Genomic DNA, 222,548 nt, shown 5'->3' on the forward strand with positions numbered 1-222,548 from the left:
GCCAGGTCGCCCGGCGAGCCGTAGCGCTGCTCGGGCCGCTTGGCCATGCCACGCTCGATCACCGCGTCGAACGCCGACAGCGCCGGATCGACCGCACTCGGCCGGGGCGGCGGTGCCATCTGATGCGAACCGATCGCGCCGGCGAGACTGTTCACCGGGAACGGCACCCGTCCCACCAGCGACTCGTAGAGCACACAGGTGAGCGCGTAGGTGTCGACGGCCGGTGTCATCGGCACGTCCTCGAACCGTTCCGGCGCCATGTACGCCATCGAACCGACGGCGCTGCCCGCGCTGGTGAGCTGCGGATCGGACGCGCCGTGCGCGATACCGAAGTCGACAAGATAGGCGAACAGGTTGGCCGTGAGCAGGATGTTGGCCGGCTTCACGTCGCGATGCACCAGGCCGAGCTCGTGGGCGGCATCGAGCGCGGCCGCGATCTGCTCGACCACCTGCACCGCCTCGCCGGGCGTCAGTTTGCCGTGCTGCTGCAGCCGCTCCTTGAGATCGGAACCGCGCACCAGGCGCATATCGATGTAGAGCACACCGTCGACCTCGCCCCAGTCGTGCACCGGGATGACGTGCGGCTCCTGCACACTGGCCATCGCGTGGGATTCGCGGCGGAAACGCTGCACATAGGTGGGGTCGGCCGCCAGCTCACGATTGAGCACCTTGAGCGCGACGACGCGATCCTTGGTGGTGTCGAAAGCCTCGTAGACCTCGCCCATACCGCCGACTCCGAGAAGCCGACGCAACTCATAGCGCCCGAACATCGCGCCTGCCATCGCCCCGCCGGCCATTCCAGCAGGTTACCGGGCGCCTACAGCACTTGTCATGTACGCCGGTGGGGGCTAGTCCCGGCTCGACGTGAGGGTGTGATCTGCGCACCGTAAAGTCGAGGGCAGAACTACGCAAGAAGTCGCGGCTCACCTGTGTGGACCGCGCAAGGAGCACACGTGTCACTCGATCAGCCACTGGCCCCGCTACCCCAGGAGGGCACGGGTTTCGCCACGGCGTGGCCTGTCCGGGCCGGCGACGTGGACCCGTACCACCGGCTGCGCTTCGACGGGGTCGCCCGCTACCTGCAGGATATCGCCTACGAGGAACTGCATCAGACCGCGCTGCACCGCACCGATCCCACCTGGATCGTGCGCCGCACCGTCATCGACGTGATCCGCCCGATCGTCTTCCCTGATCACGTACACCTCACGCGGTGGTGCGCGAGCATGTCGACCAGGTGGACGAACATGCGCGTGCGCATCACCAGCGAGGGCGGCGGCCTGATCGAGACCGAGGGGTTCTGGATCAACCTCAGCGAGTCGAGCAACCTGCCCGCCCGCATCAGCGACGAAGGCCTGGCCTACCTGGCCCGCACCACCGACGAACACCGGCTGCGGTGGCGGCCCTACCTCACCGATCCGGCGCCGCGCGAATCCGACACCGATGTGCCGTTCCCGGTGCGCGCCACCGACATCGACCAATACAACCACGTGAACAACGCCTGCTACTGGCAGGCTGTGGAACAGTTCCTCGTCGACTATCCGAAACTGCTCGCGGTGCCGCATCGCGCGGTGATCGAGTACGTGGCGCCGGTGCTGGCGCGTGAACACATCACGGTGCGCGGGCGGTACGAGCCGGGCGATGTGAGTGGGCGGCCGGTGTTGCGGTTGTGGTTCGTGGTCGGCGGGATCACGACAACCGTCGTCAAGGTCATGCCCCTGCCCTAGCTCGGGCGGGCGGCGGCCGAGAACCGGCGGCGGTTGGGCCTGGTTCTCGGCCGCGGGTCCGACTAACCCTTCGCGGCCTTGAGGAGGTCTGCGCGGGTGGTGAACTTGACGCGGGGTCGGCCCGCGGCTTTACCCGCGGCCTTTTCCGCCTGGTCGATGGTCTTCCAGGCGGCGCGGTCGACGAGGTCGGGCTGACGCTCGGTGAGCAGGGCGCGCAGGGCGGCCCGGTCGCCGGTCGGGTTGGTGAGTCTGCCCGCGATGAAGTCGTCGATCAGGGCTTCGACGGTTTCCTCGGCATCGATCCGGTTGGAGCCGATCACGCCGCGCGGACCGCGCTTGATCCAGCCCGCCACGTACACACCGGGCAGGGGCTGGGTATCGGCGAGCACCCGACCGTGCTCGCTCGGCACCACACCGCGCCGCTCGTCGAACGGCAGGCCGGGCACGGGGACGCCGCGGTAACCGATCGAGCGGAGCACCAGGCCGGTGTCGAGGCGCTCGGTGCGGTCGGTGGGGGTGGCGACGAGGTCGGCGGTGAGTTCGTTGTGCGCGAACTCGATACCGGTGACGTGGTCGTCACCGAGCACCTCGGTGGGGGTCGCCAGGTAGCGGAAGACGATGCGCTTGTTCGCCGGATCGCGTCGGCCGGTCGAATACTCCTGGGCCAGCTGGTATTTCAGCCGCAGTGACGGTTCGATGTTCGGGTCGCCGAGGATCGCCCGGCTGTGCGCGTCGAGATCGAGGTCGGCGGGATCGACGACCACGTCGACACCCTTCAGATGGGTGAGCGCCAGGAACTCCGGCGAGCTGTAGGCGGCCTGCAGCGGACCGCGGCGGCCGAGAATCACGACCTCGCGGATGTTGCTGCGGCGCAGCGCGTCCAGAGCGTGGTCGGCGATATCGGTCTTGGCCAGCTCGTCCGGGTCGACGGTGAGCACGCGCGCCACGTCGAGCGCCACATTGCCGTTGCCGACGATCACCGCGCGCTCACCCGACAGGTCGAACTCGCGCTCGGCGAAATCGGGATGGCCGTTGTACCAGGCGACGAACTCGGTGGCCGAATGGCTGCCGGGCAGGTCCTCACCCGGGACACCGAGCTTGCGGTCGCTCGACGCGCCGACGGCGTAGATCACGGCGTGGTGGTGTTCGAGCAGCTCACGGTGGTCGATGTGTTCGCCGATCTCGACATTGAGGTAGTACTGCAGAGTGTCGCGGCGGAAGGCCGATTCGAACATCGTCGCGACGTTCTTGGTGCCCGCGTGATCGGGCGCCACGCCCGCGCGAACCAGACCCCACGGCGTCGGGAGCCGGTCGAACATCTCCACCTCGACATCGCTGCGCCGCAACAGCTCGTCGGCGGCGTAGCAGGCCGCCGGGCCCGCACCGACGATCGCGACGCGCAGGGTGCCGAGACTCTTCGGTGGGCGCACGGGGGTGGCGAGTGGGTCGAAATTCGTCTCCAGCGGGTGACGCCGGAAGTACTCGGCATTGATCTCGCGGTACCTGCCGAGCGAGGCGAGGAGATCGTCCTCGGAGAAGATGGCGTCCACCGGGCACGCATCGACACAGGCGCCGCAGTCGATACAGGTGTCTGGGTCGATGTAGAGCATTTCCGCCGTGGCGAACTCCGGCTGATCCGGGGTCGGGCGGATGCAGTCGACCGGGCACTCGGTGACGCAGCTGGCGTCGTTGCAACAACGCTGCGTGATGACGTAGGCCATGGGTGCAGATCCTCGAAATGTGTGGTCGGACGTCACCTCGGGTATGAGTGACGCAGCTTTCAGTGTGCCTCGAGTGTGACTGCGACCTCACCGGTGTGCACGATTACCGTGTAGTACATGGCGGTGACCCTGATCCTGATGCGGCACGGAAAATCGGCGTACCCGGACGGGGTGGAGGACCACGAACGGCCACTGGCACCACGCGGCGAACGCGAAGCCGCACTGGCGGGCGACTGGTTGCGCGCCACCCAGCCGGCGATCGACGCGGTGCGCTGCTCCACCGCCCAGCGCACCCGGCTCACCCTGGCCGCCACCGGGATCGACGCTCCCGTCGAGTACCGCGACGACATCTACGAGGCGAACCCGCACACCCTGATCGAGCTGATCCAGCTCACCGACGATGCTGTCTCGACTCTCCTCCTTGTCGGTCATGTTCCCGGAATTCCTTGGACCGCTTGGGATCTCGCGTACAACCGCGATTCCGACGCGGCCACCGAACTGAGCCGCAAGTTCCCCACCTCGGCGCTGGCGGTGCTCGAGTTCGACCGGCCGTGGGCGCGGGTGGACCAGGGAACCGGCGAACTGACGCACTTCCACGTGCCGCGCTGACCTACTTCAGCAGCTTGCCCCCGACCACGATTCCGACGCCGAGCAGCGCGAGCAACACGAAGGCGACCACGCCGTTCGTCAGCCACCAAACCACGCCGAGGACCAGTACCACCGGCGCCACCGCGATGGCGGTGATCACCGGGCTCTCCTTCACCGTTTCCCAAGCCGAGCGGGCCCGGATACGGTCGATCTCCTTAGCCATGTGATCCACACTACGTTTCTGTCGGTGGGCGGTGGGATGCTTGACCGCATGGATTGGAAAATCGAGCTCGTTGCCATCCCGGTCACCGATATCGATCGGGCCAAGGACTTCTACACCAGCATCGGTTTCAACGCCGATCACGACCACACGCCGAGCCCCGACATCCGCTTCGTCCAGCTCACCCCGCCGGGTTCGGGCTGCTCGATCTGCATCGGCCGCGGCATCACCCAGGCTGCTCCCGGCAGCGTCGAGGGCATGCAGATGGTGGTGCCGAGCGCCGAGCAGGCCTACGAACAACTCGTCGCGGCGGGCGTCGAGGCGACCCCGGTGCAGGATCTGGGCTGGGGCCTGTTCACGTTCTTCGCCGATCCCGACGGAAACCGCTGGGCGGTACAGGAACTGCCGAAGTACAACTGAGATCGGCTCGTCCCGCGAATAGGCTTGCTTGGAGTGCACTCCAGGTGGCTAGCGTCGGTGGAGTTCCACGGAAAGGGACGAGCACGATGGATCCGGAAGCGGTTCGGCACACCGACAGCGCGAACGAGCGGGAGCGCCCGAAATACTCGATCGGCGAGGTCGCCGAGCGGTCGGGCCTCAGTCGCGACACGCTGCGCTGGTACGAGCGGATCGGGCTGATGAACTACATCGGTCGCGACCACACCGGCAACCGCCGCTTCAGCGATCGCGACCTGGAGTGGCTGGAGCTGATCGCGCGGCTGCGCACGACCGGCATGCCGGTGGCCGACATGATCCGGTATGCCGAACTGGTGCGGGCCGGTGAGCAGACCTTCCCGCAACGGCTGGAGATGTTCCGGCAGACCAGGGCCGACGTGCTCGACAAGATCGCGGAACTACAGAAGACCGTGGCCGTGCTGGACTACAAGATCGCCGTGTACGAGGGCCGATCCGAGTTGGTCCCGCCCGTCACGCTCACCGCGCACACGAGCGAAGGAACCGATACATGAGCACCACTCTGCCGACCACCACCCTCGGCGCCGACGGTCGACGGGTCGGCATCCAGGGTCTGGGCTGCATGGGCATCAGCGAGTTCTACGGCGACTCCGATCTGGCGGAGTCCCGGGCCACCCTCGAGCACGCCCTCGAACTCGGCGTGACCCTGTTCGACACCGCCGATATCTACGGCTCCGGCCACAACGAGGAATTTCTGTCCGGTTTCGTCCGCGAGCACCGCGACGAGCTGGTGATCGCCACCAAATTCGGCATCGTGCGCAAGGCCGACGATCCGGCGTTCCGCGGCTTCGACAACTCACCCGAGTACATCCGCGCCGCCGTGGACGCGAGCCTGCGCAGGCTCGGTGTCGACACCATCGACCTGTATTACATGCACCGCCGCGACCCGGCCGTGCCGATCGAGGACACCGTCGCCACGATGGCCGAGCTGGTCACCGCGGGCAAGGTGCGCGCGCTCGGCCTCTCGGAGGTGACCGGCGACGAACTGCGCGCCGCGCACGCGGTGCACCCGATCGCGGCCGTGCAGTCGGAGTGGTCGCTGTTCTCCCGCGATGTGGAGCGCACCGCCGTGCCCGCCGCGGCCGAACTCGGTGTGACGTTCGTGCCGTACTCGCCGCTGGGTCGCGGGTTCCTCACCGGCGCGTTCCGCAATGCGGACAGCCTCGGCGGCAACGACTTCCGGCAGCGGATGCCCCGCTTCACCGGCGCCAACGCCGAACGCAACGCCGAACTCCTCGCACCGCTGGCGGCGATCGCGCAAGCGCACGGCATCACCCAGGCCCAGGTCGCCCTCGCGTGGGTGCACGCGCGCGCCGAGGCACACGGCCTTGCGGTGGTGCCGATCCCGGGCACCCGCAAGCGCAGCAGGCTCGCGGAGAACGTCGCGGCTGCCGGGGTGCGGCTCGGCGACGACGAACTCGCGACGCTGGAACCGATCGCCGGACAGGTGGCGGGCCCACGGTACGCGGACATGTCGTTCACCTCGGCGGGACGGGAATAGCATCGGCTCGGGCGCGGCCGGGAATACTCACGCCGCGCCCGGGTTGGTCGGTATACCAAGTCACGAGCGCACCTGTTGGCGGTGCGGAAGGAGCGCAAGATGTCGGAGACCACCGCGTCGCAGGCCCGTGTCGTCCGCAACCAGGACAAGAACCGCTACGACATCTTCTACGGCGACGAACTCGCCGGCTTCGCCGAGTACATCGAGCGCGGCAACGACACCGACTTCGTGCACACCGAGATCGACGACGCCTTCGGCGGCAAGGGCCTCGGCAGCAAGCTGGCCCGCTACGCCGTGGAGGACGTGATCGCGCGCGGTCGAACCATCACTCCGCACTGCCCGTTCATCCGCGGCTGGCTCGACAAGCACCCCGAGTTCGACGCGCACGTGGTCGGCAAGGGCATCCCCGGATGAGCGACCTCGAGGCCGACCCCACCGAGGTGCTGTGCGAACCGTCGCCGAGTCCCGGTCCGATCACCGAGCTGTACCCGGCCAGGGAGGTCCCCCTCGGCGGCGTGCGCGGCGTGTACGTGGAACGCACCCTGCCGCAACGGGATCTGCCGACCGTCGGCGCGTGGTGTTTCCTCGACCGGTTCGGCTCGCCCACCGTCACCCACACCGGCGCCTCGCCCGACATCCTGCCCCACCCGCACATCGGCCTGCAGACGGTGACCTGGCCGTTCGACGGGCAGATCCGGCACCGCGATTCGGTGGGTTCGGATGTGCGGATCGAACCGGGTCAGCTGAACCTGATGACCTCCGGTCGCGGCATCGCGCATTCGGAGTTCGGCGTACCGGGCGCGAACGCGGGCAACGGCCTGCAACTGTGGATCGCCCTGCCCGACAGCGCGACCGGCGTCGAACCGCACTTCGAACAGCATCGCGAGCTGCCCGTATACGAGGAACCGGGGCTGCGGGCGACGGTGCTGATCGGTTCGCTGGGCGGCGTCATCTCACCGGCGAAGGCCTATACGCCGATCGTCGGTGCGGACATCGTCCTCGATCCCGGCGCCGACGTGCGACTACCGCTGGAACGCGCCTTCGAGCACGCGGTGCTCGTCGTCGAGGGCACGGTCGTCGTCGACGGCATCGAGCTCGGTCCAGGACCGCTGCTGTACCTGGGCACCGATCGGGCCGAGGTGCGTTTGACGAGCACCGACCGCGCGCATTTCGCCCTGATCGGCGGTGAGCCGTTCACCGAGGAACTGGTGATGTGGTGGAACTTCGTCGGGCGAAGTCACGAGGAGATCGTCGCGGCGCGCGAGGCGTGGGAAGCCCACGACACCAGCCGGTTCGGGCAGGTGGTCGACCATCCGGAGCAGGAGCGGATTCCCGCTCCGCCGCTGCCACCGCTGCGGTTGAAGCCGCGTAAACGCGCGACCGGCTGCTCGCACAGCTGAGCAGCCGGGCCTGCGTCGTGAGTCCGCGCGGTCAGCGGTTTCCGGCGAGCAGGGCGTCGAGGGCGCGGTAGCTGTCGTTGAGGCCGGTCTCCATGCCGGAGGCGAGCATGCCCGCGCATTCCTCGGCGGTGTGGAAGATGCTGTCGGTGACCACGCGGGTGCGGCCGTTGCCGAGGTCGACGAAGGTGGTCGTGTCGATCGAGATGTGGGCGGGCATACCGTCCCATTCGAAGGACTGCACGATCCGCTCCTTCGGGGTGATCTCGCGGAAGCGGCCTTCGAAACCGTAGGACTCGTCGCCCTCGTGCTCCACGAAACGCCAGTGCCCACCCTTGCGGAACTCCCAGCGCTCGATGTCGACCTCGTGGCCGCGCGCCCACCAGCGCGACAGCTGCTCGACGCGGCTGTAGGCGTCCCACACCCGATCCAGCGGTGCGTCGAAATCGCGTTCGATGTGCACTTCGCGGTCCGAGGTGGAGGTGATGACCGCGTCCTTGGTTGTGGTGCTCATAGCTCTGGCTCCGTTCGTCGCAGGAATTCATCGAGACGGTCCATCCGGGCTTCCAGCATCTGCCGATAACCCTGCATCCAGGCCACCTCCCGATCGAACACGTGCTCGCCGATGCGGCAGTACCGCACCCGCCCACGCTTCTCGGTGACCACCATGCCCGCATCCTCGAGCAACCCGATGTGCTTCTTGATGCCGGTCAACGTCATCTCGAACCGCTCGGCCAACTCGCTGACGGTGGCGGGCCCACGACCGAGATGCTCGAGGATGCCCCGCCGGGTGGGGTCCGCGAGCGCCCCGAACGAGGCGTCTAGGAAGTCATACTGAACCATCTAGTTCAGTATTGCGCGCGTGCCTCGACGCGTCAAGGGGCGGTCGGAAGTTTGCCGAATTCGCTGTACCGGCAGCGGGATTTACTACTACGCTTCGTCGTAGACATTTCGACGGAGGGGAAAACGATGGACAAGACAACGTGCTGCATCGTCGGCGGCGGACCGGCCGGGATGATGGCGGGTCTGCTGCTCGCGCGGGCGGGCGTCGAGGTCACCGTGCTGGAAAAACACCCCGACTTCCTGCGCGACTTCCGCGGCGACACCGTCCACCCGTCGACGATTCGGCTGCTCGACCAGCTCGGGCTCGGCACCGAATTCGCCCGGCTCCCCCAATCCGCGCTGACCACCCTCCGCGTCTACGCGGGCGACCGCATGGTGGTCGCCGCCGACTTCGCCAGGATCCCCGGCCGGTACCGGCACATCGCGATGGTGCCGCAGTGGGATTTCCTCGACCTGCTGGCCGGGGCTGCCGCCGAGGAACCCGGGTTCACCCTGCGGATGCGCTCGACCGTCACCGGGCTCGTCCAGGAGTCCGGCACGGTCGTCGGCGTGCACTACCTCGACGCGACCGGCGACACGCACACACTGCGCGCCGACCTCGTCATCTCCTGCGACGGACGCGATTCCGTGGCACGAGAGTCGGCGGGCCTGCTTCAGCGAAGCGAGGACGTACCGATGGACATGTGGTTCTTCCGCATCCCCAAAGCCGTCGACGACAGCGCGAGTGGAGCCGTACAGACCCGTTTCACCAGCGGAAACTCGGCAGTGGCGATCGATCGCGGCGACTATTACCAAACCGGATACATCATCGAGAAGGGTTGCGACGCAATGCTGCGCGCCGAGCACGACGTGCAGTGGCTGCGGGATCGGGTCGGCGAGCTGTTCGACTGGCCGGGCGAGGCGCTGGCACACATCCGGTCCTGGGACGACGTCAAGTTGCTCGAGGTGACCGTCGGAATGCTCGAACGCTGGTACGTGCCCGGCCTGCTGTGCATCGGCGACGCCGCGCACACCATGTCACCGGTCGGCGGTGTGGGCGTGAACCTCGCCATCCAGGACGCCGTCGCCGCCGCCCGCCTCCTCGCGCGGCCCCTGCTCGACGGCACCGTCACCACCGCCGACCTCGACAAGGTGCAGCGCAGGCGGATGTTGCCCGCGAGCTTCACCCAGCGCTCGCAGCGCGGCGAACACGAGCTGCTCATCGCTCCCGCCCTGCGCGGCGACCTGGACGCAGCACCGTTGCCGCTGCGCGTGGTCGACGCGGTGCCCGCGCTCGCCGGACTCACCGCGTACTTGGGCGGTATCGGACTTCGGCCGGAGCACGCACCCGACTTCGCCCGGCGTCCACCGGTCGGTGCGGACCCGCTGAATCCGGCGCACTGAACTGTGGATTCGTACGCCGATCACGACTGTTGGTTGTGGTCTTGCCCGATGCCCGAGTCGTGACGGGGGAGAACTTTCCGAAAAGCTGATCAGCGGCTAAGTTTGCCGCGATGACCGGGCGTGCGTGGCCCGGTGCGGGCAGCAGGAGGATGGCGCGATGAGGTTCGGCAAGATGTTCGGCGCGGCGGTGCTGGCAGTGGGAGTCGGTGTCGCGGGGGTCGGGATCGGACACGCCGAGCCGGCGCCCGCTCCGGAACCGCTCGGCCTGCGTGGGGTCGACAAAGGCGTGAACTACGAGGTCAGCGCGACCGACGATCGGCGCGCGGTGGTCACCAGCATCGACACCGGCCGCTTCGAGCTCGTCCACGACGCGAAAGTCGTTGCCATCACCGATGATTCGGGCGCGGTAGTGGCAGCGCTGCCGATGGTCGTGCGGGTCGGCGAGCACGCGGTGCCGCTCACTCCGAGCATCGACGCCGAAGGTTCCCGGCTCACCCTCACCCCGGTCGGCGAATCCGAGACCCCGGTCCGCGACATCAGCGCGCAGGAGCGGTTCTTCGCCGAAACCCAACGGCTGCAGCCGCAGATCATCCAGGGCGCGGCGATCGGTGCTGCCATCGGATTCGTTCTCGGCTTCCCCCTCGGGCTGTTCGTCCTCGACTTCATCACGGTGCCCGTCGCGACCGTCGCCGGTGCCGCCATCGGTGCGCTCGCGGGGTACGCCATGGCCGGTGGTCAGCCGGCGATCGATACCGCGATCGCGTACGTCACCGGGGCACCCTGAGCCTCGCCCCGGGATCGCGCGTCATGTCGAGATAAGACGCGCTCGCCTCTTTCGGGCGTCGACCGTAACCGACCGCATCAACGCTGACGTGCGCGATATGCGGCGACTGCGTTGCGGTTGCCGCAGGTGGTGCTGCAATAGCGCTTCGAGCGGTTACGGGACAGGTCGAGGACCAGGCCTGCACAGTCGTCGTCGGCACAGATCGAGAGGCGGCTCAGGTCGTCGGCGCGGATGACATCGATCATCGCCATGGCGGTTTCCACCGCGATACGCACCGGGAGCGCGGCCTCGGCGGGGACGGCGTGCACGTGGTAGTCGACGCTGCCGTGGCGGACCAGCTGCGGCACGGCGCGGTGCTCGCGCAGGATCTCGTTCACCAACGTGACGGCGGTGTCGCGGTCGCTGGTCAGCAACCGGCGTAGCGGGCCGCGCAGGGCGCGCACCTCGGAGAGTTCCGCCGCGTCGCTCCGGTGCGCGCCCGTGTAGTCGTGCCGGACGAAGAACTCGTCGAGCTGGACGATCTCGGTGAGCGTGTCCGGCTCGACGGCGGAATTCACCAGCTCCACAGCCGACAGCAGCGCCGCCTCGGTGTCATGAGCAAAAACCATGTTGACAGATTACGCCATGGTTCCTACCGTCATTAGTCATGGAGACTTTGACCCATGACGCGGCGGCCCGGCGGCTGCGCACCGGCTTGCTCTTCGCCCTCGCCTCGGCCACCTCGTTCGGGCTCTCCGGGCCGCTCGCGCGTGGGTTGATGAACGCGGGCTGGAGTGCGGCCGCGGTGGTCGCCGTGCGAGTACTGCTCGCAGGCGTCGTGTTGTTGCCGCTGGCCTGGCCGCATCTGCGCGATAACCGGACGCTGTTGCGCGACAATGCGAAACTCATCGTCGCCTACGGTTTGGTCGCCGTAGCGGGCACGCAGCTCGCCTACTTCAACGCGGTCGCGCGCATGGAGGTCGGCACCGCGTTGCTCATCGAATTCGCGGCGCCGATCGCGGTGGTCGGCTGGTTGTGGGTGCGGCACCGGCAGCGCCCCGGCGCGGCGACCGTCGCCGGTGCGATTCTCGGCATCACCGGCCTGATGCTGGTGCTCGACGTGGTCTCCGGCGTCTCCACCGACCCCGGCGGCATCATCTGGGCCCTCGGCTCGATGGTCGGCGCGGCAACCTATTTCGTGCTCTCCGACCAGGGCAGCGACCTGCCCGGCACAGTCCTCGCCGCAGGCGGTCTCCTCATCGGCGGCGTGGTCCTGTTCGCGGCCGGAACCATCGGCATCGTCCCCCTGCGCGCCACCACGAACCCCGTGGTCTTCGACGATTTCACCACCCCTTGGTGGCTGCCCATCCTCCTCATCGGCATCGTCACCGCCGCCATCTCCTACGTCACCGGCATCGCCGCCACCCGCCGCCTCGGCTCCCGCCTGGCCTCCTTCGTAGCCCTCACCGAAGTCCTGGCCGCCCTGGTCTTCGCCTGGCTCCTCCTCGGCGAAGCCCCCGGCCTGATCCAACTCTTCGGCGGCGCCTTGATCCTCCTGGGCGTCATCGCCGTCCGCCTCGGCGAACCCGCCGTCACCACCGTCGGCGACCCCGAATCCCCCACTGCCGAACCCCAACTCGACCGGACATGAGTCCTGTCCTCGGTCGTCCGAGGACACGCGGCGCGCGCGTCCTCGCTGCTCGGCAGCGGAAGCAAGCAGGCCGCGCGCAGGTTGCTCGAAGTCCCTCACTCACCAGCGATAGTCGAGGAACTTACCGTCCAGGGTGATGACGACACGGTCGCCGTCGGGGTGGGAGCGGCGAGCGATGTCGATGGTGAAGTTGATGGCGCTCATGATGCCGTCGCCGAACTTCTCGTGGATGAGTGCCTTGAGCGCCGGACCGTAGACCGAGACCGCCTCGACCAGGCGGTAGATCGTGGGGTCGGACAGTTGCGCCGGGTCGGCACCGCGCGACGGTTGCAGGCGCAGGCTTTCGGCGACGGTGTCGTCGAGGTCGAGCAGCGCGCAGACGGCGGCCGCCTGCTCCTCGGTCATCGGGTGCTGGCCGAGCAGGGCCGCGGTCGTCCAGACCAGTGGTGCGCCGATCGACTCCGCGATGCTCGCCCACGTGATGCCCTTGCGGAGACGGGCGGCGACGATCAGATCGGCGGCGGCGGACTTGGGCAGGATCGGTTGCATGCGGGCTCCTCGATTCGGGGTCGCCGCCAGCCTGCCATCGGGAGACGCCTGCCCACCATAGTGGAATACCACTATTTACGTGGGGGCAACCTGCCGTGATCGGCAGGCAACCTCCACGGCGAAAACTCCTGCGCCAGAGGCACTATGAAGGGGTTTCGATGTCCTATCTCAAACCGGCGGACTTCGTCGAGAAGATGATCGACGCGGGCGAAGCCAAAGCGTTCATGTCCACCCGCGACACGGTGATCCGCGCCTACATGGCCGGTGCGATCCTCGCCCTCGCCGCCGCCTTCGCGGTGACCATCACCGTGAACACCGGCGAGCCGCTGCTCGGCGCCGTCCTGTTCCCGGTCGGGTTCTGCATGCTCTACCTGCTCGGATTCGACCTGCTCACCGGGGTTTTCACGCTGGTACCGCTGGCGCTGATCGACAAGCGGCGCGGGGTCACCGTGCGCTCGATGTTGCGGAACTGGGGGCTCGTCTTCGTCGGCAACTTCGCCGGCGCGTTCACGGTGGCCGTGATGATGGCGATCATCCTGACCATGGGATTCTCCGTCGACCCGAGCGTGGTCGGCGAAAAGCTCGGTGACATCGGCGAATCCAGGACTGTGGGCTATGCCGACCACGGCGCCGCGGGCATGCTCACGCTGTTCATTCGCGCTGTGCTGTGCAACTGGATGGTTTCCACCGGCGTGGTCGCCGCGATGATGTCGACCTCGGTGTCGGGCAAGGTGATCGCGATGTGGATGCCCATCATGCTGTTCTTCTACATGGGCTTCGAACACTCCATCGTCAACATGTTCCTCTTCCCCTCCGGCCTGCTCCTCGGCGGCGACTTCTCGATCGGCGACTACCTGATCTGGAACGAAATCCCCACGGTGGTAGGCAACCTGGTCGGCGGCCTCACCTTCGTCGGCCTCACCCTCTACGCCACCCACGCCCGCACCGCCCCACCCCGCCGGCCCGAACCCACTGTGGTGGACTGATTCTCCGCGGCGCTGTGCCTACCGATCGCGATCGTCGAAAGGCAAGCGCGCCAACGGGAACCGAGGCGAACCTACCGTACGTATCAGCATGCCAGCTCACCCAGCGCGAGATTCCGCCGAGCGTGGCGAGGTCATGCTGGGTGGCTGCGTTGTAGGCGAATACTCCGCGCGTTGGGGCTGTCGCCCGTGGTCGGAAACGAAAACGGCCCCCGCTCCGGAGAGCGGGGGCCGAGATCTCTATTGACTGCCTAAGGCTTAGCGGTAGTCGCTGAAGCCGTAGTCGTCCAGCGGCACCGCGGCACCGGTGGAGGAGCCGAAGCTGTCCGGCGAGTAGTAGGTGTCGTCGTAGGACGGCACCGCGTACGCGGCGGCACGGGCTTCTTCGGTCGGCTGCACCTGGATGTTGCGGTAACGGTTGATACCGGTACCGGCCGGGATGAGCTTACCGATGATCACGTTCTCCTTCAGGCCGATCAGCTTGTCGGAGCGGCAGTTGATGGCCGCGTCCGTCAGCACTCGGGTGGTCTCCTGGAAGGAGGCCGCCGACAGCCACGAATCGGTGGCCAGCGACGCCTTGGTGATACCCATCAGCACCGGACGGCCGGAGGCGGGCTCGCCACCCTCGGCGACCACGCGACGGTTCGAGGCCTCGAACTCGGCACGCTCGGTGAGCGAACCGGGCAGGAACTCCGTGGCACCCGAATCGATGATCGTCACGCGACGCAGCATCTGGCGCACGATGACCTCGATGTGCTTGTCGTGGATCGACACACCCTGCGAGCGGTAGACCTCCTGGACCTCGTGGACCAGGTGGACCTGCACCTGACGGGGACCCATCACGCGCAGCACCTCGTGCGGATCGGCAGCGCCCTCGAGCAGCTGCTGACCCACCTCCACGTGGTCACCATCGGCGAGCAGGCGCTCGGAGCCGTCGTCGTGCTTGAACACACGCAGACGCTGACGCTTCGAGAGCTTGTCGTAGACGACTTCCTCCGACCCGTCATCCGGGATGATCGTGATCTTGTAGAAGCGGTCGTCGTCCTCGAGCCGCACGCGACCCGAGACCTCGGCGATGGGCGCCTTGCCCTTGGGCACACGAGCCTCGAAGAGCTCCTGCACGCGAGGCAGACCGCCGGTGATGTCGTCACCCGCGACACCACCCTGGTGGAAGGTACGCATGGTCAGCTGGGTACCGGGCTCACCGATGGACTGGGCGGCGACGATACCGACGGCCTCGCCGATGTCGACCAGCTTGCCGGTGGCCATCGAACGGCCGTAGCAGGTGGCGCAGACGCCGGTGCCGGTGGTGCAGGTCAGCACGGAGCGGACCTTCACCTCGGTGATACCGGCCTCGAGCAGCGCCTCCAGCGCGGGGTCGCCGAGGTCGGCGCCCTTCGCCACGATGACGTTGCCGCCTGCGTCGACCGCGTCCTGCGCCAGGGTGCGGGCGAAGGTCGAGGTCTCCACGTGCGCGTCACGGATGATCGTGCCGTCGGCCTGCTTCTCCGCGATCGGCACCACGATGCCGCGCTCGGTGCCACAGTCGTGCTCGCGCACGATGACATCCTGCGAGACGTCGACCAGACGACGGGTCAGGTAACCCGAGTCGGCGGTACGAAGCGCGGTGTCGGCCAGACCCTTACGAGCACCGTGGGTGTTGATGAAGTACTCGAGCACGGTCAGGCCCTCACGGAACGAGGACTTGATCGGGCGCGGGATGAACTCACCCTTCGGGTTCGTCACCAGGCCCTTCATACCCGCGAGGGTACGAGTCTGGGTGAAGTTACCCGTGGCACCCGAGTCGACGATCGTGATGATCGGGTTGTCGGCCGGGTAGTGGGTGCGCAGCGCCGCACCGACCTCTTCGGTCGCTTCCTGCCAGATCTTGACCAGGGCGTTGTTGCGCTCCTGGTGATCGAGAGCACCACGCTGGTACTTCTTCTCGATCTGGTCGGCCATGCCCTCGTAGCGCTCCATGATGTCGGCCTTCTCCGGCGGAACGAGCACGTCCGACATGGAGACGGTGACACCCGAACGCGTGGCCCAGTAGAAGCCCGCGTCCTTGAGCTTGTCGACGGTCTGGGCGACGACGATCATCGGGTAGCGCTCGGCCAGATCGTTGATGATCGTGGCCTGACGCTTCTTCGGCATCGGCTCGTTGATGAACGCGTAGTCCGCCGGGAGCAGCTCGTTGAAGATCACGCGACCGAGCGTGGTCTCGGCGAGCCAGGCATCGCCACGGTGCCAGCCCTCGGGGAACAGCTCCGCCTCGATCTCCTTCGGCGGGCGCTGCTCGGTGAGCCGCACCTTGATCAGCGAACGCACGGTGAGCTCACCGCGGTCGACGGCCATCTGCGCCTCGGCGGGCGAGGAGTACACGCCGAACTCCGGGGTGTCCTTGCCGCCGGCCTGGTAGGTACCGACACCGTTCTCGTCGAGCCGAGTCAGGTAGAACAGGCCGGTCACCATGTCCAGACGCGGCATCGCCAGCGGGCGACCCGACGCCGGGGACAGGATGTTGTTCGACGACAGCATCAGGATGCGCGCCTCGGCCTGCGCCTCCGCCGACAGCGGCAGGTGCACGGCCATCTGGTCACCGTCGAAGTCGGCGTTGAACGCCTCACACACCAGCGGGTGCAGCTGGATGGCCTTGCCTTCCACCAGCTGCGGCTCGAAGGCCTGGATACCGAGGCGGTGCAGGGTGGGCGCACGGTTCAGCATCACCGGGTGCTCGGCGATGACCTCTTCGAGGACATCCCACACCTGAGGACGCTGACGCTCGACCATCCGCTTGGCGGACTTGATGTTCTGCGCGTGGTTGAGATCGACCAGGCGCTTCATGACGAACGGCTTGAACAGCTCGAGCGCCATCAGCTTCGGCAGACCACACTGGTGCAGCTTCAGCTGCGGACCGACCACGATGACCGAACGGCCCGAGTAGTCGACACGCTTACCGAGCAGGTTCTGACGGAAACGACCCTGCTTGCCCTTGAGCAGATCGCTCAGCGACTTCAGCGGGCGGTTACCCGGACCGGTGACCGGGCGACCACGACGACCGTTGTCGAACAGCGCGTCGACGGACTCCTGCAGCATCCGCTTCTCGTTGTTGACGATGATCTCGGGCGCACCCAGATCGATCAGTCGCTTGAGGCGGTTGTTGCGGTTGATCACGCGGCGGTACAGGTCGTTCAGGTCGGAGGTGGCGAAACGGCCACCGTCGAGCTGAACCATCGGGCGCAGCTCCGGCGGGATCACCGGAACGGCGTCGAGCACCATGCCCATGGGCGAGTTGCCGTTGGCCTGGAAGGCCGCGACGACCTTGAGGCGCTTGAGCGCGCGCAGCTTCTTCTGGCCCTTACCGCTGCGGATGGTCTCGCGCAGCGACTCGGCCTCGGCGTCGATGTCGAAGTTCTCCATCAGCTTCTGGATGGACTCCGCACCCATGGCGCCGGTGAAGTACTCGCCGTAGCGGTCGACGAGCTCGCGGTAGAGCACCTCGTCGACGATGAGCTGCTTGACGGCCAGCTTGGTGAAGGTGGTCCAGATCTCGTCGAGACGATCCAGCTCACGCTGGGCGCGGTCGCGCAGCTGACGCATCTCGCGCTCGCCGCCGTCCTTGACCTTGCGGCGGACGTCGGACTTGGCGCCCTCGGCCTCCAGCTCGGCCAGGTCGGCTTCCAGCTTCTGCGCGCGGGCCTCGAGGTCGGCGTCGCGCTGATCGGCGACGGCCTTCTTCTCGACCTCCATCTCGGCCTCGAGGGTGCTGAGCTCGTTGTGGCGCAGCTCCTCGTCGACACCGACGATGACGTAGGCGGCGAAGTAGATGATCTTCTCGAGATCCTTCGGCGCCAGATCCAGCAGGTAGCCCAAGCGCGACGGGACGCCCTTGAAGTACCAGATGTGGGTGACCGGTGCGGCCAGCTCGATGTGGCCCATGCGCTCACGACGCACCTTGGCGCGAGTCACCTCGACGCCACAGCGCTCACAGATGATGCCCTTGAAGCGGACGCGCTTGTACTTGCCGCAGTAGCACTCCCAGTCCCGGGTGGGGCCGAAGATCTTCTCGCAGAAGAGCCCGTCCTTCTCCGGCTTGAGCGTGCGGTAGTTGATGGTCTCCGGCTTCTTGACCTCGCCGTAGGACCAGTTGCGAATGTCTTCGGCAGAGGCCAGGCCGATCCGGAGTTCATCGAAGAAGTTGACGTCTAGCACGTAACTTCCTTTCCCCTGTTCGGGTCGAATTCGAGCAAAAGTTCACTAGTTGTCGAGCGCGGTGCGCGATGCGGGCGCCTTTTCCGGAGACACCCGCACCGCGCTTACCACCTAGTTCGCCAAATCGTCGACAGTGGCCGCTTCGTTCCTGGACAGGTTGATGCCCAGGTTCGCCGCGGCGCGCTCCAGATCCTCGTCGTCACCGTCACGCATCTCGATCGCGGCGCCGTCCGAGGACAGGACCTCCACGTTGAGGCACAGCGACTGGAGTTCCTTGAGGAGCACCTTGAACGACTCCGGAATGCCCGGCTCCGGAATGTTCTCGCCCTTGACGATGGCCTCGTAGACCTTCACGCGGCCGACCACGTCGTCGGACTTGATGGTCAGGAGCTCCTGCAGCGTGTACGCCGCACCGTAGGCCTGCATGGCCCAGCACTCCATCTCACCGAAACGCTGACCACCGAACTGCGCCTTACCACCCAGCGGCTGCTGCGTGATCATCGAGTACGGACCGGTCGAACGCGCGTGGATCTTGTCGTCGACCAGGTGGTGCAGCTTCAGGATGTACATGTAACCGACCGCGACCGGGTACGGGAACGGCTCGCCGGAACGACCGTCGAACAGGGTCGCCTTGCCGTCGGCGTCGACCATCCGCTCGCCGTCACGGTTGGGCAGCGTCGAGCCGAGCAGACCGGTGAGCTCGTTGTCCTTCGCGCCGTCGAAGACGGGCGTCGCGATGTTCGAGTCGGCCGGTGCGGCCAGCATCTCCTCGGGCAGCGTCGCCGCCCACTCGGGGCGCGTGCCGTCCGTGGCCACGTCGATGTTCCAGCCGGCCTTACCGATCCACCCGAGATGGGTTTCCAGGATCTGGCCGATGTTCATACGACGCGGCACACCGTGGGTGTTCAGGATGATGTCGACCGGGGTGCCGTCGGGCATGAACGGCATGTCCTCCACCGGGAGGATCTTGCCGATGACGCCCTTGTTGCCGTGGCGGCCGGCGAGCTTGTCGCCGTCCTGGATCTTGCGCTTCTGCGCCACGTAGACACGGACCAGCTCGTTCACGCCGGGAGGCAGATCGTCGTCGTCCTCGCGCGAGAACACGCGGATGCCGATGACCTTGCCGGACTCACCGTGGGGCACCTTCAGCGAGGTGTCGCGCACTTCGCGCGCCTTCTCGCCGAAGATGGCACGCAGCAGGCGCTCTTCCGGGGTGAGCTCGGTCTCGCCCTTGGGCGTGACCTTGCCGACCAGGATGTCGCCGTCGCGGACCTCGGCACCGATGCGGATGATGCCGCGCTCGTCCAGGTCGGCCAGCACCTCGTCGGAGACGTTCGGGATGTCCCGGGTGATCTCCTCGGCGCCCAGCTTGGTGTCGCGGGCGTCGATCTCGTGCTCTTCGATGTGGATCGAGGTGAGAACGTCCTCTTCCACGAGGCGCTGCGACAGGATGATCGCGTCCTCGTAGTTGTGGCCTTCCCACGGCATGATCGCGACGAGCAGGTTCTTGCCCAGCGCCATCTCACCGTTCTCGGTGCAGGGACCGTCGGCCAGAACCTGGCCGGCCTCGACCCGCTGACCCTCGTCCACGATCGGACGCTGGTTGGAGCAGGTGCCCTGGTTGGAGCGGTTGAACTTGCGCATCCGGTAGGACTTGCGGCTGCCGTCGTCGGCCATCACGGTGACGTAGTCGGCCGAGACCTCCTCGACCACACCCGACTTCTCGTTCACCACGACATCGCCCGCGTCGACCGCGGCGCGCAGCTCCATGCCGGTGCCCACGATGGGGGCCTCGGAACGGATCAGCGGCACGGCCTGACGCTGCATGTTCGCACCCATGAGGGCACGGTTGGCGTCGTCGTGCTCGAGGAACGGGATCATGGCCGTCGCGACCGACACCATCTGGCGCGGCGAGATGTCCATGTAGTCGACCTGCGACGGCGAGACGAACTCGACCTCTTCACCGGCGCGCCGCACGAGGACCTTCTCCTCGATGAAGCGACCCTCGGCGTCGACCGGCGAGTTGGCCTGCGCACGGACGTAACGGTCTTCCTCGTCGGCCGTGAGGTACTTGACCTCGTCGGTGACCTTGCCGTCGACGACCTTGCGGTACGGCGTCTCGATGAAGCCGAACGGGTTGACTCGCGCGTACACCGACAGCGAACCGATCAGGCCGATGTTCGGGCCTTCCGGGGTCTCGATCGGGCACATGCGGCCGTAGTGCGACGGGTGGACGTCACGAACTTCCAGACCGGCGCGCTCACGGGACAGACCACCCGGGCCCAGCGCCGACAGGCGGCGCTTGTGGGTGAGACCCGACAGCGGGTTGTTCTGGTCCATGAACTGCGACAGCTGCGAGGTTCCGAAGAACTCCTTGATCGCCGCGACCACGGGACGGATGTTGATCAGGGTCTGCGGCGTGATCGCCTCGACGTCCTGAGTCGTCATCCGCTCGCGGACCACGCGCTCCATGCGGGACAGGCCCACGCGGATCTGGTTCTGGATCAGCTCGCCGACGGTGCGCAGACGACGGTTACCGAAGTGGTCGATGTCGTCGATCTCGACGGGGACCTCTTCGCCACCGGGGGCGGTCATCGAGCGGTCACCGGCGTGCAGACGCACCAGGTACTCGATGGTGTCGACGATGTCTTCCTTGGTGAGCACCGAGGAAGTGACCGGCTTGTCGAGGTTGATGCCGAGCTTCTTGTTGATCTTGTAGCGACCGACGCGCGCCAGGTCGTAGCGCTTCTCCTTGAAGAACAGGTTCTCCAGCAGAGTCTGCGCGGACTCCTTGGTCGGCGGCTCGCCCGGACGCAGCTTGCGGTAGATGTCGAGCAGCGCCTCGTCCTGGCCGGGCGTGCTGTCCTTCTCGAGGGTCGACATCATGATCTCGGAGAAGCCGAAACGCTCGACGATCTCCTCGGTGGTCATGCCGAGTGCCTTGAGCAGCACGGTGACCGGCTGACGGCGCTTGCGGTCGATGCGGACACCGACGGTGTCGCGCTTGTCGACGTCGAATTCCAGCCAGGCGCCGCGCGACGGGATCACGCGCACGCTGTGCAGGTCCTTCTCGGTGGCCTTGTCGATGCTGTGATCGAAGTACACGCCGGGGGAACGCACGAGCTGGGAGACGACGACACGCTCGGTGCCGTTGATGATGAAGGTGCCCTTGTCGGTCATCATGGGGAAATCACCCATGAAGACGGTCTGGCTCTTGATCTCGCCGGTGTTGTTGTTGATGAACTCCGCGGTGACGAACAGCGGCGCCGCGTAGGTCATGTCCTTCTCTTTGCACTCATCGATGGAGGCCTTGACCTCTTCGAAGCGCGGGTCGGAGAACGACAGGGACATCGAACCGGAGAAATCCTCGATCGGCGAGAGCTCTTCGAGCACCTCTTCGAGGCCGCCTGCGAGACCGACGTCGCCGCGTGCGGCCGCCTTCTCACGCCAGTCGGGGGAACCGACCAACCAGGCGAACGAGTCCGTTTGTAGGTCGAGAAGTCCGGGCACCTCCAAGGGCTCTCGGATCTTCGCGAACGAAACCCTCAACGGGGCTCCGGGGATACCAGCCTTGGTCTGGGTGGAGACTGCCAAGATGCGTCCTTCCAGCACCTCACGCGCGTCGCGTGGTGGTCCGCGACCGTCGCTTGTCTGCTACGAGTTCCGCTGGTTACAACCCGAACGAAACCTGAACAGGCAGCAGCGGAAGTAACACCGGAAGGTGGAACTTACGAGTGCGAATCAAGGTGTGGACAGGAGGCAGCCAGCGCAACGTCCAAACTTACACCCCTATGCAAGGGGGTGTCAACATACCATCCGAGTCATCACTCGGACGGCAAACGCGCCGAAGTCCCGGGACGCTGGCCGCGTCGGAAACTCGGGCGCCGAAGCCCCTGTAACAGCAGACGCTGTTGTGAATAGGGTGACGGTTCGCGACCGGCTCGTCAAGTGGCGCGGCGGCTCCGTGTCCGAGATCGAGATCGCCTGGCGCGCTGGGCATCCCCGCCCGAACCGCGGTTATTTTACCCGCGACACGCCGTGTGCGCCATCTCGCGAAACGCCAGGTCAGGGCGCTTTCCGGCACCGGAACGCGAAAGGCCCCGGGCGAACCCGGGGCCTTTCGAGACGAAACTTGTCAGCCGTTGGTCTGGCCGTGCGGCATTGCTTTGAACGATTCGGTGGGGTGATCGTTGCCCCCGTAGGCGGCCATCACCTGGGTGTCGTCGGACTCGGCCAGCGACTCGCGGATGGCGGCCTGGGCCGCGGCGGGCAGGGTGTGCATGATCTCGCGCACACGGGCCTGACGACGGTAGACCGCCTGCCGTGCGGGCATGCCCGGCTCTGCCTTCATCTGCGGGATGATGCCCTCGATCTCCTCGGCGCCACCGTGGTGGTGACCGGCGTCGACGAGCGCCTGCTCGCGCGCCATCTGCGCCTCGTCCTTCTCCTCGGACATACCGATCGGACCGATCATGCGGCCGTTGAGGAACTGCTTGACCACCGGCTCCTCGCTGGTGAGCAGCACCTCACGTGGGCCGAACATCACCAGCTGACGACGGAACAGCATGCCGATGTTGTCGGGCACGGTGCGGGCCAGGTTGATGTTGTGCGTCACGATGAGGATCGTCGCGTCGATCTGGGCGTTGATGTTGAGCAGCAGCTGCGCCAGGTACGAGGTACGCACCGGGTCGAGGCCGGAGTCGGGTTCGTCGACGAGGATGATCTGCGGGTCGAGCACCAGCGCGCGGGCCAGGCCGGCGCGCTTGCGCATACCGCCGGAGATCTCGCCGGGCAGTTTGTTCTCCGCGCCGAGCAGACCGGTGAGCTCGAGCTTCTCCATCACGATGCGACGGATCTCGGTTTCCGACTTCTTGGTGTGCTCGCGCAGCGGGAAGGCGATGTTGTCGAACAGATTCATCGAGCCGAACAGCGCGCCGTCCTGGAAAAGCACGCCGAACAGTTTGCGGATCTCGTAGAGCTCCTTGTTGGAGCAGGTGGTGATATCGGTGCCATCGATGAAGATCGACCCGCGCTCGGGCCGCAGCAGACCGATGAGCGATTTCAGGAACACCGACTTACCCGTACCCGAGGGGCCGAGCAGCGCGCTCACCTCGCCCGAAGGGAGCGTGATCGACACGTCCTGCCAAATTCGCTGTGAACCGAAGGACTTGGTTACACCCTCGGTCCTGACCTCGACGCCCACGCCTACCTCCATTGATCCTGCGAGCACCCCACCCGCTCACCGCGCGCTCACATCTCGGCGGTGCGTCACGACACTGTGGGTCCGGTCACTGTAACCCATGAGTGAGACGGGGCACACCTCTACATGACTGAAGAGTAACCCCGACCATGCGCTACAGCGCGTATCACTTTCCCATGTCCGTATATATAACAAACGGGCGGCCCCCTGAGGGACCGCCCGTTCGTCTACGCGAAGCGCTGAATTACTTGACCGAGACCTTGGCGCCGGCCTCTTCCAGCTTCGCCTTGGCAGCCTCGGCGGCGTCCTTGGCGACCTTCTCCAGGATCGGCTTCGGGGCACCCTCGACCAGGTCCTTGGCTTCCTTCAGGCCCAGGCCCGAGACGATCTCACGGACCACCTTGATGACCTGGATCTTCTTGTCGCCCGCACCCTCGAGGATGACGTCGAACTCGTCCTGCTCCTCAGCGGCCTCGGCCGGAGCAGCGGCGCCACCGGCGGCGGCGACGGCGACGGGAGCAGCAGCGGTGACCTCGAACTTCTCCTCGAACGCCTTCACGAAGCCCGAGAGCTCCAGCAGGGTCATCTCCGAGAAAACGTCGAGCAGCTCTTCGGTGGACAGCTTGGCCATGATTGTTCCTTTCGGTGGTGAATGTCTTTGTGCGCGGGCGTAATACCCGAGCGGGGGGTATTACTCGGCAGCGCCTTCGGCCTGCTTCTTCTCCTGCAGCGCGGCGGCCAGACGGGCCACCTGACCGGCAGGAGCCGAGAACAGCCCGGCAGCCTTGGACATGTTGCCCTTCATCGCGCCGGCCAGCTTGGCCAGCAGGACCTCACGGCTCTCGAGGTCGGCGATCTTCTCGACCTCGGACACGGACAGCGCAGCGCCGTCCATGTAGCCGCCCTTGATGACGAGCGCCTTGTTCTCCTTGGCGAAGGTCTTGATGGCCTTCGCGGCGTCGACCGGCTCACCCTGGATGAAGGTGATGGCGGTCGGTCCGACGAACAAGTCGTCCAGGCCCTCGATGCCCGCTTCCGCGGCCGCACGCTTGACCAGGGTGTTCTTGGCGACGGAGTACGTGGCACCGGCGCCGAGCGCGCGACGCAGCTCGGTGAGCTTGCCGACCGACAGGCCACGGTATTCCGTGACGACAGTGGCCGTGGAGTTCTTGAACTGCTCCGCGATCTCCGCGACAGCGGTGACCTTTTCAGGCTTCGCCATACTTCGCCTCCTCTCTGATGTCGGTTCGTGAACGCGCACTACCGAATCAGGGGCCGGCGACAAAACTAACACCCCGGACGCAAGGCGTACCGGGGCGCGAAAGAATAGAATTCTTCTGCCTCAGCTCTCCCTGCGTGGGCCGCCGGCAATGTCGCCGGACCTTCGATCGAATACCGCGCGAGCGGCATCGACGACCAACGGTCTTCGGTAGAACGAATGGGTAGTCGTCGAACAGGTCGACGACCGGATTCCACTGTACCTGCACCCACCCCCATCTGCCAAAACGGGTCGGTGGGTGCCCGGAACGCCCGAATATGTTGTGAGCCAGGCCACTTTGGTTCCTACATTGTGGTAGCAATCGCACGCGAAAGGTGTTACGCAGGGTGACAGTAACCTGGTTCACTCCTGGCCTATGACAACCTCCGTAGTCGCTCCACCAGTGTTGCTGGACCGGCGTTCCCGGCGATTCCTCGCACTCGCCGTGATCTGTCTGGCCGAACTGCTGGTCGTCCTCGACAACACCATCGTCAACGTCGCTCTCCCCTCTATCGGCGTCCAGCTCGCCACCGGTGTCTCCGGCCTGCAGTGGGTCGTCGATGCCTACACCCTCACCTTCGCCGGACTACTGCTCGCCGCGGGCAACCTCGGTGACCGGTACGGCCGCAGGCGGATCATGACGATCGGCCTGGTCGGCATCGCCGTCATGTCGGTCGGCGGCGCGCTCGCGGAGTCGATGACCCAGGTCATCGCGGCCCGCGCGGCGATGGGCGTCTTCGCCGCCGCTGTCTTCCCCGCCACCCTCGCCCTGATCATCAACATCTTCACCGACCGGCGCGAACGCGCGCTCGCCATCGCCGCCTGGACCGCGATGGCGGGCTTCGCCATCGCCATCGGCCCGATCTCGGGCGGGTGGCTGCTCGAGCACTTCAGCTGGCACTCGGTGTTCTGGATCAATGTGCCGGTGGCGCTGGCCGCGTTGGTCGGGACGCTGATCTGGGTGCCGGAATCGCGAGCCGACCAGGTCGGCAAGCTGGATCTACCCGGGATCGGACTCTCGATCGCCGGCATCACGCTGGTGGTGTGGGCGATCATCGAGGCACCGCACAACGGCTGGCTCTCGCTCACCACCCTCTGCACCGCCGCCTTGGGCGCTCTTCTGCTCGCCGCCTTCGTGATCTGGGAATTGCGCACGCCCGCACCGATTCTCGACATGCGACTGTTCCGCAATCGACGATTCTCGTTGCCCGCCTTGGCCATTGCCATCGGTTACTTCTCGATGTTCGGGTTCCTGTTCCTGATCACGCAGTACTTCCAGGGCGTCCGCGAATACACGCCACTCGAATTCGGCATCGCCTCGCTGCCGTTCGCGTTCTCGGTGGCGATCGGCGCCCCCGTCGCGACCCTGCTCGCGCAACGGGTCGGCACCACGGCGGTCCTGGTGATCGGCCTGCTGCTCACCGGCCTCGGCCTCTACCTGGGCGGACAGGTCACCGTGGACAGCAGCTATCTGATCGGAGTGCTGCCGTCGATGGTGTCGATGGCACTCGGCCTCGGCATTGTGCAGGGTCCGGCCACCGAATCGATCATGTCGGCGCTACCCCTGGAGGAGGCGGGCGCCGGTTCGGCCGTCAACGACACCACCCGCGAGATCGGCGGCACCCTCGGCGTCGCGGTGCTCGGCTCGATCGTCGCCTCGTACTACACCAGCCGGATCGGCGCCAGGATCGACGCCATCCCGGTCGGCATCATGAACGACAACGAGAAGAGCCTGGTCAAAGCCAGCCCACTCAGCGTCCTGGAGCTGCGCAAACGCGAATTGACCCCGTTCCTGGAAACCCAGCGCGAGAATCTCATCGTCGCTATGAAGACGGCAACCCTGCAGGGCGCACACGCCGCCTCCCTAGTCGCGACCGGCGCAGTTCTCGTCTGCGCGGTGATCGTGGCGATCTTCCTGCCCTGGAAACCACACAGCGGCGAGTCCGTCCTGCTCGCCTGGCGCGACACCGACGACACCGAGCGCTGAAACGCCGCGAGGGTGGGAACGCAAATGCGTTCCCACCCTCGCGGTTGATCAGGAGCTACCTGTCAGAAGCTCACGCGTCCTCGTCGAGGAGGTTGCGGGTGCGGTTCGGGTCCACCGGGATGCCCGGGCCGGTGTTGGTCGAAACCGTGATCTTCTTGACGTAGCGACCCTTGGCGGTCGACGGCTTCACACGCAGGATCTCGTCCAGCGCGGCACCGTAGTTCTCCACCAGCTTCGAGTCGTCGAACGACGCCTTGCCGATGACGAAGTGCAGGTTGGCCTGCTTGTCGACGCGGAAGTTGATCTTGCCGCCCTTGATGTCGTTGACAGCCTTGGTCACATCGTTGGTGACGGTGCCCGTCTTCGGGTTCGGCATCAGACCACGCGGGCCGAGGACACGCGCGATGCGGCCGACCTTGGCCATCTGGTCCGGGGTGGCGATCGCGGCGTCGAAGTCGAGCCAGCCGCCCTGGATCCGCTCGATCAGGTCCTCGGCGCCCACGGCGTCGGCACCGGCGGCTTCGGCCTCGGCGGCCTTCTCGCCTGCGGCGAACACGATGACGCGGGCGGTCTTACCGGTGCCGTGCGGCAGGTTGACGGTGCCACGGACCATCTGGTCGGCCTTGCGGGGATCCACACCGAGACGGACGGCGACCTCGACGGTCGCGTCGGTCTTGGTGGTCGCGGTCTCCTTCGCCAGGCGCGCGGCGGCCAGCGGGGAGTACAGCTTGTCGCGATCGACCTTCTCAGCAGCGGCGAGATACGCCTTGCTTCGCTTTGCCATGTTTGTCTGTCCTTAATCTGGTTCAGAAGTGGTTGTCGGGCCTGGCCGGCCCTCCCACTCGGTTGTGGAAGATCAGCCTCAGCGTTGAATCGAAGGCTTCGCTGCGCCTACGTGGTTACGCTGCGCTGCCGCCTCCGGCGCTGACGCTCAGCCTTCGACGGTGATGCCCATCGAGCGCGCGGTGCCGGCGATGATCTTCGCGGCCTGCTCGATGTCGTTGGCGTTCAGGTCTTCCTGCTTGGTCTTGGCGATCTCCCGGACCTGGTCCATGGTGACCTTGGCGACCTTGGTCTTGTGCGGCTCGGCCGAGCCCTTCTGCACACCGGCGGCCTTGAGCAGCAGCTTGGCGGCGGGCGGGGTCTTCAGCTTGAAGTCGAACGACCGGTCCTCGTACACCGAGATCTCGACCGGGATGACGTTGCCACGCTGCGACTCGGTCGCGGCGTTGTACGCCTTGCAGAACTCCATGATGTTGACGCCGTGCTGACCGAGCGCGGGGCCGACCGGAGGGGCCGGGTTCGCGGCGCCGGCCTGGATCTGCAGCTTGATGATCCCGGCGAGCTTCTTCTTCTTGGGGGGCATCTTTCTTCCTTGGGTTTCGGTTCCTTACGGTTGCCGTAAGCCTGTTGCGGGATCGCTCCCACGCCGGGTCCAAGCCCGGCATTCGCGCACGACCGTCACACCGGGCGGAAAACGCCTGGAGGGGGTCTACACACGAACTGTCACACTCTACCGAACCGCGTCGCGGGCGCCGCAGCCGGGAGGGTCGGGAAACGACAACGGCACCGCCGAGGCGGTGCCGTTGCGAAGCTGGTTCGAGCTAGATCTTGGAAACCTGGGTGAAGTTCAGCTCCACCGGGGTCTCGCGACCGAAGATCGACACGAGCACCTTGAGCTTCTGCTGCTCGGCGTTGACCTCGCTGATGCTGGCGGGCAGCGTCGCGAACGGGCCGTCCATCACGGTGACCGACTCGCCGACCTCGAAGTCGACCTCGATGGTCGGCTTGCCCGCGGCGGCGGCACCGGTGTCGGCACCACCCGAAGCAGCGGCGGCGGCCGCCTTCTTCTGGGCCTGCGCACCGGCCGGGACCAGGAACTTCACGACCTCGTTGATGGTCAGCGGGGTGGGCTTGGCGCCCGGGCCGCCGCCGGTCATACCGACGAAGCCGGTGACGCCGGGGGTGTTGCGCACCGCGCCCCACGACTCGTTGTTCAGTTCCATCCGGACCAGGATGTAGCCGGGCAGCACCTTGCGGTTGACGTTCTTCTTCTGCCCGTTCTTGATCTCGGTGACCTCTTCGGTCGGTACCTCGACCTGGAAGATGTAGTCCTCGAGTCCGAGGTTCTGCACGCGGGTCTCGAGGTTGGTCTTGACCTTGTTCTCGTAACCGGCGTAGGAGTGCACGACGTACCAGTCGCCGGGGACGCGGCGCAGCTTGGCCTTCATCGACTCGACGGGGTCGGCTTCGGGGTCTTCCTCGGTGGGAACCGTGGTGTCCTCGACGACGGCGTCGGCGGCCTCGTCAGCGAGCTCGGTGGTGGCCTCGACCTCGTCGGCGGCGTTGTCCGCCGCGACAGTGTCGTCAACCGGGAACTCGTCGTTGGTGTCGTTCTCCGGGGTGCTCACTGAGGCACTCGCTTCCTGTGTCGTCACGTACATCCTCTGGGCCGGGTCGGGTGCGCGGAGGCACACTCCGCCGTTCCGGCCCGCGATCGGCTACCGGCGTGGGTGTCGGCGATCAGCCGAACAGCCAGTCGACACCCTTGACGAACGCTACGTCGATCCCGGCGATGAACGCGACCATGAAGACCACGAACACCAGAACGACGGTCGTATAGGTGACCATCTGCTTCCGGTTGGGCCAGATCACCTTGCGCAGTTCCGCGATGACCTCTCGCAGGAACTTGAGCAGCCGCTTGAACGGGTTGCCCGTCTTGGCCTTACCGGCAGTCTTGTCCGCCCTGCGCGAGTTCGACGGCCGGTCGAGCATGGCCACCGAACCGGTGGTCGCCGGAGAGTCCGACGTGCGCGCACGACGAGCAGTCCGCTTGCCGCTCGGCCGAGTGGCAGCGGCGGTATCGTCGCCGTCTTCGGCGCGAGTATCCCGCTCGTCCGTCACGTCGATCCTCTCTCGTCGCTGGCATTCAGGGCAGGGGCGACAGGACTTGAACCTGCAACCTGCGGTTTTGGAGACCGCTGCTCTGCCAATTGAGCTACGCCCCTTCGGTTGGACCGGCCTGGGCCGATACGTCCAACCACAATCGATATTCGATTATCGACTCTTGCGAGCCGTCTATCCCAGGGTCGGCATCACACACAACACGCGCGCCGCTTCCGTGGGAGCAGGCTCCCGGGAAGTCAGCGCGCAGCAGCCGGTGACCCCAGAGTCCCGAGTGTACGTTACCGCGTGGGCAATGTGCCAATCGGGACGCTCGACCAGGTCAGGCCAGCTGAACTGTTGCCGTGGCGCGGCCGAAGATCTTCTTGCCCGCCGATTTCGCCGTGATGGCGACGACGGCCGTTCGGGTCTCCGGGTCGACCGACTTCACCTTACCCGTGAAATCCACCTCGGCCGGGGCATCGGCACGCACGTAGACGGGGCTGGTGAAACGCACGTTGTATTCCTTCACCGCACCCGGGTCGCCGAGCCAGGAGGTGACGAATCCGCCGCCGAGGCCCATGGTGAGCATGCCGTGGGCCACCACGTTGTCGAGGCCGACGAGTTTGACGATCTCGTCACTCCAGTGAATTGGGTTGGCATCACCGGAGACGCCGGCGTAGTTCACCAGGTCGCCGCGGGTGAGCCGGACCGTCCGGGCGGGCAGTTCGTCGCCGACCGCGATGCTTTCGAAGGCGAGCGCGTGGGTACTGGACTGCGGTTCCGGGTTCTTGGTCACCGGGTCCGGGGTGATCGCGGTGAAGGCGTCGCTCGGCGCGTGGTGGGCCGGTTCGTCGTCGCCGAGACCGTGCATGAGCACATTGCGGACGGCCGCCGACATATTCGGATCGATATCGCCGCCGCTGCGTCCGATGAGAGTGGTGTAGGTGGTGAGCACCAATTCGTCGTCGGCGTCGGTGACGATGTTCTTGGTCACGATGATGTCGCCGCCGAATGCCTGCCGGAACGAATGCAGATAAACGTCACAGGTGAGCCGATCGCCGACGCGGATCGGCCGGTGGAATTCCAGGATCTGATCGGTCTGCATGATCTGGCTGAGGTCGTATCCGGTGACGATCTCCTCGAACAACCGGCGCTGGGCCAGGATGCCGACCAGGGAGATGAAGGTGAGCGGGGCGAGCAGACCGGAGTGGCCGTATTCGCGCGCGATGTCCTCGTCCCAGTGCACCGGGTGGTAGTCCTGCACGGCGCGGGCGTATTCACGCACCTTTTCGCGACCGACCTCGTAATAGTCGTCGACCCGGTAGTGGTGGCCGACCATCGAGGCCGCGTGGGCGGCGGGATCGAATGGTTCGGCGGCTGCGGCCGAGACCGCTTCGTCAGTTCCGGTGTTCACTGTCACAGCGTGGCACATTACCGACTTGTGCGCGCGCACCCCTGGCGACCGGTCTGGAAAACGCACGAAGGCCGGACTTTCGTCCGGCCTTCGGCAGATGTTTTTGTTTCGAATCAGCGCGATTCGCGGTGCGCCCGGTGGGTGCCGCAGTTCGGGCAGAACTTCTTCAGCTCGAGGCGGTCCGGGTCGTTGCGCCGGTTCTTCTTGGTGATGTAGTTGCGGTGCTTGCACTCTTCGCAGGCCAAGGTGATCTTTGGCCGGACATCGGTGGACTTCGCGGCCACGATATGCCTTCTTTCCGGTCTGGGCTGAGTCGTTATTGGTAGCGATGGCCGGACTTGAACCGGCGACACAACGATTATGAGTCGTTTGCTCTACCGACTGAGCTACACCGCCACGGCGGACCTATTACGGTGGGGCCGGCGGGAAAGTCGGTCACCACCGGCAATCCGGCGAGCCCCCTAACGGAATCGAACCGTTGACCTTTTCCTTACCATGGAAACGCTCTGCCGACTGAGCTAAGGGGGCATGACTACGTGGCACAGAGTCTTGGTCGGCGAACCGATCAGAGCGACCCCGTGCTCCGGCGTCCTGAAAGAGATTACACACTGCAACCGATGAGCACCAAATCGCCAGGTGGGAGCGGCTTTTTGCCGCCAACCAGACCACTGATTGCGCAAGCACATGGGTAACTCACCGGGTACGGGCTGACTCAGCGCCTCGATCAACCTTGCCGCGCCGAGAACCGGGTCACGCGCCTGAGTCTGGCCCAAAGTCCCGGGGAGGCGGAACAGAAAACCCCGCCGATCTTGATGATCGACGGGGTTCGATGTGGCAGATGTAGGATTCGAACCTACGTAGGCTTGCGCCGACAGATTTACAGTCTGCTCCCATTGGCCGCTCGGGCAATCTGCCTTGTGCGCCGTTTCCGGTGCGCTGAGCAGCTTACAACGAACCCACCCCGGGGATGCAAACCGCCTGCACAGACCCCCTGCGGGCGCGCGCTACGGCGCGTTACGGGTACAACTGTCTCGGCGGTGAGGCAGTCTTGCCGCGGAGTTGTACGGACCTTCCGAAGAACAGGAGCGCAGTGTGGCTGATTCGTCATTCGACGTGGTGAGCAAGGTCGACCGGCAGGAGGTCGACAATGCGCTGCATCAGGCGGAGAAGGAGCTGAACTCCCGCTACGACTTCAAGGGCACCGACGCCTCGATCGCCTGGTCCGGCGAGGAGGCCATCGTGCTCACCGCCAATGCCGAGGAGCGGGTGAAGGCGGCGCTCGAGGTGTTCAAGGAGAAGCTGATCCGGCGCGACATCTCGCTCAAGGCGTTCGACGCCGGCGAGCCGCAGGCCTCGGGCAAGGTGTTCAAGATCACCGGCACGCTGGTGCAGGGAATCGACACCGAGAAGGCCAAGAAGATCTCCAAGAAGATCCGCGACGAGGGCCCCAAGGGCGTGAAGGCGCAGATCCAGGGCGACGAGCTGCGGGTGAGCAGCAAGAAGCGCGACGATCTGCAGGCCGTGATCTCGCTGCTCAAGGGCGAGGACTTCGGTATCGCGCTGCAGTTCGTGAACTACCGCTAGTTCCTCAGTGCCGGTGCGTCCCGCCCGCCATCTCCTCGAGCCGCCTGATGCGATCGGCGGTCGGGGGGTGGGTGGAGTACCAGCGGGCGATGCGGTCGCCCGCGCGGAACGGGTTGGCGATCATCAGGTGTGATTCGCTGGTGATCTTCGGGTCCGGCGGCAGGGGGGCCGCCTGGACGCCCCGTTCGATCTTGCGCAGTGCCGAGGCGAGGGCGAGTGGGTCGCCGGTGAGTTCGGCACCGGATCGGTCGGCTTGGTACTCGCGGGAACGTGACACCGCCATCTTGATCAGCCCGGCCGCGATCGGGCCCAGCAGCGAGACAAGCAACACGCCGATGACATTGGGACCCTGCCCGTCGCGGTTGCCGAACGAACTGGCCAGGAACGCGAAGTTGGCCAGACCGGTGATGACCGAGGCCATCGCGCCCGCCACCGACGAGATGAGAATGTCGCGGTTGTAGACGTGCGACAGTTCGTGGCCGAGCACCGCGCGCAACTCGCGTTCGTCGAGTAATTGCAGGATGCCGCTGGTACAGCACACGGCCGCGTGCCGGGGATTGCGCCCGGTGGCGAAGGCGTTGGGCGCGTTGGTCGGGCTGATGTAGAGGCGCGGCATCGGCTGTCGCGCCGCGGTCGCCAGTTCCCGCACGATGCGGTACATGACCGGGGCCTCCAGCTCGCTCACCGGTTGGGCGTGCATGGCCTTCAACGCCAGCTTGTCGCTGTTGAAATAGGCGTAGGCGTTCATCGCCACGGCCAGCACGATCGAGATGACGAGGATGGTCGGGCTGCGGAACATCGCGCCGATGGCGACGATGAGCGCCGACATGGCGACCATCAGCCCGATCGTTCGCAGCATCGGTGCTCATCCGCCTCTCTGTTCCGCCTGCGCACCCCTGCACGCGAACGCAACCCCTGGTCTCGTACGAACATGGGTAACTCGTCGGGTACGAGCTGACCCAAGCGCCACGGAGGTCTTGCCGCCAACGCGACTCACCCCGCACCCAGTCTGGCCAAAATTCCCGGGGAGGCGGTACAGCTCGCTTTTGTTGAACGGGTGCGAGGTGCGAGAAGTTCCGGGTCAGCCGACTCGTTCGATGGTGTAGCGGACGAGGCGGGTGAGGGCGTCGTTCGCGGGGCCCGCCGGCAGGGCGGCCAGTTCGGCGTCGGCCAGGTCTGCGTATTCCTGCAGCTTGTCCTTGGCCATCGCCATGCCGGGCGAGCGGCGCAGCAGTTCCAGGGCCTCGTCGACCTCGGCGTCGGTGTCGAGCGGGTGGTCGAGCAGGGTGCGCAGGCGGTCGCCGTCGGCGCCGGACTCGCGCAGGGCGTAGAGCACGGGCAGGGTGTGCACGCCTTCGCGCAGGTCGGTGCCCGGCGTCTTGCCGGACTGTTCCGACGACGAGGAGATGTCGATGATGTCGTCGGAGATCTGGAAGGCGGTACCGACCGCGTCACCGAGGCGGGCCAGGCGTTCGACGTGCTCGCTGTCGGCGCCGGAGAAGGTGCCACCGAAGCGGCCCGCGGCGGCGATGAGCGAACCGGTCTTCTCCCACACCACCTTCAGGTAGTGCTCGACGGGGTCCTGGGTCTGCTTGGCACCCATGGTTTCCCGCATCTGACCCGTGACCAGCTCGGCGAACGTCTCGGCGATGATGCGCACCGCGTCGGGGCCGAGGGTCGAGGTGAGGCGGGAGGCGTGCGCGAACAGGTAGTCGCCGGCGAGGATGGCGATGTTGTTGCCCCAGCGCGAGTTCACGCTCTCGGCGCCGCGGCGCTGGGTGGCCTCGTCCATCACGTCGTCGTGGTAGAGGGTGGCCAGATGCACCAGTTCGACGACCGTACCCGCGGTGACCAGCGCCGGATCGGTGGGATTCGGGCCGAGCTGGCCGGCGAGCAGCGTGAACAGCGGCCGGAACCGCTTACCGCCCGCCCTGGCCAGATGTAACGCCGCCTCCTGCAGGAATTCCTCGCCGTCGGAGAGTTCGTCGACGAGCAGTTTCTCGACTGCGGCCAACCCATCGCGCACGGTGGCGGCGAGTTCCGGATCGACGAGATCGACCCCGGCAACCACGGTGCTCTCGTCGCTCACAGCCGATGTGCTCATTAGTTTCTCCCAGCGATGCGTCCGACCCCGACGGGTAGCAACCTAGCGTGTTCCTGCGCTACAGCCGATGAACCCCGTCACACGTGAGATTTCCCGGTGTACCCGACACTCTCGCACAACCGCGCGAAGTGCCAGTATTGAGCCATGGGTTCACCGGATGTCGTCCCCGCCGACCACGCGACGCTGCCCGACACCGTAGAGGTGCTCGTGGTGGGGGCCGGACCTGCGGGTTCCGCCTCGGCGGCGTGGGCGGCCCGCGCCGGACGCGATGTGCTGCTGCTCGATTCGGCCGTCTTCCCGCGCGACAAGACCTGCGGTGACGGCCTCACCCCGCGCGCCACCGCCGAATTGGAACATCTCGGGCTCGGCGAATGGTTGCGCGCGCACACGGTGAACCATGGTCTGCGGATGGCCGGATTCGGGCGTGAGGCGCTGCTGCCCTGGCCGGGCGGGTCGTTCCCCACCTACGGAAGTGCCGTTCCGCGAACCGAACTCGACAACACATTGCGGGAGACGGCGATCAAGTCCGGTGCCCGGATGGTCGACGGCGCGAAGGTCACCGAGGTGCTGCGCGACGGCGACCGGGTCACCGGGGTGACCGTGCGCATCGGCGACACCACGCACCCCGTGAACTGCCGGGTGCTCGTCGTCGCCGACGGGGTTCGCTCCCCCGTCGGCAAACAGCTCGGCCGCATCTGGCATCGCCGCTACGCCTACGGCACCGCCGCCCGCGCCTACATCACCTCCGGCCGCAGCGACGACCAGTGGATCTCCTCGCACCTGGAATTGCGCAATGCCGACGACCAGCTCGTCCCCGGCTACGGCTGGATCTTCCCGCTCGGCAACGGTGAGGTGAACATCGGTGTCGGTTCGCTGGCCACCGAGGCACGGCCGTCGCATATCGCGCTGAAACCGCTGCTCGAGCACTACACCCGGCTGCGCCGCGAGGAATGGGAGTTCGAGGGCGAACTGCGCGCGGTGGCCTCGGCGCTGCTGCCGATGGGCGGGGCGGTGTCGAACGTGGCCGGACGCAACTGGGTGCTGGTCGGTGACGCCGCGGGCTGTGTGAATCCGCTCAACGGCGAAGGCATCGACTACGGCCTCGAAGGTGGTCATCTGCTCGCCGACCTGCTCGACGAACCGGACCTGACGCGGGTGTGGCCGCAACTGCTGCGCGAGCGCTACGGGCGCACGTTCTCCGTGGCCCGCAGGCTGGCCGGGCTGGCCACGCACCCGAAGATGGTCCCCCTCGGCGGCCCGCCGGTGATGCGCTCGAAGTATTTGCAGCGCACCGCCGTTCGCGTGATGGGCAACCTGGTGACCGACGAGGACGACGACCTGACCGCCCGCCTATGGCGAACGGCCGGTCGCGCTTCCCTACGCGCCGACGACCTGGCGCCGTTCAGCTGAGCTTCGCGAACCAGCCCTCGATGAACTTGCGTTCGCTGTTGAGGACGCGCTGGTGCAGTTGTTCGGCCAGCGGCTCGATGGCGCCGCCCACCAGGGGCACCTTCACGGTGACGGTGCCGACGACCTCGATCTCGCTGCCCTCGGCGGTGGGACGCAGCTCGTAGGTGCCCGACATCTCGGTGGTGATGCCGCCGGTGCGCCCGGTGAAGCTGCCCTTGGCGACCTCGCCGTCCAGCGGCTGCCAGACATCGGTGCGGGCGAGCACGAGATCGCTCTTGAGAACCTTGCGGACCAGCGCGGGAACCTTGTCCCGGCCGGGTGTTTCGGTCATCTCGATGCGGATCGAATCCGGTCCGTCGGGATGGGAGAGTTCCAGCGTCGCGGTCTCGGCGGCGGCGAACCGCTCCTGCCAGATCGCGTCGTCGACGAGTGCCCGGTGAAGATCTTCGACCGGGACGGCATAAGGCACGGTGAAGCTGAATTTTCGGGACATGGTGGCACACGCTAGTGCAGCCCACCGTTAGGGTGGCGTGGTGTCGGAAACCAGCCAGTCGGATAGGTACTCCGATCGCCTGCGGCGGGTTCGTACCGGAATCCTCGGTACCGCGACGGTGATCAGCGTGCTCATGGTGCTGCTGGTACTCGCGGCGTGGCGCAACGATTACGAGATCGAGCACAACCGTGGGGTCACCTCCGGTGAGGTGCTCTCGGCGGGGCGGCTGCGTTCGGCGGTGATGTATGTGACGCCCGACAGCGTCACCCACAATCCGAAGGTCGGGATCCTCTATCCCACCAATCTCACCGCCGGTCAGCGCATCAACGTGGAGTACAGCACCCGCGACCCCGACCTGGTCCGGGTGGCCGGACGCGACGCGCGGGTGGCGATCGTGCCCGCCGCGTCGGTGATCGTGGTGGTGTGGGCGCTCGCGCTGCCCGCCCTGTGGCTGGTGCGGCGCAGACAGCGGTAACTTTCCCCTGCTGTTCGCCCCGGCTTCACGTCGGTGTGGGCGTGGCGCGCGGTGTGGCGGTCACTCTTGGAGTGTGCGCGTAGCCATCGTCTCGGAGTCTTTCCTGCCGAACATGAACGGCGTCGTCAATTCCGTGCTCCGGGTGCTCGATCACCTGGACCAGCACGGGCACGATGCCATGATCGTGGCGCCCGATACGCTGCGCGGCGCACCGCCCGCCCCGCGCCTGCACGGCCGGTTCCCGGTGCATCGGGTGCCCGCGATGATGGTGCCGAAGGTGAGTTCGCTGCCCGTCGGCCTGCCACAACCCGGGATCACCGCCGCGATCGCCGAGTTCGACCCGGACGTGGTGCATTTGGCTTCGCCATTTCTGCTTGGCGCGGGCGGGCTCGCCGCCGCCACCCGCCTCGACCTGCCCTCGATCGCGGTGTACCAGACCGATGTGGCCGGTTTCGCCAAGAGCTACGGGCTCGGACTGGCGGCGCGGGCGGCTTGGGCGTGGACGCGCCGGATCCACGAGGGAGCCACGCGCACGCTCGCCCCGTCGTCGGCCGCCGCGGCCGACCTGGCCGAACACGGAATTCCCCGGGTGCACCGGTGGGGGCGCGGCGTGGATATCGACCGGTTCAACCCGGCCGCGCGCAGTGCCGAACTGCGGGCGAGCTGGCTGGGCTCGAGCGAGCGGTTGGTGGTCGGGTTCGTCGGCAGGCTCGCGCCGGAGAAGCATGTGGACCGGTTGGCCGCGCTCGCCGACGACCCGTCCATTCAGCTCGTCGTGGTCGGTGACGGGCCGGAGCGGGCGCGGCTGAGCAGGCTGATGCCGCGCGCGGTGTTCACCGGCGAGCTGGGCGGGTCCGAACTGGCCACCCATTACGCCAGCCTCGATGTGATGGTGCATCCGGGCGAGCACGAGACGTTCTGCCAGGGCGTGCAGGAAGCGTTGTCGTCGGGGGTGCCGGTGATCGGGCCCGACGCCGGTGGGCCGCGTGACCTGATCGCGCACTGCCGCAACGGTTATCTCCTGCCGGTGGACCGGTTCGCCGAGTTGCTGCCGAGCGCGGTGTCGGCGCTGCGCGACGCCGACCAGCGTGCCCGGTTCGCGGCCGCGGCACGCAAGTCGGTGTTACACCGCACCTGGCCCGCCATCTGCACCGAACTGATGGGCCACTACGCCGACGTCACCGGGATGCGGCAGCGGTTGCCGCGCTCGGCCTAGCCCCGAGCGGGCGGATAAGCTCGAATCGTGGCGACAACAGAGCAGCGGGAACCGATTCGGGCTTCGCTGGACAAGCAACCCCACGAGGTCGCGTCGATGTTCGACGGTGTGGCGAAACGCTACGACCTCACCAACACGGTCATCTCCGGTGGTCAGGACCGGTACTGGCGGTGGGCGACACGACGCGCGCTCGCCCTTCGCCCCGGCGAGCGGGTGCTCGACCTGGCCGCGGGCACCGGTGTGTCCACCGTGGAACTCGGCAAGTCCGGCGCCTGGTGTGTGGCCGCCGACTTCTCCCAGGGCATGCTCGCCGCGGGCCGGTTCCGGCAGGTGCCGATGGTGGCGGGCGACGCGATGGCGCTGCCGTTCGCCGACGACTCGTTCGATGCGGTGACTATCTCCTTCGGTTTGCGCAATGTGGCCGATATCGACTTGGCGTTGCGTGAGATGCTGCGCGTCACCAAGCCGGGCGGCCGGCTCGTGGTGTGCGAATTCTCGACCCCGGTGTTCGGGCCGTTCCGCACCGTCTACATGGAGTACCTCATGAAGGCGCTGCCCCGGGTGGCGCGCGCGGTGAGCTCCAACCCGGATGCCTACGTGTACCTGGCCGAGTCGATCCGGGCGTGGCCGAATCAGCGCAGGCTGGCCAGGCGCATCGCCGACGCGGGCTGGGACTCGGTGCAGTGGCGTGACCTCACCGGCGGTGTCGTCGCCCTGCATCGCGGCTACAAAATGGGCTGACCTGCGCCGATTTCACCGGGTGAGTCCGGTCACGCAGGGCACCCGTTCGGATCTGCGGCAAACCTCGGAAGATCCCCTGATCAGGGACTATATTTCGGTGGCAACCTCACAGCCGGGATTTCGACCGGTGAGGTCGATTGTCACCTGGACATAACGTTCGTTAAATCGAGCGCAACGCCGGGTGCGGATGATCGGTGCCATGACAGGTCAGCGCTCGGACACGCCTACCCGCGTCACCACGCAGGGCGCCCGAGCATGCCGAGGGGGGCGCGCATGACCGGCGACGACTCTGTGCGCACGCAGTGCTCGTACTGCGGCGTCGGCTGCGGCATCTCCGTCCGGACCACGATCGACCAGTCCGGCGCACCGGTGATCGCCAAGGTGAGTGGCGACAAACTGCATCCCGCGAACGCGGGGCGACTCTGCACCAAGGGCGCGACGCACGCGGAGATGATGGCGGCGCCCGGCCGGATGAGCACCGCCTACCACCGCCCCGAACGTGGACAAGCGCCCGTCCCGCTGTCGGTGGACGACGCGGTGCGCGAAACCGCCGACCGGCTGCGCGCGATCCTCGACGAACACGGTCCCGACGCCATCGCGCTCTACGTGTCCGGGCAGATGTCGCTGGAAGCCCAATACCTGGCGACCAAACTCGCCAAGGGATACCTGCGCACCAAACACATCGAAGCCAACTCGCGGCTGTGCATGGCCAGCGCGGGCACCGGCTACAAGCAGTCCCTCGGTGCCGACGGGCCCCCCGGTTCCTACGACGACTTCGAGCACGCCGACCTGTTCTTCGTCACCGGCGCGAACATGGCCGACTGCCATCCGATCCTGTTCCTTCGCATGGCCGACCGGCTCAAAGCCGGCGCCAAACTGATCGTGGTCGACCCGCGGCGCACCGAAACGGCCGCGCGCGCCGACCTGTTCCTGCAGATCGCGCCGGGCACCGACCTCGCCCTGCTCAACGGCCTGCTGCACCTGCTCGTCGCCGACGGCGCCATCGACACCGACTTCATCGCCGAACACACCGATGGCTGGGAGGCGATGCCCGAGTTCCTCGCCGACTACCCGCCGGAACGGGTCGCCGAACTCACCGGGCTCGCCGAAGCCGACATCAGGACCGCGGCGACCATGATCGCCGAGGCGGGCGAGTGGATGTCGCTGTGGACGATGGGGCTCAACCAGTCCACGCACGGCACCTGGAACACCAATGCCCTGATCAACCTGCACCTGGCCACCGGCGCGATCTGCCGACCCGGCAGCGGGCCGTTCTCGCTGACCGGCCAGCCCAACGCGATGGGCGGGCGCGAGATGGGTTACATGGGGCCGGGGCTGCCCGGTCAGCGCAACCTGCTCTCCCCCGCCGACCGCGCCTTCGTCGAGACCGCGTGGGACCTGCCCGAGGGCACGCTGCGCACCGAAGCGGGGCCGGGAACCATCGACATGTTCGCCGGTCTGGCCGATGGTGAGATCAAGGCGGCGTGGATCATCTGCACCAATCCCGTTGCCACCGTGGCCAACCGGAAGACGGTGATCGCCGGGCTCGAGGCAGCCGAACTCGTGGTGGTGCAGGACGCCTACACCGAGACCGCGACCAACTCCTATGCCGATCTGCTGCTGCCCGCCACGCTGTGGGCGGAAAGCGATGCGGTGATGGTGAATTCGGAACGCAATGTCACCCTGTTGCGCCGATCCGTCGACCCGGTCGGTGAAGCCCGGCCCGACTGGCTGCTCATCGCCCAGGTGGCCACCGCCATGGGTTTCCCCGGTTTCGACTTCACCTCCAGCGCCGAAGTTTTCGACGAGTTGCGCCAGTTCACCAATCCCGCCACCGGTTACGACCTGAGCGGTATGAGTTACGACCGCCTGCGTGAGGGCCCGATGCAGTGGCCGTGCAACGACAGCGACAGCCCACGCAACCCGATCCGCTACCGCAACGACGGCATCCACCAGCCGCTGCACGTAGATGCCGACGGTCACACCCCCGCGCTGGCCTTCGCCACGCCGAGCAGGCGCGCGGTGTTCTTCCCACGCCCCCACCTGCCCGCTGCTGAACTTCCTGATGACGACTACCCCTTCCTGCTCAATACCGGTCGGCTGCAACATCAGTGGCACACCATGACCAAGACCGGCAAGGTCACCAAACTGACCAAACTCAACCCGGAACCGTTCGTCGAGGTGCACCCCGACGACGCCGCCCGCCTCGACCTGAAACCTGGCGATCAGCTCGAAATCGCCTCCCGTCGTGGGCGAGCCGTTCTCCCGGTCCGCATCAGCGACCGGGTCCGTCCCGGCGACTGCTTCGCTCCTTTCCACTGGAACGACGAACAGGGGGAATACCTGACGATCAACGCCGTCACCAACGACGCCGTCGACCCCACCTCCCTGCAACCGGAGTTCAAGGCGTGCGCGGTCGCGCTGCGCCGTGTGGGTCCGGCGCCGGAATCTTCGACGGGAGTTCCGATGCAGCAAGGTTCCCCAGAGGCCGGCCGGTTGCCCCAACAGGCCATGCCGGCCGGGCAACCCGCACCGTCGACCGCGCACACTGGTCAGCCGTCAGCCGACACCCGTCAACCGGTCGGGTTCGCCCCGGCGGTCCCGGGGCCCGGTCACGGTGGTCCGCATCCGTTGGCTGTGATGCTCGGACTCGATGCGGGGATCTCGCCGTTACTCAGCGAGGCCGAGCGCATCTATCTCGGTGGGTATCTCGCTGCGCTGCAATCTCTTCCGGTGTCCGGTCAGCCCGTGCTGCCTGCCACCGCCCCGCTGTCACCGCAGGCCCGCTTGTGGATCGACGGCATGTTGGCCGGCATGTACTCCCGGGGTCCCGGCACTGCCGGTGAATCCGCCGGCAGCCCTGGCACCGCAATGCCGGTCGGTGGGCAGTTGTTCGGTAACCCTCCCTTCGGAGACTTCAGCTCAGGCGGTGCGGTAGCCACCGACGGACCCACCGGCGATGCGGTTCTCGGCCGACCGGGTGCCGTAGGCGTCTCGGCGGGCGGAGCCGAGCCGGGAGCGGGTGGTGCGTTATCCACAACTGTGACGGTGTTGTGGGCTTCGCAAACCGGCAACGCTGAGGAGCTGGCCGCCTCGGTGGCGGCGCGGCTCGCCGATGGCGGGTTCGCGCCCAAGCTGCTCGACATGGACTCCTGCGAGCCCGCCGCGCTGGAAGGTGATGTTCTCGTCGTCACCAGCACCTTCGGTGACGGTGGTCCGCCGGACAACGGTGCCGACTTCCTCGCCCGCCTCGAGGACACCGCCGTCCGCCTCCCCCGAGTCCGCTACGCGGTCTTCGCCCTCGGCGACTCCTCCTACGACGACTTCTGCGGGCACGGCCGCACCCTCGACACTCTTCTCGCCGCGCGCGGCGCCCACCGCCTACTCCCCCGCGTCGACAGCGAACCCGATTTCGACGACGCCGCCGACCAGTGGCTCACCGATGTCCTCGCTGCCCTCACCCCGGCGTCCGGCCCCGGTCCGTCGGCGTCCGGCGTTGGTTCGCCGCCGGGGTTCAGCCCCATGCCCGCCAGTACCTGGCCACCTGGATTCATGGCGACGACCCCGCACACCGCTACACAGGGCGCCACACCACACCCATATCCCGAACAGGCCGCGAGCCGACCGAGCGGTCGAGGCGGCGCCTCCGTCCTCGATCGCCCGCAGACCGCACCTTCGCGGCGAGCACCCGCCGCACCCTTCACCCGTCAGTCCCCCGTCCTCGCCACCCTCATGCGCAACGAAGTGCTCAGCGCACCGGGATCACCGAAAGAGGTGCGCCGCTTCGGTTTCGACCTGCACAACCTCGATGCCACCTATGAGGTGGGCGATTCCCTGGGTGTGCTGCCGACCAACTGTGACGACCTCGTGGCGGAGTGGCTCGCGGCGACCAGCCTCGACGGACGACGCGCGGTGGAGGTCGACGGGCGGGAGCTGCTGCTCGCCGACGCACTGCGCACACATTTCGACATCACCAAGGTGAGCAACGATCTGCTCGGGTTCATCGCCGAGCGAAATCCGCACCCGCAACTGGCCAAACTGCTGCGCCGGGACAACCGCAACGAGTTGGCGAGTTACCTGTGGGACCGGCAAGCCGTGGACGTACTGCGGGACTTCCCGGTGCGGACCGACCTGGTCGACTGGCTCGGTGCACTGAAAAAGCTGCAGCCGCGCCAGTATTCGATTTCGTCCAGCCCGCTCACCACGCCGGACGAGGTGCAGCTGACGGTGGGTGTGCTGCGCTACGGCGACCCGGTGGGTGATTCGGTGCGCCGAGGCGGAGTGTGCTCGACCTTCCTGGCCGATCGCGCCGGTGCCGAGGTGCCGATCTTCCTCCAGCGGGCACCGCATTTCCGTCCACCGCTCGACCCGAACGTGCCGATGATCATGGTCGGCCCCGGTACCGGTATCGCTCCTTTCCGTGGGTTCCTGCACGAACGCCGGGCCGTCGGCGCGACCGGGCGCAACTGGTTGTTCTTCGGCGACCAGCACGCGGCACACAACTTCTACTACCGCACCGAGCTCGAGGACATGTTCCGCTCGGGCTTCCTCACCCGCCTCGACCTGGCCTTTTCTCGCGATCAACGCGAGCGGATCTATGTGCAGCACAGGATGATCGAGCACGGCGCCGAGTTGTGGTCGTGGCTGTGCGAGGGCGCCCACTTCTACGTGTGCGGCGACGCCGCTCGCATGGCCAAGGACGTCGACGACACCCTGCTGCGGATCGCCCGCATCCACGGCAAGCTCGACGAGGCGGGCGCGCTGGCCTTCAAGAAGCAACTGGTCGCCGAGAAGCGCTACGTACGCGACGTGTACTGATCAGGCCGCGCGGACCACGGGCGGGTTGAGCCGGGCGAAGTCCGGTAAGCGGTGGTACGGGTAGTAGGGGTACGGGGGTGTGGTGGCGCTCGCCGCGTCGAGGGCGGCGAGGTGTTCCGGGTCGAGTTGCCAGCCGACGGCGCCGAGGTTCTGCCGCAGCTGTTCCTCGTTGCGGGCGCCGATCAGGACGGTGGCGACGGTGGGACGGGTGAGCAGCCAGTTCAGGGCGATCTGCGGGACGCTGCGGCCGGTCTCGGCCGAAATGGTGTCGAGCACGTCGACGACCTCGTAGAGGTGCTCGTCGTCGACGGGTGGACCGGCTTGCGCCGTGTCGTGCAGTCGACTGCCCGCCGGAAGTGGCTGGCCACGACGGACTTTCCCAGTGAGCCGGCCCCAGCCCAGCGGGCTCCACACCACCGCCCCGACACCCTGATCGGCGCCGAGCGGCATGAGCTCCCACTCGTAGTCGCGTCCCACGAGCGAGTAGTAGACCTGGTGCGCAACGGGTTTCGGAAGGTCGTGCGCCTCCGCGGTGGCCAGGGTTTTCATCAGTTCCCAACCGGCGAAGTTGGAGACACCGACATAGCGGATCTTGCCTGCCTGCACGAGATCGCCCAGCGCCGAGAGAGTTTCGAGCAGCGGCGTGCCGGCGTCGAAGGCGTGCAGCTGGAACAGGTCGAGATAGTCGGTACCGAGGCGGTGCAGCGACGCATCGACCGCGCGGATGAGCCTGGCCCGGCCCGCACCGGCGTCGTCAGCACCGGGACCGGTGGGTAGCGCCGACTTGGTGGACAACAGCACCTTGTCGCGCCTGCCCTTGACCGCGGCGCCGAGCACTTCCTCGGACGCACCGTCGGAATAGACATCGGCCGTGTCGAACAGGGTGACCCCGGCCTCGAGGCTGACGTCGATCAACCGCCTGGCCTGGGCCGCGTCGGTATCGCCCCACGCGCTGAACAGGGGACCACGCCCGCCGAAGGTGCCTGCCCCGAAACCGAGAGCCGGAACGTGCAGACCCGAAGCGCCGAGCCGCCGATACTCCATGAGAACTCCTAAAGGGTCTATAGTTTCGTTAATGCTTCGGACAGTACACCCGATTCGCCGTAAATGAAACAGGAGTTCCGTTATGCAGCACGATATCGCTTGGCCCGGGTCCGTTCGCCCAGGTGGGCGCACCGCACGGGTCCGGGAAGCCGTCCTGCAGGTGACCGGCGATCTGCTCGCCGAACGCGGGTTGGCCGGGCTCGATCTGACCGAAGTCGCCGCGACGGCGGGCGTGGGGAAGACCACCGTCTACCGGCGCTGGCGCACACCCGCGGGCCTGGTCGCGGACCTCCTGACCGATATGGCCGAGCAGTCGCTGCCCCGCACCGACACCGGCGCCCTGCTCGACGACCTGACCGCGAACGCTCACCTGGTCGCCAAGACCCTCACCGACCCACGCCAAGGCAACCTGTTCCGGGCCGTGATCGCCGCCGCAACCGTCGACGCCGACACCGCGAACGCGCTGCACGCCTTCTACGACACCCGCCTCGACGAGTGGGCGCCCTGCGTCCACGACGCGGTCGCTCGCGGCGAAGCACCGGCGGGCACGGATGCCCGCGCTGTGCTGTCAGCGGTCTCCGCACCGCTCTACTACCGCCTCCTGGCCAGTGGCGATCCGATCGATCGGGCGGCAGCCGACCGAGCCGCGCGCGCCGCGACCGTGGCGACGATGGCAGGCACCTTCGTCGACGCGGCCTACGCCGACCAACGGTCGTAGGACGCTCGTTCGACCCGCGAGGTCGGGCAAGACAGGCCCGCAACGCCAGGCCCGCGACTCCCACCCCGCAGTGCCAGGCCCGCGACTCCTACCCAGCAGCACCAGGCCCGCGGCTTCCACCTCGCAGCGCTAGGCCGGAGGCTTCCATCCAGCATCACGACCGGTGAGCCCCAACACCCGGTCGAGTGCGGGCGCGTCCTCGGCGACAGCGACGACCGGCCCGAACAACCCGGGCGTCCCCTCCGGATCGGTCTCCCCCAGAAACTCGAGCAGAATCCCCAGATGACCGGGGTCGACCTCGAGCACCTGACCGGTCGACACCGCCAGATCCCACCCGTGGACGACGAGCTCGTCGAGCGCGACCATCGCCATCGCCGCGGCGGGCATCACCACCCCACCGGCTTCGGTCTCACCGTCCCAGGCCTCGGGCACCCGCCATGCCTCGACGAGCGCGTCGAGCTGCGTGGGAATCCTGGTGCGCCAATCGGCGGACAGCTCGTCGTCGACCACGCCGGGTGGCGTGGACCGACCGACGGACTCCTTGGTCGCGGCCTGGCGGAACGCTTCGGTGAGCTCGACAGCATGGCGGATCAAGTCGCGAGCGTCGAGGCCGACGCACGGGGTGGGGGCGGTGAACTGGTCGTCGGTGATCCCGGCGACGACGGTGGCCAGCGAACGGGCGGCCGGGGCGAAATCGAATTGCGGCTCCATACAGAACGAGACGACCCGACGGTGCCGGAATCATCGGTGCGGGTTGCCGAGAACCGGCGAACGGCGCACTCTGGACAGCGCACGACCCGATCAGCGACACCCGTCCGAGGCAACGACGACGACAGAGGAGTACCGATGATCGACTACGACACCGCCCGCCCGCTGGACGAGGTCCCCGAGGCCGATCGCGTGGAACAGGAGCAGTCGGCCTTCCGCGACGATGTCCCCGACGACCCGGCTTTCGTCGACAGCGCCGACTACACCGAGGAGATGGCGGCCCGGGTCGATCAGGACGCCGACCGGGCCAATCCGGCCGATGTGATCGAGCAGAGCATCGAGGTGCCGCTCGACGACGGTGACGCGTTCGTCGACGAGGAGGACGAACTCTAGCCGGCGATCTTGGCGCGCACGGTGGCGTGTAGCTCGCGCAGGCTCGACCGTTCGGTGGCCACCTCGAGCACCCGCATGCCGTGCGCGTCGACGGCGAGTTCCTCCGCGAGTTCGGCGGGATCGACGCCACGATGCGGAAGGCGGTAGGCGGCGCACAGCGCGGCCAGATCCATGCCGTGCGGTGTGCCGAAGACTCGCTCGAACACGCCCGCGTACTGCGGGTCACCCTGTTCGAGCAGCTCGAAGATGCCGCCGCCGTCGTCGTTGGCGACCACGATGGTGAGGTTGCCCGGGCGCGGTTCGCCGCGGCCGATGAGCAGGCCGGACGCGTCGTGCAGGAACGTCAGGTCACCCATGAGGGCGATCGTGCGGCCGGGGTGGGCCAACGCCGCACCCACCGCACCGGAGACGGTGCCATCGATGCCCGCGACGCCACGGTTGGACAGCACCCGCACACCTCGGCGCGGGCTCGACACCAGTGCGGCGTCGCGCACCGGGTTCGATGCGCCGAGCAGCAGCTGATCACCCTCGCGCAGAGCGTCCATGACCACGGCGGCGACGTGCAGGCCGGTGGCTTTGGGGTGGCTCGCCAGCTCGGCGCGGACCACCGCTTCGGCCTGGTCGTTCAGGTCGGCGCAGCGGGCCAGCCATGCCGGGTCCGGGGTTCCGGTGGTGACCGCGCGCGTGCCGGTGCCGACGACATTGCCGGACACATCGGGCCAGCGTGGACCCGTGGTGAGCGCGTACACGGTGACGTTCGGATCGGCGAGCACCCGCGACACCTGCCGGTGCAGCGTGGGCCGGCCGGTGATGATGGCCTGCTTCGGCGCCAGCAGCGACAGCGCGAGCGGATGCAGGGGCGGGCCGTGCATGGGCGCTGTCGGCTCGGCGACCGTCGGCAGCGCCGCGAGCTCGGGGCGCAGACCGGCACCGTGGCCGGAGATGACGACGGTGTCGGGGGTGAGGTCGATGTCGAGGGGCACGTCGAGAGTCGCGTACTGGGTGGCCGTCCACGGCTTGTCACCCTCGCGGCCGACGGGGATCACGTCGTCGGACAGCTCGGGGACCAGGGGCTCGCGCAGCGGGATGTCGAACTGCACCGGTCCCGCGTTGCCGGAGCGGGTACCGCGCGCGGCGGCGAGCACCCGGCACACGGCCGAGCGCCACACGCTGTTCTGCCTCGGGTAGTTCGCCTCACCGGCCTCGGCCTCGGCCAGCCCGAGGCTGATGGTCGCGCGCACCTGGCTACCGAACAGGCCGAGCTGTTCGACGGTCTGGTTGGCGCCGGTGCCGAGCATCTCGTAGGGCCGGTTCGCGCTGACCACGATCAACGGCACCCGCGCGTAGTTCGCCTCGAGCACGGCGGGGGCCAGGTTGGCGACGGCGGTACCGGAGGTCATCACCACCGGGACGGGCCGCCCCGACGACACCGCCAGGCCGATCGCGAGGAATCCCGCGGTGCGCTCATCGATGCGCATGTGCAGCCGCAGCCGACCGGCCGCGTCGGCGGCCTGCAGGGCGAAGGCGAGCGGGGCGTTGCGCGATCCGGGGCACAGCACCACCTCGCGGACGCCGCCGCGCACGAACTCGTCGACGACCACTCGTGCCTGCGCAGTTGACGGATTCACAATCACCAGCCTGTCAGACGGGACGGGGCGCGTCTGCCTCCGGCCCACGTTGGATACGTCACCGCCGGAGCCCGCCGGCACCGTCATGGTGCCGGAGACCAATTCCCCGACGGTTCCGGGCAATTAGCTACCGATGGCTCGAAAGGTATGGCTATTACTATGTTTATCTGTTCGAGATACATCGGTTCGCAAACATGTCGTCAAGACAAAGAAATCCGGCGACGGGGCCGTGGCCCGGTCGCCGGATTTCGTTTCGGCACAAGGGCCGAGGGTGGGATCAGCTCACTCGGCGGGAGCGGTGAGGTCCTTGATGCCGGTGACGGCGTCGACGATGTTGAGGACGGCGGAGGTGAGGCCGTCGATGGCGCCACTGCCCGACTCGAGCACGCTGGAGCCGGCGGCGGGGCCTTCGAGCAGGCCGGCCGAGCCGGTGGACAGCTCGAGCAGCTCGGCGGAACCGCTGGCGGAGCCGCTGTCCTCAGCGTTCGCCATAGCGGCCGGACCGAAGAACATGACGGCGGCGGTAGCGGCGGCACCGGTGGCGGCGAGGGCCTTACGAGAGATCATGTGACCGGACTTCCTTTCGACCTGCGCAATGCAGTCATTTCATCTGTACCCAGCGGAAGATGCGATTTCCGCAGCAAGCAATTCCTCTTTCCGAACCGCTCGAGAGGCACGGTAATCGATTCCGGTCGGCAGTAGCCAATCGTTCGCGGCATCCTCGCGAGCTCCATAATTCACGGCAACCCGCAATTTTCCCGCCGTTTACCGGCGCGGTTATCTCGCTCACAGTCGCGGCGGCGGAATTTACCCGCGACCGGGCGTGGCCGTGGCGGGCGGTTCCCGCGAATCCCCCGGGGTGACAGTGGTCACAGGACATGCGAAAGGCCGGTGCGGTTCGCGTACGAACCACACCGGCCTTCGGTGTGTGCGCCGAAACTCAGCCCGCGTGCTTCTGCACCAGATCGCCGACGCGCGGCAGCGCCTCGATGACGTGCTTCTTGGCCGAACCGCGCATCGAGGAGTACACCTTCTGCAGCGCGGGACGGGTCGACGCCTCGGCACGGGCGTCGGTGACGGCCAGCAGCGACTCGGCGACCTCGTCGGACTTGGCGCTCAGCAGATCGGCGAAGGTGCCGGTGCCCGAGGCGGTGAATTCGGCCCAGTACGGCTGGAGCTGGTCGAGCAGCTTCGGCGCCAGCGAGGCCAGCGCGTCGGGAACGATGGTGGGGCTGATCTTCTTGACCGCCGCGTAACCACCCTTCACGGCCAGGCCGGACGCACCACCTTTGTCCGAGACCTCGGCGTCGAGAACCTCGACGGCGTCAGCAAGGAAAGCCGGACGCTTGGCGTCGTCGAGCAGGGATTCAGACAGTGCTGCAACCACTTTCAGGTTCCTCCGGATCGGTTCGATGAACGAGCAGGCGCAACTATACGCACCCGCGCGCGCGATGCTCGCGCGACCGCTCGACCTGCGGTGTTACCGCCTCGTAGGCTCGCCCCATGCGGTAGGGCAATAATCGGTGTCGTGACTTTCGATCCGAAGCTGTGGCGGCCCGTCCCCGGGTTCGAAGACCTGACCGACATCACCTATCACCGGCACGTCGAACAGGGCACCGTGCGCGTGGCCTTCGACCGGCCCGAGGTGCGCAACGCCTTCCGCCCGCACACCGTCGACGAGCTGTATCGCGCGCTCGACCACGCGCGCATGTCGTCGGACGTGGGTGCGGTGCTGCTCACCGGCAACGGGCCGAGCCCGAAAGACGGTGGCTGGGCGTTCTGTTCCGGCGGCGACCAGCGCATCCGCGGGCGCAGCGGCTACCAGTACGCAGAGGGCGAGACCGCCGACACCGTCGACAAGGCGCGCGCGGGCCGGTTGCACATCCTCGAGGTGCAGCGGCTGATCCGGTTCATGCCCAAGGTGGTGATCGCCCTGGTGAACGGGTGGGCGGCCGGTGGTGGCCACAGCCTGCACGTGGTGTGCGACCTGACGCTGGCCTCGCGCGAGCACGCCCGCTTCAAGCAGACCGACGCCGATGTCGGTTCGTTCGACGGTGGTTACGGCAGCGCGTATCTGGCGAAGATGGTCGGCCAGAAGTTCGCCCGCGAGATCTTCTTCCTCGGCAGGCCGTACACGGCCGAGGAGATGCATCAGATGGGTGCGGTGAACAAGGTCGTCGACCACGACGAGCTCGAGAACGTGGCGTTGGAGTGGACCGCCGACATCAACGGCAAATCGCCGCAGGCTCAGCGCATGCTGAAGTACGCCTTCAACCTGCTCGATGATGGTCTCGTCGGTCAGCAGCTGTTCGCCGGTGAGGCGACCAGGCTGGCATACATGACCGACGAGGCTGTGGAGGGGCGCGACGCCTTCCTGGAGAAGCGCGCGCCCGACTGGACGCCCTACCCCTGGTACTTCTGAGAACGGACGGGCGATGGAGATTCTCAACAGCCGGATCATCGTGCGGCCCAGCGACTATGCGGCCACCCTCGCGTTCTACCGCGACGGGCTCGGTCTCGCGATCGCCAGGGAGTACCCCGGCGGCACGGTGTTCTTCGCCGGGCAGTCGCTGGTGGAGGTCGCCGCGCACGGGGGCAGCGGTCAGCCGGGCACCTTCGACGGTGCGCTGTGGCTGCAGGTGCGCGACGTGTCCGACGCGGCGGCGGAGCTGGCGCTGAAGGGAATTCCCATCGTCCGTGAACCCGTGCTCGAGCCGTGGGGACTGTGGGAGATGCGGGTGGCCGACCCCGACGGCGTACCGATCGTGCTGGTGGAGGTGCCCGCCGAACATCCCATCCGGCGTGACCAGCGCTGGTCGCCGGAGTGAGCCGGGTCGCCCGATTTGCCGATGCGCGCGCGCCCGAGCACGATAACTGGGAGCAAGCGCCCGACCGCCGACGTCCGGACCGCGCAGCGAGTTCTGTCCATCTACTGAATCGCAGACGCTATGCCTGGCTTTTTCCCGCAGAGCAAACCGACCCGTTGGCCGGGTCCTGTCGCCCGCATGACACGATCGATGTCGTGAGGTCGCACAGCTTGCTGTATCCGGAGGTGGTGGCGTGAGCAGAACCCTTCGGACGCTGCAGATGCCCACCGGTTCCGGTGTCGGCGAAGTACTTCCCCATCTGCGGCAAGCCCTCGACGGCAGCGGACCGGCGTGGCTGCCGATCCCGACGACCGATCGTCGCGAGGCACGCCGACTCTCCGACGCGCTCAAACCGGGCGACCCGATCGACGACGACGTCGCGCTCGTCGTGACGACCTCGGGCACCACCGGCATCCCCAAGGGCGCGTTGCTCGGCGCCGAGGCACTGCGGGCCAGCGGAAACGCCACCCACGCGCGCCTCGGCGGGCCCGGCAGCTGGCTGCTCGCCCTGCCGACCCACCACATCGCGGGTATCCAGGTGCTGTTGCGCAGCATCCTCGCGGGCACCGAGCCGACCGTGCTCGACGTGTCGGGCGGATTCCTGCCGGAGGCGCTGGCCGGGGCGGTCGGCGCGATGCGCGGGCCACGCCGCTACACCGCGCTCGTCCCGACCCAGCTCATCAAGTCGCTGGACTCGCCGATCGCGGCCAAGGCGCTCAGCGAGCTCGACGCCGTGCTGGTCGGCGGCGCGGCCACCCCGCCACCGGTGTACGAGCGGGCCCGCGACGCCGGGATCAATGTGGTCCGCACCTACGGCATGAGCGAGACCTGCGGCGGCTGCGTGTACGACGGCGTACCGCTCGACGGCACCCGCGTACGCATCGAGGACGGCCGGGTGGTGCTCGGCGGCGCGATGATCGCGCGCGGGTATCGCAACCTGCCCGACCACCCCGCCTTCGCCGAGCCCGGCTGGTTCCGCACCGAGGACGCGGGTTCGTTCGAAGACGGCAAGCTCGCGATCAGCGGACGACTCGACGAGGCCATCATGACCGGTGGCCTGCTGGTGATCCCGCAGGTGGTGGAGGCCGTGCTGGCCACTCATCCGGGGATCCGGGAATGCATCGTGCTCGGGTTGCCCGACGAACGACTCGGTCAGCGGGTGGCCGTGGCGATCGTGCCGAACGCGGACGCCGCCCCCACGCTGGAGGAGATCCGGGCACACGTCGTCGCCGAGCTCGACTCGATCGCGGCGCCGAGGGAACTCGTGGTGCTCGAGGAGATTCCGCTGCGTGGGCCCGGGAAGCCCGATCGCGCGGCTGTACGGGCACGCCTGCTGGCCGGATAGTCGTCGCGGCCGACGGGTGGGTCCCGACCTGCCGCCATGACACCGGCCCGCATGCCGCGAATTTGTCGGTGCCGGGTTCTAGGCTCACTCTCATGGGCGACTTCGAGGTGAGCAGGCGCGCGACCATCGCCGCCGAGCCGGCACGCATCCGTGGTTTCATCAACGACTTCCGGCAGTGGCGGCTGTGGTCGCCCTGGGAGGATTCCGACCCGCAGCTCGCCCGCACTTACAGCGGTCCCGAATCGGGTATCGGCGCGCGGTACGCGTGGCGCGGCAACCGCAAGGCCGGTGCCGGTGTGATGGAGATCAAAGCCGATGCCGAGCGCGAGATCGGCGTGCAACTGGAGTTCGAGAAGCCGTTCAAGGCAACCAATACCGTCACCTTCTCCCTCGACCCGGTACCCGGCGGCACCGAGGTGACCTGGCGGATGACCGGCACCCACTCGGGCCTGATGGGTGTGCTCGGCAAGGTGTTCCCGATCGACAACATGATCGGCAAGGACTTCGACAAGGGCCTGGCCAGATTGAAGACGGTCGCCGAATCAGCCGGGTCCTGAACACGCGACTAGGCTTCGATTCATGGCTACAGCTGCGGAATGGATCGAAGGCGCCCGGCCGCGGACGCTGCCCAACGCGATCGCCCCGGTGCTGGCGGGCACCGGTGCCGCCGCCTCGATCGACGGCGCCGTCTGGTGGAAAGCACTACTGGCCCTGCTCGTTTCGCTCGCCCTGATCGTCGGGGTGAACTACGCCAACGACTACTCCGACGGAATCCGCGGCACCGACGACGAGCGGGTGGGGCCGCTGCGGCTGGTCGGGTCGAAACTGGCCTCCCCCAGCGCTGTTCGCACCGCCGCCGTGGTGAGCCTCGCGGTGGGGGCCGTCGCCGGGCTCGTGCTCGCCGCGACGACCGCCTGGTGGCTGGTCCTCCTCGGCGCGCTGTGCCTGGCCGGTGCCTGGTTCTACACCGGTGGCAGCAAGCCCTACGGCTACAGCGGTTTCGGTGAGATCGCGGTGTTCGTGTTCTTCGGGTTGATCGCCGTACTCGGCACCCAGTTCGTGCAGGCGGAGCGGGTCGACTGGGTGGGGCTACTGCTCGCGATCGGGGTCGGCGCGTTCTCCAGTGCCGTGCTGGTCGCCAACAACCTGCGTGACATTCCCACCGACACCGAGTCCGGGAAGGTCACCCTCGCCGTGAAACTCGGTGACGCACGCACCCGCACACTGCACCTGGTGCTGCTGGCCGTACCGTTCGTCATCAGTCTCGCGCTGATCGCCCGCACACCGCTGGCGCTGGCCGGACTGCTCGCGATTCCGCTCGCGGTCCGGGCCAACGCCCCCGTGCGTACGGGCAAGGGCGGGCTGGAACTGATTCCCGCCCTGCGCGATTCCGGGCTGGCGCTGCTGGCCTGGTCGGCGCTGAGCGCGCTGGCCGTCGGTTTCGGCTAGTCGCCGTCGGGCACGATGATGCCGAGTACCCAGTTGACCAGCATGATGATGACACCGCCGAGCACCGCTGCCCAGAAACCGTCGACCCGCAGGCCGTAGTCGGTGAGTTCGGTGATCTTGGCGGTGAGCCACAGCATGGCCGCGTTCACCACCAGCAGGAAAAGGCCGAGCGTGAGGATCACGAACGGCAGGGACAGAAGTTTCACGATCGGCTTGATGACGGCGTTCACGGCGGTGAACACGACCGCGACGATGAGGATGACCAGGGCCTTGCCCCAGTTGCCCCACTCGTCGGACCATTCCGGCGGCACGGAAATAGTGATCTTGTCGATCCACGCCGCCGCTGCCCAGATGGCTATGGCGTTGATGACCAACCGTATGGCTAGCTGCATAGACCCATGCTAGGCCCGAAATCGGACATCGCGGTGTGTCCGACGCGGCAAGTTCAGGCGGCGCGGTCGAGCATTCGGTGGATGTCCTCGCGCAGCGTCGCGATGCCGTCGCTGCCGCCGAGCAGATCGGCCTGCGCCGGATCGACGCTGCGGAGAATGCCGAGCAACAGGTGGGCGGTGCCGATCTCGCGGTCCTTGCGGTGCAGTGCCTCGCGCAGGGCGAGCTCGAGGGACTTCTTGGCGGGCGCCGAGAACGGGATGTGGCCCCAGTTGGCACCCTTCACGCGGCCGAAGATCCCGCGCTTGGGTTCGGGTTCGGCCTGATCCCACGCCTGCGGGCCGAAGTTCTCGATGACACTGGCCCGCACCGCGTCGAGGTCGATGCCGATGGAGCGCAGCGCCTCCGCGTCGTCGGCGCCGAGCGGGGATTCGTTCGCCCGTGCGGCGAGCGTGGAGCGCACGCCCTCGGCGGTGATGCCGTCGGCGTCGAGGACCGCGCGCAGCGGCGGCTCGGCGTTGGTCAGCACGCCCAGCAGGACGTGTTCGGGCCCGATTCGCTGGGCGCCCAGTTCCTTGGCCTCTTCCTGAGCCAGGACAACGGCCACCTTGGCGCCTTTGGTGAATCTCTCGAACATCAGCGGGTGCCACCCTTCCGGTTGTGTTTTTGATGCACCGCTTGCTTGCTCACCTCGAGCGCGTCGGCAATCGCCTGCCACGACCAGCCGTTGGCGCGGGCGTTGGCCACCTGGATGGTTTCGAGCCGGTCAGCCAGCCTGCGCAGGGCGAGTACCGCGCGCAGACCGACCGAGGGATCGGGATTGCCCGCCGCGGCGGCGAGCGTGGTTGCATCGGTCATGCTGTCAATTTTGATTGACGAATCGAATGCTGTCAACAAAAATTGACGACCGATGTCAGCTCAATCGGTAGACGAGCTTGGCGAACTGCCCCAGGCGCCCGACCTCGACGAGTCGCAGCCGGTCGGCCAGAATGCGGCGCGGGAGCACGGGCGCGCCGCCACCGAGAGTCACCGGCGCGACGCCGACGATCACCTCGTCGAGCAGCCCGGCATCGGCGAATTGTCCGGCGAGGTCGCCACCACCCATCACCCAGATGTCGCGACCGCCGGCAGCCTTGGTCATCTGCTCGTGGACCGGGCCGACCTCACCCGCGACGAAGCGCACGTTCGCACCGGGCAGCCGGGGCAGCTCCCGGTGGGTGAACACCCAGGTCGGCAGGTCGCCGTACTCGTCGTGCCAGGTTTGCGGCGGGTTGTTGTCCGCCATCCACTCGTAGGTGGTCGACCCGAGACACATGGCACCGACGCCTTCCAGGAAAACGCCGACATCCCCGGTGGCCGGATCGGCATCGGCTACCGCCATCAGCCAATCCAGCGAATTGTCGGGGTCGGCGATGTAGCCGTCGAGACTGGAAGCCGTGTAATAGGTCGTCGTCATGAACACCGATCCTGACAGTGAAACCTGCCATCCACTGTCAAGGTTCGGTATGGGAAATCAGCCGCTCCAGCGACCCGTCGCGGCGAATTCGGCGAGAACCGCGCTCGGTCCGGTCAGGTCGAGGCGCTGACCCTCGACCCAGGCATCGTCGAAGTAGGTACCGGCGTAGCGGTCACCGCCGTCGCACAGCAGGGTGACGACACTGCCGCTGCGTCCGGCGGCGAGCAGTTCGGCGACCAGGTGGAACGCGCCCCACAGATTGGTCCCCGTCGAGCCGCCCACGCGTCGGCCGAGGGCGGTGCTCGCGTGCCGGGTGGCCGCGATCGAGGCCGCGTCGGGCACCACGATCATGCGGTCCACGACCTGACCGATGAACGACGGCTCCACCCGCGGGCGGCCGATTCCCTCGATGCGCGAAGGCATTCCGGTCTCGTACCCGGCGTCGCCGGTCTCGTAACCGCCGTAGAACGCGGAGTTCTCGGGGTCGACGACGGCCAGGCGCGTGGGGTGCCTGCGGTAGCGGATGTAGCGGCCGATCGTCGCGCTCGTGCCACCGGTTCCGGCGCCGACCACGATCCACTCCGGGATCGGATGCTGTTCCAAAGCCAGCTGCTGGAAGATGGATTCGGCGATGTTGTTGTTGCCGCGCCAGTCCGTCGCCCGTTCGGCATGGGTGAACTGGTCCATGAAGTGCCCGCCCGATTCGGCGGCCAGCCGCTTGGCCTCGGAGTACATCTCCGGCGGCCGCTCGACGAAATGGCAACGGCCACCCTGTGCTTCGATCAGCGCGATCTTCTGCGGCGACGTACTCGCCGGCATCACCGCCACGAAATCGAGCCCGAGCAGCTTGGCGAAATACGCCTCGCTCACCGCCGTCGACCCCGACGACGCCTCGACCACCGTCGTCCCCTCGGTGACCCAGCCGTTGCAGATCGCGTACAGGAACAGCGATCTGGCCAGGCGGTGCTTGAGACTGCCCGTGATGTGGGTGGATTCGTCCTTGAGGTACAGCTGCACCGGCCAGTCGGCGGGCAGCGGGTAGCGCAACAGATGGGTGTCGGCGGAACGCTGGGCGTCGGCGTCGATCAGCCGCACCGCGTTGTCGACCCAGTCACGCGGTGCGCTGCGGTCGAGGTACTTCACGCGTCGTCGTCACCCCGCAGACGAGCCCGCAGCTGCGCCTTGTCCTGGCGGCGGCGCTCGTCGACGACGGCGATGTCCTCGTTCACCTTCATGCGCAGTTTCTTGAACAGGGTCAGCGACAGCGGCATCGCGACGATCAGCGCGAACAGGGCCGCTACGATGATCGGCACCTCGACCCCGATGAGCTTGGCGACGCCGACGATCAACGCGGCGATCACCACGACAAGCCCGAGCCGGGCCAGCGTGTAGAGGGCAAGGTTGCGGGCCAGCCGCTTCCCCGCGGAACCTTGCTGACCAGTTGCTTCACTCACCTTGACAGGGTAACCCCGGCGCGCGCGGCCCCGTTCGCGGCATTTGTCTATTACTTCCCCTTTACCAACTGTAGGTGGTTCGACTACGTGGGGGTCGCAGTGCGACGATGGCGCCATCTGATGAGGGAACTGTCGAGAACGGAGAGGTTAGCTATGACTGCGATCACCGTCGGCGGCCAGGACACTCTGCTGACACCAGGCCAAGTGGCCGCAATGTTCCACGTAGACCCGAAGACCGTTACTCGGTGGGCCCATGCGGGCAGGCTCGGTTCGCTGCGCACGCCGGGCGGACACCGCCGATTCCGCGAGTCCGAGGTTCTGCAGCTGCTCAAATCGCTCACCACCGAGGCAGCCCCCCGCTGACCTCACCGGCAGCGCGAGCCGGTTCGGCTCGCGTTTGCCGGGAATTTCCCTTCCGTTGCCGATGTGCACACGGTGCGGACACGGCTACCCTCGATAGCAGGAGGTGAGCGACGTGACGTACCTGTTGGCACTCATCGCGATCGTGGCCATCGCGGTGCTGTGCTGGAAGGCGTTCGGCCCCGAACGCCCGAACCCGAATCCCGGCCCGGCCGCACGCAGGCCGATCCTCGGTCCGGACGACGACCCGGAATTCCTGTGGCGGCTCCGCAAGCAACCGCGCGACGATTCCGGTCCCGAGGCGTGAGCTGACCCACATACCCCCCATTGCGCACGAAACAGCTGGGTAGATAACGTATTCCGGTGATCGATGTGCAGCAGGCTTCCATCCCGACCACTTGGCGCGCGGCCGACGGCAGCGCCGTGACGTTCACCGAGGCGCGGTCGGCGTGGACACGCGCGGCACACGACGTGCTCGCCGCCACCGCGTCGCGCTTCAACAACTTCATCGTCAATACCGAGCTGGCCGAATTGGTGCAGGAAGAGTCCGGTATCCGCACCCAGGTGAAGTGGCAGCACTGGCTGCCGGTCGTGCTCGACCGGGTCGCCGAATACTGTCACAACAACAACGAGCCGCCGCTGAGCGCGCTGTGTGTGCGCCGCAACCAGACCGTGGGCACCGGCTACCGCTACATCCTCGAACTCGCGGGCCTGCCCATTCCCGACGACCTCGAGATGCACGCGGCCGCCGCCCGCTGGCAGTGCTACCAGCACTACGCCACGGACCTCCCCGCCGACGGCGGCCTGCCGACCCTGCCCCCGAAGGTCGCAGCCATCCGGCAGCGCACCTCCCAGGATCTGGCCACCACCGAGGCCGCGGAAGCCGCCGAAGCCAAGCGCACCGCCGCCTCCCGCCCCAGCGTCACCACCCCGAAGCCGGAACCGGTTCGCAAGCCGGTCTGCCTGAACTGCCACGTGGAACTGCCGGCCAACAAGATCTGCTACTACTGCTGATCGCATTGACCACTGCCCGGATGCTCACCCGAGCACCCGGGCACAGTTGTCTCTGGCGCCGCCACGCTTGACCTGAACCTAAGTTGAGCAAATAGCGTCCGAACCTATGAACATGATTCGACCGCCGGTGGTCGAGGACGACACCGTCGATCACACCGCCGATATCGCCGCCATCCGTCAGATCGTCGCCGACACGCAGACCGCGTTCAACACCAACGATGCCGAGTTGATGACGGCACCGTTCGCCGAGAACGCGGTCGTGGGTAATGCGGTCGGCATGGTGCTGCGGGGGCGCGATGCGCTGTTCGACGCCAATCGACGGGGCTTGGCGGGATTTCTCGCCGACGAGTACGTCCGATACGACGTCACCGGCATCACCTTCTTGCGCCCCGACGTCGCTATCGCGCACAAAGAAGCCCGCGCCACTACCGCCGACGGCACACCGATCGACACCGACCCGGCCATGGTCGCCCTGTACGTGCTGGTTAAAGAGAACGATCGGTGGTGGGTGTCGGCCCGCCAGAACACCCTCGTTCCGGCTTCCTGATCGCGGCGCTACACGCCGCTACAGACCGTCTTCATCACCATCACCGGACCCGGCCCGATCTTCGGCGCAGCGGCGATCGCGGCCGCTTCTGCCTCCTCGGCAGTCCGGGCGACCGGGCGGAGAAGCCCACGTCGCGCCCGGACCCGCCTGCCTGCCCTCCGGACCGAACCGGGACGTGACCGAGTCGCCCTCCCAACTGCCCATCGCGAAGTCCCACAGGTCGGGAAGCTCCCCGAGCTCCCGCAGTACGCCCTCGGTATCCTCGCGCAGCACACCGAGCCCAACCGAACTCAGGACAAACCGGGCTCGGTGCCGGTGGCAGTGCCCGACCACGACCTGACAACGGCTCCTCACCGAGACGCCGGGGACGCTCAGGGGCCTTGCCTGAAAGTCAGACGCAGGTCGGCATCCCCATGAGGATGCTCGTGCCGGTGGACAGGCATCGCAGCAGCAGGCCGGGAAGAGCCGCCGAACCTGAATCCGGATCTGCGGAGGCAGTCATCGGGCCGGCCGATCCGGAATCGGTGGCCACCGGGCTCGGGGTCGCGACGGGCGAAGCCGTCGCAGTACCAGCCAGCCCAACACCCAACGAAATCGCAACAGCAGCAACCACACTCAGACGACGCATTTCTTCAACCTCTCGAACACCGATAGATACCGCCGACGGTAATGCCGATGAGCAAAAGTGAAACGCCCCCACTTCCGTGGGCTCGCGTCACACCTCCGCGCGGTCAAGTGCCTCGGCCTCCATCGCCGCGATGAAATCCGCGACGTTCGAGCCATAGATGCCCAGGGATCTGGGTGTCGTTATTCGGTCACTCGGGCTGAGCGGTAGGTCTGGCCCACAACGCGTCACTCGCGGTCAGTTCCACAGTGGGGACGCAACCTCTTTCGAGAACCTCGAGGACCTTGTGGGGATCGCAGCCGTATACCCCGGCACCGAAAGCACAGTTGGCTTCGACGATTGCCCAATCACGTCCCTCGATCAGACCGATGTCGATGACGATCGACGGTGCGACGGGTACTTCGGCGGCCAACTGTTCGATAAACGCCTGAACTGCGGTCACTTCCGATGGCGCAGCAGGCCAGCTGCCGTTCTCGGCGCGGGCGGACTAACCGTTGCGAAGTTAAGGCGACATGGTCGGTACCGCACCGTCTTTGACGAAACAGCCGAATTCCGCGCGCCATTCGACGGGCTCCACCGTGAATACCAGCGTGTCGTCGGGGCACGCTTGCGGCGATGGCAGACCGATCCCGTTGCGATAGACCGCGCCCGCGAAGCCTTTGCGGCCCTCTGCGGGTTTGACGAATACCGGGTCGGCATGGCGGCGAGCCTCACCAAGGGTGGAGATCTGAATCTGTCGCTGCAGTAGGGATTTCGGCAGATCACTGCGGGCATCCCGGAATAGACAGGATCCGGGATGGACCGGCGGCGAGATCCCCGGCTATGGGATGTCGGCCGACTCGATTCAGGATGCTGTCGGGCCGGAGCTCAGTGTTGACGAGCCGAGGCTCAGCAATTGCAGGATGTTCTGGATGAAGTCGCACCCGCCCGGTGCTCCGATCGGGTACTCGACGCACGCGGCAATAGGGGCAACGGGCTGAGTGGCAGCTTGGGCGGAGCCGACCGGTGCCAGCATCAGCGCGCCGACCAACGTAGCCACTGCGAAAGATCTTTTCATCGAGAATCCTTTACTGCGCCGAGTTTCGAACTGCCCACTGCCGAGCAGGCTATTGAGGTGCCGGCGCAATCACGAGACCCCGCTTCCGTGGTCTGTGGCTCGAAGCATCTGTATGAGCGGAATTCTCGGATCAGTCGCAGCAAGCGCAGTCGTGATCGCTCGTACTCGCAACAACGGGTGCCGGACAGCAGGTGTCGCCCCGCCACGCGTCGAGACCTTCCTTGACCGCGATCGCGGCGATGACAAGGCCGGCGATCGGGTCGGCCCACGACCACCCGAACAGGCTGTTGAGCAACAGTCCGACCAGCAGCACCGCCGAAAGATAGGTGCACAGCAGGGTCTGCTTGGAATCGGCGACCGCGGAAGCCGATCCGAGCTCGCGACCGGCGCGGCGCTGGGCCCACGACAGCACCGGCATCACCGCCAGGCTCACCGCCGCCAGCGTGATCCCGATCGGGGAAGGCCGGGCTTCGCCGGCGCCGAGCAACCCACGGATCGAATCGACAGTGACATAGAGAGCCAGGGCGAAGAACGAGAACGCGATGATCCGCAGCGCGATCTTCTCGCGCTTCTCCGGGTCCCGGCCTGCGAACTGCCAAGCGACAGCGGCGGCCGAGGACACCTCGATGATCGAGTCCAGACCGAATCCGATCAGCGCGGCCGACGAAGCGCGAGCGCCCTCGGTCAAGGCGATGACCGCTTCGATGACGTTGTAGGTGATGGTGGCCGCGACGAACCAGCGGATCCGGCGCGCCAGCAAGGCCCGGCGCTGCGTCGAAGCCGCGGACACCGAGGAAGACATCAGCAGCACTCTTGCGCAGCCGAGTCCGGGCAGCAGGCCGGATCCACGGCCAGCACCAGCCCGGTCAGGTCGTCCAGGGCCCGCCCGATGCGCGCGTCGGCTAGCTCATAACGCGAGCGCCGCCCCTCCGGCACCGCGACCACGAGCCCACAACCGCGCAGGCAGGCCAGGTGATTGGACAGGATCTGACGCGACACTCCGATACGTTCGGCCAGGTCCGAGGGGTACGCAGGTGCTTCACGCAGGCTCAGCAAGATCTGCGTGCGAGTGGCATCGGAGAGCGCGTGCCCGAAGCGTGCCAGTGCGTCACGACGAATCAGAGTATCCACACGTCGACAATACATCGAAATCTGTATTCAGAAAATGATGAATCCAGGCAATTCAGCCAGCGATGCGCACGACGACCACGGTCTTGTCATCGTGCCGTTCGCCGCGCCCGGTTCGATTCCGAGCAGGGGCCACCGCGCTCGCGATCGACTGCTCGAGGACGACCGCCGACGGCGACGTTGTGTCGATCGACTCCGCGAGGTCCGAGGCGAGAAAGTCGACATACGCCCCGGCCGACGGCATCGCGGGATCGTGGGCCGTGGCGCCGTCGAGAACGATCACCGCATGGTCGGTGACGACCAGCCGGTCCTCGTCGGAACTAGCGGGCAATTGCGCGGATTCGACGATGATCCCCATGCGGCCACAGCGTGCGGCCGCCGACCAGGGACGCTCAGTTCAACCCGGCGTAGCTGTGCAGACCGCTGATCACCATGTTGATGATGAAAAGGTTGAACAGCATTGCCACGAACCCGGCGATGTTGATCCACGCGGCCTTGGTGTCTCGCCAGCCCGATGTGGCGCGGGCATGGAGGTAGGCCGCGTAGAGAACCCAGGCGATGAAGGAGCAGGTTTCCTTCGGGTCCCAGCCCCAGAAGCGGCCCCAGGCAGCTTCTGCCCAAATCGCACCTAGGATGACGCCCGCGCCGAAGAGGGGGAAGCCGATGATGGTGGTTTTGTAGGCGAGTTGGTCGAGGGTGCGGGCGTCGGGGAGGCGGCGGGCGATGGTGCCGAAGATGTTCGAGGACTCTTCGCCTGCCGGTTGGCGCCTGCGGTAGAGGTAGAGGAGGCTGGCGACGCCCGAGACCAGGAAGACGCCGCTGCCGACGCTCACGATAGTGACGTGGATGGGCAGCCAGAACGAGCGAAGGGCGGGGACGACGGGGGCGGCGTCGGCGTAGAGGACGGTGCCCGCGAGGAACATCAGGATCAGCACGGGGACGAGCAGGAACGCCCACATCGCGCGGAAACGCTGGTCGCGCAGGAAGATCAGGCCGATCACCACGGCGGCCGCGGTGGCCATGGTGGTGAACTCGTACATGTTGCCGAGCGGGAAGCGGTGGGTGGCGAAGCCGCGCAGCACGATCGAGGCGATGTGCAGGACCGCACCCACCGAGAGCACGGAGAACGCCATGTCGCCGAAGCGTTCGGCGCGCGACTTCGCCTCGGGCATCGCGATCCGGCCGGGCAGGGACGGATCGACGGGTCCGTGGTCGCGCGCGGCGACCTGCTTGGCACGAGCCGAGGCGTACTGCACGATCAGCAGCACCGTCGCCAGGGTGTAGACGGCGATCGCCGACATGAACGAATAGTCGCTGTAGCGTGCCAGCGTTTCGTCGATCGGCATCAGAACTCCGCCTCGATGTCGCGTGCGCTCCGCATCACTTCTCCGCTCCCAGCAACCGTGCCCGCAGTCGGTCGAATTCGCCGCCCCAGCCCGCTTGATCGCTTCTGGCGAGGCCGCCCATTTCTACTACGGTTCGTCGTTGATCCACGGTACCTGCCCCGGTGTCGGCGGGGTACGCCCGGATCCAGATCCGGCGTCGTTTCACCAGCAGCGAAACCAGCAGACCGGCCATCATGGTCAGCGCGCTCACCAGCACCCACTGCTGGGCGGGGTCGTGCGAGACCTGCAGATTCACGAACTCCTCGGCGCCGTCGAAGGTCACCTTGGTGCCGTTGGGCAGGGTGGTCGACTCGCCGGGACGCAGGTTGACGCGCGCTTCCTTGGTGAGCCGCCCCTGCTTCACCATCTCCGGGTCCAGCGCGAACAGCGACTGCGAACGGCCGGTGTCGAGGCCGGTGTTGCCCCGGTAGATGTCGACGGCGACGGCCGGATCGTCCATCTTCGGGAACGACGACGTGAGCAGACTGCCGTGGAACATCGCGGTCGGCGCGAACAGGCCTTCGATGGCGATCTGGTTCTGGCGGCGTTCCTCCTCGGTGGCGTACATACCGCCGGGCGGGTCGATGCGCAGCACACCGCTGGACAGGAAGGTCTGGGCGTCGTCGGGACGCCACTGGATGGTCTCGGTGCGGGTCTGCCCGTTCGGGAAGGTGACGGTGAACGTCGGCGCGAAACCGTGCCCCTGCAGGTAGACGCGATCACCGGCGACGCGCAACGGGTGATTCACCCGCAGCTCGGTGCTGCGCCACGTGTCGGTGGTCAGGTCCTCGCCCGCCTGGTAGTCGATGTTCGAGGTGAACATCTCGGCCTGGCCGGTGGGCAGGTAATCGGCCTTGAAGTCCTTGACCTTCACGCACAGCGGGGTCATCCCGGTGCCGTCGTTGACATTGCCCGCGCGGAACGAGTCGAACACCGCGGGCGAGGTGGTGCAGAAACCGGGACCACCGTTGGCGATCACGATGACATTGCCCTCGTACCCGAACAGCTTGCCGAGCGCGATCGCGACCAACAGCCCGACCAGCGACAGATGGAACACGAGGTTGCCGAATTCGCGCAGATACCCCTTCTCGGCGGAGATCGTCATCTCGCCGTCGCGGTTGCCCGGTCGGACCTCGGTACGCCAGCCGCGCAGTTGTTCGCGCGCCTGCTCGATCACGGTGTCGGCGTCACGGTCGACGGTCTCGTCGAAATGATGCGGCAGCCGCCCGAGGTTGCGCGGGGCGGCGACGGGCGGGGTGCGCAGCGCTTTGTAGTGGTCCCAGCAGCGCGGCAGGATGCAGCCGACCAGCGAGATGAACAGCAGCACGTAGATGGCGGTGAACCAGAAACTGCCGAACACGTCGAACAGTTCGAACCGGTCCATCCACGGGCCGAGCGTCGGCCGGTCGGCGATGTACTGGTCGACCTTCTGCGCGTTCAGGCTGCGCTGCGGCAGCAGTGCGCCGGGAATGGCGGCCAGGGCGAGCAGGAACAGCAGAACCAGCGCCGTGCGCATGCTGGTCAGGCCACGCCACGTGTTGCGGACCAGCGCCCAGGCGCGACCGGGAAGCGACTGGCGGGGCGGGGCGGAGGCAGCGGGGGGAGTCAGTGTGTCAGTCATCAGATCGGCAGGGTCACCTCGGAGACGAACCCGTCACGCACCCAGCCGACGAACTGATCCCACGCCCCCGTGACCAGCGCGACGCCGACGGCGACGAGCAGAACACCCCCGATTACCTGAATGGTGCGCGAATTACGCCGCAACCAGCCCACCCCGCGCAGCGCGCCCGCCGACCCGAAGGCCAGCACCACGAACGGCAAGCCGAGGCCGAGGCAGTACGCCACGATCAGCACCACACCGCGTGCGGCGGTGGTGCCCTCGGTACCGGCGGACACCGCCATCACCCCCGACAGCGTCGGGCCGAGACACGGCGTCCAGCCGAGCGCGAACACCCCGCCGAGCAGTGGCGCACCGACGATGCTGGTGAACCGGCGCGGTTCCATCCGCGTATCGCGCTGCAACGCGGGCACCAGGCCGATGAAGACCAGACCCATCAGGATCGTCACCACGCCACCGATGCGCTGCAGCAGTTCACGGTTGACGTTGAGCGTCTGGATCACGCCGAAAACAGTGGCCGTGGCCAGCACGAACACCACCGTGAACCCTGCGACGAACAGCCCGGCGGCACCGGCGACCCGCAGCTTCGCGCTACGGCGCCGCTCGGTGAGCGTGGCGACCTGGGCGGTCGAGGCAGGCGGCGCCTCGGCACCGACCAGGCCGGCAAGATACGACAGGTAGCCGGGCACGAGCGGCACGACACACGGTGAAGCGAACGACACCAGGCCCGCGAGCAGACAGGCACCCAGCGCCAACAGCAACGGTCCCGATGCCGCGGTCTGCTGGAACGAGTCCCCGACTGCGGCGAGAACCATCACTCGGAGGTGTCCTCGTCACGCTGCTCGTCGCGGGGCAACGACAGGGTGCGCTCGGTCTCGGCCGGCTCGACCGGACCGAACTCGAACAGGCCCGCACCGGCGACGCTGCGCGGGACGGTGGCGATGCCCGCCCAACGATCATCGACGGTCCACCCCGCTCCCATGCGGCGGGCACCCTGGCGGGGGCGGCACGCGGTCAGATTTCCGGGACGACGACGACTCACTGCTTCTCCTCGAGGGCGAGTTGCTCGACCACGGGCTGCAGGTCTTCGGCCAGTAGCGAGCGAAGGAAGACCGCGGCGACCCGGTGCTGACGATCCAGGATCAACGTGGTCGGGATAACACTGGTTGGGAAATTTCCGCCGAGGGCGAGCAAGGTTCGCATCGACGGGTCGTAGATGGACGGATACGCGATCTTGTTGTCCACTACGAAGTCCTGGGCTTTGTCACGCTGGTGGTCGCGCACATTGATGCCCAGGAATGCGACGCCCTTGTCCTTGGTCGCCGCGTACACCTTCTCGAGTGCGGGCGACTCGGCGCGGCACGGGCCACACCACTGTCCCCACAGATTCACGACCACGACCTGACCGGGGAAATCGTCGACCGAAACGGTCTTTCCCTCGTTCATCAGGTCGGGCCCCGCGAGCGTTCCGATCGTGCCGCGCGTGGCGGGCGGATCGTATCTGATATCAGTCTTACCACCGGGCGAGACGAATTCGAACGTGCCGCCGCCGGTGGCCACCGCATCGGTACCGGTCGAACAGCCCGCCGCGGCCACGACGACCAGCAGGGCGGACAGGACGGCGGTCAGCGCCCGCAGCCGATGGCCACGGGCGTTACCCGATGCGATGTGAGCAGTCATGCGCCGTGGACCGACGGATCCGACGCGCCGGCGGGTTCGGAATAGACGATGTCGACCAGTGTGTCGCCGTGGTAGACCAGCGAGGTCAGCGAGGCGAGCGAGCACTGGCGGTTGCGCGGATCGTGCCAGAGGCGCTGACCCTGCAGGAAACGGCGCAGCGTCCACACGGGCAACTGATGCGAGACCAGCACCACCTCGTGACCCGCGGCCTCGACGCGCGCCTTGTTCACGGCGGCCAGCATGCGATGCGCGATCTGCAGGTACGGCTCGCCCCACGACGGGGTGAACGGGTCGCGCAGCTTCCACCAGTGCCGCGGCTTGCGCAGCGCGCCGTCACCGACCGACACGCGAAGACCCTCGAAGGTGTTGCCCGCTTCGATGAGGTTCTCGTCGGTTCGCACGAGCAGGTCGTGGGCGGCCGCGATCGGGGCGGCGGTCTCCTGCGCGCGCTGCAACGGCGACGCGATCACCAGGGAGATGTCGTGATCGGACAGCGAACGGGCCACCACGGCGGCCTGCGAACGACCGGTCACCGACAGGCTGAAACCGGGCAGGCGGCCGTAGAGGATGCCGTTGGGGTTGTGCACCTCGCCGTGGCGCAGTACGTGGACGATGGTTTCCACGCTCGACGGATCGTGGTCGAGACCGGGCGGGGCGGCGGCGGGCGCCGGGTTCGGCGCCTCGTCGGCGACGGGGGTGGGGAGTGCGTCGGGCTGGTCGGAGCTCACGCTTGCGATCCTTCGGGGGTGGCGGCCGCGGCCGCGTGGGCGGCGGCGGGCAGAGCGGCGGCGATACGGTCGAACGCGTCCTCGTCGAGCGCCGCGGAGACGAACCATGCCTCGAACGCGCTCGGCGGCGCGTACACACCCGCGTCGAGCAGGGCGTGGAAGAAGGCGGGGTAACGCCAGGTCTGACTCGCCTTGGCGGCGGCATAGTCGGTGACCGGGCGATCGGCGAAGAACACGCTCACCATATTGCCTGCGAACTGCACCTGATGCTCCACCCCGGCTTCGGTGAGCGCTTTCGCGAAGAGTCCGCCGAGCCGATCGGCGTTGCGGTCCAGCGCCGCGTACACCGCGTCGTCGGCCGCGCGCAGCGTCGCCAGGCCCGCCGCGACGGCGACCGGGTTACCCGACAGCGTGCCCGCCTGATAGACCGGGCCGAGGGGGGCGAGGTTGTTCATGATCTCGGCGCGGCCGCCGAACGCGGCGGCGGGCAGGCCACCGCTCATCACCTTGCCGAACGTGTAGAGGTCGCCGGCCACGCCTTCGCGGCCGTACCAACCCGAGGCGCTCACCCGGAAGCCGGTCATGACCTCGTCCATGACGAGCAGAGCGCCGTTGTCGTGTGCCAGCGTGCGCAGGCCCTCGTTGAAGCCGGGCAGCGGGGCGACGGCACCCATGTTGCCCGCGGCGGCTTCGGTGATGACGCAGGCGATCTGACCGGAGTGCGCTTCGAAGGCGGCGGCGACGGCGGCGAGGTCGTTGTAGGGCAGCACGATGGTGTCGGCGGCCTGAGCGCCGGTCACACCCGGCGAGGTCGGCAGGCCGAGCGTCGCCACGCCCGAGCCCGCGTCGGCCAGCAGGGCGTCGACGTGGCCGTGGTAGCAGCCGGAGAACTTGATGATCTTGGAGCGCCCGGTGAAGCCGCGCGCCAGCCGGACCGCGCTCATCGTCGCCTCGGTGCCGGAGTTGACCAGGCGCACCCGCTCCACGGGTTCCACGCGGGCGGCGATGGCCTCGGCCAGTTCGATCTCGGCCTCGGTGGGCGCGCCGAACGACAGTCCGCCGGTGGCGGCCCGCTGCACCGCCTCGACGACGGCGGGGTGGGCGTGTCCGAGGATCATCGGGCCCCACGAACACACCAGGTCGACGTACTCGTTGCCGTCAGCGTCGACGAGGGTGTAGCCGCCGGCCGAGGAGATGAACCGGGGCGTGCCGCCGACCGAATTGAACGCACGGACCGGGGAATTGACACCACCCGGGATCACCGAAGCCGCCCGCTCGAAGAGCTGGGCGGAAATCGGTACCTGCGACGAACTGGCCGTGGTCGCGCGCGGAGAAGAACTCACGAATTCCAGTGTCTCAGCTCGCCTCGGCACGCCGGACGACAGGGTGGAGCACAGTGACCCAGACCGCAGCGACCCACCGACGACACGCCCGACACGCCGCGATGCCGACGGCTACCGCGCCCGGCTACAGCAGGTCGCGGCGCACGTCGGCGTCGAAAGACGTACTAGGTGTACATGCAGGGCACGTCGGCCGAGATGGTGTGCAGCTGACACATGATGCCGTTGTAGATACCGCTCGAACCGGTCTCCGGGGCGAAGCCGCCCGCGGCGGGGTTCGCGACCATCGGGGTGAGCGGCAGACCGGCATCGGCCTGAGCGGGCGCGGCGAGCGCGATCGTGGCGACTGCGGCGCCGACGGCGAATATCCCCGCGGTGAACTTGATCATCGAGTTTCCTCCTGGTGGGCCCGCCTCGACAGACCCGGCATCGGGTGTTCGAATCCCAACGCGCACATCGGAATTCGACTTCCCTCAGACCATCGGACCCGCGGCGCGCAACGCTACACGTCGTTCGCGAGCCGAAAGGATTCGCGCGACCGCGTCGATCAGGAACAACCCGGCGAGGATCACGAGCCCGGTCGACAACGCCAGCATCGGCGGCACGTACCGCACGGCCTCGAAACCGGAATGCTCATCGCTGCCGACGAATTCGGTACTGCGCCGGGCGTTGCCCCAACTGGCGACGGCACCGGCAAGGCAAACGACGGCCAGGCCGAGTTCGACCGACACCGCGACGATCCAGCGTTTCATGCGTGCGATCCTGCCAGGGCCGCGAGCGAGCGCAGGGCCGTGGGTCAGACGACGCTGGGGAGCAGGACAAGGGCGATGGTGGTCAGCCCGAGCAGCACGAGCAGCCCGATCACCAAACAATCGCGCCGCAGACTGTGGGGTTGCTCGATCACCACGCGCATCGTTGCCTCCGCTCCCCTGGCAGCACCATTACTGCCACTGTGTGACAATCCTCACGATACACGGCGGCGAGTCAGCGGCCAATGGGGCCTGTTGTTCATCTCCGGTTCTTCTGGAAGTACCCGACGGAGTCCGGTCGGAAACACAGGTACGCCGCGCCGACGGCGAGCACACCCTGCACGATCGACGTGCCACCACTCACCATCGCGGCCACACCGGTGTCGCCGGAGAAGCTGAACATGGTGGCGACGGCACCGATCCCGAGCCAGACCGCGACCACCGTCAGCACTGTGCGCGCCCAGTTCTTACCGCGCCCCAGCTGATGGGCGATGGCGACGGTGACGCCCGCCAGGAGCACTCCGACGATCGCGGTGAGCACGAAGGCCGCCGTCACCATCAGATCGACGGTCGAGGCGGGGATATTCGGGTCGCTCTTGTGCATCTCGTCGAGGAACTGCTTGCTGAGCTCGTCGCGCTGCCCGGTCATGGCGGCCACGCTCGCGCCCGTGTACACCACACCGAGGGCAGCGACGGCGAACCACAGCTGCTTGGCGGTGCCCACGTCCTCAGGCATCGGACGGGATTCCGGTTTGTTCGGTGGAACGATCACGACAGCCAGTGTGCGGCCTCGGTCGCCCAGTAGGTGAGCACGATGTCCGCGCCCGCCCGCCGGATGCCGACCAGCGATTCCAGCACGGCGGCACGGCGGTCGATCCAGCCGCGCTCGGCGGCGGCGGTGATCATCGCGTACTCGCCCGAGATCTGGTAGGCCGCGACCGGAACGGTCGAACGGTCGGCCACGTCGCGCAGGATGTCGAGGTAGGACATCGCGGGCTTCACCATCACGATGTCGGCGCCCTCGGCGAGGTCGAGATCGAGCTCGCGCAACGACTCACGGCGGTTGGCCGGGTCCTGCTGGTAGGTGCGCCGATCGCCCTCGAGCGACGAACCGACCGCCTCACGGAACGGGCCGTAGAACGCCGAGGCGTACTTGGCGGCATAGGCCAGGATCGCGGTGTCGGTGCGGCCGACGGCGTCGAGGCCGCGCCGGATCGCCCCGACCTGGCCGTCCATCATGCCGCTGGTACCGAGCAGGTCGGCGCCGGCCTCGGCCTGGGCGAGGGCCATCTCCACGTAGCGGTGCAGGGTGGCGTCGTTGTCGACGGCGCCGTCGCTCCCGATCACGCCGCAGTGGCCGTGATCGGTGAATTCGTCGAGGCAGGTGTCGGCCATGACGACGGTCGAGTCACCGACCTCCTCGGCCAGCGCGCGCAAGCCGCGATTGAGGATGCCGTCGGGGTCGCTGGCCTGGCTGCCAGTGGCGTCCTTGTCTTCAGGCAGCGGCACACCGAACAGCATGAGACCGCCCACGCCGGCGGTCACCGCCTCGACGGCGGCCTTGCGCAGCGAGTCGAGCGAGTGCTGGTACACACCGGGCATCGAGCTGATCGCGCGCGGTTCGTCGATCCCGTCGGCCACGAACATCGGCAGCACAAGGTGGCGCGGCTCGAGCGTGGTTTCGGCGACGAGCCGGCGCAATGCGGGTGTCCTGCGCAACCGCCGCGGGCGGTCGAAAGCGGTCATAGCCCGCAGAATACGCCTGCGCTATACAGCCCGCACCGGCGCCTATACCCCGCCGGACAGGCGGCTGCGTTCGCCGAGAATCTGCTCGAAGGTCGCGAACACCGGTAGCGGTCCGGCCGAATTCCACATCTGGTCGGTGAGCAGGATCGCGGTTACAGGACCGTCGTTGGTCCAGCTGGAGCCGAGACCGCCCGCCCAGCCGTAGGCACCTGCGCGAGGGCCGTCGGGACGGTCGGTCAGTTGCACCCCCACGCCGTAACCCCAGCCGGCGCTGCCGTCCGGCTCCGGCCCGCCGCGAGCGATTTGCTCGGCCGTCAGATGGTTGGTGGTGATGGCCGCGACGGACCGTTCGGACAGGATCCGCGTTCCGTCGAGTTCACCGCCGCCGGACAGCATCCGCGCGAAACGATGGAAGTCGGCGAGGGTGGAGACGAGTCCGTCGCCGCCGCCTTCGAACGCCGGTGGGCTGCTCCACTGGCCGTCGACCGGATCGAAGACCACACGCTCGCCGTCGACCTCGACGAAATGCGGGCCGAAGCGGTCGAGCTTGCCGGGCGCGACACTGAATCCGGTGTCGGGCATATCGAGCGGGTCGAGCACTCGTTCGGACAAGAACTGCGACAGCGGTTTGCCCGCCGCCCTGGCGATCAGGATGCCGAGGATCGCCGAGCCGACGTGGTACAGCCAGCGCTCCCCCGGCTGGAACTGCAACGGCAGAGTGCCGAGCCGGGCGAGCCAGACGTCCGGCGGCGGCATCTCCGCCGGGGTGGGCGGACCGGCGCCGAGGCCCAGCTCGGCACAGGCCGCGGTGAACGGCTTCGGCGAGAAGTCGGTGAAATCCATGCCCCACCCGAGCCGGAAGGTGAGCAGGTCGTCGATCGTGATGGGCCGTCGTGCCGGGACCGTGTCGGTGATCTCGGCGGCCGGATGGGTGAGCACTTGCCGATCGGTGAGCTCGGGCAGTAAGCGGTCGACCGGTTCGGCGGGGCCGATGACGCCGTCCTCGATCAGGATCGATGCCGCGACGGCCGTGAGCGGCTTGGTCATCGACGAGATCCGGAAGATCGTGTCGGTCCGCACCGGCGTCGTGCGCGCGGCATCCAGATGACCGATCGCACCGGTGGCCACGGTGTTGGAATCGTCGACGAGCCAGGCCAGGCCGAGCAGTTCGTCGGCCGCCACGTGTGCGCCGAGGCGTTGGTCTATCGGGTCGAGCGTCATCGCATCTCCTCCCGTTCGCGTGACGCCACTAGACCACAGCGGTCCGACAGCTATTGCCGAATCGCCTCCGGCACCGAGCACAATCGCCCGCGGCAAACCTGTGGATAACTTCTAATCACCTAGCAGCACAACAACTTCCGATAGCGAGCGGCGAAACTTGTCGGTGCCTCCCGATACAATCGAAAGCGTGTTCGAGGATCGTGCCGCACACAGCACGATCCGTTCGCGAGGGAGGACGCCGATGAACGCCATTGCCGCACAACGAAAGACCTTTATCACCGAGCCCTACGTCCCGCTGGAGAAGAAGCGGCTGCCCGCAGGCCGTCCGCGCCGCTGGTACATCGCGCACAACCGCAGGCTCAAGGCCATGCGGCTGACCATCGCCCTGCTCGATTCCGGTGTGTACCTGCCGAATCAAGCGACCAACGATACGATCCGGCGCACCGCCGAGAAGATCGACCTGCGCGCGCCGTCGGATGCCACCTGCCGGCTCGTGCGCACGCTGCTGCGCTACAGCCGATGACCCCGATACGCCGAAAGCCCGCCGTGACGGGCGGGCTTTCGGGGTATCCACGACGGCTAGCGGCTGCTGCTGCGGCGGCTCTTCTTACGCGGCGGCGGCAACAGACCCTCGGCGCGCAGGCGCGACGCGTGCTCGGCCAGCGCCTCGACCAGGGGGCCCACCTGCGCGGTCTCGGGCTGCACGTCCACGCGCAGACCGAACTCGATCGCCGTCTCGGCGGTCTTCGGGCCGATACAGGCCACAATGGTCCGCGCGTGCGGCTTACCCGCGATACCGACGAGATTGCGGACCGTGGAGGACGAGGTGAACAGCACCGCGTCGAAACCGCCGGTCTTGATCATCTCGCGGGTCTCTGCGGGCGGTGGCGACGCGCGCACCGTGCGGTAGGCGGTGACGTCGTCGATCTCCCAGCCGCGTTCGCGCAGGCCCTCGGCGAGGGTTTCGGTGGCGATGTCGGCACGGGGCAGCAGCACCCGGTTCACCGGGTCGAACACGTCGTCGTAGGGCGGGAAGTCGGCGAGCAGGCCCTCCGAGGACTGTTCACCGCTCGGCACCAGTTCGGGGTTGATGCCGAAGGAGCGCACCTTCTCGGCGGTCGCCTCGCCCACACAGGCGATCTTCACACCGGAGAACGCCCGCGCGTCGAGACCGAACTCGGCGAACTTCTCCCACACCGCGCGCACCGCGTTGGTGGAGGTGAACACCACCCACTGGTAGCGGCCGTCGACCAGGCCCTTCACCGCGCGTTCCATCTGTGCGGGGCTGCGCGGCGGCTCGACCGCGATGGTCGGCACCTCCATCGGAATGGCACCGTGGGTGACGAGCCGTTCGCTCATCTCACCGGCCTGGTCCTTGGTGCGCGGCACGAGCACGGTCCAGCCGTACAGCGCCCGCGACTCCCACCACGACATCTTCGAGCGCTTCTCGACCTCTTTACCGACCGTGACGACCAGCGGGCCGACCAGCTCGGAAGCGGCGTTGTTCAGCGAGGCGAGCGTGGCCTCGATGGTGCGCTGCTGACGGGTGGTGCCACGCACGGTCACCGCCACCGGGGTCTGCGGCGCGAGCCCGTGCTCTACCAGCGCGCTCGCGGTCTCGGCCAGGTGGCCGGAGGTGGCGTGCAGCACCAGCGGGCCGGGAGCGGCGGCCAGCGCGGCCCAGTCCACTTCCCCGCGCACGTCGGCCTCGGTGTGCCCGGAACCGAGCGCGATACCGGCATAGCTCGGCACGGCCGAACCGTTGGGCAGACCGGGCAGCACCTCGAACACCATGTGCGAGCGGGTGACCGCGTTGACCTCGTTGATCACCGAATCGGTCGTCAGCGGGTCGCCCGTGACGATGCGGACCACGTCGTGGCCGTTGCGGGCCTCGGCGATCAGCGTCTTGGCCACCTCGGCGGGTTCGCCGAGCGCCGGACGCACGTCCACCGGACGTTCACCGTCCTCGCCCGGTTCCACGGCCACGCCGATGAGGGCGAGCACACCCTTGTCCACATCGGGATCGGTGAACGCCAGCGTCGCCCGTTCGAGCACCTCGCGGGCGCGCACGGTCAGCAGGGCCGGGTCGCCGGGGCCGGATCCGACGAAAAGGATCCGCCCGGGTTGCTTCTTGGTGGCTCGGCTGCTCATCGGTTGTTCTCCATCGGGCTGGAATTAGGGAAGTCGGTGGCGGGCGCGGGCTCATCGGCGACGCTCAGCAGGGCGCGGGCACCCAGGTCGAGCAGTTCGCGGGCCAGCGTGCGCCCGAGTTCGGCGGCGTCCTCCGGCGCGCCGACTATCGAAGCCCGCAACACATCGGAACCGTCGATCGCGGCGGCGCAGGCACGCAGCGACAGCTCCTCGAAGATCCGGCCGTCCTCGTCGATCGACTCGACGACCTCGGCGAGCGCGCCGATCGGCGCGGTGCAACCGGCCTCGAGTTCGCCGAGCAGCGCACGTTCGGCTTCCACCGCGTATCGGGTCGGCGCGTCGTCCAGACCGGACAGCACCTCGATCAGCTGCGGGTCGTCGCTGCGGCACTCCACCGCGAGCGCGCCCTGGGAGGGAGCGGGCAGCATCTGCACCGGCTCCAGTGATTCGGTGATGGCCTCGGTGCGCCCGATCCGGCACAGGCCGGCGCGGGCGATGACGATGGCGTCGAGTTCGCCCTCGCTCACCTTGCGCAGCCGGGAGTCGATGTTGCCGCGCAGCGGGAGGATGTCGAGCCCGAGTCCGAGCGCACGCAATTGGGCGGCGCGGCGCGGCGCGGAGGTGCCGACCTTCGCGCCTGCCGGCAGCTCACCGAGTACGAGCCCGTCGCGGGCGACCAGCGCATCGCGCGGGTCCTCGCGGGGCGGGATCGCGGCGATGGTGAAGCGCGGGTCCTGCGCGGTCGGCAGATCCTTGTACGAGTGCACCGCGATATCGATACCGCCGAGAGCGAGCTCGTCGCGCAGTGCGGAGGTGAACACGCCGACGCCGATCTTCTGGACCGGGTCCGACGACAGATCGCCGGGAGTTTTGATCACGACCAGTTCGGCGGGCTGGCCCGCCGCGATCAGGGCGTCGCGCACGGTACCCGCCTGGGTCAGCGCCAACAGGCTGCCGCGCGTGCCGATCCGCCAGGGCGCACGAGTGCTTCCTGCGGTCACGGTGTCCTCTTCCTGCACTGTCGTGGTCATGATGTGCCCTTCTTCGCACGTCCGGGCTTCGTCTGGTTGTGTGTCACGGCGCGGGCGGTCATGCCGACTGCCCGTCGCCGAGGTGTCCCGCGGTGAAGTCGTCGGCCAGCGCGGGCTCGGCCGCGGCGACCTCCATGGGCGCGGCAACCGCTTGCACCGCACCGGGTTTCAGTTCGAACAGCTCGCGCAGCGCCTCGGCGTAGCTGTCACCGCCCGGCGTGGACGCCAGCTGCTTCACCCGCACCGTCGGCGCGTGCAGCAGCTTGTCGACGACACGGCGCACGGTGCGCGCCACTTCGTCGCGAGCCGGATCGGCCAGGTCGGGCAGCCGCGAGTCGAGGCGGAGCAGCTCGGCCTCGACTACCTCGGCGGCACGCTGACGCAGCGCGGCCACCGTTGGGGTGACCTCGGCCATGCGTTGCCCGGCAAGGTATTTGGTGAGTTCGTCGGCGACGATCGCGCGGGCGGCGGCGGTGTCGTCGGCCGCGGCGCCCGCGGCCGGATCGCGCTGCAGCGACTCGATGTCGATCACGACGACACCCGGCAGCCCGGCCACGGCGTGTTCCACGTCGCGGGGCAGGCCGAGGTCGCAGAACACCAGCGGCCGTTCGGCCGCACCGGTGTTCGCCCGGCCCGCGAGGGCCCGGTGGGTATCGGCCAGGGTCACCACGGCCCCGACCGCGCCGGTACAGGTGATGACGACGTCGGCGCCGGCCATGGCGTCGATGAGCCCACCCGTCTCCACCGCGACGGCGTCGACACCGTGCGTGGTGCGCCCGGTCTCCGCGAGCCGCTGCGCGCGGTCGAGCGTGCGGTTCACCACCACGATGCGGCCGATGCCCGCCCGCGAAAGATGCGCCACGGCAAGGCCACCCATGGCACCCGCGCCGAGTACCACGGCGGTGCGCCCGGTGAGATCGCCGATCACGCCGCGCGCCCGGTCGAGCGCGACCGACACCACGGAGGCGCCTGCCCGGTCGATCCCGGTCTCGGCGTGCACCCGCTTGCCGACGCGCAACCCGTGCTGGGCCAGCTCGTGCAGGGTGCGGCCGACGGCCTGCTGGTTGTCGGCACTGGCGTAGGCACTGCGGATCTGGCTGAGCACCTGCTGCTCGCCGACGACCATCGAGTCGAGCCCGCTGGCCACCGCGAACAGGTGCTCGGCGGCGGCCTCGCTGTAGCGCACGTAGGCGTGCCTGGTGAGGTCGGCGAAGGCCATCCCGGAGTGTTCGGTGAGCAGCTCGCCCACCACGTCGAGGCCGCCGTGGAAGGCGTCGACCACCGCGTACACCTCCACCCGGTTGCAGGTGGAGACGATCATCGCCTCGGACACGTGACTCGACTCGAGCAAGCGGTCGACCAGTTTGGGCCGGTCGGCCTCGCTGACAGCCACCTTCTCCAGCACCGAGACCGGGGCACTGCGATGGGAGATCCCGACCAGCAGAATGCTCATGACTGCACCTCGCCCGGTTCGGTCACGCGCGCACGCGCGCCTGCCTGTTGGTTCGCTCGCTGACGCTCGCTCATGGGGTGATCACCGATCCCTGGGTGCTTGGCTGGCGTTGCCGCATGCGGGTTGGCCGAATGCGGCGCGGTGCGACGCGGCGGCCTGCCGCGCGCCGGTTCGACCGGCGCGGGGTGATTGAGGGCGGGATGGTTCTGCGGCGGCACCCGGCGCGCGACCCGGCCCGAGCTCGCGTGGGCGACCTCGGGCAGCGGCGGCGCGTCGTTGCGGGCGGCGTCGAAGGACAGCATCTGCAGTTCCATCGCCAGATCCACCCGGCGGATCTGCACGTGCGCGGGCGCACGCAGCTCGCACGGGGCGAAACTCAGGATCGAGAGCACCCCGGCGTCGACGAGCCGGTCACACACGTCCTGCGCGGCTTCGTCGGGGACCGCGAGCAGCGCGATCGTGGGGGCGAGAGCGGGAATCTGGGCGACGAGCAGCTCGACATCGCGCACGACGAGACCGGCGTACGACTGACCGATCACCGCCGGATCGTTGTCGAAGATTCCGACCACGGTGAAGCCGCGTACCCCGAAACCGCCATAGCCGACCAGGGCGCGGCCGAGGTTGCCCGCACCGATCAGCACCACCCGATGTCCCTGCGACAGACCGAGCACATCCTCGATCCTGGTGCGCAACTTGGCTACGTCATAGCCGACACCCCGCACACCGTTGGGTCCGAGGAAGGAAAGATCCTTGCGCAGCTTCGCCGAATTGACACCCGCCGCGACAGCCAGTTCCTCACTCGATACGATGGCAACACCGGAGTCGGCCATGCCGGCCAGAACTCGGAGATAGGTAGCAAGACGAGTCACCGTGGCCTGCGGGATATCCCGCGCGAGAGCCTTGCCGGAGGCGCCTGTCGGCGTCTCGTGCTGCTCTGTCACGTCGTCGGCTCCTCGTTCCGGGCCTGATCGCGGTCCGGTACCTGTCGTTGCTTCACCGGTTGTGGGCCGCTGCGTCTCGAGGCAGCGACCGGTGCCATGGGGGGCGTACAAACCCGATCACCACCGCTGCTGAAGGCGGCGGTGCGGATTGCGTGCCACCACCGTAACCGCTTGTGCAGGCGTTCACAAAGTCGGTGAATTTGGCCTCATTTTCGCTCGCGACCAGCGAAACGGCTCAGATCGGCCCGCAAACGTGGCTCGTCGACGTCGAAATAGCTGTGTTCACGGCCGTCCAACAGCACAACGGGGAGCCGATCGCCGTATTCGGCACGCAATGCCGGGTCGGTTGCCGCGGCTTCGTCGACGTCGACGGTCTGTACCGGGAGACCGAAATCACCACAGATGGTCTCCAATTGGGCGAGTGCGATGCTGCACATTCCGCAACCGGCGCGCGTCAACAGGGTCACGGTTGGTGTGGGATTCGTCATGGCTCTTATTTAATCCCCGGGCTCGCCGCGGCATGTCGGCGAATCCGGTTACTGTGGACATGTTCGCGCGACTAGCGGAGGGTACTGGTGCCGGAACGTTCGAAGGTGACTAGGGCCGGATTCGTCGCAGGGCGATTCGGCGAGTTCCCTGCGCGGTGGCAGCCCAGCCGCCTCGGCCAGGAGCTGCAGGAACAGTTCGCGCGGCTGCCGCGCAGCCCGTTCGGGCCGAGCGAGGAGGAGCTGCGCGCCAATCTGGCCGGTGAGGCCAGTGCCGATGCCGCCCTCACGCTGCACGACGCCGAACTGGCCGAACAGGGCACCGACGCGGGCCCCGAAGCGCCGCCGCGCGACCTCACCGCCGCCGCGTTCTTCGACGTCGACAACACCCTCGTGCAGGGCGCCTCGATCGTGCATTTCGCGCGTGGCCTGGCGGCCCGCAAGTATTTCAAGACCTCCGATCTGGTCGATGTCGCCTGGAAACAGGTGAAATTCCGGGTCACCGGCAAGGAGAACTCCTCCGATATGGCCTCGGGCCGGGAGAAGGCGCTCAGCTTCATCGCCGGTCGGCCCACCGCCGAGCTGGCGATGCTCGGTGAGGAGATCTACGACGAGATCATCGCCGACAAGATCTGGCCGGGCACCCGTGCGCTCGCGCAGATGCACCTGGACGCGGGTCAGCAGGTGTGGCTCGTGACCGCGACCCCGGTGGAGCTGGCGAATGTGATCGCCAAGCGACTCGGGCTCACCGGTGCGCTCGGCACCGTCGCCGAGAGCGTCGACGGCCAGTTCACCGGTCGCCTGGTCGGCGACATCCTGCACGGCCTCGGCAAGGCCCACGCCGTGCGCACCCTCGCGATTCGTGAGGGCCTCAATCTGAAGCGGTGTACCGCGTACTCCGACAGCCACAACGACGTGCCCATGCTGTCGCTGGTCGGCACGGCCGTGGCCATCAACCCCGATTCCGACCTGCGTGAGGTGGCCAAGAACCGGGGCTGGGAGATTCGCGACTTCCGCACGGGGCGCAAGGCCGCCAAGATCGGCGTACCGACCGCGCTGGCGCTCGGCGCGGCGGGCGGCGCGGTCGCGGCGGCGGTCGCCCGCCACCGCGAGAAATAGCTTGCCCGCCTCTCCGAGAACTCAGGCCAGACTCGGGTGCGGGGCAATCTGCGTCGGCGGCCAGACCAGGGTGGCCGTTTGGTCGGCCCGTCCCCGGTGAGTTACCCATGTACTCACTTGCTACCCGAGGACCCTTGCTACCCGAGGACCGGGTTGCGGCGTTTCGCCAGGAGCTTGTACAGCGTTTGCTGGATGGTCTCGCGCACCTGGTCGGTGACGTCGAACATGGTCATCGGATCGTCGGCTTCCTCCGGTTCGAACGCCGTGGTCGCGATCGGCTCGCCGAACTCGATGTACCACTTCGACGGGACGGGGATCGCGCCGAGCAGGCCGAGGTGCGGGAACAGCGGGGTCACCGGGAAGTACGGCAGGCCGAGGAGACGGGCCAGCGGCTTGATGTCGGCCAGCTTCGGGTAGATCTCCTCCGAGCCGACGATCGACACCGGGATGATCGGCACACCGGTGCGCACCGCCGCCGACACGAATCCACCGCGACCGAAGCGCTGCAGCTTGTACCGGTCGGCGTAGTTCTTGCCGACACCCTTGAAGCCCTCGGGGAACACCCCGGCGATGTGCCCGGAGCGCAGCAGCCGTTCGGCATCGGGGTGGCAGGCGAGGGTGTGCCCGGCCTTGCGGGCGAGCGCACCGAAGACGGGCAGCTCGAACACCAGGTCGGCCGCCAGCAGGCGCAGCGCGCGGTGGGCCGGATGCTTGTCGTGCACGGCCAGCTGCAGCATGAGCCCGTCGAGCGGAACCGTGCCAGCGTGGTTGGCGACCAGCAGCGCGCCGCCGGTGGCGGGAATGTTCTCGATGCCGGACGCCTCGACCCGGAACCAGTAATCCGACAGCGGCCGCAGCGCGGGCAGGATCACTGATTCCAGCAGGTGCTTGTCGTAGCCGAATTCGTCGATCTGGTAGTCACCGGTGAGCCTGCGCCGCGCGAATTCCGCGGTGCTCTCGATCTGCTTGCCGAGAGCGTCACGCAGTGTCTCCGACAGCGACTTCGGCGGCCGGGTCGGCATGCCCGGCCGGTGATCGCTCAAGGCGGTGACGGGGGTGGGTTGGACCGGAACGTCCGGTTTACGCCGGGACGACGGCCGGTGCCGGGTCTCGACATTCACGTCGAGACGAATGACTTTCGCTCCTTCGTTCATGTGTGTGCTCCTGAACCGGCCCCGATGAGGCCGAGCAGTTTGTGTTCCGCGGCGTCGATCCATGCCGGATCGAAGACGGGCCGCAACGCTGCGCCCGCGATGAAGTCGTCGAATGCCTGGACCGTCGTCCAGCGCGGGGTGAAGCCGAGTTCGGTTCGCATGCGGGTGGTGTCGAGACCGCAACCGAAGTAGAAGTAGTCGGGTTGTTCCCCGCTGAAACCGCGCATGACCGGGCCCATCAGGCTCCGGCCGACGGTGCGGAAAACAAAGAGGGGTACCGGGGCGGCGATGCGCCCGGCCCGGCGGATGGCCTGCGACATCGCCAGCGCGCCGTCTCCGGCCACATTGACGGTGCCACCGTGGGCGCGGGAGGCGGCGTGTACGAGTACCGCCACCGCGTCCTCTTCGTGCAGCAACTGCATCCGGGCTTCGCGCCCGAGCACGGTCGGGGTGATCGGCGACCGCAGGTATTGCACGCCGCTGTCGGCCAGCCGGGGACCGACGATAGGGGCGAGCCGCAGAATCGACGCCGACATATCGGGCCTGCGCCGCGCCATCGCGCGCACGAGCGCCTCGATATCGATCATGTCGCGGGCGAACCAGCCGGCCGGTGGCGTACGCGCACTCATTTCCTCGGTGAATTTCGCCGGGTCCTTGGCGCTGCAGCCGTACACGGCCGACGACGAACGCACGACGACGCGACGCACCGATTGCGCCTTCTGGCACACCGCGAGCAGTTGCATCGACCCGAGCACATTCAGGTCTTTCATCACCGCGCGACCGCCGCGCGCCGGCGGGCGGGTGAGCAGGGCCGCGTGGACGACGGTATCGACGTTGTTGTTCTCGACGACCTTGCGGATCAGTGGATTCCTGATGTCGGCGCGGACGAATTCGGTACGGCCCAGGCGACGGCGCACCTCGCGACCGGGGGGCATGGTGTCCACCGCGATGACCCGTTCGACACCGGGATCGGCGGCGAATCGGGACGCGATCCGGCTACCGAAGTAGCGGCTGGCACCGGTGACCAGCACGACTTTCGGTTCGTGGCGTTCCCGCGTATCGGAACCCTGACCTGACCCCACTCAAAGCCCCCTGCTTCTCATGATTTCCGCGTACCAGAGTAGCCGCATTCGCGCCACCCGCCGACACGATCTACCAGCTTTTAACGAGGACGACCCGTTATCGCACAGCGAGATTTACAAACCGGGTCATTTCACAGCGAGAGCCCGTCACCTCGAAAGGTGACGGGCTCTCGCGGGCACGCAGGCTTACTTGCCGAGTTTGCGCCGCTGAACACGTGTGCGGCGAAGCAGCTTGCGGTGCTTCTTCTTCGACATACGCTTGCGGCGCTTCTTGATCACAGAACCCATAGGGTTTCCTCGCGTTCTCTCTACTCGGCATGCACACGCGGTGTCGCGTGCGTCGTCTGGTGCCCGCGCCGCCGGGGCGCACCGGACACCACGAAGCGGTGCCACCGGCAGGCGGACACGAACCGATTGTCCATGCTACCGGGACACCGAAGCAGCGACGAAACCGCAGTACCCTTGGCGGCTGCCGCCGCGGGTTTCAGCTCATCCGGCGTCGAAGTACGACGTCTCCAGGTAGTCGTGCACCGCCTTCGCGTGCACCCGGAACGAGCGTCCGACCCGCACCGCGGGCAGTTCGCCCGAGTGCACGAGCCGGTACACCGTCATCTTCGACACCCGCATGAGATCGGCGACTTCGGCGACGGTGAGAAACTGTGTGCCACCGCCGATCACCGGTTGCGGAGTGGCACCGACTCGTGGAGCGGGTGACCCCGATCCACCGCCGGACGCCGGTGAATTACTGGACATTCTGTTCGCAGACATCATGGCACCATTGACCTCCGGCACGTCCGCGCCGCCGGCTTCCCCACCGGCGGAACAGACACGCACGTGCTTCTACGAGCTTAGCGGTGCCAGTGGGATTACTGCGACGGGTGTGAGAAATCGGTTATCGCGCCGGGCGTCCGCGTGTCATTCGCTGGACGCGCCCTGTTCCACGGATCGACGCTTGGCGGCCTGCAATGCCTCGATGAAGGTCGACCGAATCGCGCCGCGTTCGAGTTCGCGCAAGGCCGCGGCCGTCGTGCCGCCGGGCGAGGTGACCGCCGCGCGCAGATCGACGGCGTTCTGCCCGCTCTCATCGATGAGAGCGGCCGAGCCGATCATGGTCTGCACGACCAGTTCGGTGGCGACTTCGCGGGTGAGGCCGAGGCCGACACCGGCGTCGATCATGGCCTCGACGACGAGGAAGAAATACGCCGGACCCGACCCGGAGACGGCGGTGACGGCGTCCATCTGCGTCTCCGGCACCGTCACGACCTTGCCGACGGCCTCGAGCATCTCACCGACCACCTCGAGCTGTTCGGCATCGGCATAGCGGCCGGGCGACAGCACGGACATGCCCTGACCGACCAGCATCGGGGTGTTGGACATGACCCGCACCACGGCGAAGCCGGCCGGTAGCTTCGACTCCAGGTGACCGGTGGTGATGCCCGCGGCCAGCGAGACGAGTACCTGCTCGCGGCCGGTGTCGAGGTCGGCCTTGGACAGGTCGGCGAGTACCGAGTCGACCACGTTCGGCTTCACCGCGATGACGACGATGTCGGCGCCGACGACGGCGTCGGCGGTCGACCCGGTGACCCGCACCTTGAACCGCTCGGCGAGCTGCGCGGCCCGTGGCGCGAGGGTCTCGACGACGACCAGATCCTTGGGCGCCCGACCGGCTTCCAGCAATCCGGCGACCAGCGCCTCACCGATCCGCCCACCACCGACAACAGCAATTCTCGTCATGCGGCCAAGGTTAGTGGTGGGGCGGCCGGGATTGTTACTTGGCGGGGATCAGCGCCAGTTGGCGGCTCTGGGCGACCACCGCACCGGTGGAGTCGAGGACCAGTTGGTCCTCGTCGAACATGCGCTCGCCCACTTCACGGGAGGTGGCGATGACACGCAGCCAGCCGGGCGCCGGGACGCGACGCAGGTAGGTGGTCATCTGGACCGTCGGCGACCAGCCGAAGTGGCCGAGGTTCATCGGCACCGGCGGGCTCATGTCGGCGGCCATCATCGCGAAGGCGGCGCGGACCAGGGGGTCGGCTTCGTCGCCGTCGAAGGGGCGGATCCACAGTCGCAGCCGGGGATCGCCGGTCTCACCGCGCAGGAATTCGCCCCAGGTGGGATCGAGCAGGACGTGCGCGCCCTGGCTGACGTGCACGATCTTGCCCATCGGCGAGTCCGGGGTGTACCGGAGCGCGGTGTCGGTGGGTTCGGCCGGCATGTCGGTGTCGGGGCCACTCCAGCGGGTGGCGGTGGCGTCGAGGTGGCCGAAGGTGAACGCGGTGCGCACCAGGGTGCGGTCGTTCTGGATCAGTTCGGCGTCGACCAGGCAGATCTGGCGGCCCTTCTTGCGGATGTGCACCGCGTACTCGACCTTGCCCGGATCGGGGGCGCCGAGGAAGTCGGAGCTGGCCGCGATGGGCGCCATGCGGGCGTAGGAGGCGTCGGCCTCGGTGAGCCATCGGGTCGCCGCGGCGGCGCTGGCGGCCACCATGGTGCCGCCGTGCACCTTGGGGCCGATGGTCCAGGTGGGCTCGATGACACCGGCGTAGCGGCCGGTTTCGGCATCGGTAGTGGTGAGCTCGGTCAGGTCGACGACCTGACTGAACGGCGCGTCGGTCGCGAGTTCTCGCGTCATCGTCACTCCTGGTCGCGGTGCACTTTCGTACAGCGTACAAGCATGGTGCCGCTCGGCATATTCCCGAGTTCGCCGCGATGATTACGGCAGGTCGGCGTGGCGGGGTTGCGGGTCGGGCGTTGCGCCCGTGAGGTGACGGCGCGCGAATTCGAGGGTGCGCGCCAGCAGGGCCGAACGGGCGGCCGTGGTCCGCGCGTTCTGGGTATTGATCTCGGCGACGGCGTGGCCGCGAAAGCCCGTGTCCACCAGGTATTCACACAGTTGCGCGCACGGCTGGGTGCCGTCACCGGGGACCAGGTGCTCGTCGTGGGCGGCGCCGCGCCCGTCGGCCAGATGCAGGTGCACCAGGCCCTCGCCCATCCGCCGGGCCAGCTCGAGCGCGTCGGTTCCCGCCGTCGCGGTGTGCGACAGGTCGAGGGTGTAGTGGTCGAAACCGGTATCGGTCGGGTCGTAGGACGGACTGAACGCGCTCACCGCGCGCCCTGGCCCCGCGCGACGTTCCAGCCTGCGCACCGCGCCCTCACGGAACAGGGTGTCGGCCCGCATCGGGAACATGTTCTCCACCGCCACCTTCACCGGGTGGTGCGCCTCGAGTTCACCGACCTGCTCGGCGAAACCCCTGGCGTAGCGGCGCTGCCAGCGAAACGGCGGATGCACGACCACGGTGTCGGCACCGAGCGCCTCGGCCGCGCGCACACTGCGTTCCAGCTTCGCCACGGGGTCCGCGCCCCAGACCCGTTGGGAGATCAGCAGACACGGCGCGTGCACCGCGAGCACCCGGACGCCGTAGCGCTTGGCATAGGACTGCACGGTGTCGATGTTCTGGCTGGCCGGTTCGGCCCACACCATCAATTCGATTCCGTCGTAACCCAATTCGGCGGCATAGCGGAACGCCGCCTGGGTGTTCTCCGGATAAACCGACGCCGTCGACAGCCCGATCTCGATGTTCCCCACGGCCCACTCCCTGTATTCAGCTGGTACTGAGGAGGAAGGCTAGCGGTCCGAGCGTCACGAAGACGCCGACGACGACGGCGATCACCGTGCTGAAGATGTCGTCGGTGCGGCGCAGCACCCGAACCAGCGCGACCAGACCGAGGATCACCACCATCGCGAGGGCGAGCGCCACCCAGGGCAGCGTCTCCCACATCGTCTCGAAACCCTTGAACAGCAACATGCCCGCAACGGCCGCACCGGCGCTCTGCGCGCCGAGCATCATCCACTCGCGGCGATGATCGTCGGCGGGCGCCTTGGCCGTGAACCGGGAGATCCGGCCACCCGCCGCCGACCGGTTGCGTGACGACGCGACCCGGCTCTTGGCACGGGATCTCGCGCGGCCCGCCACCTTGGCCGCGGCGGCCTTGGTCGCGGCCCGCCTGCTCGCCCGGCTCGGTTTCGGCTCGGGCTCGTAGTCGTCGTCCTCGTACTCGTCGTAGTCGCCGTAGTCGGTGTCGGAGTAGTCGTTGTCGGCGTAATCGCGGTCGGTGTAGTCGGATTCGGCGTAGTCGTCGGTCGCCGGTTCGACGCCGCCGAGGCGATACACCTCGGTGCGCGCGTCGGCGGTGGCGTCGATCTCGGCGCGCTGGCGCAGCAGATCGGCGGCCACCGAGTCACCGGCGAGCAGCGGCTGTTCCTGGCTGATCGGCGACCACGCCGCCGTCGGGACACCGGCGCTTTCGGGCGCCGGATCCTGCGCGGGGCGATGCCTGCGGGCCGACCACGACGGCAGACCGCCACCCTTGCCCGCATCACGCCTGCGCTCGAGCGACGGGCGCGGATCGGCGGGGGCCTCGGGTGCGGGGCTGTAGGCCTGCGTCGGCTGGGGGTAACCGTTCGGCGCCGGATACCCGCTGTCCCTGCCGTTGAAAGCCTGCGGCTCGTAGGCGGGCGGTTCATAGGGCGTCGGCTCGACGCTCGGGTGGTTCTCGAATCCGAGATCCGGGAAGGCGTTGAATCCGGGGGTCTGGCCGGGACGACCCATGAACGCGCGGGGCGCGTCGATCCCCGACTCGTGCAGCGAGGCCGCGTACCCGCTCGCGGCGGGCGGTTCGGCGGCTTCCTCCGCGGCCTCGGCGGCACGGCGACGCGCCGCCCGGCCACCGGTGACCGGCGGTGCGGGTGGTGCGGGTGCCGGGTACTCGGGTTCGTCGTCGGCCTTGCGGCGACGGCCACCGCCGACGGCGGGCAACGCACCGGAACCGAACAGCTCGGCGATACCGGGGTCGACGGGTTGCGTCGTCCCGCCGGGCACACCGAGCCTGCCGTTCTGGCGCGTGTCGCGGGCTTCGGCGCGGAAGGGGCCGAACGGATCGGAGCCGGACCGGGACGCGGTGGGCGCGAGGGGGTCCGCGGTCGGATCGAGGCGGGTGATCGGGCCGGAGATCGGTGAGTACGCCGGTTCGGCGGGGCCGGGCGGCGGATACGGCGCGGGCTGTTGGCTCGCGGGCGGATCGTAGCTCGGCGGTTCGTAGCTGGGTGGTTCGTAGCTGGGTGGTTCGGGCGGTGTCTCGGTGGGCGCGGCGTGTGAGCGGCCACCCGTCCGGACCACCGCGTTCTCACCGGTCAGGTCGGTGACCGAGACCCCACGACCGCTGCGGCGCCGCCTGCCGCCACCGGAGGACGGCGGCGACCCGCCCTGCGCACCGTTGCGCGCGAGCAGTTCGGCTACCGAGAGCTGTTTGGAATCCTCACCACTCATGCTGTCTCCCTACCGGTTCCACCGGCGGCATCGCCACCGGGCCACCCCCGTTGGGTTCGGTATCGAGTTTGCGCAGGATCAGCCCTTCGCGCAGCGCCCAAGGGCAGATCTCGATGCTGTCGAGCGATAACGCCCGCATACTCGCCTCCGCGACCAAAGCCCCGGCCACCAATTGCTGGGACCGGTCCGAACTCACACCTTCCAGTTCCGCACGATCCGAGGCGGTCATCCGGGAGATGAACGCGATCAGCTGGCGCAGACCGGAGCTGGTCAGTGTACGGCGCACCCGCGGGCCCGCGGCCGAGGGTGCCGCCCCCGTGAGCCTGGCCAGCGATCGGAACGTCTTCGACGTGCCGACGGCGAGGTCGGGTTTCCCCGCTTCGATCAGGGTTTTGGACGGGACGACGAGTTCGGCCTCCAGCCAGTCACGCAGGACCGCGATCTTGCGCTTGCCCGGCGGATCGTCGCGTAACCACTCCCTGGTCAACCTGCCCGCGCCGAGCTGCAGCGACAGCGCCACATCGGGCTCCTCGTCGCCGCCGTTGGACATCTCGAGCGAGCCGCCGCCGATGTCGAGGTTGAGGATGCGCCCGGCGCTCCACCCGAACCAGCGGCGCACCGCGAGGAACGTCAGCCGCGCCTCGTCCTCGCCGGAAAGCACCCGCAGATCGACCCCCGTGCTAGCCCGCACCCGGGTGAGCACTTCCTCGGAATTGGTGGCCTCACGCAGGGCGGATGTGGCGAACGGCATCAGTTCCACGCACTTGGCCTTGCGGGCAAGATCGGCGAATTCGGCGATGGTCGTGATGAGCCGCGCCTCGCCCGCCTCGGTGATCCGACCGTCGCCGTCCATGTTCTCCGACAGGCGCAAGGCCGCCTTCGAGGAGCTCATGGGCATCGGGTGTCCACCACGATGCGCGTCCACCACCAGCAGGTGAACGGTATTGCTTCCGACATCGAGAACACCTAGCCGCACTCCGAATACGGTACTTGGTGATCCGGGAGTACAGGACAGGCGACTGAACTGTTAGCGTCAGAACTTGTGACCGAAGGCGAAGGCCCCATCGCGCAGACCGGGCTCCGACCTGGGCGGAAGATCGATCCGGCCCCGGAAGTCGAGCTGGATTTCCCGCGCGAGTGGATCGAGTTCACCGACCCAGCAAACGACGAGCACCAGATCGTCGCCGACCTCACCTGGCTGCTGTCGCGCTGGTCCTGCGTGTTCGGCACCCCCGCCTGCCAGGGGATCATCGCCGATCGTCCCGACGACGGGTGCTGTTCGCACGGCGCGTTCCTCGCCGACAAGGACGACCGCAAGCGCCTCGCGAGTGCTGTGAAACAGCTCACACCACAGGACTGGCAGCTGATGGGCGAGGCCACCGAGAAGGGCAAAGTCGTCAAGAAGGGTTACCTCGAGCTCGACGAACTCGAGGACGAACCCGCCCTGCGCACCCGCCGCTTCGACGGTGCCTGCATCTTCCTCAACCGCCCCGGTTTCGCCGCGGGCGCAGGCTGCGCACTGCACATCATGGCCGTGCGCAAGGGCATCGAACCGCTCGAGATGAAGCCGGACGTGTGCTGGCAGCTGCCGATCCGGCGCACCCAGGACTGGGTGGAGCGCCCCGACGGCGAGCAGATCCTGCGCACCGTCGTCACCGAGTACGACCGCCGCGGCTGGGGTCCCGGCGGCCTCGATCTCGACTGGTACTGCACCGGCTCCCCCGACGCCCACGTCGGCGCGAAACCGGTCTGGCAGTCCTACGCCCCCGAACTGCGCGAACTTCTCGGCGCCCCCGCCTATGAGGAACTGGCCAAGCTGTGCCGCCGCCGCGAGGGCCTCGGCCTGATCGCCGTGCACCCCGCCACGGTGGAAGCCGAACGCCTCCACGGCACGCATCCCGCCTGAGCCGGGGGTCCGGTTCACCTGCCCGCAATCGCCGCGTCATCGAGGTCGGGTTGGATCGCTGCTCATGTCCAAGAAAGCGCTCTACCTCGCGACCCTGACGATCGGCGCCACCCTGTCGATGACCGGCCTCGCCCACGCCGAGCCCAACGGTGACCCGACCAAGTACGCCGACTTCACGTCGAGCTTCGTGAGCTACACCGACCCCGCGGCCATCGACGCGGCGAAGAACGGCAAGTACATCATCGCCAGCACCCAGGGCACCTCGACCACCATCGCTTGCCGCGGCAACGGCGCCGACGTGGAGATCTACGACTGCATGCAGGAAGACGCCTACGGCTGGGTTCCCTTGAAGAAGATGGACACCCCGCTCGGCGTCGTGTGGAGCGCCATCTGAGACTGCGGCGCCCGGGGCTCGGCTCAGTTCGCTGAGCTACCGGGCTCCCGGCCATGCGGCACCACCTCGGTGTTTTGTGCACGACAAAGGTATTGGGCTGTGTTTGTTGGAGCGCTGGCGCGCTCGAGCGCGGCCCCTATGGGGCCGTGCGGGGCCGGGAGTGCGGTCATGGCGGACTGAAGGCGGTTCGCCAGGGAATCAAGCCTCGAGCTTGTAGCCCAATCCGCGCACGGTCACCAGATGCTCCGGCTTGGCGGGATCGGCTTCGATCTTCGAGCGCAGCCGCTTCACGTGGACGTCGAGGGTCTTCGTGTCCCCCACGTAGTCCGCACCCCACACCCGGTCGATCAGCTGCCCACGGGTCAGCACGCGGCCCGAGTTGCGCAGCAGGTATTCGAGGAGGTCGAACTCCTTGAGCGGCAGCGTGACCTGCCCGCCGTTGACGTGCACCGTGTGCCGGTCCACATCCATCCGCACCGGCCCGGCCTCGAGCACGCCGTTCTCACTGCCGGAATCGAGCTCGTCGCCCGCCCCACGCCGCAGCACGGCGCGAATGCGGGCGATGAGCTCGCGCGCCGAGTACGGCTTGGTGACGTAGTCGTCGGCGCCGAGCTCGAGCCCGACCACCTTGTCGATCTCGCTGTCACGCGCGGTCACCATGATGACCGGCACGCCGCTGCGGGTCCGCAGCTGTTTGCACACGTCGGTGCCGCTCATGCCGGGGAGCATGAGGTCGAGCAGGACGATATCGGCGCCGGAGCGGTCGAATTCGGCCAGCGCGGATGGCCCGTCACCGGCGATGGTGACGTCGAAGCCTTCCTTGCGCAGCAGGAACGCCAGCGGATCGGCCAGCGACTCCTCGTCTTCGACGATCAACACACTCGTCATCTGCGTGCCTCCACACCGTTCGTTCGTCCAGCGGGATTGCGCTGGGCGATGGTTTCTCTCGTGGCGAGCTCGGGCGTCTGCCCCGCGTCCTCGTCCCCATCGGTTTCCAGATGGGCGGGGATGCGCAGGGTGAACGTCGAGCCGGTGCCCAGTTTGCTCCACAGGGTGATCTCACCGTTGTGATTGGCCGCCACGTGTTTGACGATGGCCAGGCCGAGCCCGGTACCGCCGGTCGAGCGGGAGCGGGCCTTGTCGGAGCGGAAGAACCGCTCGAACACCCGTTCCTGGTCTTCTTTCGCGATGCCGATGCCACGGTCGGTGACGGCCATCGCGACGTGATCGCCGCGCAGCGACCGGCTCACCGACACGTGCGAACCCTGCGGCGAGTACGCGATGGCGTTCTCCACCAGGTTCGACAGCGCGGTGACCAGCAGCGTTTCGTCACCGAGCACTTCCAGCCCGCTCGGCCGGTCGGTGCTGACGGTGATGCCCGCGGCTTCGGCGGCGGTGCGCGAGCGGTCGACGGCCTGCTGCACCACGGTGTCGACGTCGACAACGGCCAGGTCGGGCAGTTTCTCCGCCCCCTGCAACCGCGACAGCGCGATCAGTTCGGTGACCATCTTCCCGAGGCGCCGGGATTCGGCGAGCACGCGGGAACCGAAGTGCCGTACCGCGTCGGGGTCGTCGGCGGATTCGAGCATGGCCTCTGCGAGCAGGCTCATCGCACCGACCGGCGTCTTGAGCTCGTGGCTGACATTGGCGACGAAATCGCGCCTGGTCGCCTCCATGCGCGCCTGTTCGGAGTCGTCGTCGGCGAACAGCACGACGAGACTGGTCTCCTCGCGCGAGAGTTTGCGTGCGATGCCGCGCACCGCGATGCGGCCGCGCCCGGGTAACGGGTTCTTCGCGGTGAGGTCGAACTCGGCGGATTCACCGGTGGCGAGGACCTTCTCGACCGCCGACCAGGCGCGTTCGTCGAGGAGCCGGTTGCGGACCAGGCCGAGTTCCTCGGCGCGCGGGTTCACCAGCACCACGTCGCGGTATTCGTCGACCACGGCGATGCCGCTCTCGGAGGCGAGCACGATGAGGTCGAGCACCTGCGACATGGTGAGCCCGGTGTCCTCCTGGGTCCGTGCCGCCTGCCTGGCATTGACGTAGGGGATCAGCAGGCCCCCGACTGCCAGTCCGACGACAGCCGCGAGGACTGCCAACAGCACGGCCTGCGGAACGCTCACATTATTGATCGTACGAGTGCACACCGACTTCCCGGCGCGGGGTGGGGTGAAGTTTCGCGCAGGTCACGGGCACTTGGGGTGGTGTTCGTCCGCCGTTCACCCAGCGGGCACCCAGTGCGCCGCCGGGCGTGTCAGACGTCGGTTGCGCCGTACAGCGCGGCGCTCACCTCGGCCCCGTGCGCGTCGACCCATGCACCGAGCGCATGAATCGGGACGAGCAGATCGCGACCGGATCCGGTGAGTTCGTATTCCACCCGAGGCGGCGCTTCGGCGTACCGACGCCTGCGTACGAGCATCATCCGCTCCATCCGCCGCAGAGTCTGCGTCAGCATCTTCTGACTGATGCCGCCGATGCCCGCGAGAAGTTCGCTGTGACGTTGCGGACCATCCCTGAGCATGTACACCACCACAGGCAACCACCGGTTGCCGAACAGATCGACGCCGAGCCTGGCCGGGCAGTCGGCCTCGAATTCGCCGTAGGGAGCGAATCGGATCGGCTCAGTCATGTGTCCAGTTTGGCAGCGTCGTGAGGCACCCGGAGGTGCCTGTCGCAATCCCTAGCGTCTGTTGGACAGGTGCCGCTCGGGCACCGACGGATTACGGGAGTTGTCATGCGAATCGGAATCATCGGGGCAGGGTCGATGGCGGCCGCGCTCGGCGGTGGCTGGGCCCGTGTCGGCCACGAGTTGCTCATCGGCGCCCGCTCGGCACGTTCGGCACGCGACCTCGCCGACATCATCGACGCCGGCGCACCAACCGGACACCGGGTCGGTTCGGCCACGATCGCCGAGGCGATCGACTTCGCGGAGGTGGTGTTGCTCGCGGTACCGGTAGCCGCGCTGACCGAACTGCTCGACGAGCACGGCGAGCGGTTGGCCGACCGTGTCGTCATCGATTGCACGAATGCGTTCCAGCCCGACGAGTCGGCGCCCGACGGCGCGACCGCCTTCGTCCTCGGCGAGCCGGCGGTAGCCGAACGGATCGCGTCCCGCGCCACGCGTGCCCGAGTGGTCAAGGCCTTCAATCTGCTCGCCGCCGAGGTGTGGGCGGGCGAGGACCGCGTCTTCGACGGTGTTCGGCTGGCAGTCCCGTTCTGCGGCGACGACGAGACAGCGATGCGAATCGTTGCCGATCTGGCGGAAGACCTTGCGCTGCAACCATTCCCCGCAGGGGGTCTACATCGCGCCAGGTACCTCGAGGCAACGGCGGTCTTCACGGTCGGTCTCTGGTTCACCGGACTGGACGCCCGCGCCGCCTTACCTCCGCTGACTGCCGCTTTCGCCGTCACCGATTGACGAACGGCGATGGACATCGACACCACTCGGTGATGACGATGCCACTTCCTCGCTCAGCAAGCCTCAGCGGATTTCCGTGAGCATGGGTGGGCGCGCCCGTCAGAGCTTGATCACTTCGAGGTCTGGCATCGCGGCGTAGTCGTTGTCCTGAGTGACGAGAGGAATTCGGTTCGCTATCGCTGTGGCGGCGATCCAGCTGTCGTTGATCGGAACCTTGCGCCCGGCGGCCCGTAGTCGAGAGACGAGCAGCGCCCAGGCTTCGGCTACCCCATTATCGATTGCGATCGGTTCGAATCGTTGCGCGAGCTGATAAGTCGAGAGCCGACGCGACGCGGCTTCAGGCCCACTCGCATTCAGCACACCGAGCCGCAATTCACCGAGCGTCACAACCGACACTCCCCACACGAAGTCCTCGAACGAACTCGGCTCGAAACAATGCGACTCGAGTCCGATGAAAACCGACGTATCAGCCAGGGCGCGACGAGCCGGCGCTACCACGGCAGGTCGTCCGTGGTTTCGGTGAGCGACTCCCGCAACTCGGCCGCGAGCCCGGTGGTGTCCGGACCCAGCCGTTTCAGTTCTTCGAGGATCTCCGCAGCCGGAATCCACTGGCGTCGGGTCGGAAACGGGATGATCTTGGCGACCGGCCGGTTGTCCCGGAGAATGTCGAACTCCTCGCCCGTTTCCACGCGACGAAGTATCTCCGCGGTGTGATTACGCAGGTCGCGCGCGGGAATGGAGGTCATGCTACAAGCGTAGCACTTCTGCTACAGCACTAGTCTGCAAAGAATTCTGGCCGGTCTTCTTCCTCTGACCGCAGCCATCGCCGACTGATCTCGCAAATCGGTGTCAGGGTTTGGTCACCTCGATCAGGGTCCGGCTGGAGTGTGCGATGAAGGGTCCTTCACGCCGGATCTGTTCGTGCAGCTCGCGCAGCCGGTCGCGGTAGGCATCGACCGTGAATCCGGGGACCATCCAGATCACTTTGCGCAGGAAGTAGACGATGGCACCGATGTCGTCGAATTCCATGCGCAGATGTTCGGTGCGCTGGTCGACGATCCGCAGTCCGGCAGCGCGGGCGGCGGCGGCTTCGTCGTCGGGATGGCGCGCCCGGCGGGCCTGCGGTTGCGGCCCGAGGAAGTATTCGACCAGTTCGAACACGCTCGCGGGGCCCACGTGCTGAGCCAGGTAGGTGCCGCCGGGGCGCAGCACGCGGGCGATCTCGTCCCACCACACGGTGGCCGGATGCCGGGCCGTGACCAGATCGAAGGCGTTGTCGGCGAACGGAAGTGGCGGCTCGTCCGGTGTGGCGACAACGACGACGCCCCGCGGGTGGAGCAGTGCGGTGGCCGCGGCGACGTTCGGCGGCCACGATTCGGTGGCGACCATGGTAGGTGGAAACCGGTCCACCCCGGCCAGCACTTCCCCACCGCCGGTCTGGATATCCAGCGCCGCGGTCACCGTCGGCAGCCGAGCACCGAGCAACCGCTGATACCCCCACGACGGACGTTCCTCGCTTGCCCGACCGTCGAGCCAGGAGAAGTCCCAACCGGCCACCGATACCGAATCCGCTTCCTCGATCAGCTCCTCGAACGTCCGCATACTCCTCACCCTGCCAGGTCAGGCCGCGAACCCGAGCCCCAACGCCACCGCGACAGGCACCAGATACAACACCGGGAATGCCACCGTTTTGTAAGACCGCGCCCGCAACACCGTCGCCACCGCACCGGTGAAGTAGAGAATCAGCCCCACGGCCGCAGCCACCCCGACCATCGGCACCCACAGCCCCACCAACAACCCGACCGCCCCGGCCGCCTTCGCGACCCCCAGCGGCGTCCACCAGCTCTCCGGCACCCCGTAATCAACCAGCGGATCCACAACGAAAGGCGCCCGCCGCAACAACGAGAACGCCGAGAACCCGACCCAGAGCGCGGCAAAAACAGTGACGATGACGTAGGCGGTTTCCATGGCTCAACTCCTTGCCCTGCCGCGCTTTTCGCGGCGTTCACAGAGTCGACGATGCAGCCACAGACAGTGTGACATCACCACAGCGCAGGCAAGATGCACAGTCGCGGTCGCTCCGTCACAGCGTCTGGTCCGCGCGACGGTCCGGATCCGACAGGCGAGCGCGGCCGACGATATTCGCGCCCTGACTCAACCGGTATGCGCGCCGATCGTGGCAGCAGCCTCGATCGCATCGATCACACGCTGCTTGCCGGCCGGTTCGATGTGCAGGTCCTGGTACCGGCGGTAAGAGAGGTAGCGGCCGTCGCCGGACACGTCGAGCCAGGTGAGGTAGGAGGTGGGACCCGGTCGGCTGGACTGCAATCCGGTTCTGATCTCGATTCGGCCTCCGGCCGCCCGTTTCGCCTCCGTGAGCCGATGCATGCGGGCGGCGACGGAATCCGGTGGGCGCTGCCAGGATTCGAAATGGGTGGCCAGCCGGTCCACATCCTCGACCAGGTGGCCGACCTGTCCAGCGGGCTGGTCGCCGAGGAAGGCGGCGAAGGCGCGGTTGACCAGACCCGCACTTCCGGAGAACACCTCGACGCTGTGATCCTCGTATTGGCGGATCACCACCCCTCGATCCCCGGTCCGCGCACCATAGGCGCGCAGGCGTGGACCGGTTTCGCTGAAGAGCGCCAGTGCCGTCTCGGGCCGCGAGGCGTGCCGGAGAACCGCGCTCAGGTCCAGATCAGCACCGACGGGCCAGTGTTGCACAGCAGCCGCGGCAAGCTTCTCGTACTCACTTTCCGTCGCGGCAGCCGAGTACACGGTGAGCGGGAACGGATAACGATCGTCGCCCGTCTCCCGCAACCACACATGCGCGAATTCGTCGGGGGTGAACATCCAGCTCATGCGTTTCCGGACTCCCGCTCCGGCAGACGGGTCGCCGGGGCGTCGGCCCCGATGGCCTGGGGCACCGCATGCTGCTCGTCACCCAGCAGTTCGGGTTGCACACCCCGCAGGTAGTCGGGCGCCTTGTGCTCGTCCTTGTCGTCCTTGCCGCCACCACGCGCGCCTGGCGCGCCCATCATGCCCGGGCTCATCCCGCGTCCGCTCGATCCCGCCGAGCCCGAAGAACCCGCGGCGCCGGGGTTTTGGCCGGCAACCACCGGGCCGCGACCAGCCAAGGCACCACCCGGTGTCGGTGTGCCGCTACCGGGCGTCGAACCGCCCGGTGACCCACCTCCTGGCGAACCACCACCAGGTGAACTACCGCCCGGCGATCCGGTACCCGGCGAACCAGCGCCAGGAGTCGTCGCGGAGGGCGTGGTCGAGGACGGATCAGTACTCGCCGGATTGGTGGTGCTGTTCTGCCCCTGCGAGTCGTCGGTACCGCTGCTGTCGTCGTCATCCGTACCGGCACTGGATGTTTCGTCGTCCGTGGTCGTACCGGACTGGTTCGGGTCCTCGGTGGTCGCGGTGTCGCCCGCATCACCCGGGCCGGTGCCGCCGCCACCGGCACCACCATTGTTCGATCCGCCCCCACCGGAACCAGGATCACCGGTTCCGTCGCCCGGCTGGCTCGGCGCAACGAAGGCGGGCACGGATTCACCGGCCGGACCATAGGTCGGTTTGTAGGTCGAATTCATCGCCGCGATCGCCTGCAGGCGGCGGTCTTCCTTCTCCCGCGCCACCGCGGCCCCCGTGTCGGGAAGGACGAGTTCTGTTACGTTCGCAGGCATCGATGTGCCCACATCCACAGGCGAGTCGGAGGACGAAACCGGTTCGGGCACAGCAATTTTCACCGCCTCCGCACCGTAGGCGGCAGCCTTCACCCGGTGACCGACCACCGACAGAACCGTGTACACGTCCGTGACCTCAGTGATGAAACGCCGTCCCGCCGCCTCCCCCGCCGCAGCGAACGCGCCATCCAGACTCGAGGTCGCCCGCGCCGTCTGAATCATCAATCCCGTTACCGCGCCCGAGATCTCTGTGAACATCTCGACCCACTTGTCGCCGAATTGCTGCATCACTCCCGGCTGCATCTTCTGCACCGCGTCATAGATGTCCTGGTGCGAAAGACCTTCGAACACTTCGAAGTCCGTGATGTACTTCGGGTCGGTCCCCCCATGACTCATCGACTGCTGCTGCTTCTCAGCGCCCTGTTGCTGCCGCAGCCCGCTCACCGATTGCTCGAGCGGCAACCCTGTCAGCTCCGAAATGTACTGATCTGGCGTACCGCCTCCCCCGTCCGCCATGCTCAGTTCTCCTTACCGATGGATTTCTCCACTACCGAAGCGATTTCCATGATGTTGGTGCAGGGATCGAGGTTCTGTCTTTGACCGAGGCTGAGCCTGTGCTTCCGAACGAATACCACACCAGCCTTTGTCAGCAGGTGCACACTGCAGTCGTTCTCGCTGCCAGGCTCGCCGTCGACCAACCCTGCCTGGCGACCGTTGACGGTCGTCGGCTCCAGCCATTCCCCATTCTTGTGGAGGTTCTCCTCCCAAGTGATATTGCCCGAGTCCACGCCGAGCGACGCCGTATGATCCGCAGTACGAAAATCGCAGGTCAAGAAGGTGTATTCGGCCACCAGATCGTCTCCACGCTTCCGCGACCCCGGCTCGAACCCCATCGACTCGACCTCGGTGTCGCCGATCCATGTACACGGATCGAACACCACCCTTGGCCGCCCGGCCGATCGGGTGTACTGGTTGTCCTGTGACGGCGGCTGCAACTTCGGATCAGCCAAAGTCGGTCTAGCCGCCTGCGTAGGGACGTCGGCCGCAGACGACGCGGGGGCGCCAGGTTCTGTCGATGTTCCGCATGCCGCCACTGCTACCGCCAGCAGGGCACCAGCAATAACGAATCCGGGTTTCATATCCGTCCTAGTTTCCAATTGCGCGCACCGCCGCAGCACCTAGCTCGTCTGCCTCGGCCAAGATGCCGGCGGCCTGTAGGTATCCATCAGCCATGCCCCTCGCCGCCAAAGCCATCTGCTCAAGCACTTGTTTGGCCGCCATCGCCTTACCTGCAAACCCTTGTTGCAGGTCCAGCGACGATTTCAACCCCCCGAAGCCGCTGATCTTCTCCAATCGCAGGGCGGCATCAGACCACCCATCGCACATCACCGCAAACCGCAGGTACGCCTGAGCCACCTCCCGAGCAGCATCCGGCTCCATCCGCAACTGCCCCGACGACGAAGCGTCCCACAACTGCGCCGCAGCATCCCCTCCGATAGCCACTGAGCCCTCCCCCATGTCCGCTAGTCAGCACGCAGTCTAACGCCACTCGAACTTCGGCGCGGAAGGCACCGAAACCGAGCCCGTGAGCTGTGAGTTGACCGACGCCGAGATGCTGCGACGAGGAGTGGAACCCGGTATCGGGTACCAGGATGGAACCGAACAGCACCGACGAGCGTCCAACAGTGTGTGTACAACCGAACCAGCACCCGAGGCGCACCCTTCAACGCTGTCCCGCACGACCTTCGGTGGATCCCGCCGTGACCACCCCGATGGCTTCACTCCCCACTGATAGCCTCCGCGCCGGACAGCAGATCAGGCGCGAGCCGGAACCAGAAAGTCGATCCGCCAGGTCGACGCCCGAAACCACCGAGCCAGACGACCATCACCCTCATGGAGAACCATGCTCGAGGCTGATATCGACCAGATCCGTGCGCTAGCTGTGAAGCTGAGCAATGCGGGTGACGCAATCGATGCGCTCGACGTCAGGCACGGCGCGAGCTTGCTGGACGCGGCACTGCCCGAAGGCACCAACGATGCGACATTCTTGATCCCCGAGGCCGCCGCTCAGGCAGCCCTGGCGGTGGAGGGTGCGTTTCTGCGAGCAGCTGATCGGTACCGCCAGGTGTCGACGTTGTGCACACAGTGCGCCGACAACTTGCAGATGAGCGACGAGGAATTCGGCCGCAAGCTCAACGAGCTGGATGTGCGCAGTGCATAAGCGCTCAGCGGTCGAGAAATGGAACCTCGAAGCCGTCAAGACCTGGGCGACGCAACTGGCGGCGGCCCGCGGTTCCTTGATGGTGTGCGCCGACACCACCATGACTCATATGCGCGACATACAGAGCAGTTGGTCGGGCGCCGCGTACCTGGCGGCGTACGACCGCGTCGCCGAAGACCACGGCCAAGTTCAGAAGTTGGCATTGGAGGTCGATGAGCTGGTCACTGCGGTGAACACGAGCGTGGACAACGTCGCGTCACACCGCACCACGCTCCTGAACAAAGTCGCTGACGCGCAAGCCCTGGGGCTGACGGTCGACGATGTGTGGAAGGTGATGGAGAACTCCAGCGTCGAAGAAGACGTGCGGAATGATCACCAAACCTTGATCAACAACGCGCTCTACCCATTCGAAGACTCCGTCACCAAAGCCGTCCAGGCCATCTCCGGGCAGGCCACCGAGATTCGGTCGGCCGGCGACTTGCTGGGGTCGAGCCTGGATGTCAGCGCGGCCGATACTCAGGCCGGACGCTTCGGCCAGGACGACGGCAACGAGCTCGCCGAAGCAGTCAAGACCGGCGACAAAGCGAAGATCGACGAAATCCTCGCCCAGATGCCCCAACCAGCCCTCACTCAGTTCGAGATCGATCAGTTGGCCGCAGGCAACGAGGTCACAACCCTCCCGCAGAGCACCCAGGACTACTACAAGACGTTCTTCCAAGCGGCAGGCAAAGACGGCATCCTCGGGCTCAACGAGCAACTGCTGGCACGAGAGAACGCCGGTGACACAACCGCTGCGGCGCAACGGAACAACCTCGCGAACACCATGCTGGCGATGACCAACGAGAAGGTGGGGACGAGCAACGGTTCCAAGGGTTCGTATTCGAACCTGCCACCCGACCTGCAAAATCTCATCTCCGGCCGCTCCGAAGACTTCAACAGCGTTTACGACAACGGCTACAATCAGCTGGCGGGTCGATACGAGGACCTCAGCCAGTTCGGCGAACTTCTCGGCCAGTCCGACCCCGGCATGCAACCAGGAAAGCAACTTGGGGTCGAACTCGGCAGGCAGAGCGAGAGCATGGTCGCCTACCTCGAAAATGTCGACAAGAACATGAATGGGCAAATGCCGCCCGGCTTTACCGACAGCGCTAAAGAAGACATGGAACAAGGCGCACAGCACTTCCTCGAGGTCGCTACCCGCAACGACGATGTCAGCTACTCGCTGCTGACCGGCAACGACATGCCCGCATCGCCGGACATCGGATCCGAATACAAGAACGACCGCCCGTTCAACGCCGAAGAGTTCCGCAACACCATGTTCCGGCACGAGTGGCCCGACGACGGCAAAGCTGCAAGCGGCCTTATGGATTGGATCGCGGAAGACACCAGCAAACAGGGCGAAGAGGGCATCCGTGCACGCCAAACACTCGCCGAGCTACCCGACTATTTTGCACCCGAAGGCACACCAAACCACGACCTTTCAGAATCCGACCGCCCGCCACTGAAGATGGAAGGCGACACCTCAGTATTTGAAAAGAGCACCTCAGCGTTCAATACAAATCCACAGCTGTCGGACTCTCTGGCGAACATTATGGCAAACAACATTCCATCGTATATTGACCCAACCGCCGCGGAGACCCTGGTGCGCAACGACCCTAATAGCCTGGCCGCCAATGACGGGGACGCCGTCTTGAGCGGGAAAGACGCAGATCGGCTACTGTTTCTGTCGAGCCAGTCCGAGGGCGGGCGACTGATGCTCGAAGTAGCGCGGCAGGAATACCAGACTGAGATGATCGACAAAGCTTTCAGCAATGGCGGCGATAACCCAGGAGCCTGGCTGGAGGTAAACGGCGCAAACCTGGGAAGTTTGGACGGCCGGTTCACCACTGCGATCAACAATGCACTGACCTACCAAGACGAAAACAACATCAGCGAACACAACAACAAGCAAACCGAGATCTATGATAATCGCGAAAAGGCTGGCGAGATCATAAAATCGATGACTCTCGACAATATTGAAGTGCCGAACCGCGTTCCGGGCGCCCCGGTAGCGAATGAAGTATTCAGCGTCCTGAAAGACGAGGGCTATAGCTCGTTGATGGAGAAGATCAACCCAGCACCCAAGCCCGAAGGCTTTGTGCCACCCAGCGTGACCGACCTCCAGTCCAGCTCTAACCTTGGAATCCGGCAGATCTTCCTCGAGGAGCTCAACGAGCGAGGCCAGCTTCCGGCCAGCGTTACAGTGAACGATGTTACAACTCAACTTCTTGATAGCAACGGACGGGTGATTGAATCGAGTCAGCTCACTGGAGAAAAACCCAATATAGCAGTGAATGAAGTCCTACAGAACAATCATGTCTTGGACTATTCGACCGAATACATGAATGGCTACAAAACTACGATTATTCCGGGCCTTATCGACACACCTACCGGACTCAAGAACTATTTGGCAGGGAAGAATGTGCAGTAAGGCTTTCATAGGCCGGGCCGGGCTCATAGCCGCCGTGTTGGCCGCCTGCATCGGGAGTTCCTCCTGCGGGCGACCACAGACGCAACCTGATCCGAATCAGACTTTCGACCCTTGCCGAATATCGGCGGACATGCGCGAGCGCCATGGTCTAACAGAGCCCAAATACTTTGATATGCAAAACAGAATTTACCTCCCGGAGCCAGTTGGCGATTCATTGGGCTGTTCCTACACCACCGAGCCCGACCAATTCGGATTCGCACTTGTTGTCGGCGTTAGCGATGACTGGCTACCAGGAAATCAGTTGATGGATGGCTACCAGATCTTCAAACCAGCCGCTGTCTCCGGCTACGACAGCACAGTAGGATGTGTCGCAACCAACGCTATCCACGGTAAACCGATCTGCGATGTCCTGGTTCCGTACAAGGATCGAAAGGTCCTCATCGAGGTACGCTATTGGTTCCCCCAGGGAACCTTGGAAGAATCGAGTCGGGTCACGGAGAACAAGGCCATCGAGCTCGCGAACGAGATCATGAACAGCCTTCCTCGCCGATAATGGAATCGGACGCCGGTTCATGACCGGCGAACGGTATTCAAGGTCTCCACAAGCGAGGCTCCCAATCGGTGCAGACCTCGGCGTCCGCTTGGTTGCCAATGCCGCAGGAGGCACGGAATCCCCTGGGCAGGGCGGAAATTCGCCATTTGCTCATGGCGGCGGGAGTGTGTAGCGTCACACCAACAAGAACGGCCGCCCGGCGAGCGCCAACTCACCGAACGGCCTGGGTACGAAACAGTCGAAGCCTGTTCGCACCGTGGGATGGAATCCTACATGCAACCGGCTCGGCGTCTCCTGACGCCGAGCCTTCGTCGTCCAAGGGCGAGGTCTGCCCCTGTGACGGGGCTGTCTGTGTCGTGTCCGGGTCTGTGCCGCTCCTGTCGGTCGTTATCGGAGAGCCCGACCGAGGGACAGACAACCCTGTCAACCAGCCTCCTGCGAGCACCACAGTCGTACGCCTCGCACGTACGCACCTGGACGGCTTCGGGAGTGCACACCTATCGCCCAGGTCCAACCCGCCACACGCCGAACCAGGCGTGGGGCTACCGGTGTTGGCCGAGGACGCGAATCGGGGTTTCGGTGCGGGGAACCGGGAGGGACGGTTACGACACCGGCACCCTTGGGTGCTCCGATCGGGTTCGGAGACGCGCCTACCTACGCACTGCCAGGCATCGATACCGGTCAGGCCACATCGCGGTTGCGTTGCGTGACCTGGACCATCCGACATCATCGCGATCTCCACCGTTCGTCACCGCGGCTCGAGACCAGGCTGAGAATCCGGATGGAACCATGCGCTGTTAGCTTGCGTCCAAGAGGTGTGTGAAGGTTCTGCAGAAGATGGGGGAGGCGGTTCATGGCGCTCGAAGTCAGTCCTGACAGCTTGCGACAGGCCGCCGCAGCCCTCGCTCTCCTCCCCAACGACATCGAGAATGCGAAGAAGCTCGGGGCGGCACCGGTCGCCGCAGCGCTCCGAGGCTCTGCAGTCGGCTCTGCGCTCGGTGGTTCCGACTCCCGGAGCAAGACGGCGAAAGATGTGCTGAAGGCACGATTCAACCACCTGTCGGGCCTGATGGCCCTGTCGGCGAACAAATACGAGGGCACCGACGCGGATGCGGCACGGCGTCTCGCCGCGGTTGCCGACTTGAACTCCGGCAACGCCCACGAGGGGAAGTGACATGGCCCCACCTGCTGACGTCCTCACCTGGGATCTTTCGCACCTGCCTGCCGTGGCGACCAGCGCGGGCGAAATCGCCGACGCCATCGTGGTGGCGGCCGGCACCATGCACAACACGATCCACAACGGCTTGATCTGGAAAGGCGATGCGAAAACGGCCGCCGAAGACAAAGCCGACGAGGAACAGACCCAGATGCGCGCTATCGCGGTCGCCTACGACGACCTGGAGGCCGCATGCAACGGTGCCTACCAGGCCATGAATCAACCGCTGGCCGACATCAAAACCATTTACCAGAACTACGTGACCGGGAAGGTATCGGTCACCGATGACTGGAGCGTCCACGGAGTCGACGACTGGAACTCCGAAGCGGGGATCCAGTTGGCCCGGCTACCTGGGCTTGCGTCAGCCCTGATAACCGCTGATGCCACGTGGGGTCAGAAGATCGCTGACGCGAACAGCGAGCTCGATCGCATGGCGCCCGCGTCGGCATTGACCGCTACTGCTGCAGCGATCACCGCGATCAAGAACGAAGATCCTTCGGCCATACCCGACTCGATCGCCACATCCCCCGCCTCGCACTGGGCACCAGACAAAGCGGCTATGACCGCTGCAGCGATAGCGGGCGCCATGACCGACGGCACCCGAATGGGACTCGAATCCGCAGCCAAAGATGCCGCTGACAAGGGCGTTCTCAAATGGGTCGAGAACTGGGGCAAACTCGATGACGCCGGAAAGTACACGACGGGGCTGAGCAGACTCGGGATCGTCGGAAACGTCATCGGCACTGTCCCCGCGATCGCCAACGACATCAATGGTGGTATGAACCCGACCGAGGCGATCGTGAGCGAAAGCGCGGGTACAGCGGTGGGCATGGCAGCGGGTTCGGCCGCCGGCGTTTGGGCGGGCGGGGCAGCCGGGGCGGCATTAGGTTCCGTTGTGCCGGGAGCAGGTACCGCGGTGGGGTTCGTAGTCGGGGCGGGCGTAGGCGCCGGGATGGCGTACCTGACGTCCAAATCCATCCAGTGGGTCTGGTGAAATGACCAACTGTTCCCCTCCGAAACCGCCGGTCGTGGTCGTCGATCGACAGTGGAACGAACGAGCGTCACGGGGCATGATTGCCTTCACAACGATCATGATGCTCGCATTTCTAGCTGCCGCGTCGGTTTGGCTGGTGATTGCGATCCGAGGCGATGGCAAAAATGTCATGACCATCCTCGGGCACCTCGGGGCGATTGCCCTATTTCTCGGCGCCGCGGGACTGTTCGGCGCCAGGTTGCTGACGATGTTCCCACATGCGGCCGCAACAGTGACCCCCACTACAGGTCGAAATATCGACGCGGAATGGGGATCGGGGATCCACCTACGACAAGAATCCAGTCTGCTGTCACTGGAACTGACCCTTGCCGGTTGCAGCCTCTTCGGCTTCGCAGCCTGGTGGGAGTGGCACGCAGGCGGAACAGACGGCTTGCTTCCGTTCTCCCGCAACAACAGCGGCGGCGCGATCGGCGCACTGGCGTTCTCGATCGTAACCGTTACCGGACTCCTCCTGATGGTTTTCGCGCGGTTCGCACGAATTCGATGGGAGTTGTACCCAGCAGGAATAATCTGCCGGATGCCTATGCGTGAAATTTCGCGGATCAGCTGGTCAGATATTTTGAAAATTCGCGGTGATGTATGCAAACTCTCAGCTCAGTACAATGCGGCGCCGGTTGTTCTGGCGACCTTGGCAGACAGGTCCCGACCACCGAAGCACAAGTTGTTCGACAGAGTCGGTGAACTCGGGATTCCGGCCTGCATTCTTCGATGCGATTCAGATCTTCTGCTGGCGCTGATGAAACATCTCCTGGACGAGCCGGAGTCGCGACAGCTTCTCGCTACCGAGGCCGCAACCGAGTGGTTCACAGTGCGTTATCACCAACTGCCGAACGACTGACGTAATCAGGAGCACAGCATGAACCAGAGCCTTGCCGAATATCTCCACGCACGCGAGATCCGAATTATCCCGGTACACATCGACACCATCGGAGCGCCGGATATCCGTGTCGTTCCACCGGAGGGCTGGCTCGAGATCGGCCAGGATGCGATGCCAGGCGTCTACACGGCGTGGGCGAATCCGTCGGCCGACGGAGGAGGGTGGGCGGACAACGTCCTGGTCATGGTCGGCCGACTCACCGAACGAGTCGATTCTTCGGAGTTGATGGACTGCGCGTTCGTCGACTCCCGGCGGCTGCCGAGTTGGATCGAGCAATCGGCCGAATTCGTGGATTGCGACGGGTATCGGGCGGCCACCATCTCGGGCCTCTATACCGGTGGTGAGCTGCGCGTCCGCACCAGAACGCAATATCTGCTGATCGATGTTCTCGACCACGACTACCTGGTGCAGTACACCGCTACCGTCGCCGCGGATTCGGCCGCCTGGGGCATCATCGACCTTCCGTCACCCTTGTCGGTGGTGTGGCCACCGCGCGGCCGCTGAGGCCTGTGCCTGCAGGAGCGACCCGGTGCCGCACCGTGCGAACGATGCGGCACCGGGTCGATGGAACGACTACTTCCCGCCCTGATTCGCCACTGCGGCCGCGCCGGCGGCGGCGGCTTCGGGGTCCAGGTATTCGGCCGGCTTCACCGGGCGCAGGTTCTCGTCGAGTTCGTAGCGCAGGGGGATGCCGGTGGGGATGTTGAGGCCGGAGATGTCCTCGTCGGAGATGCCGTCGAGGTGCTTCACCAGGGCGCGCAGGGAGTTGCCGTGGGCGGCGACCAGGACGGTCTTGCCGGTCTTCAACTCGGGGGCGATGGTGTTCTCCCAGTACGGGATCATGCGGGCGACAACGTCTTTGAGGCATTCGGTCTTGGGGACCTCGATGCCCGCGTAGCGGGGGTCGCCTTCCTGGCTGTACTCGTTGTCGTCGGCGATGGGCGGGGGCGGGGTGTCGTAGCTGCGCCGCCACAGCATGAACTGGTCCTGGCCGTACTGTTCGCGGACCTGCTCCTTGTTCTTGCCCTGCAGGTCGCCGTAGTGGCGTTCGTTGAGGCGCCAGTCGCGGATGACGGGGATCCAGAGGCGATCGGCCGCGTCGAGCGCGTTGTTGGCGGTGCTGATCGCGCGGCGCAGCAGCGAGGTGTAGACGATGTCGGGCAGCACGTCGTGCTCGGCGAGCAGCTCGCCTGCCCGCTTGCCCTCGGCGATGCCCTTGTCGGTCAGGTGCACATCCACCCAGCCGGTGAACAAGTTGAGGGCATTCCATTCGCTCTCGCCGTGGCGCAGCAGCACGAGGGTGTAGGTCATGAGGTCATTCTGGCATTTCACCCGCGCCCGGCCCACGCCACCTCGTCGATGGCGAGCACGCCCGCACCGACCAGCGTGGCGCCCTCGGGCAGGGTGGAGAGGGAAACGTCGAGAGCGTCGATGAATTCGAGCCCGGCGTGCCGGTCGACAGCGGCGCGCAACGGTCCCCACAGCGGTTCGCCGGAGTCGGCGAAGCCGCCGCCGATCACCACGCGGTCCACGTCGAGCAGGGCCGCGGCCGAACAGACGGCCCGGCCGAGCGCGGTCCCGGCCCGTGCCATCGCGGCGACGGCAACGGGCTCGCCGTCGTGGGCGGCCCGCGCGAGTTCGATCCCCGTCGCCCCGGTCCAGCCCTGCGCACGAGCCCAGCGCACGGTCGACATCCCACCGGCAACCGCTTCAACACAACCGAAACCGCCGCAGGCACAGGGCGTTTCATCACCGGGCACGATGATGTGGCCGATGTGGCCCGCATTGCCCGTTCGCCCCCGTAGCACCCGCCCGTCGGCGAGCACCCCGCCGCCGACCCCCGAAGACACCGTCAACGCCAACCCGTTGTCGAGCCCGCGCAACCCACCGACCCGGTGTTCGGCGAGTACGAGGCACGCGCCGTCGATCGCGAACCGCACGGCCGCACCGGGGAACACCGAGCGCACCCGCTCGACGATGGGGAACCCGTCGCGCCACCGGGGAAAGTTCAGCGGTCGCGTCACCCCGGCGGGCACGTCGACGGGCCCGGCCGACCCGATGCCGACCGCGTGAACCTCGTTGTCCCCCGCCACAGCGCACAGTAACTCCCGACACACCGCCCACGGATCGTCGACGGCCACGGCCGCGCGCCGCACCGAATGCACCGTGTAGTCCGGATCAACTACTCCTACAGCGAATTTCGTCGCTCCGATGTCGAGCGCGAGGACGACCATCGCCCACTCCTGTCTGTTCGGCCCGTACGGGGGTTGATCAGCCACGACCCGGTGGGCGATGTGAACGCTCACAAAAATGTGGCGGTGGACACTTTGACTAGTGGTTGCTCCACACCGCCGGTTTTCGTTGGATACTTCGTCCGGGTCGGGTGATTCCGTTGGGCTGCGTTACTGATGATGAAGGAAAGTTGTGTCGAAATTAGTAGTACTGGTGTTGAGCCTGCTCTCGGTAGGCCTCCTCGCCGCTCCCGCGGCTGCGAACCCGCTGTATCCGACGCCCGACCCTGACCCGTTCTTCACCGCACCGACCGACATCGCCGAGCTGGCTCCCGGCGACGTGGTCCGTACTCGCCGCATCGACACGATGCTCTACCCCGGCACCGAGGGCTGGCAGATCGCGTTCCGCTCGACCAACTCGGCGGGCAACGCGATCATGGGCGTCACCACGGTCTTCATGCCGATCGGGGTGAAGAGCCCGCCGCTGGTCTCCTACCAGGCGCTGATCAACTCCATCGGCACCCGGTGCAACCCGTCGAAGTCGCTGTTCAACGGTGAATTGCAAGACGCACCGGGCGCGATGCTGCCGATCGGTCGCGGCTGGGCGGTTTCGGTGCCCGACTACCTCGGCCCGACCGTCGCCTACGGTGCGGCGCGGATGAGCGGCATGGTGACCCTCGACAGCGTGCGGGCGGTGCAGAAGGTCACCGAACTGGGCCTCGGCGGCTCGCCGGTGGCGCTGGCCGGGTACTCCGGTGGCGGCATGGCCACCGCGTGGGCCGGTGCGCTGCAGCCGGAGTACGCGCCCGAACTGAAGCTGGCCGCGGTGGTCGCCGGTGGTATCCCGAGCGACCTCGAATTGATGGCCGACGCCCTCGGTTTCGCACCGCACCCCGGTTTCGGCCTGGCCTTCGCGGCCGCCATGGGCATCGAGCGCGAGTACCCGGATCGAGTGCCGGTGTCGGATCAGCTCAACGAGACCGGCCTGTGGTTCCGCGAGTTCACCAAGGACGCCTGCCGTCGCTTCCTGCTCTTCCACGGCATCTTCCGCAACGCCGAGCAGATGGCCGCGTCGAAGGAACTGCTGTCGAGCCAGGTGGCGCGTGGTGTGCTGCGCGAGAACAGCATCGTGCACTACGAGGGTGCGCCGACCGCGCCGACCTACATCTGGCAGGGCCGCTACGACACCCTCACCCCGTACGGCCCGGTGGCCGACACCGTGTCGCACTGGTGCGGTGCGGGCGCGCCCGTGAAGCTGGCGACCTACGACATCGCCGAGCACATGACCGCGGCCGTGGCCGGTTTCGTCGACGCGTGGAGCTACGTGGAGTCCCGCTTCCGTGACGAACCGGTGCCGACCACCTGCTGAGAACCCGAACGCGGGTGCCGCACAACGGCACCCGCGTTTCTCATACCTTGTCGGCCTCGTCGATGAGATGTTCGAAGGCGCGCAGGTTCTTCAGCGATTCCCCGCGCGAGACGCGCCACTTCCATTCCTTGCGAATGGATTCCGCGAAGCCAAGCTCGAGCAGCATGTTGAAGTCGGTGTCGACGGCCTCGAGGACCTGACCGAAGATGCGGTCGAGTTCGTCGGCGGTCACCGACTCGGTCGACATGCGACCGACCAGGTAGATGTCGCCCACATTGTCGAGGGTGTAGGCCACACCGTAGAGGCGGCGGTTGCGGCGCAGCAGGTACTTGTAGACGCCTTCGAAGTTCTCGTCGGGCTTGCGGCAGACGAACGATTCGATTCGCACACCGTGCTTGCCGACGGTGAGCATCACGGTGGTCTTGAGCTTGCGCTCGCCGGGCAGCACCACGATGAAGGTGTCGTCACCGTGGCGGGTGTATTCGATCTCCCGGTCGCGCAGCGTCTCGTCGATCACCTGCGATACGGCGCTCACCTGAGTACTCCTGTCCGGCGCCGCCACAGCGCCCGCGATCTGGCTTGGCTTGTCTCACCCGCGCGCAGGGCGATCGGGTTACGTTCCACGCGCATACCCGCGATCGCGGCGGCGTAACTGTCGAGCAGTCCTTCGGCGGTGTGCGCCCAGGAGAACCGGCTCGCGTGCTCGACCGCCGTGGCGGCCATGCGGCCGAGGCGGTCGGGGTCGTCGAGCAGGGCGGCCAGGGCGTCGGCCCAGTCGCCGGTGCGGTGGCTCGGCACGAGCAGACCCGATTCACCGTGCCGCACAGCGGTTCCCAGGCCGCCCACGTCGGCGGCGAGCACGGGGGTGCCGCTGGCCTGCGCCTCGATGGCGACCAGACCGAACGACTCGTTGTAGCTGGGGACGGCGACCACGTCGGCCGCGCGGTACACCTGCACGAGGCGATCGGCGGGTTGCGGCGGCAGGAAGGTGACCTGCTCGGCGATGCCGAGGTCGGCGGCCAGTTCGATCAGGGCGTCGGGGCGGGCCAGGCCGGTGCCGGAGGGTCCGCCGACGATCAATACGCGCAGCGCGCGGCGCGGGTCGCGAGCCAGCAGCTCGGCGGCCGCGCGGACCAGCACATCGGGGGCCTTGAGCGGCTGGATCCGGCCGACGAACGCGACGACCTGTTCGTCGGCGCGCAATCCGAGTTCGGCGCGGGCGGCGAGTTTGTCGCCGGGCCGGTAGCGGCCCAGGTCGGCGCCCGGGGGGACCACATCGATGCGGTCGCGGTCGGCGCCGTAGAGGTCCACCAGCTGACCGGCTTCGTCGGCGGTGTTGGCGACCAGCCGGTCGGCCTCGGCGATCACCTGCTTCTCCCCGATCACCCGCGTCTCGGGTTCGGGGGTGTCGCCCTCGGCGAGCGCGAGGTTCTTCACCGCGGCCAGCGTGTGCGCGGTGTGTACCAGCGGCACCCGCCACCGGTCGCGGGCGAGCCAGCCGACCTGACCGGAGAGCCAGTAGTGCGAGTGCACGAGGTCGTAGTGGCCGGGCAGGTGCCGAGCCTCCTGGCGCAGCACCTCGGCGGTGAAGGGGCACAACTGGGTGGGCAGTTCGTGCTTGTCGAGCCCTTCGAACGGTCCGGCGACGACGTGGCGCACGAGCACACCGGGTGCGGCCTCGGCGACCGGCGGCAGGTCCGAGGAGGTGGCCCGGGTGAAGATCTCCACCTCGGTGCCCCTGGCGGCCAGTTCGAGCGCGGTCTGCAACACATAGACATTCATGCCCCCGGCATCACCGGTGCCGGGTTGGGCCAGCGGGGAGGTATGCACCGACAGCACCGCGATGCGGCGGGGCCGAAGTTCAAGACGTCGCTGACTCACACCTTCCAGTGTGCACGCCGCGACGCCACCGATAACATCCCTACCGGGATCGGTGACGGCCATCACAGGCGTGCGGTGAGTGAGCTCACGCACCGATCGTCATCGAGCGTGCCCGATCCGGGCGGCACGCGCCAGCGCTTTTCGGCCGTCGCGTTCAGCGGTTGAGCGCGGACTCGAACTGCGGCCACGAGGTGTGCAGATCCTCCTCCCAGTAGCCCCACGAGTGGGTGCCGGTGGGCCGCAGGTTGACGGTGGCCGGGATGCCGAGCGACTGGAACCGGTCGCGCAGCTGACGGGTGCACTGGTGGGTGACCGCTTCGAGCGTGGCGCCGAAGGCCAGCTGGTAGGCGAGCTGCAGGGGGTCCGGCTGGACGGCCGGGTTGTCGTACGGGCCGGGAAGGCCGGTGCCGGAGGAGATGTAGACCTCGGTGCCGCGCAGGGATTCGGCGTGCAGGTACGGGTCGTGGGCCGACCAGGCCGGGTCGGTGGGCGGGCCCCACATGTTGGCCGCGTTGCCCATCCGGCTGCCGACGACGGTGCGCACGATCGCCTGCCCGCGCAGGTCGCTGGTGCGCACGCACCCGCTGTAGGAGCCGATCGCCCGGTAGAGGCCGGGTTCGGCGAGGGCGAGCTGGAACACCGAGGTGCCTGCCATCGAGAGCCCGGCGATCGCGTTGGCGCCGGTGCCCCCGAATTCGGCGTCGATCAGGGGCGGCAGTTCCTTGGTGAGGAAGGTCGCCCAGCGCTGCTTGCCCAGCACCGGGTCGTCGCTGCGCCAGTCGGCGAAATAGCTGCCCGCACCGCCGAAGGGGATCACCACGTTCACCTGTTTGTCGCGGAAGAACGACACCACATCGGTGCGGTCGAGCCAGTTGCCGTCGGCGCCGCCACCCACACCGTTGAGCAGGTACAACGTCGGCGCGGGTTCGGACGGGTCGGCGGCGCGCAGCACCCGCACCCGGTTGACGTTGTCCATGGCGGGTGAGTACACGCCGATATCGATGGTCTGATCGGCTTCCACGCGCCGATCGTCGATCCGTGCCTGCTCGATCGGCTCGGAAATCCCCTGGCCCGCCGCCGTTGCGGTGGCGAGCATCGCGGCCAGCGCCGCGAGGACGATCCGAACCCCCAACGCCCGACAAGACATCATCGAACTCCGATCGCCGAATCCTGTTCCTGATTCGTGATTCAACGACATATCCGAACGCTACACACGCTTTCGGGAAATCATTGTGACGATCCCCAGAAGATTTTCCGTGAAACTGTGCGGATAGTTCGCTACAGGAACGATCGCAATCACGGGCTTATCACGCCCGTGCAATGCTACTTGACGACCAGCGCCCTACCTGCGGAAACAGTGGACGAGTGACCCGATACGAAGCGCTCGCGATGGACATCGACTATGCCGGAATCAACCTCATTACAGCCTAAAAATAGACCCTCCGGATTGGTTCCGGGCACAGTCCGACAATGCCCCGTGACGCCGCGCCGCAATTCAGTCCAGCGCGTCGACGAACTCACTCACCTCGGCGACGAACCGGGCCCGATCCTCGATGAACAGCCCGTGCTGGGCGTCTTCCCAGAACGAACCGCGCGCGCCCGGCACGTTGTCGACGATGTAGCGCCCGTTGTCGGCGGGCACCACCGGGTCCGCGGTGCCGTGCAGCACGAGTACCGGGATATCAAGGGCGCGAAGGGTTTCGGTGTTGTCGATGGTGCGGTAGAACAGCGCCTTGCGCACCGAGGGCGCGGTCGCGAGACTGCCGCCGAACAACCGCTGCGCGTCGACACCCTTGTCCTCCCCCGGTCCGGTGTTCGCATTGCCGAACACCGCGAACGCGCGCACCGCACGCCCGGCCGACTCCTCGAAGACACCGGGGATCGCCTTGTCCATCGCGGGCCCGGTCGCCGCACCCGGCACACCGGGACCGATGTGGGCCAGCGAACCGGTGTAGATCGCGGCCGCGACGGCGCCGGTGCCGTAGGTGGCGAGGTAGTCGGTGGCGACGATGCCGCCGTAGGACCAGCCGAGCAGCACCGCACCGGAGTCGATGCCCTCGGCGGCCAGCACCGCGGCCACGTCGGCGGCCCAGGCCTTCGGGTCGTCGTACACGCCGGGGTCGTCGGAGTAGCCGTGCCCGCGCAGGTCGACCGCGATCACCCGGTAGCGCTGCGCGAGGTCGTCGGCGGCGGCGCCCCAGCAGCGCAGGTTGCCCGCCCAGCCGTGCAGCAGCACCAGCGGCCTGCCCGTCTCCGGACCGGTGACCCGGTAGACGATCGTCGTTCCATCGGCGCTGACAGCATCACGAATACCCATGCCGACAGGCTAACGCCGGTATCGCTCACCGTGATCGGAGCCGTGGCGGCGGCGAAACGGCGGCGAATAGGATCGACAGTCATGAGTACTCGCACCGCCGTCGTCACCGGAGCCAGCTCGGGCATCGGGGAAGCCACCGCACGGGAACTGGCCAAGCAGGGGTATCACGTCTACGTGGGGGCCCGCCGGTTCGACCGGGTGCAGCGGCTGGCCGAGGAGATCGGCGGCACCGCACTGGAACTCGACGTCACCGCCGAGGAGTCGGTGCGCGCGTTCACCGACGCGGTGGATCGGGTCGACGTGCTGGTCAACAACGCGGGCGGCGCGAAGGGACTCGCGCCCGTGCTCGAGGCCGACCTCGACGACTGGCGCTGGATGTGGGAGACGAACGTGCTCGGCACCCTGCGCGTCACCAAGGCGCTGCTGCCCAAGCTCATCGCTTCCGGCGACGGCCTGATCGTCACCGTCACCTCGATCGCGGCCATGCACGCCTACGACAACGGCGCGGGTTACACCTCGGCCAAGCACGCCCAAGGGGTGCTGCACCGGACCCTGCGCGGGGAACTGCTCGGTCAGCCGGTGCGGCTCACCGAGATCGCGCCCGGCGCGGTGGAGACCGAGTTCTCCCTCGTCCGCTTCGACGGTGACGCCGAGCGGGCGGCCAAGGTCTACGAGGGCATCGATCCGCTCTACGCCGAGGACATCGCCCAGATCGTCGCCTTCGCCGCGAGCAGGCCGGCGCACGTCAACCTGGACACGATCGTGGTGAAGCCGCGCGATCAGGAAGGGCCCGGCCGCTTCTCGCGTCGTTCCGCGAACTGAAACCGCAGGTCGTGAGCCTGACCACAGATTGTTGCTGACAATTCGCTGAGCGAATGGCCAGTCATTACCATCTCTGCGATGGGCAGAATCAAGTCGGTATTCGACGGTTTCAAGAACTTCCTGATGCGCGGCAACGTCATCGACCTCGCGGTCGCCGTGGTGATGGGTACCGCGTTCACCGCGGTGGTCACCTCGGTCACCAAGGGCTTCGTGAACCCGCTGCTCGCGGTGTTCGGCTCGACCAATGAACTCGGCCTCGGCGTGCAGCTCATCGCCGACAAGCCGGCCACGTTCATCGCGGTCGGCCCGATCATCACCGCGTTCATCGACTTCATGATGGTCGCCGCGGTGCTCTACTTCGTGCTGATGGTCCCGATGAAGTCGCTGAAGAACAAATTCGGCACCACCAAGGAAGCCGAGCCGACCGAGACCGAACTGCTCATCGAGATCCGCGATCTGCTGGCCAAGCAGCAGGGTCTCGACGCCAAGCAGGTCGAGGCCCTGAGCACCGAACAGGCCGTCAAGGAAGAGTCCTAGTCGCCGACCCGGGTTGCCGGGGCCATGTCGTAGGCGGCCTGAACCGCCTCGCTGCGCTCGGTCGCGCCGGGGGTGTGTTGGGAGCGCTCCCAGAGCGCGTCCATCTGCTCACGCTGGTCGCTCTCGATCTCGACGGGCAATACGTTGCGGTATCGGGTGTTCCGACCGGTGAGCACGTCGAGCGTCGTCTCGATCACCGGTTCCGGATCGTACTGGGCATGCGGGAACGCGAGACGGGCATAGTCGAACACCCGTTCGGCGGGATTGTCCCGCCAGGACTTCCAGGTCTCGAACATGGTGTCGTTGAACCCGGTGAGGAACGGTCCGGGGTTGATCGTGGCCACCACGATGCCGAATTCGGCGAGTTCCTGGTGCAGGGCGTCGGCGAAGGCTTCCACCGCGTGCTTGGAACCGGAGTAGGCGCCGGTGAACGGGTCGGTCGTCAACCCCGCCACCGAGGACATGAACACGATCGTGCCGTTGCGGCGCTCGACCATCGCGCGGGCGAAGCCCTGGGTGAGCAGGATCGGCCCGAAGACGTTGACCTCGAACTGGCGACGCAACTGATCGGCGGGCAGGTCCACGACCGCGCCGCCTTCGGCGATGCCCGCGTTGTTGAGCAGGACATCGACGTCCCATCCCCAGGCCTTCTCGCGATCACCGGGGTCGGTGACGTCGAGTTTCTCCACGCGCAACGCGACGCCGCGCTCGGCCGCCGCGGCCCGGACCGCAGCGATCTGGGCATCGATCTCGACGCCCGCGATCACCTCGAACTCCTGGCTGCGCTCGGCCGCGCGCAGCGCGATCTCCTTGCCGAATCCGGTGCCCGCGCCGGTGATGAGAACGGTCTTGGTCATGCCGGGGCTCTACCCGGACAGGCACGGACCGAAACAGCTACAGCGCGATACCGACCGTCACCGGTTCCGGTTCGAGCACGATGCCGAACCGTTCGCGCACACCGTCGCGGACCGTGCGGGCCAGGTCGACGATGTCGGCCGCGCGAGCCGCGCCCCGATTGGTCAGGGCGAGTGTGTGTTTGGTCGACAGCCGCGCGGGCGCGTGCTCGCCGGGGAAGCCCTTGGCGAAACCGGCGCGTTCGATGAGCCAGCCTGCCGAGAACTTGGTGCCCGAGGGGGCCGGGTAGGTCGGGACGCTCACCTCGCCGAGGTGGGCGGTGATCGCGGCCAGCACCTGGTCGAGGCGGTCGTCGCCGACGACGGGGTTGGTGAAGAACGAACCCGCGCTCCAGGTGTCGTGGTCGGCGGGGTCGAGCACCATGCCCTTGCCCGCGCGCAGGCGAAGCACCTCGGCGCGCACCTGGGCGGCGGGCCGGGTCTCGCCTTCGCTCGCGCCGAGCACACGGGCCAGTTCGCCGTAGCGCAACGGTGCGCTGGTTCCGGTGGGGTCGAGCCGGAATTCGACGGCGAGCACCACGGCGGCGTCGCTGTGCTTGAGCACGCTGGTGCGATAACCGAATCCGAGCTCGGCCGGTTCCGCCCAGCGGACCTCGCCGCTCACCCGATCGAGCAGCCGCACCCGGCGCAGCAGCGACTCCACCTCCACGCCGTAGGCGCCGACGTTCTGCACCGGCGTTGCCCCGACCGAACCAGGGATACCCGAGAGGCATTCGAGCCCACCGAACCCGGCCGCCACCGAAGCCGCGACGAGCTCGTCCCAGTTCGCGCCCGCCTCCGCGAGCACCGAGTCGGTCCCGAACTCGACTCCGGTGTTGCGCACCCGAACGACCACACCGTCGAAACCGGCGTCGTCGATGAGCAGGTTCGACCCGCCCGCGACGAGCAGCACCGCCACACCGGCATCGTCCAGCGCTCGCACCGTGGCGACGAGCGAGGACGTGCTGTCGCATTCGGCGACCAGCGCGGGACCGCCGACGCGCAGCGTCGTCAGTTCCGACAGCGGCACCGCCGAGCGCACCACCGCACCGGTCTCGGCCAGCAGGTCACGCAGCTGTTCGGGGGACACCACCCGTGTTGTTCGCACGTCAGAAGACGGTACCGTGTCGCACATGGCTACACCTCTGGCGTTCACGGCCGGTTATACGCATTCCATCGACGCGGTGCGCGCCGCGTACTCCGATGAGCAGTACTGGAAGGCCCGCATCGCCGAGGTCGGCGGCCCGAATGCCCGCCTGGACTCGCTGACGGTCGACGGCGACCAGGTCCGCATCCAGCTGGTGCAGTCCATCCCCGCCGACCAGCTCCCGCCCGCCATCACCGCCGTGCGCCCCGGCGACCTGGTGATCCCCCGCGTCGAGCACTACACCGGCACCTCGGGCACCTTCGAAGCCCACGTCGACGGCGCCCCGGCCACCGTCCGCGGCACGGTGACCCTCACCCCGACCGCCACCGGTTGCGAAGGCTCGGTCACCGGCACCATCGAGGTGAAGATCCCCCTCTTCGGCGGCAAGATCGAAGCCGCCATCGCCGAACGCCTCACCGAACTGCTGAGCAACGAGGCCACCTTCACCGAACAGTGGTTGAGCAAGTAGCAGCCTTCCCGACCCCGGCAGACCCGACCTGACGAGGGTTCGTCGCGAAGCGGCGGTTCGCGGCCGTCCCGGCGGGGCCGCGAACCTCGAGCGCGCCAGCGATCCAACGACGCAGTAACGTGTTCGGGCATGGCACGTCGACTGGACTACTCCGCCCGTTACCCCCTGCACACCACTGAAGAGCTGTACGCAGCCCTGCAGAGCAGGGATTACTGGGAAGCCCGCGTCGAGGAGATGCGCAAGTACTCGCCGCACAACGAAGTCGTCAGCCATGAGGTGACCGACGACGGCATCGATATCGTGCTCGCGCATACCCTGCCGCGCGAGATGCTCCCGGAGATCGCGCAGACCGTCATGCGCAAGGACATGGTCATCACCCGCAAGGAGAGCTGGGGGCCGTTCGACCACGACGAGACCGAGGGCAAGTTCTCCGCCTCCATCCCGGCGGGTCCGGGCAGCCTCAACGGCACCATCCGCCTGTTCCCCACCGAGACCGGCGCGACCATGCGCTTCTCCCCCGTCGCCAAGGTGTTCATCCCCATGGTCGGCCCGCGCCTGGAACAGCTGATGCTGGTGAATCTCGTCGACCTGTTCCGCGCGGAGCAGGAGGAAACCCTGCGCTGGCTGGAGACGGCCGCCAAGAACCCGGTCTGATCCTCGTCCCATGACCGGCACGAGGAGGACGGTGCCGGTCGGCACCATCACGCGCGGCACCACCGGCGTCAACCGGTTGCGCCGCAGCGATCGCTGGCTGGTCAACGACGACCTGGTGAGCACCCGCCTGCGCGAGGCCGTCGACCCGCTGGTGGTCGACCTCGGCTACGGCGCGGCGGGCTGGACGACGATCGAACTGGCCGCGCGCCTGCGCACCGTTCGCCCCGATCTGCGTGTGGTGGGCCTCGAGATCGACCCCGCCCGGGTGCTGCCTCCGCGCGACGGTGTGCGTTTCGCCCGCGGCGGCTTCGAGTTGGCCGGTCTGCGCCCGGTGCTGGTCCGCGCCTTCAATGTGCTGCGCCAGTATCCGGAGGACGCGGTCCCGGCCGCATGGTCGCGGATCCAGTCGAATCTGGCACCCGAGGGCCTGCTCGTGGACGGCACCTGCGACGAACTCGGCCGCCGCAGCGCCTGGGTGCTCCTCGACCGGCACCGCCCCCTCTCGCTCACCCTCGCGTGGGATCCGTTCACCGTCGAGCGCCCGTCCGACATCGCCGAGCGACTGCCGAAGGTGTTGATCCACCGCAATGTTCGCGGCGAGAAGGTGCACGCCCTGCTCACCGCCGCCGATCAGGCCTGGGAGCGCAGTGCCGCGCTCGCACCCTTCGGCCCGCGTATCCGCTGGCGGGGCACGGCCGAGTTGTTGCGCGCCAACGGGTTCCCGGTGCGCGCCTACAACCGGCGGATGCGTGATTGTGTGCTGTCGGTGCCGTGGGATGTCGTCGCACCGAACGGGTGGCATGCGGGCGAGTAGTCTCGCCGGAAGACCTCAGACCGCGAGCAGTGCCCGGCGAATCCGCCCAGCTGCGCGGGGAGCCAATTGCTCCGCACCCCAACGTATCTCGTCGACGTCACACCGGTGGATGGCCACCGCGTCGGTAACCACCTCGTTCAGCGCCGACTGCGCGATCTCGGTTTCGGCCAGGTCGAGCACTGTCCGCGCCGGTGTGGTCACCAGGAACGATCCCGCCGATTCCGTCGCCGCCCCGGTGAGCTTGCGCCGGGTGAGCACCAGCCGTGGCGTCACCGGTGGCCGCCCCGCCGACACCGACAGGTGCAGAAACCGTGGCCGCAACCGTCCGAGCCCGTGCAGTTCGGCCGCGCTCTGATACGACACCACGGCGGCACCGTCGAACCAGGCCGCCCACATCGCGTACTCGTCGAGTGGGCCGGGCCGCCATTGCGTCAGCCGCAGCATCCCGACTCCCGACCTGGTCACCGACCCGTCGGCCAGCGCGGCCCGCACCCGCAGCTCACAACCGGTGCGCAGGACCTGCCTGGTGGTGAAGAATCCCGCGTGTCGTCCGGCGAGGCGCCGCAGCACCCGCCACCGGTGTTCGGTGGTCCCCGCCATCCGGCGCGCTCCCTCGCCAGCCATCCAGCCATGCTACGCCGCACGACGTGGTACAGATCACAAATCGAAAGAAGGCCTTCATGGCCTCCTCAGAGCGGACACAGAAAAATCCGGAAGAATCGACTGTCATGAGCACCAAGACACCCCAACGCCCGAAGGTCCGTCGGCGCACGCTGGTGATCGCGTTGGCCGTGGTCGCCGTGCTCCTCGTCGGCACCATCGTCGCGACCGAAGCGTATGCCCGCCACCAGATCTCGCGCTGCATCAGCAGCCAGTTCGAGCAGGAGATGGGCTCGAGCATCGACGTGAGTTTCGGTCCGAAACCGATGCTCATCACCTATCTCGACGGCAAGGTCGGGTCGATGAGCATCGACAGCGAGGACAACAAGTTCGGCCCGGCCGTGGGCATGGTCGTGCACGCGAGATTCGAGGACATCGAACTCACCGATCGTGGGCGCGGCGGCGCGACCGTCGGCAGCTCCAGCGCAGAGGTGACCTGGAACAACGACGGCATCCGCCAGACCCTCGGCACCATGGTGAGCGGGGTGAGCTCCTCGGCGAGCAGCGACGTGCTCACCCTCGACGTGCTCGGCGGCCTGGCCCAGCTGCAGGTGCAGCCGATGGTCCGCGACGGCAATGTGGAGGTGGAGACCAAGTCCGCGCAGCTGCTCGGCATCGGCCTGCCCACCGACCTGGTGCAGGGCATCGTCGAGACCTTCACCCAGAGCCTGCAGAGCTACCCGCTCGGCCTGCGCGCCCAGAAGGTGGACGTCACCGATGACGGTGTGGTCGTTCACCTTTCGGGCGGGCGCACCGTCCTGGAGAGCTCCGGGCGCAGCGACGCCGAGCTGCGCTGCTGATCAGTCCGGGAAGCCGTCGAGCACGACCGCCGACTTCGACAGCCCGAGCCGGGTGGCGCCCGCCTCGATCATCGCCGCCGCGTCTTCCGCGGTCCTGATCCCGCCACTGGCCTTGACGCCGAGCCTGCCGCCGACGGTGTCGGCCATCAACCGCACCGCGTGCACGCTGGCCCCACCGGCGGGATGAAAACCGGTGGAGGTCTTCACGAAATCGGCACCGGCCTTCTCGGCGGCCCGGCAGGCGCCGACGATCGCCTCGTCGGTGAGCGCGGCCGATTCGATGATGACCTTCAGCACGGCCCGGTCCTCGACCGCCTCGCGCACGGTGATGATGTCGGTGAGCACCGCCGCGAAATCACCGGCCACCGCGGCACCCACGTCGATCACCATGTCCACCTCGGCCGCGCCGCTGTCGACGGCCAGGCGCGCCTCGGCACCCTTGATCAGCGAATGATGTTTGCCCGAAGGGAATCCCGCGACGGTGGCGACCACCAGCCCCGGTGCGCGCACCGGAAGCATCGACGGCGAAACGCAGATCGCGTACACGCCGAGTTTGCGGGCCTCGGCGATCAGGTCGTTCACCTGGTCTTGGGTCGCTTCGGGAGCGAGCAGGGTGTGATCGATCATGGCGGCCACGTCGGCCCGGGTCAGCGACGTCATGGGAGCGAGTCTGGCATATCGGCACAGAACTCCATTGCGCACGCGTACCCCTATCCGGGAGACTTGGACCGTGTTGATTCGTCGCGAGACCCCTGCGGACGCCGCGGCGATCGCCGCGATCCATCGTGCCGCCTTCGCCCCGCACTATTCGGGCGATCCAGCCGTCACCGAACCACCGGAGCCCGCGCTGGTCGACGCCCTACGCGCCGACGAATCCTGGATGCCGACACTGTCGCTGGTCGCGCTGGCCTACGACACCGTGGTCGGGCACATCTGCCTCACCAGAGCGGGCATCGGCCCGTTCCCGGTGCTGGCCCTCGGTCCGCTCGGCGTCGACCCGGATCATCAGAAGACCGGCGTCGGTTCGGCCCTGGTGCACGCGGCCCTCGGCGCCGCCGACGCCCTCGACGAATCGGTGGTCGGCCTCGTCGGCGATCCCGACTACTACTCGCGCTTCGGTTTCGTGCCGGGCGCGCGCCGCGGCATCGTCCCCGACCAGGCCGACTGGGCCGAATACTTCCAGGTCCGGCCGTTGGCGGCCTACGACCCGGCGGTCACCGGCGAATTCCGCTATCCGGCGCCGTTCTACGACCTGTAGGCCTACTCGAACACCACGGTGCGCCGACCGTGCACCAGCACCCGGCCCTCGAGATGCCAGCGCAGGCCCCGGGCGAGCACCACCCGCTCGATATCGCGACCCTGGCGGACCATGTCGGGCACATCGTCGGCGTGATCCACGCGGATCACGTCCTGCTCGATGATCGGGCCCGCGTCCAGCTCGGCGGTCACGTAGTGACAGGTCGCCCCGATCAGCTTCACGCCACGGTCGTAGGCCTGGTGGTAGGGGCGGGCGCCGACGAACGACGGCAGGAAGCTGTGGTGGATGTTGATCGCCCGGCCCGCCCAGTGCTCGCACAGCGAGGCGGGCAACACCTGCATGAACCGGGCGAGGACCACCGCGTGCGGGTCGTGCACGTCGACCAGTTCGCGCACCTGCTCGAACGCCGGTCCGCGCTCGGCGGGGTCTTTCGGGAACGGCACGTGATGGAACTTCACCCCGTGCGCCTCGGTCATCGCGGCCAGGTCGGGGTGGTTACCGATGACGGCCTCGATGGTGGCGGGCAGCTCACCGGCCCCCGCGCGACCGAGCAGGTCGTGCAGGCAGTGCCCGTCCTTGCTCACCAGCAGCACCACCCGGCGGCGGGCACCGGTGTCGTGCAGCTGCCAGTCGGTCTCGGGACCGAACTCCGCGGCCACCCGCGCGAACCGGGTGCGCAGCTCGTCGATGCCGAACGGCACCGTCGAGGCCTTCACCGCCTGCCGGGTGAAGAACCAGCCGATGTCACCGTCGGAGTGATAGCCGGCCTCCACGATCGACCCGCCGAAATCGGCGATGAACGAGGAGATCGCGGCGATGATGCCGGGCCGGTCGGGGCAGCCGAGCGTCAACACGAACCGACGGTCGTCCGAGGTCACAGGGGCAGAACTCATCCCCTCATCCTCGCAGGCCCTCAGGCAGAGGCGCGTGCGGGCTCGCGGACGGCGGCGAGTACCTCGCGCAGCTCACGGTTGAACAGGTCGTAGCGCTCCACATTGCCCAGGTGGCCGGTGGGCAGCACCGCGAACTTCGCCAGCGTGCCCGCCTTGCTCAGCAGTTCGGCGAGCCGTTCGGCGTGAATGGCCGGGGTCATGTCGTCGCGGTCGCCGGCGAGCACGGTGGTCGGCACGGTGAAGTTGGTCGCGGCGTCGCCCAGGTGCAGCGCGGCCAACAGCAGGCCGTAGCGCGAGCGGGTCATCATCGGGCAACCACGTACCACCGACAGGGCGTAGCTCAGTTTCTCCGGCGTGGTGTCCAGGGTCATCACCTGGCGGGCGAAGATCCAGCGCACCGGCGCGATCGGCGGGAACACCACCGGGGTGCCGAGGATGAGCTTGCCGAGCCAGTCGGGCGAGGGCAGGGCCCGGCCGCGCAGCAACCGCAGCGGCTTGTTCAGGCCGGGAACCATGGTCGACACCTCGACGAGCGAGTGCGCGCCGGTGTTGGTGAGCAGCACGGCGGCGGCCTGCTCGGCGACTCGTTCGGGGTAGCGGCCCGCCCAGGCGATGAGCGTCATCCCGCCCATGCTGTGGCCGACGAGCACCGCGCGCTGGCCGGGCAGCAGGGCCGCGTCGAGCACGTCGCACAGGTCGTCGGCGAGCAGGTCGGTGCTGGGGCGCGCGTAGCCGTTGGTGCTCTCACCGTGGCCGCGCTGGTCGTAGGCGATCACGCGGTACTCGCCGGCGAAGGCGTTGATCTGGGCGTTCCAGTACTCGATGGAACAGGTCCAGCCGTGGGCGAACACGATGACGGGTGCGTCGACCGGGCCGTAGGCGTGCACGCGCAGGCGGGCGCCGTCGGCGGTGACCACGGGGATCACCTCGTGCGGGACGCTCGGCGGATCGAAGGCCGCCACGCCGTGGGTCCGGGTCCGCAGATCGGCCCGGTGGGCGGCAAGTCCGGCCTTGATCCTGGTGGTCACGGTATCGACCAGGTCGTTCACGGTCGCGGGCAGCATTGCGCGCATCGACACACTCCTTTGTGTTACTCATAGAAACAGTAACACCGGGAGCGCTCGACCGCGAGGGTCCGGCGACGATTTACCAGCGCGGCCCGCGCTGCACCTCGTCGACTTTCGGCCGCACATCGGCCAGATACACACCGGTCGCGATGATCGCGATGAACGAGGTGAGCATGCCGAACCCGCTGATCCCCAGCAGCAGGAACACCAGCGCACCCGCCAGGATCGCCAGCCAGATCGGCTTGGTCATCTTGTCGACGGCCGTAAACGCGTCCGGCCGCTGACGCACGGCATGGATCAGCGCGAACACCGTCGCACCGAAGGCTGCCAGCCACAGGACCAGCAAAATCATCCCCGTCACTCCATGCACCACATTCACTCCCCCATCATACGAACAGCGGCCCCGCACACCAGGGGTGCGCGGGGCCGCTGTCGGCGGTGAGGGTTACACCTTCTTGGGTGCGGCCTTCTTCGCGGGGGCCTTCTTGGCCGGCGCCTTCTTGGCGGCCGGAGCCTTGGCCGGGGCGGCCTCGTCGGTCACGGCGACGACCTCGGCCTCGACCACAGCGGCGGCCTCGGCGGCAGCGGCCTGCGCCTCTTCCTTGCCACGGCCCAGCAGGTCGGTGACCTTGGCGAGAGCTTCCTCGGCGCGGGCGGAGGCATCCTTGTACAGGGACTCGACGCGACCGATCTGCTCGTCGACGGCCTCGTTGGCGCGCAGCCGCTCGACGGTCTCCTCACCGCGCACGGCGAGGTCGGCGTAGATGTCGAGAGCCTGGCGGTAGTACTGCTCGGCCAGCTTGCGCAGCTCCTCGGGGGTGAACTTCTCGCGCAGCTCGGCGAGGTCCTCGGGCAGCTCCGAGGGCAGGCCGGCGAGGCGCTCACGGATGGTGTCGAACTGGGCCTGCACGTCGGCGGGCACGTTGGCGATGCGCTCGCGGGCCTCTTCGACACGGGCCTTGGCATCGGTGGTGGCGACGCGCTCGCGGACGTCGGCGACAACCTCGTTCACGGCGGTGTAGATGGCGTCACCGGCGCCGACGGTGGCGAACAGCGGCTTGGTCACGGTAGCGGTCTTCTCGGTCATCAGTCTTCGCTCTCCTGGTGTGGCGGAGTGTCAATTGTCGTGAACGAAACGTCGCTGTCCCGTTCGTTCCCCCCTGAGCCGGTTTCTTCCCCGTTTTCCCGGCGAAACGACTCATAGATTTCCAGCAACACCTGTTTCTGCCGTTCGGTCACCGAAGTGTCGGCCAGCAGGGCGTCCCGGACCGGGCTGTGCGGGCGCTGTTCCAAATATCCGGCCCGCACATACAACACCTCCGAAGAAACCCGCAGTGCCTTGGCGATCTGCGCGAGTACTTCGGCGGAGGGGTTACGTAATCCGCGTTCGATCTGGCTCAGGTACGGATTACTCACCCCCGCCAGGGCGGCGAGTTGACGCAGGGACACCTGCGCTGCTTCGCGCTGGGACCTGATGAACCCTCCGATATCTTGAGCCGCATGGACGACTCGGTTCTCGGGCTGGTCTGCCATCACTCACCTTCTGGCGTTGTACGGTCAATACTAGGTCAGGGTGCTAGCTCTTGCAAGCACTACAGTTAGCAGCCGCCGGGCGAACGCCCGGAATCAGTGGAACAGCAGCTGCGAGATCGTGTAGATCGCCAGGCCGGCCAGCGATCCGACGACAGTGCCGTTGATCCTGATGAATTGCAGGTCCCGGCCCACCTGCAATTCGATCTTCCGGCTCGCCTCGTCGGCGTCCCAGCGGGCGACCGTATCCGTCACCAGGGTCGAGATCTCGGCGGCGTAGTTACCCACCAGATAGCGCGCCCCCCGGTCGATCCACCCATCGACCTTGCCACGCATCGCCGGATCGTCACGCAACTGTTCACCCAGCTGTTGCACATTCTCCGCCACTTTGCGTCGCAACGTGGAATCGGGGTCGTTCGCCGACTCGAGAATCAATCGCTTGGCCGCACGCCAGGTGGCCTCCGCCATTCCAGTGATCTGTTCGCGGCCCATGATCTCGGCCTTCACCTTTTCCGCCTTGGCGATCATGGCCTCGTCGTGTTGCAGGTCGTCGGCGAAATCCTGCAGGAATCGGGTGGCGGCCAGACGCAGTTCGTGTTCGGGGTCCGAACGCACCTTCCAGGTGAATTCCACCAATTCCCGGTAGATCCGCTCCGACAACAATGTGTTGACGAATTTCGGCGCCCATTGCGGCGCGTCGCGCAGCACGATCCGGTCGATCGTCTCCTGCGAACCGAGCGCCCACTGGTGCGCCCGCTCGGCGAGCAGATCGATGAGCGGCAGCTGCCGGTTGTCGGCGATCAGCTCCGAGAGCACCCGGCCCAGCGGCGGACCCCACTGCGGTTCGGCGATGCGTTTGACGATGGTGTTGTCGATGATCTGCTCGACGTCCTCGTCGCGCAGCACGCCGACCACGGCGGTCAGGATGGTCGAACTCTCCTGCGCCACCCGCGCCGCGTTGGCCGGTGTGGCCATCCACCGCCCGACCCGCAGCGAGATCTGGGCCGCGTCGAGCCGGGCCGACACCACATCGGGAGCGAGGAAATTGGTGCCGACGAACGCGCCGAGGCTCTCGCCGAGCTGGTCCTTCTTCTTGCGGATGATCGCGGTATGCGGGATGGGCAAGCCGAGCGGGTGCTTGAACAATGCCGTCACCGCGAACCAGTCGGCCAGCGCGCCGACCATGCCCGCCTCCGAGGCCGCGCGCACATAACCGACCCACGCGCCGCCGCCACCGCGCGACTCGAGCCAGCGGCACAGCAGATAGATCACTGTCGCCACCAGCAGGAAGCCGGTGGCGAGAGCCTTCATCTTGAACAGGTCGCGTCGTTTGCCCGCCTCGTCGGTCAGATCCGCGAACCCGGCGGGCTGCGCCGGTGCGGTGCGCGGCGTGAGCACCGCCGTGTTGCCGGGAGCTTTCTCCATGGCCCCCATTCTGCTGTGCGAAATGCCGCCGCGCCGACGCCGGCCTGTGGTAAATCCCCCAACGTGGCCTAAACGAGCGCTGCCCCACATCGACAGGCCTAAGCTGTATCGCGAGAGACGCCACATCGATCGCAAGGGGGCTGTCCTGTCCACCGAAGACCTTGTCGAGATCGGCGAGCAGACCGGTCGGGGTTCCGCCGTGCGCGGCGCGGGTCCCGTCGACGGCCGCAAGAGGCGGTGGCGCCAGCACAAGATCGACCGGCGCGAGGAGCTCGTCGACGGCACCCTCAACGCCATCCGCGTCCGCGGCGCGCAGGCGGGTATGGACGAGATCGCCGCCGAGATCGGCGTGTCCAAGACCGTGCTGTACCGGTACTTCGCCGACAAGAACGACCTGGTGCACGCCACCATGCAGCGCTTCATCGAGACCACGCTGCTGCCGCGCGTGTACGGAGCCATCAGCCTCGATGCCGACGAGTACCAGCTGGTGCGCGCCGCCATGACCGAATACGTGGGGACCGTCGACGACGACCCCGAGGTCTACCGGTTCATCATGCACAACGGCAGTGGCGACAATGCCTCGCTCGCCGAGTTCGAGCGCCTGTTCGCCGAAGTGGTCACCGCCGTACTCATCGACCGGGCCGGGGCCAAGGGCATCCGCACCGACGGTGCGATGCTGTGGTCCTACGTGCTGGTCGGCGGCATCCAGCTGGCCACCCACTGGTGGACCACCACCGACAAGGCGATGCCGCGCCAGGACGTCATCGACTACCTCACGATGATGGCCTGGAGCGCGATCGAGGGCATCGCTCGCGCGGGTGGCTCGCCTGCTGTCTTCACCGAACAGACACACGTTCTACCCCCGCTTCCGGAGTCCTGACCAGCGCTGATACCAAACATCGCCGTCCCGGGCTCGACATCGCCGCGCGGTTGGTTACGCTGAACCGAGCGGGGCGCTGTGGCATGTGTCACCGCGAGGTTGCCGTGCGCCGTCAGGCGTTCGGGCAGCGTGCACGTCGGCACCAACGGAGGTACCTCGATGGCGAAGAACGTGCCGACATCCCGGCTTGCCCGTGGCACGAAGCTGGGGGCGGTGGCGGCGAGTTCGGTCATCCGTTCCAAGAAGACCCGGTTGTCGATGCGCGGCAGGTCCGAGGCCGTGCGCGCGAAGATGGCCGAGGAGTCGATGATCCGCACCACCGAGCAGGTGGTCATGGTGCTCGGCACCATGAAGGGCGTGGCCATGAAGTTGGGCCAGATGATGTCGGTGCTGGATCTGGACCTGGTCCCCGAAGACCACCGCGATCGCTTCCAGCAGCGTCTGGCCGTCCTGCGCAACGCGGCACCGACGGTGTCGTTCGAGAACATGCGCGCGGTGATCGAGCAGGACTACGGCCGCCCGCTCGAGGACGTGTTCGCCGAGTTCGACCCCGAGCCGATCGCCGCCGCCTCGATCGGCCAGGTGTATCGCGCCACCCTCGCCGACGGCAGGCGAGTGGCGGTGAAGGTGCAGTACCCCGGCGTCGACGTGGCGGTCCGCGCCGATCTGAAGAACCTCACCATGTTCCGCCGGGTGCTCGCCTCGGCCATGCCGTGGATCACCCCGGCCGTGCTCGACGAGCTGAAGCTCAACATGGAGGCCGAACTCGACTACCGGGCCGAGGCGGCGACGCAGAGCGAGATCGCGCACCTCTACCGCGACCACCCGTTCATCTTCGTTCCGTCGGCCGTGCCCGAGTTGTCGACCACCCGGGTGCTGGTGAGCGAGTTCGTCGAGGGCACCGGTTTCGACGAGATGCGCACGCTGCCCGACGCCGAGCGCGACCGGATCGGCGAGATCGTCTACCGCTTCTACGTGGGTTCGCTGTTCACGTTCAACGAGTTCTGCGGCGACCCGCATCCGGGCAATGTGCTGCTCGCCCCCGACGGCCGGGTGGCGTTCCTCGATTTCGGCCTGTTCAACCGGATGGACCCGAAACTGGTGCACTTCGAGAAACTGTGCCTGCGCGCGGCCGCCGAGGAACGTTCGGAAGACCTGCGCCAGTTGATGATCGATCGCGGCGTGATCGACTCGCCCGACGAGATCGGCGCCGAGGAGTGTCTCGAATACGTGCTCGCCGCCTCCGAGTGGTGTCTTGTCGACGAGGTCCTCACCATCACCCCGGAGCTGGCCAGCGGCGCGTTCCTGCTCGCCGTCGACCCGAGGGCCAGCGAGTTCACCGGGATGAAGCAGCAGAATCTGCCGCCCGAGCACCTGTTCTCCCGCCGCGCCGACTTCCTCACCTTCGGCATGCTCGGCCAGCTCGACGCGACCAACAACTGGCATTCGATCGCCCGCGAATGGCTCTACGACGAGCCGCCGGTCACCGAACTCGGCATCGCCCATCATGATTGGCTGCGCACCCACCCACCGAAACCGGTGAAGAAGACGCGCCCCCGCAAGGCAACCACCCGATGAAAGGCTCCTCCGTGCCGCAAGACCGCGAGTTCGACCTGATCCTGTTCGGCGCCACGGGCTTCGTCGGCAAACTCACCGCCGAGTACCTGCTCACCGCCGCCCCCGCCACCGCGAAGATCGCGCTGGCGGGCCGTTCGCGCGACAAGCTCGCCGCCGTGCGCGAGGAGCTCGGCCCCGCCGCCGCTTCGTGGGACCTGGTGGTTGCCGATTCGACCGACGCGGCGTCGCTCGCGGGGATGGCCGAACGCACCAAGGTCGTGGTCACCACGGTCGGCCCGTACCTGCGCTACGGTCTGCCGCTGCTCGGCGCGTGCGCCGCGGCGGGCACCCATTACGCCGACCTCACCGGTGAACCGCTGTTCATCCACGACGCGATCGAGCAGTTCGAGCAGACCGCCGTCGACTCGGGCGCCAAGATCGTGAATTCCTGTGGCTACGACTCGATTCCGTCGGACCTGAGCGTGTACGAGATCTACCGCGCCTCCGTCGCCGACAACACCGGCGAGCTGGAGGACACCACTCTCGTCGCCTACCTCAAGGGTGGGATGAGTGGCGGAACCATCGACTCCGGGCGCGCCATGATGGAGGACATCGCCGCCGATTCCGGACGTGCGAAGATCCTGGCGCACCCGTACTCGCTGAGCCCCGATCGCAGTATGGATCCCGATGTCGGCAGGCAGACCGACCAGGCCCTCGCCCGCGCCGACAGCATCGACCCGAGCCTGCACGGCTGGGTCACCACGTTCATCATGGCCTCGCACAACACCAAGGTGGTCCGCCGCAGCAACGGCCTGCTCGGCTGGCCCTACGGCAAGCAGTTCCGCTACCGCGAGGTGATGAACGCGGGCACCTCGGCCACCGCACCGCTGGTCGCGGCGGGTATCGCGGGCGGCATCGTGGCCGGGATGACCTCGGGCGCGGTGCTGTCGCGGGTGTCGCTCGGCCGCAAACTGCTCGACCGGATCCTGCCCAAGCCCGGCACCGGCCCGGACGAAAAGGCCCGCCGCAGCGGCTGGTTCACCATGAAGACCTTCGCCCGCACCAGTTCCGGCGCCAAGTACCAGGCGACGTTCTCCGGCACCGGCGACCCCGGCTACCAGGCCACCGCTGTGCTGCTCGGCCAGAGCGGTCTGTGCCTGGCGTTCGACGAATTGCCCGAGCGCGCGGGCATTCTCACCCCCGCGTCCGCCATGGGCGAGTCGCTCACCGAGCGGCTGCGCGCGGCGGGCATGACCATCGAGGTCGCACGGCAGTGAACCTGGCCCGCAAAGCCATGAACGCGCCCGCGCTCGCGGCGATCTACGAGCACGCCTGGCGTCCCACCCTGTTCTACCTGGCCAGCGGCCGCACCACGGGCGACGACCGTCGCGACGCGGTGCGCTCGCTGCGCCTGAGCGGCCCCGAGAAGGTGCTCGATCTGGCTTGCGGCCCCGGCAATTTCACGCGTTACCTGAGCGAACACCTCAGCGGCGACGGTTTCGTGACCGGTCTCGACTACTCCGCGCCGATGCTGGCGCGCGCCGCCGCCGACAACGCGGGCCCGCGCGTCGGCTACGTGCGCGGCGACGCCCGCACCCTGCCCTTCGCCGACGAAACCTTCGACGCCGTCTGCTGTTTCGGTGCCCTGTACCTGATCCCCGACCCGATCGCCGCCGCCCGCGAGATGATCCGCGTTCTCGCGCCAGGCGGTCGCATCGCCATCACCACCAGTTATCGCGACGACAACCTCTTCGGCAAGGCGAGCACCCTGGCCGCGGGCGTGAGCGGTCTTCGCCTGTTCGACCGCGACACCTTCCCGACCTTGTTCGCCACCTCCGGGCTCACCGAAATCACCCAGCGCGTGCACCGTTTCATGCAATACGTCGAGGCGACCCGCCCCGCCTGAGCCGACACGCGGTAGCCCGGCGGTAGCCTGCCGGGCATGGACACGCTGAATTCGGTGATCGTCGACATCAACAACGTGTTCTGGAACTGGTTGCTGATCCCGCTGGTGATCGTGGCCGGGGTGTACTTCACCGCGCGCACCGGCATCGTGCAGTTGCGGTTCCTGCCGGAGATGTTCCGGGTGGTCGCCGAGAAGGGCACCCCCGCCGCGGACGGCAAGCGGTCGGTGTCGGCTTTCGGCGCGTTCAGCATCTCGGCGGCGGCGCGGGTCGGCACCGGCAATATCGCGGGCGTCGCGACCGCCATCAGCGTCGGCGGGCCGGGGGCGGTGTTCTGGATGTGGGCGATGGCCACCCTCGGTGCCGCCTCGGCATTCGTGGAATCCACGCTCGCCCAGCTCTACAAGCGACCCGAACACGAACCCGGCACATTCCGTGGCGGCCCGGCCTACTACATGCAGCACGGTCTCGGCCGCCGCTGGCAGGGCCTGATCTTCGCGGTGGTCATCACGGTGACCTTCGGTTTCGTCTTCAACGCCGTGCAGGCCAACACCATCGTCGCCACCAGTCGCGCCTCGCTCGCGGCGATCGACGGCGACTGGTTCGCGCCGATGGTCGGGCTCGCGCTGGTCGGGCTGCTCGGCCTGGTGATCTTCGGTGGGGTGCGCCGCATCAGCCGCATCACCGAGGTGCTCGTCCCGGTGATGGCCATGGTGTATCTGCTGCTCGGCATCGCCGTGGTCGCGCTGAATCTCGACGACCTGCCACGGGTGGTCGCCGATATCGTCGGCGGGGCGTTCGGATTGCGGGAGGTGGTCGGCGGCGGTATCGGCATGGCCATCACCCAGGGCATCCGGCGCGGTATGTTCTCCAACGAGGCCGGTCTCGGCTCCTCCCCGAATGCCGCTGCGGCAGCGGATGTCTCGCATCCGGTGAAGCAGGGTCTCGTGCAGTCGCTCGGCGTCTACTTCGACACGCTGCTCGTCTGCTCCATCACCGCGTTCATCATCCTGACCAGTGACCCGGATCTGTCCGAGCGGCACAGCGCCGACCTCACCCAGACCGCGCTGCACACCACCCTCGGCAGCTGGGCCGGGCACGTGCTCACCGCGGTGGTGTTCATGCTCGCGTTCAGCTCGATGATCGGGAACTTCTACTACGGCCGCGCCAATATCGAGTTCATCACCGATCATCCGCGCCTGCTCACCGTGTTCCGGGTGCTGGTGCTGATCGCGGTGTTCGGTGGCGCGCTCGGCTCGGTGGCGCTGATCTGGAACCTGGCCGACGTGTTCATGGGTGTGATGGCCCTGGTCAACCTCACCGCGATCCTGCCGCTCGGCGCGGTGGCGTTCCGGCTGCTCGCCGACTACCGCGCCCAGCGCCGCGCGGGCAAGGACCCGGTGTACGTGCACCGGGCCGAGATCGCCGACCCCGCCGGGGTGGCGTGCTGGCAGACGCGCCGCGACTAGTGGTAGGCATGGCTGATGGCGAAATTGTGGACCGAGCCCGTCACCACCGCCCTGCGCGCCGACGGGCTGCGCGTCGCCGATATCGACACCTCGGCGACGCCCGGTTTCCTCGGCGGCAAGCAGCTGGGCAAGTCGATGCTGCCCGAACGCGGCGCGGTGCTGTCGGTGTTGCAGGAGAAGCTGTTCGCGCACGGACGCACCGGTGGTAACCGCCGGGTGCTGCTGATCCTGCAGGGCATGGACACCGCCGGCAAGGGCGGCATCGTGCGGCACGTGATCGGTTCGGTCGACCCCCAGGGCGTCGACCACGCCTCCTTCGGGGTGCCGACCGAGGAGGAGCGGGCGCACGACTTCCTGTGGCGCATCCGCAAGCGCCTGCCCGCTGCCGGCCAGCTCGGCGTCTTCGACCGCTCCCACTACGAGGACGTGCTGGTGGTCCGGGTGCACGGCCTGGTACCGCAGTCGGAATGGGAGCAGCGCTACGACCTGATCAACGCCTTCGAGAAGGAGGTCGCCGATTCCGGGACGACCATCGTCAAGGTCGCCATGTTCGTCTCCCTCGACGAGCAGAAGCGCAGGCTGCGCGCCCGCCTGGAACGGCCGGACAAGTACTGGAAGTTCAACCCGGCCGACATCACCGAACGCGCCTTCTGGCCCGAATACCAGAAGGCCTACCAGGCCGTTCTCGATCGCACGAATACCGATTACGCTCCGTGGTACGTGCTGCCCGCCGATCAGAAATGGTATTCGCGGCTGGCTGTCACCGAACTACTGATCGACGCGCTCACCGGCCTGAACCTGGACTGGCCCGGCGCGAATTTCGACGTGGCCGAACAGCTGCGCCTGCTCGATCAGTCCTGACCCTGTCTTTGAACAAACTCTCAGGTTCGGCCCGCATGATGTCGTGGAGCAGACGAGCGAAAGGCGTGTGACAACGGTGAGCACGGGCAGCAAGAATCCGCTTGCGGCGGCGGAGGCCGCCGACAAGAAGCGCAAGCTGGCGATCCAGGTCGGTGTCGCCGCGGTATTGGTGGCGCTGGTCGCGACGATCGGGATCGGTATCGCGATGAACCGATCCGATTCCGACACCAGCACCGGCAGCGGTACCACGGGGGCCGAAGGACTGCCGACGTTGCCCGCGACCGTCGGCACCGTCACACCGTCCGGCAGCGTGCTGATCGGCAACCCCGACGCCAAGGTGAAGGTGCGCGTCGTCGCCGACCTGCAGTGCCCGGCCTGCAAGCAGTTCGAGACCGCCAACGGCCTCGCCCTGGCCAAGGCCGCGGCCGAGGGCACCGCGTCGGTCGAGTACCAGATCATCTCCTTCCTCGACAAGGCGTCGACGAACCAGTACTCCTCGCGCGCGGGCAACGCCGCCTACTGCGTGGCCCGCTCGGACGCGAACAAATTCCCGAACTGGCTGCAGCTGATGTTCCACCGTCAGCCCGCCGAGGGCGGCGCGGGCCTGAGCAACGAGCAGCTCGTGGCCATCGCGAACGAGACCGGGTACACCGATCCGGCCGTGGCCACCTGCATCAACGACAAGGCCATGGCCGACCCGCTCGCCAAGACGACCCAGACCCTGCTGACCAGCGGGCTCAAGGGCACACCGTCGGTCTTCGTCGACGGCGAGCTGATCGAGAGCAACGCCGTCTACACCGAAGACGGCCTGGCGTCCGTGATCGCCGACGCGGCCAAGTGATCACCGCGTCGGCACGCTCGGCCTGGCTGCTGCTGATCGCCGGGCTGGCCGGGTGGCTGGCGTCGTGCACGCTCACCGTCGAACGGTTCAAGCTGTTCACCGATCCCACCTACATGGCCTCGTGCAATTTCGACTCGGTGCTGTCGTGCGGGTCGATCATGCAGACCCAGCAGGCCGCCGTGTTCGGCTTCCCGAACCCGATCATCGGCATCGTCGGGTTCTCGGTGGTGGTGACCCTCGGTGTGCTCTCGGTGGTCGGCGTCGGTTTTCCGCGCTGGATCTGGGGTTCGCTCTGGGTCGGCACGGTCCTCGGCGTCGCCGCGATCTGCTGGCTGATCTTCCAGAGCCTGTACCGCATCAACGCGCTGTGCCCGTACTGCATGGTGGTGTGGGTGGCGGTGCCGGTGCTGTTCGCGGTGGCCACCCAGGAGACCTGGGGTGGCTCGCGCGGGCCGATGGGAATCCTGGCCGAGTGGCGCTGGACGCTCGTGGTCGTGTTCTACGCCGTGGTGCTGCTGCTGATGTTCCTGAAGTTCCAGGACTACTGGCTGAGCAAGGTCTAGTTGGGCGTGCCCTCGGCGAGCACCACGTCGACGACGCGGATGCTGCCGTCGGGCGCGGTGACGTCGAGGCGGACCACATCACCGGGTTTGCGCCTGCCGATGGCCGCGCTCAGCGCCCTGGCGGTGGTGATCGACTCGCCGTCGACGGCGGTGACCACGTCACCGTCGGTGATCCCGGCGGCGCGGGCCGGTTGCCCGAAGAAGGCCCAGTCGACCCGCGCGCCCGCCGGTTTCGCGTCGACGATCTGCACGCCGAGGGTGGCGGTCGGCCCGATGTGCACGGTATCGGTCGGCGTGCCCGAGCGGATCTGGGCGACGATCCGCATGGCCGTGTCGATGGGCACCGCGTAACCGTGCGCGGGTTTGGGCTGCCGGTCCTGTGCGCCGCGATCACCGGAGGCCGCGGTGATGACGCCGACCACCGCGCCCGTGCCGTCGGCCAGCGCCCCACCGGACTGCCCGCCCACCACCGGTGCCGCGATCTCCACCATCCCGCGCAACGATTTGCGGCTCAGGTCCGCGGAGTTCATCGCGACGATGCTGGCGTCCAGGTCGGTGATCGGCCCGGCCACCGAGGTCTGCGCACCACCGTCGCCGCCCGCGTCGCCGATGGCGAGCAGATCCTGACGTAATCGCAGCCCGGCCGAGGAACCGATCCGCGCGGTCGGTAAGCCGGCGGCGCCTGCCAGCGCCAGCAGGGCGACGTCGGCGCTCGAGTCGTAACCGAGCACGGTGGCCGGGTAGCGCAGCCCGGTCCCCACGTCGGTGACCGACACGTCCTCGGCACCCTTGATGACGTGGTGGCTGGTGAGGATCTGCCCGTCGCCGGTGAGCACGATGCCCGACCCGGCGGCCGCGGTTCCGAACCGGCTCGCGTCGACCGAGATATTGACCAGCGCGGGCTGCACCTGCGCGGCGACCAGGCCCGGATCCAGCGGCACGGGCGCGGGCGTCGCCGCGACGAATTCCTGCGGCGCGGCCCGCTCGAACCCCAGCTCACCGCGGTATCCGAGGACACCGCCGAGGGCGAGCAGCGCGACGACCAGCGCCATGAGCACCCGTGATCCACGTTGCACGCGCACGTCCTCTCTCGCGGGCCGACCCTTTCCATTGTCACCCGGCTCCGGCCCGGCCCGGTCGACATCCGGCACGCGGCGGTTGGCAAACCTCGTATGCAGCGGTAGGCATATACCCATGAGCACTGCTGCCGCCTATGCCCTGCCGTCCGCCGACGGTTCCTTCGAGAAGGTCGCGATCGAACGCCGTGCGCTCGGACCCGACGATGTCGCGATCGACATCAAATTCGCGGGCATCTGCCACTCCGACATCCACACCGCCCGCAACGAATGGGGTGGTGCGCGGTATCCGTGTGTGCCGGGGCACGAGATCGCGGGCATCGTCAGCGCGGTCGGGTCGTCGGTGCGCAAGTACCAGGTGGGCGACCGCGTCGGGGTGGGCTGTCTGGTGAATTCGTGCGGCAAGTGCGCTCCGTGCCTCGCCGGTGAGGAGCAGTACTGCGCCAAGGGCGCCACCTGGACCTACAACAACCCCGTCCCCGAGGACGTCCAGCCCGGCGGCTACACCATGGGCGGGTACTCCACCCACATCGTCGTCGACGAGAAGTTCGTCGTCGGCATTCCCGAGGGCATCGGACTCGACGTCGCCGCACCGCTGCTGTGCGCGGGTATCACCCTGTACTCGCCGTTACGCCACTGGGGCGCGGGCCCCGGCAAGAAGGTCGCGATCATCGGCATGGGCGGGCTCGGGCACGTCGGGGTGAAGATCGCCGCCGCGCTCGGCGCCGAGGTGACGGTGCTGAGCCAGTCGCTGCGCAAACGCGACGACGGGCTGCGCATGGGAGCGACCAACTACTACGCCACCAGCGACAAGGAGACCTTCCGCAGGCTGCGCGGCGAGTTCGACCTCATCATCAACACCGTCTCGGCCGATCTGCCCATCGACAACTACCTGCGGCTGCTCGCCCTCGACGGCACCCTGGTGATCCTCGGCCTGCCCGAGAAGCCGATGAGCGTCACCGGCCGCAATCTGGCCGGCTTCCGCCGCTCCCTGTCGGGTTCGATGATCGGCGGTCTCGCGCAGACCCAGGAGATGCTGAATTTCTGTGCCGCGCACGGCATCGGCGCCGAGATCGAGCTCATCTCCGCCGACGACATCGATTCCGCCTACGACCGGGTCGTCGCCAGCGATGTGCAGTACCGCTTCGTGATCGACACCGCGTCCATCTAGGCCGGTCCGGCGCCCACCGCCGGGTACCGTGACGTCGTGGCCGACGACGATACGCGCCCGGACACACCGACCGCGGTGGGCGCCCTGCCGATCACCTGGACGGTGCGGACCCCGCCCAGCTGGTTCCCACGCGCCCTGCTCTACACCGCCCTCGCTCTCGTCATCCTGATCGCGGGCTTCTGGGTGCTCGGCAAACTGCAGGGCCTGCTGACCATCCTGCTGGTGTCGCTGTTCCTGGCCTTCGCCATCGAACCGGCGGTGAATTGGCTTGCCCGGCACGGCATTCCGCGCGGCGCGGGCACCGGTGCGGTGTTCCTCGTCATACTGGTGGTGATGGTCGCGTTCTTCGGGACGCTCGGCGCCCTGCTCATCGACCAGGTCACCATGCTCGTGCAGGACGCACCCGGCTACATCCAGGACCTGGTCGACTGGATCAACCGCACCTTCGATCAGAACCTGTCCGGCGCCGACCTCACCAAATACGCCACCGAGTGGAGCTCGACCATCGAGGGCTACCTCGTGGGTCTGGCCGGAAACGTCTGGGGCATCGGCACGGTCGCGATCGGTGCGCTGTTCCAGCTGCTCGGGGTGCTGCTGTTCACGTTCTATTTCGCCGCCGACGGGCCGCGCTTCCGGACCTGGGTGTGTTCGCTGCTCCCGCCGCGTCAGCAGAAACATGTGTTGCGCGCCTGGGATATCGCGGTGGAGAAGACCGGCGGCTACATCTACTCGCGCGCGCTGCTCGCGCTGTGCTCGGCGATCGCGCACTATGTGGCGCTGCGGGTGTTCGATGTGCCGTCGGCGTTCGCGCTGGCGCTGTGGGTGGGTGTGGTCTCGCAGTTCATCCCGACCGTCGGCACCTATCTCGCCGGTGCCCTTCCGGTGCTGGTCGCGCTGGTGCACGACCCGATCACCGCGCTGTGGATTCTGCTGTTCATCGTGGCGTACCAGCAGTTCGAGAACTATGTGCTGCAGCCACGGATCACCGCGACCACCCTCGACATGCATCCGGCGGTGGCGTTCGGGGCGGTGATCGCGGGTGCGGCGCTGCTCGGCCCGACCGGTGCGCTGCTCGCGATCCCGGTCACGGCGACGCTGCAAGGCTTCGCCGGGGCCTACATCCGGCGGTATCGGGTGACCGAGGAAGCCGGGCCACCGCCGAAGCAGAAGCGCCGGTGGTTGTCCAGGTCCCGGACGAAGACATCCGTCGAGCCCGACCGAACCGTCGACGAATAGGCCCGCACCATGGCAATTCTGTTGTCTGTGGTCTCCATGCTGTCCACCCTGTTCGGTGGTTTCGTCGCCATGCGCATCGGCGACCGCAAGCACCTGGTTCTCGGTCTCGCGGCCGGGGTGATGCTCGGCCTGGTCGCCTTCGACCTGATCCCCGAGGCACTCGAGCAGTCACCCGACGAGGCGTTCGGTGTGCCGGTGGCACTGATCGCGGCGGTTGTCGGGTTCATGAGCCTGCACATCATCGAACGCGCGGTCGCCATCCACACCGGCCACGAGGACGAATTCGGTTCGCACCACCACGGTTTCGAATCCGTCGGCCTGCTCGCCGCGATGGGCCTGATCTTCCACAGCACCCTCGACGGTTTCGGCATCGGCATCGGCTACCAGGCGGGCGCCACCGTCGGCCTGTCGGTTGCCATCGCGGTCATCTGCCACGACTTCGCCGACGGCTTCAACACCTTCACCATCCCCACCCTCTACGGCCACGCCCGCAAACGCGCCATCACCCTCCTTGCCCTCGACGCCCTGGCCCCGGTGGTAGGCGCCATCCTCGGCACCCTCATCCACGTCCCCGAACAATGGATCGGCCTCTACCTCGGCTACTTCGCCGGCTTCCTCCTCTACCTCGCCACCGCCGACATCCTCCCCGAAGCCCACGCCGAACACCCCTCCCGCCTCACCCTTTTCCTCACCATCCTCGGTGTCGGCGCGATGTTCGTGGTATCGGCACTGAGCCACTAGCGGTACATGACGAAGGGGCACACCGGATTCGGTGTGCCCCTTCGGTTCAGGCGCTACTTCGCGACGGCTTCTTCCGCGAGGGCGGCCAGGGCCCGGCGGCGGACGCGACGGGCCGCGGCGACCATGTTGCGAAGGGACGGGTCGAGCTGCCAGTAGTGGCGGGTTTTCAGACCACCGTCAGGGTTGGCCCACAACCGTTGTGGGGTAACCGCTTTGGCGGCCTGGGTGAGGAGTTCGTCGAGTTCGTCGATGTCGGGGATGCGGGCCGAGCGACTTTCGTAGACGCCGGGGCCGACGCCGTGGCTGAGGCCGTGGCCGGTGGCGGCGTCCTCGGTGAGGGCCTGCATGACCCATTCGATCGAGCGGGTCGCGACGATCGCGGTGACGTCGGCGTCGAGTTGTTCGATCGCGTCCACCACCTCGGTGCGGCCGGAATAGCCGATGTGGGTGTGGATCTGGGTGTCGGGCCGCACGCCGGAGGTGGCGAGTTTGAAGGCGCCGACCGCCCAGCGCAGGTACTCCTCGCGGCCCTGTGGACGCGCGGGCAGCAGTTCACGGATGGCGGGTTCGTCGACCTGGATGATGGCGATGCCCGCCTTCTCCAGATCCACCACCTCGTCGCGGATCGCCAGCGCCACCTGGTCGGCCGTCTCGTAGAGCGGCTGATCCTGGCGGACGAACGAGCGCGCGAGCATGGTGACCGGACCGGTGACCATGCCCTTCACGGGCTTGTCGGTGAGCGACTGGGCGTAGGTGGTCCAGTCCACCGACATCGGCGCGGGCCGGGCCACGTCGCCGTAGATGATCGGCGGCCGCACGCAGCGCGAGCCGTAGACCTGCACCCAACCGAAGCGGGTGGTCGCCATGCCGTCGAGCTGTTCGGCGAAGAACTGGATCATGTCGTTGCGTTCGTGCTCACCGTGCACGAACACGTCGAGACCGATGTCCTCCTGCAACCGGATCGTCGCCTCGATCTCGGCTTCGACCTGCTTGCGGTAGTCCTGCTCGGACAACCGGCCCGCGGCGACTTCGTGACGCGCCTGCCGCAACCGGCCGCTCTGCGGGAACGACCCGAGCGTGGTGGCCGGGACCAAGGGCAGGTTCAGTCGTTCCTGCTGGGCCGCGGCCCGCTCGGCATAGGGCACCCGTTCGCGCATGTCCGGCGTGATCGCGTACACCCGCTGCCGCACGGCGTGCTTCTGCTTGAAGTGCACCGAGGTGGGCCGCTTGCGCCACTTCTCCGACGGGCCCTCGGTGAGGGCCTTCGCCAGCGAGACGACCTCGCCCACCTTCTGTTTCGCGAAGGCGAGCCGGTCGGCGACATTGCCCTCGATGTCGTATTCGGCGAGCACGTCGTAGGGCACGTGCAGCAGCGTGGTGCCGGTCGACACCACCAGATCGGGGCACACCTCGGCGATGGAGTTCAGGTAGTTCAGCGTCACGTAACGATCGGCGCGCCACACATTGGTGCCGCTGATGACGCCGGCGTAGATCCGCTTGCGGCGGATGCCGGGGATCTCGGCGAGCTCCTCGGGCGTCATCCGGTAGGACGCCAGGTCCAGCCCGATGGCCTCCACATTGCTGGCCGCCAGGATTCGCAGCGCCTCACCGAAGTCGCCGTACTGGCCGGTGACCAGGATGCGCGGGCGCAGTGGCGCCTTCGACAACCGCTGATACGTCTTCTCGAACGCCGCGAGCGCCGCGTCGGACTGCTCCCCCGTGAAGCAGGGTTCGTCGAGCTGCACACAGGTCGACCCGCGCTTGGCGAGCAGCTCGAACAGTTCCTCGTAGAACGGCAGCAGCTTGTCGAGCAGGCTCAGCGTGTCGAACTCCGCTTCGCCGGGCACCTGGCCGGCCTTGGACAGCAGCAGCAACGACACCGGCCCGAGCACCACCGGGCGCAGTTCGATCCCGCGCGCCATCGCCCGGTCCCACTCGTCGAGCAGGGCCTCGGGGTGCAGCGAGAACGTGGAGTCGGCGTCGAGTTCGGGCTGCCGGTAGTGGTAGTTGGTGCCGAAGAAGCGCACCAGCTCCAGCGGCGGCAGATCCGGGTTACCGCGCGCCATCAGGAAGTAGAAGTCCAGCGGGTGCAGGCCCTCCTGATGCGGCTTGAACCGCGACGGCACCGCACCGAACAGCAGCGCGTTGTCGAGGATGTGGTCGTAGAAGGAGAAGGTGTTGCCCGGCACCTGGGTGAGCCCGGTGGCGGCCAGCTCGTCGAACTGACGCTCCTGGATGTCCCGGCCTACCGCGAGCAGTTCCTCCCGCTCGAGCGACCCACGCCAGTACGACTCCAGCGCGCGCTTGAGTTCCCGGTGCGGACCGATCCGCGGATATCCGAGAACGCTCGACCCGAATCCATCGGTGACGTTGACCATGAACGGGACATCCCTTCCATCACCTGCCCGGGACCGACGAGGATCCACCGAGCAACGCTGAGCTCGCGATACTTCTCCGACCCCGGCAAGCGGACCCGGCTCCATGCAGCTTAGGCGCTGACGATCAGCCGATCACTCAGCCCCGCACGACCCGACCTCGAGGAGGGTCCGCCGCGAAGCGGCGGTTCGCGGCCGTCCCGTCGATCAGGCGCCGTTGCGTAGGCGACGAAGGAGCAAGCAACGGTGCCTGATCGACGGGACCCAAGGGGCCGCGAACTCGAGCGCGCCAGCGCTCAGATATCTCAGTACTGGTAGAAACCGGCGCCGGTCTTCTTACCGAGCAAACCTGCTTCCACCATGCGCATGAGCAGCGGCGGCGCGGAGTACAGCGGCTCCTTGAACTCGGCGTACATCGAGTCCGCGATCGACTTCACCGTGTCGAGCCCGACAAGGTCGGTCAGCGCCAGCGGGCCCATCGGGTGGGCACAGCCGAGCACCATGGCCTTGTCGACGTCTTCCTTGGTGGCGAACCCCGACTCGACCATGCGGATGGCCGAGAGCAGGTACGGCACCAGCAGTGCGTTGACGACGAACCCGGAGCGGTCGGCCGACCGGACGACCTGCTTGCCCAGGATGTCGGCGGCGAACGCCTCGGCCCGCCGAGCGACCGGCTCGCTGGTCTTGAGCGTCGTGACCAGCTCCACCAGCGGCAGCACCGGCACCGGGTTGAAGAAGTGCAGACCGACCACGCGCTCGGGATTGGCGGTGGCGACGGCGATCTTCATGATCGGGATGGAGGAGGTGTTGGAGGCGAGCACGGCGTCGGGGTCGGTGACGACCTTGTCCAGCTCGCTGAAGATGGCCGTCTTGACCTCTTCGTTCTCGACAACGGCCTCGACGACCAGCTGACGGTCGGCGAAGTCACTGAGGTCGGAGGTGAAGCGCAGCCGCCAGGCGGCCTGCTCGCGCTCGCGCTCGGTGATCTTGCCGCTGCTGACGCCACGATCGAGCGAGCGCAGGATGCGCGCACGACCGGCGGCGGCCAGTTCACGGGTGGTTTCGTAGACGAGGACGTCGACGTGCGCGCGTGCGCACACTTCCGCGATACCCGCGCCCATCTGTCCGGCGCCGATGATGCCGACGCGCTGAATCTTGTCGCTCACGTCCCACTCCTGTGTCTATTGGCGGCTGGCGCCGCAGGTTTCGGCCCTAAACCCCGGCTCTTCCCTCCCTGCGGGCGCTCCTTCGTCGCACCCTCCGGTCAGTCCAGAGCCGGGGACGGGCCGAAACCGAAACTATGGTTTGGGCCCCACGATATAGGGATGCCCTCCCCTGCCGGGGCTGATCGGCAGGGGAGGGCGTACACCCCTACTGGTGTAGAGGAAATCCGTTGCTAGTCAAAGCAACTCAGTGGAACTGACCCTCTTCGGTCGAGCCCTTGAGGGCCGCGGTCGAGGTGTTGGGGTCAACGGTGGTGGCGATGGTGTCGAAGTAGCCGGCACCGACCTCACGCTGGTGCTTGATGGCGGTGAAGCCACGCTCGGCGGCGGCCTTGAACTCGCGCTCCTGCAGGTCGACGAACGCGGTCATGCCCTCGCGAGCGTAGCCGTGCGCCAGGTCGAACATGCCGTAGTTGAGCGAGTGGAAGCCGGCCAGGGTGATGAACTGGAACTTGAAGCCCATCGCGCCGAGCTCACGCTGGAACTTCGCGATGGTCGCGTCGTCCAGGTGCGCCTTCCAGTTGAACGAAGGCGAGCAGTTGTAGGCCAGCAGCTGGTCCGGGAACTCGCTGCGAACCGACTCGGCGAACTTGCGCGCGACCTCGAGGTCCGGCACGCCGGTCTCCATCCAGATGAGGTCGGCGTAGGGGGCGTAGGCCTTGGCACGCGCGATGCAGGGCTCGATGCCGTTCTTCACACCGAAGAAGCCCTCGGCGGTACGGGTGCCGTCCAGGAACTCACGGTCGCGCTCGTCCACATCGGAGGTGATGAGGGTGGCGGCCTCGGCGTCGGTGCGGGCGATGATCACCGAAGGCACGTCGGCGACGTCGGCGGCCAGACGGGCCGAGGTCAGGGTGCGGATGTGCTGCTGGGTCGGGATCAGCACCTTGCCACCGAGGTGGCCACACTTCTTCTCCGAGGCGAGCTGGTCTTCCCAGTGCACGCCCGCGGCGCCGGCCGCGATCATGGCCTTCTGCAGCTCGTAGGCGTTCAGGGCGCCACCGAAGCCGGCCTCGGCGTCGGCGACGATCGGGGCCAGCCAGTTCTTGACCGAGGTGTCACCCTCGACCTTGGCGATCTCGTCGGCGCGCAGCAGCGCGTTGTTGATGCGACGGACCACCGAGGGGACCGAGTTCGCCGGGTACAGCGACTGGTCGGGGTAGGTGTGGCCGGACAGGTTCGCGTCACCGGCGACCTGCCAACCCGACAGGTAGATGGCCTTCAGGCCGGCGCGAACCTGCTGCACGGCCTGGTTGCCGGTGAGGGCGCCGAGGGAGTTGATGTAGTCCTCGTTGTTCACGAGGTCCCACAGGATCTCCGAACCACGACGCGCGAGGGTGTGCTCCTCGACGACAGTGCCCTGCAGCTTGGAAACCTGCTCGGCGGTGTAGTTGCGGGTAATGCCCTTCCAGCGCGGGTTGGTGTCCCAATCCTGCTGGATTTCCGCAGCGGTCTTCGGGGTGCCGGCAGTCGACATCTCTGACTCCACTTCCTCGGTGTGGTCGGTGCTCCGCGCTGTCCGGCCGTTCAAACAACCGGCGGCTGAACGCTTTCGGTTGCACGGGTCGTACTGCTGAAGCAATTTGCAGGCTTGCTAGGACTAGCTAGGGCCTGAGGGGTGTACTTCCAAACAATGGCATACCCGGAAATAGCCGTCTACCTGTTGGTTGTGTGAATCTCAGCTAGGTTTGCCGCCGCTGTTGCTAACTTTGCGAAATTTGCCCTGTGATTGCAAGCACTGCGGCTACCGATGGGTAGTGCTGACCAGGAGTTTTAGCATAACGCCCGTACTGTTAGCGATCTTCCGCCGGGTGGGTGCCGATGCTCTCGAGCCTTCCAGGCTGTGAGTCGTTTCACACACCACGCCGGGCTTCGATCATGTGCGTGTCGTCACTCCGCAATGCCCGCCCGGCGTGTCACCCCTGTGGCGCACGGGGCAGAATCGGGCTGTCCGACGAAGGGAAGAGGGACCGTGCGCAAGTCGAGGATGCTGACGATCGCGGCGATGGCCGCGCTGACCCTGCTGCCGGCCGTCCCGGCGCACGCCGAACCCACCGGCGGGCAGGTCGTCTCGGTGGAAGCCCTGTCGGCCGCGGCGACGCTGCCGGGTTCGGCCCGCGCCGAACGGTTGATCTACCGCTCGACCACCGCGGGCGACCAGCCGACCACCACCGGTGCCGCCGTGTACTTCCCGCCGGGCGAAGCGCCCGCGGGCGGCTGGCCGGTGATCGCCTGGGCACACGGCACCGTCGGGCTCGGCGACGCCTGCGCATACAGCGTGGCCGGTCCGGCCGCCGTCGAACGCGATTGGGCTTACCTCGGCACCTGGCTGAAGCAGGGCTACGCCGTCGTCGCGGCCGACTACGCCGGTCTCGGTGGTCCGGGCGAGCACCCGTATCTGAACGGCGTGGTGGAAGCGCGCAATGTGGTCGACGCCGTGCGCGCCGCGACCGCGCAATACCCGTCGCTGTCGAACAAGTGGGCCGTTGTCGGCCAGTCGCAGGGCGGCGGCGCCGCGGTGTTCACCGCCCGCTACGCCACCGAGTTCGGCGGTCCCGAACTCGACTACCGCGGTGCCGTCGGCACGGGCGTGCCCGCTTACATCGAGGACGTCATCGGCCTCGTCGGCCCGGGCGTGCCCCCGATCGCCCTGAGCTCGCACCTGACCGCCTACGTCCTGTACATCCTCAGCGGCCTGCGCACCACCTACCCCGACCTCGACATCGACGGCCTGCTCACCGACACCGGCCGCACCTGGCTCGAGCGCGCCCAGACCGCGTGCATCGGCCCCCTCGGCGACGAACTAGCCGCCGCCAAGCCGTCGGTGGGCAGCATGTTCGCCCGCCCGCTGTCGTCCATCCCGAACCTGCGCGGCCTGCTCGGCGAGTACATGGGCCTGCCCGAATCCGGCTACGACCGCCCGCTGCTGCTGGCCCAGGGCCTGCGCGACACCGACGTGGTCACCCCCGCGACCCTGCGCTACTTCGCGGTGCTCGAGGCCAACCGCCAGCCGGTGACCACCCGCACCTACCCCACCGACCACGACGGCACGGTCAACGCCTCACTGGTCGACTCGCTCCCGTTCGTCCGGGACCTGTTCGCCTGATCCGGCCGGATGCGTCGTTCGCCAGTGCTCGGCGATGTCGATGCGGCGCGTGATCCACACGTCCTCGTGGCATTGCACGTGGTCGAGGAAGCGTTCCAGGGCCGCGGTGCGGGCGGGGCGGCCCGCGATGCGGCAGTGCAGGCCGATCGAGAGCATCTTCGGGCTGCCCTCGGTCCCTTCGCGGTACAGCACGTCGAAGGCGTCGCGCAGGTGGGCGTAGAACTCCTCGCCGGTGGCGAAGCCTGCGGGCGAGCAGTAGCGCATGTCGTTGGTGTCGAGGGTGTACGGGACCACGAGGTGCTGCTGCCCGCGCACCGTGGTCCAGTAGGGCAGGTCGTCGGCGTAGGAGTCGGCGTCGTAGACGAAACCGCCGTGCTCGACGACCAATTCGCGGGTGTTGGGTGAGTCGCGGCCGGTGTACCAGCCGCGTGGCGGCTCGCCGGTGAGGTCGGTGAGGATGCGCACGGCTTCGGCCATGTCGGCACGTTCGGTCTCGCGATCCACGAGCTGATACGACTGCCAGCGCAGACCGTGACACGCTATTTCGTGGCCGAGCTCCAGAAAGGCCGCGACCGCTTCGGGATTGCGTTGCATCGCGCGGGCGACCGCGAAAACGGTGAGCGGGATACCGCGCCGTTCGAAGGCGCGCAGTATCCGCCACAGGCCGGCGCGGGAACCGTATTCGTAGAGCGATTCCATGCTCATGTGCCGGTTCGGGAAGGCTTCGGCCGGTGTCATCTCGGACAGGAAGGTTTCCGAATGCGGTGATCCGTCGAGGACGTTGTTCTCCCCGCCCTCTTCGTAATTCAGCACGAATTGCACCGCGATCCGGGCGCCGCCGGGCCACCGCGGGTCCGGCGGAGTGCGGCCGTAGCCGATGAAGTCGCGTGGCCCGGTCATGCGGACAGCTCGCCGTAGAGTCGCAGGCGTGCCAGGCCGCCGTCGGGATAGATGTCGAGGCGAACCTCTTCGACCGACGCACCGGCGGGCGTGAGGGCGAACCGGTGGCGGGTGTCGGGGAGCAGGTCGGTGCGCGGCATGATCTCGACTTCGGTTCCGTCGCTGGTGAAGCCGGTGAGCGAGGCGGCACCGGGGCTGTTGCCGAGGAAGCAGGAGGTGTCGATCTCGGCGAGCCGGATGGCGCCGGGGCCCGCGAGTTTGATACGCACCCAGTCGTTTCCGTCGTCGCGGCGGCGCGCGGTTTCCCAGCCGTCGCCCATGACGCGCGCCTGGCCGGGGTAGAGCAGTTGGTTGGGTGAGCTGTAGAAGCGGTTGGAGCAGTCCAGGACCAGGGCGCCGTTCTCGAGGGCGGCCAAGTCGAGTGGGCCGAGGCCGAGCAGGGCCGGGTCGGGCCTGCCCTCGCCGTGGACCCGCAGCCGGGCGACGCCGCCGTCGGGGTGCATGGTGAGTTTGACGTGGGTCCACCGGTTTTCGTCGTCGACGGTGAACGGAGTCCGGCAGTCGCCCGCGACCTTCACGCGGTCGAGCAGCGGCACCCAGTCGGTGCGTTCGGCGATCTGCTCGGCGGTGGGGTAACCGTCGATCGCCAGCGCCGAGACCGACACCTCGGGCGGGTAGTTGCCCTTGAACCAGGCGGTGTCCACCACGATGCCGCGGATCACGCCCGGCACGCCGAGGCGGACGATGGCCGCGTCGTCACCGGGCTTGCCGCGGTGGCGGCGGGTTTCCCAACCGTCGTAGATCTGCCCTTTGTGCCCGAATGTCGCGGGCCGGTATTCGGCCGGTCCGGGGTTGACGAGGTTTTCCTTCTCGGCGAAGAACTCGTCGTTCGCCCAGATCACCGACCCGCCGAGCGGCCGGACCGCCAGGTCGGGCAGGTGGGTGAAGTCGTCGGTCATCGGGCCTCCCGTGCTTCGGCATTTTCTCGGCTCGACCACCGGCGGGTCATCAGGTCGACGAGTGTCTGCTCGGTGAGTTCCGGTGCCCGGGTGAGCAACTCGTCATCGCTGACCGCACCGCAGCGCAGGGCGCGCACCACCGTGGTCGACAGGGCTTCGGCGGTGGCCGGTTCGTCGACCACCCCTTCCTGGCCGCGACCGAGGTAGGCCTGCAGGCGTGGGACGGCCACATCGGTGGCGGTACGGAAGAAGTTGTGCGTAGCCAGCCAGCGGGTGACCAGGTGGCCGGGATGCATGTCCCAGCCCTGGTAGTAGCCGCGGCGCAGGGCACGTTCCACCAGGCGGTAGTGGTTGGTGAAAGCGAATTCGGGGTCGTTGCCCGGCACGATCTGGGTGGAGCCGTCGCAGATCCACACACCGGTCTGGGCGGCGGCGACCTGCATCACCGTTTTGGCGTGGTCCGCGGCCGGATGGTCGAGCGCCTGGTCGGTGGCGGCGATTCCACAGGCGGCGGTGTAGTCGTAGGTGCCGAAATGCAGTGCACTGCAACGATTGTCGGACAGGGCGAGCATGCGGGCGATGGGGGCTGTGCCGTCGGGCGCGATGATCGCCTGCGGGCTTTCGATCTGCAGTTCGAAGCGCAGGGTGTGGTCGGGAAGTCCGTGGGCGCGTTCGATGCCGGAGCAGATGTCGACAATGGCCGAGACCTGTTCGGCCGCCCTGATTTTCGGAACGGTGAAGAGGAACCCGGGTAAAACGTCGGCGACGCCGTCGAGCACCAATTCCAGTGTTCGTAGCGCTCGCCTGCGTTCGTCCTTGGCCAGTCCCTTGATCCGGATCCCGAACGAACCGGGTGCGCCCGGCTTTTCGGCCATCGATGCCAAGGTCTTTCCCGCTGCTGTCGCGGCGGCGTCTTCCACATCGTCGGCGCGGAAACCGTATCCGTCCTCGAAATCTATCCGCAGGTCCTGCACCGGTCGAGCGGACAGGCCGACCCGGACCGCGGGAAGGGAATCGGTGGTGTCGAGACCGGCGAGGAAGTCGGCGTGGCGATCCAGCAGTTCCAGCGCGGTGGCACCCCATTCCACCGGGGTGTCGGCGGTGGCACGATCGGCGGGGACATACACCGTGTGCACCGGTTGGATCCGCGTCCCCTGGCCGGGATATCGCAGCCGCAGCTCCGCGTCGACGGAATCGAGGACTGCGTCGACGCGTGCCCGGATGTGTTCGGGCAGTCGGGTATTCACTCGGCCGTTCCTTTCCTCGCGAGCCGCCAGATCCGGTCGGCGGTCATCGGTAATCGGTCGGGTCTGACATCGATGGCGTCGCGGATCGCGTTCGCCAGGGCCGGGGCCACCGGGTTGTAGGGTGACTCACTCATCGATTTGGCACCGAGCGGGCCGAGCGCGTCACTGGTTTCGGCGAAATACACCTCCGTGCGTGGCAGGTCCGCGAATTGCGGTACGTGGTAGTGCCGCAGGGTGCGGGTGGTCACCACACCCGCGTCGGTGCGCATGTCCTCGTAGAGCGCAGTCCCGATGGCCTGCGCGACACCACCTTCCACCTGACCGCGCAACTGCACCGGATTCAGCACGGTGCCCGCGTCGGCCACCTGGATCGACTGCAGAATCCGCACCTCACCCGTCACGGGACGCACGGCTACCCGGAACGCGTGCACGTTGAAACTCACCGAACGCGGTGTGCCCGAATGGGTCCCATGGGCTATGAGGTCCCCGTCGGCGAGGAGTTGTGCGGCGGTGACGAGTTCGTCCCCGCAGCGCACACCACCCGCCTCCAGCACGCAATCCCGCTCGGGATGGCCGCTCACCTTGGCCGCGCGCGCCAGCATCATCGCGTGCAGTTCCAGTGCGGCGGCATAGGACGCCTTGCCCGCGACCATGGTGCCGGTCGAACCGAAAGCACCGGTGTCGTGCCCGACGAGGTCGGTGTCGGATTGGCGGATCACGATCCGGTCGGCGGATGTCGCCAGGGCGGTCGCGGCCAACTGGGCGTGGACGGTGGTTGTTCCGTTGCCGAATTCCGCTGTGCCCACATTCATCTCGTAGCGACCGTCGACGAGTAGGCGCGCCGTCGCGTCGGCGTGATGGCCGCGTGGAGGAACAGTCGCGATCATCGCCACGGCCATTCCTTCTCCCACCCGCCAGTCCGGGCCGGGCGCTTTGGCACCGTTGCCGCGATGCAGCGCTCGCTGGGCGGTGTCGAGGCACTGATCCAGGCCGTAACTACCGAACGTGAGGTCGCTTTCGTCGACTTCGGCGCCGGTGAACCGGTCGCCCGGAACAACCACATTGCGCCTGCGGAAATCGAACGGGTCGACGCCGATTCGCCGGGCCAGTTCGTCGATGGCGGATTCCACGCCGAAGATCACCTGACCGAGCCCGTAACCACGGAAGGCGCCGGAGGGAATGTTGTTGGTGTAGACCGCTTGCGCGTCGACCTTTTTGTTCGGACACCGGTAGACGGCCACCGATTCGCCCACGGAATGGAACAGCACACCCGCACTGTGGTTGCCGTAGGCACCCGCGTCGGCGAGCACGTCGACCGACAACGCGGTGAGCAGCCCATTCCTGTCGGCGGCGGCAGTGACCTCCACCCGCATCGGGTGACGGCAAGTGGCAGAGGTGAATTCGTCGGTCCGCGTGAATTCGTATTGCACCGGATGCCCGGTGCGCAGGACGGCGAGCGCGATGAGGTCTTCGACAAGCATCTCCTGTTTGGCGCCGAACCCGCCGCCGACCCGGGCCGCGAATACCCGCACCCCGTCGCGGTCGAGCCCGAACAGGTGGCACAGTTCGTCGCGAACCAGAAACGGGACCTGGGTGCTGGTGCGTAGTACGAGCCTGCCGTCGTCGTCGAGCCAGCCGATTCCGCCGTGCGTTTCCAGGTGCACGTGCTGCACGCGCGGCGAATACCAGACACCACGGACAACATGCGCCGCTTCTTCGGTACCCCGATCGAAATCACCGACACCACCGTGTATTTCCGCGATCACGTTGCGTTGCGGGTCGGCGATACGCGCGGAATCCGGCTTGTCCCCGTGCAGCTTGGGCGCGTCGTCTCCGAGCGCCTCCGTCGGCTCGAACACAGCGGGCAGAACGTCGTACTCCACCCGCAACGCCCGCACCCCCGCCCGCGCCGCATCGAGGGTCTCCCCCACCACCGCCGCGACGCGCTGCCCGACGAAACGCACCGTGCGATCGAGGACGAAGGTGTCGTCGGGATCGTCCTCCCGGAATTCGTGCCGTGCCGTGGAAAATGCCACCCCCGGCGCGTCTGCCGCCGTCAGCACCGCCCGGACGCCGGGCACGGCCGACGCCTCCGCGATGTCTATCGACACCACCCGCGCATGCGCGTGCGGACTGCTCAACACGGCGAGATGCCAAGGCGCCACCCCCGGCCCCCGCTCGTCCCCCACCCCGATATCGAACGTGAAAGCCTCGCCGCCCCGCACCACCCGCTCCCCGGCGGGCGCTGCGACACCCTTTCCGACCTGCCCCGGCCCGAACTTCTCGTCCCGCACCCGCTCTGCGACCGCGCTCACCTCGCGGCGCGCCACCGCAGGCCCCTCCCCCGCGGACGCCGTCGTCACACCTCCGGCACTCCGCCGATGCCCATCGTGCGGGCGCACGGAGGAGGCATCGGCAGGTACTCCAACTCGTGCTTCCACACCGGGAGGCTGTCCAAGGGCGGCATCACCAGGCACTCCGACTCGTGCCTCCATACCGGGGGGCTGTTCAAGGGCGGCATCGCCAGGCACTCCAACTCGTGCTTCCACACCGGGAGGCGGTTCAGGGGTGGCCTCACGAGTTGTGCACAGTGGTGCACACGCGGTGAGGGCGTCGGTGATGGCTCGGTAACCCGTGCAGCGGCACAGGTTTCCTTTCATCAACTCCGCGCGCTCATCCTCGGTGATTTCCGAATCGGTGCGGTCGCGGAGTAATCCGGTGGCGGTGACGACCATTCCGGCGGTGCAGAAGCCGCATTGGAACGCGGCATTGTCGACGAAACCGCGCTGCACAGTATTCGGTTCGGCTTCGCCGGAAAGACCGGCGGCGGTGGTGACGGTTCTGTCGGCAACGCGGTGGGCGGGGATCAGGCAGGAGTGGACCGGGGCGCCGTCGAGCAGGACCGAGCAGGCGCCGCAGTCGCCGGAATCGCAGCCCTTCTTCACCGCGAGAGTGCCCTGCTCCCGCAGGAGGGTTCGCAGGCACTGCCCCGGCCTGGGCGCCGTTTCGACGACGCGGCCGTCGACTTCTAGCCGCACGGTCCACCTCCCTCGTACCGAATCGCCGGCTCGGGGACGCCATCGACGCTCGTCGCCGCGTTCACGACCGACTCTCCGCCAGTTCGGCGACAACCTCGGTCGCCAGCAAACGGGTGACGTGCCTGCGCCAGTCCGGTGCGCCGTGTGGATCGTCGAACCAAGTGTTCGGTGGGATCTCGGCGAGCGCGGAGGTCAGCTCGTCCACGCTCGGCGGTCCGTCGAAATCCAGGACGACAGGTCGGGTCGTCGCCGCCGTGATCGTCAGAGCGCAGGCATCCGCTGTCCGCCTGCCCATCACAACGGAACCGGAACGCCCGAGCGGAGCCAACGCGATCTTGCGAAAACTGGTGCGCGCGTGAAGGTTACGCAGCGGAACGACAAAGGAGCGGATCACCGATCCCGGCGGCAACACATTCATTCCAGGACCGGTGACGAAGTGTCGCAACGCGATTCGCCGTTCACCACCCTCGTGCGGCCACACCACCGCGTCAGCGTCGAGGGCGACCAGCGCACCGAGTACGGCGCCGGCGGGCAGGGAAAGGCATACGTTTCCGCCGACCGTGGCCGTGCGCCAGATCTTGTGCGAGGCGAGCAGAGCCCTGCACGCCTGCGCGAACAATTCCGTCCCCGGCCAATCCGGCCGCAGGGTCTTCGACCCGAGTTCACGACCGGGACGCGCACCGGCAAACTCGGCGAGCGTGCAGGTCGCGGCGATTTCCAGGCCCTCGCTGGTCTCGACGAGCGGCGACCAGCCCAGCGTGGTGATGTCGATCAGCCGGTCGAGGTGATCGTGCGGTTCGGAATAGAGGAAGGTCCCGCCGGCCAGCACCGCGCTCCCCGCACCGACCTGCGCCAAATCGGCGCGCCGGCGAGCGAGCACCACCTCCCGCACGGTATCCAGATCCACATCCACCTCGCTTACCTCACCAGCCACACTAGGGGCGGCGAGTTGCCACGATGTTGCGCGACACCCACTCGAGATTGCGCCGCGGTAAACCCGATATCCACCCTCCAGTGTGCCCCTCCACCCACGTTCCGCACCTGGTCACCCGATCCCCACGCCGTGGTGGCGGCATCGGCCGAGTAGGTCCCGCCACCACAGCGTGGTGATCTCGATCGGGCGTCCCGGGAATCAGGTTCCGGCGAGGAGGGTGGCCTGGGCCTGGGCGACATCGGCGCCGACGGCCGCTTCGTCGACCGTGGTGACCACACCGTCGCGGACCACCTCGCGACCGTTCACGAACAGGGCAGCCAAAGGCGGTGCGGAGCCGAGGATCAGGGCGACGACCGGGTCTTCGATGCCCGCGTGGGCGGGGGTGTCGAGGCGCCAGAGCGCGAGGTCGGCGAGCTTTCCGGGTTCGATCGAGCCGATGTCGTCGGCCCGGCCGAGGACACGGGCACCGCCCATGGTGGCGAGTTCGAGTGCCCCACGCACCGTCATGGCCTGCGGGCCGCCGACGGCTCGGGCGTAGAGGAGGGCGTTGCGTGGCTCCTCGATCAGCGAGCTCGACTCGTTGCTGGTCGCGCCGTCGACGCCGAGCCCGACGGGAATGCCCGCCGCGACCAGGTCGGCGGTGCGGGCGATGCCCGCGCCGAGGCGGCCGTTGGAAGTCGGGCAGTGGGCGATGCCGGTGCCGGTGCGGGCCATCGCCGAGATCGCGTGGTCGTCGAGGTGCACGCCGTGCGCGTACCAGACGTCGTCGCCGAGCCAGCCGAGCCGTTCCATGTACTCGGTGGGCGTGCAGTCGAAGTTCTCGCGGCAGAAGTCCAGCTCGTCGACGGTTTCGGCGAGGTGGGTGTGCAACCGCACCCCCGCCGAGCGCGCCAGGGCGGCCGATTCGCGCATCAGGTCGGCGGTCACCGAGAACGGGGAACAGGGCGCGAGGCCGATGCGCACCATGGCGTCGGGCGCGGGGTCGTGCCACTGCTCGATCGCGGTGGTGCTCGCGGCGAGGATGTCGTCGATGGACTCGACCACGTCGTCGGGCGGCAGTCCACCCTTGCTCTGCCCGAGGTCCATCGACCCGCGCGTGGGATGGAAGCGCAACCCCACCTCGGCGGCGGCCGCGATCTCGGCGGCGAGCAGGTCACCACCGCCGTGCGGGAACAGGTAGTGGTGGTCGGCGGAGGTGGTGCACCCGGTACGGGCCAGCGACACCAGCGCGCCGGTCGCGGCCACCCGCACCGACTTCTCGTCGATCCGCGCCCACACCGGGTACAGGGTTTTCAGCCATTCGAACAGGGTGCTGTCGGCGGCGAGCCCACGGGTGATCCACTGGTAGAGGTGGTGATGGGTGTTCACCAATCCTGGCGTGAGCAAACAACCCCGCCCGTCGATCCGCGCGGTCTGAGCCCCGAACGCCGGTGCCCTGCCTTCCCCGAGCGCTTCGATCCTGTTGCCACGCACCGAGACCCACCCGCGCCGATATTCGGTCCCGGACGCATCGACAGTGACTACCGCACACCCGTCGACAACCAGATCCGGCGCGCTCATGCTGACCAAGCCGTTCCGGCATCGGGTGCGTCCGCGCGCTGCAAGGTCGCGTGGATCGAACCGTAGGGGCGATCGGCGGCCCAGAACACCTCACCTTTGTTCTCGATATCGAAGCGGTCGAGGTCGTAGTCGAAGTGGTGTTTGTTCGGGGCCGAGAGGCGGATCTCGGCGAGTATCGGAAAACGCTCCAGCACAGCGGTTCCCATTGCGTAGAGGGTCTGCTGCAGTGCACGGGAATAGGTGGTGGCGAACAGTTCCAGCAGGGTGGCGCGAATCCCGGCGAACACCTCGTCCCAGTCGATGCCGTCGATTTCGGCGAATCGCCAGTGCACGTCGAGGGAGGTGGCCAGGACGCGATCGTTCGTGGGCGCCAGAGTGGTGTATTCGTCCACGAGGAAGTCGGCGAATTCCGAACCGGTCGACTTGAGCAGCACGAGATCCTTGATCCCGCCGATCAGCCAGGTCCCCGCATCGGCGGCCGTCACGGCGACGGTGCGCACCTCAGGCCCTTGTCGCACCCAGGTGTGATCGTGTTCGGCACCGTTGATCGAAACGCGCTGCCAGCCAAACGATTCGACATCCACGCGAGCACTGCTCACCGGCTCGACGGTCTCGTGGAAATGCCTCGCCAACGCGATCGCGTAATCCTCGACGGTGTCGAGACCGACCTTCTTCGCGAAGGCGAACGCCGTGTTCTTCTGCGTATCGGTCGGCAGCACCTGCCGCTGATCGCCCTCGGTATAGGCCGCCTCGAAGTCACCCCGCAGCGTGGTCGTGACATTCACATCGCGGATCTCGTGGCGCGCGTTCTCCTTGTAGAACCGCACCACCCGGTTCTCGGCCTTGCCGTATCGGTTGTCGGTCAACATGATCGGGCCGGTCAGTGCCACGGCTCAACTCCCTCGGTAGGTCGAATAGGCGAACGGCGAAAGCAGCAGCGGCACATGCAGATGCGCTTGCTCGCCGACGGTGAAAGCGATACAGACCTCCGGGTAGAACGTCTCGACGCCCTGGGCCGCGAAGTAACTGCCGGTATCGAAGTACAACTGGTATTCGCCCGGATTAAGCCCGGCGGCAAGCTCTTTCACTCGCCCGTCGGCATCGGTCAATGCCTCGGTGAGCCGCAACTCACCACGCATCAACCACACGGCGACCCCCTCGGCGGGGACTCCGCGTACGGCATCGAGCACATGCGTGCTCAGCCCGGTCATGACGCCACCAGCTGTGTCAGGCGCAGCCGATTGATCTTCGCCAATTCGTCTCGCATAACCCGCCTTTCGGTCGTCGGATCGTTGTCCAGTCGCGCCCGCAGCACGGCGAGCAGTTCCTCGCCGCTACGGCCCGCCGCGCACACCAGGTAGATGTGCCCGAACTTCTCCTCGTAGGCCCGGTTGCCCTCGGACAACCGGGCCCGCACGTCGTCGCCGGAGACACCGGACTGCTCGTGCGCGGCCGCGCCGGTGGCGCGCTCACCGATGCGGGGATGCCCGGCGAGCGCGGCGTCGATATCGGCCTCGTCGAGCGCGTCGAGGGCCGCGTCGGCGGCATCGAGCAGCGACACGACGCTGACGTAGGGCCGGGCGGCAGCGATGGCCCGCGCCCAGCGCGGTGACGAGCAACAGGCAAGCAATGCCTGCTCAGCGGCATCGTCGGGCAACGAGTTGAAGCCCGCGAGTCCGATCGCTTCCCTAGTCATCGCTCCAGCATCTCCCCGATACCGGCGGCCCGCCACTCGAGCCGACCGCCGACGTACCCGTGTCGTCGCTCGCGCGCTCCCCGGCCGTAATCGACCGGCAACATTGCGCCGTTACCTTCACCTGCATGCCCCGGATCGAAGCGCTCACGCACGACTCGTGCGCGGGCATCGTCCTCGCGGCGGGCGCCGGAACCCGGTACGGCAAACCCAAGGCACTCGCCGAAAACGGCGCCTGGCTCACCGCCGCGATCACCGCCTTGCGCGACGGCGGCTGCGACCCGGTGATCGTGCTGCTCGGCGCCACCGGCCCCGACCCGGCGGCGCTGAACCTGCCACCCGGCACTCGGTGGCACTGGGTCGCCGACTGGGCCACCGGACTGTCGGCGACGGTGCGCGCGGGGTTGGCCGAGGCGGCGCGGGCGGGCACCCGATACGTGGCCTTCCGCCCCGTCGACACTCCCGATATCGGTGCCGAAGTGGTGGCCCGAGTGCTCGCCGCGGCTCGCGAGAATGAGAGCGGTCTGGCTCGTAGTGTGTTCCACGACACTCCGGGCCATCCAGTTGTGATAGAGAACAAGCACTGGGAAGCCATTTACGCTGCCGCCGTTGGGGATGCGGGGGCAGGTTCCTATTTGGGCACCCGACAGGATATGGTGTGCGTCACGTGCGACGACTTGGCGACAGGGGCCGATCGCGATTTCCCGGAAGTCGGCGCACGGTGATCGGAGATTTGAGATATGCGCGATATCGTCGATGACCTTCTGCGAGTGTGGCATTCGGGCGCTACCGGTGGCCTGGCAACGGTAGTCCGCACCATCGGAACCAGCTCACTGCCGATCGGTTCGGCAATGCTCGTCACCCCCAACGGCGGAGTCTTCGGCTCCATCGCGTCGGGCAGGCTGGAAGAAACCGTGTACGAGGCGGCGATGGAAGCCGCGCGCACCGGTATCCGGCAACTACGTCGCTACAGCACACTCACCGGGCTGGAATCGTCCTCCGACGACGGCACCCTCGTCGACATCTTCGTCGAACCGTTCTCCTGCCGCGATTTCCCCGAATTCCCCACCGTCGCCGCCGACATTCAGGCCCATCGCCGGGTCACCGTGTTCACCGTGGTGTGGAACCAGGATCCCGACGTCATCGGCCAGCACCTGATCACCGACCGCAAACACGCCACCGAGCTGGTCGCCCTGCCCGAGTCGGACCTGTTCGTCGCCTCCTACTGCCCGCCGCCGCGCCTGCTCATCTTCGGCGCCAACGCCTACGCCGCCACTCTGTCCGCCCAGGCGCGGATGATCGGCTACCGGGTGAGCATCTGCGATTCGCGCCCCGAGTTCGCCGACCCGGCGTCGTTCCCCGGCGCCGAGGTGGTCGTCGACTGGCCGCACCGCTACCTGAACACGCTGTCCGCCGCGGGCGAAATCGACAGCAGCACAGGCATCGTCGTGCTCGCCAACGAGCCGCGCTTCGAGATTCCCCTGCTCACCGTTGCCCTTCGCCTGCCCGAACTCGGCTACCTCGCGGCCCTCGGCACCCCCGCCGACCAGGCCCGTCGCCTCGACGACCTGCGCGCGGGCGGCTTCGACGAGCCCACCCTGTCCCGGCTGCACGTCCCCGCCGGGCTGGAAACGGGCCCACGCACCCCCGCCGAAACCGCCGTCTTCATCACCGCCGACTTCCTCGCCTCGCGCGCAGGCCTGCGCCTGGCCGCCCACCGAGACTTCGGCAACTCCACCTCGGTGGGCATGGCTATCTAGATTGCGGCCGGCGACCTATTTGAGGGAGGGGTTCTCCGCGTAGATCTCGCGGAGGATCGACAGGTCGAAGAGCTGGTCTGCCTTGATGTCGATCTCGGCAGTGCGCAGGGCGGCGATGTTCTGCTCGATCAGGGCGTCGGACATGGTGAGCAGGCCGTCGGTGCGGGTGGCGGCCGAGACGACCAGGTCGTTCTGGGCGGTGGCCTCCTTGATCTGTTCGTCGAGGGAGAGTTCGAGGTCCTTGCCGTAGACCTCGACCGCCAGGCGGGCCGACTCGGCGGGGTCGGCGACGGCGTCCTTCCAGCCCTTGATCTGGGCGGCGAGGAAGGCTTTGAGCTTGTCGCGTTCGTTGTCGATGGTCGACTGGGCGACGGTCAGGGTCTCGGCCACCAGCGGTAGGCCGAAGTCGGCGAAGAGGAAGTGGTCGTTGGCGAAACCTTTGGCGGCCAAGGTGATCGGCTCGTTGGTCACGTAGCTCACCCAGCCGTCCACCTCGCCGTTGGCCAGCGGGGTCGGGTCGAACTGGGCGGGTACCACGGTCACCTCGCCGGGGGCGATGCCGTTGGCGGCCAGCAGGGCGCTGAAGATGAGCTGGTTGGTGTCCTGCACACCGATCTTGCGGCCCTTCATCTCCGCCGGGGATTTGATCGGCTTGCCCGCGGCGCTGACGATCGCGAAGGGGTTCTTCTGGTACGTGGCGCCGACGATCTTGGCGGGCAAACCCTCCAGCACGGCGGGCGCGGTGGTCTGCGGGGCCGACAGGCCGATCCATACCTTCCCGGTGTCGAGACCGGCCTCGACGGAGGTACTCGCCGCACCACCCGCGATGAGATCTACCGTTCCGAATCCCGCTTCCTTGAAATACCCGCGCGAATCGGCGAAATACTCGCCCGCGAATTCGATGTTCTTGATCCAGGACAACTGCACCGCGACCTTGCCGTATTTCGAGCCGTCGTCGGTGGAACCGGAAGTCGCCGAACCACCCCCGCAGGCGGCGAGCACGCTCGCACCGCCGATAGCGGCGCCGGTGAGCGCGGAAAAGCGAAGGAAACTACGGCGGTCGATACTGTTCATACGCAGACGCTAGATTCGCCGCGTTTCGTTTTCTTTGCCGCCAGGTTCCGCGACTATTCTTTCCGCCTTACCCCAAATCGGGCGAGCACCAGGTTCTCGATCACCCCGACCAGCGCGTACAGCAGCACCGACACCACGGTGACGACCACGATCGATGCCCACAGTCGGTTGTACTGGAACATCGGAATGGCGCGAACCAGGGCGGCACCCAAACCTGTTCCGCTGCCGAGCCATTCACCGAGCAGCGCACCGATCAGGGCGCCGGGCACCGATACTCGCGCGGCGGCGAAGATCGACGGCAGCGCGGCGGGCACCGCGACCATCCGCAGCCCGGTCCACCGCGAGCCGCCGTATACCGTCACCAATTCCATTGCCTGCCTCGGTGCTTCACGCAGGCCGGTCATGATCATGACCAGCGCGGGAAAGAACACGACGATGGCCGTCAGCACCGTCACGCCCGTCGTCCCACGGCCGAACACCAGCACCACGATGGGGCTCAGCGCCACCAACGGCACCGACCGCAGCAGCATCGCCACCGGCATGAAGGTCTGTCGCACAGCTGAATACAGCACGAACAGCGCCGCGACTCCCATCGCACCGACCATGCCGACGGTGAACCCGACGGCGGCATCGGCCAGGGTGATCGCGAGATCGTCGAGGATCGCCTGCCGGGCCGTCGGCGCACCCGGCGAGGTGACCAGGTAGGCCCAGATGTCCGAGGGCGTCTTGCCGACCCGCGGGCCGATCTGCGGGAACGCCCGAAGGAACAACGTCCAGATCACGAGCAGCAGAAGCAGCGAGGTGACCAGCGGGAACAGGAACCGGCCGAGGCCGCGCAGCACCGTCATCGTTTCTCCTCCGCACTCGTCCACGGCGCGACCACCCGGGCCAGCAACGCGATCAGCACATAGCCGAGCCCGGCCAGAGCCGCTGCGGCCAAGGCCATCCCCCAGGTGCGCGGCACGTTGTAGGCGGTCTGCGCCGCGGTGAGCGCCACCCCGATCCCGCTGTCCACACCGCCGAGGTACTCACCGATGATCGCGCCGAGCACCGCCGACGGCGCCGCGATCTTCAACGCGGCGAACGTATTCGGCAGTGCCGCAACGGCTTGCACGCGGTAGAGCTGCTGCCATCGGCCGCCGCCGTAGGCGCGCACCAGGTCCAGGCTCGCCGGGTCGGCCGAGCGCAACCCGCTCACCGCGCCGACCATCGTGGTGAAGAAGCAGTACATCGCGGCCAGGAACACCGTCGGCGTGCGCCCGCCGAACACCACGAGGATGATCGGACCGAGCGCGACCAGCGGCGTGCAGTAACTCAGAATGGCGAGCTGGGTGGCCAGCGGTTCGACGCGCGGCACCAGCATGATCGTCACCGCGATCCCGATCGCGAGGGCGTTGCCCCAGAGGAAGCCGCGCAGCGCACCACCCGCGGTGACCTGGAAGTTCGGCCCGTACAGCGCCCACCCGTCCGACCACATGGTCGAGAGCACCTGCCACGGCGTCGGCACCGTTCCCCCCGCGACGCCCGCGGCGGCGAGCACCCACCAGCACACGATCAACGCCGTCACACCGAGCGCGCCGGCGAACCGCGCACCACCGACCCACAGGCGCCCACCCAGCGCCGAGCGCACGCCGGTAACCGAGGTCGTCATGCCACACCCGCCCGCCCGAACAGCAGCTCCGACAGGTAGTCGTGCAGCTTGTGGAATTCGGGCGTGCGCATCATCTCCGGCGTGCGAGGCCGCGGTAGGTCGATCTCGACCAGTTCGAGCGCCCGGCCCGGTCGCGGGCTCAGCACCGCGACCACATCGGACAGGAACACCGCCTCGCCGATGCCGTGGGTCACCATCAGCGTCGTCGCGGGCTTCTCGGTCCAGATCCGCAGCAGTTCCAGGTTCAGCCGCTGTCGGGTCATGTCGTCCAGCGCGCCGAACGGTTCGTCGAGCAGCAGCACCGACGGTTCGACCACCAGCGCCCGGGCGATGGATACCCGCTGACGCATCCCACCCGACAACTGCGCGGGCTTGGCCTTCTCGAACCCCTCCAGCCCGACCAGCGCGACCAGTTCCGCGATCCGCTCCCGGTCCACGGGCAGCCCCGCCACCTGCAAAGGCAGCGCGATATTCGACACGACACTGCGCCACGGCAGCAGCGCCGAATCCTGGAACGCGATCCCCAGCTCGTGTGAACCGCGCAACTGCGCCGGGGTCTGGCCGTTGATCCGCGCGGTCCCCGCGCTCGGTTCGTCGAGGCCGGCCAGGATCCGCAGCACGGTCGACTTCCCACAGCCCGACGGCCCGAGCAACGACAGGAACGCGCCGTCGGCGGTGTGCAGGTCGACCGAATCCAAAGCGTGCACGGTGTCGCGCCCCACCCGGAACGACTTGGATAATCCGCTGACCTCTATACCCATGGCGTCACCCTAAGAGCGCCCGGTTTCCCCGATATTTCCGATTCACCGGCGGTTATTGCGCGACCGTTAAGTCCACAGATTGGGACTCGTAACAGTTTCACTCTCGGGGAGGACATAAGATACCGGAGGATCTGACAGCCTCGTCGCCACCGGGCGTATACCCGGTGCGCGGGGACCAACTGCGATGACGGCGCCGACACGGCCCGTGGACTGGAACCGACTGTTCGATGAAACTTTCTGCACTACGAAATGTCGCCGCGCTGCGCACGACGGCCGTGGCCCTGACCGCCGCCATGTCGGTGGCGGCGCTCGCCGGTGGCGCCTCGGCCGAGCCGGAGAAGGCCTCCTCGGTGACCTCGGTCGTCAAGGAAGGACGCACCTGGCACCTGAAGGTGTACTCGGCGGCGATGAAGAAAGACATCACCATCGACGTGCAGCGCCCCGTCGACGAGTCGCAGCCCGCGCCCAACTTCTACATGCTCAACGGCCTCGACGCCGGTGAGGGCACCGCGAGCTGGGCCGCGCAGACCAACGCGCTCGGGTTCCTCGCCGACAAGCAGGTCAATGTCATCCAGCCCATCGGTGGTCGCGGCAGCTACTACACCGACTGGAAGCAGGAAGACCCCAAGCTGGGTCTGAACAAGTGGAAGACCTTCTTCACCGAAGAGCTCCCGCCGCTGCTCGACAGCACCCTCAACTCGACCGGCCTGAACGCGCTGGCCGGCCTGTCCACCTCCGGCACCTCGGTGCTGCAGCTGGCCGAGGCCAAGCCGGGCCTGTTCAAGTCGGTGGCCGCCTACAGCGGTTGCGCGCAGATCGCCGACCCGCTGGGCAAGCAGGCCGTCAAGTTCTCGGTGGAGACCTGGGCGGGCGGCAAGACCGCCAACATGTACGGCGCCGACAACGATCCGGCCTGGGTGGAGAACGACCCGGTCATCAACGCCGAGAAGCTGCGCGGCACCAACCTCTACATCTCCAGCGGTAGCGGCATGCCGTCCAACGCCGACGTCGAGTACTACCTCAGCAACGCCCCCGGCCCGATGGGTGCGATCAACCTCGGCCTCGGTGTCGGCATCGAGGCGGCGACCAACGCCTGCAGCCAGAACCTGAAGGCCAAGCTGGATTCGCTGAACATCCCGGCGACTTACCAGTTCACCCCGATGGGCACCCACTACTGGCCCTACTGGGAGCAGGCGCTGCACGATTCGTGGCCGCTGCTCGCCCAGGGTATGGGTATCTGATTCGCGGTAAGTGTCGAAACGGGAGGCGTCCTTCGGGCGCCTCCCGTTCTCGTTTCTCAGGCCGTGCGCGCGGGCAGGCCGGAACGGATGAAGTAGGCGATCTGGTCGCAGATCTCGTCGACCGAGATCGCGTCGCCCGGCACGGTGGCGTGCACCATTTCCTGGGCGAGCGAGGTGACCGCGCCGATCAGCGCGAGCGTGAACAGGTGAAAACTGCGCGAGGGCGCCTCACCGCGTTCGGCGGCGCGTTGTGCCTCGCGGGTGAGCAGCGCCGAAATCGAACGCCGCTGCGCGCGACGCCATTCCTCCACCGCCGGGCTCACCCCGACGATCTCCACATAGAAAACCCGTGCGGCCCGCCGATCCCGGCAGGTCACCGAGAGAAACGCGCGGAAACTCTCCACCACGCGCACCACGAGCGGCTGTTCACGGGTGCGGTCGAGGGCTTCGTCGAGTCGTTGCAGCGCGGCGGAATTGAGCCGGTCGACCAGCGCGATCAGCAGCGCTTCGCGGCTGCCGATGTCTTCGTAGAAACTGCGCGTGGACACATTCGCAGTGGCACACAATCGTTCGATCGAGGTCGACGAATAACCACGGGTTCCGAACAATTCCAGCGCCGCGTCGGTCAAACGGCTCCGGCGTAGGGCAATTCGCTGCTCGCGCGACAATCCACCATAACTTCGACCACTCTCGACTTCTGCCGCACGCCGTACCACCCGTGCATGCTAGCGCGCGAACGGCACGAATCCGGCGGAATCGTCAGCCACCAATTCTATTGGCACACGGTGAATTACTCGGAGTCGTCGATCGGTTCGGCCAGCGGCCAGCCACCGGCCGCCAGGTGCGAGGCCACCCGCGACACGTCCTCGGCGGCGGGCTGCTGTTTCGCGAAATCGGCGACAGCCGCCGCGATCTCGGCATGGCTGATGGATTCGCGGTTCGGATTGGCCGCGATCAACTGTTCGCCGATGGCCACCACCTCGTAATCGGTGAGGTTGCGGTGCAGCACCGCGAACAGCGCGACATAGTCCGATTGCGGAATGCCCTGCGGGTAGCCGGCGCGCAGCCAGCCGAGTACCCGCGACATCAGGCCGGGCCGTACCGGTGGGGTGGATGACGAGTCGGTCATTGGTCCTCGCTCAGGATTGTCCGAACAGGTGGATGCCGAACTGGTGCGCGATGAAAGCCTTTGCCGTGAACAGGATTCCGCAGATCACCAGCACGACGATGAGAACGACGCAGATCAGTGCGCCCGCCAGGGCGAGATGGTTGCGCCGCACCCGGCCGTCGGCGTCGACCGTTTCGCCGTTGGCCCACCAGCGCACCGCGAACGCGAAGACGGCGGGCACGCCCGCGCCGAGGACGAGGGCGGCGATCAGCACATCCCACAGTTCACGCAGATTCAGCCAGAGTGTGTGCATCCCGGTGTCCTCCTATTCCGGCCGCGGGTGGTCGGGTTCGGCCGAAGCCCATTCCTCGTTGACGTTGTGGTGGTCGACCGGGTCGCGGCGCGAGCGCAGGTAGATCGCCAGCGCTCCGAACACCAGTATCGCGAACACCACGAGCACTCCGGCCAGCCCGCCGATCAGATGCGCCACCAGCCAGCAGATCGCACCGACCACGCCTGCCGCGGGCAGAGTGAGCATCCATGCGACAACCATGCGGCCCATCACCCCCCAGCGCACCTCGGCGCCCTTACCGATGCCGGTGCCGAGGATGGCGCCGGTCGCGGTCTGCGTGGTCGACAGCGGCAACCCGAAGTGCGCGGAGGTGAGGATGATCGCCGCCGACGTGGATTCGGCCGCGAGGCCCTGCGGCGACTCGATCTCGACGAGACCCTTGCCGAGGGTCCGGATGATGCGCCACCCGCCGAGGTAGGTGCCGAGCGCGATGGCGAAGGCACAGGAGGCCATCACCCACAGCGGCATGTGGTCATCGGCGTCGATCGAGCCGTAGGCCACCAGCGCGAGGAAGATGACGCCCATCGTCTTCTGCGCGTCGTTGGTGCCGTGTGCGAGCGAGACCAGCGACGCCGACCCGATCTGGCCCCACCGGAAGCCCTCGTCGGTCTTGTCCCGGCTCACCCCACGGGTGATGCGGTACACCAGGTAGGTGCCGATCGCGGCGACCAGCGCGGCGACCACCGGCGCGAGCACCGCGGGCAGCACGATCTTCACCAGCACACCCTCGGTGCCCGACACCCAGATGACGCCGCTCCAGCCGAGCGCGGCGAGCGTGGCGCCGATCAGCCCGCCGAACAGGGCGTGCGAGGAACTCGACGGCAGACCGAGCAACCAGGTGAACAGATTCCACAGGATGCCGCCGACGAGCCCCGCGAACACGATCACCAGCAGATCCTGGCCCTGCACCTCGTCGAGCCGCACGATTCCCTTGGCGACGGTCGCGGCGACGGCCACCGAGAGGAACGCGCCGATCAGATTCAGCGCACCCGAGATCGCCACGGCCGTCTTCGGCTTCAACGCACCGGTGGCGATGGAGGTCGCCATGGCGTTGGCCGTGTCGTGGAAGCCGTTGGTGAAATCGAAGACGAGAGCTGTGACGATGACGATCAACAGGACCACAAGTTCGGCGCTCACCCAGACAGTGTGTCGTATGGCCGTCGCGGATTGCCGCAGTGTTGCCCCGAAAGTCGTGGCGGGTCAGCGTCCGCCCAGCGCACGCACGGTTTCGATGGTGTCCGCCTGGGCGGGTTCCTTGTCCGGGCGGTATCGAAGCACCCGGGCGAAACGCAAGGCGACGCCGCCGGGGTACCGGGTGCTGGTCTGCACGCCGTCGAGCGCGATCTCGACCACCAGATCCGGGCGCAGGTACACCGTCTGGGCGTCGCGGTGGGTGGCGTGCCGGGGGAATTCCTCGGTCTGCCAGCGCAGCAGTTCGTCGGTGAGGCCCTTGAAGGTCTTGCCGACCATCACCGGTTCGCCGGTGTCCGGGTCGAGCGCGGCCAGGTGCAGGTTCGACAGGAATCCCGTGCGGCGGCCGTAACCCCATTCGGCACCGATGACCAGCAGGTCGAGGGTGTGCGCGGGTTTGACCTTCTGCCACGCCTTGCCGCGCCTCCCCGCCGCGTACGGCGCTTCGAGCGACTTGACCATCACGCCCTCGTTGCCGACGGCGAGCGCGTCGTCGTAGCACTCGGCGGCCGCCTCGGCGTCGGGCGCGACCAGTGCCGGGATGGCGTGTGGTCCGGCCACCCGGTCCAGTGCGGTGCGGCGCACGCGCAGGGGCTCGTCGAGCAGGTCTTGGCCGTCCAGGTGCAGGCAGTCGAAGAAGTACGGGTGCAGCAGCAGTTCGCGCGTGTCGCCGATGGTGGCGAAGCGGCTCATCGTCTCCTGGAACGGGCGCGGGCGACCGGCGTCGGTGAGCGCGAGGGTTTCGCCGTCGAGCACCACGCTCGTGCAGTCCAGGCCACGGACCAGTTCGACCAGTTCGGGTACGCCCGCGGTGATGTCGCGCAGGGTGCGGGTGAACACCCACACCTGCTCCCCCGCCCGGTGCACCTGGATGCGGGCGCCGTCGAGTTTGTGTTCGACGCTCACCTGCGGGCCGAGTTCGGCCAGCGCCTCGTCCAGCGAGCCGCCCGGGGAGGCGAGCATCGGCGCGACCGGCCTGCCCACCTCGAGCCGGAACTCCCGCAGCGCATCCTCGCCGCCGGTGATCGCGGCGACCGCGGTGGCGGGCAGGTTCCCGGACAGCATGTGCGCGCGGCGGATCACGTCTACGCCGATGCCGGTGGAGCGGGCCAGGCCCTCCACCACCTGCGCGGTGAGCGCGCCCTGGCGCAGTTCGCCGGTGAGCAGCCGGATCAGGAAGGACTGTTCCTCTTCGGTCGCAGTCGTGAACAGCTCGGTGAGTATTTCGCGGCGGCCGTTGGTGGAACTCACGCCCTTGAGCCGGGTGAAGTAGTCGTCGACCTGTTCGACCGTGAGTCGGTTCTGATCGTTCGCCGCCGCGCCCAGCCCGGTGACCGTTCGCCACCCCACACCGATCCGGCCCTGGGTTAGTTCACCCGACAACCAGGCGACCACGGTACCGATCTGCGCCGGGCCCGCGGCCGAGAGCAACGCGGCGAGGGCGGCGGTCTTCTCCTTGCGCGACCGGGTTGCCCGAACCTGCTCCGAGGTCGCGACGACATCGCTGAACAGCACCGTTCGACCGTAGCGCGCCGGTGTGACACATCGCTCAGCACACGCTGTTAAGAACCGGTTGGCAACCCTGCGAAACCGCCCATAAACTGGACATATGGCCAAAACCTATGTCGGTGCGCGGCTGCGCCAGCTGCGTAGCGAGCGTGGGCTGAGCCAAGTGACGCTGGCCCAGAAACTGGAGATCTCGGCCAGCTACCTCAACCAGATCGAGCACGATGTGCGGCCGCTGACGGTCCCGGTGCTCACCCGCATCAACGAGGTCTTCGGCGTCGACCCGACCTTCTTCTCCGCCCAGGACGACACCCGGCTCATCGCCGAACTCCAGGAAGTCGTGATGGATGCCGAGCTGGGCATCGAGGCCGACACCAAGGAGATCGCCGACATGGTGTCGGCGCACCCGTCGATGGCGCGGGCCCTGGTCGCCATGCACAACCGGTACCGCAACACCAGCGCCCAGCTGGCCGCCGCCACCGAGGACCGTTTCGCCGACGGCTCCGGCAGTGCCGCGATCAGCAAACCGCACGAGGAAGTGCGCGACTACTTCTATCAGCGCCAGAACTACATCCACGAGTTGGACACCGCCGCAGAGGATCTCACCGCCCGCATCCGCTTCCACGGCGGCGAGGTGAGCACCGAGATCGCCCGGCTGCTTCGCTCGCACGGTGTGCGGATCAGCGAGCGCATCGACCTCGGCGAGGGCGTGCTGCACACCTACGACCCGCAGACCAAGCAGCTCGAGATCTCCCCGCACCTGTCCGGCGGGCAGCGCACCTTCAAATTGGCCGCCGAACTTGCCTACCTGGAATGCGGCGGGTTGCTCGAAAAGCTGGTCGAGGAGGGCAATTTCGCCTCCGACGCGTCACGCAAGCTGGCCATGCTCGGCCTCGCCAACTACTTCGCCGCGGCAACCGTGTTGCCCTACACCCACTTTCACGAAGTGGCCGAGGACTTCCGGTACGACATCGAACGGTTGTCGGCGTTCTTCTCGCAGAGTTACGAAACCATCTGCCACCGCCTGTCCACCCTGCAACGCCCGTCGCTGCGCGGTGTGCCGTTCTCCTTCGTCCGGGTGGACCGCGCGGGCAACATGTCGAAACGCCAGTCCGCCACGGGTTTCCACTTCTCCGCCAGCGGCGGCACCTGCCCGCTGTGGAACGTCTACGAGACGTTCGCCTATCCGGGCAAGATCATGACCCAGATCGCCCAGATGCCCGACGGCCGCAAATACCTCTGGGTCGCGCGCACAGTGGAACGCCGCGCCACCCGCTACGGCCAGCCGAGCAAGACCTTCGCCATCGGCCTCGGCTGCGAACTCCGCCACGCCTCCCGCGTCGTCTACGCCGACGGCATCGACCTCGGCGAAGCCACCGCCACCCCCATCGGCGCGGGCTGCCGAGTCTGCGTCCGCTCCAACTGCCCCCAACGTGCCTTCCCCCCACTGGGCAAGTCTCTCGACATCAGCGAACACCGCAGCTCCGTCTCCCCCTACCTCATCAAGTAGCGCTCAGAAGGCTTCTTCCGGGATGGCCATGATGTCGGTGTCGAGGGCGGCCAGGATGGAGCGGGTCGCGGTGAGTTCGGGGAGGACGTTCTTGGCGAAGAAGGAGGCTACGGCTACTTTGCCCTGGTAGAAGGGGCGGTCCTTGGCGGAGGATTCACCGGTGAGGGCGGCGGCGGCGATTTCGGCCTGGGCGAGCAGGCGCCAGCCGATGAGCAGGTCGCCGACGGCCATCAGGAAGCGGACCGAGCCCAGGCCGACCTTGTAGAGCTCGGCCGGGTCCTGTTGGCCGGCCATGGCGTAGCCGGTGAGGGTGGCGGCCATGGCGGCGACGTCGGACTGGGCGGTGCGCAGCAGGGCGCGTTCGGTGGCGAAGCGGCCGGAATCGTTGGCAAGGAACGCGGTGATCTGGGCGTTGAGGTGGCCCATCGCGGCACCCCCGTCGCGAATGATCTTGCGGAAGAAGAAGTCCTGGGCCTGGATGGCGGTGGTGCCCTCGTACAGCGAGTCGATCTTCGCGTCGCGGATGTACTGCTCGATCGGGTAGTCCTGCAGATACCCGGACCCGCCGAAGGTCTGCAGCGATTCGGTGAGCAGCTGATACGCCCGCTCGGAGCCGACACCCTTGACGATCGGCAGCAGCAGGTCGTCGATGCGGTGCGCCATCTCCGGGTCGGCACCCGAAACCAGCTGCGCCACATCCACGTTCTGATGCGCGGCCGTGTAGAGGTACACCGCCCGCAGCCCCTCCGCGTACGCCTTCTGCATGGCCAGCGACCGGCGCACGTCGGGATGGTGGGTGATGGTCACGCGCGGCGCCGTCTTGTCGGTCATCTGCGTGAGATCCGCGCCCTGCACCCGCGTCTTGGCGTATTCGAGCGCGTTCAGATACCCGGTCGACAACGTGCCCGACGACTTCACGCCGACGGTCATGCGCGCGTTCTCGATCACCTTGAACATCTGCGCGATCCCGTTGTGCACCTCACCGACCAGCCACCCCTTGGCGGGCACACCGGCGGCACCGAAGGTGAGTTCGCAGGTGGGCGAGGATTTGATGCCCATCTTGTGCTCGAGCCCGGTGACGTACACACCGTTGCGGTCGCCGATCTCCATGGTGTCGGGGTCGAAGAGGAACTTCGGCACATAGAACAGCGACAGACCCTTGGTACCCGGCCCCGCGCCTTCGGGCCGGGCCAGCACCAGGTGGAAGATGTTCTCGGCCGCCTCGCCCACATCGCCACCGGAGATGAACCGCTTCACCCCTTCGATATGCCACGACCCGTCGGGCTGCGGGATCGCCTTGGTGCGGCCCGCGCCGACGTCGGAGCCCGCGTCCGGTTCGGTGAGCACCATCGTGCCCTGCCAGCCGCGCTCGAAACCCCCACGCGCCCAGCGCTTCTGTTCCTCGGTACCGATCTCGTAGAGCACCGAGCCCATCAGCGGGCCCATATTGAAGAAGCTGGCCGAGGGGTTGGCGCAGATGATGAGCTCGTTGATGGCCCACAGCAGCACATTGGGCGCGGGCGTGCCGTCCATGCCCTCGGGCATGCCGAGCCGGTACCACTGCGCCTCGTGCACGGCGGCCACGGTCTTGCGCAGCGGCTCGGGCACGGTGATGTCGAAGGTGTCGGGGTTGTAGGTGACCGGGTTGCGGTCGGCCTCGGCGAAGGTCTCCGCGATCGGGCCCTCGGCCAGCCTGCGCACCTCGTCGAGAATGTGGCGCACCGTGTCGGAGTCCAGATCGCCGTAGGCGCCGGTGTCGAGGAGTTTGTCGAGCCCGAGTACCTCGAAGAGATTGAATTCGATGTCACGCACGTTGGCCTTGTAGTGCCCCACTGGGCTCCTCCTCGACTGACCACCCCGCGGCCCGAGCGCCGCGAGATTCCGGCTGTTCGACGTCGTACGAATCGCCAGCGTGCCGCACGGGCGCGTGGCTACGCAACCGTAGCCACGCCGTAGCTCCCCGCCGAACAATTCACACGGACGAAACAGACGAAACGGGCACGTGATCGGGAGATATTCCGCTGCAACATGTTCCATCTACTGTTCCGCTCACGAATACAGCCGCTGTATACAACCCGGTGTACAGCCAGGCAGCGGTGTGTTCGTTGTGGCGCGCGTGCGCCGCCGTTACACCTGATGAGGAGAACGCCCCATGTCTGATTCCCGTGTGCTCAGGGCACTGGCCGTCCCCACGGCGGTAGCCCTGGCCGGCCTGTTGCTCACCGGCTGCGGCGCCCGCGACGACGCCTCGACCGGTTCCACCGCGGCGTCCTGCGTCGACACAACCAAAGACACCATCAAGGTCGGTTCGCTGCACTCGCTCTCGGGCACGATGGCGATTTCCGAAGTCACCGTTGCCAATTCGACCAAGCTGGCGGTCGACCAGATCAACGCGGCGGGCGGGGTGCTCGGCAAGAAGATCGAGATCGTCCCCGAGGACGGCGCGTCCGACCCGAAGACCTTCGCCGAGAAGGCCGAGAAGCTCATCAGTTCCGACTGTGTCGCCGCGGTGTTCGGCGGCTGGACCTCGTCGAGCCGCAAGGCCATGAAGCCCAAGTTCGAGAGCCTGAACTCGCTGCTCTACTACCCGGTGCAGTACGAGGGTCTGGAAGATTCCAAGAACATCTTCTACACCGGCGCCACCACCAATCAGCAGATCGTCCCGGCCCTGGACTACCTGAAGCAGAAGGGCATCACCTCCCTCTACCTGGTCGGTTCGGACTACGTCTTCCCACAGACCGCCAACCGCGAGATCAAGGCCTACGCCGCCGCCAACGGCATCGAGATCAAGGGCGAGGACTACACCCCGCTCGGCTCCACCGACTTCTCCACCATCGTCAACAAGGTGCGCACCGCCAAGGCGGGCGCGGTGTTCAACACCCTCAACGGCGACTCCAACGTGGCGTTCTTCCGTGAGTACTCCAACGCGGGCCTCAAGGCCGCCGAGATGCCGGTGGTCTCGGTGTCGATCGCCGAGGAAGAGGTCGTGGGCATCGGCGCGGATCGCCTCGCCGGTCAGCTGACCGCCTGGAACTACTACCAGACCGTCGATTCCCCGGCGAACAAGAAGTTCGTCGCCGACTACAAGGCCGCCTTCGGCGCCGACAAGCCGACCTCCGATCCGATGGAAGCCGCGTACGCCTCGGTGTTCCTGTGGAAGAACACGGTGGAGAAGGCGAAGTCGTTCGCGGTGGCCGACATCCAGGCCGCGGCCGACGGCGTGAGCTTCGAGGCGCCCGAGGGCACCGTCACCATCGACGGCTCCAACCATCACATCACCAAGACCGCCCGCATCGGTGAGATCCGCGCCGACGGCCTGATCTACACGGTGTGGGACTCCGGCAAGGCGATCACGCCCGACCCGTACCTGAAGTCCTACGAGTGGGCCAAGGGCCTCAAGTAACAGCCGACAGGTGTGGGACGCGCCGCGCGCGCGTCCCACACCGCTTTCGCTAGGAGTCCACCACCATGGACGTGCTGATCGGCCAGCTCTTCACAGGGTTGAGCCTGGGATCCATTCTTCTGCTCGCCGCGCTCGGTTTGTCGCTGACCTTCGGCCAGATGGGCGTCATCAATATGGCGCACGGCGAGTTCATCATGGCCGGCTGCTACACCACTTATGTTGTGCAGCAGGTCTTCTCCTCGGCCGGTGTGTCGCTGGCCGTCTCACTGCTCGTCGGCTTCCTGATCGGTGGCCTGCTCGGTGCCGTCCTGGAAATGGGGCTCATCCGCTACATGTACGACCGCCCGCTCGACACCCTGCTCGTCACCTTCGGTGTCGGCCTGGTGTTGCAGCAGGCCGCGCGCGACATCTTCGGCGCGCCGGCCAAGAACGTGCTGGTGCCCGAATGGCTGAGTGGCGGAATCACCATCGCCGGTGCGGTGGTGCCCAAGACGCGCATCTTCATTCTCGTGCTCGCCATCGTCGCGGTGACCGCGCTGGCCGCTGTCCTCAAGACGACCCCGATGGGCCGCCGTATCCGCGCGGTCGTACAGAACCGTGGTCTCGCCGAAACCAGCGGTATATCCAGCAGATTCACCGATATCAGCACGTTCTTCATCGGCTCGGGCCTGGCGGGTGTGGCCGGTGTCGCGCTCACACTCATCGGTTCGACCAGCCCGACCATCGGGCAGAGCTATCTGATCGACGCCTTCCTCGTGGTGGTGATCGGTGGGCTCGGGCAGATCAAGGGCACGGTGATCGCGGCGTTCGCGCTCGGTCTGCTCAATTCCTTCATCGAATACTCCACCACCGCGTCGATCGCGAAGGTGATCGTGTTCGTGCTGATCGTCATCTTCCTGCAGGTCCGCCCGCAGGGTCTGTTCACCGTGCGGACGAGGAGCTTGGCATGAGAGGTCAGCGGCCGGAGGCGGCAGCGCAGCGTAACCACGCAGGCCGCCCGATCATGCCCGAAAGGACGCAGTCATGAACGCACTGACTGAACGCCTACGCGCCTATCCCCGGCTCACTCCGCTGGCCGGGTTCGCGGTCGCGGCGATAATCCTGTTCGCCGTCGCCCCGGCGGTGCTGAGCGACTTCCGGCTGAACCTGCTCGCCAAATTCCTCTGCTTCGCGATCGTGGCGGCGGGCATCGGCTTGGCTTGGGGCCGTGGCGGAATGCTCACCCTCGGCCAGGGTGTGTTCTTCGGTATCGGCGCCTACATCATGGCCATGCACATGCAGCTCGCCGACGCCGCGCGCCTGGGCAACGAGGTGCCGGAGTTCATGGAGATCTCCGGGATCAGTGAACTGCCGGGCTTCTGGCAGCCGTTCGAATCCGCGTCGGTCGCGATCCTGGCCATCCTCGTGCTGCCCGCGCTGGTCGCGGCCGTGCTCGGGTACGGCGTGTTCAAGCGGCGGGTGCGCGGCGCGTACTTCGCCATTCTGAGCCAGGCGCTCGCGGCGGCGCTGGCGATTCTGCTGACCGGTCAGCAAGCCATCGGCGGCTTCACCGGGCTGTCGGACTTCCGGGCGTTCTTCGGGTTCCGCCTCTCGGACCCGGCCAACCGGCAGATGCTGTTCTTCATCGCGGCGGGCACGCTGCTCGTGGTGGTCGCGCTGATCCGTCAGCTCAACCGCAGCCGCTACGGCGAGTTGCTGATCGCGGTGCGTGACGCCGAGGAGCGGGTGCGTTTCCTCGGGTACGACCCCGCGAATATCAAGATCGTCGCGTACGTGGTCGCGGCGTTCCTCGCCGGTATCGCCGGTGCGCTGTTCACGCCGATCGTCGGCATCATCTCGCCCGCCGATATCGGTGTTGTCCCGTCGATCGCGTTCCTGATCGGGGTCGCCATCGGTGGCCGCACCACCCTGCTCGGTCCGGTACTCGGCGCGATCGGTGTCGCCTGGGCGCAGACCTCGCTGTCGGAGTCGTTCCCGTCGGGCTGGACCTATCTGCAGGGCGTGCTGTTCATCGTGGTCGTCGGGTTCATCCCCGCCGGTCTCGCCGGACTGTGGCCGATGGTCAAGGGATGGCGCGCGAGCCGCAAACCGGAAACACCCGCCGTGGTCACCGAGGAGAAGGTGCTGGCCCGATGACATCACACGAACCCAAGCCCGGCGGCAATGCGGGCATGAACAGCGACTACCTCGAAATCCGTGGTCTCTCGGTGAGTTTCGACGGATTCAAGGCGGTCACCGACGTGGACCTGACGGTGCTGCAGGGCGACCTGCGGTTCCTCATCGGACCCAACGGTGCGGGCAAGACGACGCTGATCGACGCCATCACCGGCTTGGTCCCGGCCACCGGGTCGGCGCAGAAGTCGGGTATCGAACTGCTCGGCAAGAAGGTGCACCAGATCGCCCGGCTCGGTGTGGGGCGCACCTTCCAGACGGCGAGTGTGTTCGAGCAGCTCACGGTGCTGCAGAATCTCGACATCGCGGCGGGTGCGGGCCGCTCGGCGCTGTCGCTGCTGCGTGCGCGCAAATCCGTGCTGCCCGCCATCGAAGAGGCCTTGGAGACGACGGGTCTCACCGCGCTGCGCGACAAGCCCGCCGGTGTGCTCGCGCACGGGCAGAAGCAGTGGCTCGAGATCGGCATGCTGCTGGTGCAGAACGCCTCGGTGCTGCTGCTCGACGAACCCGTCGCGGGCATGAGCGCGGAGGAACGCGAGGAGACGGGAAACCTGTTGCGCCGCATCGGTAGTGACCGAGTGGTCCTGGTCGTGGAACACGACATGGACTTCATGCGGTCCTTCGCCACCTCGGTGACGGTGCTCGCGGGCGGCAAGGTGCTCAGCGAGGGCAGCGTGGAACAGGTGCAGGCCGACCCGCGCGTGCAGGAGGTCTACCTCGGCACCGCGGCCATGGCAACCACAGACAAGGAAGCCGCCGATGCTTGAACTAGACGAGGTCCGTTCGGGATACGGGCGCACCGAAGTGGTCCACGGCGTGAGCCTGACCGTTCCCGACGACAGCGTGGTCGCGATCATGGGCCACAACGGGGCGGGCAAGACCACCCTGCTGCGCACCGCCGTCGGACTGCTACCGACCAAGTCGGGCACCATCACCTTCGACGGCGAGAAGATCAGCAAGCTCTCGCCGTCGCAACGGGTGAAACGAGGCATCGCCTATGTTCCGCAGGGTCAGCAGAGTTTTCCCCAGCTGTCCACAGCCGAGAACCTGCAGGTGGTGGCCGACGGTCGCAAGCGCGGCAAGGCGCTGATCGACGAATCGCTGGATCTGTTCCCCGCCCTGCGCGAGTTGCTCACCCGCAAGGCCGGGCTGCTCTCGGGCGGTCAGCGGCAGCAACTCGCCATCGCCCGCGCCCTCATCACCGAACCGAAGCTGCTCATCCTCGACGAACCGACCGAGGGCATCCAGCCCTCGGTCGTCGCCGAGATCGAGCGGACCATCATCGAATTGACGCAGCGCGGCGGGTTGAGCGTGCTGCTGGTGGAGCAACACATCGGTTTCGCGTTGCAGGCCGCCCAGCAGTACTACGTGCTGCACTCGGGGCACGTCGGTTCCACCGGACCGGGCGGGGCGGGCGCGGAATCGGCTGTGCGCGCGGCGATGGCGATCTGAACGCAGGTCGCGTCATGGGCAGGGGTGGGCGGGTTTCGCTGGCCGACCGCGTGTACGAATCGCTGCGTGACGACCTGGCGACCGGTCGGCTCGCACCGGCCGAGCGGTTGCGCGCCGAACGGCTGGCCCGGCGCTACGGCGTCTCGCGCACTCCGGTGCGCGAGGCGCTGGCCCGGTTGCAGGCCGACGGGCTGGTGCAGCGTCATCCGGAGGGGCTGTACCTGTACCGGCCACGGCTGGCGGAACTCGACGAGTTGTTCGAGTTGCGAATGGTGCTGGAGACACGCGGTTTTCAACGTTTGGTGCTTGGTTCGGCGGAGGCCCCGGCCGGACACGACCTGGCCGCCGTTCGCACGGAACTCACGCGCTGGCAGGAATTCAGGGACACGCCGCCCCGCCCGGGGCCCGAGCTGGTCGCCGCCGATGAGCGGTTCCACATCGAACTGCTTCGGGCAGCGGGCAATTCAGCCCTCGCCGAAGCGCTGAGTGCCGTCTACGTCCGGGTGCGCCCGGTGCGCACGATGGATGTGCCGACCGCCGATCGGGTCGCGGCGATCACCGCCGAGCACATCGCTATCGCCGAGCACGTACTGGCCGGACGCCGCGAGCGTGCCATGCACACCCTCGTCACCCACATCTCCGCATCCTGCGTGCATGTGCGGGCTCGGGCCGAGCAGGCTATCGCCTTCACCAAACTCGGTGGGACTGTGCGTGATTGACAGTTGCGTCGCGATGTCGATGCCAGCCGGGCATGTCATGACTCGGCCCGAGCCACGATGGTGCAGCGGTGTCGGATGGGAGTCAACAGTCGGACTGGAACGGCCAGCAGTGGGCGGGACGATGGGTGACAGTGACCGGGGCAGGGGTGGTCGACTCGGTGATGTCGGAGACCGTTCGTGGGGACGGTGAGTCGGTGAGCAGGGCGAGGATCACCATCACCAGCACGATCAGCATGCCGAGCACAGCCAGTCCGAACACAATCAAACCTGCCAGTTTGCCCTCCTTGGCCGGTTCGGTCGGCGGGGCGGGCGGTTCGACACGGCGGGGGCGTGGGGCGCGCGGTGCCGGATCGGGGCGTTTGGCCGGGAAGCCGTCGTCGGTGAGCTCGGTACGGGTGGGGGCGAGGTCGGCCAGGCCGAGGGCGGCGCAGGTGTTGAGCACCCTCTCGACGGTCCATTCGCGCGGGCCGACCGAGAAGTTCTCCAGGTAGACGCGTAGTTCGTGCGCGTCGACGGTATTGGCGACCAGCACGTCGAGGCCCGGACGTAAGGCGGTGCGCGCCGGTCGAACCACCACACCCCGGTACGGCACGAGTACCACCGCGCCGCACACATGCCTGCTCTCCTGCAGCGCGTGGTCCAGCGCCACCCGCACCGCGTGCACACCATGTTCGAGCCGGTCGGTCAGCCCGCTCGACGGTTCGGCCTCCAACTCCAGCGGACTGTCACTGATCGTCCACGCCCCCGTGCGCGACATGGCAAGCAAACCGCTCTGCCGTCGCCGGAATCCCAACACGTCGAGCACCGTGATCCCCCGTGGCGTCACCACCACCGCGTCCAGGCGCCGATCCCCCACCTGTGGGTCGATCAGGGCGAGCCCCGGGCTCGGATAGGCGCTCAGGCATTCGACGAACTCCCGCTCGGCGCCGGTGAGTTCCGCGCCCGGCCTGATCCGAACCAGCATTGCGATGTTCCCCTACCACTGCTGCGACCTCACCGCCGCTGCGCGCTGCGGTACCCAAATCATGACGCGCAACTGTTCCGAAAACCACTGGAAACCAAAGAAAAACCGACTCGCCACCGTGCGCGCGTACCGCCGAGTACGCTGTCGATTCCGACGGAACCGAGCGATAAGACGAGGTGGACGACGATGGCCGCAACGCCCCTACCACGCATTTCCCCCGGCCGGTTGGGTGAACTCGGACCGATCAACTGGGTTGTCTGGCAGGTACTTTCTCGCGCGGCCGGCACGGCGGACGCCCACCTTTTCAGCACCCTCGGTCGCACGCGTGGGCTGTTCCGGGGTTGGCTGCATTTCTCCGGCAAGCTCATGCCCGGTGGGCGATTGCCGCGCGCGGAGGCCGAATTGGTGATTCTGCGGGTGGCGCATCTGCGCGACTGCGGTTACGAGGCCGACCATCATCGCAGGCTCGGGCGCAAGGCAGGACTCACGGCGGTCGAGGTGGACCGGGTGGCGGCGGGTCCCGAGGCGGAGGGGTGGACGCCACGTCAGCGGGCGCTGCTCACCGCGACCGACCGGCTGGTGACCACCCGCGATATCGACGACGCGGCGTGGTCGGAGCTGGCCGCGCACTACGACGAGCGGTTGCTCATCGAGATCGTGTTGCTCGTCAACCAGTACGAGGGCCTGGCGTCGACCATCACCACGCTGCGGATCGAACGCGACACCTTCAAGGTGTGATCCAGCTCATAGAGCGATGCTTGGCCATTCTTCGCAGACTAAAAGCGTACAAAGTACGGAGTAATGTCACCGAGGAGAGCTCATGCAGATCACCGCTTCCGCCGTCTCGCTCAATGTGGACGACCCGCAGGCGTCGGCCCAGTTCCTCGTCGACCACCTCGGTTTCACCGAGAACATGGCGGCCGACGGGTTCGTCAGCGTCGGGCGGCCCGACGCGGGCATGGACGTCATCTACCTGCGCACCGGCTTGAAGTCGTTCAAGCCGGCGCGCATCGCGGGCAGCGCGGGCGAGGGTGTGCTCGTCGTGTTCGTGGTCGACGACATCGACAGCGAATACGAGCGGTTGCGCGGCGCGGGCGTCCCGATCGAGACGCCCATCGAAACCGAGGAATGGGGCGAGCGCTACTTCCAGATGACCGACCCCAACGGGGTGGTCATCCAGCTCGTGCAGTGGGTGTGATCAGCGGCGCGCGACGCGCAACGCGGCCACGATCAGCGGAATCTGCAGCGGCAACCGCGCGATCACCCCGGCCTTGAAAGCGGGCGAGGACTTGGGATTGCCCAGCACGTCGACGGTCATCTGCACATTGGCGGGGAAGACGGCGACGAACAGGCCCGCAGCCAGCCACCCGCCGAACCGCCTGGTCTTCGGCACCACCAGCGCCGTCGCGACCCCGAGCTCGGCGACCCCGGAGCCGTACGTGTAGGCCCGGGGTTCGCCGGGCAACTGCTTGGGAACGATGCCGTCGAACAGCTTCGGCGCGACGAAATGCAGGACACCGACCACGAACAACAAACCGCTCAGGTAGGTGTGCGCGCGTCGACGGGGAGTTTTATGAGCCACGCTCCGCACTGTAGCGGTGCGAACCGGGGTCGTCACCGGGCACTCGGGCCGCCGCGGGACACCGTCACCTTCGAACCGGTCCCCGTCGGCACTCGGATTGCCGGGCGGGGACCGCTCAGGATCAGGTCGAAGCCGACGGAACCTCGGAGACCGGGGCTCAGGCGGGCGCGAAGACCGAGGCTGCCGGGGTGGCCGGGCGGCCGAGGAGCTTGGTGAGGTCGCCGGTGCGCACCTCGAGGAAGCCCTTGGCGATGCCCGCGTCCGAGTCGGCGAGGACCGTGGCGAACTGCTCGTCCACGCCCGCGGCGTGCAGGGTGGCCGCGTATTCGCTGGTCGGCAGGTTCTCGTAGCGCACGGTCGCGCCGGTGGCGGCACCGATCGCGGCTGCCAGGTCGGGGCCGGACAGGGCCTCGTCGCCACCCAGCTCGTAGACGCGGCCCGCGTGCCCGTCGCCGGTGAGGACGCGGGCGGCGGCCTCGGCATAGTCGGCTCGGGCCGCACCCGAGACGCGACCCTCGCCCATCGCGCCGTGCAGCACGCCGGTCTGCGCGGCGTGCTCCGCGGCCTGGCTGTAGTTCTCCCAATACCAGCTGTTGCGCAGCAGCACCGTCGGCACCGACGCACCCGCGAGCACCTCTTCGGTGCCGCGATGTTCGGCGGCAAGGATCATCGGGTTCACCTCGGCCTGCGGAATGCTCGTGTAGGCCAGCAGCTCGACGCCCGCGCGTTCGGCCGCTCGAATCACGGTGGTGTGCTGGGCGACTCGCGCGCCGAACTCGTTGCCCGAGATGAGCAGCAACCGGTCGACACCGACCAGCGCGGCATCGAGTGCTGCCGCGTCGTCATAGGACGCCCGGCGTACTTCGACATCGAGATCGGCCACCTTCGACGGATCACGCACGATCGCCACCGGCCGCTCACCCGCCGCCACCAATGCTTCGACGACGAGCCTGCCCAGCTGTCCACTCGCTCCGGCCACCGCAACAGTCATGACTTCCTCCGAACTGATCGACATGTACTAACTATTAGTAAGCACTATGCATTCAGTAGGCGCTGTCGTCAAGGAGGGTAAGATCGCGGGTATGAGTGAGCAGCACCTCGACGAAGATCAGACGCTGGAAGCCGACGTCTTCGCGCGCGACTGCGCGTCCAGGTCGGTGCTGCAGAACGTCGCGAGCCGGTGGGGCGTGCTCGCCCTGGTGGCGCTGCGGGAAGGCCCGTTCCGGTTCAGCGCGCTACGCAGGCGAGTCGACGGGGTGAGCGAGCGCATGCTGTCGCAGACCCTGCAGGCCCTCGAGCGTGACGGCATGGTGCACCGCGAAGTCCTCGAGGCCATTCCGCCGCGGGTGGAGTACACGCTCACCGAGCTGGGCGCGCAGGTGGCCGACCGGCTGCACGCGCTGATCGAGGTCCTCGAGACCAATATCGGCACGGTGCAGGCGGCACGCTCCAGCTACCGCGGCAACGGCTAGTTCTTCGCCAGCAGTTCGGAGACGGTGACGAACCGGTATCCCTGTGCGCGCAAGCCGGTGACGATGCCCGGCAGGGCGGCCGCCGATTCGGTGCCGTGCATGACGTGCAGCAGCACGATGGAACCGGGCCGGGTCTGTTCGAGGGTCGTGGCGAGCACGGTGTCACGGTCGACGCCGCCCGCCGAATCGGGTTCGACATCCCAGGTCACCGTGGTGCGGTCGTGGTCGGCGAGGTATTTCGGCAGCCCGTAGAGCTTCTTGCCGTAGGGCGGGCGGAAGGTGATCGGTCCCTGATAGCCGGTGCGGCGGATCTCGGTGTCGGTGCGTTCGATCTCGTCACGCACGGTGTCACCCGAAACCAGCACCATGCGGCGATGGGTGTAGGTGTGATTGCCGATTTCGTGCCCCGCCGCCGCGATCGCCTGCCCGAATTCGGGACGCGCGGCGAGATCGTCACCGACGAGATAGAACGTGGCGGGCACCTGCAATTCGGCCAGCGTGCGCAGGATTTCCGGCGTGCGCTCGGTCGGTCCGTCGTCGAAGGTGAGCGCGACGACCTTGTCCTGGGTTTCGACGCGGTGCACGAGTTCGCCGGTGAGCTGGTAGGTGCGCGAATTCATCAGCACATAAAGCCCCGCCACCACCGCGACAGCCACAACGAGCACCGCCGCCCCACCGGTCAACCATTTGCGCATAGTGGTGTATACCGCAGATACCTCGCGCCGACGACCCAAGGCGAGAACATGGGTAACTCACCGGGGACGAGCGGACGCGACCACATCCAAAAGCTTGCCGCGTCCGCAGTCCCCGCGTACCCGAGTCACGGGGATGCGCTTACGGAATGACTTGGGTGATGTCCCCGGGGTTCAGGTAGTCGAAGAAGCGGTGGGCGCCGTCTTCGGTCATGCGGACGCAACCGTGGGACTTCGAGGTGACCGGGCCGACGTGGAATGCCATGTCGCCGTTGAAGAATGTCGCCCACCGCATCGGGGCGTCGTGCATGGTGCTCCAGTGGAATTCCCGCTTGAAGGAAATGCGGGTCACCGCGGGCGGAGTTTCGAAGCCCGCCATTCCGTGCGAGATCGGTGTCGGCCCGAAGACCACCCGCCCGTTGTCGACCAGCCATGCCTCGTTCGTCGACAGCCGCATGCACGCCCTCGCCTCGACCACCGGGCAGGGCGACGCCGTCGGAATCACGGAGGGGACACCCGGAATATCGGGTCCACCAGGGAAAAGAGGTTCCGCCGCTGCGGGAGCCACGGCAACCGATCCAGCCGCCGCGACCAGAGCCGCCACACGTGCCATCCATCCGAGAATGCGCTTGCTCATGGGTTCTCAGTTGCCTCTCAACCGTGCCCGCCACCCGCGAGTCGACCGGGGCGAGGGGACCATCTCATGGAACACGAACAGTTCGAACACGAGCCAGGAACAACCACCAGAAGGTGCTAACGCATCATCGACCACAAAAGAAGATTCACCAAATCAAACTCCGCGATTTGGCCGAAAAGAAATAGAAACCCGGTAGTTCCGGGCACGAGCGAGGGGCGGCCGCTGCGCGAACCGCCCCTCGGTATCCGCTACTCAGAAGTTGATCATATGGCCGGCGAGGCCATGGATCGCTTCCTGCAACGCCTCACTGAGCGTCGGGTGGGTGTGCACGTTGCGGGCCAGCTCGTTGACCGTGAGGTCCCACTTCTGGGCCAGCGTGAGCTCCGGCAGCAACTCGGAGACATCGGGGCCGATGAGGTGGCCCCCGATGAGTTCGCCGTGCGTGTTGTCGGCGATCAGCTTCACGAAGCCGGTCGGGTCGGCCAGGCCGTGGGCCTTGCCGTTGGCGGTGAACGGGAAGGTCGCCACCTTCACGTCGTAGCCCTCGTCGCGCGCCTGCTGCTCGGTGAGGCCGAAGCTGGCGACCTGCGGCTGGCAGAAGGTGGCGCGCGGCATCATCCGGTAATCGCCCAGCGGCATCGTCTCGGCGCCGCCGATGGTCTCGGCCGCGACCACGCCCTGCGCTTCGGCCACGTGGGCCAGCTGCAGCTTGGCGGTGACGTCACCGATGGCGTAGATGTGCCCCACGTTGGTGCGCATGTAGTCGTCGATCGCGATGGCGCCGCGATCGGTGAGCTCGACGCCGGTGGTCTCGAGGCCGTAGCCCTCCACCCGCGGCGCGAAGCCGACGGCCTGCAGCACCTTGTCGACGGTGACGGTCTCGACGTTGCCGGACTTGTTGTCCTTGATCTGGACGGTGACCTTGGAGCCGTCGTCGTCGATCGACTGCACGGCCGCACCGGTGGTGATGGTGATGCCGAGCTTCTTGTACTGCTTGGTGATCTCCTTGGAGACGTCGACGTCCTCGTTGGGCAGGGCCCGGTCGAGGAATTCGACGATCCGCACGTCGACGCCGTAGTTCTTCAGGACGTAGGCGAACTCCATGCCGATGGCGCCCGCGCCGACGATGAGGATCGAGCCCGGCAGGTCGCGGGTGAGGATCTGCTCCTCGTAGGTGACCACGTTCTCCGACAGCTGGGTGCCGGGCAGCAGCTTGGTCGTGGTGCCGGTGGCGATGATGACGTTGTCGAACGAGATCGTCTCGTTGCCGCCCTTGGTGAGGGCGACATCGAGCGAGTTCGGGCCGGTGAAGGTGCCGAGACCGTCGAACTCGTCGATCTTGTTCTTCTTCATCAGGAAGTGCACGCCCTTGACGCGACCGTCGGCCACCTTGCGGCTGCGGTCGAAGGCGGCGCCGAAGTCGAAGCTGACCTCACCGGAGATGCCGAAGGTCTTGGCTTCCTTGTGGAAAATGTGGGCCAGTTCGGCGTTGCGCAGCAGTGCCTTGGACGGGATGCAGCCCACGTTCAGGCACACGCCACCCCAGTATTTCTGCTCGACAATCGCTGTTCGCAGGCCGAGTTGAGCGGCACGGATCGCGGCGACATATCCGCCGGGACCAGCGCCGAGAACGACGACATCGTAGTGGGAAGTCACGTCACCGAGCCTAACTCTGTTTCGGGGAGTTCACCCACCCGTCCCCCACTTCGGTGAGATGCGCTCGCCTGAGCTCGACCGAGACGGACCGAACGGTACTGTCGGCGGGGTGAGCGGCGCGGGATCAGGGGGCCGAGCGGAGATCGGCAGCCGGGTCGACGGCACTGTTTCGGTCCATCTGGTGCGCCTGCTGGTTCAGTCGGCGCGGAAGCTCGGGGTGGCCGAGGAACAGCTGGCGCGCGTACCCGGCACCGACGAGGTGGTGCTGCGTGGCGAGCTGAACCGGCTGCCGATGAGTTCGCTGCTTCGGCTGTGGGAGTTGATCGCGCGGCCCGGCGCCGGTGTCGCGGTAGCCGAGGCCGCACCGCTCGGCACGTTGAACACCTGGGACTACCTGGTGACAACCGGTGCGACACTGGCGGATTCGTTGCGCGCCGCCCAGCCGTACCACCGTCTGGTCACCGCCGCCGCCGAGGGTTTCGACCTGTCCGGTGAGGCCGATCTCACCATCGGCTATCGCACGTCGGCGAGCGACCCGACGGTCGCGTCGACGGTCAACGAGTACGTGCTGGCGTACTACCTGCGCCGCGCCCGCGAGGCGACCGGACGCCCACTGGTTCCGACGAAGGTGACCTTCGGGCATCCGGCGCCACCGGACCACCACCACCTGATCGACGTATTCGGTACGCGCACCATCGAATTCGGTGCCGACGCCGACTCGATCACGTTCCGCGCCGACGATGCCAACGCCCCGCTCCCCCGCGCCGACCCGATGCTCGCCGACCTGATGCGCAGCCACGCCGATCTCGTCCTCGCCTCCGCACGTACCGTCGCCGACCCCCTCGACGCGTTCCGCATCGCCCTCGCCTCCGCCCTCGACGCCGCCGACCCCACCCTCGCCCGCGTCGCGAAGGCCCTGGCCATGAGCGAACGCTCCCTGCAACGCCACCTCGCCGAACAGGGCACCACTTGGCGCGAGGAACTGGACCGCCTGCGCTACGGGCGCGCGAAAACCCTGCTCGCCCAGGGCGTCACCACGTCAACCATCGCCCGCAACTTGGCCTTCGCCGACGACCGCGCCCTCCGCAAGGCCTTCCACCGCTGGACCGGGACCCCGCCCACCCTCGCGCGCTGACGCCCCGGGCCGCAGGGTCTTCCCGATCTCGTCGGCGAGTAGAAAACCGGCCAGACCGTGCGCGTGCTTCTCCCGGCGCACGAGGGAGATGATGTTGAGGCTGAACGCGTCTCGAACCTGGCGGAAAAGCAGCCGCCCGTCGCGGAGTTCTTCGGCGATGTCGAATTCGCTGAGGAAGGCGATGGCGTCTCCGGACATGGCGAGCCGCTTCATCGTTTCGATGGAATTGGTGTGAAAGGCCGGCTGGATATCGAGTCCCGCATTGGTGAAGGCTTCGGCGACGATGCCGTGGATCACCATGGACCGGTCGGCGAAGATCAGCGGAAACGGCGTGCACTGGGCGAGCGGAACGGTGTCCATCGGCGCGAGCGGATGATGCGGTGAGACAACAACTCCCAGCCGGGTGTTCATCTGCCAGCAGACTTCCAGCTGGGCCGAGGCCGGGATATTGAAGCCGAGGCCGAGGTCGGCTTCGCTGTTCTCGATGGCCCCCACGATGTCGAGGGTCGACATGGTGCGGATCGAGATCCGGATCTGCGGATGCCGAGCCCGGAAGCTCGCGGCGGCGGTGGCGACGACGCTGCTGGCCAGGCCCGTCATGGTGGCGATGACCACCTCGCCGCTGCCGAGGGCGCGCAGGTCCCGGATATCGGTGACCGTTTCGCGGTATTGGCGCAGCGTCTGCCGGATATGGGCGACCAGCGCCTCACCGGCCGGGGTGAGGCGCATGCCGCGAGGCAACCGCTCGAACAGCGGCTGTTCCAGCTCCGCCTCGAGCAGCAGGATCTGCCGGTTGATCGCCGAGGGCGCGACGTGCAGCCGGGCGCCTGCCGCACGAATCGACCCGAGCCGAGCCACCTCGTCGATGTAGTGCAGCAATCGTGAATGGAGCATCACGCACCTCCTCGGCGAAGTGTACGAGAAATGAGTACACCTCGTGCGAAAACGAATGCTTGTGGGCAACAGTGCCGGTCGCGTCCAATCAATACAGACACACATATCGAGATGAGGACGCCGATGCCCCAATCGAATTCGACAACCGACTCCTTCGCCGGATCCGCCGCGGTCGCCGATCAGGAAAACCATGTCCGGACGATTTTCGACATCCTGGAGGGCAGGCGGGAAGCCGACCTGCTGCTCCACAATCTGCACATACTCGACGTACACAGCGAAACCGTTTATCCCGGATCCCTACTGGTGCACGGCGAACGCATCATCGCGCTGAATCCCGACGACACCATTCGGTACCGCGAATCCTTCGACGGCGGTGGGCTTTACGCGATACCCGGGCTGATCGATGTGCATCTGCACTTCGAGTCACAGCTCGCACATCCGGCGGCCTTCGGCGAGGCGATCGTCCCGAGCGGAACCACGACGGTTTTCGGGGAGACGCTCGACTTCGCCAGTGCGGCCGGCAAGGAAGCCGTCGACGCGGCACGGGCACTGTTCGCCGACCACGACAAGCTCCCTTACCGGCTCTACGCGTTCGCACCGGGGAAGAAGACCCCACCGGAAGTCACCGAGGCGATGCTGGAGATGGATCCGGTCATCGGCCTGGGTGAACTCGCCCACCTGTCGTATATGACCGGCAATGCCGAGGACTTCCGTAAGTCCGCGCTCGGCCGGGCGAACGCGGGATTCGTGAACTGCCACTGGGGCGTGACGGCGCTGTCGGACACCCTGCTGAATTACATGCCCGCCATCGGCGTCGACAACAACCACGATGTCTGGAACGAAGACGATATCGAGAAGAGCATCCGCTACGGCCTGAACACCCAGATCAAATTCGGGGTCGGCAGTCCGGAGGTGATTCGAACCATGTTGCGCGCCATCGTCAAACGTCGCTGGCCCGCCGAGAATTTCCAGCTCTGCGCCGACAATATCTCGGTGGACCGGGTGTTGCGACAGGGCCATATCGACTGGGTGATCTCGCTGGCCGTCGAAATGGGGATGCCGCCGATTCAGGCGATCAAGATGGGCACGCTGTATGCCGCGCGTTCCTTCCACAAGGATCGCGATCTCGGTTCGCTGAGCCCGGGACGGTTCGCCGACATCGTGCTCACCGACAGCCTTTCGCGCATCAATCCGCGCTATGTCTTCAAGGGCGGCAAGCTGATGGCGAAGGACCGCAGGCTGCTCGATCCGGTCCGCATCGACTATTCGGTGCTGGCCAAGCAGCCGCGCCCCGGTCTCGACGACCTGCGTCCCGAGCAGCTCGACCTCACACCGCTCGAGGTCTCCGACGACGGCACGCGGGCGAAAGTCCTGCTCTTCGATGTCTACGGGCGCGGGCACCTCAAGTTCGCCCAGGGAGTCTGGGTTCCTGTGCGCGGCGGTTCGATCGTGCCCGAGCACGAGGGTGTGCGGCTCAATCGGATCTCCGTCGTGCAGCGCTATGCCGACGGGGAGCGGCACATCGTGAACGGCTTGTTCAAAGGCGTCTCGATCGAGGGCGGCGCGGTCGCCACGTTCTGGCCCGCCCCGAAGGCCTATTTCGTGGTCGTCGGTACCGACAGCACCGAGATGTGCAACAGCCTCCAGCACCTCGACGGTCTCGTCGGCGGCTGCGTCGTCACCGCGGGTGGCGCGGTGAAAGCCGTTCTGCCACTCGACTTCTACGGCGTGATGGCCGATATGGACCTCGCCGAACTCGTCGAAGCCACCCGCGCGATCGACAACGCCCTGGCCGTTCTCGGCAACAAGAACGAAGGTGAACCGGTGGTCAACAAACTGCTGACGCTGTTCATTTCGCTCGACCGCTTCGGCTTCATGAAATAGCCTCGGCTACCGCAGAGCAAGGGATCCACCGTTATGCAACACGACAAAGACGCGGCAGTCATCGACAACGGGAACAAGGTGCGCCGCTGGATCACCTACGTGGCCGGGATATACATCCTCACCCTCGGTCTCAGCCTGGCCATCAGGGCGGCGATCGGCATTTCCCCGCAGAGCAGCCTCACCCGAACCATGACGCTGGTCTTCACACCGTTGAGTCAGGGTAATTACAACCTCGTCCTCGAGGTCATCATGCTCGTGCTGACCTTCCTGGTCCGCCCGAAGGCCTTCAAGGCGAGCTATCTGCTCTCGATGATCCCGGCGCTGGTCCTGGCCCTGCTCCTCGATCTCAATCTGTGGCTCACCGAGTGGATCCATCTCGAGCCGTACACGGCCAACCTGGTCCTGCTGGTCTTCGCCGATGCGATGCTGGCGCTCGGTCTGTTCCTGATGATCCGCGCGAATCTGATCCTGATGCCGATCGATCTGTTCGTGAACACCATCCAGCAGATGACCGGCCGGAAATGGGGCAATATCAAGACGGTCTTCGACTGCACCCTGCTCGCGCTTTCGGCAGGCATCGGGCTCGTGTTCCTCGGCGCACCGCATTTCATTCGCGAAGGGACGATCATCAACGCGATTCTCGTGGGGCAATACGTGAAGGGATATTTCTTCCTGTACGAGAAGTTCGCGGCCCGTAAGCGGCCCGCGCAGTTCGTGCCCGCACCCGTGGCCGACTAGCCCGAACCACCACTGCCCGGTCCTGTCGCGCAGGGGCCGGGCAGTGGTCGTTCAGCGGCGGACCTTGTAGCTCAGATGGGTGGCGCGGCGGCCCGGGACGACGACCGGGTCGTCGAGCAGCAGGTGGCCTTTCGCGAGCTTCCCGAAGTAGGAGACGCCCTCGCCGAACAACACCGGCACGAGGCTCACGCACACCTCGTCGACCAGGCCGAGGTCGAGAGCCTGCTGGATGATTGTCGAGCTGGCGATGGTGACGTTCTTGTCGCCCGCGATCCGCTTGGCCGCGGTGACGGCGGCGGCCACATCGCCGACGAATGTGGTGTTCGGCCAGCGCTGCGCGGCGTCGTCCGGGGCGTGATGGGTGACGACGACAACGGGCGCGCCCATCGGGTGCTTGTCGCCCCAACCGTTGGTCATGTCGAACAGTCGGCGGCCCGCGATGAGAGCGCCCGTGTTGTCGATCCACTCGTGCAGCACCTGTGCGCCTGCCTCGTCGACCTGCAGCGACCGCTCGCTGCTCGCGCTCGGCACGGTCACCTCGCCGCCCTCGTACCACTCGAACAGTTCGCCGATCCCGTCGTCGGGGTCGGCGACGAATCCGTCCAGCGACATCGTCATATGCGTGAATACTTTGCCCATGCTCGCGCCTCCTGGCGAATCGGTTGTCATCGATATAGACGCACCGTGCGCACGGAACTCATCGGTACGAAATCTTTTCGCTCGCCAGTTGTGGCGGCCATGGCACGCGGCCTGTCGGGCCCTGGCGCGTAAGGACCGGGTGGTGGCGTGCGCGGACCTGGGAACGGCGACCGGACCGCCATAACGTGGTCTTCACCGGTCAGAAAACACCGGCTGACCTCGAAAGAAGGCTAGATCATGACCATTCCGACGCATACCCGCGAAATCCACCTCGCCGCCCGCCCGAACGGTGCACCGGTCGCTACCGATTTCGCCCTCGTGGAGCGGGAGCTGCCCGAACTCGCCGAGGGCCAGGTCCTGGTGCGCAACACCTGGATGTCGGTCGACCCGTACATGCGCGGCCGGATGGACGACAAGCCGTCCTATATCGCGCCGTTCGAAATCGGTGCGGCACTGGAAGGTTCGGCGGTCGGTGAGGTGATCGCGTCGAAAGCGGAGATCGCGGTCGGCACCACGGTGACGCACTTCGCCGGATGGCGCGAGCACTCCGTCGTCGATGCGGCATCGGCCACTCCCATCGACCCCGAACTCGCTGCCCCACAGCACTTTCTCGGCGCTCTCGGCACCACCGGCCTCACCGCCTACGCCGCCCTGACCGAGGTGGCGAAGGTGGAGCCGGGCGACACGGTGTTCATCTCGGCGGCCGCGGGCGCGGTCGGCAGTGTGGCGGGCCAGATCGCCAAGGCCCTCGGTGCGAAAAAAGTGATCGGTTCCGCGGGTGGCCCGGTCAAGACGCGAAAAGTGCTCGAGGAGTTCGGTTTCGACGCGGCGATCGACTACCGCGCCGGTGACCTCGCCGGTCAGCTCGCCGAAGCCGCACCGGACGGCATCGATGTGTACCTCGACAGCGTGGGTGGTGAACACCTGAAGGTCGCGATCGAGGCGCTCAACCAGCACGGCCGCATCGCCCTGGTCGGCGCCATCAGCGGCTACAACGGCGCGACCACCCATTCCACCCCCGACCTCTACCTCGCGGCGACCAAGGAACTCACCCTGCGCGGCATGCTCGTGACCAGCTACCTCCCCCTCTTCGCCGAGTACATCCCGAAGGCCGCCGCCTGGCTCGCCGACGGCACCCTCCGCACCGCCGAAACCACCTACGAGGGCCTCGACCAAGCCCCCGCCGCCCTCCTCGGCGTCCTCACCGGCGCCAACACCGGCAAAATGCTCGTCCATCTCGCATGAGGATCAAGATCACCACGCTCTGGTGGCGGCATCGTCCGACTGCCGTCCGCCACCAGAGCGTGGTGATCGACTGTCCAGGTCAGCGCCAGACCTGGGTGGCGACGCGGGTGAAGTTGCCGCTGAAGAGGGCGGTGCGTTCGGTGGGGGTGAAGCCTCGGGCTGCGAGGAGGTCGTCGAGGCTGGGGATGCCGGGGGTTTCGCCGAGGAGGTCTTCGGGTGGGGTCCACTGCAAGGGGCCCCAGGCGGTGTAGTCCGCGGAGAAGGCGGCGGGGTTCTCGTGGATCTCGGCGTTGAACTGGTCGCCGTCGAAGGAGTAGTCGGAGCCGATGCCGATGTGGTCGATGCCGACCAGGTCGACGCCGTAGCGGATGTGGTCGGCCATGGCGGCGAGGCGTTCGGCTCGCGCTTCGGGGGCGTTCTCACCGAGGAAGATGCCGACACCGTTGATGCCGATCACCCCACCCGTCGCGGCACAGGCGCGAGCCTGGTCGTCGGTGATATTGCGCGGATGTGCCCACAGGGCGGCGAAATTGGAGTGGGAGTAGATCATCGGGGCGGCGGTGTGGGTGGCCAGGTCGAGGCCGGTGCGGCGGGAGCAGTGCGAGCCGTCGACGAACATGCCGACCTCGTTGAGCTTGCGCACCAAATCTTTTCCGTACGCGGTGAGTCCGGTGTCGACCGTGTCGAGGCAGCCGCAGCCGGCCGCGTTGGCGTGGTTGTAGGTGGGCAGCAGAGAGCGCACGCCGAGTTCGTAGAAGACCGCGACGTTGTCGAGGTCACCGTCGAGCGGTCCGGAATCCTCCAGGTCGAAGGCCAGTGAAATCACCTCGGGCGCACCGATATCACTCACCCGATCGACCAGACGGAACCGCGGGTCGGCGGCGGCCTGTTCACGGAACAACCGCAGCAGGGCGAGCGAGTCGGCCTTGGTCTCCCCCGAGTACCCGACATTCACCGACAGATATGACCCGAGCGGGTAGCGCGCCAGATCCGCGATTCGCGCCGTCGGCAACAACGGCAGACAGCAATGCTGCTCCCAGAGCATGGACACACCTCCCCATCGTTATCCGTGACCTGCGATCCTACGTTTCGCAACGCTATCGGCACCGGACCGACGCTAACGCGATGTCTGATTCGTCCGATTAATCAGTACTGCGTCCCCTGTCCGAAGGCGGTGCGACATGCGTCGCTTCCTCGTCCTCCTCGCTTGCCTCGCGGCGGCTGTCGGCCTGTCGACACTGCCCGCCGCGGCGACCCCCTCCTACTGCGGACTCGCGTGGGGCTCGCTGGACAAGTCGAGTCCGAACTACTCGTCGGGTGTCGTGCGCGATGTACGCGCGGGCCGACACGATTGCTACGACCGTCTCGTGATCGACCTCGCCGGACCGCAGGCCGGTTACCGGGTGGGATACGTCGGCACCGTCACCCAGGACGGTTCCGGTGCGGGCGTCCCGCTGCGCGGCGGCGCGTTCCTGCAGGTCACCGTGCTGGCACCCGCACACGACGACGCAGGCGCGAGCACCTACCTGCCGGGTAGCCGCAGCGACCTGGTGAACGTGAACGGCTACCAGACCTTCCGTCAGGTCGCCTGGGCCGGCTCGTTCGAGGGGCAGACCACCCTCGGGCTCGGCGTGCGCGCCCGGCTGCCGTTCCGGGTGTTCGCCCTCGAAGGCCCGGCACGCGTGGTGATAGACGTCGCGCACTATTGGTGAGCCGGGTCGGCAACAATGTGGGGATGAGCGGCGTTGAGCAGAATGTGACCGATCCCTACCTCTGGCTCGAAGACGTGACCGCCGAACCGGCGCTGGACTGGGCCCGTGCCCGCAACGAGGTGGTCGCGGACCGATTCGCGAACACCGAACGGTTCGCCGACCTCGAGCAGCGCATCCTCGCGATGCTCGACGACGACACCAAGATCGCCCATCCCGCGCGGCGCGGACCGTGGCTGTACAACTTCTGGCGCGATGCCGAGCACCCGCGCGGGCTGTGGCGGCGGACGAGCTTCGAGTCGTATGCCACCGAGAATCCCGAGTGGGATGTGCTGATCGATGTCGACGCGCTCGCCGAGGCCGATGGGGAGAACTGGGTGTGGGGTGGGGCAGCGGTGCTTCGGCCGTCGCAGGAACGCGCCATCATCCACCTGTCGCGCGGTGGTGCCGATGCCACGGTCGAACGCGAATTCGACATGACCACACGAGAATTCATCGCCCCTGAGGACGGCGGGTTCTTTCTGCCCGAGGCCAAGTCACGGGTCGGCTGGATCGACGCCGACACCGTCTACGTCGGCACCGATTTCGGACCGGGGTCACTCACCGATTCGGGCTACCCCCGCATCGCGAAGCGCTGGCGGCGCGGCACCGAACTATCGGCCGCCGAAACGGTTTTCGAGGGCAAGCCGAGTGATGTGTCGATCGGCGCCGGATACGACAGGCACCCCGGTTACGAACGGCACTACCTGCATCGATCGACCGACTTCTTCAATTCCGAGGTCTCCCTGCTCATCGACGGTGAATGGCGGCTGGTGGAAACACCGACCGACGCCGACGTCGACTGGTACCGCGACTGGCTGCTGGTGCGGTTGAAAACCGAGTGGACCCCCGCCGACACCACCTTCCCGGCGGGCAGCTTGCTGGTCACCGATATCAATGACTTCCTCTCGGGTGGAAGGCAATTCGAGGTACTGTTCGCCCCCGATCCGCACACCTCGCTGGAATCGTGGGGCTGGACCGAGAACCATCTGATCCTCACCACCCTGCGCGATGTGCAGACGGGCCTGCGCGTCCTCACCCCGGGCCCCGACGGGTGGGCGAGCGCGGACCTCCCCGACACCCCCGCCATGTCGAGCACCTCCGTGAGCAATCTCGACCCGCTGGAAGGTGGCGACGAATTCATGCTCACCACTACCGGTTTCACCACCCCGACCACCCTCCTGAACAGCGCGGTCGGCGAACCTCCCGCGCTGCTGAAGCAGGCACCCGCGTACTTCGACGCCGACGGCATCGAAACCGAGCAATTCTTCGCCACCTCCGACGACGGAACCGCGGTCCCCTACTTCGTGATCCGCCACCGCGACCGTCGCGGAACGCCCGGCCCGACGATCATGAACGGCTACGGCGGTTTCGAGGTATCCAGAACACCGGTGTATCTGGGCTCGGCAGGCATGGGCTGGCTCGAGAAGGGCGGCACCTACGTGCTGGCCAATATCCGCGGCGGCGGCGAGTACGGACCCGAATGGCACACGGCCGCGCTGAAAGAGCACCGCCACCGCGCCTTCGAGGACTTCGCCGCGGTGGCCCGCGATCTGGTGACCCGCGGCATCACCACCCCCGACCGACTCGGCGCGATCGGCGGCAGCAACGGCGGACTGCTGATGGGCGTGATGCTCACCCGCTACCCGGAACTGTTCGGCGCCATCGTGTGCCAGGTGCCGCTGCTGGACATGAAGCGCTACCACCTGCTGCTGGCAGGCGCCTCCTGGATCGCGGAGTACGGCGACCCGGACAAGTCCGAGGAGTGGGCGTTCATCAGCGAGTACTCGCCGTATCAGAACACCGACCCCGGCAAGCAGTACCCGCCGATCCTGCTCGCCACCTCCACCCGCGACGACCGGGTCCACCCCGGTCACGCTCGAAAGATGGCCGCACTGCTGGAATCCCAGGACCGCACCGTCTGGTACTACGAGAACATCGAGGGTGGGCACGGCGGCGCGGCCGACAACAAGCAGTCGGCGTACCTGTCGGCGCTGGTGTACGAGTTCTTCACACAGATGCTGATGGAGGGTCGCGGGCGCTAGATAGGTACTATGGTTGTCGTAGGTTCGAGCGGAAGGAGTGCATCGTGGCCGATGCCGATGGTCATCCCGATATCGAGGAGTTCGACCTGTCGACCGTGCTCGCCGCTCTCGCCGACGACAACCGGCGCAACGTCATCGCCCAGCTCTACGCCGAGCCCGAGGGCGCCGAACAGTTCTGCAGCGTGTTCGGGATGCCCTGGGCGCCGTCCACCCGCACCCATCACTTCCGGGTGCTGCGCAAGGCCGGGCTGATCTGGCAGCGCGATGTGGGCAACGGCCGGATGACGAAGCTGCGGCGCGACGACATGGAAACCGCGTTTCCGGGGCTCCTTGCCGCCATCCTGGCAGCGGACCGTCATCCGGCCACCCCGGCTACCAGCTGACCGGCAACGATACCGGCCGGTGCACGAGAACTCCTGTCTCCCATACGATCTCGTGTTCCGGCACGGCCAGCCGGAGGGTGGGGAACTCGGTGACGAGCCGCCGGATCACCTCGACGATCTCCATCCGGGCCAGTGCCGCACCCATGCAGTGATGCATGCCGTACCCGAATTGCAGGTGCCGTTTCCCGTCGCGGCCGAGGTCGAGCACCGACGGGTCCGGGTACACCTCGGGGTCGCGGTTGGCCGAGTGGGCGTCGGCGTACACGATGTCGCCGGGGTGCAGCACGCCCTGTGACAGCGTGATCTCCCTGGTCGCGACCCGGGGGAAGGTGGAGATGCGCCCCAGCGGCAGCAGCCGCAGGAATTCCTCGATCGCCGTGGGGATGGTGTCGGGGTTGCGCACCAGGTGGTCCCACAGTTCGGGCCGGGCCAGGGCCACGTAGGCGATCTTGGTGATGACGGACAGGATGTTCTGATCGCCGCCGACGATCGAGCCGAGCAGAATCGCCGCGTACTCGGCGTCGGTGACCGGCGGTGAGACCGAGTCGCGGGCGTCGAGCAGGTCGAGGATGAGGCCGGGTTCGAGGTCGCGGCGCCGGGCGACCAGGTCTTCGATGTAGTGGTAGAGGGTCCAGAAGTCGGCGAGCAGGGCGGGCACGTCGGTGTCGTGGGCCAGCTGCATCTGCCGCGAGAGGTGCCGGAAGTAGGCGATGTCGGTGGTCGGGATGCCGAGGTAGTCCACGTTCACGCCGATGGTCACCGGGTCGAGCAGCGTCTGCACGAGATCCGCTGTGCCACCCGTGTTCTGGGCTCGCAACTCGGCGACGGTTCCGTCGAGGACACGCTGCACCGCGGGTGCGCGGCGAGCGATCGTCGCGGCGCTGTAGGCCGAGGCGACGAAGCCCTTGAGCCTGCCGTGCCCGGGGTGATCGAGGTTGAGCAGCATCTCCGTCGGCATGATCGTCGGCAGGAAGGTCGGCCCGTCCTCGACATTGGTCTCCGCGCGGGCGAAGCTGAGGTCGGTGAGCACCGCGTGCACGTCGCGGTAGCTGGTCACGTGGACGGCGGTGTGGCCGCTGGGCAGCACGACCTGCGGTAATCCGCCGCGCGAGCGCTCGGCCACCGGCTCGATCATGGTCGGCGGACTGATGTTCGCGATGCCGTCGAGATCGACCCGGACGGCGTCGATGGCGTGTGTCATGAGGTGACTCCTTCCGGGCGCGCCTGTCGGCGGACCACGATGATGGCGAGGGTGAGTGCGACGAGCAGGGCGATGAGCACGGCGACGGTGGTGGTGAACGCGGTGCGGTAGACGTCGGGGTGACCGAACTGGCCTGCGGCGGTGTCGTGCGCGGCGGCTCCGCTGAGCTGCCTGCCGACCACCGCGGACAGCACGATCGCGTAGCCCGCGACGAACACGGCCTCGCTCCCGATGCGGAAGAAGTTCAGGACACCGGCCGCCGTCCCACCGCGTTCGGGGGGAACGACCGACAGCGCGTGCCCGTCGACGAGACCGATGGGCAGCCCGAAACCGAGGCCGAGCAGCACCATCGGTACGACGATCCACAGCACCGAGCGACCTTCGTCCAGCGCGAGCACGCCGATGTTGCCGAGAATCAGCGCCGCGAGGCTGAGGTAGACGACCCGGCCGATGGTGAGCGCCGGGAACCGGGTGACCAGATGACCGATGGCCACCGGCGCGATGAACACGGGAATGGTCATCGCGAGCATCAGCAGCCCGGACGTCCCGGGAGACAGGTCGGTGATGCCGCTCAGCGCCGAGGGCAGGTAGGTGAGCAAGGTGACGAAGCCGATCGACCCGGCCACCGGAACCAGGCACATCGCCAGGAATTCACGGTTGCGCAGGAGTCCGAGGTCCAGGATCGGGCCGTGCTCGGCGGTGCTGGGTTCGGCGGCGGGCAGCAGGCGCGTCCCGAGGCCGGCGGCCGCGAGGATCACCGCGTGCACCACGAACACTCCGCGCCAATCGACCACCGCGATGAGCAGGCCGGAGATGGTGGGTCCGAGCGCGAGACCGAGGCCGTTGACCGTGCCGAAGATCGCGAAAGCCTTTGTGCGGCGGGCGCCTTCGTAAGCACTGGACAGCAGTGCGGTGGATCCGGTGAGGATAGCCGCCGCGCCGACGCCTGCGATCACCCGGGCGAGGTCGAGCACGATCAGCGCGGGTGCGACGACGCTGCCGACACTACCGACGACCACCAGCGCGGCGCCGATGCCGAAGGTGCGGCGGTGCCCGATGCGGTCGCTGACCGCACCCCAGAGCAGGGTGGTGAGGGCGAACGCGATGTTGAACCCGTTGACGACCCATTGCAGCGCAGTGGGATTCGAGCCGAGATCACGGGAGATGAGCGGTAGCGCGATGGCGGTGCCCGCGATCGCCATCGGGGTGACGAACTGCGCGGCCAGGACCACGGGCAGCGTGGCGGGACTGGGTGGAGCTTGGGTTTCGGTTGCGGTCGACATGGATCTCCCTCGGTGGGCTCCGGTACGCGAATTAGGTACTACCCGATCGGTAGGTACGATGATATTAGTAGCTACGACAGTTCTCGTACAACAGGAAGTCGCGGATGCGGCTTACCCACCCCAGGAGCAGCCGATGACCGAACCGCACGCGATCGAGACCGATGTCCTGGTGGTCGGCGGCGGTCCGGTGGGCATGCTCGTCGCCGCGGAGCTGGCCTTGCAGCAGGTAGACGTGGTTGTCGTGGAGTCGCGCACCGAGCTCGACCTGCGCCCGCGCGCCGGGACCGTGCACGCCCGCACGCTGTCGCTGCTGGCCCGGCGCGGGTACATCCCGTCGGTCCCGCCCGATGCCATCGCCCGGAATCCGGTGGGCGTGCATCGCAGCCCCTTCCAGTTCGCGGCGCAACCGGTGCTCACGCTCAGCGCGCCGAGCGTGGAGCCCGCGCCCATTGCCGGGATCCCGCAGGCTCGGTTGGAGGCGGCGTTCGAGGATCGGGCGCGGTCGCTGGGCGCGCGAATCCTGCGGGGGCACAGCGTTATCCGATTGACCGTCGCAGAACATGAGGTCACGGCTCAGGTCGATGCCGGGTTGTCGATCCGAGCGAAGTACGTGGTCGGTGCGGACGGTGCGCGCAGTCTTGTCGCGCGCACCGGGGACTTCCCTGCGCAGGTGTACCCGGCGACGATGAATGCCATTGCCGGCCTCGCGGTTTCGGATGTGCCCGGCCAGATCCCGCCGGGCTGGAATCCGACGCCGACCGGCTGGACCATGCACAACCCGAACCCCGGCGGCCAGGCGCGCATCATCGCGATGGATTTCAGCGGACCCCTCGAGCACCGCCCCGAGCCGACGGAAGCCGAGTACCGGCAACGCCTCGCCTACGTACTCGGTGCCGAGCCCGCGCTGAGCCGGGTCAGCCACCTCACCCGGTTCAGCGATCACGGCCGCTACCGCACCAGCATGTGGGACGGGCGGCTGCTGCTGGCGGGCGACGCCGCCCACAGCCACTACCCGCTCGGCGGCCAAGGACTCAACTCCGGCATGCAGGACGCCTTCGCCCTCGGCTGGCGGCTCGCCCGCGTCCTCACCGGACGCGCGCGACCCACCGTCCTGGCCGACTACTCCCGCGAACGCGTGGCGCACGCCGCCGCGATCGTCGGCAACACCGTGCTGCAATCGCGGATGATGCACCCGGCGAACCCGCAGGTCCGCGATGCCGTGCTGGCGATGCTCGCGGTGCCCGCCGTGCACGACGGAATCGCCGAACTCATCAGCGGCCAGTTCCAGCCCGGCTTCCAGCACGACATGGTTCTCACCGAAAACGACGGGCGGATAAGCACTCTCGCTGAGTTGCTGCACGCGGGGCGGTTCGTCGCGATCCGACCCGACGAACACACCCCCGTCCCCGACGCGCCCGAAGACGCGCTGCTGGTCACCGCGAAGGTGACCCCGGATCAGCCCTGGACCTCGGCGGTGATCCGCCCCGACGGCTACCTCGCGTCCGCCCTGTGAGCGGCCCGCCGGTTCACCATCGATCGGAACGAGGGCCGAGCTGGTGGCGGTCCGGCGGAATTGCGGTTGCATCATCGGAACTCGCGTAAGGCTCTGCGCACCTCGCCGATGGCCTGGTCGGCGTTGCGGTACTGCACCGCTCGCCACCCTGCTTCCCTTGCCGCGGCGCAGTTTTCGGCCAGGTCGTCGACGAGGATGTTGTCTTCCGGCGAGACACCGACGGTCTCCGCGGCGAGAGCGAAGATCTCCGGGTCGGGTTTGCGGAAGCCGAACTTGCACGAATCGATCAGGGCGCTGAGGTGGTCGTCGAGGTCGATCATGGTGCGCCAGTAGGGTTCCCATTCGACGACGTTGTTGCTCAGTACGCCGACGCGGACTCCGTCGCCCGCCAGGTCGATGGCGAAATCGCGGACGGCGCGGTTCACCTCGTGCCCGGCGAACCACTGCTTGCCAAAATCCGGTTCACTGCGCGACAAGTCGAGCTCGGGCGCCTTGGCCCGGAGCGCCGCGTGCAGCTTCGCCACCCAGGTGCGTTCGTCGAGCAGGGCCAGTTCGATCGGGGCCAGGGGCGCCAGGCCGTACTGGGCGCCCACCTCGGCGATCGCGTGCTTGAACAGGTCGACGGGGATGCCCGCCACCTGTTCGTAGCGCTGGAACAGCTCGTCGAGCGGTGGGGAGAGCACGCCGCCGAAATCGAACCAGACGAACGGCGCGCTCACTGGACCATCGTCCTGATGTCGGCGGGACGGAAACGCAGTTCCACGTCACCGGCGGCGATCACATCGGTGCCCTGCGTGAGGCTCACCCGGGCGCGGGCGCCGTCGGTATCACCGGTGACGGTGGCGCGGGCGATCGTATCCCGTTCGAATTCCCCGAATTTGGTGAATTCGATGCCGAGCCGGTGCATCACCATCCGGCTGGTGTCCAGGCCGAGAACGGCGTTGGCGGCCGCCATCGCCACCTGCCGCGCCGCCTCGAACTGCAGCATGCCGGGCACATGGTCGAGGGCGTGGTCGAACAGCGACGGATGATCGGTGTCGATGATGGTGAGCGCGGTCAGCTCCTCCCCGGTGAGCACCGGGTTGGCGAGAATGGCGTTGCGCGGGTTGTGCCTGCCCACCGAGCCCGGTCGCATCCGGGCGACCGGCGGCTGGGGCGGAATGCTCGGCGCGGCGGGCAGGCCGAGCGATTCGCGCCCGCGCACCCGGATCCGGTTCCACACCGGCGCGGGCATCCACTGGTAGACCATGATCTCCCTGGCCGCCTCGTGGCCCTCGATCTCGGCGACCATTTCCAGGGTGAGCCCGATGACCTGGTCGTCGCGTCGTTTGTCGGCGATCACGCGCGCCTCGATGACGCAGTGCCCGGGGCACTGGCCGATGCGCAGGGTGTCGGCGTCGGAGATGGTGAAATCGGCGGAGCCGAAGATGAATTTCTCCGAGCGTGCCACCCCGATGAACGAATGCGCGTAATAGATGGCGACCTGCCGGAACACCTCGATCAGCAGCAGCGGGTCATAGGTGGTGGCGGTGCCGCGATGATCGCTGAAATAGGAATGGTTGCGCGGTAGCTGGGCGGCGAAGATCGCACCGTCCGGGGTGGGTTGGGCGTCGGTGAGGAATACCTCGGCGATGGATTCGCGGTGCACGAGTCCGCGCGGGATATTGCGGTCGAAGGTGAGGGTGGGGGTGGCGACGGTCATGATCGAGCCTTCCGGGAGGTGGATGCTGGTCAGCGGACGGCGATGTCGTAGGCCCAGCCGTTGACGCTGTTGCGAGGGGCATCGAACAGCGAGGTCGGGTTGTGCACGGTCGCGTCGGCGGCGACGCTGTTGCGGTCGGTGTAGAGGGGGATCGCGACGGCATTGTCGAGAAGGTGGGCGGTGATGCGGTTGAACAGTGTTTTGCGCTGTTCGCGATCGGTGGCTTTGGTCGCGTCGACGAGCCACCGGTCCACCTGCGGGTCGGCCAGTTTCGAGCCGCCGACGATGGAGCCGATGGTGATGCCGTCGATCTGGCCGTATTTCAGGTCGGGAGTGGTCGACCCGTAGGCGCGGTTGAACTGCAGTGACAGGTCGAGGCCGCCGACCTGACGGGGGAAGGCCTCGTAGTCGTTGCGGGCCAGCAGGTCGTAGATCTGGGCGTTGTCGACGAATTGCAGTTCCACCTGAATGCCGAGGTTCTGGCGCAATTCGGCCTGCCAGGCCTTCAGGAAATCGTCCTCGGGGTAGGTGGGGTTCGTGGCGACCAGCCGAACGGTCAACCGCTTGCCGGTGCTGTCGGTGCGGTAACCCTCGGCATCGGTACCGGTCCAACCAGCCTCCGCGAGAAGGGCTTTCGCGGCGTCGAGATCGGGGCCGCCCTTGTTCTCGAACTTCGGGTCGTAGTAGGCGCTGTCCGGAGAGATGAGGCTCCACGCCCGCTGCTGGGTGTCCTTGGTGAGGCTCTTGGTGACAGCGGCGATGTCGACACCCTTGGCGATGGCGCGGCGCACGCGCACATCGGTGGTGGCGCCGTGGGTGAGGTTGAGCATGATGACCCACGGCGAGGCGGCCGAACCGATCTGCTCGTACTGGAATCCGCCGACACCGTCGAACAAGCCGATATCGGTGGCCTTCACGGTGCCGATGGCGTTCACCTCACCACTGCGCAGCAGTCCGGCGCGGGTGGCGGCCTCGGGGATGAACTTCACGACCAGTTCGTCGACGTAGGCGGCCCCCTGGTGTTTCGCGGTGGCGGGAGCCCAGTTGTAGGCAGGGTTCTTCCGGTAACGCAGTTCCTGGCCCTGCACAACCCTGTCGAGCACGAACGGACCGGATCCGACGAAGCCCGCACCGCTGGTCAGCGCCTGCTTGTCGGCCTTCAGACTGCTCGGGGCGACGATGGCGCCGCTGAGTCCGCCGAGGGTGGACAGGAAGTCGGCGCGCGGGGTGCTCAGGGTGATGCGCACCTTGTACGGGTCGAGCACGTCTACCGCGCTCACACTCGAGTACTGCAGCAGACCGAGGACCGTCCAGGACGGGTAGTCGGGGTTACGCAAGGCGTCGATATTCGCCTTCACCGCCGCGGCGTCGAATTTCTCGCCGTTGTGGAAGGTGACGTCCTCGCGCAGGGCGAATTCGTAGACCAGGCCGTCCGGCGAGATGGTCCATTCGGTGGCCAGCCAGGGGTGGAACTGTTCGTCACGGTCCTCGGCGATCAAGCTGTCGAAGCTGTTGCGCAGCACCTGGGAGGCGTCGAAGGCCGCGCCGTAGTGCGGGCTGAGGCCGCGCGACGGATAGGCGGGCAAGGCGATGGTGAAGGTGCCGCCTGCCTGCGGCGGGGTGGTCGGGCCACCACCGCCGCCACCGGGTTCGGGGTCGGCGGCGCAGGCGCTCGCGGCCAGCGCGGTGGCCAGCAGCAGCGCGGTGAACAGTCGGGTGAGGCGATTACGCACGCGAGGAGCTTTCTGTGGGAGCCGGGACCGCCAGTCGCGGGACGGCATCGAGCAGGGCTTGGGTGTAGGGCGAGCGGGGGTGGTGGAAGACGTCGTCGGCTGTGCCTGATTCGACGACCACGCCGTGGTTCAGGACGAGCACGCGGTGACAGATCTGCCGGATGACGGCCAGATCGTGCGAGATGAACACGATCGCCACGTCTTCGCCGGCAGCGAGTTCGGCCACGAGGTCGAGGATTTGGGCCTGCACCGAGATGTCGAGCGCCGACACGGGTTCGTCGCAGACGATCAGGCGCGGGCGGGCACCGAGCGCGCGGGCGATATTGACCCGCTGACGTTGCCCGCCGGACAGTTCGCGTGGGTGACGATCGATGGTGTCGGCGGGCAGGTGCACCGCGTCGAGCAAGCGCAGCACCTCGGCTCGACGTTCGGTGCGCGGCACACGCAGCGCGACACTCTCGGCGATGATCTCGCCGACCCGGTAGCGCGGGTCGAAGGAACCGACCGAGTCCTGCGCGACCAGTCCCAGCTCACCCGGCTTGCGGGTCTTGCGCGTCAACGGCTCGGTACCGAAACGCATCTCGCCGCGGTCGGGCTCGATCAGCCCCGTGACGATCTTGGCCACGGTCGACTTACCCGACCCCGATTCACCCACCACGCCGAGAACTTCACCCGCACCGACTTCGAAGGAGACATCGGAGATCGCCGGAACTCCCCGGTACGACTTCGTGAGCCCCGCCGCGGTGAAAACCGGCTCGGTGACCCGCGCGCGGGCACTGCCGTGCGGTACGGCCGCGAGCAGCGCGCGGGTGTACTCGTGCCGTGGCCGCTCGATGACCTCGCGGGTGGGCCCCGCCTCGACGACCTCGCCTGCCCGCATCACCAGGACGCGATCCGCGATCGAGGCGACGACGGCCAGGTCGTGGCTGACCAGGATCATGGCCCGACCACCCGCGACCTGTTCGGCCAGCAGCTCGAGCACCTGCTTCTGGACCGTCACGTCGAGGGCGGTGGTCGGTTCGTCGGCGATGATCACGTCCGGGCCCGCCGCGAGCGCCGAGGCGATCAGTGCGCGCTGACGTTGTCCGCCGGAGAGTTGAAACGGCCGCTGCCGCTTGCGGATCTGCGGGTCGGCGATGCCGACGGAACGCAGCAGCCGGTCGATGCGGTCGCTGCGCTCGTTGCGCGAGACCGCGTTCAGCGATTCGCCGATCTCGTCGGCGATGGTGCGCAACGGGTCGAGCGCGACCAGGGCGTCCTGGAACACCAAACCGACCCGGGCGCCGCGTATTCCACGCCACTGCCGTTCGGAGAGGTCGAGGGCCGAGGCACCGAAGAGGTCGAGGAGGTCGGCGCTGACCCGGCCGCCCGCGAGGCCGACGAGGCTTCGGGTGGTGACCGACTTTCCGGACCCGGATTCGCCGACGATGGCCAGGATTTCGCCGCGGCGCAGCTCGAGATCGACGCCACGCACCACCGCACGTCCATCGAATTCGACGCGCAGGTTCCGTACCTGGATCAGGGTGTCGGTCACAGCTGCGCCCTTCGCTCGAAACGGTGGCCGGCGTAGCGGCCGAGGACGGTCGTAGCCAGGACGACGACGGTGACGGCGGCACCGGGGAAGACCACCGACCACCAGGCGATCCGCAGATCACCGTGCGCTTCGGCCAGCATCGAACCCCATTCCGGCACGGGCGGTTTCGGCCCGAAGCCGAGGAAGCTCAGCGCGGCGGCGCCGAGAATGCTCGTGCCGAGCCCGAGAGTCACCACCACCGGCAGCGAGCGCAGCGCGTTGGGCAGGATGTGGCGGACCACGATCCGCGCACGCGACCGCGTGAGCAGTCCCGCCTGCGCCACGAACTCGCTGCCACGCACCGCCCGGGTCTCGGCCCGCATCACCCGCGCGAACCGAGGCGCGGCGGCGATACCGATCGCGAGGATGAGGTTGGCGGTGCCGGTACCGGTGAACGTGATGAGCACCAGGGCGAGCAGGATCTCCGGAAACGCCCCGAGCAGGTCGAACGCCCGCGACGCGACCGCGTCGACGATCCGATTGCCGATCCCGGCGATCAATCCGAGCGTCACCCCGATGGCCACTGCCAGCGCTGTCGCGGTCAGTCCGATGAACAGTGACAGCCGAGCGCCGTGCACGACGCGGGTGAGCACGTCACGGCCGAGCTGGTCGGTGCCGAAAGGGTGGGCGAGAGAGGGTAATTCGTGGGCAGCGAGCAGGTCGGTGTGTAGTGGGTCGCTGCCCGACAGCAGGTCCGGTGCGAGTGCGGCGATGGCGGACAACGCGAGCACAGCGGCCGAAACAGTCACGCCGAACGGCCACTTCGAGGCGACTGCGACCAACCGATGCAGGGCATGCACCTTTCCGCGCGTCTCCTTCTGGCCCACCGAAGTCCGCGACTTCGATGTCGACCCGTTGGTGGATCGCTCGGAGACGCCTCGAGGCACGTCGGCTGCTTCGACCGCGCTGTCCTGCGCATCGGACGGACCACCGGCGGTCGGGTCGACGCCGCCGGTCGGGACAGGTACCTTCGCGGCTTTCAGTTGGGTGGATGCGGTGTCGGTCATGGGGTCGGCTCCTGGAGGCGAGGGTCGATCCACAGGTAGGCGAGGTCTACGAGGACCGTGACGGTGAGGTAGATGGCGGCGGTGAGCAGGGCGACGCCGAGGACTACCGGCACATCCGAATGGGTGACGGCGGCGATGGTCTCCCGGCCGATACCGGCCCTGCCGAAGACCTCCTCGATCACGACCGTCCCGGTGAGCAGCCCGCTCACCGCCCAGCCCGCCAGCGTGGCGGCGGGGATCAGCGAATGCCGCAACCCGTGCCGCAGCCGCAACCGGGTGGCGCTGATCCCGCGCGACCGGGCGGTGAGGGCGAACGGCTGTTCCAGCGCGCGCTCGATCCCCTCCCGCATCACCTGCGCGAGCACAGCGGCGATCGGCAAGGCCAGGGTGACGGCGGGCAGTACGAGTCGCTGGAATTCGTTGCCCGCGGTCACCGGAAGAACTTTCAGCGTGAACGCGAACACCCAGATCAGCACCAGACCGGTCCAGAACGGTGGCGCCGAGGCGACGACCACCTCCAGCGTGGCGGTCGCCCGGCTGAACACATCACGCCGACCCGCGGTGAGCACGGCGAGCAACGGCGCGAGCACCACCGCGATCAGGAGCGCGAACCCAGCGAGCTGCGCACTGGTCACCAACTGCTCGCCGAACAAGATGTCGGCCACGGGTTCACCGCGCACATACGAATAGCCGAGATCACCGTGCAACAACCGGCCCAGATGCAGGCCGTACTGCACGATCAGCGGACGATCCAGCCCCCAGTCCTGCTCGATCCGCTCCCGCAGGGCCGGATCACTGGACTCGCCCATGATCGCGGTCACCGGGTCACCTGGCGCTACATGCACCGCCAGAAAAGCCAAAGTGACTGCCGCCCACATCATTCCGGCGGCCGACAGGAACACCCCGACTATGCGCCGAGCCACGATCTGCGATCTGTTCGCCGGGCCGCGGTTCTCACGCGAGGTGAAACCCGCACGTCTTTGCGCGGCGGCCCCGTCGGTCGGCCCCGCATCCTGGCGACTCGTCGTGGTGCCCGGGGCACTCGACGCGACCGGCATCGAGTCTGTTCCGGACTCGGTCGCGCCCGCTGCATGTGAAGCTGCAACTACCGGTGCTGCCGTCGCATCCTCGGGGCCGCGAGGTGTCACCGTCTGTGAAGCCGTGTTTCCCTGCAATGAATCGGTGTTCGATGGTGTCGTCATGAAGTCAGCTCCCCGGCGTCGGCAGGGTTGTGCACCGGGACACCGACGAGGCTGCCCCATTCGGTCCAGGAACCGTCATAGACGCGGAGGCGGTGCTCACCGAGGAGGTCGGTGAAGACCAACCAGCCGAGTGCGGCTCGGTGGGAGAGCCGGCAGTAGGCGATGATGTCGTCGGCGTCGGCGATGCCGAGTTCGGCTATGCGCGCCGCGATTTCGTCGGTCGGCCGGAGCAGGCCCGCGGGGTCGAGCAGGTCTTGTGCGGGCAGGTTCAACGCTCCAGGGATGTGCCCGTGCCGCTCGGCGCCGTGGTCGACCGGCTCCGACGACGGTGAAACACGGAGTCCCGCGAACTCTTCGGGCGAGCGCAGGTCCAGCAGCACGGTCGGCGAGTCGATCGCGGCGCGAACCTGCTCCCTGCCCACGACCACCTCGGCGAACCGCGGCGACGCCAGGGGAAGCGGTGTGCGGTTGCTACTACCAGCGCCGACAGACCGGTCGATGCCGATCACCGGCCCGTCGTGCGGCCACGCGACGGTGCCTCCGTCGAGGTAGCGCAGGTCACCTCCGATTCCGACGGCGGTGGCGACCCAGAGTGCGTAAGCCGCGAATTGCGGTGGGCCCCCGACGAAGACGAGCGGGGCGTCGGCGTGGGCGCCTAGTGAGTGAAGACGGTCGGCCAGCTCGCGGGCGGTAGGGAACTCTCGACGGGACCGGTCCCAGAGGAGGTCTTTCCAGTAGACCGAGCGTGCACCGGGGATGGAGGCGGGCCCGCGAGCATTGGTCACCTCGATGACGACGGCGTCCGCACGGCGATCCCGCACCCACTGCGCGTCGACGATCCGGCTTGTCACGGCCGACCTCCCATCTCCCGGGTTCCGACGACCCGGCGGGAGAAACATAAGTCGGCCGAACACCCACGGGAACACAAAAAGTCAGGCGGACTCCAAATATGTGTTCCCACCCTCGGACTACATATTCTCGGCCGGTCGAACACACCGAATCGGCGAAAGGACCCCGATGCCCGGCGACCGTGCCGCCCACCTCGTCTCCGCGGCCGACCTGCGCGACGCCCCGCCCGCGCGGCTCGTGCTGCTCGATGTCCGCACGGCTGGGGAGCGCGCGAACTACCAGCGCGAACACCTCCCCGGCGCGCAGTTCGCCGATGTCGACGCCGATCTGTCCGGTACCCCGACCGCCGACTCCGGCGCCCGCCCCCTGCCGGACGCGAATCACCTCACAGAATCGCTGCGCCGCTGGGGCATTCACGCCGACAGCGCGGTGGTGGTCTACGATGACGCCCGCTCGGTGGCCGCCGCCCGCGCCTGGTGGGTGCTGCGCTGGGCCGGCCTGACCGACGTCCGCATCCTCGACGGCGGATTACGCGCCTGGCAGGCGGCGGGCGGCGGACTCACCGCGGATCGGCCCGAAGAGCCGCCACGCACATGTGACGACCAGACCGACACTGGCGGGAACGATGAAGCCCACGTACCCAGCACGTCCGGGACGTTCGACGCACCAAGTCCATCCGGCACGCGCGGCACGTCTGATGCATCAGATGCATCCGGCACACCCGTCAGGTCAGGTCACTCGGACACTGCCATCGCACGGTCAGGCTCGCTACCAACGGTCGAAACCTGCGCTGTCGCTAAACTTCCCAGCAGCGGCATACTCCTCGACGCCCGTCCCCGGACCCACTTTCGCGGTGGGGGCGAGTATCCGGGACATATTCCCGGCGCCGTCAGCGCCCCGGTCTTCGACGACTTCGACGACGAGGGACTGCTTCTCGACGAGGCGACGCTGCGCGCCCGCTACCACCGCCTCGGTGTCGACGCCGGAACCCCGGCTGCCAGCTATTGCGGCAGTGCGATGGCGGCGGCTCTACAGGTGTTCGTGCTGGCGACACTCGGCATCGAGATCGCCCTCTATCCCGGCTCCCTGTCGCAGTGGGTCGCCGATCCCGCCCGTCCGCTCGCAACGGAACCCTCTGTCGCCCTGACGAATTTCTAGGACCCCTCATGCCGAGACATGTCATTCTCAACGCGAATCTCATTCCCGGCGGCGCCATCGGCAGCCCGTGGCGGCGCGCACCGGAACCGGCGGCCCATTTCGTCGAGATCGAGCACTACCTCGACGTGGCGCGCACCGCCGAGCGTGGCCTGCTCGACGCGGTGTTCCTCGCCGATTCCCCCGATATCCAGGCCAAGGACTGGACCGCGCCGAGCCGCCTGCTCGAACCGTTCGTCGCCCATGCCGTCCTCGCCGCGCACACCAGCCGGATCGGGGTGATCGTCACGGCGACCACCTCCTACAACGATCCCTACAACCTCGCCCGCTCGTTCGCCGCGCTCTCGTCGGTGTCGGGTGGGCGGGTCGGCTGGAATTTCGTGGTCACCGGCGGTGACAACGCCGCCCGCAATTACTCCCTCGACCAGGCGCTGCCGAAGGCCGAAAGGTATGCCAGGGCCGCCGAATTCCTCGAGGTGGTGACGGCACTGTGGGATTCGGTCCCGGCCGGTGCGCTCGTGGGCGACAAGGCGACCGGACGTTACCTCGATCCCGAGGTGGTCCGTCCGATCGACCATGTCGGCAAGTTCTTCCGGGTGGCGGGCCCGTTGAAGGCCCCGCCGCTGACGCACGGCAAGCCGGTGCTGATCCAAGCGGGCGCGTCGAGCCACGGCGTCGAGCTCGGCGCCAGGACCGCCGACGCGATCTACTCCGCACACGTCGATCCCGTGTCCGCCGCCGCGCGCCGAACCGAACTGCGACAGCACGCCGCGGCAGCCGGTCGCGACCCGGACAGCGTGAAGCTACTGCCGGGCCTGATCGTCGTCCTTGCCGACACCGAAACTGCCGCGCGGCAACGCGAACGAGACCTCATCGACCTGATCCCCGACGAAGTGCAGCTGACCAATCTGGCCGATCGTCTCGGCCTCTCCCCCGACGACCTCGACCTGAGCGCCCCGTTTCCCTGGCACAAGATCCCCGACGAGAACAGCGACGCGGGTTCCCGCGGACAACGCGCGGTGCTGCTCGACAACGTGCGCGCCTCCGGCGCCGCCACCCGCTGCGCGGCAAGGCTTCTCGCTTCCGGCAGCGTGCACGCGAAGGTCGTCGGCACACCGGAGCAGGTAGCCGACTTCATCACCGAGTGGTTCACCAAGGGAGCGAGCGACGGGTTCAACATCATGCTCGACGAATTGCCCAGCGGGCTCGATCTTTTCGTCGACCAGGTGGTACCGATCCTGCAATCACGCGGGCTCTTTCGCACGGAGTACGAAACCACCACGTTGAGAGGGCATTACGGCCTGTGAATCGCGCATTGTTCGTCCAACTGCGGAGTGGGCCACCGGCTGCCGAGGTCTATCGGCGGACCATCGAGATCACGGTGCGCGCCGAACAACTCGGTTTCGGCACCGTCTGGTTCGCCACCCGGCACTTCGAGGCCCATCACGCGGCGCTACCGTCGGTTTTCCCGTTCGTGGCCGCCGCAGCCCAGCACACGCGGCACATCCGGCTCGGAACCGGCGTGGTGACAGTGCCTTTCGAGCATCCCGTACGACTGGCCGAAGACGCGGCGGTCACCGACGCGCTCAGCGATGGACGCCTCGAACTCGGGCTCGGAAAGGGCCTGGGTTTCGGACATTCGGCCACCAGCTACGCGGGCTTCGGCGTGTCCGACGCGGAACGAGAGACGATCTACACCCAGCGAGTAGGCGAGATACACCGGCTCCTCGAAAGTGGCCGGGTCGGCGACGAGATCGCCCTCTACCCACCGCCCGGCGGCCTCCGCTCGCGCATCTGGCAGTCGACCGGAAACATCGACACGGCCCGCCGAATCGCCGCAGCGGGTGACGGCCTGCTGCCACACGGTAATTCGCAGGCTCGAGCCGGCGGAAGTGTCACAGAACTGGTCGACGCCTATCTGGCCGAGTGCCGGACGACGCCGCGAATCGGGGTGAGTGTGGCAGTACTGCCCGGTGACAGCGAACGTGATTCCCTCGCGCTCCTCGAAACCGATATCGCGCTGAGTCCACGCTATTACTCCGAGCCGGTCGACCTACCGAAATACCTGGTAGACAACAGGATCAGTATCGGCAATGTCGACCAGATCGCCTCCCGACTCGCCGAGGATCCAGACCGGCCCGCCGCCACCGACGTGCTCTACTACGTCCCGCTCGCCGTCCACCACCCCCGCTACCTCGACGTGCTGGCACGCGTCGCAACCCTGTCACCGAGCCAGGCGTTCACGGCAGCCTGAGACGGGGGCAATCCGTGGGCCCTCGGTGTCACGATCGTGCGTGCAGATCGGCGATTGTGGTGCCCGCCGTCGCCCCATGCCAGCCCTGCATGCCGCCGCGGGACTGCATGACGGCGGATTGCAGGCCGTCCGCGCTCCCATCTGCACAGTTCAGTCGAGGAATTCGCGGTGGGTCGATGCCGCCGCGTCCGCCAGCAGCGCTGCCAGTTCGGCGAGCCGTCGCGGGTCGTCGGGCAGTTGGGGAACGGCCACCCGGATAGCAGCGCGCGCCGCCCCGACATGCGATCGTGCCGCCGATCCGACGACGACCCCATGCCGTGCGCACCGCAGCAACGCACCCTGTTCGTCGGCCACCTCGACCCACACCACCAGGCTGTTCGTCCCGGCCTCAGCCGTCACGCCGTGCTCCCGCAGGGCGGCGACCAAACCCGCACGCCGAGCCGCGTAACGCTCACGGGCGGTGTCGATCAGGGCAGCCGTCCCGGGATCACCGATCAAGTGCGCCAAGGCGTTCTGCAGGATCCGGCTGTTCGCGGCGATACCGTGCACCCTGGCCCGAATCGCACGGTCGACCAGTTCGGCACTGCCACCGATCACACAGGTCCGGATATCCATCCCGAAAGCCTTGCAGTAACTGCGCACTCGCACACAGCGCTCCGGATACCAGCTGCCCAGGGAGGGCGCCTGCGCGGCGGCGAGCGGTCCGACCGCGTCGTCCTCGACGATCCACGGCTGCACCTCCGCCGCCGCGAACACCTCGGCCAGTTCCCCGGCCCGATTCGGCGAGAGCACACCGCCGGTCGCGTACGCGCCTTCGGGCTGCAACACCACCACCGCCGGATTCCGGCGCAATGCCTCGGCCAGCGAATCCGGCAGCGCCCCTTGCTCGTCGGCGGCGATCCCGATCACCCGATACCCGACCTCGGTGAGCGTATCCAGGAAACCCGGCATCACCGGTTCCTCCACCGCGACGAGCGCGCCGTCCGGGGCCGCCGCGTCCACGGCGAGAAACAAACCCTCCGAGCCGCCACCTGCCGCGACGAACGCCTCGGCGGGGAAGGGCCAGCCGTCACATACCGCCGCGCGCAAACGGTCGGTGATGTAGTCGCGGCCGGGACGGTTCAGGTCGTCGGTGTGCAGCCCGGCGAGCATCGCGGGCGCCAGGTCGGGCTGCAGGGCGTAGTCGGGGCTGCCCGTGAGCAGATCACGCTCGGCGAGCGGGCGCCCCAGCGGGACTCCCCCGGCCGCGGCCACCACGGTGCCGCCCCGGCGATTGGTGGCGATGAGCCCCTCTTTGCGCAGCTCACCCCAGGCCGCCACGACCGTGCGGGTACTCAGACCGCAGTGCTGGGCCAGTTCCCGGATGGTCGGCAACCGGATCCCCTCGGCGAGGGAACCGTCGCGGATGAGCCGCGCCGTCACCGCCCGCACCGATTCGGATGTGTGCGAGGCGTCGGCCGCCAGCGCACGCACGAGCACCGCCGAACCCGGGTCGGTCACCGATTCTCCATTCGTCGCATATGGACCAGTATGACGAATATATGTATTCAGCGAACCGGTTTTGTTCCCGCACGATTCGATCGTCTGTGTCCGCGTCTCAGCGGTCGCGCAGCCACTTCTCGACGGCGTCGACGGTGGAGTCCGGGTTGGTGATCCAGCCGTTGTGGCCCAGCGGTTCCGGCTCGAACCTGCGGGTGATCTCGGCGGCGGGCATCTTGCTCAGCAGATGGTCGGCGGAGGTCTGCGGGGTCATCTCGTCGCCCTCGATGGTGATCGACAGCACCGGGAACTTCAGCCGCGCGACGCGTTCCTCGTAATCGATATCGGCGCCGACCGGCACGAAGCGGCCGGTCCGGGCCAGGCGTGCCCAGTCCGACATGAGCACCTTGGACTGGCGGCCGTATGCCCGTTTGCCCAGCATGTCACCCGGCCAGAAACCGGCGAGATTCGACGCGACCGCCACCGCGGCCGTGCCGACGAGCATCCCCGGGCCGAGCACGCCACGGTAACCGCGGTAATACGGTGTGCCGGAGGCGACCAGGATCAACCCGCCGAGCCTGCCGCGCACCCGGGCCGCGTACAGCACCGACAGCTGACCGCCCATGCTGTGCCCGAGCAGGTACGGGGTGCTGCTGGGGAAACGGTGACGCACCACCTGCAGCATCGCCGGAAAATCCACGGCGACCAATTCGTGGTAGCCATAGGTACTTTCGGCACCGGGACGATGAGTACTACCGCCCTGACCACGCAATTCGCCGATGGCCACATCGAATCCGCGCCCGGCCAGCTGGTGGGCGAAGTATTCGTAGAACTCACCGGGCACGGCGAGGCCGGGCACGATCACGATCACCGGACGCGGGGCGTCGGGGGTCACCGGATGACGGTGCGGCCCGCGGGCCGGAATCAGCCGCACGGGCAGGGTGGTGCCGTCGGGCACCTGGATCGGGACGGTCTCGACCCGCGCCATCAAGCCCCGACCGCGCCGAGAATCACCCGGCTCAGCACCTGGATCACATCGTCGAGCGGCGGCCGCGGATCGGCACCGCTCCAGCCGTCGACCACATAGTTCACCGCGCCGATGATGGCGAGCACCCGCAATTCGTAGTCGCCCGGGGGGATTTCACCGTGCATGGCCGCATCCTCGGCGGCGCCTGCCAGCAGCGAACCCCACACCCGGCGTAGCTCGAGGCGGAACTTCTCGACCTTGGGTCCGGCGCCGACCACCTCGACCAGCGCCACCCGCGCCTTGCGCGGATCGGTGCCGATGGTCTCGACGTAAGCGCGCACGGCCGCGTCGATCTGGTCGATCGCGCTGGCGTCGCTCTTCGCCGCGAGGGCGGTAGCCACCGCCTCGCGGGATTCGCGGTCGATCTGCTCGTACAGCTCGAGTAGCAGCGATTCGCGGCCGGTGAACTCCTCGTAGAACTGCCGCGACGACAGTCCGGCGTCCTTACAGATGGCACCGACCGAACTGTTGGCGTACCCGTCGCGCGCGAAGACCGTCAGGCCTGACTCCAGAAAACGCGCACGCCGCTGGCGTTGCCGGTCCTCTACGGGCTGCCCGGCATACATTCGTCCCGTATTCGCATCCTGTGACATTGTCGCTGACAATACCGAAGGGCCCGATCCCCTCGTCATGGATCGGGCCCAACGACAGCCCTCCCGGCTTACCGCGCGTTAGCCGGAAGTTTGCTTCAGATGCGCTCAGTTACCGGAGGTCTGGGCCGAACCGGTGCTCATCGAGCTGGTGAGCAGACTCATCAGCAGGGCGAGGATGCCGCCGTCGCCGCTGCTGCCGGAGTTGGACTCGGTGATGTTGTAAAGCATGGTGCACTCCAAGTTGACACTCTGTGACCTTCTGTCACTGGCGATTTGCCGTCTCGGACGATACCGAAGGCGAATGTGAATAGGAGGTGTTTTAAAGGAATTTCCCCCACTTTTCTGTGAGAACCCACAAGCCCCCGAAAACCAGGGCGGCGGAAAATCCGACTGTGGGCGGAGGGCTCTGGCGGGTGGCGACCCTATGCTCGGTGTGACCGTACGTCACGCACAACCCGGAGGCACCGTTGCCGAACAACCTCGAAGCAAGTATCGACATCGCCGCATCGCCGGAGAAGGTCTGGTCGATTCTCGCGGACCTGAACCGGATGTCGGAGTTCAGCCCGACCACGGTCAAGATGCTGGCGATCGGCGGGGTTCGCGAAGGGGCGCGCACCATCAACTTCAACCGCGACGGCTGGAAGGTCTGGCCGACCAGCTCGCGCATCGTGCGGTTCGTCCCCAACACCGCGCTGGCGTTCCGGATGAACGAGAACCACACGGTGTGGAGCTACGAGCTCGCGCCGACCGCCGCGGGCACCCGCCTCGTCGAGCGACGCACCCTCGACCCCAAGGGAATTCCCGGCTGGATGGGCCCGGTGATCAAGCTCGCAGGCGGCGAGGAGAAGTTCGAGGCCGATCTCGTCTCGGGCATGCACGAGACGCTGCGCAAGATCAAGGCCGCGGCCGAACGCTGACCCGCTCGACCACGAGAGCCCGCCGGACCCCTCCGGCGGGCTCTTCGCGTTTGCTACGGAAGATCCTGGCGGACTTCCTCGAAAGCCTGTGCCGTGCGGGTCAGCAGTGCGGTCAGCGTGGCGAACTCCTCGGCGGTGAAGTGGGCGGCCGCGGCGCGTTCCACCGCGATCGCGCGCGCGTCGGCCGCCTCGGTGACCTCCCGGCCCGCCTCGGTCAGCCGCGTCTCGAGGACGTTCCGGTGCCACTCGTGCGGTGAGCGTTCGACCAGGCCACGGTCGACCAGATTGCTCAGGACGGTGTTCATCGTCGGCGGCGTCACCCCTGCCAGCCGGGCAAGAGCGGCAGCCGAGATGCCGGGGTTCTCGGCGAGGTACATCAGCGCGCTGAACTGCGGAACCGTCAGCCCGGCCGGTTTGAGCGCGGCTGTTTTCGCCGCGATCATGGCTTGCTCGGCACGCTTGAGGAACGTGCCCAGCCTCTCGGTCGAGGGCATGGACGTCATGGCTGCATGTTATCCGCCCATTTCGAAGTATCACCCTTGACGATCATTAGAACTCTAATCTAAATTTCTGCTCGTTGCATGATGTGTTGAATTACATGAACGAGAGGCGTAATCATGATCAGGACCCTCGCGATGGCCGCCACCTGCCTCGCGCTCACCGCCTGCGGTACCGACGACCCGGCCCCGTCACCGGTCCTGAGCACCGCATATGGACTTCCGGGCGCGGCCGTCTACCCCGAGGGCATCGCGCTCGATCCCCGCACCGGAACCAGCTATGTCGGCTCCTACGCCGACGGCACCGTCTTCCGCGCGGGAGCGGACGCGGCGACGGCCGAGGTTTTCCTCCCAGCAGGCGCCGACGGACGCAAGACAACCAACGGACTACGGGTGGACCGCGACGGCAGGCTGTGGGTGATCGACTCGACCGCGGGAGTCATGGTGTACGACACCGGTTCTCGTGCCCTGCTCGCCCGGTTCGACGTCCCGGTCGACCGTCCGCGCTTCGTCAACGACCTCGCCTTCGGCGCCGACGGCAGCGCCTACCTCACCGACAGCATCCGCAATGTCGTCTACCGCGCCACCCTCGCGAACGCCACGGAAGGCCGGGGCGAGCTCACCGTCGCCGCCGACCTCGCACCGGTCCTCGGACCACGCGACCCGAAGACCTTCGAGCTCAACGGGATCGTCGCCGACGAGGCGGGCACCTACCTGCTCGTCGTCGCGATGTCGGCGGGCGAGCTTTACCGGATCGACCTCACCGGCACCGAGCCGATTCGCAAGGTGACACTGACCGGCGGCACCGTGCGCAACGGCGACGGCCTGGAACTGCGCGGCGACACGCTGTGGGTGGTGCACAACACCGACAACACCATCAGCCGCTGGACCGTCACCGACCACGGCGGCGCGGCCACGCGGCAACTCGAATTCCACGATCCGGCACTGAGCATCCCCACCACGATGGTGCACTCCGGGGACCGGGCGCTGATCGTGTCGTCGCAATTCGACAAGGGCGGACCGATGGGCAACGACGAGAAGCCGGGGCCGTTCGTGGTGTCAGCGCTCGACGGGTTCTGACCGCATGAATTCCTCCAGCACAGTGAAGAATTCGTCGGGCTGTTCGACCTGCGGGGAATGCCCGGCGTGCTCGACCAGATGCGTGCGCGCCCCCGCGGCGGCGAACCGGGCGAGGGTGGTGGTGGCGTCGTAGAGGTGGTCGTGGCGGCCGTGCACGGCGAGCACCGGTACGTCCAGCGCCGCCACCCTGGCATCGAGCGGCCGGGCGGCGAAGTCGTCGGCGCGGGCACCGACGGCATAGGCCAGGCCCGTCGGCGCCGCCGACCGGAAGTCGCGCACGACCGCCTCCGCGAGACCGGGCACCGACGCGTAACGGAACCGCGGCGCGAACAACGTCCGATTGCCTTGGCGAATCACGAAACCCGGCGTCCAGCGCTGCGCGAGCCGCACCGACCACGGGCGGACCACCCACCGGGCGAACCCCGGAATCCGCGCGGCCGTGTAGTCCGGGCTCTGCCCGACCACCACCGCCCGTGTCACACGGGGCAGCGTTGCCAGCTCGAGCGCGATCTCCGCGCCGAACGAATGGCCGATCACCGTCACGTCGGACAGGTCGAGCTCCGCGAGCAGGGCCGCGATGGGCGCCGACCTGGCCGGGGCGGCGAAATCCTCCGGCGCGGCGCGAAGGTCCACCCGGATCACCCGGAAACGGGGAGTCAGCCGCTCGGCGACCGCGCCGAACCAGTCGACCGAACCCGGGATCCCGTGCACGCACACGATCGCCGGGCCCGCGCCTTCGTCGAGAAACTCCACCACTCGAGCCTAGCGCGGCCATTCGATAGCGTATGGCTGTGAAGTCACCCTCCGCTCGCAGGCTCAGTGCCGACGACTGGGTCGCCGCCGCGATCGTCGCCCTCGGCGAGAACGGTCTGGCCGGTGTGGCCGTCGAGCCGCTCGCCAAACGTCTCGGCGCCACCAAGGGCAGCTTCTACTGGCATTTCAAGGACCGTCCAGCCCTCGTCGACGCCGTCCTCGCGCACTGGGAACGCGAGGGCACCGACGCGGTGATCGCCGCGCTGGACGAGCTCACCGACCCGGCGCAGCGGCTACGGGTGCTGTTCACCGATGTCATCGACTACGCCACCGAGGGCCGTGAGGAACTGGCGCTGCTGGCTGCCATCGACCAGCCGGCGGTCGCCGCTGCCATGCGACGGGTCGCGGCGCGGCGGATCGAGTACGTGGCCGCGCAGTTGCGTCTGCTCGGAGTGGCCGCGGAGCAGGCGGATACGCGCGCGGCGGTGGCCGTCGGTATCTATCACGGAATCAATCAGCTGGCGCGGGTGTCGCCCGAAAGCTTGCCCGCCACCGGCGAATTGGTCGATTCGATTCTCGAACGGCTGGTGTGATCAGTCGAGGCCGAGCTTGACGAAAGTCCAGTAGAGCAGCCGGGCGTGTAGCGGCCATCGGTACGGTGCGGGCGGTGCGCCGACGGCGGTTTCGGCGTTGTCCAGCAGTTCCTCGAGCAAGGCGTCGTGCAGTGATCGGATGGCGAGGTGCCAGCCCAGAAATCCGGATACGCCTCGGGTTTCGGCCGAGATCACATGGCGAAGGGCGCTCGAGGTGCCTTTGCCGATCACCTCGAAGGTGTGGGTGCCCTCGAGCATGAAACCGGGCGTGAAGGTGAACTCGACGAATTCACCTGGGCGGTAGGCGGTGCAGGTGTAGAGAGTCGAACCGTGACCGCCCTTCGCGCCTTCGGCCAGTGGGCCGTCCAGCTCCAGCGGTGGCCATTTCTCGCTGGGCCACAACGGGTTTCCCGCAATCGCCACTTTGTCGAGCAGTTCGCCGATCTGTGCGGCCGGCGCCTGAATTGTTCGCTCGTGAATGTTGCGGATCATTCATCCAACCTCTCAGCGGTGCTCCCTGGACAAACCATACGCATGCGTATGGAGCGTGTCCAGGCCGGTCGTGGGCGGATTCCGAGCGCCCCACAGGTGGCGTTATCCGCGCCGGTCGAATACGCTTCGCCGCGGATGAAACGCCTCATGGAGGGACAAGTGATCACTCCGAACAGGCCGGAGACCGTAGCCGAGGCTCGCCACCCCGTGCCGCTGACCCAGCTGATACACCTCATGGCGGAGTACCAGCAGCTCGGTGCGCACCGCGACACCTTCCTGGCCACTCCGGCCGACGACACCTTCGTGCGCGGATGCGGCATCGTCGCGGGCTGCATCGCGTTCATCGGGGTGATCTGCCTGATCGTCGGCGCGTGGCCCGGTGCCGTCGCGCTGCTCATGATCGCGGCGGTCCCGGTGATGCTCGCCTTCCGGCGCGGAATCATCAACCGGCAGAACCGCGCCGCCCGCATCGACCTGTTCGAATACGGGGTCACGGTGTACCACTCGGGTCAGCGCGTCGCCGGATTCCGGTGGGACACCACCGAGGTGCGGCAGGAGGAAATCCCCTTCCACGACACGGTTCCCGTCGTCTACCGACTCGAACTCACCGGTCCCGCGGGCCGCGCCGAAATCGATGAAGAGGGATTCGCCCGCGCCCGCGAATGGGCACGCGCCATCCAATCCGCCGTCACCGCAACCCAACTCCCCCTCGCCGTCACCGCCATCGACAACGGCGAAACCGTGAACTTCGGCGACCTCGGCCTCTCCCTCGACGCCCTCACCTACAAGGGCGAACCCTTCCCCTGGACCAACATCCAACTCATCGACGCCCGCAGCGGCCACATCCGCCTCAAAGTCGCAGGCATGTGGATGTCCCTGGCCCCCGTCAACACCATCCCCAACTTCTACATCTTCAACGAACTAGCCGAACGCCTCCGCCTGACGCCTGTCGGCTAGACGGGACTGCCCGCAGGCACGATCGGCGATTGCCTTCGCCTGCTCATCGGTTGCGCCCGACTACTCGCCGGATGCCGATCTTGATCCAGTCCATCACGTTGTCGAAGTACAACGTGTCCGAATAGCCGCCGCCGTACTTCAGGGTGGGAACACGCATCGGCAGGCCCTATGTCATAGCTCGAGAAATCCCTGTCAGACAGACCGAAGGCCGGTCCACTCGAGAGTGGACCGGCCTTCGTGGACTTGTAGAACTAGCTGATCAGGGGATCAGAAGTCCATGCCGCCCATGCCGCCGGTCGGGTCGGCCGCGGGGGCCGCCTTCTCGGGCTTGTCGGCGACGACGGCCTCGGTGGTGAGGAACAGGGCCGCGATGGAGGCCGCGTTCTGCAGGGCCGAACGGGTGACCTTGACCGGGTCGGCGACGCCGGCGGCCAGCAGGTCCTCGTACTCGCCGGAGTCGGCGTTCAGGCCGGAACCCGCGGGCAGGTTCGAGACCTTCTCGGCGACCACGCCGGGCTCGAGGCCGGCGTTGAAGGCGATCTGCTTCAGCGGGGCCGACAGCGCGACGCGCACGATGTTGGCACCGGTGGCTTCGTCACCGGTCAGCTTCAGGTCGTCCAGTGCGGGCGCCGACTGCAGCAGGGCCACGCCACCACCGGCGACGATGCCCTCTTCGACGGCGGCCTTGGCGTTGCGCACGGCATCTTCGATGCGGTGCTTGCGCTCCTTGAGCTCGACCTCGGTGGCGGCACCGGCCTTGATCACCGCGACGCCGCCGGCCAGCTTGGCCAGACGTTCCTGCAGCTTCTCACGGTCGTAGTCCGAGTCCGAGTTCTCGATCTCGGTGCGGATCTGCGCCACGCGGCCCTTGATGGCCTCCGCGTCGCCCGCGCCCTCGACGATGGTGGTCTCGTCCTTGGTGACGACGACCTTGCGCGCCTGGCCGAGCAGCTCGAGACCGGCGGTCTCCAGCGACAGGCCGACCTCTTCGCTGATGACCTCGCCACCGGTGAGGATGGCGATGTCGGCCAGCTGGGCCTTGCGACGGTCACCGAAGCCGGGCGCCTTGACGGCGACGGACTTGAAGGTGCCACGGATCTTGTTCACGACCAGGGTCGACAGGGCCTCGCCCTCGACGTCCTCGGCGATGATCAGCAGCGGCTTGCCGGCCTGGATGACCTTCTCCAGCAGCGGCAGCAGGTCCTTGACGGTCGAGATCTTCGACGACACGAGCAGGATGTACGGGTCCTCGAGGACCGCTTCCTGACGCTCGGGGTCGGTGACGAAGTAACCGGAGATGTAGCCCTTGTCGAAGCGCATACCCTCGGTGAGCTCCAGCTGGAGCCCGAAGGTGTTGCTCTCCTCGACGGTGATGACACCTTCCTTGCCGACCTTGTCCATCGCCTCGGCGATGAGCTGGCCGATGGCCGGGTCACCAGCGGAGATACCCGCGGTGGCGGCGATCTGCTCCTTGGTGTCGATCTCCTTGGCGGAGTCGAGCAGCTTGGCGGTGACGGCCTCGACGGCCTTCTCGATGCCGCGCTTCAGGCCCAGCGGGTTCGCGCCGGCCGCGACGTTGCGCAGACCTTCACGCACGAGCGCCTGGGCGAGCACGGTAGCGGTGGTCGTACCGTCGCCGGCGACGTCGTCCGTCTTCTTGGCGACTTCCTTGACCAGCTCGGCGCCGATCTTCTCGTACGGGTCCTCGAGGTCGATCTCCTTGGCGATGGACACACCATCGTTGGTGATCGTGGGCGCGCCCCACTTCTTCTCGAGCACGACGTTGCGACCCTTCGGGCCCAGCGTCACCTTGACAGCGTCGGCGAGGGCGTTCAGACCCCGCTCGAGACCGCGACGGGCCTCTTCGTCGTACGCAATTGTCTTGGCCATTGCGTTGAGATCCTCCACATGTCTATGGCTGACACACGAGACGACCACAGGTTGGATCGTCCCCAAGTACGCTGGCCAGGTGCGGTGCCCGCGACGGACGACCGAGGGTGTCGATGGAACCCGATCTCACCGTCCCGACCTGGCACTCAACAGACGTGAGTGCCAAGGCCATTTTTAGCACTCGAGTGGCGAGAGTGCAAGGTCGCCCCCGGCGCGAACCCACCGCGCCGGAGGCGGCGGATCAGGATTCTTCCTGCGCGGCGAGGAACTGGCTCAGCAGTTCGACGAGTTCGGCTTCTACAACAGCCTTGTCCAGGCCGAGGTCGCTGAGCACGCCCGACCCGTTCTCGTGCTCGAGCAGCGCGAGCAGGATGTGCTCGGTGCCGATGTAGTTGTGGCCGAGGCGAAGTGCCTCGCGAAACGTCAGTTCCAGCACCTTCTTGGTTTCCCCGTCGAACGGGATGAGCGCGGGCACCTCGTCGGCGGCACCGGGCAGCCCCGCGGTGGCCGCCGCGCGGACAGCGTCGAGTTCGACACCCCTGGCCTCGATTTCCTTGGCCGCGAGACCTTCCCGCTGACCGATCAGGGCCAGGATCAGATGCCCGAGGGTGATCTGGTCGTTGTTCGCCGCCCGCGCCGACTCCTGCGCGTCGACGACGACCTGCCGCGCACGCGGGGTGAACTTGGCGAACCCGGCCTGCGGGTCCATGGCGGCGGCGTCGCCGGGCTGCTTGGGAACGAAGCGCTTCTGCGCGGCCTGCTTGCTGACGCCCATGCTGGCGCCGATCTCGGTCCAGGAGGCGCCGGAGCGGCGAGCCTGGTCGACGAAGTGGCCGATGAGGTGGTCGGCGACCTCGCCCATGTGGTTACCGACGACGACGGCGTCGGTGAGTTGTTCGAGGACATTGTCGGGACGGGCTTTCTTGATGCCGTCGATCAGATCGTCGAGGCGGATGTTCGGTGTGCTCATGCGTCAACTGTAGGTTGACGATCATGATGGCGTCAACCACTAGTTGACGATTGATCGGTGGCAAAGTGGACCCATGGGGAGAACCTTGGGGTGGGTCCTGCGTTTCGCGGGAGTAGCGGTGACGGTGTGTTGCCTGGTCGCGGCGGGACGTTTCCTGCTGTCACCGCCGGAGCCAGGAGACATACCGGGCGCGACCGAACGCCAACTGGCCTTTCTGCGCGGCGCCCTGGAAGGCGGCGCCGATACCGAAGCGCAGCAACTGTTTCCGGAAGGGCATCTGTTCTCGAATGCGCTCTACGGGCTCGCCTGGGTACAGGCGGGGCACGCCGACCCTGACCTGCGCTCGCAGGCCGTGGCCGAATCTCGCTGGGCGCTGGCCCGAATGGAATCCGACGAAGGCCGGGCGGTGTTCAGCCCGCGACTCCACCCTGCGAACGGGATCTTCTGGGCAGGCTGGACGAATTGGTTGCGCGGGGCGATCCTGTCGCTCGATCCCACCGATCCCACCGATCCCACCGAGGCGCAACGCTTCTCCGCGCACAGCGACGAGATCGCGCAGGCGTTCGCCGCGTCGCCGACGCCGTTCCTCCAGGCGTATCACGGACAGGCGTGGCCGGTGGACTCCACGGTGGCGATCGCCTCGCTCCGGCTGCACGACAAGCTGCTCGGCGCTCGGCACGCGGCGGTGATCGAGCGGTGGACGGGACAATCCCGGACACGACTCGATCCATCCACAGGACTACTCCCCCACCAGGTTTCCGCTGTGGACGGATCACTGAGCACCGGTTCCAGGGCCACATCCCAGGCGGTGATCCACCGCTTCCTCCCCGAGATCGACCCGGAATTCGCGCGAGCGCAGTACTCGCTGTACCGCGACCGGTTCCTCGCCTATCCAGGTGGTTTCGGACCCGCGATACGCGAATATCCGCACGGCGTCGGCGGCAGCGGCGATGTGGACTCCGGGCCGCTGATCGCGGGCATCAGCCTGTCGGCCACGGTGGTGGCCCAGGGCGCCGCCCGCGTCAACGGTGACGGCACCCTGGCCCGCGCCCTGGCCGCCGAAGGTGAACTGCTCGGTCTGCCGATCGATCTGCCCGGCTCGAAACGCTACGCACTGGGGCTGGTGCCGATCGGTGACGCCTTCGTCGTCTGGTCGTCCACGGCACGGCTCCTCGTCGCCGAATCACCGTCCACCGCCTACGATTTGCGCTGGTGGTGGCGTCTGCCGTGGCTCGCGGTACTCACCCTGATCGCCCTCGCACCATGGGCCGGGCAGATCACCGCTGTGGCGCGAATTGCCGGACGTACCGGCACCCGAGCCGCCACGCCATGAGCCCCGGGCTACGGCGAACTGCGCGCTCGACGCCCGGGCGGCGGGAGCGACCGTCAGCGCAGGCCGACTGTCATTCCGGCGCCGCGAACGATCAGTTCCTTCACCAGCGCACCGGCGCGGCCACGGATCACGCGTGCTCCGGGAGTGTCATCGGCGTTGAGCACCTGGATGACGGCGTCGCGGCGGCCGAGGCTCAGGCACTGGAGGTGGTAGCTGAAGGTCATCGGTTCCGGCTCGACCCCCTTGGCTCGGGCGACGATCGCTCGGGCGACATATCCACCGGCGGGAAGCGCAGTAGCGCAGGCCATTCGGAGTGGACGATCACCCGGCCCCGCTATCAGAGCCGCGTCCCCGGCGGCGTAGATATCGGGATGAGAGACCGACCGCAGGGTGGCGTCGGTGCGGATGCGGCCGTGCTCGTCGACCGCGAGGCCTGCGCGGCGAGCCAGGTCGGGAACGGTGAAACCAGCTGTCCAGACCACGGATTCGGCTTCGATGATCGTGTCGTCGGCGAGCCGCACACCCGTCGGCAGCACCTCGACGACCTTCGCCGACGACCGGATCTCCACCCCGAGCCGGGTGAGCGTGGCACGAATGCTCTCGACGGCCCGCGCCGACAGCCAGGCGCCCGGCTCGTCGGCGCCGAGCAGCGTCACCGCCGAATACCGTTGCGATTCGGCCAGTTCCGCCGCCAGTTCGATGCCCGTCGACCCGGAGCCGACCACAATGACCCGCCCCTCGGGCAGGGCACGCACATCCTCGGGCGTCGCGACAGAGCGCGCGTATTCGGCCACGCCTGGCGCACCCGACCGATCGGCCGCGCTGCCGAGCGCGTAGACCAGCGTGTCGTATGCGAGTGACCGTGCACCGATGTTCGAGGCCTGCCGGCGGCCAGCGCCTTCCGGCGTGCCGTCGCCCGACCACTGATCGGACCGGCGAGCCAGCTCCTCGAGGTGAACCTGCTTGGTCACCGGGTCGAGACCCGAGATCCTCGCCTGAACGAACTCCGCCCCCTTGCGCTCCAACAACTTCCGCAGCTCCCAGCGCTTGATTCGCTGCCCCGCCGCCTCCTGGTGCAACCGCACACGCTCGACGAACTCGGCGCGGGAATCGACCACAGTGATCGTCGTGTCACGCGATGTGCGGGCCAGACGGCGGGCCGCCGCGAGACCCGCGTACCCCGCGCCGAGAACGACGATCCGATGCTGACCGGTCATGGTGTGGCTCCTCTCGATGTGCCGACACCCTCCAGACCGGGCAGCCCCCGATTTCCTGACAGGTCGCGCCGGTGATCCGGCTCACATTGCGAATCGGTCCAGTTTGTCCGGGTTCACCACGATGAGCACCTCGTCGACCAGGCCCGCGTCGTCGATCTCGAAGAACATGACCGAACTGGCCTGCACGCCGTCGGCCCGCACGATCAACGCCAGCTCGCCGTTCACCTCGTCGAAGGCGAAAGTCGTTGCGGGGGTGAGGAACTTGGTGAGCCCGACGAGGTAGCGCGACACCTGGTCGGCGCCGGTGACCGGGCGGCGGGCAGCGGTCACCTTGCCGCCGCCGTCGGCCATGCTCACCACGTCGGCGGCGAGCATGGCGCGCAGACCGGCGACATCACCGGTGGCGGCGGCGGACATGAATCGCTCGAACAGGGCACGCACCTGCTCGTTCGGCGCCGGGTAGCGCCGCTTCCCGCCGCGCACCCGGGTGGTGGCCCGGTGCAGGATCTGCTGCGAGTTGGCCTCGGTGAGGTCGAGCATCGCCGCGATCTCGGCGTGCGGGTAGCCGAACGCCTCGCGCAGCACGAACACCGCACGCTCCACCGGGTTGAGCCGTTCCATCGCGGTGAGCAGCGCCAGCGATACCGATTCGCGTTCCTCGACGGTTTCCAGCGGACCGAATTCCCCCGAGGGCACCGGCTCGGGCAACCACGGGCCGACGTAGGTTTCGCGCCGGGCCCGCGCCGACGCCAGCTCGGTGCGGCACAGGTTCACAGT

General features: G+C 67.3%; 230 protein-coding genes, 4 tRNA genes and 3 pseudogenes (2 of these 237 running past the window's edge). 90 read left to right on the top strand and 147 right to left on the bottom strand.

Annotated elements, in window-relative coordinates:
- Positions 1–797: the 5' portion of a serine/threonine-protein kinase gene (locus ACWEVR_RS07745; RefSeq protein ID WP_452466269.1), read on the bottom strand. The gene continues 901 nt to the left of window position 1, outside the view; 797 of the gene's 1,698 nt are visible here — the first part of the coding sequence; it begins with the start codon at positions 795–797; the stop codon falls past the left edge of the window.
- Between the two features lie 156 nt (positions 798–953).
- Here ACWEVR_RS07745 and ACWEVR_RS07750 point away from each other — a divergent pair, with 156 nt between their 5' ends.
- A complete protein-coding gene (locus ACWEVR_RS07750; protein WP_452466270.1) occupies positions 954–1,724 on the top strand; it encodes an acyl-[acyl-carrier-protein] thioesterase in 771 nt (256 codons plus the stop codon).
- A 62-nt stretch (positions 1,725–1,786) separates the two neighbouring features.
- On the opposite strand, the gene ACWEVR_RS07755 is transcribed toward ACWEVR_RS07750, so the two are convergent.
- Positions 1,787–3,445, bottom strand: coding sequence for an FAD-dependent oxidoreductase (locus ACWEVR_RS07755; protein ID WP_452466271.1), 1,659 nt, complete (start codon positions 3,443–3,445; stop codon positions 1,787–1,789).
- Between the two features lie 117 nt (positions 3,446–3,562).
- Between ACWEVR_RS07755 and ACWEVR_RS07760 the strand changes: the two genes are divergently transcribed.
- Complete coding sequence (locus tag ACWEVR_RS07760) at positions 3,563–4,054, top strand: SixA phosphatase family protein (RefSeq protein ID WP_452466272.1); 492 nt, start codon at positions 3,563–3,565, stop codon at positions 4,052–4,054.
- A gap of 1 nt (position 4,055) precedes the next feature.
- Here the strand turns inward: ACWEVR_RS07760 and ACWEVR_RS07765 are convergent, their stop codons facing one another.
- The gene (locus tag ACWEVR_RS07765) at positions 4,056–4,256 is read right to left on the bottom strand and encodes a hypothetical protein (protein ID WP_067485129.1); all 201 of its coding nucleotides are present in this window, start codon (positions 4,254–4,256) and stop codon (positions 4,056–4,058) included.
- Positions 4,257–4,304: 48 nt separating this feature from the next.
- On the opposite strand from ACWEVR_RS07765, the gene ACWEVR_RS07770 reads away from it, so the two are divergent.
- From ACWEVR_RS07770 to ACWEVR_RS07790, 5 genes are all read left to right on the top strand, one after another.
- Positions 4,305–4,673, top strand: coding sequence for a VOC family protein (locus tag ACWEVR_RS07770; RefSeq protein WP_452466273.1), 369 nt, complete (start codon positions 4,305–4,307; stop codon positions 4,671–4,673).
- An 86-nt stretch (positions 4,674–4,759) separates the two neighbouring features.
- Entirely contained in the window at positions 4,760–5,221 is a 462-nt protein-coding gene (locus ACWEVR_RS07775; RefSeq protein WP_067641856.1) for a MerR family transcriptional regulator, read from the top strand.
- Positions 5,218–6,228 carry an aldo/keto reductase gene (locus ACWEVR_RS07780; RefSeq protein ID WP_067641857.1) on the top strand — a complete coding sequence of 337 codons (1,011 nt, stop codon included), beginning with the start codon at positions 5,218–5,220 and terminating at the stop codon, positions 6,226–6,228. The genes ACWEVR_RS07775 and ACWEVR_RS07780 overlap by 4 nt, the downstream gene beginning before the upstream one ends.
- Positions 6,229–6,327: 99 nt before the next feature.
- A complete protein-coding gene (locus tag ACWEVR_RS07785) occupies positions 6,328–6,642 on the top strand; it encodes a GNAT family N-acetyltransferase (RefSeq protein ID WP_357148432.1) in 315 nt (104 codons plus the stop codon).
- Positions 6,639–7,628, top strand: a complete 990-nt coding sequence (locus ACWEVR_RS07790; protein WP_452466274.1) for a pirin family protein — start codon at positions 6,639–6,641, stop codon at positions 7,626–7,628. Before ACWEVR_RS07785 ends, ACWEVR_RS07790 begins: the two co-directional genes overlap by 4 nt.
- Before the next feature lie 31 nt (positions 7,629–7,659).
- Here the strand turns inward: ACWEVR_RS07790 and ACWEVR_RS07795 are convergent, their stop codons facing one another.
- Entirely contained in the window at positions 7,660–8,139 is a 480-nt protein-coding gene (locus tag ACWEVR_RS07795) for an SRPBCC family protein (RefSeq protein WP_067485115.1), read from the bottom strand.
- Positions 8,136–8,468, bottom strand: coding sequence for an ArsR/SmtB family transcription factor (locus ACWEVR_RS07800; RefSeq protein WP_452466275.1), 333 nt, complete (start codon positions 8,466–8,468; stop codon positions 8,136–8,138). Before ACWEVR_RS07800 ends, ACWEVR_RS07795 begins: the two co-directional genes overlap by 4 nt.
- A 126-nt stretch (positions 8,469–8,594) precedes the next feature.
- On the opposite strand from ACWEVR_RS07800, the gene ACWEVR_RS07805 reads away from it, so the two are divergent.
- Together ACWEVR_RS07805 and ACWEVR_RS07810 are read left to right on the top strand one after the other, a co-directional pair.
- Positions 8,595–9,851 (top strand): FAD-dependent oxidoreductase, encoded by a 1,257-nt coding sequence (locus tag ACWEVR_RS07805; RefSeq protein WP_452466276.1) that lies wholly within the window; start codon positions 8,595–8,597, stop codon positions 9,849–9,851.
- Between the two features lie 157 nt (positions 9,852–10,008).
- A complete protein-coding gene (locus ACWEVR_RS07810) occupies positions 10,009–10,635 on the top strand; it encodes a hypothetical protein (RefSeq protein ID WP_067485109.1) in 627 nt (208 codons plus the stop codon).
- A 77-nt stretch (positions 10,636–10,712) separates the two neighbouring features.
- Here the strand turns inward: ACWEVR_RS07810 and ACWEVR_RS07815 are convergent, their stop codons facing one another.
- Positions 10,713–11,243: a CGNR zinc finger domain-containing protein gene (locus ACWEVR_RS07815; RefSeq protein WP_452466277.1), complete on the bottom strand. Its 531-nt coding sequence runs from the start codon at positions 11,241–11,243 to the stop codon at positions 10,713–10,715.
- Between the two features lie 38 nt (positions 11,244–11,281).
- On the opposite strand from ACWEVR_RS07815, the gene ACWEVR_RS07820 reads away from it, so the two are divergent.
- Entirely contained in the window at positions 11,282–12,265 is a 984-nt protein-coding gene (locus ACWEVR_RS07820) for an EamA family transporter (protein WP_452466278.1), read from the top strand.
- A gap of 99 nt (positions 12,266–12,364) precedes the next feature.
- Here the strand turns inward: ACWEVR_RS07820 and cynS are convergent, their stop codons facing one another.
- Positions 12,365–12,814, bottom strand: coding sequence for a cyanase (cynS, locus tag ACWEVR_RS07825; RefSeq protein ID WP_452466279.1), 450 nt, complete (start codon positions 12,812–12,814; stop codon positions 12,365–12,367).
- 158 nt (positions 12,815–12,972) lie between these two features.
- Here cynS and ACWEVR_RS07830 point away from each other — a divergent pair, with 158 nt between their 5' ends.
- Complete coding sequence (locus tag ACWEVR_RS07830) at positions 12,973–13,800, top strand: formate/nitrite transporter family protein (RefSeq protein WP_452466280.1); 828 nt, start codon at positions 12,973–12,975, stop codon at positions 13,798–13,800.
- Between the two features lie 255 nt (positions 13,801–14,055).
- On the opposite strand, the gene ACWEVR_RS07835 is transcribed toward ACWEVR_RS07830, so the two are convergent.
- The 5 genes from ACWEVR_RS07835 to rplJ all read right to left on the bottom strand — a co-directional run bounded on the left by ACWEVR_RS07835 (position 14,056) and on the right by rplJ (position 24,431).
- Positions 14,056–18,009 (bottom strand): DNA-directed RNA polymerase subunit beta', encoded by a 3,954-nt coding sequence (locus ACWEVR_RS07835; RefSeq protein ID WP_452466281.1) that lies wholly within the window; start codon positions 18,007–18,009, stop codon positions 14,056–14,058.
- 111 nt (positions 18,010–18,120) lie between these two features.
- On the bottom strand, positions 18,121–21,621 hold the full coding sequence (rpoB, locus tag ACWEVR_RS07840; protein WP_452466282.1) for a DNA-directed RNA polymerase subunit beta: 3,501 nt from the start codon (positions 21,619–21,621) through the stop codon (positions 18,121–18,123).
- Between the two features lie 523 nt (positions 21,622–22,144).
- A complete protein-coding gene (locus ACWEVR_RS07845) occupies positions 22,145–23,224 on the bottom strand; it encodes an ABC transporter ATP-binding protein (RefSeq protein WP_067485076.1) in 1,080 nt (359 codons plus the stop codon).
- Positions 23,225–23,453: 229 nt separating this feature from the next.
- Complete coding sequence (gene rplL, locus ACWEVR_RS07850; RefSeq protein ID WP_067485073.1) at positions 23,454–23,840, bottom strand: 50S ribosomal protein L7/L12; 387 nt, start codon at positions 23,838–23,840, stop codon at positions 23,454–23,456.
- Positions 23,841–23,900: 60 nt separating this feature from the next.
- Positions 23,901–24,431, bottom strand: a complete 531-nt coding sequence (gene rplJ / locus ACWEVR_RS07855; RefSeq protein ID WP_067979605.1) for a 50S ribosomal protein L10 — start codon at positions 24,429–24,431, stop codon at positions 23,901–23,903.
- A 412-nt stretch (positions 24,432–24,843) separates the two neighbouring features.
- Between rplJ and ACWEVR_RS07860 the strand changes: the two genes are divergently transcribed.
- Entirely contained in the window at positions 24,844–26,454 is a 1,611-nt protein-coding gene (locus ACWEVR_RS07860) for an MFS transporter (RefSeq protein WP_452466283.1), read from the top strand.
- A 70-nt stretch (positions 26,455–26,524) separates the two neighbouring features.
- Here ACWEVR_RS07860 and rplA read toward each other — a convergent pair whose 3' ends face one another.
- The 10 genes from rplA to ACWEVR_RS07910 all read right to left on the bottom strand — a co-directional run bounded on the left by rplA (position 26,525) and on the right by ACWEVR_RS07910 (position 31,669).
- Entirely contained in the window at positions 26,525–27,238 is a 714-nt protein-coding gene (gene rplA, locus ACWEVR_RS07865) for a 50S ribosomal protein L1 (RefSeq protein WP_067485065.1), read from the bottom strand.
- Between the two features lie 147 nt (positions 27,239–27,385).
- Entirely contained in the window at positions 27,386–27,820 is a 435-nt protein-coding gene (gene rplK / locus ACWEVR_RS07870; protein WP_067485062.1) for a 50S ribosomal protein L11, read from the bottom strand.
- Positions 27,821–28,058: 238 nt separating this feature from the next.
- Positions 28,059–28,865, bottom strand: a complete 807-nt coding sequence (gene nusG / locus ACWEVR_RS07875; protein WP_452466526.1) for a transcription termination/antitermination protein NusG — start codon at positions 28,863–28,865, stop codon at positions 28,059–28,061.
- 112 nt (positions 28,866–28,977) lie between these two features.
- On the bottom strand, positions 28,978–29,358 hold the full coding sequence (gene secE / locus ACWEVR_RS07880) for a preprotein translocase subunit SecE (RefSeq protein WP_452466284.1): 381 nt from the start codon (positions 29,356–29,358) through the stop codon (positions 28,978–28,980).
- A gap of 31 nt (positions 29,359–29,389) precedes the next feature.
- A tRNA-Trp gene (locus tag ACWEVR_RS07885) sits at positions 29,390–29,462 on the bottom strand.
- Positions 29,463–29,680: 218 nt separating this feature from the next.
- Positions 29,681–30,754, bottom strand: a complete 1,074-nt coding sequence (locus tag ACWEVR_RS07890; RefSeq protein WP_452466285.1) for a fused (3R)-hydroxyacyl-ACP dehydratase subunits HadA/HadB — start codon at positions 30,752–30,754, stop codon at positions 29,681–29,683.
- A gap of 113 nt (positions 30,755–30,867) precedes the next feature.
- Positions 30,868–31,038, bottom strand: a complete 171-nt coding sequence (gene rpmG / locus ACWEVR_RS07895) for a 50S ribosomal protein L33 (protein ID WP_019049401.1) — start codon at positions 31,036–31,038, stop codon at positions 30,868–30,870.
- Between the two features lie 36 nt (positions 31,039–31,074).
- Positions 31,075–31,150, bottom strand: a tRNA-Met gene (locus tag ACWEVR_RS07900).
- A 59-nt stretch (positions 31,151–31,209) separates the two neighbouring features.
- Positions 31,210–31,282 (bottom strand) — tRNA-Thr (locus ACWEVR_RS07905).
- A gap of 304 nt (positions 31,283–31,586) precedes the next feature.
- Positions 31,587–31,669 (bottom strand) — tRNA-Tyr (locus ACWEVR_RS07910).
- A 177-nt stretch (positions 31,670–31,846) separates the two neighbouring features.
- On the opposite strand from ACWEVR_RS07910, the gene ACWEVR_RS07915 reads away from it, so the two are divergent.
- Complete coding sequence (locus ACWEVR_RS07915) at positions 31,847–32,338, top strand: YajQ family cyclic di-GMP-binding protein (protein ID WP_067485050.1); 492 nt, start codon at positions 31,847–31,849, stop codon at positions 32,336–32,338.
- Positions 32,339–32,342: 4 nt separating this feature from the next.
- Here ACWEVR_RS07915 and htpX read toward each other — a convergent pair whose 3' ends face one another.
- The gene (gene htpX, locus ACWEVR_RS07920) at positions 32,343–33,197 is read right to left on the bottom strand and encodes a zinc metalloprotease HtpX (protein WP_452466286.1); all 855 of its coding nucleotides are present in this window, start codon (positions 33,195–33,197) and stop codon (positions 32,343–32,345) included.
- 222 nt (positions 33,198–33,419) lie between these two features.
- Complete coding sequence (locus tag ACWEVR_RS07925; protein ID WP_452466287.1) at positions 33,420–34,442, bottom strand: polyprenyl synthetase family protein; 1,023 nt, start codon at positions 34,440–34,442, stop codon at positions 33,420–33,422.
- Between the two features lie 144 nt (positions 34,443–34,586).
- Here ACWEVR_RS07925 and ACWEVR_RS07930 point away from each other — a divergent pair, with 144 nt between their 5' ends.
- The gene (locus tag ACWEVR_RS07930) at positions 34,587–35,852 is read left to right on the top strand and encodes a geranylgeranyl reductase family protein (RefSeq protein WP_452466288.1); all 1,266 of its coding nucleotides are present in this window, start codon (positions 34,587–34,589) and stop codon (positions 35,850–35,852) included.
- On the opposite strand, the gene ACWEVR_RS07935 is transcribed toward ACWEVR_RS07930, so the two are convergent.
- A complete protein-coding gene (locus ACWEVR_RS07935; RefSeq protein ID WP_067641876.1) occupies positions 35,845–36,345 on the bottom strand; it encodes a DUF2505 domain-containing protein in 501 nt (166 codons plus the stop codon). The genes ACWEVR_RS07930 and ACWEVR_RS07935 overlap by 8 nt on opposite strands.
- A gap of 40 nt (positions 36,346–36,385) precedes the next feature.
- On the opposite strand from ACWEVR_RS07935, the gene ACWEVR_RS07940 reads away from it, so the two are divergent.
- From ACWEVR_RS07940 to ACWEVR_RS07955, 4 genes are all read left to right on the top strand, one after another.
- The gene (locus ACWEVR_RS07940) at positions 36,386–36,820 is read left to right on the top strand and encodes a DUF3592 domain-containing protein (protein WP_067485868.1); all 435 of its coding nucleotides are present in this window, start codon (positions 36,386–36,388) and stop codon (positions 36,818–36,820) included.
- Between the two features lie 73 nt (positions 36,821–36,893).
- Complete coding sequence (locus tag ACWEVR_RS07945; RefSeq protein WP_357148478.1) at positions 36,894–38,036, top strand: glycosyltransferase family 4 protein; 1,143 nt, start codon at positions 36,894–36,896, stop codon at positions 38,034–38,036.
- Between the two features lie 27 nt (positions 38,037–38,063).
- The gene (locus ACWEVR_RS07950; RefSeq protein ID WP_067641878.1) at positions 38,064–38,777 is read left to right on the top strand and encodes a demethylmenaquinone methyltransferase; all 714 of its coding nucleotides are present in this window, start codon (positions 38,064–38,066) and stop codon (positions 38,775–38,777) included.
- 273 nt (positions 38,778–39,050) lie between these two features.
- Positions 39,051–43,595: a molybdopterin-dependent oxidoreductase gene (locus ACWEVR_RS07955; protein WP_452466289.1), complete on the top strand. Its 4,545-nt coding sequence runs from the start codon at positions 39,051–39,053 to the stop codon at positions 43,593–43,595.
- Here the strand turns inward: ACWEVR_RS07955 and ACWEVR_RS07960 are convergent, their stop codons facing one another.
- Positions 43,596–44,639, bottom strand: a complete 1,044-nt coding sequence (locus ACWEVR_RS07960; protein WP_452466290.1) for an aldo/keto reductase — start codon at positions 44,637–44,639, stop codon at positions 43,596–43,598.
- 82 nt (positions 44,640–44,721) lie between these two features.
- Here ACWEVR_RS07960 and ACWEVR_RS07965 point away from each other — a divergent pair, with 82 nt between their 5' ends.
- Complete coding sequence (locus ACWEVR_RS07965; protein ID WP_452466291.1) at positions 44,722–45,357, top strand: TetR/AcrR family transcriptional regulator C-terminal ligand-binding domain-containing protein; 636 nt, start codon at positions 44,722–44,724, stop codon at positions 45,355–45,357.
- 129 nt (positions 45,358–45,486) lie between these two features.
- Here the strand turns inward: ACWEVR_RS07965 and ACWEVR_RS07970 are convergent, their stop codons facing one another.
- A complete protein-coding gene (locus ACWEVR_RS07970) occupies positions 45,487–46,068 on the bottom strand; it encodes a TIGR03086 family metal-binding protein (protein WP_452466292.1) in 582 nt (193 codons plus the stop codon).
- 135 nt (positions 46,069–46,203) lie between these two features.
- Between ACWEVR_RS07970 and ACWEVR_RS07975 the strand changes: the two genes are divergently transcribed.
- The gene (locus tag ACWEVR_RS07975) at positions 46,204–46,458 is read left to right on the top strand and encodes a hypothetical protein (RefSeq protein WP_452466293.1); all 255 of its coding nucleotides are present in this window, start codon (positions 46,204–46,206) and stop codon (positions 46,456–46,458) included.
- Here the strand turns inward: ACWEVR_RS07975 and menD are convergent.
- The 3 genes from menD to ACWEVR_RS07990 form a co-directional block, all read right to left on the bottom strand.
- Positions 46,455–48,086, bottom strand: coding sequence for a 2-succinyl-5-enolpyruvyl-6-hydroxy-3-cyclohexene-1-carboxylic-acid synthase (gene menD / locus ACWEVR_RS07980; protein WP_452466294.1), 1,632 nt, complete (start codon positions 48,084–48,086; stop codon positions 46,455–46,457). The genes ACWEVR_RS07975 and menD overlap by 4 nt on opposite strands.
- A 282-nt stretch (positions 48,087–48,368) precedes the next feature.
- A complete protein-coding gene (locus ACWEVR_RS07985) occupies positions 48,369–48,653 on the bottom strand; it encodes a hypothetical protein (RefSeq protein WP_067485012.1) in 285 nt (94 codons plus the stop codon).
- A 373-nt stretch (positions 48,654–49,026) separates the two neighbouring features.
- Entirely contained in the window at positions 49,027–49,473 is a 447-nt protein-coding gene (locus ACWEVR_RS07990) for a DUF6918 family protein (RefSeq protein ID WP_067485009.1), read from the bottom strand.
- Between the two features lie 141 nt (positions 49,474–49,614).
- Between ACWEVR_RS07990 and ACWEVR_RS07995 the strand changes: the two genes are divergently transcribed.
- The 5 genes from ACWEVR_RS07995 (at position 49,615) to ACWEVR_RS08015 (ending at position 53,747) form a co-directional block, all read left to right on the top strand.
- Positions 49,615–50,508 carry a 1,4-dihydroxy-2-naphthoyl-CoA synthase gene (locus ACWEVR_RS07995; protein WP_067641884.1) on the top strand — a complete coding sequence of 298 codons (894 nt, stop codon included), beginning with the start codon at positions 49,615–49,617 and terminating at the stop codon, positions 50,506–50,508.
- 13 nt (positions 50,509–50,521) lie between these two features.
- Complete coding sequence (locus ACWEVR_RS08000; RefSeq protein ID WP_452466295.1) at positions 50,522–50,914, top strand: VOC family protein; 393 nt, start codon at positions 50,522–50,524, stop codon at positions 50,912–50,914.
- A 259-nt stretch (positions 50,915–51,173) separates the two neighbouring features.
- A complete protein-coding gene (gene menE, locus ACWEVR_RS08005) occupies positions 51,174–52,298 on the top strand; it encodes an o-succinylbenzoate--CoA ligase (protein ID WP_452466527.1) in 1,125 nt (374 codons plus the stop codon).
- 92 nt (positions 52,299–52,390) lie between these two features.
- Positions 52,391–52,855, top strand: coding sequence for an SRPBCC family protein (locus ACWEVR_RS08010; protein ID WP_452466296.1), 465 nt, complete (start codon positions 52,391–52,393; stop codon positions 52,853–52,855).
- 22 nt (positions 52,856–52,877) lie between these two features.
- Positions 52,878–53,747, top strand: a complete 870-nt coding sequence (locus ACWEVR_RS08015) for a 1,4-dihydroxy-2-naphthoate polyprenyltransferase (protein ID WP_225278533.1) — start codon at positions 52,878–52,880, stop codon at positions 53,745–53,747.
- On the opposite strand, the gene ACWEVR_RS08020 is transcribed toward ACWEVR_RS08015, so the two are convergent.
- From ACWEVR_RS08020 to ACWEVR_RS08045, 6 genes are read right to left on the bottom strand one after another with little or no spacing between them, the layout of a single operon-like run.
- Positions 53,744–54,139 carry a phage holin family protein gene (locus tag ACWEVR_RS08020; RefSeq protein ID WP_067641889.1) on the bottom strand — a complete coding sequence of 132 codons (396 nt, stop codon included), beginning with the start codon at positions 54,137–54,139 and terminating at the stop codon, positions 53,744–53,746. The genes ACWEVR_RS08015 and ACWEVR_RS08020 overlap by 4 nt on opposite strands.
- 53 nt (positions 54,140–54,192) lie before the next feature.
- Positions 54,193–54,774, bottom strand: coding sequence for a Clp protease N-terminal domain-containing protein (locus ACWEVR_RS08025; RefSeq protein ID WP_452466297.1), 582 nt, complete (start codon positions 54,772–54,774; stop codon positions 54,193–54,195).
- Positions 54,774–54,995: a hypothetical protein gene (locus ACWEVR_RS08030; RefSeq protein ID WP_067484990.1), complete on the bottom strand. Its 222-nt coding sequence runs from the start codon at positions 54,993–54,995 to the stop codon at positions 54,774–54,776. The genes ACWEVR_RS08025 and ACWEVR_RS08030 overlap by 1 nt, the downstream gene beginning before the upstream one ends.
- Before the next feature lie 55 nt (positions 54,996–55,050).
- On the bottom strand, positions 55,051–55,593 hold the full coding sequence (locus ACWEVR_RS08035; protein WP_452466298.1) for a dihydrofolate reductase family protein: 543 nt from the start codon (positions 55,591–55,593) through the stop codon (positions 55,051–55,053).
- 57 nt (positions 55,594–55,650) lie between these two features.
- Positions 55,651–56,736, bottom strand: coding sequence for a PLP-dependent cysteine synthase family protein (locus ACWEVR_RS08040; RefSeq protein WP_452466299.1), 1,086 nt, complete (start codon positions 56,734–56,736; stop codon positions 55,651–55,653).
- Entirely contained in the window at positions 56,733–57,047 is a 315-nt protein-coding gene (locus ACWEVR_RS08045; RefSeq protein ID WP_067641892.1) for a DUF4229 domain-containing protein, read from the bottom strand. Before ACWEVR_RS08045 ends, ACWEVR_RS08040 begins: the two co-directional genes overlap by 4 nt.
- Positions 57,048–57,200: 153 nt before the next feature.
- On the opposite strand from ACWEVR_RS08045, the gene ACWEVR_RS08050 reads away from it, so the two are divergent.
- From ACWEVR_RS08050 to ACWEVR_RS08065, 4 genes are all read left to right on the top strand, one after another.
- On the top strand, positions 57,201–57,410 hold the full coding sequence (locus ACWEVR_RS08050) for a BldC family transcriptional regulator (protein WP_019049435.1): 210 nt from the start codon (positions 57,201–57,203) through the stop codon (positions 57,408–57,410).
- Between the two features lie 112 nt (positions 57,411–57,522).
- Positions 57,523–57,714, top strand: coding sequence for a hypothetical protein (locus ACWEVR_RS08055; RefSeq protein ID WP_452466300.1), 192 nt, complete (start codon positions 57,523–57,525; stop codon positions 57,712–57,714).
- 56 nt (positions 57,715–57,770) lie between these two features.
- Positions 57,771–58,421, top strand: a complete 651-nt coding sequence (locus ACWEVR_RS08060; protein ID WP_357399247.1) for a hypothetical protein — start codon at positions 57,771–57,773, stop codon at positions 58,419–58,421.
- Between the two features lie 106 nt (positions 58,422–58,527).
- Positions 58,528–58,968, top strand: a complete 441-nt coding sequence (locus tag ACWEVR_RS08065; RefSeq protein ID WP_452466301.1) for an SgcJ/EcaC family oxidoreductase — start codon at positions 58,528–58,530, stop codon at positions 58,966–58,968.
- 815 nt (positions 58,969–59,783) lie between these two features.
- Here the strand turns inward: ACWEVR_RS08065 and ACWEVR_RS08070 are convergent.
- The 17 genes and pseudogenes from ACWEVR_RS08070 to ACWEVR_RS08150 all read right to left on the bottom strand — a co-directional run bounded on the left by ACWEVR_RS08070 (position 59,784) and on the right by ACWEVR_RS08150 (position 72,245).
- Positions 59,784–60,407: pseudogene (locus ACWEVR_RS08070) on the bottom strand (ATP-grasp domain-containing protein).
- A gap of 30 nt (positions 60,408–60,437) precedes the next feature.
- Complete coding sequence (locus ACWEVR_RS08075) at positions 60,438–60,650, bottom strand: hypothetical protein (protein WP_452466302.1); 213 nt, start codon at positions 60,648–60,650, stop codon at positions 60,438–60,440.
- Between the two features lie 130 nt (positions 60,651–60,780).
- Entirely contained in the window at positions 60,781–61,452 is a 672-nt protein-coding gene (locus tag ACWEVR_RS08080) for a cation transporter (RefSeq protein ID WP_452466303.1), read from the bottom strand.
- Positions 61,452–61,796: an ArsR/SmtB family transcription factor gene (locus tag ACWEVR_RS08085; RefSeq protein ID WP_452466304.1), complete on the bottom strand. Its 345-nt coding sequence runs from the start codon at positions 61,794–61,796 to the stop codon at positions 61,452–61,454. Before ACWEVR_RS08085 ends, ACWEVR_RS08080 begins: the two co-directional genes overlap by 1 nt.
- A 37-nt stretch (positions 61,797–61,833) precedes the next feature.
- Entirely contained in the window at positions 61,834–62,136 is a 303-nt protein-coding gene (locus ACWEVR_RS08090; RefSeq protein WP_452466305.1) for a hypothetical protein, read from the bottom strand.
- Positions 62,137–62,170: 34 nt separating this feature from the next.
- On the bottom strand, positions 62,171–63,124 hold the full coding sequence (gene ccsB, locus ACWEVR_RS08095; protein ID WP_452466306.1) for a c-type cytochrome biogenesis protein CcsB: 954 nt from the start codon (positions 63,122–63,124) through the stop codon (positions 62,171–62,173).
- 34 nt (positions 63,125–63,158) lie between these two features.
- Entirely contained in the window at positions 63,159–64,784 is a 1,626-nt protein-coding gene (gene resB / locus ACWEVR_RS08100; protein WP_452466307.1) for a cytochrome c biogenesis protein ResB, read from the bottom strand.
- Positions 64,784–65,596, bottom strand: a complete 813-nt coding sequence (locus ACWEVR_RS08105; protein ID WP_452466308.1) for a cytochrome c biogenesis CcdA family protein — start codon at positions 65,594–65,596, stop codon at positions 64,784–64,786. The genes resB and ACWEVR_RS08105 overlap by 1 nt, the downstream gene beginning before the upstream one ends.
- Positions 65,596–65,823, bottom strand: a complete 228-nt coding sequence (locus tag ACWEVR_RS08110; protein ID WP_133733852.1) for a hypothetical protein — start codon at positions 65,821–65,823, stop codon at positions 65,596–65,598. Before ACWEVR_RS08110 ends, ACWEVR_RS08105 begins: the two co-directional genes overlap by 1 nt.
- On the bottom strand, positions 65,820–66,461 hold the full coding sequence (locus ACWEVR_RS08115) for a TlpA disulfide reductase family protein (protein WP_452466309.1): 642 nt from the start codon (positions 66,459–66,461) through the stop codon (positions 65,820–65,822). Before ACWEVR_RS08115 ends, ACWEVR_RS08110 begins: the two co-directional genes overlap by 4 nt.
- Positions 66,458–67,189: a histidine phosphatase family protein gene (locus ACWEVR_RS08120; RefSeq protein ID WP_452466310.1), complete on the bottom strand. Its 732-nt coding sequence runs from the start codon at positions 67,187–67,189 to the stop codon at positions 66,458–66,460. Before ACWEVR_RS08120 ends, ACWEVR_RS08115 begins: the two co-directional genes overlap by 4 nt.
- On the bottom strand, positions 67,186–68,532 hold the full coding sequence (gene hemL, locus ACWEVR_RS08125; RefSeq protein WP_452466311.1) for a glutamate-1-semialdehyde 2,1-aminomutase: 1,347 nt from the start codon (positions 68,530–68,532) through the stop codon (positions 67,186–67,188). The genes ACWEVR_RS08120 and hemL overlap by 4 nt, the downstream gene beginning before the upstream one ends.
- Before the next feature lie 164 nt (positions 68,533–68,696).
- Entirely contained in the window at positions 68,697–68,918 is a 222-nt protein-coding gene (locus ACWEVR_RS08130; protein ID WP_452466312.1) for a hypothetical protein, read from the bottom strand.
- 84 nt (positions 68,919–69,002) lie between these two features.
- Complete coding sequence (locus ACWEVR_RS08135; RefSeq protein ID WP_452466313.1) at positions 69,003–69,281, bottom strand: hypothetical protein; 279 nt, start codon at positions 69,279–69,281, stop codon at positions 69,003–69,005.
- A 256-nt stretch (positions 69,282–69,537) separates the two neighbouring features.
- Positions 69,538–70,050 carry a hypothetical protein gene (locus ACWEVR_RS08140; RefSeq protein ID WP_357148546.1) on the bottom strand — a complete coding sequence of 171 codons (513 nt, stop codon included), beginning with the start codon at positions 70,048–70,050 and terminating at the stop codon, positions 69,538–69,540.
- Positions 70,047–71,024 (bottom strand): porphobilinogen synthase, encoded by a 978-nt coding sequence (hemB, locus tag ACWEVR_RS08145; protein ID WP_452466314.1) that lies wholly within the window; start codon positions 71,022–71,024, stop codon positions 70,047–70,049. Before hemB ends, ACWEVR_RS08140 begins: the two co-directional genes overlap by 4 nt.
- Before the next feature lie 42 nt (positions 71,025–71,066).
- On the bottom strand, positions 71,067–72,245 hold the full coding sequence (locus tag ACWEVR_RS08150; protein ID WP_452466315.1) for a serine hydrolase domain-containing protein: 1,179 nt from the start codon (positions 72,243–72,245) through the stop codon (positions 71,067–71,069).
- A gap of 241 nt (positions 72,246–72,486) precedes the next feature.
- Between ACWEVR_RS08150 and ACWEVR_RS08155 the strand changes: the two genes are divergently transcribed.
- The gene (locus ACWEVR_RS08155) at positions 72,487–72,768 is read left to right on the top strand and encodes a hypothetical protein (protein ID WP_067485858.1); all 282 of its coding nucleotides are present in this window, start codon (positions 72,487–72,489) and stop codon (positions 72,766–72,768) included.
- Between the two features lie 56 nt (positions 72,769–72,824).
- On the opposite strand, the gene ACWEVR_RS08160 is transcribed toward ACWEVR_RS08155, so the two are convergent.
- From ACWEVR_RS08160 to ACWEVR_RS08180, 5 genes are all read right to left on the bottom strand, one after another.
- Positions 72,825–74,396 carry a bifunctional uroporphyrinogen-III C-methyltransferase/uroporphyrinogen-III synthase gene (locus tag ACWEVR_RS08160; protein WP_067641909.1) on the bottom strand — a complete coding sequence of 524 codons (1,572 nt, stop codon included), beginning with the start codon at positions 74,394–74,396 and terminating at the stop codon, positions 72,825–72,827.
- Positions 74,393–75,427: a hydroxymethylbilane synthase gene (gene hemC, locus ACWEVR_RS08165; protein WP_067484929.1), complete on the bottom strand. Its 1,035-nt coding sequence runs from the start codon at positions 75,425–75,427 to the stop codon at positions 74,393–74,395. Before hemC ends, ACWEVR_RS08160 begins: the two co-directional genes overlap by 4 nt.
- Positions 75,428–75,485: 58 nt before the next feature.
- Positions 75,486–76,880: a glutamyl-tRNA reductase gene (locus ACWEVR_RS08170; RefSeq protein ID WP_452466316.1), complete on the bottom strand. Its 1,395-nt coding sequence runs from the start codon at positions 76,878–76,880 to the stop codon at positions 75,486–75,488.
- The gene (locus tag ACWEVR_RS08175; protein ID WP_357148554.1) at positions 76,877–77,821 is read right to left on the bottom strand and encodes a redox-sensing transcriptional repressor Rex; all 945 of its coding nucleotides are present in this window, start codon (positions 77,819–77,821) and stop codon (positions 76,877–76,879) included. The genes ACWEVR_RS08170 and ACWEVR_RS08175 overlap by 4 nt, the downstream gene beginning before the upstream one ends.
- 206 nt (positions 77,822–78,027) lie before the next feature.
- A complete protein-coding gene (locus tag ACWEVR_RS08180; protein WP_225278504.1) occupies positions 78,028–78,309 on the bottom strand; it encodes a glutaredoxin family protein in 282 nt (93 codons plus the stop codon).
- Positions 78,310–78,396: 87 nt separating this feature from the next.
- On the opposite strand from ACWEVR_RS08180, the gene ACWEVR_RS08185 reads away from it, so the two are divergent.
- Positions 78,397–79,425: an HAD family hydrolase gene (locus ACWEVR_RS08185; RefSeq protein ID WP_452466317.1), complete on the top strand. Its 1,029-nt coding sequence runs from the start codon at positions 78,397–78,399 to the stop codon at positions 79,423–79,425.
- Between the two features lie 137 nt (positions 79,426–79,562).
- On the opposite strand, the gene ACWEVR_RS08190 is transcribed toward ACWEVR_RS08185, so the two are convergent.
- From ACWEVR_RS08190 to ACWEVR_RS08230, 9 genes are all read right to left on the bottom strand, one after another.
- Positions 79,563–80,579, bottom strand: a complete 1,017-nt coding sequence (locus tag ACWEVR_RS08190; RefSeq protein WP_452466318.1) for a lysophospholipid acyltransferase family protein — start codon at positions 80,577–80,579, stop codon at positions 79,563–79,565.
- Positions 80,576–81,661, bottom strand: a complete 1,086-nt coding sequence (locus ACWEVR_RS08195; protein WP_067641913.1) for an NAD-dependent epimerase/dehydratase family protein — start codon at positions 81,659–81,661, stop codon at positions 80,576–80,578. Before ACWEVR_RS08195 ends, ACWEVR_RS08190 begins: the two co-directional genes overlap by 4 nt.
- Positions 81,662–81,847: 186 nt before the next feature.
- Complete coding sequence (locus ACWEVR_RS08200; RefSeq protein WP_003402602.1) at positions 81,848–81,949, bottom strand: 30S ribosomal protein bS22; 102 nt, start codon at positions 81,947–81,949, stop codon at positions 81,848–81,850.
- A 201-nt stretch (positions 81,950–82,150) separates the two neighbouring features.
- Positions 82,151–82,432, bottom strand: a complete 282-nt coding sequence (locus ACWEVR_RS08205) for a helix-turn-helix domain-containing protein (protein ID WP_371851926.1) — start codon at positions 82,430–82,432, stop codon at positions 82,151–82,153.
- A 144-nt stretch (positions 82,433–82,576) separates the two neighbouring features.
- Complete coding sequence (proC, locus tag ACWEVR_RS08210; protein WP_452466319.1) at positions 82,577–83,395, bottom strand: pyrroline-5-carboxylate reductase; 819 nt, start codon at positions 83,393–83,395, stop codon at positions 82,577–82,579.
- A gap of 34 nt (positions 83,396–83,429) precedes the next feature.
- The gene (locus tag ACWEVR_RS08215; protein WP_452466320.1) at positions 83,430–84,293 is read right to left on the bottom strand and encodes a thioesterase family protein; all 864 of its coding nucleotides are present in this window, start codon (positions 84,291–84,293) and stop codon (positions 83,430–83,432) included.
- Between the two features lie 81 nt (positions 84,294–84,374).
- Positions 84,375–85,232 carry a sugar phosphate isomerase/epimerase family protein gene (locus ACWEVR_RS08220; protein WP_067485853.1) on the bottom strand — a complete coding sequence of 286 codons (858 nt, stop codon included), beginning with the start codon at positions 85,230–85,232 and terminating at the stop codon, positions 84,375–84,377.
- Positions 85,233–85,263: 31 nt separating this feature from the next.
- Positions 85,264–86,988, bottom strand: a complete 1,725-nt coding sequence (locus tag ACWEVR_RS08225) for a hypothetical protein (protein ID WP_452466321.1) — start codon at positions 86,986–86,988, stop codon at positions 85,264–85,266.
- Positions 86,978–87,964: a Ppx/GppA phosphatase family protein gene (locus tag ACWEVR_RS08230; RefSeq protein ID WP_225278498.1), complete on the bottom strand. Its 987-nt coding sequence runs from the start codon at positions 87,962–87,964 to the stop codon at positions 86,978–86,980. The genes ACWEVR_RS08225 and ACWEVR_RS08230 overlap by 11 nt, the downstream gene beginning before the upstream one ends.
- Positions 87,965–88,030: 66 nt before the next feature.
- Between ACWEVR_RS08230 and ACWEVR_RS08235 the strand changes: the two genes are divergently transcribed.
- Positions 88,031–88,894 (top strand): hypothetical protein, encoded by an 864-nt coding sequence (locus tag ACWEVR_RS08235; protein WP_245655449.1) that lies wholly within the window; start codon positions 88,031–88,033, stop codon positions 88,892–88,894.
- A gap of 64 nt (positions 88,895–88,958) precedes the next feature.
- Positions 88,959–89,288, top strand: coding sequence for a hypothetical protein (locus ACWEVR_RS08240; RefSeq protein WP_067641916.1), 330 nt, complete (start codon positions 88,959–88,961; stop codon positions 89,286–89,288).
- Positions 89,289–89,486: 198 nt separating this feature from the next.
- Here ACWEVR_RS08240 and ACWEVR_RS08245 read toward each other — a convergent pair whose 3' ends face one another.
- From ACWEVR_RS08245 to ACWEVR_RS08255, 3 genes are all read right to left on the bottom strand, one after another.
- Positions 89,487–90,176, bottom strand: coding sequence for a response regulator transcription factor (locus ACWEVR_RS08245; protein ID WP_067484899.1), 690 nt, complete (start codon positions 90,174–90,176; stop codon positions 89,487–89,489).
- Positions 90,173–91,411 carry a sensor histidine kinase gene (locus ACWEVR_RS08250; RefSeq protein ID WP_452466322.1) on the bottom strand — a complete coding sequence of 413 codons (1,239 nt, stop codon included), beginning with the start codon at positions 91,409–91,411 and terminating at the stop codon, positions 90,173–90,175. The genes ACWEVR_RS08245 and ACWEVR_RS08250 overlap by 4 nt, the downstream gene beginning before the upstream one ends.
- Before the next feature lie 131 nt (positions 91,412–91,542).
- Complete coding sequence (locus ACWEVR_RS08255; RefSeq protein WP_452466323.1) at positions 91,543–91,917, bottom strand: winged helix-turn-helix transcriptional regulator; 375 nt, start codon at positions 91,915–91,917, stop codon at positions 91,543–91,545.
- A 105-nt stretch (positions 91,918–92,022) separates the two neighbouring features.
- Between ACWEVR_RS08255 and ACWEVR_RS08260 the strand changes: the two genes are divergently transcribed.
- Positions 92,023–92,706: an NADPH-dependent F420 reductase gene (locus ACWEVR_RS08260; protein ID WP_452466324.1), complete on the top strand. Its 684-nt coding sequence runs from the start codon at positions 92,023–92,025 to the stop codon at positions 92,704–92,706.
- Positions 92,707–92,805: 99 nt separating this feature from the next.
- Here ACWEVR_RS08260 and ACWEVR_RS08265 read toward each other — a convergent pair whose 3' ends face one another.
- The 8 genes from ACWEVR_RS08265 to ACWEVR_RS08300 form a co-directional block, all read right to left on the bottom strand.
- Positions 92,806–93,204, bottom strand: coding sequence for a PIN domain-containing protein (locus ACWEVR_RS08265; protein WP_452466326.1), 399 nt, complete (start codon positions 93,202–93,204; stop codon positions 92,806–92,808).
- Positions 93,198–93,452, bottom strand: coding sequence for a type II toxin-antitoxin system Phd/YefM family antitoxin (locus ACWEVR_RS08270; protein WP_452466327.1), 255 nt, complete (start codon positions 93,450–93,452; stop codon positions 93,198–93,200). The genes ACWEVR_RS08265 and ACWEVR_RS08270 overlap by 7 nt, the downstream gene beginning before the upstream one ends.
- 103 nt (positions 93,453–93,555) lie before the next feature.
- On the bottom strand, positions 93,556–94,308 hold the full coding sequence (locus ACWEVR_RS08275) for a class I SAM-dependent methyltransferase (RefSeq protein ID WP_452466328.1): 753 nt from the start codon (positions 94,306–94,308) through the stop codon (positions 93,556–93,558).
- A gap of 18 nt (positions 94,309–94,326) precedes the next feature.
- On the bottom strand, positions 94,327–94,674 hold the full coding sequence (locus ACWEVR_RS08280) for a DoxX family protein (protein ID WP_452466329.1): 348 nt from the start codon (positions 94,672–94,674) through the stop codon (positions 94,327–94,329).
- 186 nt (positions 94,675–94,860) lie between these two features.
- Positions 94,861–95,565 carry an ESX secretion-associated protein EspG gene (locus ACWEVR_RS08285; protein ID WP_452466330.1) on the bottom strand — a complete coding sequence of 235 codons (705 nt, stop codon included), beginning with the start codon at positions 95,563–95,565 and terminating at the stop codon, positions 94,861–94,863.
- Positions 95,562–96,911, bottom strand: a complete 1,350-nt coding sequence (locus tag ACWEVR_RS08290; RefSeq protein ID WP_452466331.1) for a hypothetical protein — start codon at positions 96,909–96,911, stop codon at positions 95,562–95,564. The genes ACWEVR_RS08285 and ACWEVR_RS08290 overlap by 4 nt, the downstream gene beginning before the upstream one ends.
- 2 nt (positions 96,912–96,913) lie before the next feature.
- Positions 96,914–97,534 carry a DUF3558 domain-containing protein gene (locus ACWEVR_RS08295; protein WP_452466332.1) on the bottom strand — a complete coding sequence of 207 codons (621 nt, stop codon included), beginning with the start codon at positions 97,532–97,534 and terminating at the stop codon, positions 96,914–96,916.
- A gap of 7 nt (positions 97,535–97,541) precedes the next feature.
- Positions 97,542–97,898, bottom strand: a complete 357-nt coding sequence (locus ACWEVR_RS08300) for a hypothetical protein (RefSeq protein ID WP_452466333.1) — start codon at positions 97,896–97,898, stop codon at positions 97,542–97,544.
- 400 nt (positions 97,899–98,298) lie between these two features.
- Between ACWEVR_RS08300 and ACWEVR_RS08305 the strand changes: the two genes are divergently transcribed.
- The 7 genes from ACWEVR_RS08305 to ACWEVR_RS08335 all read left to right on the top strand — a co-directional run bounded on the left by ACWEVR_RS08305 (position 98,299) and on the right by ACWEVR_RS08335 (position 105,290).
- Positions 98,299–98,616 (top strand): hypothetical protein, encoded by a 318-nt coding sequence (locus ACWEVR_RS08305; RefSeq protein ID WP_452466334.1) that lies wholly within the window; start codon positions 98,299–98,301, stop codon positions 98,614–98,616.
- Positions 98,600–101,086 (top strand): WXG100 family type VII secretion target, encoded by a 2,487-nt coding sequence (locus ACWEVR_RS08310; protein WP_452466335.1) that lies wholly within the window; start codon positions 98,600–98,602, stop codon positions 101,084–101,086. The genes ACWEVR_RS08305 and ACWEVR_RS08310 overlap by 17 nt, the downstream gene beginning before the upstream one ends.
- Before the next feature lie 130 nt (positions 101,087–101,216).
- Entirely contained in the window at positions 101,217–101,639 is a 423-nt protein-coding gene (locus ACWEVR_RS08315) for a hypothetical protein (RefSeq protein WP_452466336.1), read from the top strand.
- An 853-nt stretch (positions 101,640–102,492) separates the two neighbouring features.
- Complete coding sequence (locus tag ACWEVR_RS08320) at positions 102,493–102,813, top strand: hypothetical protein (RefSeq protein ID WP_067641924.1); 321 nt, start codon at positions 102,493–102,495, stop codon at positions 102,811–102,813.
- Between the two features lies 1 nt (position 102,814).
- Positions 102,815–103,849, top strand: coding sequence for a hypothetical protein (locus ACWEVR_RS08325; RefSeq protein WP_452466337.1), 1,035 nt, complete (start codon positions 102,815–102,817; stop codon positions 103,847–103,849).
- A gap of 76 nt (positions 103,850–103,925) precedes the next feature.
- A complete protein-coding gene (locus ACWEVR_RS08330) occupies positions 103,926–104,747 on the top strand; it encodes a hypothetical protein (protein ID WP_452466338.1) in 822 nt (273 codons plus the stop codon).
- An 18-nt stretch (positions 104,748–104,765) separates the two neighbouring features.
- On the top strand, positions 104,766–105,290 hold the full coding sequence (locus tag ACWEVR_RS08335) for an LpqN/LpqT family lipoprotein (RefSeq protein WP_452466339.1): 525 nt from the start codon (positions 104,766–104,768) through the stop codon (positions 105,288–105,290).
- 69 nt (positions 105,291–105,359) lie between these two features.
- Here the strand turns inward: ACWEVR_RS08335 and ACWEVR_RS08340 are convergent, their stop codons facing one another.
- Entirely contained in the window at positions 105,360–106,097 is a 738-nt protein-coding gene (locus ACWEVR_RS08340; RefSeq protein WP_452466340.1) for a phosphoglyceromutase, read from the bottom strand.
- A gap of 17 nt (positions 106,098–106,114) precedes the next feature.
- Positions 106,115–107,020 (bottom strand): ROK family protein, encoded by a 906-nt coding sequence (locus ACWEVR_RS08345; protein ID WP_452466341.1) that lies wholly within the window; start codon positions 107,018–107,020, stop codon positions 106,115–106,117.
- 190 nt (positions 107,021–107,210) lie between these two features.
- On the opposite strand from ACWEVR_RS08345, the gene ACWEVR_RS08350 reads away from it, so the two are divergent.
- The gene (locus ACWEVR_RS08350) at positions 107,211–108,386 is read left to right on the top strand and encodes a lipase family protein (RefSeq protein ID WP_452466342.1); all 1,176 of its coding nucleotides are present in this window, start codon (positions 107,211–107,213) and stop codon (positions 108,384–108,386) included.
- 40 nt (positions 108,387–108,426) lie between these two features.
- Here ACWEVR_RS08350 and ACWEVR_RS08355 read toward each other — a convergent pair whose 3' ends face one another.
- The 4 genes from ACWEVR_RS08355 to ACWEVR_RS08370 form a co-directional block, all read right to left on the bottom strand.
- Positions 108,427–108,921 carry a type III secretion system chaperone family protein gene (locus ACWEVR_RS08355; protein WP_225278482.1) on the bottom strand — a complete coding sequence of 165 codons (495 nt, stop codon included), beginning with the start codon at positions 108,919–108,921 and terminating at the stop codon, positions 108,427–108,429.
- A complete protein-coding gene (mshA, locus tag ACWEVR_RS08360) occupies positions 108,918–110,276 on the bottom strand; it encodes a D-inositol-3-phosphate glycosyltransferase (RefSeq protein ID WP_452466528.1) in 1,359 nt (452 codons plus the stop codon). Before mshA ends, ACWEVR_RS08355 begins: the two co-directional genes overlap by 4 nt.
- A gap of 145 nt (positions 110,277–110,421) precedes the next feature.
- The gene (locus ACWEVR_RS08365; protein ID WP_452466343.1) at positions 110,422–111,417 is read right to left on the bottom strand and encodes an alpha/beta hydrolase; all 996 of its coding nucleotides are present in this window, start codon (positions 111,415–111,417) and stop codon (positions 110,422–110,424) included.
- 345 nt (positions 111,418–111,762) lie between these two features.
- A complete protein-coding gene (locus tag ACWEVR_RS08370; RefSeq protein ID WP_452466344.1) occupies positions 111,763–112,584 on the bottom strand; it encodes an alpha/beta fold hydrolase in 822 nt (273 codons plus the stop codon).
- A gap of 81 nt (positions 112,585–112,665) precedes the next feature.
- Here ACWEVR_RS08370 and ACWEVR_RS08375 point away from each other — a divergent pair, with 81 nt between their 5' ends.
- Together ACWEVR_RS08375 and mscL are read left to right on the top strand one after the other, a co-directional pair.
- Positions 112,666–113,406, top strand: coding sequence for an SDR family NAD(P)-dependent oxidoreductase (locus ACWEVR_RS08375; protein WP_452466345.1), 741 nt, complete (start codon positions 112,666–112,668; stop codon positions 113,404–113,406).
- A 78-nt stretch (positions 113,407–113,484) separates the two neighbouring features.
- Entirely contained in the window at positions 113,485–113,943 is a 459-nt protein-coding gene (gene mscL, locus ACWEVR_RS08380) for a large conductance mechanosensitive channel protein MscL (protein WP_452466346.1), read from the top strand.
- On the opposite strand, the gene ACWEVR_RS08385 is transcribed toward mscL, so the two are convergent.
- Together ACWEVR_RS08385 and ACWEVR_RS08390 are read right to left on the bottom strand one after the other, a co-directional pair.
- A complete protein-coding gene (locus ACWEVR_RS08385; protein ID WP_452466347.1) occupies positions 113,940–114,800 on the bottom strand; it encodes an SDR family oxidoreductase in 861 nt (286 codons plus the stop codon). The two genes, mscL and ACWEVR_RS08385, sit on opposite strands and share 4 nt — an antisense overlap.
- 37 nt (positions 114,801–114,837) lie before the next feature.
- The gene (locus tag ACWEVR_RS08390; protein WP_452466348.1) at positions 114,838–115,971 is read right to left on the bottom strand and encodes a UDP-N-acetylmuramate dehydrogenase; all 1,134 of its coding nucleotides are present in this window, start codon (positions 115,969–115,971) and stop codon (positions 114,838–114,840) included.
- Here ACWEVR_RS08390 and ACWEVR_RS08395 point away from each other — a divergent pair.
- From ACWEVR_RS08395 to ACWEVR_RS08405, 3 genes are all read left to right on the top strand, one after another.
- Positions 115,970–116,452 carry a DUF2505 domain-containing protein gene (locus ACWEVR_RS08395; protein WP_452466349.1) on the top strand — a complete coding sequence of 161 codons (483 nt, stop codon included), beginning with the start codon at positions 115,970–115,972 and terminating at the stop codon, positions 116,450–116,452. The genes ACWEVR_RS08390 and ACWEVR_RS08395 overlap by 2 nt on opposite strands.
- Before the next feature lie 129 nt (positions 116,453–116,581).
- Entirely contained in the window at positions 116,582–117,106 is a 525-nt protein-coding gene (locus ACWEVR_RS08400; protein WP_067484831.1) for a DUF2505 domain-containing protein, read from the top strand.
- A 10-nt stretch (positions 117,107–117,116) separates the two neighbouring features.
- Complete coding sequence (locus ACWEVR_RS08405) at positions 117,117–117,920, top strand: class I SAM-dependent methyltransferase (protein ID WP_452466350.1); 804 nt, start codon at positions 117,117–117,119, stop codon at positions 117,918–117,920.
- 15 nt (positions 117,921–117,935) lie between these two features.
- Here the strand turns inward: ACWEVR_RS08405 and ACWEVR_RS08410 are convergent, their stop codons facing one another.
- Positions 117,936–118,544 carry a hypothetical protein gene (locus ACWEVR_RS08410; RefSeq protein ID WP_452466351.1) on the bottom strand — a complete coding sequence of 203 codons (609 nt, stop codon included), beginning with the start codon at positions 118,542–118,544 and terminating at the stop codon, positions 117,936–117,938.
- A gap of 104 nt (positions 118,545–118,648) precedes the next feature.
- Here ACWEVR_RS08410 and ACWEVR_RS08415 point away from each other — a divergent pair, with 104 nt between their 5' ends.
- Positions 118,649–119,380, top strand: a complete 732-nt coding sequence (locus ACWEVR_RS08415; RefSeq protein ID WP_452466352.1) for an LmeA family phospholipid-binding protein — start codon at positions 118,649–118,651, stop codon at positions 119,378–119,380.
- Here ACWEVR_RS08415 and deoC read toward each other — a convergent pair whose 3' ends face one another.
- The gene (deoC, locus tag ACWEVR_RS08420; RefSeq protein ID WP_452466353.1) at positions 119,381–120,040 is read right to left on the bottom strand and encodes a deoxyribose-phosphate aldolase; all 660 of its coding nucleotides are present in this window, start codon (positions 120,038–120,040) and stop codon (positions 119,381–119,383) included. It abuts the gene before it with no gap.
- 70 nt (positions 120,041–120,110) lie between these two features.
- On the opposite strand from deoC, the gene ACWEVR_RS08425 reads away from it, so the two are divergent.
- Positions 120,111–120,638, top strand: coding sequence for a GNAT family N-acetyltransferase (locus ACWEVR_RS08425; RefSeq protein WP_452466354.1), 528 nt, complete (start codon positions 120,111–120,113; stop codon positions 120,636–120,638).
- Between the two features lie 2 nt (positions 120,639–120,640).
- On the opposite strand, the gene purU is transcribed toward ACWEVR_RS08425, so the two are convergent.
- From purU to ACWEVR_RS08455, 6 genes are all read right to left on the bottom strand, one after another.
- Complete coding sequence (purU, locus tag ACWEVR_RS08430; protein WP_357150220.1) at positions 120,641–121,531, bottom strand: formyltetrahydrofolate deformylase; 891 nt, start codon at positions 121,529–121,531, stop codon at positions 120,641–120,643.
- Positions 121,532–121,551: 20 nt separating this feature from the next.
- Positions 121,552–122,604 (bottom strand): alpha/beta fold hydrolase, encoded by a 1,053-nt coding sequence (locus tag ACWEVR_RS08435; RefSeq protein ID WP_067642106.1) that lies wholly within the window; start codon positions 122,602–122,604, stop codon positions 121,552–121,554.
- Between the two features lie 73 nt (positions 122,605–122,677).
- Complete coding sequence (locus ACWEVR_RS08440; protein WP_067485839.1) at positions 122,678–122,950, bottom strand: DUF2516 family protein; 273 nt, start codon at positions 122,948–122,950, stop codon at positions 122,678–122,680.
- 93 nt (positions 122,951–123,043) lie between these two features.
- The gene (locus ACWEVR_RS08445) at positions 123,044–123,685 is read right to left on the bottom strand and encodes a heparin-binding hemagglutinin (RefSeq protein WP_067641943.1); all 642 of its coding nucleotides are present in this window, start codon (positions 123,683–123,685) and stop codon (positions 123,044–123,046) included.
- Entirely contained in the window at positions 123,685–124,131 is a 447-nt protein-coding gene (locus ACWEVR_RS08450; RefSeq protein WP_067641944.1) for a helix-turn-helix domain-containing protein, read from the bottom strand. Before ACWEVR_RS08450 ends, ACWEVR_RS08445 begins: the two co-directional genes overlap by 1 nt.
- Positions 124,132–124,224: 93 nt before the next feature.
- Complete coding sequence (locus ACWEVR_RS08455) at positions 124,225–125,553, bottom strand: DUF445 domain-containing protein (RefSeq protein ID WP_174550353.1); 1,329 nt, start codon at positions 125,551–125,553, stop codon at positions 124,225–124,227.
- A gap of 199 nt (positions 125,554–125,752) precedes the next feature.
- Here ACWEVR_RS08455 and ACWEVR_RS08460 point away from each other — a divergent pair, with 199 nt between their 5' ends.
- The 8 genes from ACWEVR_RS08460 (at position 125,753) to ACWEVR_RS08495 (ending at position 133,628) form a co-directional block, all read left to right on the top strand.
- Positions 125,753–126,433, top strand: a complete 681-nt coding sequence (locus tag ACWEVR_RS08460; RefSeq protein ID WP_084475774.1) for a TetR/AcrR family transcriptional regulator — start codon at positions 125,753–125,755, stop codon at positions 126,431–126,433.
- 159 nt (positions 126,434–126,592) lie between these two features.
- The gene (locus ACWEVR_RS08465) at positions 126,593–128,011 is read left to right on the top strand and encodes an ABC1 kinase family protein (protein ID WP_452466355.1); all 1,419 of its coding nucleotides are present in this window, start codon (positions 126,593–126,595) and stop codon (positions 128,009–128,011) included.
- Positions 128,008–129,267 carry a saccharopine dehydrogenase family protein gene (locus tag ACWEVR_RS08470; protein WP_452466356.1) on the top strand — a complete coding sequence of 420 codons (1,260 nt, stop codon included), beginning with the start codon at positions 128,008–128,010 and terminating at the stop codon, positions 129,265–129,267. Before ACWEVR_RS08465 ends, ACWEVR_RS08470 begins: the two co-directional genes overlap by 4 nt.
- Complete coding sequence (locus ACWEVR_RS08475; protein ID WP_452466357.1) at positions 129,264–129,896, top strand: class I SAM-dependent methyltransferase; 633 nt, start codon at positions 129,264–129,266, stop codon at positions 129,894–129,896. Before ACWEVR_RS08470 ends, ACWEVR_RS08475 begins: the two co-directional genes overlap by 4 nt.
- A gap of 36 nt (positions 129,897–129,932) precedes the next feature.
- Entirely contained in the window at positions 129,933–131,363 is a 1,431-nt protein-coding gene (locus tag ACWEVR_RS08480; protein WP_452466358.1) for an alanine/glycine:cation symporter family protein, read from the top strand.
- A gap of 15 nt (positions 131,364–131,378) precedes the next feature.
- The gene (locus ACWEVR_RS08485) at positions 131,379–132,224 is read left to right on the top strand and encodes a polyphosphate kinase 2 family protein (RefSeq protein WP_452466359.1); all 846 of its coding nucleotides are present in this window, start codon (positions 131,379–131,381) and stop codon (positions 132,222–132,224) included.
- 76 nt (positions 132,225–132,300) lie between these two features.
- Positions 132,301–133,065, top strand: a complete 765-nt coding sequence (locus ACWEVR_RS08490) for a DsbA family protein (RefSeq protein WP_452466360.1) — start codon at positions 132,301–132,303, stop codon at positions 133,063–133,065.
- A complete protein-coding gene (locus ACWEVR_RS08495; protein ID WP_452466361.1) occupies positions 133,062–133,628 on the top strand; it encodes a vitamin K epoxide reductase family protein in 567 nt (188 codons plus the stop codon). Before ACWEVR_RS08490 ends, ACWEVR_RS08495 begins: the two co-directional genes overlap by 4 nt.
- On the opposite strand, the gene ACWEVR_RS08500 is transcribed toward ACWEVR_RS08495, so the two are convergent.
- Positions 133,625–134,704, bottom strand: coding sequence for a S1C family serine protease (locus tag ACWEVR_RS08500; RefSeq protein ID WP_452466362.1), 1,080 nt, complete (start codon positions 134,702–134,704; stop codon positions 133,625–133,627). The genes ACWEVR_RS08495 and ACWEVR_RS08500 overlap by 4 nt on opposite strands.
- A gap of 118 nt (positions 134,705–134,822) precedes the next feature.
- Here ACWEVR_RS08500 and ACWEVR_RS08505 point away from each other — a divergent pair, with 118 nt between their 5' ends.
- The 3 genes from ACWEVR_RS08505 to ACWEVR_RS08515 are packed head-to-tail and all read left to right on the top strand — an operon-like array spanning position 134,823 to position 137,852.
- Complete coding sequence (locus tag ACWEVR_RS08505) at positions 134,823–135,875, top strand: NAD(P)-dependent alcohol dehydrogenase (protein ID WP_452466363.1); 1,053 nt, start codon at positions 134,823–134,825, stop codon at positions 135,873–135,875.
- Between the two features lie 36 nt (positions 135,876–135,911).
- A complete protein-coding gene (locus ACWEVR_RS08510) occupies positions 135,912–137,111 on the top strand; it encodes an AI-2E family transporter (RefSeq protein ID WP_452466364.1) in 1,200 nt (399 codons plus the stop codon).
- A 9-nt stretch (positions 137,112–137,120) separates the two neighbouring features.
- Positions 137,121–137,852: a ZIP family metal transporter gene (locus tag ACWEVR_RS08515; RefSeq protein ID WP_378666952.1), complete on the top strand. Its 732-nt coding sequence runs from the start codon at positions 137,121–137,123 to the stop codon at positions 137,850–137,852.
- Between the two features lie 53 nt (positions 137,853–137,905).
- Here ACWEVR_RS08515 and metE read toward each other — a convergent pair whose 3' ends face one another.
- The 3 genes from metE to aceA form a co-directional block, all read right to left on the bottom strand.
- Positions 137,906–140,230, bottom strand: coding sequence for a 5-methyltetrahydropteroyltriglutamate--homocysteine S-methyltransferase (metE, locus tag ACWEVR_RS08520; RefSeq protein WP_452466365.1), 2,325 nt, complete (start codon positions 140,228–140,230; stop codon positions 137,906–137,908).
- A gap of 302 nt (positions 140,231–140,532) precedes the next feature.
- A complete protein-coding gene (locus tag ACWEVR_RS08525; protein ID WP_452466366.1) occupies positions 140,533–141,393 on the bottom strand; it encodes a 3-hydroxybutyryl-CoA dehydrogenase in 861 nt (286 codons plus the stop codon).
- 244 nt (positions 141,394–141,637) lie between these two features.
- Positions 141,638–142,927, bottom strand: coding sequence for an isocitrate lyase (gene aceA / locus ACWEVR_RS08530; protein WP_067484780.1), 1,290 nt, complete (start codon positions 142,925–142,927; stop codon positions 141,638–141,640).
- A gap of 528 nt (positions 142,928–143,455) precedes the next feature.
- Here aceA and ACWEVR_RS08535 point away from each other — a divergent pair.
- Entirely contained in the window at positions 143,456–144,556 is a 1,101-nt protein-coding gene (locus ACWEVR_RS08535) for an alpha/beta hydrolase (protein ID WP_452466529.1), read from the top strand.
- Here the strand turns inward: ACWEVR_RS08535 and puuE are convergent.
- The 10 genes and pseudogenes from puuE to uraD all read right to left on the bottom strand — a co-directional run bounded on the left by puuE (position 144,512) and on the right by uraD (position 154,890).
- Positions 144,512–145,456 carry an allantoinase PuuE gene (gene puuE, locus ACWEVR_RS08540; protein WP_452466367.1) on the bottom strand — a complete coding sequence of 315 codons (945 nt, stop codon included), beginning with the start codon at positions 145,454–145,456 and terminating at the stop codon, positions 144,512–144,514. The two genes, ACWEVR_RS08535 and puuE, sit on opposite strands and share 45 nt — an antisense overlap.
- Positions 145,453–146,415 (bottom strand): allantoicase, encoded by a 963-nt coding sequence (alc, locus tag ACWEVR_RS08545; protein ID WP_452466368.1) that lies wholly within the window; start codon positions 146,413–146,415, stop codon positions 145,453–145,455. Before alc ends, puuE begins: the two co-directional genes overlap by 4 nt.
- Positions 146,412–147,662, bottom strand: a complete 1,251-nt coding sequence (locus ACWEVR_RS08550) for a DUF6986 family protein (protein ID WP_452466369.1) — start codon at positions 147,660–147,662, stop codon at positions 146,412–146,414. The genes alc and ACWEVR_RS08550 overlap by 4 nt, the downstream gene beginning before the upstream one ends.
- A pseudogene (locus tag ACWEVR_RS08555) lies at positions 147,659–149,956 on the bottom strand (xanthine dehydrogenase family protein molybdopterin-binding subunit); the annotation flags it as partial. The gene ACWEVR_RS08550 and the pseudogene ACWEVR_RS08555, both read right to left, overlap by 4 nt.
- Before the next feature lie 285 nt (positions 149,957–150,241).
- Positions 150,242–150,700: pseudogene (locus ACWEVR_RS08560) on the bottom strand ((2Fe-2S)-binding protein); the annotation flags it as partial.
- 61 nt (positions 150,701–150,761) lie between these two features.
- The gene (locus tag ACWEVR_RS08565) at positions 150,762–151,607 is read right to left on the bottom strand and encodes an FAD binding domain-containing protein (RefSeq protein ID WP_452466530.1); all 846 of its coding nucleotides are present in this window, start codon (positions 151,605–151,607) and stop codon (positions 150,762–150,764) included.
- A gap of 225 nt (positions 151,608–151,832) precedes the next feature.
- On the bottom strand, positions 151,833–153,194 hold the full coding sequence (locus ACWEVR_RS08570; RefSeq protein WP_452466370.1) for an 8-oxoguanine deaminase: 1,362 nt from the start codon (positions 153,192–153,194) through the stop codon (positions 151,833–151,835).
- Positions 153,191–154,063, bottom strand: a complete 873-nt coding sequence (pucL, locus tag ACWEVR_RS08575) for a factor-independent urate hydroxylase (RefSeq protein WP_452466531.1) — start codon at positions 154,061–154,063, stop codon at positions 153,191–153,193. Before pucL ends, ACWEVR_RS08570 begins: the two co-directional genes overlap by 4 nt.
- A gap of 24 nt (positions 154,064–154,087) precedes the next feature.
- Positions 154,088–154,405, bottom strand: a complete 318-nt coding sequence (gene uraH, locus ACWEVR_RS08580; RefSeq protein WP_067484762.1) for a hydroxyisourate hydrolase — start codon at positions 154,403–154,405, stop codon at positions 154,088–154,090.
- A complete protein-coding gene (gene uraD / locus ACWEVR_RS08585) occupies positions 154,402–154,890 on the bottom strand; it encodes a 2-oxo-4-hydroxy-4-carboxy-5-ureidoimidazoline decarboxylase (RefSeq protein WP_452466371.1) in 489 nt (162 codons plus the stop codon). The genes uraH and uraD overlap by 4 nt, the downstream gene beginning before the upstream one ends.
- Positions 154,891–155,015: 125 nt before the next feature.
- Between uraD and ACWEVR_RS08590 the strand changes: the two genes are divergently transcribed.
- Both ACWEVR_RS08590 and ACWEVR_RS08595 read left to right on the top strand, forming a co-directional pair.
- Positions 155,016–155,612, top strand: coding sequence for a nucleotidyltransferase family protein (locus ACWEVR_RS08590; RefSeq protein WP_452466372.1), 597 nt, complete (start codon positions 155,016–155,018; stop codon positions 155,610–155,612).
- Between the two features lie 15 nt (positions 155,613–155,627).
- Positions 155,628–156,647, top strand: a complete 1,020-nt coding sequence (locus ACWEVR_RS08595) for an XdhC family protein (RefSeq protein WP_452466373.1) — start codon at positions 155,628–155,630, stop codon at positions 156,645–156,647.
- Between the two features lie 15 nt (positions 156,648–156,662).
- Here the strand turns inward: ACWEVR_RS08595 and ACWEVR_RS08600 are convergent, their stop codons facing one another.
- The 4 genes from ACWEVR_RS08600 to ACWEVR_RS08615 are packed head-to-tail and all read right to left on the bottom strand — an operon-like array spanning position 156,663 to position 160,133.
- The gene (locus ACWEVR_RS08600; protein ID WP_452466374.1) at positions 156,663–157,721 is read right to left on the bottom strand and encodes an ABC transporter substrate-binding protein; all 1,059 of its coding nucleotides are present in this window, start codon (positions 157,719–157,721) and stop codon (positions 156,663–156,665) included.
- Between the two features lie 53 nt (positions 157,722–157,774).
- On the bottom strand, positions 157,775–158,569 hold the full coding sequence (locus ACWEVR_RS08605) for an ABC transporter permease (protein ID WP_452466375.1): 795 nt from the start codon (positions 158,567–158,569) through the stop codon (positions 157,775–157,777).
- A complete protein-coding gene (locus ACWEVR_RS08610) occupies positions 158,566–159,372 on the bottom strand; it encodes an ABC transporter permease (RefSeq protein ID WP_452466376.1) in 807 nt (268 codons plus the stop codon). The genes ACWEVR_RS08605 and ACWEVR_RS08610 overlap by 4 nt, the downstream gene beginning before the upstream one ends.
- On the bottom strand, positions 159,369–160,133 hold the full coding sequence (locus tag ACWEVR_RS08615) for an ABC transporter ATP-binding protein (RefSeq protein WP_452466377.1): 765 nt from the start codon (positions 160,131–160,133) through the stop codon (positions 159,369–159,371). The genes ACWEVR_RS08610 and ACWEVR_RS08615 overlap by 4 nt, the downstream gene beginning before the upstream one ends.
- Positions 160,134–160,360: 227 nt before the next feature.
- Between ACWEVR_RS08615 and ACWEVR_RS08620 the strand changes: the two genes are divergently transcribed.
- On the top strand, positions 160,361–161,374 hold the full coding sequence (locus ACWEVR_RS08620) for an alpha/beta hydrolase (RefSeq protein WP_067641965.1): 1,014 nt from the start codon (positions 160,361–160,363) through the stop codon (positions 161,372–161,374).
- Positions 161,375–161,430: 56 nt separating this feature from the next.
- Here the strand turns inward: ACWEVR_RS08620 and ACWEVR_RS08625 are convergent, their stop codons facing one another.
- The 5 genes from ACWEVR_RS08625 to ACWEVR_RS08645 form a co-directional block, all read right to left on the bottom strand.
- Positions 161,431–162,090, bottom strand: a complete 660-nt coding sequence (locus ACWEVR_RS08625; protein ID WP_067484741.1) for a TetR/AcrR family transcriptional regulator — start codon at positions 162,088–162,090, stop codon at positions 161,431–161,433.
- Positions 162,091–162,164: 74 nt separating this feature from the next.
- Positions 162,165–162,503, bottom strand: coding sequence for a DUF3349 domain-containing protein (locus ACWEVR_RS08630; RefSeq protein WP_067979280.1), 339 nt, complete (start codon positions 162,501–162,503; stop codon positions 162,165–162,167).
- A gap of 10 nt (positions 162,504–162,513) precedes the next feature.
- Complete coding sequence (locus ACWEVR_RS08635) at positions 162,514–162,795, bottom strand: hypothetical protein (RefSeq protein ID WP_067641967.1); 282 nt, start codon at positions 162,793–162,795, stop codon at positions 162,514–162,516.
- Between the two features lie 12 nt (positions 162,796–162,807).
- Positions 162,808–163,971 (bottom strand): inorganic phosphate transporter, encoded by a 1,164-nt coding sequence (locus ACWEVR_RS08640; protein WP_357150260.1) that lies wholly within the window; start codon positions 163,969–163,971, stop codon positions 162,808–162,810.
- Positions 163,972–164,034: 63 nt separating this feature from the next.
- Entirely contained in the window at positions 164,035–165,540 is a 1,506-nt protein-coding gene (locus ACWEVR_RS08645) for an ATP-dependent DNA ligase (protein WP_452466378.1), read from the bottom strand.
- Positions 165,541–165,634: 94 nt separating this feature from the next.
- Here ACWEVR_RS08645 and ramB point away from each other — a divergent pair, with 94 nt between their 5' ends.
- Entirely contained in the window at positions 165,635–167,041 is a 1,407-nt protein-coding gene (gene ramB / locus ACWEVR_RS08650) for an acetate metabolism transcriptional regulator RamB (RefSeq protein WP_452466379.1), read from the top strand.
- A gap of 3 nt (positions 167,042–167,044) precedes the next feature.
- On the opposite strand, the gene ACWEVR_RS08655 is transcribed toward ramB, so the two are convergent.
- The gene (locus ACWEVR_RS08655) at positions 167,045–168,874 is read right to left on the bottom strand and encodes an acyl-CoA dehydrogenase (RefSeq protein WP_452466380.1); all 1,830 of its coding nucleotides are present in this window, start codon (positions 168,872–168,874) and stop codon (positions 167,045–167,047) included.
- 319 nt (positions 168,875–169,193) lie between these two features.
- Here ACWEVR_RS08655 and urtA point away from each other — a divergent pair, with 319 nt between their 5' ends.
- The 6 genes from urtA (at position 169,194) to ACWEVR_RS08685 (ending at position 174,787) form a co-directional block, all read left to right on the top strand.
- A complete protein-coding gene (gene urtA, locus ACWEVR_RS08660) occupies positions 169,194–170,444 on the top strand; it encodes an urea ABC transporter substrate-binding protein (protein WP_452466381.1) in 1,251 nt (416 codons plus the stop codon).
- A gap of 65 nt (positions 170,445–170,509) precedes the next feature.
- Positions 170,510–171,394: an urea ABC transporter permease subunit UrtB gene (gene urtB, locus ACWEVR_RS08665; protein WP_452466382.1), complete on the top strand. Its 885-nt coding sequence runs from the start codon at positions 170,510–170,512 to the stop codon at positions 171,392–171,394.
- 73 nt (positions 171,395–171,467) lie between these two features.
- Positions 171,468–172,580 (top strand): urea ABC transporter permease subunit UrtC, encoded by a 1,113-nt coding sequence (gene urtC, locus ACWEVR_RS08670; RefSeq protein ID WP_067484714.1) that lies wholly within the window; start codon positions 171,468–171,470, stop codon positions 172,578–172,580.
- Positions 172,577–173,383, top strand: a complete 807-nt coding sequence (urtD, locus tag ACWEVR_RS08675; RefSeq protein WP_452466383.1) for an urea ABC transporter ATP-binding protein UrtD — start codon at positions 172,577–172,579, stop codon at positions 173,381–173,383. Before urtC ends, urtD begins: the two co-directional genes overlap by 4 nt.
- Positions 173,376–174,068 carry an urea ABC transporter ATP-binding subunit UrtE gene (gene urtE, locus ACWEVR_RS08680; protein ID WP_067641975.1) on the top strand — a complete coding sequence of 231 codons (693 nt, stop codon included), beginning with the start codon at positions 173,376–173,378 and terminating at the stop codon, positions 174,066–174,068. Before urtD ends, urtE begins: the two co-directional genes overlap by 8 nt.
- Before the next feature lie 14 nt (positions 174,069–174,082).
- Complete coding sequence (locus ACWEVR_RS08685) at positions 174,083–174,787, top strand: GntR family transcriptional regulator (protein WP_452466384.1); 705 nt, start codon at positions 174,083–174,085, stop codon at positions 174,785–174,787.
- 82 nt (positions 174,788–174,869) lie between these two features.
- Here the strand turns inward: ACWEVR_RS08685 and ACWEVR_RS08690 are convergent, their stop codons facing one another.
- The gene (locus tag ACWEVR_RS08690) at positions 174,870–175,751 is read right to left on the bottom strand and encodes an NERD domain-containing protein (protein WP_452466385.1); all 882 of its coding nucleotides are present in this window, start codon (positions 175,749–175,751) and stop codon (positions 174,870–174,872) included.
- 186 nt (positions 175,752–175,937) lie between these two features.
- Here ACWEVR_RS08690 and ACWEVR_RS08695 point away from each other — a divergent pair, with 186 nt between their 5' ends.
- Both ACWEVR_RS08695 and ACWEVR_RS08700 read left to right on the top strand, forming a co-directional pair.
- Positions 175,938–176,489, top strand: a complete 552-nt coding sequence (locus ACWEVR_RS08695; RefSeq protein WP_452466386.1) for a carboxymuconolactone decarboxylase family protein — start codon at positions 175,938–175,940, stop codon at positions 176,487–176,489.
- A gap of 82 nt (positions 176,490–176,571) precedes the next feature.
- Positions 176,572–176,949 carry a VOC family protein gene (locus tag ACWEVR_RS08700; protein WP_067484693.1) on the top strand — a complete coding sequence of 126 codons (378 nt, stop codon included), beginning with the start codon at positions 176,572–176,574 and terminating at the stop codon, positions 176,947–176,949.
- Here the strand turns inward: ACWEVR_RS08700 and ACWEVR_RS08705 are convergent, their stop codons facing one another.
- Both ACWEVR_RS08705 and ACWEVR_RS08710 read right to left on the bottom strand, forming a co-directional pair.
- Positions 176,950–177,333 carry a DoxX family protein gene (locus ACWEVR_RS08705; RefSeq protein ID WP_452466387.1) on the bottom strand — a complete coding sequence of 128 codons (384 nt, stop codon included), beginning with the start codon at positions 177,331–177,333 and terminating at the stop codon, positions 176,950–176,952.
- Positions 177,334–177,490: 157 nt separating this feature from the next.
- On the bottom strand, positions 177,491–178,324 hold the full coding sequence (locus ACWEVR_RS08710; RefSeq protein ID WP_452466532.1) for an NmrA family NAD(P)-binding protein: 834 nt from the start codon (positions 178,322–178,324) through the stop codon (positions 177,491–177,493).
- A gap of 91 nt (positions 178,325–178,415) precedes the next feature.
- On the opposite strand from ACWEVR_RS08710, the gene ACWEVR_RS08715 reads away from it, so the two are divergent.
- Positions 178,416–178,805 (top strand): winged helix-turn-helix transcriptional regulator, encoded by a 390-nt coding sequence (locus ACWEVR_RS08715; protein WP_452466388.1) that lies wholly within the window; start codon positions 178,416–178,418, stop codon positions 178,803–178,805.
- Here the strand turns inward: ACWEVR_RS08715 and ACWEVR_RS08720 are convergent.
- The 3 genes from ACWEVR_RS08720 to lpdA all read right to left on the bottom strand — a co-directional run bounded on the left by ACWEVR_RS08720 (position 178,802) and on the right by lpdA (position 181,790).
- The gene (locus ACWEVR_RS08720) at positions 178,802–179,500 is read right to left on the bottom strand and encodes a polysaccharide deacetylase family protein (protein WP_452466389.1); all 699 of its coding nucleotides are present in this window, start codon (positions 179,498–179,500) and stop codon (positions 178,802–178,804) included. The two genes, ACWEVR_RS08715 and ACWEVR_RS08720, sit on opposite strands and share 4 nt — an antisense overlap.
- A 139-nt stretch (positions 179,501–179,639) precedes the next feature.
- Entirely contained in the window at positions 179,640–179,954 is a 315-nt protein-coding gene (locus tag ACWEVR_RS08725; RefSeq protein WP_225278427.1) for a L,D-transpeptidase, read from the bottom strand.
- 432 nt (positions 179,955–180,386) lie between these two features.
- Entirely contained in the window at positions 180,387–181,790 is a 1,404-nt protein-coding gene (lpdA, locus tag ACWEVR_RS08730; RefSeq protein WP_357393971.1) for a dihydrolipoyl dehydrogenase, read from the bottom strand.
- Between the two features lie 109 nt (positions 181,791–181,899).
- Here lpdA and ACWEVR_RS08735 point away from each other — a divergent pair, with 109 nt between their 5' ends.
- Positions 181,900–182,925 carry an AraC family transcriptional regulator ligand-binding domain-containing protein gene (locus ACWEVR_RS08735; protein ID WP_452466390.1) on the top strand — a complete coding sequence of 342 codons (1,026 nt, stop codon included), beginning with the start codon at positions 181,900–181,902 and terminating at the stop codon, positions 182,923–182,925.
- Here ACWEVR_RS08735 and ACWEVR_RS08740 read toward each other — a convergent pair.
- The gene (locus tag ACWEVR_RS08740; RefSeq protein WP_452466391.1) at positions 182,830–183,819 is read right to left on the bottom strand and encodes a LysR family transcriptional regulator; all 990 of its coding nucleotides are present in this window, start codon (positions 183,817–183,819) and stop codon (positions 182,830–182,832) included. The genes ACWEVR_RS08735 and ACWEVR_RS08740 overlap by 96 nt on opposite strands.
- 123 nt (positions 183,820–183,942) lie before the next feature.
- On the opposite strand from ACWEVR_RS08740, the gene ACWEVR_RS08745 reads away from it, so the two are divergent.
- Both ACWEVR_RS08745 and ACWEVR_RS08750 read left to right on the top strand, forming a co-directional pair.
- The gene (locus tag ACWEVR_RS08745; RefSeq protein ID WP_452466392.1) at positions 183,943–185,703 is read left to right on the top strand and encodes an adenine deaminase C-terminal domain-containing protein; all 1,761 of its coding nucleotides are present in this window, start codon (positions 183,943–183,945) and stop codon (positions 185,701–185,703) included.
- A 33-nt stretch (positions 185,704–185,736) separates the two neighbouring features.
- Positions 185,737–186,441 carry a YczE/YyaS/YitT family protein gene (locus ACWEVR_RS08750; protein ID WP_452466393.1) on the top strand — a complete coding sequence of 235 codons (705 nt, stop codon included), beginning with the start codon at positions 185,737–185,739 and terminating at the stop codon, positions 186,439–186,441.
- A gap of 51 nt (positions 186,442–186,492) precedes the next feature.
- On the opposite strand, the gene ACWEVR_RS08755 is transcribed toward ACWEVR_RS08750, so the two are convergent.
- Positions 186,493–187,080, bottom strand: a complete 588-nt coding sequence (locus ACWEVR_RS08755; protein ID WP_452466394.1) for a dihydrofolate reductase family protein — start codon at positions 187,078–187,080, stop codon at positions 186,493–186,495.
- 237 nt (positions 187,081–187,317) lie between these two features.
- Between ACWEVR_RS08755 and ACWEVR_RS08760 the strand changes: the two genes are divergently transcribed.
- A complete protein-coding gene (locus ACWEVR_RS08760; protein ID WP_452466395.1) occupies positions 187,318–188,325 on the top strand; it encodes an NADP-dependent oxidoreductase in 1,008 nt (335 codons plus the stop codon).
- A gap of 79 nt (positions 188,326–188,404) precedes the next feature.
- On the opposite strand, the gene ACWEVR_RS08765 is transcribed toward ACWEVR_RS08760, so the two are convergent.
- Entirely contained in the window at positions 188,405–189,370 is a 966-nt protein-coding gene (locus tag ACWEVR_RS08765) for a dipeptidase (RefSeq protein ID WP_452466396.1), read from the bottom strand.
- A gap of 136 nt (positions 189,371–189,506) precedes the next feature.
- On the opposite strand from ACWEVR_RS08765, the gene ACWEVR_RS08770 reads away from it, so the two are divergent.
- The 3 genes from ACWEVR_RS08770 to ACWEVR_RS08780 are packed head-to-tail and all read left to right on the top strand — an operon-like array spanning position 189,507 to position 192,501.
- Positions 189,507–190,037 carry an AMIN-like domain-containing (lipo)protein gene (locus ACWEVR_RS08770; RefSeq protein ID WP_452466397.1) on the top strand — a complete coding sequence of 177 codons (531 nt, stop codon included), beginning with the start codon at positions 189,507–189,509 and terminating at the stop codon, positions 190,035–190,037.
- 23 nt (positions 190,038–190,060) lie between these two features.
- The gene (locus tag ACWEVR_RS08775; RefSeq protein ID WP_452466398.1) at positions 190,061–192,118 is read left to right on the top strand and encodes a prolyl oligopeptidase family serine peptidase; all 2,058 of its coding nucleotides are present in this window, start codon (positions 190,061–190,063) and stop codon (positions 192,116–192,118) included.
- 44 nt (positions 192,119–192,162) lie between these two features.
- A complete protein-coding gene (locus ACWEVR_RS08780) occupies positions 192,163–192,501 on the top strand; it encodes an ArsR/SmtB family transcription factor (RefSeq protein WP_452466399.1) in 339 nt (112 codons plus the stop codon).
- Here the strand turns inward: ACWEVR_RS08780 and ACWEVR_RS08785 are convergent.
- Both ACWEVR_RS08785 and ACWEVR_RS08790 read right to left on the bottom strand, forming a co-directional pair.
- Positions 192,491–193,702, bottom strand: a complete 1,212-nt coding sequence (locus ACWEVR_RS08785; RefSeq protein ID WP_452466400.1) for a cytochrome P450 — start codon at positions 193,700–193,702, stop codon at positions 192,491–192,493. The genes ACWEVR_RS08780 and ACWEVR_RS08785 overlap by 11 nt on opposite strands.
- Entirely contained in the window at positions 193,699–194,985 is a 1,287-nt protein-coding gene (locus ACWEVR_RS08790) for an MFS transporter (protein ID WP_452466401.1), read from the bottom strand. The genes ACWEVR_RS08785 and ACWEVR_RS08790 overlap by 4 nt, the downstream gene beginning before the upstream one ends.
- A gap of 133 nt (positions 194,986–195,118) precedes the next feature.
- Between ACWEVR_RS08790 and ACWEVR_RS08795 the strand changes: the two genes are divergently transcribed.
- Positions 195,119–196,498: an FAD-dependent monooxygenase gene (locus ACWEVR_RS08795; protein ID WP_452466402.1), complete on the top strand. Its 1,380-nt coding sequence runs from the start codon at positions 195,119–195,121 to the stop codon at positions 196,496–196,498.
- A 71-nt stretch (positions 196,499–196,569) separates the two neighbouring features.
- Here the strand turns inward: ACWEVR_RS08795 and ACWEVR_RS08800 are convergent, their stop codons facing one another.
- The 7 genes from ACWEVR_RS08800 to ACWEVR_RS08830 form a co-directional block, all read right to left on the bottom strand.
- Complete coding sequence (locus ACWEVR_RS08800) at positions 196,570–197,217, bottom strand: HAD family hydrolase (protein WP_452466403.1); 648 nt, start codon at positions 197,215–197,217, stop codon at positions 196,570–196,572.
- The gene (locus tag ACWEVR_RS08805) at positions 197,214–198,200 is read right to left on the bottom strand and encodes an AfsA-related hotdog domain-containing protein (protein WP_452466404.1); all 987 of its coding nucleotides are present in this window, start codon (positions 198,198–198,200) and stop codon (positions 197,214–197,216) included. Before ACWEVR_RS08805 ends, ACWEVR_RS08800 begins: the two co-directional genes overlap by 4 nt.
- A 29-nt stretch (positions 198,201–198,229) precedes the next feature.
- Complete coding sequence (locus ACWEVR_RS08810) at positions 198,230–199,933, bottom strand: ABC transporter substrate-binding protein (protein ID WP_452466405.1); 1,704 nt, start codon at positions 199,931–199,933, stop codon at positions 198,230–198,232.
- A complete protein-coding gene (locus tag ACWEVR_RS08815; RefSeq protein ID WP_452466406.1) occupies positions 199,926–201,467 on the bottom strand; it encodes a dipeptide ABC transporter ATP-binding protein in 1,542 nt (513 codons plus the stop codon). The genes ACWEVR_RS08810 and ACWEVR_RS08815 overlap by 8 nt, the downstream gene beginning before the upstream one ends.
- Positions 201,464–202,513, bottom strand: a complete 1,050-nt coding sequence (locus ACWEVR_RS08820; protein ID WP_452466407.1) for an ABC transporter permease — start codon at positions 202,511–202,513, stop codon at positions 201,464–201,466. The genes ACWEVR_RS08815 and ACWEVR_RS08820 overlap by 4 nt, the downstream gene beginning before the upstream one ends.
- Positions 202,510–203,334, bottom strand: coding sequence for an ABC transporter permease (locus tag ACWEVR_RS08825; RefSeq protein WP_452466408.1), 825 nt, complete (start codon positions 203,332–203,334; stop codon positions 202,510–202,512). The genes ACWEVR_RS08820 and ACWEVR_RS08825 overlap by 4 nt, the downstream gene beginning before the upstream one ends.
- A gap of 377 nt (positions 203,335–203,711) precedes the next feature.
- Positions 203,712–204,566 (bottom strand): sulfurtransferase, encoded by an 855-nt coding sequence (locus tag ACWEVR_RS08830; protein ID WP_452466409.1) that lies wholly within the window; start codon positions 204,564–204,566, stop codon positions 203,712–203,714.
- 166 nt (positions 204,567–204,732) lie between these two features.
- Between ACWEVR_RS08830 and ACWEVR_RS08835 the strand changes: the two genes are divergently transcribed.
- The 3 genes from ACWEVR_RS08835 to ACWEVR_RS08845 are packed head-to-tail and all read left to right on the top strand — an operon-like array spanning position 204,733 to position 207,973.
- On the top strand, positions 204,733–205,722 hold the full coding sequence (locus ACWEVR_RS08835; protein WP_452466410.1) for a sulfurtransferase: 990 nt from the start codon (positions 204,733–204,735) through the stop codon (positions 205,720–205,722).
- Positions 205,723–205,730: 8 nt separating this feature from the next.
- A complete protein-coding gene (locus tag ACWEVR_RS08840; RefSeq protein WP_452466411.1) occupies positions 205,731–207,026 on the top strand; it encodes an NtaA/DmoA family FMN-dependent monooxygenase in 1,296 nt (431 codons plus the stop codon).
- Positions 207,023–207,973, top strand: coding sequence for an LLM class flavin-dependent oxidoreductase (locus ACWEVR_RS08845; RefSeq protein ID WP_452466412.1), 951 nt, complete (start codon positions 207,023–207,025; stop codon positions 207,971–207,973). Before ACWEVR_RS08840 ends, ACWEVR_RS08845 begins: the two co-directional genes overlap by 4 nt.
- 150 nt (positions 207,974–208,123) lie before the next feature.
- Here ACWEVR_RS08845 and ACWEVR_RS08850 read toward each other — a convergent pair whose 3' ends face one another.
- From ACWEVR_RS08850 to ACWEVR_RS08865, 4 genes are all read right to left on the bottom strand, one after another.
- Positions 208,124–209,473 carry an aminotransferase class I/II-fold pyridoxal phosphate-dependent enzyme gene (locus tag ACWEVR_RS08850; RefSeq protein ID WP_452466413.1) on the bottom strand — a complete coding sequence of 450 codons (1,350 nt, stop codon included), beginning with the start codon at positions 209,471–209,473 and terminating at the stop codon, positions 208,124–208,126.
- Positions 209,474–209,570: 97 nt separating this feature from the next.
- Entirely contained in the window at positions 209,571–210,440 is an 870-nt protein-coding gene (locus ACWEVR_RS08855; protein ID WP_452466414.1) for an alpha/beta hydrolase family protein, read from the bottom strand.
- Entirely contained in the window at positions 210,440–211,072 is a 633-nt protein-coding gene (locus tag ACWEVR_RS08860; RefSeq protein WP_243749766.1) for a TetR/AcrR family transcriptional regulator, read from the bottom strand. The genes ACWEVR_RS08855 and ACWEVR_RS08860 overlap by 1 nt, the downstream gene beginning before the upstream one ends.
- Positions 211,073–211,177: 105 nt before the next feature.
- Positions 211,178–211,300 (bottom strand): hypothetical protein, encoded by a 123-nt coding sequence (locus ACWEVR_RS08865; RefSeq protein ID WP_255283991.1) that lies wholly within the window; start codon positions 211,298–211,300, stop codon positions 211,178–211,180.
- 239 nt (positions 211,301–211,539) lie between these two features.
- Between ACWEVR_RS08865 and ACWEVR_RS08870 the strand changes: the two genes are divergently transcribed.
- The gene (locus ACWEVR_RS08870; RefSeq protein ID WP_067484645.1) at positions 211,540–211,989 is read left to right on the top strand and encodes an SRPBCC family protein; all 450 of its coding nucleotides are present in this window, start codon (positions 211,540–211,542) and stop codon (positions 211,987–211,989) included.
- Positions 211,990–212,042: 53 nt separating this feature from the next.
- Here ACWEVR_RS08870 and ACWEVR_RS08875 read toward each other — a convergent pair whose 3' ends face one another.
- Positions 212,043–212,492, bottom strand: a complete 450-nt coding sequence (locus ACWEVR_RS08875) for a MarR family winged helix-turn-helix transcriptional regulator (protein ID WP_452466415.1) — start codon at positions 212,490–212,492, stop codon at positions 212,043–212,045.
- 114 nt (positions 212,493–212,606) lie between these two features.
- On the opposite strand from ACWEVR_RS08875, the gene ACWEVR_RS08880 reads away from it, so the two are divergent.
- Positions 212,607–213,566 (top strand): SMP-30/gluconolactonase/LRE family protein, encoded by a 960-nt coding sequence (locus ACWEVR_RS08880; protein ID WP_452466416.1) that lies wholly within the window; start codon positions 212,607–212,609, stop codon positions 213,564–213,566.
- Here the strand turns inward: ACWEVR_RS08880 and ACWEVR_RS08885 are convergent.
- A complete protein-coding gene (locus tag ACWEVR_RS08885; RefSeq protein WP_452466417.1) occupies positions 213,546–214,319 on the bottom strand; it encodes an alpha/beta fold hydrolase in 774 nt (257 codons plus the stop codon). The genes ACWEVR_RS08880 and ACWEVR_RS08885 overlap by 21 nt on opposite strands.
- Positions 214,320–214,357: 38 nt before the next feature.
- Here ACWEVR_RS08885 and ACWEVR_RS08890 point away from each other — a divergent pair, with 38 nt between their 5' ends.
- Positions 214,358–214,912, top strand: coding sequence for a TetR/AcrR family transcriptional regulator (locus ACWEVR_RS08890; RefSeq protein WP_452466418.1), 555 nt, complete (start codon positions 214,358–214,360; stop codon positions 214,910–214,912).
- Here ACWEVR_RS08890 and ACWEVR_RS08895 read toward each other — a convergent pair whose 3' ends face one another.
- Positions 214,913–215,404 carry a hypothetical protein gene (locus tag ACWEVR_RS08895; RefSeq protein WP_452466419.1) on the bottom strand — a complete coding sequence of 164 codons (492 nt, stop codon included), beginning with the start codon at positions 215,402–215,404 and terminating at the stop codon, positions 214,913–214,915. It lies immediately after the preceding gene.
- A gap of 159 nt (positions 215,405–215,563) precedes the next feature.
- On the opposite strand from ACWEVR_RS08895, the gene ACWEVR_RS08900 reads away from it, so the two are divergent.
- On the top strand, positions 215,564–216,361 hold the full coding sequence (locus ACWEVR_RS08900; RefSeq protein WP_452466420.1) for a DUF6585 family protein: 798 nt from the start codon (positions 215,564–215,566) through the stop codon (positions 216,359–216,361).
- Between the two features lie 267 nt (positions 216,362–216,628).
- Here the strand turns inward: ACWEVR_RS08900 and groL are convergent, their stop codons facing one another.
- Both groL and ACWEVR_RS08910 read right to left on the bottom strand, forming a co-directional pair.
- The gene (groL, locus tag ACWEVR_RS08905; RefSeq protein ID WP_067485808.1) at positions 216,629–218,251 is read right to left on the bottom strand and encodes a chaperonin GroEL; all 1,623 of its coding nucleotides are present in this window, start codon (positions 218,249–218,251) and stop codon (positions 216,629–216,631) included.
- Positions 218,252–218,492: 241 nt separating this feature from the next.
- Complete coding sequence (locus ACWEVR_RS08910; RefSeq protein ID WP_357150303.1) at positions 218,493–219,221, bottom strand: Clp protease N-terminal domain-containing protein; 729 nt, start codon at positions 219,219–219,221, stop codon at positions 218,493–218,495.
- 73 nt (positions 219,222–219,294) lie between these two features.
- Between ACWEVR_RS08910 and ACWEVR_RS08915 the strand changes: the two genes are divergently transcribed.
- A complete protein-coding gene (locus tag ACWEVR_RS08915) occupies positions 219,295–220,554 on the top strand; it encodes a hypothetical protein (RefSeq protein ID WP_452466421.1) in 1,260 nt (419 codons plus the stop codon).
- A 53-nt stretch (positions 220,555–220,607) separates the two neighbouring features.
- On the opposite strand, the gene ACWEVR_RS08920 is transcribed toward ACWEVR_RS08915, so the two are convergent.
- Together ACWEVR_RS08920 and ACWEVR_RS08925 are read right to left on the bottom strand one after the other, a co-directional pair.
- On the bottom strand, positions 220,608–221,771 hold the full coding sequence (locus ACWEVR_RS08920) for an NAD(P)/FAD-dependent oxidoreductase (protein WP_452466422.1): 1,164 nt from the start codon (positions 221,769–221,771) through the stop codon (positions 220,608–220,610).
- An 81-nt stretch (positions 221,772–221,852) separates the two neighbouring features.
- Positions 221,853–222,548 carry the 3' portion of an RNA polymerase sigma-70 factor gene (locus ACWEVR_RS08925; protein WP_452466423.1) on the bottom strand. Its footprint extends 177 nt past the window's final position, so 696 of the gene's 873 nt are visible here — the last part of the coding sequence; its start codon lies off the right edge, out of view; it ends in the stop codon at positions 221,853–221,855.

The organism is Nocardia sp. NPDC003979 (assembly GCF_053605015.1).

Bases quoted from the DNA above. Each gene is read 5' to 3' on its own strand.
- ACWEVR_RS07755 (WP_452466271.1), bottom strand. From the start codon at position 3,445: ATGGCCTACGTCATCACGCAGCGTTGTTGCAACGACGCCAGCTGCGTC.
- ACWEVR_RS07760 (WP_452466272.1), top strand. From the start codon at position 3,563: ATGGCGGTGACCCTGATCCTGATGCGGCACGGAAAATCGGCGTACCCG.
- ACWEVR_RS07765 (WP_067485129.1), bottom strand. From the start codon at position 4,256: ATGGCTAAGGAGATCGACCGTATCCGGGCCCGCTCGGCTTGGGAAACG.
- ACWEVR_RS07770 (WP_452466273.1), top strand. From the start codon at position 4,305: ATGGATTGGAAAATCGAGCTCGTTGCCATCCCGGTCACCGATATCGAT.
- ACWEVR_RS07775 (WP_067641856.1), top strand. From the start codon at position 4,760: ATGGATCCGGAAGCGGTTCGGCACACCGACAGCGCGAACGAGCGGGAG.
- ACWEVR_RS07780 (WP_067641857.1), top strand. From the start codon at position 5,218: ATGAGCACCACTCTGCCGACCACCACCCTCGGCGCCGACGGTCGACGG.
- ACWEVR_RS07785 (WP_357148432.1), top strand. From the start codon at position 6,328: ATGTCGGAGACCACCGCGTCGCAGGCCCGTGTCGTCCGCAACCAGGAC.
- ACWEVR_RS07790 (WP_452466274.1), top strand. From the start codon at position 6,639: ATGAGCGACCTCGAGGCCGACCCCACCGAGGTGCTGTGCGAACCGTCG.
- ACWEVR_RS07795 (WP_067485115.1), bottom strand. From the start codon at position 8,139: ATGAGCACCACAACCAAGGACGCGGTCATCACCTCCACCTCGGACCGC.
- ACWEVR_RS07800 (WP_452466275.1), bottom strand. From the start codon at position 8,468: ATGGTTCAGTATGACTTCCTAGACGCCTCGTTCGGGGCGCTCGCGGAC.
- ACWEVR_RS07805 (WP_452466276.1), top strand. From the start codon at position 8,595: ATGGACAAGACAACGTGCTGCATCGTCGGCGGCGGACCGGCCGGGATG.
- ACWEVR_RS07810 (WP_067485109.1), top strand. From the start codon at position 10,009: ATGAGGTTCGGCAAGATGTTCGGCGCGGCGGTGCTGGCAGTGGGAGTC.
- ACWEVR_RS07815 (WP_452466277.1), bottom strand. From the start codon at position 11,243: ATGGTTTTTGCTCATGACACCGAGGCGGCGCTGCTGTCGGCTGTGGAG.
- ACWEVR_RS07820 (WP_452466278.1), top strand. From the start codon at position 11,282: ATGGAGACTTTGACCCATGACGCGGCGGCCCGGCGGCTGCGCACCGGC.
- cynS (WP_452466279.1), bottom strand. From the start codon at position 12,814: ATGCAACCGATCCTGCCCAAGTCCGCCGCCGCCGATCTGATCGTCGCC.
- ACWEVR_RS07830 (WP_452466280.1), top strand. From the start codon at position 12,973: ATGTCCTATCTCAAACCGGCGGACTTCGTCGAGAAGATGATCGACGCG.
- ACWEVR_RS07845 (WP_067485076.1), bottom strand. From the start codon at position 23,224: ATGGAGGTAGGCGTGGGCGTCGAGGTCAGGACCGAGGGTGTAACCAAG.
- rplL (WP_067485073.1), bottom strand. From the start codon at position 23,840: ATGGCCAAGCTGTCCACCGAAGAGCTGCTCGACGTTTTCTCGGAGATG.
- rplJ (WP_067979605.1), bottom strand. From the start codon at position 24,431: ATGGCGAAGCCTGAAAAGGTCACCGCTGTCGCGGAGATCGCGGAGCAG.
- ACWEVR_RS07860 (WP_452466283.1), top strand. From the start codon at position 24,844: ATGACAACCTCCGTAGTCGCTCCACCAGTGTTGCTGGACCGGCGTTCC.
- rplA (WP_067485065.1), bottom strand. From the start codon at position 27,238: ATGGCAAAGCGAAGCAAGGCGTATCTCGCCGCTGCTGAGAAGGTCGAT.
- rplK (WP_067485062.1), bottom strand. From the start codon at position 27,820: ATGCCCCCCAAGAAGAAGAAGCTCGCCGGGATCATCAAGCTGCAGATC.
- htpX (WP_452466286.1), bottom strand. From the start codon at position 33,197: ATGCTGCGAACGATCGGGCTGATGGTCGCCATGTCGGCGCTCATCGTC.
- ACWEVR_RS07925 (WP_452466287.1), bottom strand. From the start codon at position 34,442: ATGAGCACATCGGCTGTGAGCGACGAGAGCACCGTGGTTGCCGGGGTC.
- ACWEVR_RS07930 (WP_452466288.1), top strand. From the start codon at position 34,587: ATGGGTTCACCGGATGTCGTCCCCGCCGACCACGCGACGCTGCCCGAC.
- ACWEVR_RS07935 (WP_067641876.1), bottom strand. From the start codon at position 36,345: ATGTCCCGAAAATTCAGCTTCACCGTGCCTTATGCCGTCCCGGTCGAA.
- ACWEVR_RS07955 (WP_452466289.1), top strand. From the start codon at position 39,051: ATGACCGGCGACGACTCTGTGCGCACGCAGTGCTCGTACTGCGGCGTC.
- ACWEVR_RS07960 (WP_452466290.1), bottom strand. From the start codon at position 44,639: ATGGAGTATCGGCGGCTCGGCGCTTCGGGTCTGCACGTTCCGGCTCTC.
- ACWEVR_RS07965 (WP_452466291.1), top strand. From the start codon at position 44,722: ATGCAGCACGATATCGCTTGGCCCGGGTCCGTTCGCCCAGGTGGGCGC.
- ACWEVR_RS07970 (WP_452466292.1), bottom strand. From the start codon at position 46,068: ATGGAGCCGCAATTCGATTTCGCCCCGGCCGCCCGTTCGCTGGCCACC.
- ACWEVR_RS07975 (WP_452466293.1), top strand. From the start codon at position 46,204: ATGATCGACTACGACACCGCCCGCCCGCTGGACGAGGTCCCCGAGGCC.
- ACWEVR_RS07985 (WP_067485012.1), bottom strand. From the start codon at position 48,653: ATGATCTCTCGTAAGGCCCTCGCCGCCACCGGTGCCGCCGCTACCGCC.
- ACWEVR_RS08000 (WP_452466295.1), top strand. From the start codon at position 50,522: ATGGAGATTCTCAACAGCCGGATCATCGTGCGGCCCAGCGACTATGCG.
- menE (WP_452466527.1), top strand. From the start codon at position 51,174: ATGCCCACCGGTTCCGGTGTCGGCGAAGTACTTCCCCATCTGCGGCAA.
- ACWEVR_RS08010 (WP_452466296.1), top strand. From the start codon at position 52,391: ATGGGCGACTTCGAGGTGAGCAGGCGCGCGACCATCGCCGCCGAGCCG.
- ACWEVR_RS08015 (WP_225278533.1), top strand. From the start codon at position 52,878: ATGGCTACAGCTGCGGAATGGATCGAAGGCGCCCGGCCGCGGACGCTG.
- ACWEVR_RS08020 (WP_067641889.1), bottom strand. From the start codon at position 54,139: ATGCAGCTAGCCATACGGTTGGTCATCAACGCCATAGCCATCTGGGCA.
- ACWEVR_RS08025 (WP_452466297.1), bottom strand. From the start codon at position 54,774: ATGTTCGAGAGATTCACCAAAGGCGCCAAGGTGGCCGTTGTCCTGGCT.
- ACWEVR_RS08030 (WP_067484990.1), bottom strand. From the start codon at position 54,995: ATGACCGATGCAACCACGCTCGCCGCCGCGGCGGGCAATCCCGATCCC.
- ACWEVR_RS08035 (WP_452466298.1), bottom strand. From the start codon at position 55,593: ATGACGACGACCTATTACACGGCTTCCAGTCTCGACGGCTACATCGCC.
- ACWEVR_RS08050 (WP_019049435.1), top strand. From the start codon at position 57,201: ATGACTGCGATCACCGTCGGCGGCCAGGACACTCTGCTGACACCAGGC.
- ACWEVR_RS08065 (WP_452466301.1), top strand. From the start codon at position 58,528: ATGAACATGATTCGACCGCCGGTGGTCGAGGACGACACCGTCGATCAC.
- ACWEVR_RS08075 (WP_452466302.1), bottom strand. From the start codon at position 60,650: ATGAAAAGATCTTTCGCAGTGGCTACGTTGGTCGGCGCGCTGATGCTG.
- ACWEVR_RS08080 (WP_452466303.1), bottom strand. From the start codon at position 61,452: ATGTCTTCCTCGGTGTCCGCGGCTTCGACGCAGCGCCGGGCCTTGCTG.
- ACWEVR_RS08085 (WP_452466304.1), bottom strand. From the start codon at position 61,796: ATGTATTGTCGACGTGTGGATACTCTGATTCGTCGTGACGCACTGGCA.
- ACWEVR_RS08090 (WP_452466305.1), bottom strand. From the start codon at position 62,136: ATGGGGATCATCGTCGAATCCGCGCAATTGCCCGCTAGTTCCGACGAG.
- ccsB (WP_452466306.1), bottom strand. From the start codon at position 63,124: ATGCCGATCGACGAAACGCTGGCACGCTACAGCGACTATTCGTTCATG.
- resB (WP_452466307.1), bottom strand. From the start codon at position 64,784: ATGACTGACACACTGACTCCCCCCGCTGCCTCCGCCCCGCCCCGCCAG.
- ACWEVR_RS08105 (WP_452466308.1), bottom strand. From the start codon at position 65,596: ATGGTTCTCGCCGCAGTCGGGGACTCGTTCCAGCAGACCGCGGCATCG.
- ACWEVR_RS08115 (WP_452466309.1), bottom strand. From the start codon at position 66,461: ATGACTGCTCACATCGCATCGGGTAACGCCCGTGGCCATCGGCTGCGG.
- ACWEVR_RS08130 (WP_452466312.1), bottom strand. From the start codon at position 68,918: ATGATCAAGTTCACCGCGGGGATATTCGCCGTCGGCGCCGCAGTCGCC.
- ACWEVR_RS08135 (WP_452466313.1), bottom strand. From the start codon at position 69,281: ATGAAACGCTGGATCGTCGCGGTGTCGGTCGAACTCGGCCTGGCCGTC.
- hemB (WP_452466314.1), bottom strand. From the start codon at position 71,024: ATGACCGCTTTCGACCGCCCGCGGCGGTTGCGCAGGACACCCGCATTG.
- ACWEVR_RS08150 (WP_452466315.1), bottom strand. From the start codon at position 72,245: ATGACGCTCGACCCGATAGACCAACGCCTCGGCGCACACGTGGCGGCC.
- ACWEVR_RS08155 (WP_067485858.1), top strand. From the start codon at position 72,487: ATGAACGCCATTGCCGCACAACGAAAGACCTTTATCACCGAGCCCTAC.
- ACWEVR_RS08160 (WP_067641909.1), bottom strand. From the start codon at position 74,396: ATGAGCAGCCGAGCCACCAAGAAGCAACCCGGGCGGATCCTTTTCGTC.
- hemC (WP_067484929.1), bottom strand. From the start codon at position 75,427: ATGACCACGACAGTGCAGGAAGAGGACACCGTGACCGCAGGAAGCACT.
- ACWEVR_RS08170 (WP_452466316.1), bottom strand. From the start codon at position 76,880: ATGAGCATTCTGCTGGTCGGGATCTCCCATCGCAGTGCCCCGGTCTCG.
- ACWEVR_RS08180 (WP_225278504.1), bottom strand. From the start codon at position 78,309: ATGACGAATCCCACACCAACCGTGACCCTGTTGACGCGCGCCGGTTGC.
- ACWEVR_RS08190 (WP_452466318.1), bottom strand. From the start codon at position 80,579: ATGAACGAAGGAGCGAAAGTCATTCGTCTCGACGTGAATGTCGAGACC.
- ACWEVR_RS08200 (WP_003402602.1), bottom strand. From the start codon at position 81,949: ATGGGTTCTGTGATCAAGAAGCGCCGCAAGCGTATGTCGAAGAAGAAG.
- ACWEVR_RS08205 (WP_371851926.1), bottom strand. From the start codon at position 82,432: ATGATGTCTGCGAACAGAATGTCCAGTAATTCACCGGCGTCCGGCGGT.
- proC (WP_452466319.1), bottom strand. From the start codon at position 83,395: ATGACGAGAATTGCTGTTGTCGGTGGTGGGCGGATCGGTGAGGCGCTG.
- ACWEVR_RS08215 (WP_452466320.1), bottom strand. From the start codon at position 84,293: ATGACGCGAGAACTCGCGACCGACGCGCCGTTCAGTCAGGTCGTCGAC.
- ACWEVR_RS08225 (WP_452466321.1), bottom strand. From the start codon at position 86,988: ATGAGTGGTGAGGATTCCAAACAGCTCTCGGTAGCCGAACTGCTCGCG.
- ACWEVR_RS08240 (WP_067641916.1), top strand. From the start codon at position 88,959: ATGTCCAAGAAAGCGCTCTACCTCGCGACCCTGACGATCGGCGCCACC.
- ACWEVR_RS08245 (WP_067484899.1), bottom strand. From the start codon at position 90,176: ATGACGAGTGTGTTGATCGTCGAAGACGAGGAGTCGCTGGCCGATCCG.
- ACWEVR_RS08255 (WP_452466323.1), bottom strand. From the start codon at position 91,917: ATGACTGAGCCGATCCGATTCGCTCCCTACGGCGAATTCGAGGCCGAC.
- ACWEVR_RS08260 (WP_452466324.1), top strand. From the start codon at position 92,023: ATGCGAATCGGAATCATCGGGGCAGGGTCGATGGCGGCCGCGCTCGGC.
- ACWEVR_RS08270 (WP_452466327.1), bottom strand. From the start codon at position 93,452: ATGACCTCCATTCCCGCGCGCGACCTGCGTAATCACACCGCGGAGATA.
- ACWEVR_RS08275 (WP_452466328.1), bottom strand. From the start codon at position 94,308: ATGCGGACGTTCGAGGAGCTGATCGAGGAAGCGGATTCGGTATCGGTG.
- ACWEVR_RS08280 (WP_452466329.1), bottom strand. From the start codon at position 94,674: ATGGAAACCGCCTACGTCATCGTCACTGTTTTTGCCGCGCTCTGGGTC.
- ACWEVR_RS08285 (WP_452466330.1), bottom strand. From the start codon at position 95,565: ATGAGCTGGATGTTCACCCCCGACGAATTCGCGCATGTGTGGTTGCGG.
- ACWEVR_RS08290 (WP_452466331.1), bottom strand. From the start codon at position 96,911: ATGGCGGACGGGGGAGGCGGTACGCCAGATCAGTACATTTCGGAGCTG.
- ACWEVR_RS08295 (WP_452466332.1), bottom strand. From the start codon at position 97,534: ATGAAACCCGGATTCGTTATTGCTGGTGCCCTGCTGGCGGTAGCAGTG.
- ACWEVR_RS08305 (WP_452466334.1), top strand. From the start codon at position 98,299: ATGCTCGAGGCTGATATCGACCAGATCCGTGCGCTAGCTGTGAAGCTG.
- ACWEVR_RS08310 (WP_452466335.1), top strand. From the start codon at position 98,600: ATGTGCGCAGTGCATAAGCGCTCAGCGGTCGAGAAATGGAACCTCGAA.
- ACWEVR_RS08315 (WP_452466336.1), top strand. From the start codon at position 101,217: ATGCGCGAGCGCCATGGTCTAACAGAGCCCAAATACTTTGATATGCAA.
- ACWEVR_RS08320 (WP_067641924.1), top strand. From the start codon at position 102,493: ATGGCGCTCGAAGTCAGTCCTGACAGCTTGCGACAGGCCGCCGCAGCC.
- ACWEVR_RS08325 (WP_452466337.1), top strand. From the start codon at position 102,815: ATGGCCCCACCTGCTGACGTCCTCACCTGGGATCTTTCGCACCTGCCT.
- ACWEVR_RS08330 (WP_452466338.1), top strand. From the start codon at position 103,926: ATGATTGCCTTCACAACGATCATGATGCTCGCATTTCTAGCTGCCGCG.
- ACWEVR_RS08335 (WP_452466339.1), top strand. From the start codon at position 104,766: ATGAACCAGAGCCTTGCCGAATATCTCCACGCACGCGAGATCCGAATT.
- ACWEVR_RS08340 (WP_452466340.1), bottom strand. From the start codon at position 106,097: ATGACCTACACCCTCGTGCTGCTGCGCCACGGCGAGAGCGAATGGAAT.
- ACWEVR_RS08345 (WP_452466341.1), bottom strand. From the start codon at position 107,020: ATGGTCGTCCTCGCGCTCGACATCGGAGCGACGAAATTCGCTGTAGGA.
- ACWEVR_RS08365 (WP_452466343.1), bottom strand. From the start codon at position 111,417: ATGATGTCTTGTCGGGCGTTGGGGGTTCGGATCGTCCTCGCGGCGCTG.
- ACWEVR_RS08370 (WP_452466344.1), bottom strand. From the start codon at position 112,584: ATGGGTATTCGTGATGCTGTCAGCGCCGATGGAACGACGATCGTCTAC.
- ACWEVR_RS08375 (WP_452466345.1), top strand. From the start codon at position 112,666: ATGAGTACTCGCACCGCCGTCGTCACCGGAGCCAGCTCGGGCATCGGG.
- mscL (WP_452466346.1), top strand. From the start codon at position 113,485: ATGGGCAGAATCAAGTCGGTATTCGACGGTTTCAAGAACTTCCTGATG.
- ACWEVR_RS08385 (WP_452466347.1), bottom strand. From the start codon at position 114,800: ATGACCAAGACCGTTCTCATCACCGGCGCGGGCACCGGATTCGGCAAG.
- ACWEVR_RS08395 (WP_452466349.1), top strand. From the start codon at position 115,970: ATGGCTACACCTCTGGCGTTCACGGCCGGTTATACGCATTCCATCGAC.
- ACWEVR_RS08390 (WP_452466348.1), bottom strand. From the start codon at position 115,971: ATGTGCGACACGGTACCGTCTTCTGACGTGCGAACAACACGGGTGGTG.
- ACWEVR_RS08400 (WP_067484831.1), top strand. From the start codon at position 116,582: ATGGCACGTCGACTGGACTACTCCGCCCGTTACCCCCTGCACACCACT.
- ACWEVR_RS08405 (WP_452466350.1), top strand. From the start codon at position 117,117: ATGACCGGCACGAGGAGGACGGTGCCGGTCGGCACCATCACGCGCGGC.
- ACWEVR_RS08410 (WP_452466351.1), bottom strand. From the start codon at position 118,544: ATGGCTGGCGAGGGAGCGCGCCGGATGGCGGGGACCACCGAACACCGG.
- ACWEVR_RS08415 (WP_452466352.1), top strand. From the start codon at position 118,649: ATGAGCACCAAGACACCCCAACGCCCGAAGGTCCGTCGGCGCACGCTG.
- deoC (WP_452466353.1), bottom strand. From the start codon at position 120,040: ATGACGTCGCTGACCCGGGCCGACGTGGCCGCCATGATCGATCACACC.
- purU (WP_357150220.1), bottom strand. From the start codon at position 121,531: ATGAGTTCTGCCCCTGTGACCTCGGACGACCGTCGGTTCGTGTTGACG.
- ACWEVR_RS08435 (WP_067642106.1), bottom strand. From the start codon at position 122,604: ATGCGCGCAATGCTGCCCGCGACCGTGAACGACCTGGTCGATACCGTG.
- ACWEVR_RS08440 (WP_067485839.1), bottom strand. From the start codon at position 122,950: ATGATTTTGCTGGTCCTGTGGCTGGCAGCCTTCGGTGCGACGGTGTTC.
- ACWEVR_RS08445 (WP_067641943.1), bottom strand. From the start codon at position 123,685: ATGACCGAGAAGACCGCTACCGTGACCAAGCCGCTGTTCGCCACCGTC.
- ACWEVR_RS08450 (WP_067641944.1), bottom strand. From the start codon at position 124,131: ATGGCAGACCAGCCCGAGAACCGAGTCGTCCATGCGGCTCAAGATATC.
- ACWEVR_RS08455 (WP_174550353.1), bottom strand. From the start codon at position 125,553: ATGGAGAAAGCTCCCGGCAACACGGCGGTGCTCACGCCGCGCACCGCA.
- ACWEVR_RS08465 (WP_452466355.1), top strand. From the start codon at position 126,593: ATGGCGAAGAACGTGCCGACATCCCGGCTTGCCCGTGGCACGAAGCTG.
- ACWEVR_RS08470 (WP_452466356.1), top strand. From the start codon at position 128,008: ATGAAAGGCTCCTCCGTGCCGCAAGACCGCGAGTTCGACCTGATCCTG.
- ACWEVR_RS08480 (WP_452466358.1), top strand. From the start codon at position 129,933: ATGGACACGCTGAATTCGGTGATCGTCGACATCAACAACGTGTTCTGG.
- ACWEVR_RS08485 (WP_452466359.1), top strand. From the start codon at position 131,379: ATGGCGAAATTGTGGACCGAGCCCGTCACCACCGCCCTGCGCGCCGAC.
- ACWEVR_RS08505 (WP_452466363.1), top strand. From the start codon at position 134,823: ATGAGCACTGCTGCCGCCTATGCCCTGCCGTCCGCCGACGGTTCCTTC.
- ACWEVR_RS08515 (WP_378666952.1), top strand. From the start codon at position 137,121: ATGGCAATTCTGTTGTCTGTGGTCTCCATGCTGTCCACCCTGTTCGGT.
- metE (WP_452466365.1), bottom strand. From the start codon at position 140,230: ATGGTCAACGTCACCGATGGATTCGGGTCGAGCGTTCTCGGATATCCG.
- aceA (WP_067484780.1), bottom strand. From the start codon at position 142,927: ATGTCGACTGCCGGCACCCCGAAGACCGCTGCGGAAATCCAGCAGGAT.
- ACWEVR_RS08535 (WP_452466529.1), top strand. From the start codon at position 143,456: ATGGCCGCGCTGACCCTGCTGCCGGCCGTCCCGGCGCACGCCGAACCC.
- puuE (WP_452466367.1), bottom strand. From the start codon at position 145,456: ATGACCGGGCCACGCGACTTCATCGGCTACGGCCGCACTCCGCCGGAC.
- alc (WP_452466368.1), bottom strand. From the start codon at position 146,415: ATGACCGACGACTTCACCCACCTGCCCGACCTGGCGGTCCGGCCGCTC.
- ACWEVR_RS08570 (WP_452466370.1), bottom strand. From the start codon at position 153,194: ATGAGCGCGCCGGATCTGGTTGTCGACGGGTGTGCGGTAGTCACTGTC.
- pucL (WP_452466531.1), bottom strand. From the start codon at position 154,063: ATGTTGACCGACAACCGATACGGCAAGGCCGAGAACCGGGTGGTGCGG.
- uraH (WP_067484762.1), bottom strand. From the start codon at position 154,405: ATGACCGGGCTGAGCACGCATGTGCTCGATGCCGTACGCGGAGTCCCC.
- uraD (WP_452466371.1), bottom strand. From the start codon at position 154,890: ATGACTAGGGAAGCGATCGGACTCGCGGGCTTCAACTCGTTGCCCGAC.
- ACWEVR_RS08590 (WP_452466372.1), top strand. From the start codon at position 155,016: ATGCCCCGGATCGAAGCGCTCACGCACGACTCGTGCGCGGGCATCGTC.
- ACWEVR_RS08595 (WP_452466373.1), top strand. From the start codon at position 155,628: ATGCGCGATATCGTCGATGACCTTCTGCGAGTGTGGCATTCGGGCGCT.
- ACWEVR_RS08600 (WP_452466374.1), bottom strand. From the start codon at position 157,721: ATGAACAGTATCGACCGCCGTAGTTTCCTTCGCTTTTCCGCGCTCACC.
- ACWEVR_RS08605 (WP_452466375.1), bottom strand. From the start codon at position 158,569: ATGACGGTGCTGCGCGGCCTCGGCCGGTTCCTGTTCCCGCTGGTCACC.
- ACWEVR_RS08610 (WP_452466376.1), bottom strand. From the start codon at position 159,372: ATGACGACCTCGGTTACCGGCGTGCGCTCGGCGCTGGGTGGGCGCCTG.
- ACWEVR_RS08615 (WP_452466377.1), bottom strand. From the start codon at position 160,133: ATGGGTATAGAGGTCAGCGGATTATCCAAGTCGTTCCGGGTGGGGCGC.
- ACWEVR_RS08620 (WP_067641965.1), top strand. From the start codon at position 160,361: ATGAAACTTTCTGCACTACGAAATGTCGCCGCGCTGCGCACGACGGCC.
- ACWEVR_RS08630 (WP_067979280.1), bottom strand. From the start codon at position 162,503: ATGACCGACTCGTCATCCACCCCACCGGTACGGCCCGGCCTGATGTCG.
- ACWEVR_RS08635 (WP_067641967.1), bottom strand. From the start codon at position 162,795: ATGCACACACTCTGGCTGAATCTGCGTGAACTGTGGGATGTGCTGATC.
- ramB (WP_452466379.1), top strand. From the start codon at position 165,635: ATGGCCAAAACCTATGTCGGTGCGCGGCTGCGCCAGCTGCGTAGCGAG.
- urtA (WP_452466381.1), top strand. From the start codon at position 169,194: ATGTCTGATTCCCGTGTGCTCAGGGCACTGGCCGTCCCCACGGCGGTA.
- urtB (WP_452466382.1), top strand. From the start codon at position 170,510: ATGGACGTGCTGATCGGCCAGCTCTTCACAGGGTTGAGCCTGGGATCC.
- urtC (WP_067484714.1), top strand. From the start codon at position 171,468: ATGAACGCACTGACTGAACGCCTACGCGCCTATCCCCGGCTCACTCCG.
- urtD (WP_452466383.1), top strand. From the start codon at position 172,577: ATGACATCACACGAACCCAAGCCCGGCGGCAATGCGGGCATGAACAGC.
- urtE (WP_067641975.1), top strand. From the start codon at position 173,376: ATGCTTGAACTAGACGAGGTCCGTTCGGGATACGGGCGCACCGAAGTG.
- ACWEVR_RS08685 (WP_452466384.1), top strand. From the start codon at position 174,083: ATGGGCAGGGGTGGGCGGGTTTCGCTGGCCGACCGCGTGTACGAATCG.
- ACWEVR_RS08690 (WP_452466385.1), bottom strand. From the start codon at position 175,751: ATGCTGGTTCGGATCAGGCCGGGCGCGGAACTCACCGGCGCCGAGCGG.
- ACWEVR_RS08695 (WP_452466386.1), top strand. From the start codon at position 175,938: ATGGCCGCAACGCCCCTACCACGCATTTCCCCCGGCCGGTTGGGTGAA.
- ACWEVR_RS08700 (WP_067484693.1), top strand. From the start codon at position 176,572: ATGCAGATCACCGCTTCCGCCGTCTCGCTCAATGTGGACGACCCGCAG.
- ACWEVR_RS08710 (WP_452466532.1), bottom strand. From the start codon at position 178,324: ATGACTGTTGCGGTGGCCGGAGCGAGTGGACAGCTGGGCAGGCTCGTC.
- ACWEVR_RS08715 (WP_452466388.1), top strand. From the start codon at position 178,416: ATGAGTGAGCAGCACCTCGACGAAGATCAGACGCTGGAAGCCGACGTC.
- ACWEVR_RS08720 (WP_452466389.1), bottom strand. From the start codon at position 179,500: ATGCGCAAATGGTTGACCGGTGGGGCGGCGGTGCTCGTTGTGGCTGTC.
- ACWEVR_RS08725 (WP_225278427.1), bottom strand. From the start codon at position 179,954: ATGCGGCTGTCGACGAACGAGGCATGGCTGGTCGACAACGGGCGGGTG.
- ACWEVR_RS08740 (WP_452466391.1), bottom strand. From the start codon at position 183,819: ATGCTCCATTCACGATTGCTGCACTACATCGACGAGGTGGCTCGGCTC.
- ACWEVR_RS08745 (WP_452466392.1), top strand. From the start codon at position 183,943: ATGCCCCAATCGAATTCGACAACCGACTCCTTCGCCGGATCCGCCGCG.
- ACWEVR_RS08750 (WP_452466393.1), top strand. From the start codon at position 185,737: ATGCAACACGACAAAGACGCGGCAGTCATCGACAACGGGAACAAGGTG.
- ACWEVR_RS08755 (WP_452466394.1), bottom strand. From the start codon at position 187,080: ATGGGCAAAGTATTCACGCATATGACGATGTCGCTGGACGGATTCGTC.
- ACWEVR_RS08760 (WP_452466395.1), top strand. From the start codon at position 187,318: ATGACCATTCCGACGCATACCCGCGAAATCCACCTCGCCGCCCGCCCG.
- ACWEVR_RS08765 (WP_452466396.1), bottom strand. From the start codon at position 189,370: ATGCTCTGGGAGCAGCATTGCTGTCTGCCGTTGTTGCCGACGGCGCGA.
- ACWEVR_RS08770 (WP_452466397.1), top strand. From the start codon at position 189,507: ATGCGTCGCTTCCTCGTCCTCCTCGCTTGCCTCGCGGCGGCTGTCGGC.
- ACWEVR_RS08775 (WP_452466398.1), top strand. From the start codon at position 190,061: ATGAGCGGCGTTGAGCAGAATGTGACCGATCCCTACCTCTGGCTCGAA.
- ACWEVR_RS08785 (WP_452466400.1), bottom strand. From the start codon at position 193,702: ATGACACACGCCATCGACGCCGTCCGGGTCGATCTCGACGGCATCGCG.
- ACWEVR_RS08790 (WP_452466401.1), bottom strand. From the start codon at position 194,985: ATGTCGACCGCAACCGAAACCCAAGCTCCACCCAGTCCCGCCACGCTG.
- ACWEVR_RS08795 (WP_452466402.1), top strand. From the start codon at position 195,119: ATGACCGAACCGCACGCGATCGAGACCGATGTCCTGGTGGTCGGCGGC.
- ACWEVR_RS08805 (WP_452466404.1), bottom strand. From the start codon at position 198,200: ATGACCGTCGCCACCCCCACCCTCACCTTCGACCGCAATATCCCGCGC.
- ACWEVR_RS08820 (WP_452466407.1), bottom strand. From the start codon at position 202,513: ATGACCGACACCGCATCCACCCAACTGAAAGCCGCGAAGGTACCTGTC.
- ACWEVR_RS08835 (WP_452466410.1), top strand. From the start codon at position 204,733: ATGCCCGGCGACCGTGCCGCCCACCTCGTCTCCGCGGCCGACCTGCGC.
- ACWEVR_RS08840 (WP_452466411.1), top strand. From the start codon at position 205,731: ATGCCGAGACATGTCATTCTCAACGCGAATCTCATTCCCGGCGGCGCC.
- ACWEVR_RS08855 (WP_452466414.1), bottom strand. From the start codon at position 210,440: ATGGCGCGGGTCGAGACCGTCCCGATCCAGGTGCCCGACGGCACCACC.
- ACWEVR_RS08860 (WP_243749766.1), bottom strand. From the start codon at position 211,072: ATGTCACAGGATGCGAATACGGGACGAATGTATGCCGGGCAGCCCGTA.
- ACWEVR_RS08865 (WP_255283991.1), bottom strand. From the start codon at position 211,300: ATGCTTTACAACATCACCGAGTCCAACTCCGGCAGCAGCGGCGACGGC.
- ACWEVR_RS08875 (WP_452466415.1), bottom strand. From the start codon at position 212,492: ATGACGTCCATGCCCTCGACCGAGAGGCTGGGCACGTTCCTCAAGCGT.
- ACWEVR_RS08880 (WP_452466416.1), top strand. From the start codon at position 212,607: ATGATCAGGACCCTCGCGATGGCCGCCACCTGCCTCGCGCTCACCGCC.
- ACWEVR_RS08895 (WP_452466419.1), bottom strand. From the start codon at position 215,404: ATGATCCGCAACATTCACGAGCGAACAATTCAGGCGCCGGCCGCACAG.
- groL (WP_067485808.1), bottom strand. From the start codon at position 218,251: ATGGCCAAGACAATTGCGTACGACGAAGAGGCCCGTCGCGGTCTCGAG.
- ACWEVR_RS08910 (WP_357150303.1), bottom strand. From the start codon at position 219,221: ATGAGCACACCGAACATCCGCCTCGACGATCTGATCGACGGCATCAAG.
- ACWEVR_RS08915 (WP_452466421.1), top strand. From the start codon at position 219,295: ATGGGGAGAACCTTGGGGTGGGTCCTGCGTTTCGCGGGAGTAGCGGTG.
- ACWEVR_RS08920 (WP_452466422.1), bottom strand. From the start codon at position 221,771: ATGACCGGTCAGCATCGGATCGTCGTTCTCGGCGCGGGGTACGCGGGT.